211 protein-coding genes, 6 tRNA genes, 8 pseudogenes and 1 riboswitch (2 of these 226 only partly in view) are annotated in these 227103 nt (G+C 70.5%); of the genes and pseudogenes, 105 read left to right on the top strand and 120 right to left on the bottom strand.

Features of this window, described 5'->3' with window-relative positions; all coding sequences use genetic code 11:
• Positions 1-20: the 3' portion of a DUF6243 family protein gene (locus tag OG446_RS10980; RefSeq protein ID WP_328893854.1), read on the top strand. It extends 220 nt beyond the left edge of the window; 20 of the gene's 240 nt are visible here — the last part of the coding sequence; its start codon lies beyond the left edge, outside the window; the stop codon is at positions 18-20.
• A gap of 105 nt (positions 21-125) precedes the next feature.
• Here OG446_RS10980 and OG446_RS10975 read toward each other — a convergent pair whose 3' ends face one another.
• Positions 126-1547, bottom strand: a complete 1422-nt coding sequence (locus OG446_RS10975; RefSeq protein ID WP_328898267.1) for an MFS transporter — start codon at positions 1545-1547, stop codon at positions 126-128.
• Positions 1548-1705: 158 nt separating this feature from the next.
• Here OG446_RS10975 and OG446_RS10970 point away from each other — a divergent pair, with 158 nt between their 5' ends.
• Positions 1706-2629, top strand: coding sequence for a helix-turn-helix transcriptional regulator (locus OG446_RS10970; RefSeq protein ID WP_328898266.1), 924 nt, complete (start codon positions 1706-1708; stop codon positions 2627-2629).
• Between the two features lie 76 nt (positions 2630-2705).
• On the opposite strand, the gene OG446_RS10965 is transcribed toward OG446_RS10970, so the two are convergent.
• Positions 2706-4205 (bottom strand): MFS transporter, encoded by a 1500-nt coding sequence (locus OG446_RS10965; RefSeq protein WP_328893853.1) that lies wholly within the window; start codon positions 4203-4205, stop codon positions 2706-2708.
• A gap of 15 nt (positions 4206-4220) precedes the next feature.
• A complete protein-coding gene (bla, locus tag OG446_RS10960; protein WP_328893852.1) occupies positions 4221-5186 on the bottom strand; it encodes a class A beta-lactamase in 966 nt (321 codons plus the stop codon).
• Positions 5187-5317: 131 nt separating this feature from the next.
• On the opposite strand from bla, the gene dusB reads away from it, so the two are divergent.
• Together dusB and ppdK are read left to right on the top strand one after the other, a co-directional pair.
• A complete protein-coding gene (dusB, locus tag OG446_RS10955) occupies positions 5318-6466 on the top strand; it encodes a tRNA dihydrouridine synthase DusB (RefSeq protein WP_328893851.1) in 1149 nt (382 codons plus the stop codon).
• A 585-nt stretch (positions 6467-7051) separates the two neighbouring features.
• The gene (gene ppdK / locus OG446_RS10950; protein ID WP_328893850.1) at positions 7052-9763 is read left to right on the top strand and encodes a pyruvate, phosphate dikinase; all 2712 of its coding nucleotides are present in this window, start codon (positions 7052-7054) and stop codon (positions 9761-9763) included.
• A 204-nt stretch (positions 9764-9967) separates the two neighbouring features.
• On the opposite strand, the gene OG446_RS10945 is transcribed toward ppdK, so the two are convergent.
• The gene (locus tag OG446_RS10945; RefSeq protein WP_328893849.1) at positions 9968-10189 is read right to left on the bottom strand and encodes a hypothetical protein; all 222 of its coding nucleotides are present in this window, start codon (positions 10187-10189) and stop codon (positions 9968-9970) included.
• Positions 10190-10342: 153 nt separating this feature from the next.
• Between OG446_RS10945 and OG446_RS10940 the strand changes: the two genes are divergently transcribed.
• The 9 genes from OG446_RS10940 to OG446_RS10900 all read left to right on the top strand — a co-directional run bounded on the left by OG446_RS10940 (position 10343) and on the right by OG446_RS10900 (position 17083).
• A complete protein-coding gene (locus OG446_RS10940) occupies positions 10343-11125 on the top strand; it encodes a DUF6907 domain-containing protein (RefSeq protein WP_328893848.1) in 783 nt (260 codons plus the stop codon).
• Positions 11122-11538, top strand: a complete 417-nt coding sequence (locus tag OG446_RS10935) for a DUF6907 domain-containing protein (RefSeq protein WP_328893847.1) — start codon at positions 11122-11124, stop codon at positions 11536-11538. Before OG446_RS10940 ends, OG446_RS10935 begins: the two co-directional genes overlap by 4 nt.
• A 187-nt stretch (positions 11539-11725) precedes the next feature.
• On the top strand, positions 11726-12517 hold the full coding sequence (locus OG446_RS10930) for a DUF2637 domain-containing protein (protein ID WP_328893846.1): 792 nt from the start codon (positions 11726-11728) through the stop codon (positions 12515-12517).
• Positions 12514-12825 (top strand): hypothetical protein, encoded by a 312-nt coding sequence (locus tag OG446_RS10925; RefSeq protein WP_328893845.1) that lies wholly within the window; start codon positions 12514-12516, stop codon positions 12823-12825. The genes OG446_RS10930 and OG446_RS10925 overlap by 4 nt, the downstream gene beginning before the upstream one ends.
• A gap of 79 nt (positions 12826-12904) precedes the next feature.
• On the top strand, positions 12905-13231 hold the full coding sequence (locus tag OG446_RS10920) for a hypothetical protein (RefSeq protein WP_328893844.1): 327 nt from the start codon (positions 12905-12907) through the stop codon (positions 13229-13231).
• Between the two features lie 85 nt (positions 13232-13316).
• Complete coding sequence (locus tag OG446_RS10915; RefSeq protein WP_328893843.1) at positions 13317-15455, top strand: FtsK/SpoIIIE domain-containing protein; 2139 nt, start codon at positions 13317-13319, stop codon at positions 15453-15455.
• Between the two features lie 282 nt (positions 15456-15737).
• Positions 15738-16430 carry a DUF5753 domain-containing protein gene (locus OG446_RS10910; protein WP_328893842.1) on the top strand — a complete coding sequence of 231 codons (693 nt, stop codon included), beginning with the start codon at positions 15738-15740 and terminating at the stop codon, positions 16428-16430.
• A complete protein-coding gene (locus OG446_RS10905) occupies positions 16394-16588 on the top strand; it encodes a DUF397 domain-containing protein (protein WP_328893841.1) in 195 nt (64 codons plus the stop codon). The genes OG446_RS10910 and OG446_RS10905 overlap by 37 nt, the downstream gene beginning before the upstream one ends.
• Before the next feature lie 117 nt (positions 16589-16705).
• Complete coding sequence (locus OG446_RS10900) at positions 16706-17083, top strand: DUF7715 family protein (protein ID WP_328893840.1); 378 nt, start codon at positions 16706-16708, stop codon at positions 17081-17083.
• A gap of 597 nt (positions 17084-17680) precedes the next feature.
• Here the strand turns inward: OG446_RS10900 and OG446_RS10895 are convergent.
• The 7 genes from OG446_RS10895 to OG446_RS10865 all read right to left on the bottom strand — a co-directional run bounded on the left by OG446_RS10895 (position 17681) and on the right by OG446_RS10865 (position 23374).
• The gene (locus OG446_RS10895; RefSeq protein WP_328893839.1) at positions 17681-18139 is read right to left on the bottom strand and encodes a hypothetical protein; all 459 of its coding nucleotides are present in this window, start codon (positions 18137-18139) and stop codon (positions 17681-17683) included.
• A gap of 259 nt (positions 18140-18398) precedes the next feature.
• A complete protein-coding gene (locus OG446_RS10890) occupies positions 18399-19241 on the bottom strand; it encodes a hypothetical protein (RefSeq protein WP_328893838.1) in 843 nt (280 codons plus the stop codon).
• Positions 19238-19939: a hypothetical protein gene (locus OG446_RS10885; protein WP_328893837.1), complete on the bottom strand. Its 702-nt coding sequence runs from the start codon at positions 19937-19939 to the stop codon at positions 19238-19240. Before OG446_RS10885 ends, OG446_RS10890 begins: the two co-directional genes overlap by 4 nt.
• Before the next feature lie 300 nt (positions 19940-20239).
• Entirely contained in the window at positions 20240-21976 is a 1737-nt protein-coding gene (locus tag OG446_RS10880) for a DUF927 domain-containing protein (protein WP_328893836.1), read from the bottom strand.
• Positions 21973-22833 carry a bifunctional DNA primase/polymerase gene (locus tag OG446_RS10875; protein ID WP_328893835.1) on the bottom strand — a complete coding sequence of 287 codons (861 nt, stop codon included), beginning with the start codon at positions 22831-22833 and terminating at the stop codon, positions 21973-21975. The genes OG446_RS10880 and OG446_RS10875 overlap by 4 nt, the downstream gene beginning before the upstream one ends.
• Positions 22830-23132 (bottom strand): hypothetical protein, encoded by a 303-nt coding sequence (locus OG446_RS10870; RefSeq protein WP_328893834.1) that lies wholly within the window; start codon positions 23130-23132, stop codon positions 22830-22832. Before OG446_RS10870 ends, OG446_RS10875 begins: the two co-directional genes overlap by 4 nt.
• The gene (locus tag OG446_RS10865) at positions 23129-23374 is read right to left on the bottom strand and encodes a DNA-binding protein (protein WP_328893833.1); all 246 of its coding nucleotides are present in this window, start codon (positions 23372-23374) and stop codon (positions 23129-23131) included. Before OG446_RS10865 ends, OG446_RS10870 begins: the two co-directional genes overlap by 4 nt.
• Before the next feature lie 158 nt (positions 23375-23532).
• Between OG446_RS10865 and OG446_RS10860 the strand changes: the two genes are divergently transcribed.
• The 4 genes from OG446_RS10860 to OG446_RS10845 all read left to right on the top strand — a co-directional run bounded on the left by OG446_RS10860 (position 23533) and on the right by OG446_RS10845 (position 27524).
• Positions 23533-24063 carry a helix-turn-helix transcriptional regulator gene (locus OG446_RS10860; RefSeq protein WP_328893832.1) on the top strand — a complete coding sequence of 177 codons (531 nt, stop codon included), beginning with the start codon at positions 23533-23535 and terminating at the stop codon, positions 24061-24063.
• Positions 24047-25282, top strand: a complete 1236-nt coding sequence (locus OG446_RS10855; RefSeq protein ID WP_328893831.1) for a tyrosine-type recombinase/integrase — start codon at positions 24047-24049, stop codon at positions 25280-25282. Before OG446_RS10860 ends, OG446_RS10855 begins: the two co-directional genes overlap by 17 nt.
• A gap of 639 nt (positions 25283-25921) precedes the next feature.
• Entirely contained in the window at positions 25922-26938 is a 1017-nt protein-coding gene (locus OG446_RS10850) for an ArsR/SmtB family transcription factor (RefSeq protein WP_328893830.1), read from the top strand.
• A 166-nt stretch (positions 26939-27104) separates the two neighbouring features.
• Positions 27105-27524 carry a VOC family protein gene (locus OG446_RS10845; RefSeq protein ID WP_328893829.1) on the top strand — a complete coding sequence of 140 codons (420 nt, stop codon included), beginning with the start codon at positions 27105-27107 and terminating at the stop codon, positions 27522-27524.
• Between the two features lie 57 nt (positions 27525-27581).
• On the opposite strand, the gene OG446_RS10840 is transcribed toward OG446_RS10845, so the two are convergent.
• The 4 genes from OG446_RS10840 to OG446_RS10825 all read right to left on the bottom strand — a co-directional run bounded on the left by OG446_RS10840 (position 27582) and on the right by OG446_RS10825 (position 33046).
• Positions 27582-28748 carry an alkaline phosphatase PhoX gene (locus OG446_RS10840; RefSeq protein ID WP_328893828.1) on the bottom strand — a complete coding sequence of 389 codons (1167 nt, stop codon included), beginning with the start codon at positions 28746-28748 and terminating at the stop codon, positions 27582-27584.
• Between the two features lie 116 nt (positions 28749-28864).
• Entirely contained in the window at positions 28865-29236 is a 372-nt protein-coding gene (nirD, locus tag OG446_RS10835) for a nitrite reductase small subunit NirD (RefSeq protein ID WP_328893827.1), read from the bottom strand.
• Entirely contained in the window at positions 29236-31830 is a 2595-nt protein-coding gene (gene nirB / locus OG446_RS10830; RefSeq protein WP_328893826.1) for a nitrite reductase large subunit NirB, read from the bottom strand. The genes nirD and nirB overlap by 1 nt, the downstream gene beginning before the upstream one ends.
• A gap of 1 nt (position 31831) precedes the next feature.
• Positions 31832-33046, bottom strand: coding sequence for an NAD(P)/FAD-dependent oxidoreductase (locus OG446_RS10825; protein WP_328893825.1), 1215 nt, complete (start codon positions 33044-33046; stop codon positions 31832-31834).
• 182 nt (positions 33047-33228) lie between these two features.
• Here OG446_RS10825 and OG446_RS10820 point away from each other — a divergent pair, with 182 nt between their 5' ends.
• Complete coding sequence (locus tag OG446_RS10820; protein WP_328893824.1) at positions 33229-34017, top strand: sulfite exporter TauE/SafE family protein; 789 nt, start codon at positions 33229-33231, stop codon at positions 34015-34017.
• A 15-nt stretch (positions 34018-34032) separates the two neighbouring features.
• On the opposite strand, the gene OG446_RS10815 is transcribed toward OG446_RS10820, so the two are convergent.
• The 4 genes from OG446_RS10815 to OG446_RS10800 all read right to left on the bottom strand — a co-directional run bounded on the left by OG446_RS10815 (position 34033) and on the right by OG446_RS10800 (position 37292).
• Entirely contained in the window at positions 34033-34656 is a 624-nt protein-coding gene (locus tag OG446_RS10815) for a class F sortase (protein WP_328893823.1), read from the bottom strand.
• 93 nt (positions 34657-34749) lie between these two features.
• Positions 34750-35544 carry a hypothetical protein gene (locus OG446_RS10810; protein ID WP_328898540.1) on the bottom strand — a complete coding sequence of 265 codons (795 nt, stop codon included), beginning with the start codon at positions 35542-35544 and terminating at the stop codon, positions 34750-34752.
• 405 nt (positions 35545-35949) lie between these two features.
• On the bottom strand, positions 35950-36411 hold the full coding sequence (locus OG446_RS10805) for a DUF5990 family protein (RefSeq protein WP_328898265.1): 462 nt from the start codon (positions 36409-36411) through the stop codon (positions 35950-35952).
• Between the two features lie 80 nt (positions 36412-36491).
• Entirely contained in the window at positions 36492-37292 is an 801-nt protein-coding gene (locus OG446_RS10800) for an aminotransferase class IV family protein (RefSeq protein WP_328893822.1), read from the bottom strand.
• A gap of 87 nt (positions 37293-37379) precedes the next feature.
• On the opposite strand from OG446_RS10800, the gene OG446_RS10795 reads away from it, so the two are divergent.
• Entirely contained in the window at positions 37380-38003 is a 624-nt protein-coding gene (locus tag OG446_RS10795) for an NADPH-dependent FMN reductase (protein ID WP_328893821.1), read from the top strand.
• Positions 38004-38071: 68 nt separating this feature from the next.
• Positions 38072-38410, top strand: a complete 339-nt coding sequence (cutA, locus tag OG446_RS10790; RefSeq protein WP_328893820.1) for a divalent-cation tolerance protein CutA — start codon at positions 38072-38074, stop codon at positions 38408-38410.
• On the opposite strand, the gene OG446_RS10785 is transcribed toward cutA, so the two are convergent.
• Positions 38362-40500: a molybdopterin oxidoreductase family protein gene (locus OG446_RS10785; RefSeq protein WP_328893819.1), complete on the bottom strand. Its 2139-nt coding sequence runs from the start codon at positions 40498-40500 to the stop codon at positions 38362-38364. The genes cutA and OG446_RS10785 overlap by 49 nt on opposite strands.
• A 106-nt stretch (positions 40501-40606) precedes the next feature.
• Entirely contained in the window at positions 40607-41323 is a 717-nt protein-coding gene (locus tag OG446_RS10780; RefSeq protein ID WP_328893818.1) for a SanA/YdcF family protein, read from the bottom strand.
• Between the two features lie 154 nt (positions 41324-41477).
• Here OG446_RS10780 and OG446_RS10775 point away from each other — a divergent pair, with 154 nt between their 5' ends.
• From OG446_RS10775 to OG446_RS10750, 6 genes are all read left to right on the top strand, one after another.
• Complete coding sequence (locus OG446_RS10775; protein ID WP_328898264.1) at positions 41478-42293, top strand: Cof-type HAD-IIB family hydrolase; 816 nt, start codon at positions 41478-41480, stop codon at positions 42291-42293.
• Positions 42294-42382: 89 nt separating this feature from the next.
• Positions 42383-43324, top strand: coding sequence for a sirohydrochlorin chelatase (locus tag OG446_RS10770; RefSeq protein WP_328893817.1), 942 nt, complete (start codon positions 42383-42385; stop codon positions 43322-43324).
• Between the two features lie 36 nt (positions 43325-43360).
• Positions 43361-44740: a deoxyguanosinetriphosphate triphosphohydrolase gene (locus OG446_RS10765; RefSeq protein ID WP_328893816.1), complete on the top strand. Its 1380-nt coding sequence runs from the start codon at positions 43361-43363 to the stop codon at positions 44738-44740.
• Positions 44741-44860: 120 nt separating this feature from the next.
• Positions 44861-46120 carry an NAD(P)/FAD-dependent oxidoreductase gene (locus OG446_RS10760; RefSeq protein WP_328893815.1) on the top strand — a complete coding sequence of 420 codons (1260 nt, stop codon included), beginning with the start codon at positions 44861-44863 and terminating at the stop codon, positions 46118-46120.
• A 509-nt stretch (positions 46121-46629) separates the two neighbouring features.
• Complete coding sequence (gene dnaG, locus OG446_RS10755) at positions 46630-48537, top strand: DNA primase (protein ID WP_328893814.1); 1908 nt, start codon at positions 46630-46632, stop codon at positions 48535-48537.
• A 196-nt stretch (positions 48538-48733) separates the two neighbouring features.
• Entirely contained in the window at positions 48734-49858 is a 1125-nt protein-coding gene (locus OG446_RS10750) for an RNA polymerase sigma factor (RefSeq protein ID WP_328893813.1), read from the top strand.
• Positions 49859-49972: 114 nt separating this feature from the next.
• On the opposite strand, the gene OG446_RS10745 is transcribed toward OG446_RS10750, so the two are convergent.
• The 4 genes from OG446_RS10745 to OG446_RS10730 all read right to left on the bottom strand — a co-directional run bounded on the left by OG446_RS10745 (position 49973) and on the right by OG446_RS10730 (position 55617).
• Complete coding sequence (locus tag OG446_RS10745) at positions 49973-51904, bottom strand: ABC transporter ATP-binding protein (protein ID WP_328893812.1); 1932 nt, start codon at positions 51902-51904, stop codon at positions 49973-49975.
• Complete coding sequence (locus OG446_RS10740) at positions 51904-53637, bottom strand: ABC transporter ATP-binding protein (protein WP_328893811.1); 1734 nt, start codon at positions 53635-53637, stop codon at positions 51904-51906. The genes OG446_RS10745 and OG446_RS10740 overlap by 1 nt, the downstream gene beginning before the upstream one ends.
• Positions 53638-53804: 167 nt before the next feature.
• Positions 53805-55250 (bottom strand): FGGY family carbohydrate kinase, encoded by a 1446-nt coding sequence (locus OG446_RS10735; RefSeq protein WP_328893810.1) that lies wholly within the window; start codon positions 55248-55250, stop codon positions 53805-53807.
• A gap of 67 nt (positions 55251-55317) precedes the next feature.
• The gene (locus OG446_RS10730; RefSeq protein WP_148021896.1) at positions 55318-55617 is read right to left on the bottom strand and encodes a YtxH domain-containing protein; all 300 of its coding nucleotides are present in this window, start codon (positions 55615-55617) and stop codon (positions 55318-55320) included.
• A 180-nt stretch (positions 55618-55797) separates the two neighbouring features.
• Here OG446_RS10730 and OG446_RS10725 point away from each other — a divergent pair.
• From OG446_RS10725 to OG446_RS10705, 5 genes and pseudogenes are all read left to right on the top strand, one after another.
• Positions 55798-55870: transfer RNA gene (locus OG446_RS10725), tRNA-Asn, on the top strand.
• Positions 55871-55875: 5 nt separating this feature from the next.
• Positions 55876-55948 (top strand) — tRNA-Asn (locus OG446_RS10720).
• Between the two features lie 245 nt (positions 55949-56193).
• Positions 56194-56270: transfer RNA gene (locus OG446_RS10715), tRNA-Ile, on the top strand.
• Positions 56271-56886: 616 nt separating this feature from the next.
• Positions 56887-57106: pseudogene (locus OG446_RS10710) on the top strand (dihydrofolate reductase family protein); the annotation flags it as partial.
• 228 nt (positions 57107-57334) lie between these two features.
• Positions 57335-57889, top strand: coding sequence for a TIGR03086 family metal-binding protein (locus tag OG446_RS10705; RefSeq protein WP_328893809.1), 555 nt, complete (start codon positions 57335-57337; stop codon positions 57887-57889).
• 154 nt (positions 57890-58043) lie between these two features.
• Here the strand turns inward: OG446_RS10705 and OG446_RS10700 are convergent, their stop codons facing one another.
• Positions 58044-58946 (bottom strand): GlxA family transcriptional regulator, encoded by a 903-nt coding sequence (locus tag OG446_RS10700; protein ID WP_328893808.1) that lies wholly within the window; start codon positions 58944-58946, stop codon positions 58044-58046.
• 149 nt (positions 58947-59095) lie between these two features.
• Here OG446_RS10700 and OG446_RS10695 point away from each other — a divergent pair, with 149 nt between their 5' ends.
• The 7 genes from OG446_RS10695 to OG446_RS10665 all read left to right on the top strand — a co-directional run bounded on the left by OG446_RS10695 (position 59096) and on the right by OG446_RS10665 (position 65544).
• On the top strand, positions 59096-59980 hold the full coding sequence (locus tag OG446_RS10695; RefSeq protein ID WP_328893807.1) for a dienelactone hydrolase family protein: 885 nt from the start codon (positions 59096-59098) through the stop codon (positions 59978-59980).
• Positions 59977-60324: a DUF1330 domain-containing protein gene (locus OG446_RS10690; RefSeq protein WP_328893806.1), complete on the top strand. Its 348-nt coding sequence runs from the start codon at positions 59977-59979 to the stop codon at positions 60322-60324. The genes OG446_RS10695 and OG446_RS10690 overlap by 4 nt, the downstream gene beginning before the upstream one ends.
• Positions 60325-60428: 104 nt before the next feature.
• Positions 60429-62081 carry an ABC transporter ATP-binding protein gene (locus OG446_RS10685; protein ID WP_328893805.1) on the top strand — a complete coding sequence of 551 codons (1653 nt, stop codon included), beginning with the start codon at positions 60429-60431 and terminating at the stop codon, positions 62079-62081.
• Positions 62078-63850 (top strand): ABC transporter ATP-binding protein, encoded by a 1773-nt coding sequence (locus tag OG446_RS10680; RefSeq protein WP_328893804.1) that lies wholly within the window; start codon positions 62078-62080, stop codon positions 63848-63850. The genes OG446_RS10685 and OG446_RS10680 overlap by 4 nt, the downstream gene beginning before the upstream one ends.
• Positions 63843-64631, top strand: coding sequence for an SDR family oxidoreductase (locus OG446_RS10675; RefSeq protein ID WP_328893803.1), 789 nt, complete (start codon positions 63843-63845; stop codon positions 64629-64631). Before OG446_RS10680 ends, OG446_RS10675 begins: the two co-directional genes overlap by 8 nt.
• A gap of 89 nt (positions 64632-64720) precedes the next feature.
• On the top strand, positions 64721-65095 hold the full coding sequence (locus OG446_RS10670) for a nuclear transport factor 2 family protein (protein ID WP_328893802.1): 375 nt from the start codon (positions 64721-64723) through the stop codon (positions 65093-65095).
• Between the two features lie 179 nt (positions 65096-65274).
• Complete coding sequence (locus OG446_RS10665) at positions 65275-65544, top strand: XRE family transcriptional regulator (RefSeq protein WP_328893801.1); 270 nt, start codon at positions 65275-65277, stop codon at positions 65542-65544.
• 111 nt (positions 65545-65655) lie between these two features.
• Here OG446_RS10665 and OG446_RS10660 read toward each other — a convergent pair whose 3' ends face one another.
• The gene (locus OG446_RS10660) at positions 65656-66174 is read right to left on the bottom strand and encodes a hypothetical protein (protein WP_328893800.1); all 519 of its coding nucleotides are present in this window, start codon (positions 66172-66174) and stop codon (positions 65656-65658) included.
• A 439-nt stretch (positions 66175-66613) separates the two neighbouring features.
• Positions 66614-67274 (bottom strand): annotated as a pseudogene (locus OG446_RS10655) (IS5 family transposase); the annotation flags it as partial.
• A gap of 917 nt (positions 67275-68191) precedes the next feature.
• Here OG446_RS10655 and OG446_RS10650 point away from each other — a divergent pair.
• Positions 68192-68940: pseudogene (locus tag OG446_RS10650) on the top strand (transposase family protein).
• Between the two features lie 61 nt (positions 68941-69001).
• Here OG446_RS10650 and OG446_RS10645 read toward each other — a convergent pair.
• A complete protein-coding gene (locus OG446_RS10645) occupies positions 69002-69943 on the bottom strand; it encodes a M56 family metallopeptidase (protein WP_328893799.1) in 942 nt (313 codons plus the stop codon).
• Positions 69940-70311 carry a BlaI/MecI/CopY family transcriptional regulator gene (locus OG446_RS10640; protein ID WP_328893798.1) on the bottom strand — a complete coding sequence of 124 codons (372 nt, stop codon included), beginning with the start codon at positions 70309-70311 and terminating at the stop codon, positions 69940-69942. Before OG446_RS10640 ends, OG446_RS10645 begins: the two co-directional genes overlap by 4 nt.
• A gap of 153 nt (positions 70312-70464) precedes the next feature.
• Between OG446_RS10640 and OG446_RS10635 the strand changes: the two genes are divergently transcribed.
• The 3 genes from OG446_RS10635 to OG446_RS10625 all read left to right on the top strand — a co-directional run bounded on the left by OG446_RS10635 (position 70465) and on the right by OG446_RS10625 (position 72406).
• The gene (locus OG446_RS10635; RefSeq protein ID WP_328893797.1) at positions 70465-71139 is read left to right on the top strand and encodes a DedA family protein; all 675 of its coding nucleotides are present in this window, start codon (positions 70465-70467) and stop codon (positions 71137-71139) included.
• A complete protein-coding gene (locus tag OG446_RS10630; protein WP_328893796.1) occupies positions 71139-71759 on the top strand; it encodes a phosphatase PAP2 family protein in 621 nt (206 codons plus the stop codon). Before OG446_RS10635 ends, OG446_RS10630 begins: the two co-directional genes overlap by 1 nt.
• A 206-nt stretch (positions 71760-71965) precedes the next feature.
• A complete protein-coding gene (locus tag OG446_RS10625; protein ID WP_328893795.1) occupies positions 71966-72406 on the top strand; it encodes a phosphatase PAP2 family protein in 441 nt (146 codons plus the stop codon).
• A gap of 827 nt (positions 72407-73233) precedes the next feature.
• On the opposite strand, the gene OG446_RS10620 is transcribed toward OG446_RS10625, so the two are convergent.
• Both OG446_RS10620 and OG446_RS10615 read right to left on the bottom strand, forming a co-directional pair.
• Positions 73234-74604, bottom strand: a complete 1371-nt coding sequence (locus OG446_RS10620) for a DUF1996 domain-containing protein (protein ID WP_328893794.1) — start codon at positions 74602-74604, stop codon at positions 73234-73236.
• 175 nt (positions 74605-74779) lie between these two features.
• Complete coding sequence (locus OG446_RS10615) at positions 74780-76495, bottom strand: discoidin domain-containing protein (protein ID WP_328893793.1); 1716 nt, start codon at positions 76493-76495, stop codon at positions 74780-74782.
• A gap of 328 nt (positions 76496-76823) precedes the next feature.
• On the opposite strand from OG446_RS10615, the gene OG446_RS10610 reads away from it, so the two are divergent.
• The 4 genes and pseudogenes from OG446_RS10610 to OG446_RS10595 all read left to right on the top strand — a co-directional run.
• Positions 76824-77816 carry a LacI family DNA-binding transcriptional regulator gene (locus tag OG446_RS10610; protein WP_328893792.1) on the top strand — a complete coding sequence of 331 codons (993 nt, stop codon included), beginning with the start codon at positions 76824-76826 and terminating at the stop codon, positions 77814-77816.
• A gap of 248 nt (positions 77817-78064) precedes the next feature.
• Positions 78065-78535 (top strand): MarR family winged helix-turn-helix transcriptional regulator, encoded by a 471-nt coding sequence (locus OG446_RS10605; protein WP_328893791.1) that lies wholly within the window; start codon positions 78065-78067, stop codon positions 78533-78535.
• A 171-nt stretch (positions 78536-78706) separates the two neighbouring features.
• Positions 78707-80299, top strand: a complete 1593-nt coding sequence (locus OG446_RS10600; RefSeq protein ID WP_328893790.1) for an MFS transporter — start codon at positions 78707-78709, stop codon at positions 80297-80299.
• A 222-nt stretch (positions 80300-80521) separates the two neighbouring features.
• A pseudogene (locus tag OG446_RS10595) lies at positions 80522-80723 on the top strand (MFS transporter); the annotation flags it as partial.
• A gap of 80 nt (positions 80724-80803) precedes the next feature.
• Here OG446_RS10595 and OG446_RS10590 read toward each other — a convergent pair.
• From OG446_RS10590 to OG446_RS10575, 4 genes are all read right to left on the bottom strand, one after another.
• Positions 80804-81601 carry a VOC family protein gene (locus OG446_RS10590; RefSeq protein ID WP_328893789.1) on the bottom strand — a complete coding sequence of 266 codons (798 nt, stop codon included), beginning with the start codon at positions 81599-81601 and terminating at the stop codon, positions 80804-80806.
• Positions 81602-81681: 80 nt separating this feature from the next.
• The gene (locus tag OG446_RS10585; protein ID WP_328893788.1) at positions 81682-83031 is read right to left on the bottom strand and encodes a carboxyl transferase domain-containing protein; all 1350 of its coding nucleotides are present in this window, start codon (positions 83029-83031) and stop codon (positions 81682-81684) included.
• Complete coding sequence (locus OG446_RS10580; RefSeq protein WP_328893787.1) at positions 83024-84481, bottom strand: acyl-CoA synthetase; 1458 nt, start codon at positions 84479-84481, stop codon at positions 83024-83026. Before OG446_RS10580 ends, OG446_RS10585 begins: the two co-directional genes overlap by 8 nt.
• 72 nt (positions 84482-84553) lie before the next feature.
• Positions 84554-85768 (bottom strand): MFS transporter, encoded by a 1215-nt coding sequence (locus OG446_RS10575; RefSeq protein ID WP_328893786.1) that lies wholly within the window; start codon positions 85766-85768, stop codon positions 84554-84556.
• A gap of 133 nt (positions 85769-85901) precedes the next feature.
• Here OG446_RS10575 and OG446_RS10570 point away from each other — a divergent pair, with 133 nt between their 5' ends.
• Entirely contained in the window at positions 85902-86333 is a 432-nt protein-coding gene (locus OG446_RS10570; RefSeq protein WP_328893785.1) for an Lrp/AsnC family transcriptional regulator, read from the top strand.
• Here the strand turns inward: OG446_RS10570 and OG446_RS10565 are convergent.
• The 3 genes from OG446_RS10565 to OG446_RS10555 form a co-directional block, all read right to left on the bottom strand.
• Positions 86311-87894: a GAF domain-containing sensor histidine kinase gene (locus OG446_RS10565; RefSeq protein WP_328893784.1), complete on the bottom strand. Its 1584-nt coding sequence runs from the start codon at positions 87892-87894 to the stop codon at positions 86311-86313. The genes OG446_RS10570 and OG446_RS10565 overlap by 23 nt on opposite strands.
• Positions 87895-87912: 18 nt before the next feature.
• Complete coding sequence (locus tag OG446_RS10560) at positions 87913-88950, bottom strand: rod shape-determining protein (RefSeq protein WP_328893783.1); 1038 nt, start codon at positions 88948-88950, stop codon at positions 87913-87915.
• A gap of 138 nt (positions 88951-89088) precedes the next feature.
• Positions 89089-89667 (bottom strand): hypothetical protein, encoded by a 579-nt coding sequence (locus OG446_RS10555; RefSeq protein WP_328893782.1) that lies wholly within the window; start codon positions 89665-89667, stop codon positions 89089-89091.
• A 77-nt stretch (positions 89668-89744) separates the two neighbouring features.
• Here OG446_RS10555 and OG446_RS37160 point away from each other — a divergent pair.
• A pseudogene (locus OG446_RS37160) lies at positions 89745-90095 on the top strand (SCO2400 family protein); the annotation flags it as partial.
• Positions 90096-90139: 44 nt separating this feature from the next.
• Here the strand turns inward: OG446_RS37160 and OG446_RS10550 are convergent.
• Both OG446_RS10550 and OG446_RS10545 read right to left on the bottom strand, forming a co-directional pair.
• Complete coding sequence (locus tag OG446_RS10550; protein WP_328893781.1) at positions 90140-90484, bottom strand: hypothetical protein; 345 nt, start codon at positions 90482-90484, stop codon at positions 90140-90142.
• A gap of 115 nt (positions 90485-90599) precedes the next feature.
• A complete protein-coding gene (locus OG446_RS10545; protein WP_328893780.1) occupies positions 90600-91043 on the bottom strand; it encodes a MarR family winged helix-turn-helix transcriptional regulator in 444 nt (147 codons plus the stop codon).
• 151 nt (positions 91044-91194) lie between these two features.
• On the opposite strand from OG446_RS10545, the gene OG446_RS10540 reads away from it, so the two are divergent.
• From OG446_RS10540 to OG446_RS10510, 7 genes are all read left to right on the top strand, one after another.
• Positions 91195-92214 (top strand): NADP-dependent oxidoreductase, encoded by a 1020-nt coding sequence (locus OG446_RS10540; RefSeq protein ID WP_328893779.1) that lies wholly within the window; start codon positions 91195-91197, stop codon positions 92212-92214.
• 90 nt (positions 92215-92304) lie between these two features.
• Positions 92305-92733 (top strand): organic hydroperoxide resistance protein, encoded by a 429-nt coding sequence (locus OG446_RS10535; RefSeq protein ID WP_328893778.1) that lies wholly within the window; start codon positions 92305-92307, stop codon positions 92731-92733.
• Between the two features lie 208 nt (positions 92734-92941).
• Entirely contained in the window at positions 92942-94300 is a 1359-nt protein-coding gene (locus OG446_RS10530) for an extracellular solute-binding protein (RefSeq protein ID WP_328893777.1), read from the top strand.
• Positions 94297-95238, top strand: coding sequence for a carbohydrate ABC transporter permease (locus tag OG446_RS10525; protein WP_328893776.1), 942 nt, complete (start codon positions 94297-94299; stop codon positions 95236-95238). The genes OG446_RS10530 and OG446_RS10525 overlap by 4 nt, the downstream gene beginning before the upstream one ends.
• Positions 95235-96104: a carbohydrate ABC transporter permease gene (locus OG446_RS10520; protein ID WP_328893775.1), complete on the top strand. Its 870-nt coding sequence runs from the start codon at positions 95235-95237 to the stop codon at positions 96102-96104. The genes OG446_RS10525 and OG446_RS10520 overlap by 4 nt, the downstream gene beginning before the upstream one ends.
• Positions 96105-96145: 41 nt before the next feature.
• Entirely contained in the window at positions 96146-97663 is a 1518-nt protein-coding gene (gene arfA / locus OG446_RS10515; protein ID WP_328893774.1) for an arabinosylfuranosidase ArfA, read from the top strand.
• A 43-nt stretch (positions 97664-97706) separates the two neighbouring features.
• Positions 97707-98480, top strand: a complete 774-nt coding sequence (locus OG446_RS10510) for an EI24 domain-containing protein (protein WP_328893773.1) — start codon at positions 97707-97709, stop codon at positions 98478-98480.
• Positions 98481-98484: 4 nt separating this feature from the next.
• Here OG446_RS10510 and OG446_RS10505 read toward each other — a convergent pair whose 3' ends face one another.
• The 3 genes from OG446_RS10505 to OG446_RS10495 form a co-directional block, all read right to left on the bottom strand.
• Positions 98485-100413: a flavin monoamine oxidase family protein gene (locus OG446_RS10505; protein WP_328893772.1), complete on the bottom strand. Its 1929-nt coding sequence runs from the start codon at positions 100411-100413 to the stop codon at positions 98485-98487.
• Between the two features lie 137 nt (positions 100414-100550).
• On the bottom strand, positions 100551-101549 hold the full coding sequence (locus OG446_RS10500) for an aldose epimerase family protein (RefSeq protein WP_328893771.1): 999 nt from the start codon (positions 101547-101549) through the stop codon (positions 100551-100553).
• An 11-nt stretch (positions 101550-101560) separates the two neighbouring features.
• Entirely contained in the window at positions 101561-102475 is a 915-nt protein-coding gene (locus OG446_RS10495) for an SGNH/GDSL hydrolase family protein (RefSeq protein ID WP_328893770.1), read from the bottom strand.
• 361 nt (positions 102476-102836) lie between these two features.
• Between OG446_RS10495 and OG446_RS10490 the strand changes: the two genes are divergently transcribed.
• Positions 102837-103331, top strand: coding sequence for a DUF3145 domain-containing protein (locus OG446_RS10490; protein ID WP_328893769.1), 495 nt, complete (start codon positions 102837-102839; stop codon positions 103329-103331).
• Positions 103332-103516: 185 nt separating this feature from the next.
• On the opposite strand, the gene fabF is transcribed toward OG446_RS10490, so the two are convergent.
• The 5 genes from fabF to OG446_RS10465 all read right to left on the bottom strand — a co-directional run bounded on the left by fabF (position 103517) and on the right by OG446_RS10465 (position 108385).
• A complete protein-coding gene (gene fabF / locus OG446_RS10485) occupies positions 103517-104779 on the bottom strand; it encodes a beta-ketoacyl-ACP synthase II (RefSeq protein ID WP_328893768.1) in 1263 nt (420 codons plus the stop codon).
• A 76-nt stretch (positions 104780-104855) separates the two neighbouring features.
• On the bottom strand, positions 104856-105104 hold the full coding sequence (locus tag OG446_RS10480; protein ID WP_014045780.1) for an acyl carrier protein: 249 nt from the start codon (positions 105102-105104) through the stop codon (positions 104856-104858).
• A 62-nt stretch (positions 105105-105166) separates the two neighbouring features.
• Positions 105167-106168 (bottom strand): ketoacyl-ACP synthase III, encoded by a 1002-nt coding sequence (locus OG446_RS10475; protein WP_328893767.1) that lies wholly within the window; start codon positions 106166-106168, stop codon positions 105167-105169.
• A gap of 13 nt (positions 106169-106181) precedes the next feature.
• Positions 106182-107096, bottom strand: coding sequence for an ACP S-malonyltransferase (locus OG446_RS10470; protein WP_328893766.1), 915 nt, complete (start codon positions 107094-107096; stop codon positions 106182-106184).
• Between the two features lie 89 nt (positions 107097-107185).
• Positions 107186-108385 carry a PucR family transcriptional regulator gene (locus OG446_RS10465; RefSeq protein WP_148017432.1) on the bottom strand — a complete coding sequence of 400 codons (1200 nt, stop codon included), beginning with the start codon at positions 108383-108385 and terminating at the stop codon, positions 107186-107188.
• Positions 108386-108508: 123 nt separating this feature from the next.
• Between OG446_RS10465 and OG446_RS10460 the strand changes: the two genes are divergently transcribed.
• Positions 108509-109165 carry a pirin family protein gene (locus tag OG446_RS10460; RefSeq protein WP_328893765.1) on the top strand — a complete coding sequence of 219 codons (657 nt, stop codon included), beginning with the start codon at positions 108509-108511 and terminating at the stop codon, positions 109163-109165.
• A 14-nt stretch (positions 109166-109179) separates the two neighbouring features.
• Here the strand turns inward: OG446_RS10460 and OG446_RS10455 are convergent, their stop codons facing one another.
• Entirely contained in the window at positions 109180-109758 is a 579-nt protein-coding gene (locus tag OG446_RS10455) for a GNAT family N-acetyltransferase (protein ID WP_328893764.1), read from the bottom strand.
• Between the two features lie 251 nt (positions 109759-110009).
• Between OG446_RS10455 and OG446_RS10450 the strand changes: the two genes are divergently transcribed.
• Positions 110010-112079, top strand: coding sequence for an alkaline phosphatase family protein (locus OG446_RS10450; RefSeq protein WP_328893763.1), 2070 nt, complete (start codon positions 110010-110012; stop codon positions 112077-112079).
• Between the two features lie 25 nt (positions 112080-112104).
• Here the strand turns inward: OG446_RS10450 and OG446_RS10445 are convergent, their stop codons facing one another.
• The 3 genes from OG446_RS10445 to OG446_RS10435 all read right to left on the bottom strand — a co-directional run bounded on the left by OG446_RS10445 (position 112105) and on the right by OG446_RS10435 (position 114586).
• Entirely contained in the window at positions 112105-112911 is an 807-nt protein-coding gene (locus OG446_RS10445) for a hypothetical protein (RefSeq protein WP_328893762.1), read from the bottom strand.
• 77 nt (positions 112912-112988) lie between these two features.
• A complete protein-coding gene (locus OG446_RS10440) occupies positions 112989-113636 on the bottom strand; it encodes an RNA polymerase sigma factor (RefSeq protein ID WP_328893761.1) in 648 nt (215 codons plus the stop codon).
• A gap of 218 nt (positions 113637-113854) precedes the next feature.
• The gene (locus tag OG446_RS10435; protein WP_328893760.1) at positions 113855-114586 is read right to left on the bottom strand and encodes an alpha/beta fold hydrolase; all 732 of its coding nucleotides are present in this window, start codon (positions 114584-114586) and stop codon (positions 113855-113857) included.
• A 349-nt stretch (positions 114587-114935) separates the two neighbouring features.
• On the opposite strand from OG446_RS10435, the gene OG446_RS10430 reads away from it, so the two are divergent.
• Positions 114936-115325 carry a hypothetical protein gene (locus tag OG446_RS10430; protein ID WP_328893759.1) on the top strand — a complete coding sequence of 130 codons (390 nt, stop codon included), beginning with the start codon at positions 114936-114938 and terminating at the stop codon, positions 115323-115325.
• A gap of 28 nt (positions 115326-115353) precedes the next feature.
• Here the strand turns inward: OG446_RS10430 and OG446_RS10425 are convergent, their stop codons facing one another.
• The 3 genes from OG446_RS10425 to OG446_RS10415 are packed head-to-tail and all read right to left on the bottom strand — an operon-like array spanning position 115354 to position 117051.
• Positions 115354-115974, bottom strand: coding sequence for an HAD-IA family hydrolase (locus tag OG446_RS10425; RefSeq protein ID WP_328893758.1), 621 nt, complete (start codon positions 115972-115974; stop codon positions 115354-115356).
• Positions 115971-116243 (bottom strand): DUF397 domain-containing protein, encoded by a 273-nt coding sequence (locus tag OG446_RS10420; protein WP_328893757.1) that lies wholly within the window; start codon positions 116241-116243, stop codon positions 115971-115973. The genes OG446_RS10425 and OG446_RS10420 overlap by 4 nt, the downstream gene beginning before the upstream one ends.
• Entirely contained in the window at positions 116227-117051 is an 825-nt protein-coding gene (locus tag OG446_RS10415) for a helix-turn-helix domain-containing protein (protein ID WP_328893756.1), read from the bottom strand. Before OG446_RS10415 ends, OG446_RS10420 begins: the two co-directional genes overlap by 17 nt.
• An 83-nt stretch (positions 117052-117134) precedes the next feature.
• Between OG446_RS10415 and OG446_RS10410 the strand changes: the two genes are divergently transcribed.
• Positions 117135-117602 carry an ATP-binding protein gene (locus tag OG446_RS10410; protein WP_328893755.1) on the top strand — a complete coding sequence of 156 codons (468 nt, stop codon included), beginning with the start codon at positions 117135-117137 and terminating at the stop codon, positions 117600-117602.
• On the opposite strand, the gene OG446_RS10405 is transcribed toward OG446_RS10410, so the two are convergent.
• Entirely contained in the window at positions 117568-118383 is an 816-nt protein-coding gene (locus OG446_RS10405) for a serine hydrolase domain-containing protein (protein WP_328893754.1), read from the bottom strand. The genes OG446_RS10410 and OG446_RS10405 overlap by 35 nt on opposite strands.
• Before the next feature lie 525 nt (positions 118384-118908).
• A pseudogene (locus OG446_RS10400) lies at positions 118909-119274 on the bottom strand (MerR family transcriptional regulator); the annotation flags it as partial.
• 148 nt (positions 119275-119422) lie between these two features.
• Between OG446_RS10400 and OG446_RS10395 the strand changes: the two are divergent.
• The 3 genes and pseudogenes from OG446_RS10395 to OG446_RS10385 all read left to right on the top strand — a co-directional run bounded on the left by OG446_RS10395 (position 119423) and on the right by OG446_RS10385 (position 121726).
• A complete protein-coding gene (locus tag OG446_RS10395) occupies positions 119423-119794 on the top strand; it encodes an EthD domain-containing protein (RefSeq protein ID WP_328893753.1) in 372 nt (123 codons plus the stop codon).
• Positions 119795-119905: 111 nt separating this feature from the next.
• A pseudogene (locus tag OG446_RS10390) lies at positions 119906-120010 on the top strand (MarR family transcriptional regulator); the annotation flags it as partial.
• Between the two features lie 831 nt (positions 120011-120841).
• Positions 120842-121726, top strand: coding sequence for a fructosamine kinase family protein (locus OG446_RS10385; protein ID WP_328893752.1), 885 nt, complete (start codon positions 120842-120844; stop codon positions 121724-121726).
• 183 nt (positions 121727-121909) lie between these two features.
• On the opposite strand, the gene OG446_RS10380 is transcribed toward OG446_RS10385, so the two are convergent.
• A complete protein-coding gene (locus tag OG446_RS10380; RefSeq protein WP_328898263.1) occupies positions 121910-123184 on the bottom strand; it encodes an MFS transporter in 1275 nt (424 codons plus the stop codon).
• Between the two features lie 17 nt (positions 123185-123201).
• Entirely contained in the window at positions 123202-123741 is a 540-nt protein-coding gene (locus tag OG446_RS10375; protein WP_328893751.1) for an ArsR/SmtB family transcription factor, read from the bottom strand.
• Between the two features lie 205 nt (positions 123742-123946).
• On the opposite strand from OG446_RS10375, the gene OG446_RS10370 reads away from it, so the two are divergent.
• Both OG446_RS10370 and OG446_RS10365 read left to right on the top strand, forming a co-directional pair.
• Entirely contained in the window at positions 123947-124387 is a 441-nt protein-coding gene (locus OG446_RS10370) for a MerR family transcriptional regulator (protein ID WP_328893750.1), read from the top strand.
• 26 nt (positions 124388-124413) lie between these two features.
• Positions 124414-125430: an aldo/keto reductase gene (locus OG446_RS10365; protein WP_328893749.1), complete on the top strand. Its 1017-nt coding sequence runs from the start codon at positions 124414-124416 to the stop codon at positions 125428-125430.
• Positions 125431-125512: 82 nt separating this feature from the next.
• Here the strand turns inward: OG446_RS10365 and OG446_RS10360 are convergent, their stop codons facing one another.
• The 7 genes from OG446_RS10360 to OG446_RS10330 all read right to left on the bottom strand — a co-directional run bounded on the left by OG446_RS10360 (position 125513) and on the right by OG446_RS10330 (position 133372).
• Entirely contained in the window at positions 125513-126721 is a 1209-nt protein-coding gene (locus tag OG446_RS10360) for an acyltransferase family protein (RefSeq protein ID WP_328893748.1), read from the bottom strand.
• Positions 126721-127764, bottom strand: coding sequence for an alpha/beta hydrolase (locus OG446_RS10355; protein WP_328893747.1), 1044 nt, complete (start codon positions 127762-127764; stop codon positions 126721-126723). Before OG446_RS10355 ends, OG446_RS10360 begins: the two co-directional genes overlap by 1 nt.
• Before the next feature lie 249 nt (positions 127765-128013).
• Positions 128014-128712: a response regulator transcription factor gene (locus OG446_RS10350; RefSeq protein ID WP_328893746.1), complete on the bottom strand. Its 699-nt coding sequence runs from the start codon at positions 128710-128712 to the stop codon at positions 128014-128016.
• Complete coding sequence (locus OG446_RS10345) at positions 128709-130100, bottom strand: sensor histidine kinase (RefSeq protein WP_328893745.1); 1392 nt, start codon at positions 130098-130100, stop codon at positions 128709-128711. The genes OG446_RS10350 and OG446_RS10345 overlap by 4 nt, the downstream gene beginning before the upstream one ends.
• 100 nt (positions 130101-130200) lie before the next feature.
• A complete protein-coding gene (locus OG446_RS10340) occupies positions 130201-131148 on the bottom strand; it encodes a DUF4429 domain-containing protein (RefSeq protein ID WP_328893744.1) in 948 nt (315 codons plus the stop codon).
• A 116-nt stretch (positions 131149-131264) separates the two neighbouring features.
• Positions 131265-132476: an alpha/beta hydrolase gene (locus OG446_RS10335; protein ID WP_328893743.1), complete on the bottom strand. Its 1212-nt coding sequence runs from the start codon at positions 132474-132476 to the stop codon at positions 131265-131267.
• Positions 132477-132691: 215 nt separating this feature from the next.
• The gene (locus tag OG446_RS10330) at positions 132692-133372 is read right to left on the bottom strand and encodes a TetR family transcriptional regulator (RefSeq protein WP_328898262.1); all 681 of its coding nucleotides are present in this window, start codon (positions 133370-133372) and stop codon (positions 132692-132694) included.
• A 127-nt stretch (positions 133373-133499) separates the two neighbouring features.
• On the opposite strand from OG446_RS10330, the gene OG446_RS10325 reads away from it, so the two are divergent.
• Positions 133500-135110, top strand: a complete 1611-nt coding sequence (locus tag OG446_RS10325; protein ID WP_328893742.1) for an MFS transporter — start codon at positions 133500-133502, stop codon at positions 135108-135110.
• Between the two features lie 177 nt (positions 135111-135287).
• The gene (locus tag OG446_RS10320) at positions 135288-135650 is read left to right on the top strand and encodes a peptidase inhibitor family I36 protein (protein WP_328893741.1); all 363 of its coding nucleotides are present in this window, start codon (positions 135288-135290) and stop codon (positions 135648-135650) included.
• Positions 135651-135731: 81 nt separating this feature from the next.
• On the opposite strand, the gene aceE is transcribed toward OG446_RS10320, so the two are convergent.
• Positions 135732-138473, bottom strand: coding sequence for a pyruvate dehydrogenase (acetyl-transferring), homodimeric type (aceE, locus tag OG446_RS10315; protein WP_328893740.1), 2742 nt, complete (start codon positions 138471-138473; stop codon positions 135732-135734).
• 517 nt (positions 138474-138990) lie between these two features.
• On the opposite strand from aceE, the gene OG446_RS10310 reads away from it, so the two are divergent.
• From OG446_RS10310 to OG446_RS10285, 6 genes are all read left to right on the top strand, one after another.
• Positions 138991-139428, top strand: a complete 438-nt coding sequence (locus OG446_RS10310; RefSeq protein WP_148017457.1) for a DUF3052 domain-containing protein — start codon at positions 138991-138993, stop codon at positions 139426-139428.
• Positions 139429-139640: 212 nt separating this feature from the next.
• Positions 139641-140099, top strand: a complete 459-nt coding sequence (locus tag OG446_RS10305) for a peroxiredoxin (protein ID WP_148017458.1) — start codon at positions 139641-139643, stop codon at positions 140097-140099.
• A gap of 150 nt (positions 140100-140249) precedes the next feature.
• Positions 140250-140825 carry a TerD family protein gene (locus OG446_RS10300; protein ID WP_219572022.1) on the top strand — a complete coding sequence of 192 codons (576 nt, stop codon included), beginning with the start codon at positions 140250-140252 and terminating at the stop codon, positions 140823-140825.
• Between the two features lie 151 nt (positions 140826-140976).
• Positions 140977-141552: a TerD family protein gene (locus OG446_RS10295; RefSeq protein WP_148017459.1), complete on the top strand. Its 576-nt coding sequence runs from the start codon at positions 140977-140979 to the stop codon at positions 141550-141552.
• A gap of 70 nt (positions 141553-141622) precedes the next feature.
• A complete protein-coding gene (locus tag OG446_RS10290) occupies positions 141623-142756 on the top strand; it encodes a DUF475 domain-containing protein (protein ID WP_328893739.1) in 1134 nt (377 codons plus the stop codon).
• A 151-nt stretch (positions 142757-142907) separates the two neighbouring features.
• On the top strand, positions 142908-143642 hold the full coding sequence (locus OG446_RS10285) for a TerD family protein (protein WP_328893738.1): 735 nt from the start codon (positions 142908-142910) through the stop codon (positions 143640-143642).
• Positions 143643-143676: 34 nt separating this feature from the next.
• On the opposite strand, the gene OG446_RS10280 is transcribed toward OG446_RS10285, so the two are convergent.
• Positions 143677-144501 carry a TerD family protein gene (locus OG446_RS10280; RefSeq protein ID WP_328893737.1) on the bottom strand — a complete coding sequence of 275 codons (825 nt, stop codon included), beginning with the start codon at positions 144499-144501 and terminating at the stop codon, positions 143677-143679.
• A 221-nt stretch (positions 144502-144722) separates the two neighbouring features.
• Between OG446_RS10280 and OG446_RS10275 the strand changes: the two genes are divergently transcribed.
• The 4 genes from OG446_RS10275 (at position 144723) to OG446_RS10260 (ending at position 150322) form a co-directional block, all read left to right on the top strand.
• Positions 144723-145886 (top strand): HpcH/HpaI aldolase/citrate lyase family protein, encoded by a 1164-nt coding sequence (locus tag OG446_RS10275; protein ID WP_328893736.1) that lies wholly within the window; start codon positions 144723-144725, stop codon positions 145884-145886.
• Positions 145887-145967: 81 nt separating this feature from the next.
• A complete protein-coding gene (locus OG446_RS10270; RefSeq protein WP_328893735.1) occupies positions 145968-148583 on the top strand; it encodes a phosphoribosyltransferase in 2616 nt (871 codons plus the stop codon).
• A complete protein-coding gene (locus OG446_RS10265) occupies positions 148580-149413 on the top strand; it encodes an HAD family hydrolase (protein WP_328893734.1) in 834 nt (277 codons plus the stop codon). Before OG446_RS10270 ends, OG446_RS10265 begins: the two co-directional genes overlap by 4 nt.
• 249 nt (positions 149414-149662) lie before the next feature.
• Positions 149663-150322: an O-methyltransferase gene (locus tag OG446_RS10260; protein ID WP_326662589.1), complete on the top strand. Its 660-nt coding sequence runs from the start codon at positions 149663-149665 to the stop codon at positions 150320-150322.
• 42 nt (positions 150323-150364) lie between these two features.
• Here OG446_RS10260 and OG446_RS10255 read toward each other — a convergent pair whose 3' ends face one another.
• The 4 genes from OG446_RS10255 to OG446_RS10240 form a co-directional block, all read right to left on the bottom strand.
• On the bottom strand, positions 150365-150580 hold the full coding sequence (locus OG446_RS10255; protein WP_306081909.1) for an FmdB family zinc ribbon protein: 216 nt from the start codon (positions 150578-150580) through the stop codon (positions 150365-150367).
• 51 nt (positions 150581-150631) lie between these two features.
• A complete protein-coding gene (locus OG446_RS10250; protein ID WP_328893733.1) occupies positions 150632-151219 on the bottom strand; it encodes a DUF4383 domain-containing protein in 588 nt (195 codons plus the stop codon).
• 159 nt (positions 151220-151378) lie between these two features.
• Positions 151379-152827: a hypothetical protein gene (locus OG446_RS10245; RefSeq protein ID WP_443050074.1), complete on the bottom strand. Its 1449-nt coding sequence runs from the start codon at positions 152825-152827 to the stop codon at positions 151379-151381.
• Between the two features lie 71 nt (positions 152828-152898).
• Positions 152899-153693: a DUF4097 family beta strand repeat-containing protein gene (locus OG446_RS10240; RefSeq protein WP_328893732.1), complete on the bottom strand. Its 795-nt coding sequence runs from the start codon at positions 153691-153693 to the stop codon at positions 152899-152901.
• Between the two features lie 194 nt (positions 153694-153887).
• Between OG446_RS10240 and OG446_RS10235 the strand changes: the two genes are divergently transcribed.
• From OG446_RS10235 to tcmP, 3 genes are all read left to right on the top strand, one after another.
• Positions 153888-153962, top strand: a tRNA-Val gene (locus OG446_RS10235).
• Positions 153963-154472: 510 nt separating this feature from the next.
• Positions 154473-155219, top strand: a complete 747-nt coding sequence (locus OG446_RS10230; RefSeq protein ID WP_328893731.1) for a DUF5131 family protein — start codon at positions 154473-154475, stop codon at positions 155217-155219.
• A gap of 117 nt (positions 155220-155336) precedes the next feature.
• Complete coding sequence (gene tcmP, locus OG446_RS10225) at positions 155337-156554, top strand: three-Cys-motif partner protein TcmP (RefSeq protein WP_328893730.1); 1218 nt, start codon at positions 155337-155339, stop codon at positions 156552-156554.
• Between the two features lie 162 nt (positions 156555-156716).
• On the opposite strand, the gene OG446_RS10220 is transcribed toward tcmP, so the two are convergent.
• From OG446_RS10220 to OG446_RS10150, 15 genes are all read right to left on the bottom strand, one after another.
• Complete coding sequence (locus OG446_RS10220; RefSeq protein ID WP_328893729.1) at positions 156717-157862, bottom strand: tyrosine-type recombinase/integrase; 1146 nt, start codon at positions 157860-157862, stop codon at positions 156717-156719.
• A complete protein-coding gene (locus OG446_RS10215) occupies positions 157862-158059 on the bottom strand; it encodes a helix-turn-helix domain-containing protein (protein ID WP_328893728.1) in 198 nt (65 codons plus the stop codon). Before OG446_RS10215 ends, OG446_RS10220 begins: the two co-directional genes overlap by 1 nt.
• A gap of 310 nt (positions 158060-158369) precedes the next feature.
• A complete protein-coding gene (locus OG446_RS10210; protein ID WP_328893727.1) occupies positions 158370-159908 on the bottom strand; it encodes a YfjI family protein in 1539 nt (512 codons plus the stop codon).
• Entirely contained in the window at positions 159905-160279 is a 375-nt protein-coding gene (locus tag OG446_RS10205; protein WP_328893726.1) for a hypothetical protein, read from the bottom strand. Before OG446_RS10205 ends, OG446_RS10210 begins: the two co-directional genes overlap by 4 nt.
• Positions 160276-161133, bottom strand: coding sequence for a bifunctional DNA primase/polymerase (locus OG446_RS10200; RefSeq protein WP_328893725.1), 858 nt, complete (start codon positions 161131-161133; stop codon positions 160276-160278). The genes OG446_RS10205 and OG446_RS10200 overlap by 4 nt, the downstream gene beginning before the upstream one ends.
• On the bottom strand, positions 161130-161861 hold the full coding sequence (locus OG446_RS10195) for a DNA methylase (RefSeq protein WP_328893724.1): 732 nt from the start codon (positions 161859-161861) through the stop codon (positions 161130-161132). The genes OG446_RS10200 and OG446_RS10195 overlap by 4 nt, the downstream gene beginning before the upstream one ends.
• 85 nt (positions 161862-161946) lie before the next feature.
• Complete coding sequence (locus tag OG446_RS10190) at positions 161947-162228, bottom strand: hypothetical protein (protein WP_328893723.1); 282 nt, start codon at positions 162226-162228, stop codon at positions 161947-161949.
• A 34-nt stretch (positions 162229-162262) separates the two neighbouring features.
• On the bottom strand, positions 162263-162874 hold the full coding sequence (locus tag OG446_RS10185) for a DUF6197 family protein (protein WP_328893722.1): 612 nt from the start codon (positions 162872-162874) through the stop codon (positions 162263-162265).
• A 203-nt stretch (positions 162875-163077) separates the two neighbouring features.
• On the bottom strand, positions 163078-165198 hold the full coding sequence (locus tag OG446_RS10180; protein ID WP_328893721.1) for an ATP-binding protein: 2121 nt from the start codon (positions 165196-165198) through the stop codon (positions 163078-163080).
• 62 nt (positions 165199-165260) lie between these two features.
• Entirely contained in the window at positions 165261-165818 is a 558-nt protein-coding gene (locus tag OG446_RS10175; protein ID WP_328893720.1) for a hypothetical protein, read from the bottom strand.
• A gap of 29 nt (positions 165819-165847) precedes the next feature.
• Positions 165848-166186, bottom strand: coding sequence for an RRQRL motif-containing zinc-binding protein (locus tag OG446_RS10170; protein ID WP_328893719.1), 339 nt, complete (start codon positions 166184-166186; stop codon positions 165848-165850).
• Positions 166186-167043: a DUF2637 domain-containing protein gene (locus OG446_RS10165; protein WP_328893718.1), complete on the bottom strand. Its 858-nt coding sequence runs from the start codon at positions 167041-167043 to the stop codon at positions 166186-166188. Before OG446_RS10165 ends, OG446_RS10170 begins: the two co-directional genes overlap by 1 nt.
• On the bottom strand, positions 167040-167234 hold the full coding sequence (locus tag OG446_RS10160) for a hypothetical protein (protein ID WP_328893717.1): 195 nt from the start codon (positions 167232-167234) through the stop codon (positions 167040-167042). The genes OG446_RS10165 and OG446_RS10160 overlap by 4 nt, the downstream gene beginning before the upstream one ends.
• The gene (locus OG446_RS10155) at positions 167231-167497 is read right to left on the bottom strand and encodes a DUF6284 family protein (RefSeq protein WP_328893716.1); all 267 of its coding nucleotides are present in this window, start codon (positions 167495-167497) and stop codon (positions 167231-167233) included. Before OG446_RS10155 ends, OG446_RS10160 begins: the two co-directional genes overlap by 4 nt.
• 612 nt (positions 167498-168109) lie before the next feature.
• Positions 168110-168826 carry a GntR family transcriptional regulator gene (locus OG446_RS10150; RefSeq protein ID WP_328893715.1) on the bottom strand — a complete coding sequence of 239 codons (717 nt, stop codon included), beginning with the start codon at positions 168824-168826 and terminating at the stop codon, positions 168110-168112.
• Positions 168827-168882: 56 nt separating this feature from the next.
• Here OG446_RS10150 and OG446_RS10145 point away from each other — a divergent pair, with 56 nt between their 5' ends.
• The 4 genes from OG446_RS10145 to OG446_RS10130 all read left to right on the top strand — a co-directional run bounded on the left by OG446_RS10145 (position 168883) and on the right by OG446_RS10130 (position 172263).
• A complete protein-coding gene (locus OG446_RS10145; protein WP_328893714.1) occupies positions 168883-169701 on the top strand; it encodes a class I SAM-dependent methyltransferase in 819 nt (272 codons plus the stop codon).
• Between the two features lie 947 nt (positions 169702-170648).
• Positions 170649-171023, top strand: coding sequence for a hypothetical protein (locus OG446_RS10140; RefSeq protein ID WP_328893713.1), 375 nt, complete (start codon positions 170649-170651; stop codon positions 171021-171023).
• Positions 171024-171164: 141 nt separating this feature from the next.
• Positions 171165-171653: a hypothetical protein gene (locus OG446_RS10135; RefSeq protein WP_328893712.1), complete on the top strand. Its 489-nt coding sequence runs from the start codon at positions 171165-171167 to the stop codon at positions 171651-171653.
• 271 nt (positions 171654-171924) lie between these two features.
• A complete protein-coding gene (locus OG446_RS10130) occupies positions 171925-172263 on the top strand; it encodes a hypothetical protein (RefSeq protein WP_328893711.1) in 339 nt (112 codons plus the stop codon).
• Positions 172264-172283: 20 nt separating this feature from the next.
• On the opposite strand, the gene OG446_RS10125 is transcribed toward OG446_RS10130, so the two are convergent.
• Positions 172284-172721, bottom strand: a complete 438-nt coding sequence (locus OG446_RS10125) for a winged helix-turn-helix transcriptional regulator (protein ID WP_328893710.1) — start codon at positions 172719-172721, stop codon at positions 172284-172286.
• Between the two features lie 69 nt (positions 172722-172790).
• Between OG446_RS10125 and OG446_RS10120 the strand changes: the two genes are divergently transcribed.
• The gene (locus tag OG446_RS10120) at positions 172791-173171 is read left to right on the top strand and encodes a YybH family protein (protein WP_328893709.1); all 381 of its coding nucleotides are present in this window, start codon (positions 172791-172793) and stop codon (positions 173169-173171) included.
• A 15-nt stretch (positions 173172-173186) separates the two neighbouring features.
• On the opposite strand, the pseudogene OG446_RS37155 reads toward OG446_RS10120, so the two are convergent.
• From OG446_RS37155 to OG446_RS10105, 4 genes and pseudogenes are all read right to left on the bottom strand, one after another.
• Positions 173187-173310, bottom strand: a pseudogene (locus OG446_RS37155) (IS5/IS1182 family transposase); the annotation flags it as partial.
• A 30-nt stretch (positions 173311-173340) separates the two neighbouring features.
• Positions 173341-173718 carry a nuclear transport factor 2 family protein gene (locus OG446_RS10115; protein WP_328893708.1) on the bottom strand — a complete coding sequence of 126 codons (378 nt, stop codon included), beginning with the start codon at positions 173716-173718 and terminating at the stop codon, positions 173341-173343.
• Between the two features lie 382 nt (positions 173719-174100).
• Positions 174101-174739 (bottom strand): LysE family translocator, encoded by a 639-nt coding sequence (locus OG446_RS10110; RefSeq protein ID WP_328893707.1) that lies wholly within the window; start codon positions 174737-174739, stop codon positions 174101-174103.
• 153 nt (positions 174740-174892) lie between these two features.
• The gene (locus OG446_RS10105; RefSeq protein ID WP_328893706.1) at positions 174893-175489 is read right to left on the bottom strand and encodes a hypothetical protein; all 597 of its coding nucleotides are present in this window, start codon (positions 175487-175489) and stop codon (positions 174893-174895) included.
• Between the two features lie 922 nt (positions 175490-176411).
• On the opposite strand from OG446_RS10105, the gene OG446_RS10100 reads away from it, so the two are divergent.
• Positions 176412-176849, top strand: coding sequence for a hypothetical protein (locus OG446_RS10100; protein ID WP_328893705.1), 438 nt, complete (start codon positions 176412-176414; stop codon positions 176847-176849).
• Between the two features lie 128 nt (positions 176850-176977).
• Positions 176978-177523, top strand: coding sequence for a GNAT family N-acetyltransferase (locus OG446_RS10095; protein ID WP_328893704.1), 546 nt, complete (start codon positions 176978-176980; stop codon positions 177521-177523).
• Positions 177524-177625: 102 nt separating this feature from the next.
• Here the strand turns inward: OG446_RS10095 and OG446_RS10090 are convergent, their stop codons facing one another.
• The 4 genes from OG446_RS10090 to OG446_RS10075 all read right to left on the bottom strand — a co-directional run bounded on the left by OG446_RS10090 (position 177626) and on the right by OG446_RS10075 (position 178977).
• Positions 177626-177910, bottom strand: coding sequence for a DNA-binding protein (locus tag OG446_RS10090; protein ID WP_328893703.1), 285 nt, complete (start codon positions 177908-177910; stop codon positions 177626-177628).
• Between the two features lie 95 nt (positions 177911-178005).
• Positions 178006-178090, bottom strand: a tRNA-OTHER gene (locus OG446_RS10085).
• A gap of 72 nt (positions 178091-178162) precedes the next feature.
• Positions 178163-178237 (bottom strand) — tRNA-Trp (locus OG446_RS10080).
• Positions 178238-178323: 86 nt separating this feature from the next.
• Positions 178324-178977, bottom strand: coding sequence for a TetR/AcrR family transcriptional regulator (locus OG446_RS10075; protein ID WP_328893702.1), 654 nt, complete (start codon positions 178975-178977; stop codon positions 178324-178326).
• Positions 178978-179129: 152 nt separating this feature from the next.
• On the opposite strand from OG446_RS10075, the gene OG446_RS10070 reads away from it, so the two are divergent.
• The 3 genes from OG446_RS10070 (at position 179130) to OG446_RS10060 (ending at position 181252) form a co-directional block, all read left to right on the top strand.
• The gene (locus OG446_RS10070; RefSeq protein ID WP_328893701.1) at positions 179130-180203 is read left to right on the top strand and encodes a hypothetical protein; all 1074 of its coding nucleotides are present in this window, start codon (positions 179130-179132) and stop codon (positions 180201-180203) included.
• Between the two features lie 120 nt (positions 180204-180323).
• On the top strand, positions 180324-180689 hold the full coding sequence (locus tag OG446_RS10065; protein WP_328893700.1) for a signal peptidase I: 366 nt from the start codon (positions 180324-180326) through the stop codon (positions 180687-180689).
• 95 nt (positions 180690-180784) lie between these two features.
• Positions 180785-181252: a MarR family winged helix-turn-helix transcriptional regulator gene (locus OG446_RS10060; protein ID WP_328893699.1), complete on the top strand. Its 468-nt coding sequence runs from the start codon at positions 180785-180787 to the stop codon at positions 181250-181252.
• A gap of 446 nt (positions 181253-181698) precedes the next feature.
• Here OG446_RS10060 and OG446_RS10055 read toward each other — a convergent pair whose 3' ends face one another.
• On the bottom strand, positions 181699-182283 hold the full coding sequence (locus OG446_RS10055) for a helix-turn-helix domain-containing protein (RefSeq protein ID WP_328893698.1): 585 nt from the start codon (positions 182281-182283) through the stop codon (positions 181699-181701).
• A 116-nt stretch (positions 182284-182399) separates the two neighbouring features.
• Here OG446_RS10055 and OG446_RS10050 point away from each other — a divergent pair, with 116 nt between their 5' ends.
• From OG446_RS10050 to OG446_RS10035, 4 genes are all read left to right on the top strand, one after another.
• On the top strand, positions 182400-183236 hold the full coding sequence (locus OG446_RS10050; protein ID WP_328893697.1) for an EamA family transporter: 837 nt from the start codon (positions 182400-182402) through the stop codon (positions 183234-183236).
• 58 nt (positions 183237-183294) lie between these two features.
• A complete protein-coding gene (locus OG446_RS10045; protein ID WP_328893696.1) occupies positions 183295-183942 on the top strand; it encodes an FMN-binding negative transcriptional regulator in 648 nt (215 codons plus the stop codon).
• 105 nt (positions 183943-184047) lie between these two features.
• Positions 184048-184755, top strand: a complete 708-nt coding sequence (locus OG446_RS10040; RefSeq protein ID WP_328893695.1) for a B3/B4 domain-containing protein — start codon at positions 184048-184050, stop codon at positions 184753-184755.
• A 44-nt stretch (positions 184756-184799) separates the two neighbouring features.
• Positions 184800-185093: a hypothetical protein gene (locus tag OG446_RS10035; protein ID WP_328893694.1), complete on the top strand. Its 294-nt coding sequence runs from the start codon at positions 184800-184802 to the stop codon at positions 185091-185093.
• Here OG446_RS10035 and OG446_RS10030 read toward each other — a convergent pair.
• Entirely contained in the window at positions 184993-186414 is a 1422-nt protein-coding gene (locus OG446_RS10030) for an MFS transporter (RefSeq protein WP_328893693.1), read from the bottom strand. The genes OG446_RS10035 and OG446_RS10030 overlap by 101 nt on opposite strands.
• 576 nt (positions 186415-186990) lie before the next feature.
• Here OG446_RS10030 and OG446_RS10025 point away from each other — a divergent pair.
• The 3 genes from OG446_RS10025 (at position 186991) to OG446_RS10015 (ending at position 189211) form a co-directional block, all read left to right on the top strand.
• The gene (locus OG446_RS10025) at positions 186991-187431 is read left to right on the top strand and encodes a DUF7144 family membrane protein (protein WP_328893692.1); all 441 of its coding nucleotides are present in this window, start codon (positions 186991-186993) and stop codon (positions 187429-187431) included.
• 134 nt (positions 187432-187565) lie between these two features.
• A complete protein-coding gene (locus OG446_RS10020) occupies positions 187566-188930 on the top strand; it encodes a DUF1254 domain-containing protein (RefSeq protein WP_328893691.1) in 1365 nt (454 codons plus the stop codon).
• Between the two features lie 56 nt (positions 188931-188986).
• Positions 188987-189211 carry a DUF2277 domain-containing protein gene (locus tag OG446_RS10015; RefSeq protein WP_328893690.1) on the top strand — a complete coding sequence of 75 codons (225 nt, stop codon included), beginning with the start codon at positions 188987-188989 and terminating at the stop codon, positions 189209-189211.
• Here the strand turns inward: OG446_RS10015 and OG446_RS10010 are convergent.
• From OG446_RS10010 to OG446_RS09995, 4 genes are all read right to left on the bottom strand, one after another.
• On the bottom strand, positions 189198-189869 hold the full coding sequence (locus OG446_RS10010) for a DedA family protein (RefSeq protein WP_328893689.1): 672 nt from the start codon (positions 189867-189869) through the stop codon (positions 189198-189200). The genes OG446_RS10015 and OG446_RS10010 overlap by 14 nt on opposite strands.
• Before the next feature lie 277 nt (positions 189870-190146).
• Positions 190147-190605 carry a DoxX family protein gene (locus OG446_RS10005; RefSeq protein ID WP_328893688.1) on the bottom strand — a complete coding sequence of 153 codons (459 nt, stop codon included), beginning with the start codon at positions 190603-190605 and terminating at the stop codon, positions 190147-190149.
• Between the two features lie 83 nt (positions 190606-190688).
• Positions 190689-192425 carry an alkaline phosphatase D family protein gene (locus OG446_RS10000; RefSeq protein WP_328893687.1) on the bottom strand — a complete coding sequence of 579 codons (1737 nt, stop codon included), beginning with the start codon at positions 192423-192425 and terminating at the stop codon, positions 190689-190691.
• Between the two features lie 208 nt (positions 192426-192633).
• Positions 192634-193278, bottom strand: a complete 645-nt coding sequence (locus OG446_RS09995) for an HNH endonuclease family protein (protein ID WP_328893686.1) — start codon at positions 193276-193278, stop codon at positions 192634-192636.
• 317 nt (positions 193279-193595) lie between these two features.
• Between OG446_RS09995 and OG446_RS09990 the strand changes: the two genes are divergently transcribed.
• On the top strand, positions 193596-194360 hold the full coding sequence (locus OG446_RS09990; protein ID WP_328893685.1) for an ABC transporter permease: 765 nt from the start codon (positions 193596-193598) through the stop codon (positions 194358-194360).
• Here the strand turns inward: OG446_RS09990 and OG446_RS09985 are convergent.
• A complete protein-coding gene (locus OG446_RS09985) occupies positions 194353-195009 on the bottom strand; it encodes an HAD-IA family hydrolase (RefSeq protein ID WP_328893684.1) in 657 nt (218 codons plus the stop codon). The two genes, OG446_RS09990 and OG446_RS09985, sit on opposite strands and share 8 nt — an antisense overlap.
• A 230-nt stretch (positions 195010-195239) precedes the next feature.
• On the bottom strand, positions 195240-196334 hold the full coding sequence (locus OG446_RS09980; RefSeq protein ID WP_328893683.1) for a peptidoglycan-binding protein: 1095 nt from the start codon (positions 196332-196334) through the stop codon (positions 195240-195242).
• Positions 196335-196470: 136 nt separating this feature from the next.
• Here OG446_RS09980 and OG446_RS09975 point away from each other — a divergent pair, with 136 nt between their 5' ends.
• Positions 196471-198540 (top strand): MDR family MFS transporter, encoded by a 2070-nt coding sequence (locus tag OG446_RS09975; RefSeq protein ID WP_328893682.1) that lies wholly within the window; start codon positions 196471-196473, stop codon positions 198538-198540.
• A gap of 34 nt (positions 198541-198574) precedes the next feature.
• Here the strand turns inward: OG446_RS09975 and OG446_RS09970 are convergent, their stop codons facing one another.
• Positions 198575-199051: a GNAT family N-acetyltransferase gene (locus tag OG446_RS09970; RefSeq protein WP_328893681.1), complete on the bottom strand. Its 477-nt coding sequence runs from the start codon at positions 199049-199051 to the stop codon at positions 198575-198577.
• A gap of 134 nt (positions 199052-199185) precedes the next feature.
• Positions 199186-200280, bottom strand: a complete 1095-nt coding sequence (locus tag OG446_RS09965) for a DUF2330 domain-containing protein (RefSeq protein ID WP_328898260.1) — start codon at positions 200278-200280, stop codon at positions 199186-199188.
• Between the two features lie 380 nt (positions 200281-200660).
• On the opposite strand from OG446_RS09965, the gene OG446_RS09960 reads away from it, so the two are divergent.
• A complete protein-coding gene (locus OG446_RS09960; protein ID WP_328898259.1) occupies positions 200661-202652 on the top strand; it encodes a bifunctional glycosyltransferase 87/phosphatase PAP2 family protein in 1992 nt (663 codons plus the stop codon).
• 117 nt (positions 202653-202769) lie between these two features.
• Here OG446_RS09960 and OG446_RS09955 read toward each other — a convergent pair whose 3' ends face one another.
• Both OG446_RS09955 and OG446_RS09950 read right to left on the bottom strand, forming a co-directional pair.
• Entirely contained in the window at positions 202770-203750 is a 981-nt protein-coding gene (locus OG446_RS09955; RefSeq protein WP_328893680.1) for an AEC family transporter, read from the bottom strand.
• A gap of 52 nt (positions 203751-203802) precedes the next feature.
• A complete protein-coding gene (locus tag OG446_RS09950; RefSeq protein ID WP_328893679.1) occupies positions 203803-205050 on the bottom strand; it encodes a cytochrome P450 in 1248 nt (415 codons plus the stop codon).
• 317 nt (positions 205051-205367) lie between these two features.
• Between OG446_RS09950 and OG446_RS09945 the strand changes: the two genes are divergently transcribed.
• The gene (locus OG446_RS09945; RefSeq protein ID WP_328893678.1) at positions 205368-206537 is read left to right on the top strand and encodes a steroid 3-ketoacyl-CoA thiolase; all 1170 of its coding nucleotides are present in this window, start codon (positions 205368-205370) and stop codon (positions 206535-206537) included.
• 317 nt (positions 206538-206854) lie between these two features.
• Here the strand turns inward: OG446_RS09945 and OG446_RS09940 are convergent, their stop codons facing one another.
• The 7 genes from OG446_RS09940 to OG446_RS09910 all read right to left on the bottom strand — a co-directional run bounded on the left by OG446_RS09940 (position 206855) and on the right by OG446_RS09910 (position 216635).
• The gene (locus OG446_RS09940; RefSeq protein ID WP_328893677.1) at positions 206855-209968 is read right to left on the bottom strand and encodes an alpha-N-acetylglucosaminidase; all 3114 of its coding nucleotides are present in this window, start codon (positions 209966-209968) and stop codon (positions 206855-206857) included.
• A 225-nt stretch (positions 209969-210193) separates the two neighbouring features.
• Positions 210194-210619, bottom strand: coding sequence for a transglycosylase SLT domain-containing protein (locus OG446_RS09935; protein WP_148017500.1), 426 nt, complete (start codon positions 210617-210619; stop codon positions 210194-210196).
• Between the two features lie 305 nt (positions 210620-210924).
• On the bottom strand, positions 210925-211752 hold the full coding sequence (locus tag OG446_RS09930; protein WP_328893676.1) for an ECF transporter S component: 828 nt from the start codon (positions 211750-211752) through the stop codon (positions 210925-210927).
• Complete coding sequence (locus tag OG446_RS09925) at positions 211749-213464, bottom strand: ABC transporter ATP-binding protein (RefSeq protein ID WP_328893675.1); 1716 nt, start codon at positions 213462-213464, stop codon at positions 211749-211751. Before OG446_RS09925 ends, OG446_RS09930 begins: the two co-directional genes overlap by 4 nt.
• Positions 213461-214648: an energy-coupling factor transporter transmembrane component T gene (locus tag OG446_RS09920; protein ID WP_389259744.1), complete on the bottom strand. Its 1188-nt coding sequence runs from the start codon at positions 214646-214648 to the stop codon at positions 213461-213463. The genes OG446_RS09925 and OG446_RS09920 overlap by 4 nt, the downstream gene beginning before the upstream one ends.
• The gene (locus OG446_RS09915; protein ID WP_328898258.1) at positions 214645-215307 is read right to left on the bottom strand and encodes an SCO2322 family protein; all 663 of its coding nucleotides are present in this window, start codon (positions 215305-215307) and stop codon (positions 214645-214647) included. The genes OG446_RS09920 and OG446_RS09915 overlap by 4 nt, the downstream gene beginning before the upstream one ends.
• A 68-nt stretch (positions 215308-215375) precedes the next feature.
• Entirely contained in the window at positions 215376-216635 is a 1260-nt protein-coding gene (locus tag OG446_RS09910; RefSeq protein ID WP_328893673.1) for a prenyltransferase/squalene oxidase repeat-containing protein, read from the bottom strand.
• A 128-nt stretch (positions 216636-216763) separates the two neighbouring features.
• Positions 216764-216834: riboswitch (cobalamin riboswitch) on the bottom strand.
• A gap of 142 nt (positions 216835-216976) precedes the next feature.
• Here OG446_RS09910 and OG446_RS09905 point away from each other — a divergent pair.
• Entirely contained in the window at positions 216977-217615 is a 639-nt protein-coding gene (locus OG446_RS09905; protein WP_328893672.1) for a LysE family translocator, read from the top strand.
• Positions 217616-217637: 22 nt separating this feature from the next.
• Here OG446_RS09905 and OG446_RS09900 read toward each other — a convergent pair whose 3' ends face one another.
• On the bottom strand, positions 217638-219860 hold the full coding sequence (locus OG446_RS09900) for a bifunctional glycosyltransferase/CDP-glycerol:glycerophosphate glycerophosphotransferase (RefSeq protein ID WP_328893671.1): 2223 nt from the start codon (positions 219858-219860) through the stop codon (positions 217638-217640).
• Positions 219861-220159: 299 nt separating this feature from the next.
• Between OG446_RS09900 and OG446_RS09895 the strand changes: the two genes are divergently transcribed.
• Positions 220160-221668 carry a hypothetical protein gene (locus OG446_RS09895; protein ID WP_328893670.1) on the top strand — a complete coding sequence of 503 codons (1509 nt, stop codon included), beginning with the start codon at positions 220160-220162 and terminating at the stop codon, positions 221666-221668.
• 44 nt (positions 221669-221712) lie between these two features.
• Here the strand turns inward: OG446_RS09895 and OG446_RS09890 are convergent, their stop codons facing one another.
• Entirely contained in the window at positions 221713-222756 is a 1044-nt protein-coding gene (locus tag OG446_RS09890; RefSeq protein WP_328893669.1) for an MBL fold metallo-hydrolase, read from the bottom strand.
• A gap of 254 nt (positions 222757-223010) precedes the next feature.
• On the opposite strand from OG446_RS09890, the gene OG446_RS09885 reads away from it, so the two are divergent.
• A complete protein-coding gene (locus OG446_RS09885; protein ID WP_328893668.1) occupies positions 223011-224474 on the top strand; it encodes an aldehyde dehydrogenase in 1464 nt (487 codons plus the stop codon).
• On the top strand, positions 224474-224707 hold the full coding sequence (locus OG446_RS09880; protein ID WP_328893667.1) for a ferredoxin: 234 nt from the start codon (positions 224474-224476) through the stop codon (positions 224705-224707). The genes OG446_RS09885 and OG446_RS09880 overlap by 1 nt, the downstream gene beginning before the upstream one ends.
• 44 nt (positions 224708-224751) lie before the next feature.
• On the opposite strand, the gene OG446_RS09875 is transcribed toward OG446_RS09880, so the two are convergent.
• Together OG446_RS09875 and OG446_RS09870 are read right to left on the bottom strand one after the other, a co-directional pair.
• Positions 224752-225477, bottom strand: a complete 726-nt coding sequence (locus OG446_RS09875; protein ID WP_328893666.1) for a transporter substrate-binding domain-containing protein — start codon at positions 225475-225477, stop codon at positions 224752-224754.
• 37 nt (positions 225478-225514) lie between these two features.
• Positions 225515-227103 carry the 3' portion of a helix-turn-helix domain-containing protein gene (locus tag OG446_RS09870; RefSeq protein WP_328893665.1) on the bottom strand. Its footprint extends 391 nt past the window's final position, so the window shows 1589 of its 1980 coding nt (coding positions 392-1980); its start codon lies beyond the right edge, outside the window; its stop codon occupies positions 225515-225517.

The following is a 227103-nucleotide window of genomic DNA, read 5'->3' as shown; positions in this document are numbered from 1 at the left end:
AAGCGCCCGCCCAGAGCTGACGCCTCCTCGCGGAGAACTCGCGGAGGGCCGTTCGCGCCACCGTACGACCGTGGGCCCGGAGCACCTCAGGTGCTCCGGGCCCACACCCGTTCCGGCGCTCGCTCTCAGGCCACCGTGCGCGGCAGCCGCAGGCTCAGCAGCGCCGTCAGGGCGACCGCCGCCAGCTGGACCAGCAGTGTCACGATCAGCGCGTCCCGCATGCCCGAGCCCGGCGCCAGTGCCAGGAACAGCGAACCGAGCGTCGCCACGCCCAGCGCCAGCGCCGCCTGCTGGGTCGTCGTCATGACGCCGCCGCCCACCCCGGCCCGCTCCGGCGGCACGTCCGACAGGACGATGCGGAACAGGACGGGCAGCTGGAGGCCCTGGCCGAAGCCGGCGATCGCCAGCCCCGGCATCAGGCCGAGCAGCCCGAGGCCCGACCAGTCGCGCCACACCGTGAGGGCGAGCACGACGACGCCGGCCGCCTGGATCAGCCCGCCGGCCGTCACCACGCGGCTGCCGTAGCGCCGTACCAGCCGCGGACCGGCCAGCGAGGCACCGAAGAAGGCCACCGCCATCGGGGCCATCGACAGGCCCGACTCCGCCGGACCCAGCCGCAGCCCCTGCTGGAGTGCGACGGCGATGACGAACATGAAGCCGCCGAAGCCGATCGAGAACGGCACCACCAGCGCCAGCCCGCGCCGCAGCGATTCGAGCCGCAACAGGCTCGGCGGGACCAGCGGTACCAGTCCGCGCCGGTCCGCCCGCCGCTCCACCCGGTAGAAGGCGACCGCGGCGAACGGGAACAGCGCCAACGAGACCCAGGTCCACAGCGGCCAGCCCGCGGCCCGCCCCTCGGTGAGCGGGGCCAGCAGCGTCATCAGTGACACGGCGAGCAGCAGCGTGCCCGGTACATCGATGGGCGCCGGCCGCTCCGAACGGGTCTCCGGTACCGCGCGTGCCGCCAGAATCAGCCCGACGGCCGCCACCGGGACGTTGACCAGGAACACCGAGCGCCAGCCCGCGCTCTCGCCGAACACCGACGACAGCGGCGCGGCGGCGACGAGCACCCCGCCCAGGATCTGGCCCGCGACCATGGAGAGCCCGGCCGTGGCCCCGTACAGGCTCATCGCCCGGGCCCGCCGGTGGCCCGAGGTGGCCGCCTGGATGGTGGCGAGCACCTGCGGCAGCATCAGCGCAGCCGCGGCGCCCTGGGCCACCCGCGCCCCGACCAGCGTCCAGGCGTTCGGCGTCAGTCCGCAGGCCAGTGAGGTGAGCCCGAACGCGGCCATGCCCAGCAGGAACAGCCGGCGCCGGCCGGCCATGTCGCCGAGCCGGCCGCCGAGGACGAGCAGGACGGCGTACGAGAGCCCGTACCCGGCTACCACCAGTTCCAGCAGCGCGGGACCCGCGGCGAGGTCGTGGTCGATGGTGGGCAGGGCGACGTTGACGATGAAGAAGTCGATCAAGGGAAGGGCCGCACCCAGCAGCACGGTGAACAGCCCCAACGCGCCGAGCACCGGGGCGGGGTGGTCGTGCCGCACCACGGAGGCGGCGGCGGTGTCTGTCTTCGGCAGTACAGCGGATTTACTCACGACATCGACGATCGCTCTTCCCGGAGCCTGGTACCAGAGTGTCTTTATCCTGGTACCGGAAGCACCTGTCACGGCTTCGGCCGATCCCGCATGCTGGAGGAATGACGACGATGGTGACGGCAGCCCGGAGGGACCCGGAAGCACCGCGGAATCCGGCGGACGGTGTCCCCGACGCGTCCGGGACCGAGATCCGGCGGCACGAGCTCGCGGACTTCCTGCGCAGCCGCCGGGAGCGGATCACCCCGGAACAGGTGGGACTTCCCCGGGGCAGCCGCAGGCGCACCCCGGGGCTGCGCCGCGAGGAGGTCGCCCAGCTCTCCGCCGTCGGCGTCACCTGGTACACCTGGCTCGAACAGGCGCGCGACATCCAGGTGTCGCCCCAGGTCCTCGACGCGCTCGCCCGCGCCCTGCTGCTGGACCACAGTGAGCGGACCCATCTGTTCTCCCTGGCGGGGGCCATCGACCCGGCTCCCGGCACGGAGTGCCCGAGCATCACCCCGGCGCTGCGCACCCTGCTGCGGCAGCTGGAACCGATCCCCGCCTGTGTGCAGAACAGCCGGTACGACATCCTCGCCCACAACCGCACCTACGGCCGGATGCTCTGCGACATGGACGCCGTCCCGGTCGCGGACCGCAACGTCATGCTGCTGGCCTTCACGAACGAGGAGTGGCGGACCTCCGTCATGGACGTGGCCGCGGTGACCCGTCTGATGACCGCGAAATTCCGTGCGTCGATGGCCGGACACCTCGCCGAACCCGCCTGGAAGGCCCTGCTCAAGCGGCTGGAGGCGGCATCCCCCGAATTCCGGGAGGCCTGGGCGCGGCACGAGGTCCTCGGCCCCGGACCCCGGTCCAAGATCTTCCGCAACGCCCACGTGGGGCTGCTGCGCCTGGAGACCACCGACCTCTGGCTCGGCCCGTCGTCCGGACCGAGGCTCGTCACCTACGCACCCCGTGACGAGGAGACCCGCGAGCGGCTGGAGCGCCTTCAGGCGTTCGTGTCCGAGGCCGAGGGCCGGCCCGCGGGGGTATGAGTGAGGGGGAGCGGCTTCAGGTCGTGGTGGCCGAGGCCGAGGGCCGGCCCGCGGGCGTGTGAGTGAGGGGGCGGCTTCAGGTCCGGGTGCTCGGCGCCGAGGACCGACCCGAGGGCGCACCGGACGGGGCCGCGACCGTGGGCTCCTCCAGCCGCTCCGCGGTCCGGCGGGCGGTGCCCCGGGCCCAGCGCCCGCTGCTCACCGTGCCGACCAGCAGGACGGACACCCCGCAGCCGGTGATGATCCACCAGGCGGCCCTGCTCGCCGCGACGAAGTCGCCCGCCGCCCCGGTGCCGTACGAGGAACCGGCGCCGGCCACCCCCGCCGCGAGAACCGCGCCGATCACGGCGACGCCCAGCGTCTGGCCGATCTGGCGGCTGGTCGAGGCGACCGCGGCGGCGACGCCCGCCTGGGAGCGGGGCATGCCGGAGACGGCGGTGTTGGTGATGGGCGCGTTCACCGCGCCGAAGCCCAGGCCGAACAGCACGTACGCGGTGAACATCGAGGCCGTCGACGTCTCCGCGTCGAACGCCGCGAACATCAGCCCGCTCGTCGCGATCGCGACGCCCGCGACCAGTAGCGGGATGCGCGGTCCGCGACTGGCGACGACCCGGCCCGAGAACGGTGACAGAACGCAGACCACGGCCGCCATCGGCAGCATGTAGAGACCGGCGTCGAGTGCGCTGAGCCCTCGTACGTCCTGCAGATAGAGGGTGTTGAGGAAGAGGAAGCCGCCGAGAGCGGCGAAGGCGCTGACCGCGATGACGGTGGCCCCGCTGAAGGGGACGCTGCGGAAGAAGCGCAGATCGATCAGCGGGTCGGTGCGCCGGGCCTCGTACAGCAGCAGGCCGGCCAGGGAGGCCGCCGCGACTGCGGCGAAGATCAGGATCTCCGCCGAGGTCCAGCCCTTCTGCGGCGCCTCGATGATCGCGTACGTCAGCGAGCCCAGCAGCGTGATCACCAGCAGCTGGCCCACCGGATCCGGGCGGCGCGCCTTCGGGGCGCGGGACTCGGAGACGTACCGCCAGGTCAGCAGCAGTGCGGCGATACCGATCGGCAGGTTGATCCAGAAGATCGACCGCCAGCCGACCGAATCGACCAGAAGACCGCCGACCACCGGTCCCGCCGCCATGGAGATGCCGACGACGGCGCCCCAGACGCCGATCGCCCGGGCTCGCTCGCGTGGGTCGGTGAAGGTGTTGGTGATGATCGACATCGCCACCGGGTTGAGCATGGAGCCACCGACGGCCTGCACCATCCGGAACGCGATGAGCGTCTCCAGACTCGGTGCCAGCGAGCAGAGCGCCGAGCCCACGGTGAACAGGACGAGTCCGGCCATGAAGACCTTGCGTCTGCCGATCCGGTCGGCGGTGGAACCCGCGAGCATCAGCAGGGAGGCAAGGACGAGCGTGTACGCGTCGATCGTCCACTGCATCCCCGCGACGCTCGCGTCCAGGTCATGGCGCATGGCGGGCAGGGCGACGTTCAGGACGGTGTTGTCGAGGCTGACGATCAGGAGGCTCATGCAGCAGATCGCCAGTACGAGCATCCGCCGCCGGTGGCTGAGCTCAGGCATGCATGGATAGTACGGCTAACTAACGACTTCCGCTGCCAATACCTCGGCCGCGCGGGCCACCAGCGGATGGTCCCCGGCCGCCCCCGCGTCCCCGTCCGGCTTGGTCGTCAGCACGGCCAGCACCACCGGGGTCCCGTCCGGTGTCCATGCGATGCCCACGTCGTTGCAACTGCCGTACGAGCCTCCGCCGGTCTTGTCCGCCACCGTCCACTCCGGCGGCAGGCCGGCCCGGAAACGCGTCCCGCTCGTCCGGCAGTTCAGCAGCCAGCCGGTCAGCCGCTCGCGGTCGCGGGGTTCCAGCACGTCCCCGAGCACGAGCCGGGCGTAGTCGCGCGCGATGGCGGCCGGGGTGGTGCTGTCCGTGCGCCGCCGGGGTTCGGCCGAATTGAGCTCGGGCTCCCAGCGGTCGAGCCGCGTCACCCGGTCACCGATCGAGCGGCTGAAACGGGTGACCGCACGCGGGCCGCCGAGCTCGCGCAGCAGCAGGTTGGCCGCGGTGTTGTCGCTGTCGCAGACCGCCGCCTCGCAGAGCCGCTCGATGGTCAGCCCGCTCGCGAGGCACTCCGGGGTGTCGGTGATCCGGGAGTCCGGGACGCAGTCCTCCTTCGTGTAGCGGACGAGCCGGCCGAGCACCTCGCCGTCCCGGTCCAGATCCCTCAGCACGGCCGCCGCGGCGAGCGTCTTGAAGGTGGAGAGCACGGGGAACCGCTCGTCGGCCCGGTGGCGGACGGCGGCCCCGGTGGCGAGGTTGTACGCGAACGCGCCGACCCGGGCACCGTGGACGCGCTCCAGTTCGCGCAGCCTGGCGCCGGCGGAGCCGGGCCCCCGGGTCCGCGCGGCGGCCCGGGAGGGTCCGGCGGCGACGAGCAGCGCGGCGGCCGCGCCCGCGGTGCCCAGCGAGAGCAGGGCGCGGCGGGTGGGGGCCGCTCCGGCCGCCCCGGCCGTGGACGCGGTCGGGCCTAAGCGACGGGTGGGGTTCATGGTCATCGTGTCCCTCGTTCACTGGTTTCGTAACGACCCCTTCACGCTACGTGTCCGCACTGACAGCGGGCCGGCGCCACCCGGCCGCCCGGGCCGCCGGAGCAGTTCCCGGCGTACGCGACAATGGGGGAATGACCACGCTCGCCCCCTCGCCCCAGCTGCTCCGCATCGGCCCGCACACCGTGCAGCCGCCGGTGGTCCTGGCCCCCATGGCCGGCATCACCAACGCCCCCTTCCGCACCCTGTGCCGGGAGTTCTCGGGCGGCAAGGGGCTGTTCGTCAGCGAGATGATCACGACGCGGGCGCTGGTCGAGCGCAACGAGAAGACCATGCAGCTCATCCGCTTCGACGCGACCGAGACCCCGCGCTCGATCCAGCTGTACGGAGTGGACCCGGTCACGGTCGGCAAGGCCGTCCGCATGATCGTCGACGAGGACCTCGCCGACCACATCGACCTGAACTTCGGCTGCCCGGTCCCCAAGGTGACCCGCAAGGGCGGCGGCTCGGCGCTCCCGTACAAGAGGCCGCTGCTGCGCGCGATCCTCAACCAGGCCGTCTCCAACGCGGGCGAGCTGCCGGTCACCATCAAGATGCGCAAGGGCATCGACGACGACCACATCACCTTCCTCGACGCCGGCCGGATCGCCGTCGAGGAGGGCGTCACGGCTGTCGCCCTGCACGGCAGGACGGCCGCCCAGCACTACGGCGGCACCGCCGACTGGGACGCCATCGCCCGGCTCAAGGAGCACGTCCCCGAGATCCCCGTCCTCGGCAACGGCGACATCTGGTGCGCGGACGACGCGCTGCGGATGATGCGCGAGACCGGCTGCGACGGCGTGGTCGTGGGCCGCGGCTGCCTGGGCCGCCCCTGGCTCTTCGGCGACCTGGTGAGCGCCTTCGAGGGTACGGAGACGCGGCAGGCGCCCACCCTTCGCACGGTCGCGGACGTCATGCTGCGGCACGCGACGCTGCTGGGGGAGTGGATCGGCGACGAGACCCGCGGCGTGATCGACTTCCGCAAGCACGTGGCCTGGTACCTGAAGGGCTTCGCGGTCGGCTCCGAGATGCGCAAGAAGCTGGCGATCACGTCGTCCCTGGAGGAGCTCGGGTCGCAGCTGCACGAACTGGAGCTGGACCAGCCGTGGCCGGACGGCGCCGACGGCCCGCGGGGGCGTACCTCGGGCAACAACCGGGTCGTGCTCCCGGACGGCTGGCTGAAGGACCCGTACGACTGCTCCGGCGTCAGCGCGGAGGCGGAACTGGACACGTCGGGCGGCTGAGATCGGCCTGCGGGCGGAGTGACACCCCGTGGGGGTGGTGGGGCACCGGGTGCCCCACCACCCCCACTGCTCATTTGAGCGTTGGATCCGGCGAGAATCGAAGAGATCCGGCCTGATCCGTCGGTCGGCGGTGTCTCATGGGTCACTTTCGCGCCACCCGTGTGGCGTCGAGTGATCGCAAGGTCACCCAGGGCTGCCTGGGAGGCGTCCGTATGGTGACATCTGAGCGCCACTCTCGACGTGATCCTCGCCACGCCTGATGGATGCATTGCTCAGATGAGCGCCTTTGTGAGGGTTGCACTTCTCAAATGGTGGCACTGGGTGCCAGGGGGCATTACTTTGATCGATCGACGCTTCTCTCACGCACCGTGGCGGAGGGGGGTTGAATCGGTTGCCGTTCGTGGTCATTCATTCAAGAAGTGAACGGATTCGCTCGACCGGGCTAGAGGGCGCTTCACTTTCGATCTGCTGGCGGACGGGTGGTTGAAGCCGCACGACGCGCAAGCGCACATACCCAGACACCTTCGATCTGGGTATGTTCCTCGCCGTCAGGGCAGCCACCGCGTCGTCGAGGAGTCGAGACCCGTGTCGGAAAACGAAGACCTTCAGAAGTTCGTCTACGACTTCACCGAGGGCAACAAGGAACTGAAGGACCTTCTCGGCGGGAAGGGTGCGAACCTCGCCGAGATGACCAACCTCGGGCTTCCGGTTCCTCCGGGTTTCACCATCACCACCGAGGCCTGCAAGGTCTACCTGGACAGCGGCGACGAGCCGGCCGCGCTGCGCGACGAGGTGAGTGCGCACCTCGACGCCCTTGAGGCGCGGATGGGCAAGAAGCTCGGCCAGGCCGACGACCCGCTGCTGGTGTCCGTCCGCTCCGGTGCCAAGTTCTCGATGCCCGGCATGATGGACACGGTCCTCAACATCGGCCTCTCCGACGCCTCCGTCGTGGGCCTCGTCGCCCAGTCCGGCGACGAGCGGTTCGCGTGGGACTCCTACCGCCGCCTGATCCAGATGTTCGGCAAGACCGTCCTCGGGGTCGACGGCGACCTCTTCGAGGAGGCGCTGGAGGCCGCCAAGGAGGCCAAGGGCGTCACCGTCGACGTGGACCTCGACGCGGGCGACCTGAAGAAGCTGGTCAAGCAGTTCAAGAAGATCGTCACGCGCGACGCCGGACGTGACTTCCCGCAGGACCCGCGCGAGCAGATGGACCTGGCCATAAAGGCGGTCTTCGACTCGTGGAACACCGACCGGGCCAAGCTCTACCGCCGCCAGGAGCGCATCCCCGGCGACCTCGGCACCGCGGTCAACGTCTGCTCCATGGTCTTCGGCAACCTCGGCCCGGACTCCGGTACCGGTGTCGCCTTCACCCGTGACCCCGCCAGCGGCCACCAGGGCGTGTACGGCGACTACCTGCAGAACGCGCAGGGCGAGGACGTCGTCGCGGGCATCCGCAACACCGTGCCGCTCGCCGAGCTGGAGTCCATCGACAAGAAGTCGTACGACCAGCTGATGCAGATCATGGAGACGCTGGAGACCCACTACAAGGACCTCTGCGACATCGAGTTCACCATCGAGCGCGGCCAGCTGTGGATGCTCCAGACCCGCGTCGGCAAGCGCACCGCCGGTGCCGCCTTCCGGATCGCCACCCAGCTCGTCGACCAGGGGCTCATCGACGAGGCCGAGGCGCTCCAGCGCGTCAACGGGGCGCAGCTGGCGCAGCTGATGTTCCCGCGCTTCGATGACGACGCGAAGACCGAGCGGCTGGGCCGCGGCATCGCCGCGTCGCCGGGCGCCGCGGTCGGCAAGGCCGTCTTCGACTCGTACACCGCGGTCAAGTGGTCCCGCTCCGGCGAGAAGGTCATCCTCATCCGCCGTGAGACGAACCCGGACGACCTCGACGGCATGATCGCCGCCGAGGGCATCCTGACCTCGCGCGGCGGCAAGACCTCGCACGCGGCCGTCGTCGCGCGCGGCATGGGCAAGACCTGTGTCTGCGGCGCCGAGGACCTTGAGGTCGACACCAAGCGCCGCCGGATGACGGTGGGCGGGCGGGTCATCGAGGAGGGCGACGTCGTCTCCATCGACGGCTCGACCGGCAAGGTGTACCTCGGTGAGGTACCCGTCGTACCGTCGCCCGTCGTCGAGTACTTCGAGGGCCGGATGCACGCGGGCGCCGACGACGCGGACGAGCTGGTCGCCGCCGTGCACCGGATCATGGCGTACGCGGACCGGGTGCGCCGACTGCGGGTGCGGGCCAACGCGGACAACGCGGAGGACGCCCTGCGGGCCCGCCGCTTCGGCGCCCAGGGCATCGGGCTGTGCCGGACCGAGCACATGTTCCTCGGCGAGCGCCGCGAGATGGTCGAGAAGCTGATCCTGGCCGACACCGACCAGGAGCGCGAGACGGCCCTGGAGCAGCTGCTGCCGCTCCAGAAGGCCGACTTCATCGAGCTCTTCGAGGCGATGGACGGACTGCCCGTCACCGTACGGCTGCTGGACCCGCCGCTGCACGAGTTCCTGCCCGACATCACCGAGCTCTCGGTCCGGGTGGCACTCGCCGAGTCCCGCAAGGACGCCAACGAGAACGACCTGCGGCTGCTGCAGGCCGTGCACAAGCTGCACGAGCAGAACCCGATGCTCGGTCTGCGCGGGGTCCGGCTCGGCCTGGTCATCCCCGGTCTGTTCGCCATGCAGGTGCGGGCGATCGCCGAGGCCGCCGCCGAGCGCAAGAACGCCAAGGGCGACCCGCGCGCGGAGATCATGATCCCGCTCGTCGGTACGGTCCAGGAGCTGGAGATCGTCCGCGAGGAGGCCGACCGGGTCATCGCCGAGGTCCAGGCCGCCACGGGCACGAACCTGAAGCTGAAGATCGGCACGATGATCGAGCTGCCGCGTGCCGCGCTGACCGCAGGTCAGATCGCCGAGGCCGCGGAGTTCTTCTCCTTCGGTACCAACGACCTGACGCAGACGGTGTGGGGCTTCTCCCGCGACGACGTGGAGGCCTCGTTCTTCACCGCGTACCTGGAGAAGGGCATCTTCGGGGTGTCGCCGTTCGAGACGATCGACAAGGACGGCGTGGGATCGCTGGTGCGCAGCGCGGTCGCGGCCGGCAAGGCCACCCGCCCCGACCTGAAGCTCGGCGTCTGCGGTGAGCACGGCGGCGACCCCGAGTCGGTGCACTTCTTCCACGAGGTGGGCCTGGACTACGTCTCCTGCTCCCCCTTCCGCATTCCCGTGGCCCGCCTGGAGGCGGGCCGGGCGGCTGCGGAGTCGCGGGGCAGCGACAGCCGCTGAGGCGGCAGAGCCACTGATTCCGCGGGCTGCCGCAGGACCGGACGACCCTCATCGGTCCGGCGGCGGCTGCGGAATTCCCTGAGGCGGCGGCACCCTGTGCGGGGGTGCCGCCGCCTTGTGCATCACCTGCATGGTTACGTCAAATCACGCCCTGACCTGCGAAAACAGCCCCAGTCCCGCCCGATTGGGGCTGAACAAGCCCGGTCACGCTGTGCCCCCGTTGTGCCCTGTCGGCGCGGCGGGGGCATTGTCACGCTCCGCGTCGGCGGGCCTCTGGGGGAGCTGGTCGGTCTCGTGGGTGAGCCAGCGCAGGAAGTCCCGGATGACTGCTCCGCGGTTCCGCGCGCCTACGGCCTGGCCGGCCTTGTCCCAGAGTTCTCTCTCGACCCTGATCGTCTGGCGCGGGGTCTTCTCTACGTTCGGCATGTCCTGAGGTTAGCTCTTGCGGTGTCATGACACCAGGGTCTACGGTGGGTGTCATGACACCGGGAAGCCCCGGAACGTCAACGGCCCTACCCCGGTGTATCAGCACCCGGGCAGGGCCTAGATCCGAACCCCTCGTCATCAGGGAGTCGCACCATGCAGAACACCGTACCCGCCACGTTCAAGACCTCTGGCGCCCCCGTCACCCCGCCCGCCACGCCGGACCCGCTGGAGTCCGCCCTCCGGTCCGCGTTCGACCAGGGCGAGCCCTGCGACGCCGACGGCAACCCGGTCGCCGAGGACCGCAGCATCACCTACCAGCTGCGCCACGGCGGCGTGCTCGTCGAGGAGTGCCCCACCTGGTGCGTCCTCGACCACGCCGACGACATCGCCAAGCCCATCTACGCCGAAGACCTGGTCCACGAGGGCGAGGAGATCGAGCTCAGCATCACCACGGTCGAGGGCGACAAGGACAGCATCCTCGCGGCCCGTATCCAGCAGTGGCCCTACGCCACCGACGGGAACGGCTCCGACGTCCCGTACATGGCGTACCGGGCGAACGCGAACTACGGCGAGTCGATGGGCTACTCGACGCCCACGGACGTTGAGGCGGAGATCCGGCGGACCGAAGCCCACCTGTACGCGCTGCGGCAGCTGAACGAGCGGCTGGCCGAGGCGCGGGCCGACTTCCTCGACAAGCGGGGGCCGGCTGCCGCGGATCTGACCGTCGCGGACGTGCGGACGCTGCCGGTGCCGGTGCTGCTGAAGGCGTTCGGTCTGGCGGTCGTCGAGGTCGAGTCGATCCCCTACGGCATTCAGGGGGTTTTGGACCGTACCGGGGACGTGCCGGTCGTCGTCCTGCTGCGGTCGCTGCCGCAGGCCGGCCGTGAGTCCCTGGTCCGTCAGCTGCTCGTGTCGATGGTCGAGGGCCAGGCGTGAGCACGGACCGGCCGGTCGTGGCCCCGCAGCCGCGGCGGAACGCGGACGGTACGACGACCGTCACCACCCTCGACGCGGGCGACGTGCGCCTGGTGTGCCCGGACTGGTGCATCGTCCAGCACGGCTATCGGTACCCCCCGGCCAGGGCGGAGATCACGCACTGCGGGGACCCCGAGTGGGCGCTCGTCGACACCCCGGAGTCCGGGCCGACGAGCCTCGTCGAGGTGGGCTTGGTGCAGTGGCCGTTCAGTACCCGTTCGCAGGTGCTCCTTGAGGTGCAGACGGACGACGGGCGTAAGGAGGTCGGCCCGACCGGTGCCCGCCGGTTCGCCGCCGCGCTCCGCAAGCACGCCGACCACATCGACACCATGGCCGCCAAGCTCGAAGCGATCCGGGCCGGTGAAGGCCGGTGAGCCTGGCCCTGGTTCGTCGGCCGACCGAGGACGCCGCGGTTAATGCCGCGTCCCGGTTGGTCCGGGCGCTTCCCCCGATTCAAGTCATCCTCGCCGACCTGATCACCGCCAATCGACTGGGCGACAGGCACGGCGTCAATCTCTGCGCGCACAAGGCTGCGCGCGCTGGCCTCGGAGAGGTAGGCGAATGATGAAGCCCACCAACGCCGTACAGGGCCTGGCGTCCGGCGCTGCGGCCGTGACCATGGCCCTGACCGCAACAGCGTTCTGGCTGTCCTACGAGCACCTGCACGACGTCGCCGCCGACAACGGCCTGGCGGGCGCCCGCGCTTGGGCGTGGCCTGGCACAGTTGACATGTTCATCGTTGCCGGTGAGCTCCTGATCCTGCGGGCTGCGTTGCGTGGACGGTTCGACGGGTTCGCCTACCTGCTTGCGGGGGTCGGATCGCTCGGCTCGATCGCACTGAACGTCGCCGGTGTCGGCTGGGGGGCTTCTCCGCTTGAATACGTGGTCGCCGCCGTGCCGCCCGTGGCTGCGCTGTTGGCATTCGCTGCGGTCATGCGGCAGGTGCACGAGCGGCTGGCCGGTCATGCTGAGCGGCCGGAGGTGACCACGGCGGCGACCATCGAGCGGGCCGATGCCGTGTCTGCCATGGCAGACGTCGAGCCGCTTGGAGTGGCCACTCCTGCGGTCATCGAGCTGCCCGCAGCGTCACCGCTGTGGGACGAGTTCCTGACCACCGACATGGCCAACAAGGTGACCGCTGCTGTACCCGCTGAGACGCCCCGGCAGGTGGTCACCGAGGTGGTGACCCGCACCCCGGCTGATCTGCGCAGGGACGCCCGAAAGCTGCACAAGCAGGTGGTCACCTTGGGCGGGCGTGGCGTGACCATCGACCAGCTGCGGGATGCATTCGACCTGTCCCGCCGGGAAGCCACCGAGTTGCGCCGTGAAGTGGTGGGCGGGGTGCGGTCATGAGCGACCTGAACAAGGCGTCGCAGGACGCCATCGACGCGGCAGCGAACAGTGAGCAGGTCGCCCTGGTCCTCGCCGTCCTGCAAGCCCAGCAGATCACCCAGGCGCAGCACACACACCCGGCCCCGCCGGCGGCCGCACCCCGGCCGTCCGGGTCCGTGGCGCAGTGGCTCGCGATCGGGGTGGGAGGGTCCGCGCTCCTCCTCGCCGTGGCCGTGTCCGCGGTCGCCATCGCGATCTCCGCCGTCGCCCTGACCGTCTGCGTCCTGGTCCTGCGGTCCGTGTGGCAGGACGTCCGCAAGAAGGCCTGACGGCTGCCCGCGGCGCCCGGCCCCCACCGGGCGCCAAGGGGAACCGGAACAGCCCGGCCCACCACCGAGAGGACACCCCATGTTCGTGTACACCCCGGCCGAGAAGCGCACCCGCCGCAAGCTGGTCCGCGAGGGCTCCCGCATGGCGCTGGCCGGCCTGAACCCCGAGGCCTCGAAGGAGCGCCGCATCGACCGCATCGACGCCGCCGCCGAGGAGCGCGGCCGGCGCGAGCTCGGTGCCCTGCACGCGGTGCGGGAGACGGACCGGCAGGCCGTCGCCACCGCCAAGGCGGCGATGCGCACCGCGCCGCGGGAGGACCGGGCCGCCGCACGGCAGCGCGTCCGTGACGCCGAGCAGGCGCTCAAGCGGTCGGAGCGGGCCGTCGACAAGGCCGAACGCCAGTAGAGCCGCCACGGGGCGGCCGCAATCCGCCAAGACACCGGCCGCCCCGTGCCCCTGACCAGCCAACAGACCAGCAGGAGGCTCCATCATGACCGACGTCACCGCCCGACCGCTCAACGGGCACACCCTCACCAAGCTCCACCCCATCCCGCCCGAGACGCTCGACCCGTCGCCGGCGCCCGACGCCGAGGTGGACGTCGTCGAGGCGGTCGACCGCCCGGACAACCCGCTCGCCGACTGGCTGACCGTGCCCGACGCCCCCGTCCTCCCCGTCTGGGCCCGCTCGGCCGCCTCGATCCGGGCCAACGTGACGGCGTTCGTGCGCCTGTCGTGGTGGCAGGCCCGCTACCACGGCATCCGCACCCCGAAGTACCTGGTCAAGACGCTGCTGCTGGCCGCCCGCGGGTTCTTCCGTGCCACCGTTGGCCTGTGGCCGACCCTGTCCGCACAGGACCACACCGCCGCCGTGAAGGCCCTGCGCGCCCAGTCCAAGGCCAAGCCCGAGGATGTGGACCTGGCCGCCCGGCTGCAGCTGGCCCACTTCGAGCGGACCCGCACCCGGCGTTGGAGGTTCGGCGCGGCCGCGGTCGGAGTTGCCGCAGCCACCATCGGCATCATGCTCGCCGACCCGATGCTGCAAGCCGGTGTCGCCGGTGCGGTCGTCACCCCGCTCGCCTACCTCGGCCGCGGGAAAGACACCCACCTCCTCGACCAGGGCGCCCCGCCGCTGCGCGTCGACATGTCCGCGCAGCAGCTCAACGACGCACTGCGCGCCGCCGGCCTCCTGAAAAGCGGCCGGGGCGACGAGGAAGGCCCCCGGGTTACGTGCACGATGGGCCCGGTTCGTGACGGCCGCGGCTGGGCTGTGATCTTCGACCTGCCCCGAGGCGGCGGCAAAACCGCCTCCGACGTGCTCGCCAAGCGGGAAGTCATCGCCCAGGAGCTCGGAGTCGACGAGATTCAGGTCATCATGTCCCGCGTCCGCGCGGCCAAGGGCGGCAACGCCGGCCGGGTCTCCATGTGGGTCGCCGACGACGACCCCTACCTCGGCCTGCCGAACCCGTCGCCGCTGGCCAAGGCCGAGACGTTCTCCATCTGGGACCCGATCCCGTTCGGGCAGGACGCCCGCGGCAACCGCATCGAAGTCCCCGTCATGTGGCAGTCGATGTTCTTCGGCGGCCTGCCCCGACGCGGGAAAACGTTCACGCAGCGCCTCATGACCGCCGCGGGGCTGCTGGACGCCTACGTGCGCCACTACGTCGCCGACGGGAAGGGCGGCGCCGACTGGATGCCCATGCGGGCCGTCGCCCACCGCCTCGTCATGGGCGCCGAGGACGACGCGATCGAGGCGCTCAAAGCGATGCTGCAGGAGCTCCTCGTCGAGATGGAACGCCGCTTCGCGATCCTGCGGGAACTCCCCACCAGCATCTGCCCCGAGGGCAAGTTGACCCCGGAGCTCGTCACGCTGAAGAACCTGCCGGTCATCTTCGTCACCATCGATGAGCTGCAGGAATACTTCACCGCGATGGAGCGCGAAGACCGCGAGCAGGTCATCAACGACCTGTGCCGCATCGCCCGCCGCGGCCCGGCCGCAGGGTTCGTTTCCAACTTCGCATCCCAGCGCCCCGACGCCGACAGCGTCCCCACCAAGCTGCGGGAGATCATCACCCTTCGGTACTCCACGCAGGTCGTTGACCGGGCCAGCTCCGACATGGTCCTGGGCAAGGGCAAGGCCGCCCAAGGCGCCGACGCGTCCGTCCTGTCCGAAGACCACGTCGGTACCGGTGTGCTGGTCACTGGGCCCGCGTCCTACGTCACTGTGCGGGCCGACTACCTCGACGGCCCCGGCTTTGCCCTGCTGTGCGCAAAGGGCCGGACGCTGCGGCAGGCTGCCGGCCAGCTCACCGGTGACGCCGTCCAGGACGTCACCGCGGCCGCCGACGCCGCCGGGCTCAAGCTGGCCCCGATCCTGTCCGACGTCCTCGAAGTGATGCGGCACAGCCCGCGGATGTTCACCACCGAACTCCTCGCCGGGCTGGTGAACCTCGACGAGGACGTCTACGGCGACTTCAACGCCGAGCGCCTGGCCGCCGAACTCGAAGCGGCCGGCGTGAAGCGCACCAGCAAGCAGGTCAAGATCAGCGGCACCAACGCGGCGGGGTATCAGCGGCGTGACATCGAGAGCGCCGTACCCACCGAGATCCTCCTCGACCCCAACCCCCGGTAGAGGGGCCTCCCACTACCCGCACCCTCAAAGGGCCCCCGCTACCAACGCCTTCAGTGCCCCACTGAGGGGCTAGGAAGTAACGGGGGCCCTTTACCCCGGTCATGGGGGTGGTAGCGGCTACTGACCTGCAAGGTAAGGGCGGTAGAGGGGGTGGGGGGCGCCCGCCTGGCGCCCCGGCTGCGGGAGAGTTTCAGCGCCCACCCAATCCGATCAAGCGGTGTGACGCACCGCACACGAGGAGTAGCGTTGCCCCACCACGACGGCACGACCGGAGGAGAACCGGTGAAGCCCAACCGCAAAGAAGCCGCAGACATCGTCCGCGGCACACGAGACTCATCCAAGGCGGGGTGGTGGCGGGCTGCGCCTGCCGAGTCCCTGTCTGAACACATCGACCGGCTCGGCCGCTTAGAGAGTGCCGCGGACACGATCCAGTCGTACCAGCCGCTCATGATCCCCGGCATGCTGCAGACGTTTCAGTACGCTGCGGCAGCCATCAAGGCCACCACGCCAGCCCTGCCGCCCGAAGAGGTGTCAGACCGTGCGGACCGGCGACTCAAGCGCATCGACAGCCTCGGCTACGACGCGGACCGCCGCGCCTGGTTCGTCATGTCCGAGGAGACGCTGCGGCGCCCCGTCGGCGGGAAAGCCGTTCTCATTGAGCAGCTGGAACACCTGCTCAACGTGGCCGCGCTCCGGCCGTCCGTGACGCTGCAGGTGATGCCGGAGGCGAGCGAGGGACACCCGGGCCTCGGGGGCGGCTTCACGATGTACCGCATCGGTGGCCGGCGCGTCGTCTTCACCGAGACGCTGGCGGGCTCCGTCATCACGACGCGGCCGGAGGACATCGCAGTGTTCGGCTCGGCATACGATCACGTGACGGCTGAGGCGCTGCCGCCAGCAGCGTCCTTGGAGTTGATCGACACGGCGAGGAGAACTCTGTGTCAGGAGTACAGCAGGGAAGCCTGGTCTGGGTGAAGTCGACGTACACCGACACGGGTAACTGTGTCGAGTGGGCCCGCCCCGACAGTGGTGTTCTGGTCCGGGACTCGAAGCGCCCTACGGGTGCTCGGATACCGCTCCGGCCGGCCGCCTGGTCGTCGCTCGTCGACTGGGCCAAGACGCACCAGGTGTGACCGACCAAGTTGGATAACATCCAACTTGAACGCAGGAAGCCCCCGCCGCAGGAGAATTGCGGCGGGGGCTTCCGTATGTTCGCATCTCGCGTCAGACCCACCAGGCAGGATGATTCTATGAAGCTTCTTACCGCCACCAGCCGTACTCAGGGCAACCGGGACAACGACTTCACTTTCTGCGTCGAAGGCGAACTCGTCATGATCACGGGCTTCGTGTGCGAGACCGACAGGCTCGACCCGGACGGGGGCTGCGGATGCGGCCGATCCTTCGCCGGCCTCAACAGCGGCAAGGCAACCACCACCGCCCTGGTATCGGACCTCGACTTCACTCCGGAGGACGCAGCGGAAGCGATACGCTCCGCCCTCCTTCGCTCCAAGCTCTTCGACGCCGCCGATATCCCGGGCATCACGGAGGAACTGCTCGACCTGGCCGACGACTTCCCTGTCGGAACAGTCGTTGAGCACCGCCTCGGTGAGATCCGAGCCCGTGACTAGTTCGTCTTGATGCGTCGGCCGCGACGCTCCGACGGGACGTCGGACTGAGACCCCTTCGGGGCGTCGCCGACCGCCGGGAGCAGTCCCGTGTACGGGATCGAGTCTGGCAACGGTCGCTCCGGTGGCAGCAGCACCGGGCGGCCGTCTAGCCATGCATCCTTAGCGGCCTGCCAGTCGCCAAGCGCGAGATACCACTCGACATACGACGGATCGGGATGGTCGGCCGGGGCCGGCGGACGCCATTCCCGCCAGTCGAACCGGACGAGGGATACGGGCATATGGGCGGCAGACGGTCGTCTGCGTCGGCTCACGACGGCCACCTCGCCTCGGAGGTTCCGAACGTATCCCGCACCCACGCCACTGGCGGCCAAGGCGTCCCGAACCGGTCGCGGCCGTCAACGCGACGCCGCACACCATGGCCCCGCAGCCACTCCCTCCGCTCCGCCAGGAACGCCCGCCACACCGCCATCGCAGCCCAGAACGTGTCATCCGGATGCCGCTTCAGGTGGGCCGCCGCCACGTCCCGATACCGGGCCGGCTGCATCTCCAGGACATGCCGCGGAATTCCCGCGGTCCCGGGGTGCCGCCGCACCCGGCTCACGACGCATCACCCCGGAACGCCTGGCGGTAGTCGTCCAGCACCGAAGGAGGCGACGACCAGCGCTGGCGGTCCGGCTCCGCCCGGTCCCCGTGCCACCGCGCCATCGCCGCCGACCGGCCCCGCTGCGACGGCGTCGACCGCTCCCCACTCTCCTCGCCCGGCCTGGTAGCCCCCAACTGCCGCAAAATCCGCGACAAGGCCAGCCGGTGACCCCGGATCTCCCGGATCAACGGGTTCGCCACCGGCTGGCCACGCGACCCCTTCGACAACAGCTCACCCGCAGCGAGCGCGGCGCCCATCGTGTCGATCTCGTCCGCCAGGCGACCCGCTTCCTGCAGCAGCAGCAGCTCGTCCGGGTCGAGTTCCAGCTCTTCGAGGGTGTCGTTCCACAGCTTCAACCCCCGCTCTCCGAGCCCCGCGGGGGCCGGCGGAGGGGTGTAGTCGTCGTCTGCCACTGTCGGCCTCCCTGGTAAATCCAACGTTTCTGCGTCGCATCGACGGTCAGGTGCTATACCGTCCCGATCTCCTGAAGATCGCCTAGGGGGATCATGGCCCTGGGTGATCTATGTGCTTTTGTGCGGTCCGGCCGACCTGGAGCCGGCCGGACCGCGGTGTCGGCGCTGGTGATCGTCATGGTGGTAGACCCGTTCACCATGGGTCCGCAGCAGGATTCGTCGTACTGCTGCGGTGCCGTTGACGCCGACGCTCATGGGGTCACGCAGCCCTGAGAGCCTGCTCGACTCCGCGTTGTGCTGCCTGACCTGACAGACCAGTCGACATGACTACCTCGATGGCCTTGTGCCATCGGTCGATGGTTGCCTGCCTCTGTGTGACCTCACCTGGTGTGGCGAGGGTGAGTTCGAGGTGTGGTGAGCGAGCGAGGTACAGCCAGCGGCTGACCGGCTGGTGCCGCAGGTCTCGCCACTCGCGGAGTGCCGGCCCGACGTCGTCGCGCAGCTTGTGGGCGAACACGTCCGCAGTGCTGGGCTCCTCGATCCTGGCAACGGCGAACAGCTCTGCGTCCTTGCCAAGGTCGCTCCCTGTCGCACGGGCGATGATCTGCCGGTCGGACACCAGTTGGTCGAGCTGGATCGCTGCTGCTTCTGCCGCTTGCCAGGGTGCGCTGATCGCAGGGTCTCGCATGTCGAGGCGTCGGGCGTCGAGGAGGGTGGGCAGCTTCTTCTCCTGCTTGGTGAGCACCTTGACCAGGGCGAGGAAGTCGGGCTGCAGGCCGCGGATCCAGCCGGGGGCGTGGTCGCGGACGAGCTGGTTGTAGCGGCGGGCGACGGGTTCGCGGTAGTCGCCGGCGATGGCCCGGTGGGCTTCGGCGATGCGGTGCTGGTGTGCCCGCTCCTCGATGAGCGCGGCGAGTTCTGCCGCGGTTTCGGGTACGTCGTCGCGGCCGGGCTTGGTGTCGACACGCTTGTGCGATGCGTCCATGATGACGTCCCACATGGCGGCCGTGTCGTAGATGGTCTGGGGTACGGGGAGCTTGCGGCGTTCGGCTGCGGTGACTGCGGCCTGCGCCGTGCTGGTGTCGTGGTCGAAGTCGATCACGCTGCCTCCGGTCCGTCGTTGCCGTGCACGGTCAGGTCGCTGTCGGCGAGCATGGCGACCTGGTGGGGGCTGAGGCGTCCGAGCTCGGACGGGACGGCCGGTGCCATGTAGGTGGTGTCGCCGTATCCGCCGGGCTCCTGCAGGCTGCGGAACTCGGCGAGGTTGGCGTCGTAGCCGGGGGTGGCTGCGGAGTGCGCGTCGAGGACGGACGCCCATGCGGCACCGAAGAGGGGGACCGCGGCCTGGTCGGCTGCGTGCGAGGCGATGGCCCGGGCGTAGTCGCGGTCGCCGTCGCGCAGGGCCCGGCTGTAGGCGGCCTGGGCTTCCTGCGGGTCGGTGAGGTTGGCTGCCATCTCGCGGGCCTGGCGCCGGTTGATCGCCTCGGTGCCAGTGACGTTGGTGTCGCTGCCGAAGAGTCGCTTCTCCAGCTGGGCGCGGCGGGTTTCGTACTTCTGTCGGTCGGCCTGCTGTGCGGCTTCGAGCTTGGCCGCGGTGTCGCGGTGTGCGCGGGCCATGGCGACCTGCCGGGCCTGCGGGGTGATGTCTTCGCGGGCGCGGATCTTCTCGACCTGGCGGTCGTGGGCTTCGCGGATCTGTTCGGGCTTGGCCCGGCTGGCGTCCATGGCCTTCTGGAAGTCGGTGGTGTGGTCTGCGGCGGATCGGTTGAACATGTTCTTGAAGTCGGTGGGGCTGGTCATGACGGCTCTCCTTAACTGAACGTGTCTGCTTTGAGGGTGGCCAGGAAGTTCCGGCTCTCTGATGGGCCCGAGTGCGTACCCCCACCGAAAGGGGGTGTTGAACTGTCCTTGACCTGCGGGTTTGCAAGATCGTCAGGGGGTACGCAGGGGTGCGTACCCCCTGACTGGGGACCCGAGGGGGTACGCACGGCTGCGTACCCCTTCCGCACACGCCCTGACCTGCACCGATCCCGCCACGGGCGGGGGGTACGCACTTGGGGTGAAGTGAGGGAGTGTTCTTCTGCGGCTCGGGTCGACATGTCACTCTCCGTCTTCGGCGTCTGTAGCGAAGACGTCCGGATTGAAGACGTACATGCGGACCTTGGAGCCGTTGAGCTTCCGGCCGAGGAGGTACGGGGGCCGGTAGGACGGGCTCTCGACGAGTACGCCGCTCTCCCGCCAACTCGGGATGACGGAGTCCAGTTCGTACTTGGACCTCATCAGGACTTCCTTCATCCGCTCCGGGAGGAGAGCGATCGTCGACCGGTCGTCGACCGTGATCTCCCTGCCGATCCAGCCACCAAACGGCGGGTCGTTCAGGGTGTGGGGGCTCCACAGCTCCCGGCGGTGGGAGGCGACGTATTCCCGGATGACGTCGAGGGCCATCTCGCCCCGGTTGTCGGTCTGGTCGGCCGTGGCAAACAGGCGCCGCCACACGGCCATCTCCGGGGCGGGGAACGGCACGATGCCCCACTGGTGGGAGAGTTCGGCCGCAAGTGCCAGGCAGGCCACGAACGGTGCCCGGCGGGCCGACATGTCGCTCTCGTACCGGTGGGCTTCCGTCAGCTCCTTGTGGCGGGCGACGATCGTGCGCTTACCGCTGTCGGCCAGGACGTCGAGCAGCTTCTCGACGTACCGGGGGCCGGCCGTTCCGTAGTTCTCCGCCGTGCCGTCGCGTACCTCGATGGCTGCCGACGCCGACTCCGCCCCGTCCGTGCCGAACGGGGCTTCCTTGACGCTGAGCACGCGCGCCCCGGCGCCCTGGTCGGTGGTGAACGTGAGTACCGACTGTTCGCCGGTGGACACGACGACGGTCCGCCAGGGGAGCCCGGACGGCCACCCCCCGCCGCGCGCCGCCCCGTGGTTCTTCGGGATGGCGTACAGCAGGCCGTGGACCATCTCGGGGTTCTGTACGAGCTTGGTTTCGTCGAAGACGACCGGCAGGCCGTTGACGAGGTTGAGCCGCTTCTCCGCGGCCAGCATGGTGGTCCGCCACGAGTAGAGGCCGTCAGCCTTTTCGCTCGGATCGGCCCACGCGCTCATCCCGCCGGCCGCTGCTGTCGTCTTGCCCCGGGTCGACCGACCGCAGATGTCGACCGCGAACGAGTTCACGCCGACGATCTGCAACAGCGGTGCGGCCAGGCAGGCGTAAAGCGCCATCTGTGCGGCCGGGTAGGACTCCATGCGCTTGATGGCTGCCTGCCAACCGGCGAACGTTCCCGCCGGCTGATGTGCGGCCAGGGCAGGCTTCTGCTCGTCGAACTTCACCTCCACCTTGTGAGGGGTGTCCTGCGCTGTGACGAACGTTCCGTCTGCCTGCCAGCCCAGCTGACGGGCCAGATGGACGCGCGGGATCTTGCCCTGGTTGATGGACTCGAACGCGGCGAGATAGCGCTCGACGAGACGGGCGTCGCCCTCGATGACGGGCAGGCCCGCGTCTCCCAGCGTGGCCACTAGGACCCGGCCCCGACGGACGACGTTGCGGGGCACGATGCGGGTGACGACGCGGCCGCGGTCGACCCACGCCAACTCGACGGCTTGGTCGCCGATCGGGTCGACGTACACCGAGCTGACGACCAAAGGCGCCCATGCGACCCGCAGGTCGACGAACGTGTCCTTGGCGATCTGCTTTTCGACCCACACCCCGCCATAGCTGATCTTGTAGCCCGTCGGCATGCGGACGCCCTCGGGAACGAGACGGTGGTCGCTCCACTCCTCGGTCGCCGTCTCCTGGCCCGCGTCTTCGCCGTCGGGGACGGCCGTGTCGCTGTCGTTCACGCCGTCACCCCCGCTCGCCGGGCAGACGCCACGGTCCGCATGGCTTCACCCGCGGTGAGTCCCTGCCGGGTGGCCGCCTCGACGAGCGCAGCCTCGACCTCTGCGGCGCCCATATGCCCGTCATCTACGTGAGCCCACGCCTTAGCCGCAGCCCAGTACAGGCGGTCGTTACGCGTACCTTCGGGCGCGTTCAGGACGACCCGCACCAGGCCGTCAAGAGCCTTGCTTGCCGTCACGGGGGACGGGTCGGCCCGGGGGATCCGACGAGTCGCGGGCTTGGGCAGCATCAGCTTGAGCAGCTGCGCGGGGGTGGGCTGGACGTCGACTTCGCCGAGCTTGGGGTGCAGGGTGTATTCGCCGGCCTTGCCGGTGCTGCCGGGGCCGACCAGGTACCCGCCGGTTCCCCGCACGTCGATGCCGAGTCCGAGACGACCGGCCGAGTTCGGGACGGTCACCCCGTCCGGGATGGACAGCCACAGGTGGAAGCCTCCGGACGGGGTGCAGATCGTCATGGTCTGCGGGAGCTGGAACCCGTGCTTGGCCGCCAACTGGTTGACGGTCTCGACGCCGTTGACGCCGTTCTTCCGGTCGAGGTCGAGGCCGACCATCCGGCCACCGCACGCGATGCCGTACCCGGTTGCTCGGGGCGACAGGTCGAAGAGATGACGGGCATATGCGGGGTCGGTCGTCGCGTCGTGGACGCCGTGGCCGGGCTTGCCGCACTGCCCCCTGCAGCTGTGTCCCTTGTCGTGGGGGGAGCGGACGGAAGGGGTCTTGTTGATGGACAGTGGAAACGCCTTGTAGCCCTGCTCGATGGCGTACAGGGCGCTGCGGAGCGCCTTCTCCCACGGGGTCATGCGATCACCGCCGGGACTCGGAGCTGCACCACGTAGACGGCGCCGCAGGGGGCGTTCTTGAGGACGGAGCGGACGAGCGGGAGCGGGGCCCGGTGAAGGTGGGGGTGCCCACATCCGGGGCACTTCTCGACCTTGACCTGTCGGTGCCACTTGCGGGACCGGGACCGGTAGGTGTCGAGCCGGCCGGGTACCCGCAGGGGGTCGCCCTGTGGCATGGTGGACGCAGACGCGCCGCCCACAGCGGAGTCTTCCTGAGAAGGGCTACTGCCGAGGTAGCCCTTCTTTGCGTTCTGGTTCATGCGGCGTTCCGCCCTCCGGCCTGGTCGGCGTCGTAGGCGTCGATGTCGTCCCAGCGGGCGCGGAGGTGCTTGCCCACCCGGAACATGAGCGGCCCGACGCAGGTCTGCGTCTGATGCCAGTAGCGAACGGTCTTCACCGGAACCCCGTAGTGCTCGGCGAGGTCAGGCGTGGTGGCGAGGGGGCGCCTGTCGGCGCCAGCGGACTGGGGGAGCGTGACGCGGGGAAGGGTGACCCGTCCCATGTTTCTCCTCTAGGTGAAGTGACTACACCTTTAAGTGCAGTCAGGCGTCAAGTTGCGCCCAATCGTGCACCACTGTTGCCGGTGACGCAAGTGCCCTTTAAGGTGTATTCAAATCACCTATGAGTGGAGTGGGCTTGTCCGACCAAGGAATCGACCCGATGCGGACGGTGGCCCTCAGGGTCTCTGAGCTGCGCAAGCGTAAGGGGCTCACAGCGGCGGAGGTGGGTCAGAAAATGAAGGATGAAGGCTTCAAGTGGGACCGGTTCACGGTCTCGAACCTGGAGAAGGGGAAGCGTCAGAACGTCACCCTCACTGAGTGGTTGGCACTGGCCTACGTCTTGGACGTGTCCCCTCTGCACCTTCTCGTACCGCTCACAGAGGTTGAGTACAACGTCACTCCGGATCGGGCGCTGCCGACCGCTCGGGTTCGGTCCTGGGTGCGAGGTGAAGTGCCTCTTCCTGGGACTGATCAGCGGATTTTCCGTACCGAGGCGCCGGAAGCCGAGTGGAGCGACCCTGACCTACCGGAGCAGGCGCAAGGGGAGAACGAGGCGTCCCGGCACCTCATGGCGGGCGTGGCGGCGGCCCGCCATGCCGAACTCTCCGAAGATCAGGTGGTCGATTGGATCCGGCGGGCCTGGCGCTTGTCGGACGCGTTGGAGGGTGGCCCCGATGGCGAAGGTGTATGACCGGTGGCATCTGTCTCGTCCGCCGGCTGACGCTGAGCGGTGCGAGGAGCACAGCACCAAGACGGCTGATGTGTACCCGGGGGCGGATCATGGTCAGGGGAAGCGCTGGCAGGTCCGCTACCGAGACCTGTCGGGCAAGCAGTGCAAGGAGAACTTCGACAAGCGCACGGCCGCGGACTCTCGCGCCGCGAAGGTGAAGGCCGAACTCGATGGCGGCACGTTCGTCAACCGGGAGCTCGGCAAGCAGACCTTCAGGGCTATTGCGGAGCGCTGGCAGGGAACGGCTGTGCACCGGGAGCGGACCGAGACGAACGTCGAGCGGGCGCTGCGGCTGCACATCTTCCCGACGTTCGGGAACCGGCGGATTGGCAGCATCCAGAGCGCGGACGGTCGGGCATGGATCAAGGATCGGTCGGCGGCCATCTCCCCATCAACGTTCGCCACCCCCTGGAACGTGTGCACCAGCATCCTGAAGATGGCGCACCAGGAAGGGATCATCCCGAAGTACCCGTGGGAGGGACTCAAGCCACCAGAGGTGTTCTATCCGGAGATCCACCCACTTCACCCGGATGCGGTGAAGGCGCTGATCGTCACGGCGAACCCGCGGTACCGGGCGTTGGTGCGCCAGGCCGCGTCGACGGGGCTCCGTCAGGGGGAGCTGTTCGGGCTGGAGGACGCGGAGCCGGCGGCGACGGTGACCGTAGAGCAGCAGCTGATCGGCCCCGACAAGGGTGTGCCGTACTTGGGTGAGCCGAAGACCAAGCAGAGCTACCGGGCGGTTCCTCAGGGGGCGTCTGTCGTCGACGAGATCAAGCGGCACCGCGCGGAGTTCCCCCCACAGGTGGTTCACATCGAGGACCGGACGAACCCCCGGAAGCCCGTATGGCGCCATGCCCGACTGCTGTACACCAGCGAGACCAACGGGGCCATTCGGCGCGGGAGTTGGGCCAAGGTGTGGGCAACCAACGTCCGTCGGGCGAATGCCTACTTGGAGAAGTCGGGCAGCAAGGTGCGCGTTCCAAAGGATACGACCCTGCATGACCTGAGGCACTTCTATGCGTCGGTGCTCATCAAGAACGGGGCAACTCCGAAGCAGGTGCAGATGCGGCTTGGTCACGCTAAGCCATCGATCACCCTGAACGTCTACACGCATTTGTGGGAGGCGGAGGAGGACCGCACTGCCGACATGATGGAAGCGGCCCTGGCGGATGTGCCCTGACGGTGCCCTGGCGGCATGAAAAATGGCCCGCGTCCCAGGTCAGGACGCTGGCCATACACCCTGTGCGGGGGTGCCGCCGCCTTGTCATGCGTGGGCTCAGGGCTGTCCCGCAATGCCTGGCGGGCGCGCGACGCCGGCTACGGCACCTCGCCGCGTTGACGAAACGCCCGAATACATCCAGTATGCGGGCGCCTCTCCGCCTTGCGATGCACCGCATCTGACGCCGCGCGCTGATCCACCAGGAATTGCGGGACAGCCCTTCGGCCAGGGCTCCCATGGAATGCGAGCGCTTTCTGTAATGCCCGCGTCACTTCATTGCTTCGTTTAATGCGCAAAGAGATGGGCCGGAACGGGACCGGGGTGCGGTCCATGGATCCCCATCCACGGACCGCACCCGGCTTACCCCCGTCGAGTACGGAGCCGCACCGTCGCCAACCGCCGCCGAACGAGCAAAACCCCCCACGGCCTTCACTCGCTCTTCCGGTGGCTTCGGAATCGCACCCGACGTCGTACAGCCTTTCGGGTGACGGTGGGTCGGGGCGAGACGTTTCACCTCTGGCCGAAACCCCGTGGTGACGTGTAGTAACTCTTCGCATACTCTGACGTGGGGGCAATTGCAGATGCAAGGGGTGGGGTTCGGTGTTGCGTATCCATGTCTCCGGGTGGGACCTTTCCAAGGTGCGGATGGCCACCGGGCCGGACGCATTATGGGAGACCATTCTCAGCTTTCACCGGCTGAGGGACCGGCGGGCTTCCACGGTGTTCGGGAAATGGCGCGCGGAAGCGCGACCGCGGTTGAATGGTGAAGTACGTCTGCTGTCTGCCGTGGTTCCACCGCGCGGCTATTTCCCGGACTTCCTGACGCCTTCTCGGGAAGGCGCCGAACCGATGGACTTCACCACGGGAATGGAGGCCCTGCGCGACACCCCGCCCGAGCGGCTGCGGGCCGAACTGGCGGTGCTCGGCGCCCAGGCGGCGGCCGGCGGCCGCGGTGCGGCCCGGCAGGCGGTCCGGCCCGTGGCGCTGGACGCGCTGGGCGAGGGCCGGGCGGAGCCCCTGGGCCGGCTCATCGGCGTGCTGCGCGCCTACCACCGGGCCGCCGTCGAGCCGTACTGGCCGCACATCCAGGCCAGCGTCGAGGCCGACCGTGCCCTCCGAGGCCGCGCACTCCTGGACGGCGGCGCCGAAGAGCTGCTCGCCTCGCTCCCGCCGGTGATCCGCTGGCGGGCACCCGTACTGGAGGCGGACTACCCGGTCGACCGGGAGCTCCACCTGGACGGCCGCGGCCTGCTCCTCCAGCCGTCGTTCTTCTGCCGCGGCACCCCGGTCGTCTACCGCGACCCGCTGCTCCCTCCGGTGCTCGTCTACCCCGTCACCCATGCCGCCGCCCCGGTCTTCGCCGAACCGGGTCCCTGGCTCGGCCGGCTGCTCGGGAACACCCGCTCGACGGTCCTGCGGGTCATAGGCGACGGCTGCACGACCAGTGAACTCGCCCGCCGGGCCGGCGTGTCCCTCGCCTCGGCCAGCCAGCACGCATGTGTGCTGCGCGAGGCGGGCCTGGTCCACACCCTGCGCCACGGCAGCTCGGTCCTGCACACGCTCACCCCGCTGGGCGGCTCGCTGCTGCGGGGCGGTGCACCGGTCACCGTGTCCTGAGCCGCTCCCGCCTCCGGCCCTGGTGCGGCGGGTGAGGTTTTCCGTCCGGTGCCGTGCGGAAAGGATTTTTCGTCCGGCGCCGATGAGTTCCCGGCGGGCCCGGCGTCTACCTGTCATCACGCGTTCGAGCAACGCACCGGGACACCACCGAGAGAGCGAGACGGCCATGCCTCAGATGATCTTCGTGAACCTGCCGGTCAAGGACCTGGAGACGACCAAGGGCTTCTTCGGCAAGCTGGGTTACTCCTTCAACCCCCAGTTCAGCGACGAGCACACCGCCTGTCTCGTCATCAGTGACACGATCTTCGCCATGCTCCTGGAGGAGCCGCGCTTCAAGGACTTCACCAAGAAGGAGATCACGGACGCCTCGACACACACCGAGGTGATCCTGGCGCTGAGCGCCGAGAGCCGCGAGAAGGTGGACGAGCTGGTGGACACCGCGCTCGCCTCCGGCGGATCGCCCGCCAACGAGACCCAGGACCTCGGCTTCATGTACGGCCGCTCCTTCCAGGACCCGGACCACCACATCTGGGAGGTCATCTGGATGGACCCGGCGGCCGTCGAGGCCGGCGGCCAGCCGGCCTGATGGCGGGGGCGGCAGCCGCGCGGCGCCGGTGAGGGCGCCACGCGGCCGGGGTCCCGCTCAGCCGCGGAACGGCCCCGTGACCTCGTACGTGATGCCGCCGGAGGAGCTTCCGCTCGTCCCGCGCTGCGAGGAGAAGTAGAGCCGGGTGCCGTCCGGGGAGAACGCCGGTCCGGTGATCTCCGAGCCGGACTGGCCGCTGATCCGCAGGAACGGGGCGACGGTGTCGTCCGGGGTGATCAGACAGATCTCCATGTTTCCGCCGTCCTCGGCGACGTACAGGTCACCCGACGCGGACCGGGTGACGTTGTCGACGCCCGTGAGCGGGGCGCTGCCACCGGTGACCAGGGAGTCGTCGTAGGCGAGCGAGATGCTGGACGCGTTCGCGTCGTACGCCCACACCCGGTTGTCGCCCTTCGTGGTGAACCAGCAGGTGCCCGCCGCGTAGAAGCAGCCCTCGCCGCCGTTGAACACCTTGGCGCCGGAGACCTGGTAGCGGGTCAGGGTGGGCGAGCCGTCAGGGTCGGGGACCGTTGCCCAGGTCACCGGGCCCGAGGTGCCGGTGCCCGCCACCAGGACCTGGAGGGTGCCGGAGGACAGGTTGCCCCAGGTGGTGGGGCGGAAGCGGTAGAAGCGGCCGTCCGTCTCGTCCTCGGTGAGGTAGACGTACCCGTGGTCCGGGTCGGCCGCCGCGGCCTCGTGCTTGAAGCGGCCCAGCGCCGGGCGCTGCACGGCGGCGTTCACGCCCCACGGGTCCGTCTCGTAGACGAATCCGCGGCTGACCTCCTCGCAGGACAGCCAGGTGTTCCACGGGGTGCGGCCGCCCGCGCAGTTGTTGTTGGTGCCGGACAGGATCCGGTAGGCGGAGGTGACGGTTCCGGAGGAGTTGAAGCGCACCGCGCTCGCCCCGCCGCCGCTGCCCGATGAGACCTCGGCGTTGGAGACGTAGATCCAGCCGCTGCCGTCGGCGAACGTGGCGCCCCCGTCGGGCGCGCTGTGCCAGGCGTACGAGGTGCCGGCGACGGTCTGCCCCGAGCGGGCGATGATTCTGCTGGTGAAGCCGCTCGGCAGCAGGATGCCGTTGCCGTTGGCGGCCTGCAGCGCGCCGTACGGGCCGGTGGCCGGCTGGGCGGGGCCGGCGAAGGCGGCACCCCGCCACAGGGTGCCGCCGAAGGCCGCCGCCGAGCCGCCGACAACCGCTGTGCGCAAGAAGGTCCGACGTTCCACGATCACTCCACGGGTGACGTGAGGGCCCGCCGGTCCGGTCGTCCCGGCGGGTCGAACGTCAGGACAGTAGAGGGACGCAGTTGACGGAGCGTCAACGCACGGTGAACGGGCCGCGATCAGTCCGCGCGGACTGCGAAGACCGGCACCGAGACCTCGTCGTCGTCCAGGCAGGCACCCGTCGCCAGGTCGAAGCGCTGCTTCAGGAGCGGCGAGGCGACGAACGGTTGCCCGCCCTCCGAACCGACCAGCCCGCGCGACAGGACGTACGCACCGGTGAACGGGTCGCGGTTGTCGATCGCGTACGTGCGTCCCGCCCGGTCCACGAACAGCGCGACCTGCCGGCCGTCCGGGAGGAGCGCGGCGACTCCGCGGCCGGGCGTCAGCAGCGAGCGGTCGCAGACCGTGAACCAGTCGTCCCCGGCGGCGAGCCGGATGACCCCGGTGTCCTGCGCGGCTTCCATCGTCCCGTTCATCGTCTGGGTCGTCATCAGGAGGCGGTCCCTTCAAGAGTGCGGATGGCGAGAACCGGGCCCGCGAGGATGTCCAGGTCGGGCTTGACCTGGTCGCGTTCCGGGACGAACTTCACCGACGGGTCGGGTGCGTCGGGTGCGTTGACGAAGGTGACGAAGCGGCGCAGCCGCTCCGGGTCGTTGATGGTCTCGGCCCACTCGTCGCGGTAGCCGCGGACGTGGTCGGCCATCAGCCGCTCCAGCTCGTCGCAGAGCCCCAGCGAGTCGTGGACGACGACGTCCCGTACGTGCTCCAGGCCGCCCTCGATCCGGTCCAGCCAGGTCGAGGTGCGCTCCAGCCGGTCCGCGGTGCGGATGTAGAACATCAGGAACCGGTCGATGAGGCGGACCAGTTCGGCGTCGGACATGTCCTGGGCGAGCAGGTCCGCGTGGCGCGGGGTGGCGCCGCCGTTGCCGCCCACGTACAGGTTCCAGCCGCCCGCCGTGGCGATGATCCCGAAGTCCTTGCCGCGCGCCTCGGCGCATTCGCGGGCGCATCCGGAGACCGCCGACTTCAGCTTGTGCGGGGAGCGCAGGCCCCGGTAGCGCAGCTCCAGGTCGATCGCCATCTTCACGGAGTCCTGCACGCCGTAGCGGCACCAGGTCTGCCCCACACAGGACTTGACCGTCCGCAGCGACTTCCCGTACGCGTGCCCCGACTCGAAGCCCGCGTCGACCAGCCGGGTCCAGATCAGCGGCAGCTGGTCGACGCGGGCGCCGAACAGGTCGATCCGCTGACCACCGGTGATCTTGGTGTAGAGGCCGAAGTCCCGGGCCACCTCACCGATCACGATCAGCTTCTCCGGAGTGATCTCACCGCCGGGGATGCGCGGCACGATCGAGTACGAACCGTTGCGCTGGAGGTTGGCCAGGAAGTGGTCGTTGGTGTCCTGGAGGGCGGCCTGCTCACCGTCCAGGACATAGCCGCTCGCGCCGACCGTCGGCGCCAGCGAGGCGATGATCGAGCCGACCGTGGGCTTGCAGACCTCGCAGCCCTCACCCCCGCGCGCCGCCTCACGGCCGTGCGAGTCGAGCAGCTCGGCGTACGACGTGATCTCCAGGGTGCGGACGATCTCGTACAGCTCGCTGCGGGTGTACGAGAAGCACCCGCACAGGCCCCGGTCCTGGCTCTGCGGGAGCAGCTGGCCGATGACCTTGACGCAACTGCCGCAGCCGGTACCGGCCTTGGTGCACTTCTTCACCTCGGGCAGCGTGGTGTGCTCGCAGATCGCGCCCTTGGTGACGTTGTGGCAGGAGCAGATCACGGCCTCGTCGGGCAGCGAGGAGGGGCCGAGGGTCACCGGGCCGCCCGCGCCGGCCGGAAGCACCAGCTGCTCGGGGGCGACCGGCAGGACCGTGCCCGTCATCGGGCGCAGCGTGCCGTACTGGTCGGCGTCCCCGACGAGCACCCCGCCGAGCAGCGTGCCGTCCTGGCCGATCACCAGCTTCTTGTAGACGCCGGAGCGGGAGTCCGCGTACACGACGTCCAGGCAGCCCTCGGAGGTGCCGTGGGCGTCACCGAAGGACGCCACGTCCACACCGAGCAGCTTCAGCTTCGTCGACAGGTCGGCGCCGGTGAACGACGCCTCCTTGCCCGCGATCACCTCGGCGGCCGTCTGCGCCATCTCGTAGCCGGGCGCCACCAGGCCGTACACCCGGCCGTCGGAGGCGAGCGCGCACTCGCCGATCGCGAAGACCGCCGGGTCGGAGGTGCGGCACTCCTCGTCGACGATGATGCCGCCGCGCTGCCCGACCGCGAGACCGCAGTCCCGGGCCAGCTGGTCGCGGGGCCTGACACCGGCCGAGAAGACCACCAGGTCCGTGGCGAGCGAGGAGCCGTCGGAGAGCGACATCCCGTTCACGGAGCCGTCCTCGCCGGCGGTGACCTCCTGGGTGCCGACGCCCGTGTGGACGGTCAGGCCCATGTTCTCGATGGTGCGCAGCAGCGCCGCGCCGCCGCCCTCGTCGACCTGGACGGGCATCAGCCGGGGCGCGAACTCCACCACGTGGGTGTCGAGTCCGAGGCCCTTCAGCGCGCCCGCCGCCTCCAGTCCGAGGAGCCCGCCGCCGACGACCGCGCCGGTCGTCGCCGTCCTCGCGTACTCCTCGATCGCGAGGAGGTCCTCGATCGTGCGGTAGACGAAACAGCCCTCGGTGTCCTTGCCCGGGACGGGCGGGACGAACGGGTAGGAGCCGGTGGCCAGCACCAGGGTGTCGTAACGGAAGGTCTCGCCGGAGCGGCCGGTGACCGTGCGCGCCTCGCGGTCCAGCGACTCGGCGGGGTCACCGATCCGCAGCTCGAAGCCGTGCCGCTCCATGAAGCCCTGCTCGACCAGCGACAGGTCCTCGGGCGTCTTCCCCGAGAAGTACGAGGTCAGCTGCACCCGGTCGTAGGCGGGGCGGGGCTCCTCGCACAGGACGACGACGCGGGCGGTGCCGGCGGTGGCCGTCAGCCCGCGGTCGGCGAGGGCCTCCAGGAACCGCTGGCCGACCATTCCGTGCCCGACGACCACGATGGTCGGCACGGCTGCTGCGGTGGAGGTGTGGGCGGTCGGGAAAGTGGACACCGGCATCTCAGAAGCCTCCGTCGTTGGTGAGCAGGTGGAGCAGGGACGTTTCGGCGGGGAGCGGTGCGTCGTCCTGCCAGGTGCGGGCCAGGGTGCCGACCGCGGCGAGATCGCCGAGCAGCACACCGCCGGCCAGCCGGTCGCCGCGGACGACGACGGTGCGGTACGCGCCCCGGGTGGCGTCCGCCAGCCGGATCACGTCGTCGCCGGGCAGCGGCCGGGAGTCGCCGAAGGCGGCGAGGTCGAGCGATGCCGTACCGGGATCGGCCGGGCCGTTGAGCGTCAGCCGGGTCAGGGCCCGGGTGCCTTCGTAACGCGCCGGCCGGCCCGCCAGGACCTCGGCGAGCACATCGGCCTGCTCCAGCGCCGGGCCCGCGAGCCCGTACACGGTGGAGCGGTGCTCGGCGCAGTCGCCCACGGCGTGGACGTACGGGTCGGAGGTCCGCAGCTCGTCATCGACGACGACGCCCTTGCGGACCTCCAGACCGGCCGCCTGCGCGAGGCCCGTCCGGGGACGCACCCCGCAGGCCAGCACGGTGATCTCGGCCGCCAGCTCGTAACCGTCGGCCAGTTCCACGGCCCGGACCGCACCATCGGCGCAGCGCAGCCCGCGGACCCGGCACTCGGTGTGCACCTCGACGCCGAGGGACTCCAGGTGGCTTCGCAGCAACCCGGCCGACTCCGCGTCCAGCTGCCGCTCCATGAGGTGCTCGCCCTGCTGGGCCAGCACCACCTGGGCTCCGCACTCGGCCAGCGCCCGGGCCGCCGACACGCCCAGGAGGCCGCCGCCGATGACGACCGCGCTCACCCCCGGCCGCACCGAGGCGCGCAGCGCCATGCAGTCGTCGAGGGTGCGGAAGGCGTGCACCCCGTCCGGCATCGTGTTGCCGAGCCCGCGCAGCGGCGGCAGTACCGGATTGGATCCGGTCGCCAGCACCAGCCGCCCGTAGTGCACGACGCTTCCGTCGTTGCAGTGCACCAGCCGGTCGTCCCGGTCGATCCGCACCACCCGCACCCCGCGCCTGACCTCGGCCGGGGGAAGGGCGATCACGTCCGCCGGATAACGCCCGGCCAGCACCTCGGCCAGCAGCACCCGGTTGTAGGGGGCGTGCGACTCCTCGCCGATGACGGTGACATCGGGCACCCGGGCGGCCAGGCGTGCGCCCGCCATCCCGGCGCCGATCACCACCACCCGCGCCGTGTTCTCCGTCCGTGTCCTCATGACAGGAAGCGTGACCGGGGGGTGTTACCCGTCCGGATCCCCTCTGTTTCCCGGGAGGAACCTTGCGCTCAGCGTCCGCGGAACGTGCCTGTGAGGGCCGCTGACGGCCCCGAGCTCAGAATTGGCTCAAGAATTCCGGGATGGTTGGACGGGACACGTACCGTTTCCCTAGGGTCGCGATCATGCCTGACATCACCCTGACCACCCTCGTCGTGCTCTGCCTCGCCGCAGCCGCGGCCGGCTGGATCGACGCCGTGGTCGGGGGCGGCGGACTCCTGCTGCTGCCCGCGCTGCTGCTCGGACTGCCGCACGTCCCGGCCGCCCAGATCCTCGGCACGAACAAGGCCGTCGCGATCGTCGGCACCTCGGGCGCCGCCGTCACCTATGTGCGCAAGGCGCCCGTGAGGGTCGGCACGGCGCTGCGGATCGGTCTTGCGGCGCTCGCCGGATCGATGACCGGTGCCTTCTTCGCCGCCGGGATCAGCAGCGAGGTGCTGCGCCCGGTGATCATGGTGGTGCTGGTGGCCGTCGCCGCGTTCGTGATGCTGCGGCCCCAGTTCGGCCGGTCCGCCGAGGACGGCACGGCGCCCCGGGTGACCCGGGCCCGCACCGTCACCGCGATCGTCCTGGTGGGCGGCGGCATCGGCCTGTACGACGGGCTGTTCGGACCGGGCACCGGCACCTTCCTCGTGCTGGCGCTCACGGCGGTGCTCCACCTCGACCTGGTGACGGCCTCCGCCACCGCCAAGATCGTCAACGTCTGCACCAACGGCGGGGCCCTGGCGATGTTTGCGTACCAGGGCAACGTGATGTGGCAGCTGGCCGCGCTGATGGCGGTGTTCAACCTGGCGGGCGGCCTGTTCGGGGCGCGGATGGCGCTGCGCAAGGGCAGCGAGTTCGTCCGCGGGGTGCTGCTGGTGGTGGTCTTCTCGCTGGTCGCGAAGCTCGCCTTCGACCAGTGGCAGGCCTGAGCGCGGCAGGGCTTCTCAGCGCACCCCGGTGAGATGGGCGTACGCCACCACGTTGCCCTCGTAGCCGGTCGACGGCGAGTACCCGCCGCCGCAGGTGATCAGGCGCAGCGAGGCGTGCTCCGAGGCCCCGTACACCCGCCGGTCGGGGAAGTCCTCGTTCTCGTACACCTCGATCGCGTCGACCGAGAAGACGGCGGTGCGGCCGTCCTGGCGGAGCACCTCGACGGTGCTGCCCTTCTTCATCGACCCCAGGTCGTAGAAGACGGACGGGCCCTCGGCGTTGTCGACGTGACCGGCGACGATCGCGGTGCCCTTGGCGCCGGGCGGCGGGCCGCCCTCGTACCAGCCGACGATGTCGGTGTTCCCGGCCGGAGGTACGTCGAGGCTGCCGTCCGCTCGGAGTCCGAGCCGCATCATCGGGGCGTCGACCCGGATGCCCGGAATCGTGATGCGGACGGGCGCGGAGGGCCGCAGCGGGTCGGCGACCGGTGATCCGGGCAGCAGTCCGGGACCGGCGGCGAAGGCGTCGGCGGAGGCCGGGGCCGGTGGGGTCAGCCGGGTGTCGGCGCCGTTCCGGATCAGCCAGAGGCCGGCCAGCGCCGCCACGACGAGCAGCCAGCCCTTGGCCTTCCTGGTCACGGTCGTCCTCCGGGGGAGAGGGAAGGGTTCCGTCCCGGTGGCGCGGGGCCACCGGGACGGAAACCTGGCGGTACGGAGAGGTGGAAGTCTCCGTCAGCTGCCGTCCTGCGTGCCGCTCGCCCGGCGACGCAGGAGCCAGGCTCCGCCTACGGCGGTCGCGGCGAGTACGCCGGCTCCCGCCGCGATCTGGGTGGTGTCCGGCCCGACGCTGCCGCCGACACCGGTCTTCACATGCCCCGTGGGGGCGGTGGGCGCGGCCGAGGTGCGGTGGCCGGAGGGGGTCTCGTATCCGCCGCTCTCGTGTCCCGAGGGGGTCGGGCGCGGGGTCGGGCGCGCGGTGGGCGTGGAGCGTCCGGGGAGTGCGGGGGCGTCCGGCACGAGGGCCGCTCCGGAGGCCTCGGCCTCGTCGAGCCCGGTGGTGTCGTACTCCTCGGAGTCGTACAGGTCGGAGGGCAGACCGGCACCGGCGGGGGAGTCCTCCTCGGAGGACACCGCGGCACCCTCCTTGCCCGCGGTGCCCGCGGCCTTCACCTCGATCTCCCCGGTGGCCCGCTTGCCGTTCTCGCAGGCCACGTCGATGCTGTACGGCCCAGGCTCGATCGTGCCCGGCACCTGGAACGAACCGGCCAGGACCTCCTTGAGGGTGGCCGGTGCCAGCGCGAACTCGGAGGCGTCCAGGGCGCTGGCGTCACCGGTGGCGCCGGTGTCGCTGCCGCAGGCGGTGGTGTTCACGGTGACCGTGGACCCCGGGGCGGCACTCGCCGGCGTGATCTCCAATGGCCCGAGCTCATCCCCGTACGCGGACGGGGCGGCGGCGCTGAGGCCGAGCGCGGCAGCGGCGAGGGCCGCGGCGGCGGTGCCGGTCACGAGGCGAGCAGGACTGCGCATGGGGGGTTCCTCCGAGCGGGGACGGCGCGGGCTGGTGTGTCCTGGGTCCGAGCTAACGGCCCTCCCGCCATCCATGCCTGCTGACACCGAGTCAGCATTCACCCGTCCGGACCGGCACCGCCTCCTTGCCACCGCCCATGCGCGCAGGTCACAGCGGTGATGGTGGGGCGGGGAGTCCGTCCTTCGGTGCCCGGTGCCGATCGGGTGATGCCCGCCGATGCGAAAGTGGCGTACGTCACATGCATGACCCGGGTGTCCGCGGGCACACGCTGCACACCCCCCACGGGACGGTTGCGCACGACCGCCCCGGCCACCGCCTTCACCGGGCCCACCCCCCCTGGGCCCGGTGGGGGCGGTTTCCTGTGCGGTCGGGCGCCCCTCGGCCGGGTGCGGCGGCGGGCACCCTCAGCCGGGCGCGGTGGCGGACCAGGTGATGACGGGCGGCCGGACCCTCGCGCAGAGCGGCTGCCCCTGGGCGTCGGACAGCGGCAGCCGTGCGGTGAGGTGCCCGGAGCGCACGGCCGCTTCGAGGGTGTCCCCGTCGATGTCGGCGAACATCAGCTTGGCCCGCCGGAACATGGAGAACAGCCCGTCGCCGTCGACCGTGCCCCACGACAGGTAGACGAACCGCCCGCCGAGCCGGTTCTGCACGTACGGCCCGCTCACCTCGATGCCGACCGGGCCGGTGGCGGTGGTGCAGTCCAGGGTCCAGTGGGCGGCGGGGGCGTCGCCGGGGTGCAGCCCGAGGAGTTCATCGGGCCGGTCCTTGCGCTGGACGCCCACGTGGATGTTCTCGCGGCCGGCGAAGTCGCCGCCGGGCTCGCAGTCGCGGCCGGGCAGGCGGGAGCCCTCGATGTGGATCTGCATGCGGGACGGAGGCCCTTCGGTCGGGTGCTGTGCGGGTTCCATGGTTCATTCTCGCGGCCGGACCGCCTGGGTTCCGTGGGTCAGAGGGTGTCCCGGGGGGCGGCCTCGTACGCTGCCGCCAGCCGCTTCATCAGCTCCTCGTCGACCGTGAACTCGGTGTCGTCGATCCGGGCCACCGGTGCCATGCCCTGCGAGTTGGTGACGAACGCCGACCGGTAGGCACCCAGTCCGTTCAGGTTCACCGGCCGGTGCAGTGACGGCACGCCCGCGCCGGGCAACTCCTGTTCCAGCAACGCCATGGTGATGCCCAGCAGGGCGGGCGCCTGCGGCCAGACGACCGAAGTTCCGTCCCAGAAGCCGATGTTGGTGATCGCGCCCTCGGTCACCGCACCGTCCGGCAGGGTCAGCAGGGCGTCGTCGAAGCCGCTCCTGCGGGCGAGCTCCCCGTAGTACGTCTGGCCGAACTCGCCGGGGCGCTTGAGGTGCGGCGCGGTGCGCGCGTACGGAACGGACTTCAGGCCGACCGGGCCCGGGTCCATCCGGGCAGGCCCGCGCACCGTGACCATGACGGTCGTCGTGGCCGCGCCCGGCGGCCGCAGTCCCTGCACCCGCACCGAGGCGTCGGAGGTCCCCGCACTCCGCAGCGCGTGCCGGATCAGTTCCCGTACCGGGCCGCCGTCCAGGGGGAGTTCGAACAGCTCCCGGTTCGCGGAGTCCAGCCGCTCCAGATGCAGCCCCAGGCCCCGCACCCGGCCGTCCCTGACCTGCATGGCCGTGAAATGGCCGTAGCCGAAGAAGGCGGCCGTGCGCAGGTCGTCCTCGGTGGCCGGATGCCCGTCGAACTCGGCGTAGGGGAGGGGTGCGGCCGCTGGAGTCGTCATGCCCTCCACCGTATGCCGACACGTGCGGCGGACGGGCCGGCAGCGACCGCTTGACCTCAACCATGGTTGACGTACGAACCTCTTGGCATGGACCTCACCACAGCCGGAAACACGGCCACCGCTCCGCCCGAGACCGCCCCTCTGAAGGTCGCCGTCATCCTCGCCAGCAACCGCGAGGGCCGCTTCGCGCCCGTCGTCGCCGGCTGGTTCCGCTCCCGCACCGACGGCCACCCGGGCATCGAGACCGACCTGCTCGACGTCGCCGCACTCGACCTTCCGACCGCCCTCTCCCGTCGTCCCGGCCCGGAGGACCGGGCCGTACTGGCCGAGGTCGCCGGCCGGCTGGCCGCCGCCGACGCCTTCGTCGTCATCACGCCGGAGTACAACCACTCCTACCCCGCCCCGCTCAAGAACCTCATCGACTGGCACTTCACCGAATGGCAGGCCAAACCCGTCGCCTTCGTCTCCTACGGCGGGGTCTCCGGCGGTCTGCGCGCGGTCGAGCACCTGCGTCAGGTCTTCGCCGAACTGCACGCCGTCTCCATCCGCGACACCGTCTCCTTCCACAACGCCGGCGCACTCTTCGACGACGAGGGCAGGCACCGCGACCCGGTCGGCCCCGACGCGGCGGCGAAGTCCCTCCTGGACCAACTGGTCTGGTGGGGACGGGCGCTGAGGGGCGCCAGGGCCGCCCATCCGTACGGCGGCTGACTGCGAGGCGCCCTCAACCGGCCGACAATCGGGAGCAGGACCCCGCTGCCGACCCGAGGAGACCGAACGTGACACCGCCCGCATGGCTGACCGTGCTGACCACGACGGACAGCGAGGAGAAGGCCCAGCTCCTGGCGCAGGGCGCGGTGGAAGCCAGGCTCGCCGCCTGCGTCCAGATCTCCGCGCCCGTCACCTCCGTCTACCGGTGGCAGAACGCCATCGAGTCGACCGAGGAGTGGCAGCTCTTCTTCAAGACGACCGCCGAACGGTACGACGAACTGGAGGCGTACCTCCAGGAGGCGCACGACTACGACACCCCGGAGATCATCGCCCTGCCGGTGCTCCGGGGCAGCGCCCGCTACCTGGGCTGGGTGTCGGCGGAGACGGCGCCGGTGACCTCGCTCTGAGGGGCAGCACCCGCCTCCACCCGCACCGCGCACACCTTGAACTCCGGCATCTTCGACACCGGGTCCAGGGCGGGGTTGGTCAGCGTGTTGGCCCGGCCCTCACCGGCCCAGTGGAACGGCATGAACACGGTGTCCGCCCGGATCGCCACGGTGATCCGGGCGGGTGCCACCGCCCGCCCGCGCCGTGACGTGACCGCGACCGGCTCGCCCTCGGCCACCCCGATCCGCTCGGCGAGGCGCGGATGCAGCTCCACGAACGGGCCAGGGGCCGCGGCGTTCAGTTCCGCCACCCGGCGGGTCTGCGCCCCCGACTGGTACTGGGCGACGACCCGGCCCGTGGTCAGCACCACCGGATACTCCGCGTCCGTCTCCTCGGCGGACGGCCGGTGCGTGACCGGCACGAACCGGGCCCGCCCGTCGTCCGTCGCGAACCGGTCCAGGAACAGCCGCGGCGTACCGGGGTGCTCCGTGTCCGGGCACGGCCAGAAGACCCCGTCCTCGGCCGCGATCCGCTCGTACGTGATGCCCGCGTAGTCCGCCGGGCCGCCCGCCGAAGCCCGGCGCAGCTCGTCGAACACCTCCGCCGGGTCGGCCGGAAACCCCTTGCCGTGCCCGAGGAGACCGGCCAGCCCGTGCAGCACGTCCAGATCGCTGCGGACACCCTCGGGCGCGGAGACCGCACGCCGGCGCAGCAGCACCCTGCCCTCCAGGTTCGTGGTGGTCCCCGTCTCCTCGGCCCACTGCGTCACCGGCAGCACCACATCGGCCAGCGCGGCCGTCTCCGACAGCACCACATCGGCGACCGCGAGGAAGTCCAGCGACCGCAGCCGCTCCTCCACGTGCCCCGCGTGCGGCGCGGACACCACCGGGTTCGACCCCATCACCAGCAGCGACCGAACCTCGGTACCCAGCGCGTCCAGCAGCTCGTACGCACTGCGCCCCGGCCCCGGCAGCGAGTCGGGATCGACCCCCCACACCCCCGCGACATGACGGCGCGCCGCCGGGTCGGTGAGCTTGCGGTAGCCGGGCAACTGGTCGGCCTTCTGGCCGTGTTCACGACCGCCCTGTCCGTTGCCCTGGCCGGTCAGGCATCCGTAGCCGGACAGCGGCCGGCCCGCACGCCCGGTGGCCAGCGCGAAGTTGATCCAGGCGCCGACGGTGTCCGTACCCTTCGACTGCTGCTCGGGCCCGCGCGCGGTGAGCACCATGCCGCTGTCCGCCTCGCAGAACATCTCGACGGCCGCGCGCAGTTGCGGCACCGGAACCCCGGTCAGCCGCTCCACCAGCTCGGGCCAGTGGGCCATCACCCCGGCCCGCGCCTCGTCCCAGCCGCTCGTGCGCTCCCGTACGAAGTCCTCGTCCACCCGCCCCTGCGCCACCACCAGGTGCGACATGCCGAGCGCGAGCGCCAGATCGGTGCCGGGCCGGGGGGACAGATGGAGGTCCGCCTGCTCGGCGGTCCTGGTGCGGCGCGGATCGATGACGATCAGCCGGCCGCCGTTCTCCCGCAGTTCGGTCAGATAGCGCAGCGCGGGCGGCATCGTCTCCGCGAGGTTCGACCCCACGAGGATCACGCACCCGGTGCGCGGGATGTCCTCCAGCGGGAACGGCAGCCCGCGGTCGAGCCCGAAGGCCCGCTGGTGCGCGGCGGCCGCCGACGACATGCAGAACCGCCCGTTGTAGTCGATCTGCGAGGTGCCGAGCACCACCCGGGCGAACTTCCCGAGCGCGTACGCCTTCTCGTTGGTGAGCCCGCCGCCGCCGAAGACCCCCACGGCATCGGCCCCGTGCTCCGCGCGCGTCCCCCGAAGCCCCTCGGCGACACGGGCCAGCGCCTCGTCCCAGCCGGCCGGCTCCAGCTGCCCGCTCGCCGGATCGCGTACGAGCGGCCCGGTCAGCCGCACCGCGGAGGAGAGCACGGCGGGCGCCGACCGGCCCTTGCCGCACAGCGCGCCCCGGTTCACGGGGAAGTCGGTGCGCTCCTCCACCTCGACGGCCGTGTCACCGGCCACCGGGCGCAGATTCATGCCGCACTGCAGCGCGCAGTACGGGCAGTGGGTCGCGGTGGCGGCAGTCGCGGTGCTGGTCATGCCCCCAGACTGGGAGCCGGGTGTTACACGGGCGCCCGCTCCCGGTTACACCGCCGGTACGCCCACCTCAGCACGCCCGGCACCCGGCGGTGAGGTGGGGACGCGGTCACCGTGCGTCCGCAGCGAGGGCCTTGGTCACGCCCGGTTCCCTGGGCCCCAGGAAGTGCGGATCCGGCTCGAACAGGGCGTCCAGGGCGGCCTTTCCCGCCGCGAACACCTCCCGTGTGCCGCCGTAGTACCAGGTCGCATCGTGTACGGCTTCGACCCCGACGCCGTACACGTCGATGCCCGCCGCCCGGCACAGCGCGATCGCCCGCCGGATGTGGAACCCCTGGCTCACCAGCACGGCCCGCTCGACCCCGAAGATCTTCCTGGCCCGCACGCACGAGTCCCAGGTGTCGAAGCCGGCGAAGTCGCTCACGATCCTGCTGTCCGGCACCCCGTGCGCGACCAGGAACGTACGCATCGCGTCCGGCTCGTCGTACTCCACCCGGCTGTTGTCACCGGTCACCAGCACGACCTTCACCTTCTTGTCGCGGTACAGCCCGGCCGCGGTCCGCAGCCGGTTCGCGAGATACGGGGACGGCTTGCCGTCCCACAACCCCGCGCCGAACACCACCGCGACCTGCTGCGCGGGCACGTCCGCCGCCGTTCTGACCCGGGCGTCGGCGACCGTGTGCATCCAGGTGGCCGGGGCCAGCGCCAGCACACAGACGGCCATCACCCCCTGCACGGCCAGCCGCCGCCCCCGCCGGGTCCGCGGCAGCCGGGGCCGCAACCGGGCGGCGGTCCTGCGCAGCGCTCCCCAAGGCTTCCTCCGCATTGCCGCCCCCACCTGTCTCGTGCCGTCGTCTCACGCCCGTCCCTCTCCCGCTTGACGAGCGGACAGCCGAAACGGTTCTCCGTGAGCACCTGTCGGCAGCACCGGGTCTCCCGTGAGCACCCGTCGGTAGCATCGGCCGATGTTGCTTCCACGGCTGATCGCCTCAGATCTCGACGGCACCCTGCTCCGTAACGACGGCACCCTGTCACCCCGCACCCTGCACGCCCTGCGCACGGCCGAGGACGCCGGTACGGAGTTCGTCATCGTCACCGCCCGGCCGCCCAGGTTCGTCGACCGGCTCGCCGAGTCCACCGGCCTCGTGGGCACGGCGGTCTGCAGCAACGGGGCGCTCGTGTACGACATCGGGACCCGCACCGTCGTCTCCTCCCGCGTCCTGCCCCTGACCACCGCGCAGCGGGTCGCCACCGCACTCGCCGCCGCGGTGCCCGAGGTGGGCTTCGCCCTGGAGACCGGCAACCAGGTGCTGTACGAACCGGCCTACCGGCTCCGCATGTCCGAGGACGTCGGCGCCGAACTCCCCGTACCGACCCTCGCCGACCTCTGGCGGACCGAGGCCCCCGTCACCAAACTGCTCGTCTGGTCGGACCGGCTCGACGCCGACACCCTGATGGCCGTCGCCCGCCCGGGCGCGGGCGACGAGGTGCAGCTCACCCACTCGGGCGGGCGCGGACTGCTGGAGATCAGCGCGCCCGGTGTCACGAAGGCCGGAACCCTGGAGGTGCTCTGCGCCGCACGGGGCATCGACGCCACCGAGGTCATCGCCTTCGGCGACATGCCCAACGACCTCACCGTCCTCACCTGGGCGGGTACCGGCTACGCCATGGCCAACGCGCATCCGGCCGTACTGGCCGCCGTGGCGACGCACACCGCCACCAACGAGGAGGACGGGGTCGCCGACGTCATCGAGCGGCTGTTCGCCGGGCAGGTCCGGGCCGCGGCTGCCGTCTGACAGCGGACAGGGGCCGTCGGTGAGGTGGCGGCAAACGGCTGTCACCGGCGCGCAACGAGGCGGCAACCTGCGCCCGGCACCATCGGTCCATGACGGAGCCGGCACCGGAACGTCCCCAGGAGTCCCCGCCCCTCGACAGTACGGCGCAACTGCTGACCCGTATCACCGCACAACTGGGCACCCAGCTCAGCCTCGTCTCCCTGAACGGAACCCGACGGCCCATGCACCGCACCCCGCAGCAGCCCCCGCACAGCAACGTGAGCCCGCTGATCCCCGCAGCCCCCGCCCTGGTCGCCGTCGCGCACGGCAGCCGGGACCCGCGGGCGCTGCGGACGGTGACGGAACTCCTGCACCGGGTGCGGGAGCTGCGGCCGGGGCTCGACGTCCGGCTGGGCCACATCGAGCTCAACGAACCCCTCCTCCCGCGGACCCTGGACGACCTCGGCGCCGGTGAGGCGGTCCTCGTGCCGCTGCTGCTGGGCCGCGGCCACCACGTCAAGCAGGACATCCCGGAGGCCGTCGCCGGCGCCGCCGCCCTGCGCACCCGCACCGCCGGCCCCCTCGGCCCGCACCCGCTGCTGGTCGAGGCGCTCCACGGCCGGCTGACCGAGGCGGGCTGGCGCCCCTCGGACGACGGGAACCGCGACAGCGCCGTGGTGCTGGCCGCCGCCGGCTCGCGCGACCCCGAGTCGGCCGCCGGTACCCGTCGCACCGCGCAGCTGCTCAGCGAACGGCTCGGCGGGGTGCCCGTCCTGCCCGCGTACGCCTCCGCGGCGACGCCCACCGTCCCGGCCGCCCTGCGCGCGCTGGCCGCCCGGGGCCGCCGGAGGGTCGCCGTCGCCTCGTACTTCACCGCCCCCGGACGCTTCGCCTCGGCCGCGGCGGCGGAGGCCACCTGGATCGCCGCCGCCCCGCTCGGAGCCCACCCGGCCATGGCACGGCTGCTGCTCCACCGCTACGACCAGGCACGGACCGCCGGCGCGCCGGCGCACGAAACCCCGATGAACACACGTTTCCTGGCCTCCGCCTGAGCCCTCCTGTCGGTGCGGCCGATTACTGTCGTTCCCATGAACGGCACGGGCGGCACCGACGGTACGTACGGCACGGACAACGCGCACAGCACGGACGCGCACGGCACGGACACCGCGTACGGTACCCAGGACCCCGGCACGGCCCCCTACGCCGCCGCCGACGCCGAGCGCTGGGACACCGAGCCGGACAAACGGCCCGGCCGCACCGCCTTCCAGCGCGACCGCGCCCGGGTCCTGCACTCCGCGGCCCTGCGCAGGCTCGCCGGGAAGACCCAGGTCGTCACCCCGGGCACCCGCAGTCACGTCTGGGACGCCAGCCCCCGGACCCGGCTCACGCACTCGCTGGAGTGCGCGCAGGTCGGCCGGGAACTCGGCGCCGCGCTCGGCTGCGACCCCGACCTCGTCGAGACGGCCTGCCTCTCCCACGACATGGGCCACCCGCCCTTCGGGCACAACGGCGAACAGGCGCTCAACGACTTCGCCTCCGACTGCGGCGGCTTCGAGGGAAACGCCCAGTCCCTGAGGCTGCTGACCCGCCTCGAACCCAAACGGTTCGTGCCCGACACCCGCACCGGCGAACTGGTCAGCGTGGGCCTCAACCTCACCCGCGCCGCCCTCGACGCCGCCACCAAGTACCCCTGGCCCCGAGGCGCCCACCCCACCGACCCCGCCTCCCCGAAATTCGGGGTGTACGAGGACGACCTGCCGGTCTTCCACTGGTTCCGCAAGGGCGCCCCGCAAGGCCGCAAGTGCTTCGAGGCCCAGGTCATGGACTGGTCCGACGACGTGGCGTACTCGGTCCACGACTTCGAGGACGGGCTGCACGCCGGGCACATCGACCCCAACTGCCTCGACGCCGAGCCGGAGCGGCGCGAGATCTGGGCCGTCGCCATCGGACGCTACGTCCCCGCGGACACCGACCCGCAGGAGCTGTCCGACGCCCTCGACCGGCTCATCGGCCAGGACTGGTGGCCGCACGGCTACGACGGATCGGCCGTCGCCCAGGCCCGGCTCAAGGACGCCACGAGCCAGCTGATCGGCCGGTTCTGCCTGGCCGCCGAGAGCGGCACCCGGCAGGCGTACGGCACCGGACGCCTCGGCAGATACGGCGCCGAACTCGTCGTTCCCCGTGAGGCGCGCCATGAGTGCGCGGTCCTCAAGGCCGTCGCCGACCGCTACGTCATGCAGCGCGCCGAGCAGGAGGAGATCCGCGCCGGCCAGCGGATCGTCATCGCCGAACTGGCCGCCGCGCTGACCGCCCGCGCCCCCGAGGGGCTGGAGCCGCAGCTGCGGGCGCTGTACGAGGCGGCCCCCGACGACCGCGCCCGCAAGCGGGTCCTGGTCGACCAGATCGCCGCCCTGACCGACGCCTCGGCCCGCTCCCTGCACCACTCGCTCACCGCACGGCGGGCCTGAACGGGGCCCGCCCCATGACCACTGGGCGTGACCTGATCGGGTCACACCCCCTTTCGCCATCACGCTGCGTGCGGGACGCTCGCAGTTGGCGCCGCGCAGCAAGCACCGAGGAGGCATCAAGTGGTCGACGCACATCGGACGTTCGTCATTGTCGGCGGAGGACTGGCCGGAGCGAAGGCAGCGGAGACGCTCCGGGCGGAGGGTTTCAGCGGCCGGGTCATCCTGATCGGCGATGAGCGCGACCATCCGTACGAACGCCCACCGCTCTCCAAGGGCTACCTGGGCGGGAAGGAGGACCGCGACAGCGTCTTCGTCCACGAGACGGCCTGGTACGCGGGGGCCGACATCGAGCTCCACCTCGGCCAGCCCGTCACCACGCTCAACCGCGAAGCCCGCTCCGTGGAGCTCGGCGACGGCACCGTCATCCACTACGACAAGCTGCTCCTGGCCACCGGCGCCGAACCGCGCCGCCTCGACATCCCCGGCACGGACCTGGCGGGCGTCCACCACCTTCGCCGCCTCGCCCACGCCGACCGGCTGCGCAACGTGCTGGCCGCGCTCGGCCGCGACAACGGCCATCTGGTGATCGCCGGGGCCGGCTGGATCGGCCTGGAGGTCGCCGCGGCGGCCCGTGGATACGGCGCCGAGGTCACCGTCGTCGAACCGGAGGCGACCCCGCTGCTCAAGGTCATCGGACCCGAGCTCGGCCAGATCTTCACCGACCTGCACAGCGACCACGGCGTCCGCTTCCACTTCGGCGGCCGTCTCACCGAGATCGTCGGCCAGGACGGCATGGTGCTCGCCGTCCGCACCGACGACGGCGAGGAGCACCCCGCCCACGACGTCCTCGCCGCGATCGGCGCCGCCCCGCGCGCCGCCCTCGCCGAGGCCGCCGGCCTGGAGATCGCCCCGCGCGAGCAGGGCGGCGGCATCGCCGTGGACGCCTCGCTGCGCACCAGCGACCCGCACATCTTCGCTGCCGGGGACGTGGCCAACGTGGCCCATCCGCTGCTCGGCACACGACTGCGGGTGGAGCACTGGGCCAACGCGCTGAACAGCGGGCCGGCCGCCGCCCGCGCCATGCTCGGCCAGGACGTCGCCTACGACCGCGTGCCGTACTTCTTCTCCGACCAGTACGACCTCGGCCTCGAGTACTCGGGCTGGGCGCCGCCCGGCAGCTACGACCAGGTCGTGATCCGCGGCGACGCGGGCAAGCGCGAGTTCATCGCGTTCTGGCTGAAGGACCACAAGGTCCTCGCCGGGATGAACGTGAACGTGTGGGACGTCACGGAGACCGTTCAGGAACTGATCAGGGCCGACCAGCCGGTCGACCCGGACGCGCTGGCCGACCCGTCGGTGCGGCTGGAGTCCCTGATCTGACCGGTTGCCCCGGTCCGGGGCGGGGGGTTCCGTCCTCAAGCGCCGGACGGGCTTGTTGGTGCGGGTGCCCCGCGGGGTGCGCCTTGACCCCCGGGTGGGGGTCCGGTGCCCCTCCGGGGCGTCTCCTCAGACGACGAACGTTTCCAGTCCCACGCAGCGGACCCCGGTATTTGTTCGTCGTCCTGCGGGGACTCCCCTGCACGGCCCCGGACCGGCCGCCCTGCGTCTGCGGCAGCAGTCCCACCGGTGTGCAGACGCAGGCGATGCCGGGTGGGGGCGTGCAGGGGAGTCCCCGCAGAAAATGGCGTACGACCCGGGTGCCTGTTCGTCGTCGGGTGCACACGCCATTTTTGAGGAGTCTCCCCGGAGGGACCCCACCCCCACCCACCGCACACAGGCGCACCCCGCGGCGGGGCCGCAGAAAAGCCCGTCCGGCGATTGAGGACGGAACCCCCCGCCCCGGACCCGGGCAGGCATAGGTTGTCGTAGCTCACCCGTAGACTTCACTCGTGGCAGGCAGGATCAATGACGACGACGTGAAGGCGGTCCGGGACGCGGTCCCGATCGACGCCGTCGTTTCCGAGTACCTCCAGCTGCGCAACGCGGGCGGTGGAAACCTCAAGGGCCTGTGCCCCTTCCACGACGAGAAGTCGCCCTCCTTCCAGGTCAGTCCGAGCAAGGGCCTCTTCCACTGCTTCGGGTGCCAGGAGGGCGGCGACACGATCGCCTTCGTCCAGAAGATCGACCACCTGACGTTCGCGGAGGTCGTCGAGCGGCTCGCCGCCAAGGCCGGCATCACCCTGCGGTACGAGGAGGGCGGGTACAACCCCTCCCACCAGCGTGGCGAGCGGATCAGGCTGGTCGAGGCCCACAAGGTGGCCGCCCAGTTCTACGTCGAGCAGCTGGACGGACCCGAGGCCGAGATCGGCCGCAAGTTCCTCGCCGAGCGCGGTTTCGATCAGGCGGCGGCCGAGCACTTCGGCGTCGGATACAGCCCCGCGGGCTGGGACCACCTCACCCGCTATCTGCGCGGCAAGGGCTTCAGCGACAAGGAACTGATCACCTCCGGCCTCTCCCAGGACGGCAGGCGCGGTCCCATCGACCGCTTCCGCGGCCGGCTGATGTGGCCGATCAGCGACACCTCGGGCGACATCGTCGGCTTCGGCGCCCGCAAGCTGCGGGACGACGACAACGGGCCGAAGTACCTGAACACCCCCGAGACGCCGATCTACAAGAAGTCGCAGGTGCTGTACGGCATCGACCTGGCCAAGAAGGACATCGCGAAGTCCAGCCGGGCCGTCGTCGTCGAGGGCTACACGGACGTGATGGCCTGCCATCTCGCCGGGGTCACCACCGCCATCGCCACCTGCGGCACGGCGTTCGGCGGCGACCACATCAAGATCCTGCGCCGCCTCCTGATGGACAACGGCAGCGCCCGGGTGATCTTCACCTTCGACGGTGACGCGGCCGGCCAGAAGGCCGCCCTGCGCGCCTTCGAGGACGACCAGAAGTTCGCCGCCGAGACCTACATCGCGATCGCCCCGGACAACATGGACCCGTGCGATCTGCGCCTGGCCAAGGGTGACGAGTCCGTTCGCGACCTGGTCGAACCCCGCACCCCGCTCTTCGAGTTCGCGCTCCGCCAGATCGTCGCCCGCTACGACCTGGAGACCCCGGCGGGCCGCGCCGCCGCGCTCGACGAGGCCGCCCAGGTCGTCGCCAAGATCAAGACGGGCAGCGTGCAGCGCGAGGTCGCCGTCCAGCTGGCCGGCTTCGTCGGCATCCTGGACCAGGAGTACGTCGTCCACCGGGTCAACCAGCTCGCCCAGTGGGCCAGGGGCCGGGGCGGCGACCGGGGACCCGCCCCGTCGGGCGCGCGCGGCGGCTCACGGCGCCAGGAGATCCAGGCGCCCGCCGCCCCCTCGGGCCCCGCGCTCAACCTCCGCAGCCCGGCCCACCGCACCGAGCGCGAGCTGCTCAAGCTCGCCCTCCAGAAGCCCGCCCTGGTCTCCCCGGCGTTCGACGCCTACGGGGTGGACGAGTTCACCGCCCCGCCGTACGCCGCGGTCCGCCAGTGCATCGCGGAGGCGGGCGGCGCGGAGCTCGGCGTCGCCGAGACCCGCGAATACCTCGTCCGGGTGCTCGACGCGACGCCCAACGACACGGTGCGCAAGCTCGTCACGGAGCTCGCGGTCGAGGTCTTCCACGGCAAGTCCATCGACGAGGCGTACGCGGGCGAGCATCTGGTCAAGGTCCGTCTGCGCGCCGTCGACCGCCGGATCAACGACGTCCAGGGCAGCCTCACCCGCCTCGGCAGCAACGTCGCCCCGGACCACCTGGCCGCCGCGCAGAACGAGGTCTGGGTCCTCCAGCAGTACGCCCAGTCCCTGCGCAACAACGGCGCCGACGCGCTCTGACGGCGCCGCACCGGACCCCGCACGGGTAACCGCCCGGTCACGGAACGAACTCAGAAAGTCCCCGCACGCCCCTCGTGGCGGCTGTGTGTCGTACCCCACACTGGGTGGCGGTGCCTGAGTCATCGGAGCGCGGTCCCCACCGAACGGTGGTCCTCCATCCCCGCGATCCGGCAGCGATCACCTGGAGGTCGCCCCCGTGCAGACCCGGACCGTGACCGAAACCGAGCGTGTCCCGGCCATCCCCGCGCAAACCCGGGCCGTGCATCACCCCGAGGCCGCGGCGGACCCGCCGACACCCCTGCCTGCCGCGCAGAACCCGCCCGAAGCGCCACCGGACCCGCCCGAGGCCGTCATGGAGGAGTCGGAGCTCCCCGAACCACCCGAGCCGCGCAGCCGCCCGGAGACCGGCGGACCGTCGTCCGACCTCTTCCGGCAGTATCTGCGCGAGATCGGCCGCATCCCGCTCCTCACCGCCGCCGACGAGGTGGAACTCGCCCGCCGCGTCGAAGCCGGCCTGTTCGCCGAGGAACGCCTGGCCCGCACCCCGGACCCCGACACCCGCCTGGCCGTCGACCTGGACCGGCTGGTCGTCATGGGGCGGATGGCCAAACGCCGCCTGATCGAGGCCAATCTCCGCCTCGTCGTCTCCGTGGCCAAGCGCTACATCGGCCGCGGGCTGACGATGCTGGACCTGGTCCAGGAGGGGAACCTCGGCCTGATCCGGGCGGTGGAGAAGTTCGACTACGCCCGGGGCTACAAGTTCTCGACGTACGCGACCTGGTGGATCCGTCAGGCCATGTCCCGCGCGCTCGCCGACCAGGCGCGGACCATAAGGGTCCCGGTCCATGTCGTCGAACTCATCAACCGCGTCGTCCGGGTCCAGCGCCGGATGCTCCAGGAGCGCGGCTACGAGCCGACGCCCGAGGAGGTCGCAGCCCAGCTCGACCTGACGCCGGAACGCGTCGGTGAGGTCCTGCGCCTCGCCCAGGAACCCGTGTCCCTGCACGCCCCGGTGGGCGAGGAGGACGACGTCTCGCTCGGCGACCTGATCGAGGACGGGGACGCCGCGTCCCCGGTGGAGTCCGCGGCCTTCCTGCTGCTGCGCGAACACCTGGAGGCGGTGCTCTCCACCCTCAACGAGCGCGAACGCAAGGTGGTCCAGCTGCGCTACGGGCTGGCCGACGGACGCCCGCGCACCCTTGAGGAGATAGGGCGGATCTTCGGCGTGACCCGCGAGCGCATCCGGCAGATCGAGTCCAAGACCCTCAACAAGCTGCGGGACCACGCCTTCGCCGACCAGCTCCGCGGCTATTTGGACTGACGCGCACGCGCGCCGGCCCGGGCAGCCGCGGAACCTCGCAGGGTCCTGGGGCGTGTTCCGGACGTCCCGCCGAGCCCGCCCTCCGGGCGGACGGCGCTACGTCCGGAACACGCTCTAGTCGACCTCGGCGACCGCCTGCGCGAACTGCGCCGCGTACAGCCGGGCGTAAGCGCCGTGCGCCTCCAGCAGCTCGTCGTGCGTGCCCTGCTCGACGATCGACCCGTTCTCCATCACCAGGATGACGTCGGCGTCCCGGATGGTGGAGAGCCGGTGCGCGATCACGAAGCTCGTACGACCGTGCGCGAGGCCGGCCATCGCCTTCTGGATCAGCACCTCGGTGCGGGTGTCGACGGAGCTGGTCGCCTCGTCGAGCACCAGTATCACCGGGTCGGACAGGAACGCCCGCGCGATGGTGATCAGCTGCTTCTCGCCGGCGCTGACACCGGAGCCCTCGTCGTCGATCACCGTGTCGTAACCGTCGGGCAGGGTGCGGATGAAGCGGTCGGCGTGGGCCGCCCGTGCCGCCTCCTCGATCTGCTCCCGGGTGACGTCGCCCGAGGCCCCGTAGGCGATGTTCTCCGCGATGGTCCCGCCGAACAGCCAGGTGTCCTGGAGGACCATGCCGATGCCCGAACGCAGGTCGTCGCGCGACATCTTCGCGATGTCGACCCCGTCGAGAGCGATCCGGCCCTCGGTCACCTCGTAGAACCGCATCAGGAGATTGACCAGCGTCGTCTTTCCGGCGCCGGTCGGGCCGACGATCGCGACCGTGTGACCCGGCTCGACGTTCAGCGAGAGGTCCTCGATGAGCGGCTTGTCCGGGTCGTAGCGGAACGACACGTTTTCCAGGGACACGCTGCCGCGCAGCTCGCCCGGGAACTCGCCCTCGCCCTTCGACGGGTCGGCGTCCTGCTCCTCGGCGTCCAGCAGCTCGAAGATCCGCTCCGCCGAGGCGATCCCGGACTGCACCAGGTTCGCCATCGAGGCGACCTGGGTCAGCGGCATGGAGAACTGCCGCGAGTACTGGATGAAGGCCTGCACATCACCGATCGACAGCGCGCCCGAAGCGACGCGCAGCCCGCCGACGACGGCGATCAGCACATAGTTCAGGTTCGACACGAACATCATCAGCGGCTGCATGATCCCGCTGTTGAACTGCGCCTTGAACCCGGCCTCGTACAGCGCCTCGTTCTGCTCGGCGAAGTCCCGCGCCGACTCGTCCTGCCGCCCGAAGACCTTCACCAGGGTGTGCCCGGTGTACATCTCCTCGATGTGGGCGTTGAGCTTGCCCGTCACCTTCCACTGCTGGACGAACTGCGGCTGCGAGCGCTTGCCGACCTTCGCCGCCACGACCACCGACAGCGGCACCGTCACCAGCGCGACCAGCGCCAGCAGCGGCGAGATCCAGAACATCATCACGAGCACGCCGATGATGGTCAGCAGCGAGTTGATCAGCTGCCCCATCGTCTGCTGCATCGTCTGCGAGATGTTGTCGATGTCGTTCGTCGCCCGGCTCAGCACCTCGCCGCGCTTGGCCCGGTCGAAGTACGACAGCGGCAGCCGCGACAGCTTCGTCTGGATGTCCTCACGCAGTTGGAACACGACCCGGTTGATCACCCGGATCGACAGCCGCGTCGACACCAGCATCAGCAGCCCCGCGCCGACGTACACGGCCAGCGCCACGAGCAGCACCCGGCCGATCGCGTCGAAGTCCATGCCCTGCCCCGGGGTGAAGTCCACCTTGGAGAGCATGTCGGCCAGACCGCTGTTGCTCTTGCGCAGGCCCTCGACGGCCTGCTCCTTCGTCGTCCCCGCGTCCATCCCCCGGCCGACGACACCCGCGAACACCAGGTCGGTGGCCTTGCCGAGGATCTTCGGGCCGACCACGGACAGCGCCACGCTCAGCGCGACGGCCACCATCATCACGTACAGGGTGGCCTTCTCCGCCGCGAAGCGCTTCAGCAGCCGCTTCGACGAGCACTTGAAGTCCATGGACCGGTCGGTCGGAGCGCCGCCCGCCATCATGCGTCCACCAGGCCCGGCCATTACGCGGCCTCCGCTTCCGTCAGCTGGGAGAGAACGATCTCCCGGTATGTCTCATTGCCTTCCATCAGCTCGTGGTGGCTGCCGGAACCGACGACGCGGCCCTCGTCCAGCACCAGGATCCGGTCGGCGTCGCGGATGGTGGACACCCGCTGCGCGACGATCACCACCGTCGCTCCCCGGGTCTCCCGCAGCAGCGCCGCACGCAGCGCCGCGTCCGTGGCGTAGTCCAGAGCGGAGAAGGAGTCGTCGAAGAGGTAGATCTCCGGCCGCTGCACCAGCGTCCGGGCGATCGAGAGCCGCTGTCGCTGCCCGCCGGAGACATTGGTGCCGCCCTGTGCGATCGGTGCGTCGAGCCCGTGCTCCAGCGCCTCGACGAACTCCTTGGCCTGCGCGATCTCCAGCGCGTGCCACAGCTCCTCGTCGGTCGCGTCCGGATTCCCGTACCGCAGATTCGTCGCGACCGTCCCGGAGAACAGGTACGGCTTCTGCGGGACCAGGCTCACGGTCTTCGCCAGCAGAACCGGATCCAGCGTCCGCACGTCCGTCCCGTCGACCAGCACCTGGCCGTCCGTCACATCGAACAGCCGCGGTACGAGACCGAGCAGCGTCGACTTCCCGCTGCCCGTCGACCCGATGATCGCGGTCGTCTCGCCGGCCCGCGCCACCAGGTCCACCGAGCGCAGCACCGGCTCCTCGGCGCCGGGGTAGCGGAAGTCCGCACCGCGTACCTCCAGATGCCCGTGGACCGTGAGCTCCCGCACCGGGTTCACCGGCGGCACCACGGAGGAGTCCGTCTCCAGGACCTCCTGGATGCGCTCGGCGCACACCTCGGCGCGCGGCACCATCATGAACATGAAGGTGGCCATCATCACCGACATGACGATCTGCATCAGATAGGAGAGGAACGCGGTCAGCGCGCCGATCTCCATCCCGCCGCTGTCGATCCGGTGCGCACCGAACCAGACGACGGCGATCGACGACACGTTCACGACCGTCATCACGGTCGGGAACATCAGCGCCATCAGCCGGCCCGTGGACAGTGCCACGTCGGTGAGCTCGGTGTTGGCGCCCCGGAAGCGCTCCTCCTCGTAGTCGTCGCGCACGAAGGCGCGGATGACCCGGTTGCCGGTGATCTGCTCGCGCAGCACCCGGTTCACCGTGTCGAGCCGCTCCTGCATCGTCCGGAACAGCGGACGCATCTTCCGTACGATCAGGCTCACCGCGATGCCGAGGACGGGCACCACCGCGAGCAGCACCGCGGACAGCGGGACGTCCTGGCCGAGCGCCATGATGATGCCGCCGACACACATGATCGGCGCCGACACCATCAGCGTGAACGTCATCAGGGCCAGCATCTGGACCTGCTGCACGTCATTGGTCGTACGGGTGATCAGCGAGGGAGCGCCGAACCGGCCGAGCTCGCGCGCGGAGAACGACTGCACCCGGTCGAAGACCGAGGCCCGTACGTCGCGGCCCAGGGCGGACGCGGTGCGGGCGCCGATGTAGACGGCCCCGATGTTGCAGACCACCTGGGCGATGCTGACGACGATCATGACGCCGCCGTACTGGACGATGTAGCCCGTGTCGCCCTGGACGACACCGTTGTCGATGATGTCCGCGTTCAGGGTGGGCAGATAGAGAGTGGCGCAGGTCTGCAGCAGCTGGAAGACGACCAGCAGCGCGATCGGTTTCTTGTACGGGCCGAGATAGGCCCGCAGGAGTTTTATGAGCACGCGTGTCTCTCGGAGTCGGCGAGGGCGGGAGTCGACCCATTTTCGGGTACCGCCCACCGGGACAGCGAACGTTTTTATTCAAGTCCAGGTCAAAAAACAGACCGGGTCCATAATTTCTTGGTCCGGACCATGCCGGGGGCCCGGACGCGTCACCGAGAGCACTCGCCTCAACGCACGGCGTCGAACGCCCCCGGGTGGATCTGGTCCCGCGTCGCCACGTACTGCTGGCGCACCGCCTGTCCGACCGGAAGCTCCTCGCCGGGCTCCAGCACCTGCGCCGCCGCGCCCTGCCAGGCCGGGGGCGTGCGCCCGTCCAGCGTCCCCTGCGAGACGCCCAGGGCCCAGGCCGCCTGCCGGGCCGCCCCCAGCGCCGCGTACTGCGCGGGCTGCGGCACGACCACCTGGGTGCCCAGGAGCGCGGGCGCGAGCCCCTGTACGGCCGGCAGCTCGGCGGCGGCGCCCAGCAGGAACACCCGCCGCACCTCCACCCCGCGGCCGCGCAGCACGTCCAGCGCGTCGGCCAGCGAGCAGAGCATGCCCTCGAACGCGGCCCGCGCCAGATGCTCCGGCTTCATCGACTCACGCCGCAGTCCGCTCAGCGTCCCGGCGGTGTGCGGCAGATCCGGGGTGCGCTCACCCTCCAGATACGGCAGGAGTACGAGCCCCGAGGCGCCCGGCGTCGACTTCAGCGCCAGCGCCGACAGCTCCTCCAGCCCGTCCAGCCCCAGCATCTCGGCCGTGCCGCGCAGCGCGCGTACCGCGTTCGACGTGTGGACCACCGGCAGATGCATCCCGGTGGCATCGGCGAAGGACGTGATCATTCCGGTCGGGTCCGCCAGCGCCTCGTGGTGCACCGCCATCACGGAACCCGACGCCCCCAGCGACACCACCGCGTCACCGACCGCCACCCCGAGCCCGAACGCCGCCGCCATCGTCTCGCCCGTACCCGCCGAGATCAGCAGCCCCTCGGGCGTCGTCCCCGCCGCGTCGGACGGACCGAGCACCTCCGGCAGCGCCGCCTGGTGCCCCAGCGCGAGCTCCACCAGATCCGGCCGGTACGACTCGCTGCCCGCCGACCAGTAGCCCGTACCCGACGCGGCCCCCCGGTCGGTGGTCCGCCGGGCCGGCCGGCCCAGCAGCTGCCACACCAGCCAGTCGTGCGGCTGGAGCACGGCGGCCACCCGCTGCGCCAGGTCCGGCTCGGTCCGCGCCAGCCACCGCAGCTTCGACACGGGCTGCGCCGCCTGCGGCACCGCCCCGACCGCCTCGGCCCAGGCCTGCCGCCCGCCCAGCCCGTCGATCAGATCGGCCGCGGCGACCTGCGCCCGGCGGTCGTTGCCGAGCAGCGCCGGGCGTACGAGATTGCCCTGGTGGTCCAACGGCACGAGCCCGTGCTGCTGCGCCGACACCCCGATGGCCTGCACCCCTTCGAGCAGGCCGCCGGCGGCGGCCTCACCGAGGGAGAGCAGCCACGCCTGAGGGTCGACCTCGGTGGCCTTGGCGTCGACGGGATGTGCGGCGTATCCCTGACGCAGTACGGCACCCGTGTCCGTATCGCAGACCACGATGTGCGTGAAGGCGGATGAACTGTCCAAGCCGGCGACTATGCCCATACATGGATTCTGCCGCACCCCCGGCGGTTTCCCGACCGGTGGTGCGGCAGACGTGGGGACGGGGGACTCAGGTGTTCGTCGTTCCCCAGTCGTCCTCACCGTTCGCCCCGCGCCCGCGCAGCGACCGCACGCGGTCCGCCACCGACGCCGGCACCTTGTCGCCGACCTTCTCCTCGACCGCGTGGTACGCCTTCCCCGCGAACTGGCGGCCGCTCTGGGCCGCCGTCTCGCAGGTGTTGCGCACGGCCGGGTTCTGGGCGAACTGGCGTGCGGACTTCTTCAGCTGCTCGTAACGCTCGCGCCCGGCACGCGTGCCGAGTACGTAACCGAGGGCCACTCCGGCGATGAACGTGAGCCGGTACCGCATGGCTGCCACCCTTCCTTCGCTCCGTGCGACGTGTGCTGCTCGCCTACCCGCAGGCGCCCGAGATCACCCCGGGCGATACCGATTGGCAAAGCACCCCCCTGCTTGCGCTAATGTATGTGTCGCAGCGAACGCGCGCCGCCCGGCAGTAGCCAGGCAGGTACGTTCGAGGCAACGCAGCAATCCCCTGTAGCTCAATTGGCAGAGCAGCCGGCTGTTAACCGGCAGGTTACTGGTTCGAGTCCAGTCGGGGGAGCGCGATCCCCTGTAGCTCAATTGGCAGAGCATTCGGCTGTTAACCGGAGGGTTACTGGTTCGAGTCCAGTCGGGGGAGCGGAACGGAAGAGGGCCCTGCGGGGTCCTTTTTCGTGTGTCCGGGGCCGGTCCGCGAGGGGTCCGGTGCGGAGGCGTCCACGGGGCCCGTGTGACACTTTCGCGTCAAGTTGTCGTCACCCGGAACCGGACAGCGAGCAGCGCGGTCTTCATGGTCACGAGCAGCCGGGCACCCGGGGCAAGAGATCGTATGACCGGCTATGCTGCGGCAGACGGCGCGCACACATGTACGCGCCACGCCGAAACGGGGCGGTAGCTCAGCCGGTTAGAGCAGCGGACTCATAATCCGTCGGCCGTGGGTTCGAGTCCCACCCGCCCCACCAAGATCCCCAGGCAGAAACGTTCTGACCTGGGGAAACGCGTTTTTCGGGGGCGGTTTCCGTGCAGCGGACGCTGCACGGAGGTGCAGCGAACGTGGCGGCTTGGGGCATGCAGGACGAGCGCTGCACGGCTGTGACCTGGGCTTTTTTATGGTTGCCGTGTCCGTGGGGTTATGAATGCTCCCACGGCCGCTTGAACGGCGATATATCCTCGCTCACGCCTTTTTCCGTCTCCGTCGTTGCCCGTGATGGTGAGGCGGGTATCTCCGGCGCGGTCGTTGCCGCTGAGGTACTGGCGCTTGCCAGGGCAGCCTGCCGACACGCAGCGGAGCTGTAGGGGCAGTGCCCGTGTGATGGCTCGTGAAGTCGAGCTCCCCAGTTCTGCGGTGCCCGGGCAAGGCCCTGAGTGAGGTTCCCGGTTGAGCCGGGAGCGGCGGGGGCCGACGGCTCCTTCTGCGAGTGAGCGGCGGTCGGTTCTGGGCGCACAAGGCGTCTGGCGGTGAGTGATGGTGACGGCGGAGTCCCACGTGAGCGGGCAGGGGCGCTATCCGGGAGTGTGTGACGCAACATCACAGACGGTGCCTGAGGTGAGAGTTGCGCTCGTCTCACCGTGTGTGTCGTCGACGGCGCCCCCGACAAAGCCCTGGCCCAGGCCCGGGCAGCAGCCGACGGCCGGGACGTCCCCCTCGGTGGGGGCGCGCTGCACGTAGCGGTCCCCCCTGGAGCTCGGCTCGGGCACCAGGCTCTGGCAGTCCCCGGACGAGCTCGATGTCCGATTCCATCACGACCTCGTCCCCAGCCCCAGCGGGGTGGTCCACCACCTACTCTGGAGACGTTGACCGACCGATCGCGCTGCTCGACGGCTCCACCGAACTGCGTCCCGCTGATCGATCCGGTTGTGGCACGCTCAGCGTGCGCCCGATAGTCACCAGAGCGTGACCAGTACGGGATTTCCTCGCGAGACGCAGCTCGTGGAGTGCGTCCGGCCGAATCCTTGCCGGGGGTATGCAGGCAAGTCGGGTTGGTCGCCTCCCGGACGAGCGGCTCGTGCCGCTAGCCTGTAGCACATGGAGTTGATCAGGGCAGCTTCGGCAGAGTTCGAACGAGTTGTGCGCCAATTGCCCGCGGACTCGTCGGAGCAACCGACGCCGTCGGGAATCTCGGTACGCGAATTGATTGAGCACGTGGTGGTGGGGAACCGCTTCACCGCACTTCTGCTGGCAGGCGTTGGTCGCGACGAGGCCCGCGCCATGCTCGCAGCCAAGCAGGTCGGCGATGACCCAGTCGCTGACGTGAGTGAGTCCGCACAGCGCCAAGCACAGGCATTCTTCGCGACATCGCCCGAGCAACAGGTCGCGGGCCCGAACGGAAATGTTCCCGTCGCTGCCTACTTGCGATTCCGTCTCGTCGACCTGGTAGTCCACGCGTGGGACCTCCTGCGTGCTGCGCGTCTCGACGAGACCCTAGATCCGCAGACTGTTGTCGGCGTACTGAACACGGTCGAGCCGCACCTGGACGAAATGCTTGCCTTCGGAGCGTATGGCGCCGGTCCGAGCGGAACGCTGCCTGCTGACGCGTCACCACAGATCCGGCTGCTCGACTCGTTCGGGCGACGACCATAGGCGACATCTCCGATCGTGCGGATGACAATCCTGCTCTGGTGACTGACGCCTTCCGGTCATTTGGTCCGCTGAAGGACCCTCGGCCGAGCCGAGCCCCGACGGCCTTCGGACGCTCTCGTGCAAGGCGATGGGGCGCGCCGGTCGCGGATGTCATTCAGTGCGCGCGGGTGCGCTGTCCGCGGACTGTCCGGGGGCTCATGCCGAGTTCTTGGCTCATGGCCCGTCGAAGTGCCGTCGGGTCGCTGTACCCGACGGCATGGGCGACTCCGGTGACAGCGAGGTCGGTGTTGTGTAGAAGCTCGACAGCTCGCTCGACACGCAGGCGTCGTAGGAATCGAGCAGGTGACATACCTGTGGCTTCGCTGATTCTGCGGGTGAAGGTGCGCGGACTGAGGTGTGCGGCGGCGGCCAAGTCCCTCACTCCTATGCTTGTGTCGAGGTGCTGGAGCGCCCATGACCGCGCGATTGCGACATCGCTGGCGGCGCCCTCGATCGTCTCGGGCATCACGTAAGGAGACTGCGACTGACGACGGTCAACCGCGAGGTACCTGGCGCACTCCCGGGCGAGCGCCTCCCCAGCGTGACGCCCTACGAGCGTCAGCATCAGGTCCAGGTGCGCCAAGGCTGCCCCTGCGGTTGTCACCGGGCCGTCGGTGACGACGAGATCAGCAGGTGTCAACCGAACTGCGGGGTACCTGCTGGCGAACAGCGGAGCCAGCCACCAGGTAGTAGTCGCACGTCGCTGATCGAGGATGCCGGCTTCGGCGAGGAGGAACACTCCGGCGCACGAGGCTGCGATCTCGCTACCTGCTGCGGCGGCTTCCTTCAAGTAGCGCGCCGCCGCTCTGGCATCGGGCGCTGCGAGTCGGCTCCGAACCTCTTGGGTGTTTCTCATCCCGAGGCCAGGGACGACCACGAGATCCACCGGATCCGTGGCGTCTCCATAGCCGTTAGCGACCCAGGGCTGGACGTCGAACTGATCGGCCCGTCCCGATCGGAGGGCCAGCCGGTTCGCGGTGTCGAGGACATCAACCGTGATGGCCACGGAGGTGGCCATCGCTCCCTCGAGATCCAGGACGCGGACCGAGGTCATGTCTCGAACCGCTCGAAATGTGGCCGGTCTCGCTCTCTCAAGGACTTCATCGTGATCCATCGTAGTCACCAGATCGGCCGCACTCCGCGACGATCCATCGCAGGGGGATCTCCATGACGGATCACGACGTGACCCAAGACGACGACCTCGCCGACTTCACCGTCCGGTCCGTCTCGCTCCTCGGTCAGGTGCGTCGCGTGTATGTCAGCGGTGACGGTCCCGGCGTGATCGTGATGCACGAGATGCCCGGCATCAGCCCACACGTCGCTCGTTTCGCCCGATGGGTCCGCGATCGTGGCATGACGGTCTACCTGCCTTCCCTCTTCGGCACCGACGGCGCCCTCGGCGACGCCGACAGCGGGGCACAGGTGTTTCGTCGTCTCTGCGTAGCGAAGGAGTTCCGCGCTCTCGGCGGTGGCGAGTCGAGCCACATCACGACGTGGTTGATGGCCCTCGCTCGCTCGGCGCACCGTGAGTGCGGGGGAACAGGTGTGGGCGCGGTCGGGATGTGCTTCACCGGCAACTTCGCCATCACCATGATGCTCGAGAGCGCCGTCGTCGCGCCGGTGGCCTGCCAGCCGTCCCTGCCGTTGGATGAGCCGGGCGCCCTGGAGATCAGCGACGCCGAGCTCACCGCCGTGAAGGAACGTCTCGACCGTGACGGTCTCACCGTCCTGGCCTACCGATTCGAGGGCGACAAGGTCTGCACCAGGGCACGCTTCGATGCCTACGCGCAAGCCCTGGGTGACTCCTTCGTCAGCCGCGAGCTCCCCGACACTGCCGCGAATCGTGATGCACCGCCTTTCTTCGCCGTTCACGTCCCCTATCCCCACAGCGTGGTCACCGTTCACCTCGTCGATCGCGAGGGCGAACCGACCGCCACGGCACGCGACGAGATCCTCGACTTCCTTGTCCACCGGCTTCACGGCCACGCCAACTCAGACCGCTCGACTGACGCTCACGCGAACCGACGCTCTCCAGATAGGAGCCCTCTGTGACTGCCTACGCCATCGCCCACCTGCGCGACGCCGAGCCGCACCCGGACATCGCCGAGTACATGGAGCGGATCGCCGGCACGTTCGAGCCCTTCGGGGGCCGCTTCCTGGTGCACGGCACGCCACCGGAGGTGAAGGAGGGCGCGTGGGCCGGACACGTCGTGGTGATCGGCTTTCCCGGGATCAACGAGGCCAGGGACTGGTGGGACTCTCCCGCCTACCGGGAGATCGCACCCCTCCGCTCCCGGCACATCCAGGGCGACATCATCCTCGTCGGCGGCGTTCCCCAGGACTACGACCCGAGCGCCACCGCGCAGGCCATCCGAAACGCCCAGGCGTCGCGGTGAGGTCGTCGACTCTGCAAGGACGGGGACGTCGACACATGCGCCGGAGCACCGTGCCGCCGACGCGCCCCTACACCCGTGGCCCGTGGTCGTACTTGGCGTGGCTCGTGTCTCGGCAGCGCGGCCGGGTGACGCTCGGAGCGGTGCTCGGCAGCGCCTGGATGGTGGGGCTCGCCCTACCGCCGTACGTGCTGTCCCGTGCGATCGACAGCCTCGCGGAGGGCCAGCGGAACGTGGTGCTGGGGTGGACGGCTGTCCTGCTCCTGGTCGGGGGCGTCCTGGCGGGCCTGAGCATCTGGCGGCATCGCACCATGACCCGGGTGCGCATGGATGCGGCGCTGCGGACGGTGTCAGAGGTGAACGCCCACGGCATCCGTCTGGGAGACACGATGGCGCGTCGCGCGCTCACCGGGGAGGTCGTGGCCATCGGAGGTGGGGACGCGTGGACGATCGGGCGCAGTCTCACCGCGACCGGGCCGGGAGTCGGTGCGGTGCTCGCCTACGTGGTGATCGCGGTGCTGCTGTTGCGGATCTCGGTGCCACTGGCTGTGGTCGTGCTGGCGGGGGTTCCGGTCCTGGCCCTGGTCGTGGGTCCGGCGACGCGCCGGCTCCGGACGGTCGGTACGCCGTATCGCGAGCAGCAGGGCCGAGTGACGGGTCGGATGGTGGACATCGTCGCGGGGCTGGGCGTCCTGAACGGCTTGGGCGGCAAAGCGGTCTACGCCGACCGTTTCCGCGCCGAGTCGCAGCGGCTGCTGCAGCACGGCTATCGGGTCGGCCGCGTCACGAGCGTGATCCAGGCAGCCGGTCTGGGGCTGCCGACACTGTTCTCCGCAGCGGTGGTGTGGCTGGCCGCCCGGCTCGCGGTCGAGGGCAGCATCACGGTGGGCGAACTGGTCGCGGTCGCCGGCTACGCCGCGGTGCTGGCGGTGCCGGTGGCCTCCTTCATCGAGGGCGCGCTCGATCTCAGCCAGGCTCTCGTGGCCGCACGTCGGGTGACCGACTTCCTGGACGTGCGCCCCGACAGCACCGGCACGGCGGTGCCCCCGGGGCGGGGAGACCTGATCGACGAGGCCTCCGGGTTGCGGATCACACCGGGGACGTTCGCTGCGGTCGCCACCGCCCAGCACTCCGACGCCGTGGCCCTCGTCGACCGGCTCGGCGGCTTCCGCCCAGGTGCCACCTGGGCCGGGCAGCCGACCTCCGAGCTCGATCCCGCCCAGCTGCACGAGCAGGCGCTGGTGGCCGACAACGACGCCGCCCTGTTCGCCGGGTCCCTGGCCCAGGTGGTGGCCGGTCGCCTCGACGTCGCCGAACTCGGTGAGGCTGCGATCCTGGACGCGCTGTACACCGCCGCCGCCGACGACGTGGTCCGGGGCCTGCCCGAGGGCCTGGGGTCGAGGATCGACTCCGGGGGACGGAACCTCTCCGGCGGTCAACGCCAACGCGTCCGGCTCGCTCGGGCGACGATCGCCGACCCGACCGTCCTGCTCGCGGTGGACCCGACCTCGGCGCTCGACGCCGCCACGGAGGCCACCATCGTCGACCGCCTCACCCACCACCGTCGCGGCAAGACCACATTGGTCACCTCGACTTCCGCGCTCGTGCTGCAAGGAGCCGACGAGGTGCACCTGCTCGCCGACGGCCGGGTGGTCGCAAGCGGCACCCACACCGCCTTGCTGGCCAACCCCGCCTACGCCGCTCTGGTCCACCGCGGAGGACCGGCCACCAGCGCCCACGACCCCGAGATCCAGGCATGAGCGCGCAGCCGTTGCCGGTGGCAGAGCCCGGCGAGGTCCGCCGTGCTGCGTGGCGGCTCATCCGCTCCGACCGCGCAGCATTCATCGTCGTGCTGCTCGCCAACTGCGCGGCGGCGGGCGCAGGTCTGGTCGGGCCGTGGCTGCTCGGGCAGATCGTCAACGAGGTGCAGGCCGGGGCTGGGGTCGCGACCATCGACCGGTTGGGCCTCCTCGTGGTGCTTGCCGCGGCCGCGCAGCTCCTGATCGGGCACCAGGCCCGCCGCCTGGGCTACCGGTTCGGCGAACAGACCGCCGCCCGACTGCGCGAGCAGCTGGCCGACCGGCTCATGCGGATCCCTGCACGAGTTGTCGAAAGGGCCGGCACCGGCGACCTGACCTCACGTGCCACGACCGACGCCGGCCTGGTGTCGTTCGCTCTGCGCGACGCCGCGCCAGAGATGGTGTTCGCCCTTGCCCAGGCGCTGATCATCATCGTCGCCGTCGTCCTGCTCTCCCCCGGGCTGGGCGCCGTCGGACTGGTCGCACTCGTCGCCATCCCCGTGGTCCTGCGCTGGTACCTGCGCCGCGCCCGGTCGGCTTATCTGGCCCAGGCAGCCGCGCATGCCGAGGTCGCCGACGTCCTGGCCGGCACCGCCGCCGGCGCCCGGACGGTGGAAGCGCTCGGCCTGCAGGAGCGGCGGGCCGCCGACTGCTCGTCCGCGATCGCTGCCGCGACAGCCGCCCAGCTGCGCACCCTTCGCCTGCGGAGCGTGTTCTTCCCGACCATCGACGCCTCCACCGCCCTTGCCGTCGGTGCGGCGTTCGGCGTGGGCGGCCTGCTCTACCTCGACCACCAGCTCAGCCTCGGCACCGTCGTCGCGGTCGTCCTCTACCTGCGCCAGCTCACCACCCCGATCGATACGATCCTGATCTGGGTGGAGACGTTGCAGAGCAGCGCTGCCTCGTTCGCCCGCATCGAGGGCCTCGCCTCGTCAGCGGAACCGCCACGACGCAGCGCCGAGGGCGTCACGGCCGTCCCCACCGACCAGGACATCGTCGTCACCGACGTCCGCTACGCCTACGACGGGGCCGACGTCCTCCACGGTGTAGACCTCGACGTCCGGGCCGGCGAGTATCTCGCCGTCGTGGGGACGTCGGGAGCAGGCAAGACCACCCTGGGTCGCCTCATTGCCGGCATCGACCGTCCCCGATCAGGAAGGGTCACCGTGGGCGGTGCGGACGTCGCCGACCTCGCACCCGAGCAGCTTCGCCAGCACGTCGTCCTGGTGACCCAGGAGCACCACGTGTTCGCCGACCCGCTGCGCGACAACCTCACCATCGCGGCACCTCACGCCACCGACGACGAGCTGCTCGAGGCCCTCGACGTCCTCGGCGCAGACTGGTTCGACGACCTCCCCGACGGGCTCGACACCGACCTCGGCACCCATCGGCTCGGCGGCGCCCAGGCCCAGCACGTCGCGCTCGCCCGAGTCCTGCTCGCCAATCCCCACACCCTCGTCCTCGACGAGGCCACCGCCCTGCTGGACCCGACGACCGCTCGCCGCACCGAACAAGCCCTCGCCGCCACCATCCAGGGCCGCACCATCATCGCCGTGGCCCACCGACTCCAGACTGCCCGAGACGCTGACCGCATCGCCATCATGGAAGGGGGCCGCATCACCGAGCTCGGCCACCACGACCACCTCGTCACCACCGCGACCTCCTACGCAGCCCTCTGGGAAACCTGGAGTGCAGAGACCAGCCACGACAGGACTGACAACCATGAGTGACAGACGAAGCCGACCCGCGGGACCCGTGCCACCGGCAGTCCGTCCGCTCACGATCGTCACCGGCGGGGCGCGAGGGATCGGCGCCGCCACCGTCGCGCACCTGGCGCGTGCAGGACACGACCTGATCGTCGGCTACCGCGACGACCGCGCCTCCGCCAAGAGGGCAGCCGCGGCAGCACAGGACCACGGCGTGAGAGCCGTCGCCGTGGCCGGCGACGTGACCGACGAAGATGACGTTGCCGAGCTGTTCGCCGCTGCCGCGGACCTGGGCGCCGTCACCGGACTGGTGAACAACGCCGGACTGACCGCACACCTTGGAGACTTGGCGGACACCCCGGTCGCGGTGCTGCGCCGGGTCGTCGACGTGAACCTCGTCGGCGCGCTGCTGTGTGCGCGTGAGGCGGTCCGGGCAATGTCCACCACCCGCGGCGGACACGGTGGGGCAATTGTCAATGTCTCCTCGGCAGCAGCCACGCTGGGCTCGGCCCACGACTACGTCCACTACGCCGCAGCCAAGGCCGGGGTCGAAGCGATGACCGTGGGACTCGCCAAGGAGGTCGCCAACCAAGGGATCCGGGTCAATGCCGTGGCGCCGGGCACGGTGCACACGAGGATCCACGCCGATGCCGGGGATCCGGACCGCGCCGGGCGCGCTGCCACACGCATCCCGTTGGGCCGAGCCGGAGAGCCCGACGAGATCGCTCCGGCCATTGTCTGGCTGCTCGGCACCGAGGCCAGCTATGTCACCGGAGCCAGCATCCGAGCGGCTGGTGGACTGTGACCCGCTCGGCCGCTGACGATCGCGAAGGTCGGCGACGTCGAGCCTGCAGCACCAGCGTAGGACGCGCATTTTGGCGAGAGGATGATTCAGTGCCCCACAGTGATGACAGGCCGTCGACGTCCGCCCGATCGCGGGAGCTCCGCGAGCTGTACGAGGCGTTCAACGCCCGCGAGATCGATCGGATCCTCGCAGCCATGACCGCCGATGTCCAGTGGCCCAACGGCTGGGAAGGCGGGCACCTCGAAGGACGGGCGTCGGTCCGCGACTACTGGATTCGCCAGTGGGCTCAGCTTCGGCTGTCTCTCACACCTGTGCAGTTTCGGGAACGGGGCGACGGCCGGATCGAAGTCGCGGTCAGACTGGTGGCTCGCGACCCGGGCGGTTCCGTCCTTGCTCGAGAGGAGGTCCGTCATGTGTACGAGTTCGAGGGTCGTCTGGTCCGTCGCATGCAGGTTGAGCAGTAGTCGACGATCGCCCGAATCGGGTCACGGTCTCAGAGGGCGGTATGCGAGTCGTTGTCTGATATCTGACTCTGTCATGGGATTGGCGTGCAGGTCTGGGCTGGTGACGATCGCCGGTTGCATGGCGAGGGCGAAAAAGTCAGCGGGCTGTCCCAGCCTGGGCTCTGCGACATACTGCGCTCATGAGCGGAGAGGAATCTGCGCGGCTGGCGAAAGCCCTCATCGAGTTCCGTGAGGCCGAAGGCATCTCGGAACGTGAACTCGCACGCCGTGGGTGGCTGAGTGAGGCGACCTTCAGGACCTTCGAAGGCGACCGTGGGGACCTGCCCGCCCCGATTGTTGCCCGAAACTTCGAGGAAGTCCTTGGCTGGGCTCCGGGCAGCATCAAGGCCACGCCGTCCGAGGCGATGGGCCGTGAGCCATCGGCGGACTCGGCCATAGACCTCGAGTAGGCGCGCTGGGCAGGGCTGAAATACGAACGCAAGGGCGATCACTTCCTGGCCTTCACCAGCATCGCCTGCACACTCATCTGCTACCGCAGACTCGCCAAATGGGATGACTTTTCAGTCCATCGGATAGAAGTCAGGCTCCGGAAAAGGCCTCGCGATCGAGAACGGCTCGAAATCGGGATCGGTCAGCACTCGGCAGACGAACTCGGAAGTGGACATGTTCACTTCGTGCCAGGGATACGGATCTCCCTGTGTGACAATGGGCCAGCTCGCCGGATCCTTATCCGCGGACGCCAGCCAGAAGTAGCTGCACTTCATCTCACCGAACGCCCAGGGAATGAGGCCGCGCTGACCTGGCCGGTACATCCGGTAGGGCTTGAAGGCGGGATCTGGGCCGCTCTCCGGGCCGCCCTCGAGATACTTCTTCCAGATCCTGACCAGGTCGAACTGCCTCGTGGCATCGACGGTGAAAACACGCAAGAACTCCGAGAATTCGCCCTTGCCGAACGTCTCGGCAAGCTTCTTGTAATCTTCGGGCAGTTGAGTACCAAGATCTTCCTCGATGCTGTTCCAGGGAATATCGAGCCGAAGCGGCTCCCGGTGCGTAGCCTCAGCGATTCGCTCGATCCACATTCTCTTCACATTCCGATCGAAGGCTTGGGCCGGGGGCGTATCAGATATACGACACACCCCCGGTCTCACTCTATGGGGTGTTGTAGACCGGCACCGAACAGTTGGCGCCGCTCGAACTGTTCCCGGTTATGTCGAACTGTTCCTGTGGCACAGGAAAACGTGGTGAGGGCTTGCACTGCTAACTGTCGCCCGAAGCAGAGTGGGTGTGGCGCGGATGTGGCGATCCATTCGCCACGGCCGGACCTCTTGAACGACCCTTTCCCCTCTGTTGGTCTGACCGCAGAGCCTCCCCGCCCGGCGGCGAGACCTTCCCCTTCCGCGCCCGGCCTTGATGCCGTGCGCCCACGACCGGCTCACATACGGGAACTCGCTGAAGGTCCCCGTCATGAACCTCACGTGACCCGAGTGCGCGCCGGATGACCATCGCTGAGACAGAGGGCTATCGCCTGGCCCAGATGAGAATGGCAGCAAGGTGGAGTGCAGCCAGGTAGACAATGGCCAGTTTGTCCGTTCTCATTGCGAGACCACGCCACTGCTTGAGCCGGGCGATGCATCGCTCGACAGCATTGCGCTGCTTGTACGCCTCGGCGTCGAAGGCGGGAGGCCGGCCTCCCACATGACCGCGTCGCCGTCGGTGACCTACCTGGTCGGACGGTTGGGAAATGACGGCACGGATCCCGCGCCGACGGAGATGGCTCCGGATCGCACGGGACGAATACGCGCGGTCCGCCAGAACAGCGTTCGGCCGGACTCTCGGTCGTCCCGGCCCAAGCCGCGGGACACGAATGCCTGCCAGCACCGCTTCGAACGACGGCGCATCGCCCGCCTGGCCTGCGGTCACGTGGAACGGGAACGGGAACGGACGAGCGTGGCTGTCGCTGGCAAGATGCACCTTGTGCTCAGGCCGCCGCGGGAACGTCCGAGCCCGTGATCGTCAGGCTCAGCCCGATCTGGCGCCCCCTTTTCCTTGCTCCCGCTGTGTGCTGGTGGGCCCGGCGGACGGTGGAGTCCACAGATACCGTCCAGCCGATGTCCTTGCCCTCGTCGGCGGCTGCAAGGACCGCAGTGAGGATTCCCTCCCACGTTCCGTCCACGGCCCAGGCGTCGTCCGGCTCTACGTCTTCGTCACTGTCCTGCTGCTCTGGGTCTTCCATGGGCACCAGCATTCCCTGTCCCACCGACACCGGCCCCGCATTTTTTCGGGCCGCCTGCTTGGGGCCGCACGCCGTTGGCCACCGCCGTGCCGACGATGTCAGCCTCGGTGCCGACACCGGGCGGAGGGATCAGGGGAGTGGGTCCCGCACCTACGCCAGTATCCCGTGGAAGGGGCCGGGTCGGACTCGTCTCGACGGTGAAGGTTTTGATCACCTACAGTCACGCGGGGTGTCGAGTAGCCTCCTTTTCTTGGATGCCTCGCCAGCGTGGCGGTCACCAGCGGAGCCCCACACCGTGTCGATCGAGAAGCGCGTGATCGGATGTGCTTGACGCGGCTTCTTGTGCCTCTCGTACCGGTGCAGCGAACGCTGCACCGGATCCGCTGGAGCCGGATCGAGGGGGATTCAGCAGGATGGAAACAGGACGATATATCCGTGTCTCTGAGAAAACCGCAGGTGAGACGCGTCACCGTTTTGGGTTCGAGTCCCACCCGCCCCACCCATATCCCCAGGCAGAATCGTTCTGACCTGGGGAAACGTGTTTTCCGGGGGCGTCTTCCGTGCAGCGTTCGCTGCATAGAGGTGCAGCGAACGCTGCGTTGAGGGCGTGCAGACCAGCTCTGCATGGCTGTGACCTGGGCCTTTGTGGTGCCGTCTCCGTGGGAGGGGTATGAACGGTCCCACGGCCGCCCGGGAATGCGATGAGTCGCTCTCGCTTCGTCCGGCGCGGAGTAACTCGTGCGTGAGCGAGCGTTTTCGGAGTGGCCACTGATGGGGTGACGGTGGCGAGGCTGCAACGCACGAGGCACCCGTGCCGTTGAGGGAGATGTTCGACGTCTCAACTCATCAGCGCAGGTGTCTCGTTGGTTCCCTGTCCTGCCGCACTCGACCTGCCCCATGTGCTGGTCGAGTGGGTCACCATGCGCATCGTTTACCGCGAGGGTGACCGCCGCTGCAAACTTCCGCCGCACCAACGTGCACTCGTCGCTCTGGTGTACCTGCACAAGCACGACACCTTGGCCCAGATCTCTGCCGGCTGCGGGATGTCGGTCGGCACCGCCCACGCCTTACCACCGCGGTCATCGACCTCCTGGCCTCCCGGACACCGGGCCTCCTGAAGGTCCTGCGCGAGACCGACCCGGAGTACGTTCTGCCCGACGGGACGCTCGCCGAGTGCGACCGGGTCGGCGACTGCCGGACCGACTACTCCCACAAGCACCGCCGCCACGGCGTGAACGTGCAGGTCGTGACTGACCCGGTCGGGCAGATTCTGTGGATTTCACCGGCCCTGTCGGGCCGGTGTCACGATCTGACCGCGGCCCGCACCCACCGGATCATCCGGATCTGCGAGCGCCAGGGCGTCCCCGTCCTGGTCGGCCGCGCCTACGCGGGTGCCGGACCCTGGGTCACCACCGGACGCAGACGCCCACCCGGCGGGCAGTCAACCCCGACGGAACGGACGATCAACCAGGCACTGGCCGCGTCCCGGGCACCCGTCGAACGCGGCGTGGCACGACTTGAGTCCTGGAGGATCATCCGAAGATCGCGATGCAGCCCCAATCGAATGACGTCAATCACCAAGGGCATCCTCACCCTGGAGAGGCAACGCTGAAAACGCTCACTGGATGTGAGACAGAGTGAACGTCTTACGGTCCCCCGGCGGGTTTCAGTCCTCAGTCGGAGGGGTGTTCGCCCTGGGCGACCTCGATGCCTCGGTGCAGCCGGACGGCGCCGGTCAGTGAGGAGGCCCCGGCTGTCGTGCAGACGAGCGCCATGGCCAGCAGTGCGGGAACCACGCACCGTACGGGCGCCCGGGTGAGCAGCGCCTTGACGCGGGCCGGGACTGGGCCGGTGGCCACGCCGGGGGCCAGGGCGGGCGTGTCGGCCGCACGCCGGTCGCGGCCGGCGACCAGTGCCGCGCGTCCCACGGACCGGGCCGCGAGAGTGCGGTCGCCGCAGTGGCGGGCAGCGGCTTCGTCGGCCACCCGCTCGGCGGCGAAGGACACGTGGGTGGCGACCGCCGCCAGCGCGGGATGGCACCAGCCGGCGAACTGGGCGGTGGCCAGGAAGAGGTGGTGCTTGCCGGAGAGGTGAGCCCTCTCGTGCGCGAACAGAACCTCGCGCTCGACGGGCCCCAGGGCGCGCAGCATGCCGGTGGTCACCACGATCCGGTCCGCCCGGTGCGCGCCGCCCGGCAGCGCGAAGGCGTCAGGGCGCGGATCGTTCAGGACGCAGAGCCCTCCGGCGCTCGGGAGGCCCGCGACGCGGGCGCGCGCGGCACGCAGACGCACCCGCTCCGACGCCCCCTTGAGCAGTACGCGGGAGGTGGCGAGCGCGAGCCCTCCGGCTGCCAGCGCCGAGACGCCGAGCACCAGTAGTTCCGGCCCCGCCCTGAGCGGGTGGATCAGATCCGCGAGCGCGGAGACGGGCGGGAGCGCGAGGGCGATGGGCAGCAGGAGGGCGCCCAGGCTTGCCACAACTCCGACGGCCAGTGCGGCCGTCGCGCAGGTGACCCCCCACAGTGCGATCCCAGGCCGTACCAGGCCTACCGTGCGCCGCGCCAGCGGCAGGAGGGCCCAGGGCATGACGAGCGGGATCAGCAGCAGGGTGATCACTGGACGTCTCCCTCCAGCAGGCGTTTGAGCTCTGCCTCGTCGGCGGGGCTGAGCTCTGCGACGAACCTGGCCAGCACCGTGCTGCGGTCATCGTCCTGGTCCAGCTCCCGGTGCATGCGCCGTGCGGTCAGCCCGTGGGAGTCCTGCACCGCGAAGTACAGGAAGCCGCGCCGGCCCGGTGCGCGTCCGACTGTCCCCTTCTCGTGCAGGCGTGCGAGGAGCGTCGCCACCGTGGTACGGGCCAGCTCCTGAGGTATCGCCGCTCTCACCTCCGCCGCCGACTGTGGCCCGCCTGCCGCGCACAGAGCGGCCAGCACGCTGGCTTCCAACTCGCCCGCGGGCCTGCGCTCACCCGTCGCCTCCGTCATGGAGCCATCATCCCCGCCGCGTCGTCTACAGTAAAGTAGACCGACTACTACGTTGTAGACGTAAGGTGCTCAGCCACCGGCGCGGCCCCGTAGCACCCCCGGTCTCCCCGTGGCCGTACATCCGACAGCCCATCACCGAAGGGGTAAGCGCCTATGACGCTCGCGCTCCATGCCGCACCGTCGCTCCAACTCGCTGTGAACGTCCTGGACGCGCAGTCGCTGCTGGCCACCTTCGGTACGGTCGGCATCGCCGCCGTCCTGTTCGCCGAGACCGGCCTTCTGCTCGGGTTCTTCCTCCCCGGCGACTCACTGCTGTTCACCGCCGGCCTCCTGTGCGCCGGAGGCTCGTCCTCCGCACCAGGCCATCTGTCCCTTCCGTGGGTCCTCGTCGCCGCCGCCGGAGGCGCACTGGCCGGGGCTCAGACCGGCTACCTGCTCGGCCGCCGCGCAGGCCCGGCGCTGCTGAGCCGCACGAAGTCCCGCAAGCTCAGCGAAGGCGCGGACCGTGCCGCGGACATCCTCCAGCGATACGGGCACGCCAAGGCGATCGTGCTGGCCCGCTTCCTGCCGCTCGTACGGACCGTCCTGAACCCGCTCGCCGGTGCCCTCGGCGTCCCCGCGCGCACCTTCACCCTCTGGCAGGTCCTGGGCGGGCTGGTGTGGACCGCGGGCCTGGTGCTCGCCGGCTACGGCCTGGGCGCGTCGGTCCCCGACATCGACCGCTACCTCCTGCCGATCATCGCCGTCATCGTCGTCATCTCGCTCATCCCCGTCGGGCTGGAGATCCTGCGTTCGCGACGCGCGCACCACACGGACGGGGGAGCCTGATGCACATCACGGCTGTCGCCGCACAGGCGCATGACGGTTCGGGCATCGACGGAGCCGCGTATCTGGACGTGGTCGACACCGCGCACCACGCCCCGACCTGGCTGGACAACCTGATCTCCGGCTACTCCACCTACGGGCTCGCCCTGTTCGCGGTCATGATGCTGGCCGGGTGGTGGCAGGCCCGCCGGCAGAACGCACCACAGGCGGTGAAGGCCCTGGCGGTGCCCGTCCTGACCGTGATCGCGTTCGCCGCCAGCACCGTACTGAAACAAGCGGTGCGCGAGAGCCGCCCCTGCCAGACGCTGCACGTGATCACGCTGGAGGCGTGCCCCGCGCCCGGTGACTGGTCCTTTCCCAGCAACCACGCCACCCTGGCCGCCGCCGCGGCGGTCGCGCTGTGGTCCGTCTCGGCGCGCCTGGGCGTGATCGCGACCATCGGCGCAACGGCCATGGCGGTCTCCCGCGTGTGGGTCGGTGCCCACTACCCGCACGACATCATCGCCGGGCTCGCCGTGGGCGGGCTCGTTGCCGCGATCCTGGCGCTGCTGCTGTCCAGGCACGCACCTGCCCTGGCCGACTTGCTCGGGCGAGGACCTCTGCGCCCGCTGGTCGCCGCGTGAACCTCGCCGGCGCACCCCGAACACCGACTGCCGCCCGCAGCCCGCGGGTTCACCTGGTGTGCTGGTGTGTTCTCGCCGCTGCTGCTTTCACGGCCCTCTCGGCGGCGGTGCTCGCCGCAGGCGGGGGGCTGATCCCGGGCGACGCGGGCATACGCCGCTGGGCCCTGGGCAGTCGGCCGCCCCCGGTCGTTGCCACGCTGCGCGCCGTGACGGCCACCGGCACCGGCATCACCCCCTACCTCGTGGCTCTGGCCGCCGGCCTCATCGCCGCACCGGCCCTCGACGCCGGCCACGGGCGGCGCCCCATGGCCCGCTTTGCCTTGCCCGTCGCGGCGTTCGCCGTATGGCTGGCGTTGGGGCAGGCGCTGCGCTTCGCCCTCCTGACGGTGATCGCGCGCCCGCGGCCCCCGCGTGAGGACTGGCTCACGCACGCTTCGCGCTGGTCCTTTCCCTCCGGGCACACCACCACCACGTCGATGGCCGCGGGGCTGCTCGTCCTCGCTCTCCTCGCCCGCAGGCCGCCCGCGTACAGGTGGTGTGTGGCCATGGCCGTGCTCTGGGTCGCAGTGATGGGAGTGAGCCGGGTGTGGCCGGGGGTGCACTGGGCCAGTGACGTCGTGGGCGGATGGTTCCTCGCCGCGGCCTAAACGCTCCTCGCGACGGTGGTCGCGATGGTGATCCGTGCCCGGGAGCCCGGTCATGACGGGTCGATCGGGATCTAGGCGCTGGAAGGAGGACGAAGCTTCCACTGCTGGCCTGCCGTCGTTCGACGAGATGCCGATACTGCGTGCGAAACGCCCCGGCTCCGACTGCTTGGGGACGCATGGCGCTATCTCGCTGAGGGTGACGCTCTGCCTTCCTGTGTCGAGAGCGGTCAGCTGGATGTGCGTACCGTGGTCGTCGGGTCGGGGGGTCTATTTTCTGTGTCGACCACGTCAGTCCGGGGCCGAGTCAGGTTCGGCTGAATCGGTTGCAAAGCATTGGGGAAGCGGTGCAGCGAACGCTGCACCGTCGGCCGGTGGAGCGGGATCGAGCGGGATGCAGGCGGACGGAAACAGGGGGATTCCCTTGGTTCGTCAAAGAAGCCGCAGGTGAGAGGCGTCGCGCTTATGGGTTCGAGTCCCACCCGCCCCACCAGCTTCACTCTGCGGAAACGTTCTGACCTGCGAGAACGTTGATTTCGCGGCTGTTTTCCGTGCGGTATCGGCCGCACGCCGTGCAGTACTGAACCGCTGTCGCGCTGTGACAGCGGTTCATTTGTGTCCGACCGGGCCCTTGTGGCCGATCGGCTGAAGGGCCTTGTGCGGCGGTCCCACGACTGTGGGGGAGACGCTCGGGCTCACCGCTGTCTCGTCGCAGGCTGTGCCGCTCGCAGCTCGGCAGCCGGGCGGTCCGGGCGACGTGCCGGCCGTCGGCTGCGAGGTGCAGCCGACGGCCGGCAGCGCCACCACCATGGCGCATGCACACCGCAGGGTCAGAACGTGCCGGCGGAGTTGCACTTGGCCCTCTGGGTGATGCAGTCCTTCACGCGGTGCCCGAGACCGTCGTTGTCCCAGGCGTTGAAGAAGTCGCCGTGGATGGACGATGCCATGCCCGAGGCCAGCCGGAAGCCCGCGGAGCTGCCGCTGGTCGGATAGCTGACGACGAAGGAGAGGTTGGGGATGGCGACGGGGTAGGCGCCGCTGCACTTGCCGTCGTAGGTGGCCGCCACGTGCGACTTGTGGTCGGGACTGTCGAGGTTCTTGCCGTCCCAGCAGTCGGGGAAGACGAGTTGGTGGGTGAGATGGGCCGTCGGGGCGCAGCGCGGCCAGTTGCCGTCGGCGCTGCGGCCGATCTCACCGCCCTCGCCGGCGCACCAGTACTGGCCCGGCGAGCCCGCCGGGGTGGGCGTCTGGGTCTTGGCGTTGCCCGCGATCATGCGGAACCCCTGCGGGAAGGGCACGGTCGCCGAGGGGTCGACGAGCCGGGAACCGTAGTACACGATCATGCCCTCGGCTTCGACGGCCTTGTCGCCTTCGTACAGGGTCGGGATCCAGTACGCCGAGAGGTCGTTGGCAGGGGTGCAACTGGTGGGTGTGCTGGTCAGCAGCGACTGGGTCGTGGAGAACGCGTCGGTGCTCCTGTTGCCGAAGAAGCTGTGCATGTGGGACGCACCGGGCAGGCCCGGCAGGACGATGGGGTCGTCCGGCTTGGAGTGGCTGTAGGAGCAGGTGGCGTTGAACTCCGGGACCCGGACGATACCGGCGGGCACGGCGGCGGGCGTCATCGCACGGAACTGCGCCAGCTGGGCGTCCCACTTGGCCTGGTCGATGGGGACCCATCCGGCCGCGGGGGTGTCGCCCGCGCCGACGAAGGAGAACCAGTTGATGTTGACGAAGTCGCCGGCCTCCGTGCTGCGCAGCACGGCGAACACCGTCTGTGAGCCGGTGGGATGGGTGGTGACGTCGGTGGCCCGGGTCGCCCAGGTCTGCCAACCGCCGGTCGGGGAGACCGGTATGACGGCGAGCAGTGGTCCGGTCAGGCTGCCGGTCCGGAATTCCACCGTGCCCGAGCCGACGGCGGACGCGATCCGGGCCGACACCGTCATCCGGCCGGCCGCGCCGAGGTCGACGTTGTCGAAGCGCATCCAGTCGCCGTTGGCGAGGTACGCGGCGTTCTGCCCGCCCCCGGTGTCCCCGGTCGCCTCCGACACGACACCCGACTGGGCTGCGTAGGACTCGGCCTGGACGGTGACCGTCGCGGCCTGGGCATGCTGGGTCGACACGGTCAGGTTCAGGGCGGCGGCCAGCACGACCACCAGAGCGCTCACCAACAGTGTGTACAGATGGGCGGGATATCTGCGCATTTCACTTCCTCACGGGCATCAGGGGGGACGGGTCTGCTCGCCGAAGTGCGGCGATGGGAGAGCGGGAGGCGGACAGCGGCGTCCGCCCGCAGGGGGATTCGGGTGTCTCGGACCGCCGCCCGCAGGGGGTGGGCGGAGCCGCCCGGGACCTTCGCGGTCACCGGGCGGCCAGGGGTCACTGATAGACCCGCACGTGGTCGACGAGCATTTTGGCGGGGAAGGGAGTGCCGGCGTCCGTCGGGCCCGGCCAGTCACCCCCGACCGCCAGGTTGAGGATCAGGTAGTGAGGGTGGTCGAAGATCCACGGTCCCCGTGTCTGCTCCACCTGCTCCTTGTCGAGAGTCAGAACGGTCCGGCCGTCCAGGCTGTAGGTGATGCCCTTGCTGTTCCAGTCGGCGACCCAGGTGTGGAAGTCGTCGGAGAAGTCGGCGTTCCCGGGCAGTGTGTACGGCGCGCCGATTCCACCCCCGCCGTTGTAGGCGGGCGCGTGGACGGTCGAGTAGGCGGTCTTCACGTCCTTGCCGAGGATCTCCATGATGTCGACCTCGCCGTTGTACGGCCACGGCCGGCCCGTCAGGAAGTCGCCGCCCATCATCCAGAACGCGGGCCACAGACCGTTGCCCTTGGGCACCTTGATGCGTGCTTCGACGCGGCCGTAGGTGAACTGGAACGTCGCGCCGGTGTTCATCCGCGCCGAGGTGTACTGACACGTGGTGCTGCCGCTCAGCGGGTCACGCGGGCACGACGATCCGGCGGTGGCCTCCTTGCGGGCTTCCATCACCAGGTGTCCCGCACCGTCCAGCGCGGCGTTGCGGTGGTCGGTGTAGTACTCCAGCTCGTTGTTCGGCCCGGTGCCCGGGTCGGCCCTCCACTTCGAGGAGTCGGGCCTGCCGCCTGCGGCGCCGTCGAAATCGTCGCTCCACACCAGCCGCGGCGGGTTCGCGGGGTCACTCGGCAGCGGCGGAGCCGGTATCGGAGCGCCGCCGGTGCCGTACACCTGGAACTCCCACAGCGAGTAGCCGTAAGGGGTGGCGCGCTGTGTCCCGTACATGCGTACGTAGCGGCCCGTTCCGGAGACGGCCAGCGTCTGCTTGAAGCCCGTGCCGGACGTCGTCGAATAGATCGGTGTCCAGTCGGCTCCATTCGAGGAGACCTGGATCTGGAAGGACTTGGCGTACGCGGGATCCCACTGCAGGACGACCTTGTCGATCTGCGCCGTCGCCCCGAGATCGACGGAGATCCAGCCCGGATCGGTCCATCCCGTGGTGGAGCTCGTGGACCAGCGAGAGGCCGGATCCCGGTCGAAGGCCCTGGCCGGCGTGCATTCCCAGCAGTTCTGGTCACTCTGGGAAGAGGAAGCGGCGCCCGGCCGGCCGTAGGAGAGCAGCCTGGCGGTGTCACCGCCGGGACCGCCGGTGCCGTACACCTGGAACTCCCACAGTGAGTAGCCGTAAGCGGTGGCGCGTTGCGTCCCGTACATGCGTACGTAGCGGCCGGTGCCGGAGACGGCCAGGTTCTGGGTGCCACCCGTGCCCGCCGCTGTCTGGTGGACGACGGTCCAGCTCTCCGCGTCGCTCGACACCTCGATCCTGAACGCCGTGCCGTACGCGGCTTCCCAGTTGAGGACGACCCGGCTGATCCCGGCACTCGCCCCGAGGTCGATCTGAATCCACTGCGGGTCGGTGAAGGCGCTGGACCAGCGCGTCCCGGGGTCGCCGTCGACGGCGCTACCGGCGCCGAAGTTTCCCTCGGTACTCGACGAGGTGGCGGGCTTTCCCTGAGAGAGCAGCACCTCCGCCGCCTGCGCGGAAGGTGTGGGGAGAGCGACGAAAGCGAGCAGTGCGGCCGCAAGGGCCAAAAATAAGCTGAAGCGACGCAGTGGCGCTTGCATGGGCGACTCCTCAAGTGGGGGGAGTTCAGGGAGCGCTCCCTGGAAGGGAGGATGGAGGGGCTGGTAAAGGCTGTCAATAGCTCCTTCACCTCGAAAAAACAGCGACGTAACGCCTGTGACGCATTGAGGGAGCGGTCTCTCACGACTCATGCGGTCCGCCGACGGCCACGGGGGTGGCGCTGAGGGATACGCCCTTCCGGGCATGCTCATGTCGCCCCGGCCTGCGGATACGCTGCTCGCATCGTCATGACGCAGAGCCGGAGGTTGCCCTGATGAGAAATCCCGCCCCGCGCGCGAACCAGGGCGGCGGCACAGGGGACGGAGAGGTATGAAACGCCCCACTCTCGATGTGGTGGCCGCCCGAGCGGGCGTGTCCAAATCGAGCGTCTCCCGGGTCATCAACGGCGAGACGACGGTCGCCCCGCAGATCCGGGACGTCGTCATGCGCGCCGTGAACGAATTGGGCTACGTGCCCAACGGTGCGGCACGCAATCTCGTCACCCGCCGCACGGACACCCTCGCCGTGGTGGTGTCCGACCCGCCCCAAGGAGTCGTCTCCGACGACCCCCTCTTCTCCGCCGTGGTCCGCGCCGTCAGCAGAGAGCTCGAGACGGCGGGCAAGCGGCTCGTGCTCATGCTCGCGGAATCGGACCGGAGCCGGACCAGGGTCGTGCAGTACATCGCCGGCGGGCACGTGGACGGCGTGCTCCTGGTCGCCCTGCACGGTACGGATCCGCTGCCGGCCGCACTGGCCCGGCAGGGCCTGCCTGTCGTGTCCTTCAACCGCACCTCCGCACAGGACGTCCCGTACGTCGCACTGGACAACGCCGGCGGAGCGGCGCTGGCCGTGCGTCATCTCCTGGAGCGCGGTCGGCGGCGGATCGCCACCATCACGGGGCCGCTCGAACTGTACGAAGCGCGTGAGCGCCTCGACGGCTACCGGCAGGCGCTGCGTGACACCGGCCGCCGCTCCATCGTGGCACTGGGCGACTTCACCCGAGCCTCCGGCGCCGAAGCCATGCGGCAGCTCCTGGAGGACGATCCCGACCTCGATGCGGTGTTCGCGGCCAACGACCTGATGGCGATCGGAGCCCTGCGCACCCTCCACCAAGCGGGCCGGCGCGTCCCCGAGGACGTGGCGGTCATCGGCTTCGACGACATAGAAGCCGCGTCCTACACCAGTCCCGCGCTCACCTCGGTGCGCAGCCCGATGGCCGACCAGGCGACCGCCGCCGTCCATCTGCTCCTCGGCCTGATCGACGGCGGCCCCACGGGGCCGGTGATCATGCCGAACGAACTCGTCGTGCGCGAGTCGACCTGATCTCCCGTCGGCCCGCCTCACCCCGCGAGCGGAGCGCCCGCGCCTGGGCGGAATCGTTTGGGCCGGGGGGACGTCTTCTTCGGGGTCGTTTCCGCGCGCTGTTGGCCGCGCGGAAGACCGGAGGCGCGTGCGGACGCGGCTCGGCGGCGTTCGGCGGTCCGATTCCGGTTCGTACCCACTGCCCGCCCTGCCCGGGGCGGGCAGTGGGTATTTTGACATAGATATCAAGGCATACCTATATTGGTGGAATGCCCGAGCACAACGCGTCCGCCCAGGACATCGACCACGTGGCGGCACGCCTCGTGGCGTGCCTGCCGGAGCTGACTCGGGCCCTCGACCGTCAGGTCGCGCGGGACTTCGCGCACCCCAAGCCTCCTGAGGCACAGCTCGCGCTCCTTCGTCATGTCGAGGACAACGACGGCGTCACCGTGCGCGCCGCGGCCGAGGCGCTGCTGATGAAGCCGAACAACGTGAGCGCGATGGTCACCCAGCTGACCGAGCAGGGGCTGCTGGAGCGCCGGCAGGACCTGGCCGACAAGCGGGTCGCGCACCTGCACCTCACTCCGGTCGCCAGGCAGCAGGTCGCCGACGTCGAGCGACTGCTGAGTACCCATCTCGGCCACGCCTTGCGTGCGCTGACGGACGGTGAGATGGACGCCATCGGCTCCGCTCTGGGCGCCCTCGCGGCACTCACCCAGCACGTGCAAGCTCGCCACTGATCACGCGCTCCCGGTCCTTCGGGGCCCGGAGGGCGTGAGGCGAACTCACCCGCACCCACGCGCGCGCCGCGCCGGCTCTCCGTGTGCCGGTTCACCGGCGTCGTACCCCCGCGACCGTGTCCGCACCGGTCCGCGCCCTTTCCACGCACTCCTGAAGGAACAGGCACAGTCATGCCCTCCGCCACCACCGACTCCCCGGTTCCGCCGACCCAAGCACCACCCCTGGACAGGCCCCAGGGCCTGCGGGCCAAACCGTGGCTGACCCTGATCGCGGTCGCCTTCGGCCTCTTCATGGTCGGCCTGGACGGTTCGGTCGTCTCGATCGCCAATCCCGAGATCGGCCGGGACCTGGGAGCCTCCACGTCCGACCTGCAGTGGGTCACCAACTCCTATCTGCTCGCCCTCGCCGCCGCGCTGATCCTCGGCGGCAAGCTCGGCGACCGCTTCGGCCGCCGTACCGTCTACCTGATCGGTGTCGCGGGCTTCACCGCCGCGTCCGTCGCCATCGGGCTCTGCGGATCCATCGAAGGCGTCATCACCTTCCGCGCGGTGCAGGGCTTCTTCGGGGCCCTGCTGATGCCCAACACCCTCGGCATGCTGCGGGCGGTCTTCCCGCCGAGGAAGTTCGGCATGGCGGTCGGCATCTGGGCCATGGTGTCGTCGGTCTCCACCGCCCTCGGGCCCATCGTCGGCGGCCTGCTCGTCCAGCACGTGAACTGGGAGTCGGTCTTCTACATCAACGCCCCCATCGGCGTCATCGCGCTGGTCTTCAGCATGATCGTGCTGCCGCAGACCAGGAACAGCGCTGCCGCGGACGAGAAGTTCGACATTCTCGGTGTCGTCCTGCTGGCAGTGGGGCTGCTCGCCCTCGTGTTCGGGGTCGTCAAGGGCGAGACGTGGGGCTGGACCTCCGGTGGCACCCTGGGTGCCATGGGAGCCGGTGCGGTGCTTCTGGTCGCCTTCGGGCTCCACGAGAACCGGGCCGCTTCCCCCCTGCTGCCCATGCGGCTGTTCCGTAACCGGGCGCTGACCATCGGCACGGTCGTCACGGCGCTGAACTTCTTCGTGCTGCTCGGCGTGATCTTCTTCGTGATGCTGTACCTGCAGAGCGTGCGCGGGTTCACTCCGGTGGAAGCCGGTGTGCGCACGCTGCCGCTGAGCCTCGCCTCGGTCGTCGCTTCCCCGCTCGGGGCGGCGCTGACGGGCAGGTTCGGGCCGCGGCTCACCATGCCGCTCGGCATGGCCCTGCAGGCGGTCGCCTGTTTCGCCATGCTCGGCTGGAGCGCCGACTCCTCCTACACCGCGATGTGGCCCCCGTTCATCGCGCTCGGCCTGGGCGTCGGCATGGTGATGGCGTCCTCCTCCGATGCCATCGTCGGCAACGCGCCGGTCAGGGACGGCGGCGTGGCGGGCGGTCTGCAGGCGACCGCCTTGCAGATGGGCGGCGCGCTCGGCACGTCCGTGCTGGTCTCGCTCATCAGCAGCCGGGTCGGCTCCACCCTCACCGGTGAACTGACCGCCGCCGGCGTCCCCGCGGACGCGGCCGCCCGGCTGAACGAGGCGAAGGACGCGGTGGCCATGGGCGTTGCTCCCGTCTCCGGCGAGATGCCGGACCGGCTCAGGAGCGCCGTCGTCGAGGGGAGCCATCAGGCGTTCATGAACGGCGTGCACACTTCCGTGCTCGTCGCCGGCTCCCTGTGCGTCGTCGGCGCACTCGTCGCCTTGGCCGGCGTACGACGCGCCCCCGAGCAGCCCGTCACCTGACGGCGACCGGCGGAGCCCTCCATCGGCCTGGGTCCCGTGGCCGAGCGATGCCACCCGGGGCCCACGCCGTTGTGGTGTCGTCGGCCCGGGACGGATTCACCGGCATCGCGTACGGGCCGCTGCTCCGGCCTCGACGGGCCCATGGCTGCGGAAGGACCGGTGATCCCTCCGTTTCTGGCGGTAGGTCCTGGCATGCGCCGGCTGCCGATGCCGGACGTCCGAGGAAGCCTGCTGGGGCGCTGCCCCTGGGGCCGTCGGCACGGGCCGGTCGGGCGGATCAGACGGCACGGGCTCGCCGTGCTGTCCGCCGTCGTGAGCCGGGGCACAACAACGCCGACTCGGGCTGGTCTCCCTCGCCCCCGCGGGCGCCGCCGACACCACGTCCACGGTCTTCCGCAACACCATGCTCCAGGCCGCCGTGCCGACGAGACGGCCTCCGGCAGCCCGGTCAGGGCGTCCGCGGACAGCAGCTTGTCACGTGTGGCCGGATCCGTATACGACCGGTCAGGAGACGTCCTCGATCTCGGGCATGTCGCCCCCGGTCGTCGTTCCGTCGATCAGCGAGAACGCGGCGCCCTGCGGGTCGGTCAGCGCGGCGAACCGGCCGAACGGCATGGTCATCGGGCCGAACCGGAGTTCCGCCCCGAGCGACTTCGCCTTCTCCACCGCGGCGTCGCAGTCGGCGACGGTGAAGTACACGTTCAGATGCGACGGCACCTCGGGCGGGAACTCCTCGGTCATCTTCATCCGGCCGAGCACGGGGTCCGAGCCCAGGTCGTACAGCGTGAAGTCGACCGCGTCGTCGACCATGCGCTTCACCCCGTAGCCGAACACCGCCGGGAAGAAGGCGTCCGCCTTCGACGGCTCCCGGGTGAAGATCTCGGCCCAGGCGTACGCACCCGGCACCGTCCGCGCCTCGAAGCCCTCGTGGGTGCCCGCCTGCCACACGCCGAAGGCCGCGCCGCCCGGGTCGCTCGCCAGCACCATCGTCCCGAACTCACCGACCTGCATCGGCTCCACCAGGACCGTGCCGCCGTTCTCGCGGACCTTGGCGGCGGTGGCCGCCGCGTCCGGCGAGGCGAGGTACAGACACCAGGCGGGCGGCGCGTCCTGGCCGGGCATGGGCGGGGACAGGGCGGCGACCGCCTTTCCGTCCACGTAGGCCTGCGTGTAGTTGCCGTACTCGGGCAGCGACTCGCCGTACGTCCAGCCCAGCACCTCACCGTAGAAGCGCTTAGCGCCTTCCAGGTCGCTGAACGACGCGTCCGCCCAGCACGGTGTGCCCTGTGGTTCTGCGGCCATGACCGGTCATCTCCTCACATGGGAACGGGCCCCTCTGCCACGCTAGCCATCCTTCGCCCCTCCTGCGCGCCGGAGACGGCTCACCGGCCCGGCGCGTCCCGTCGTACGACCGAGTGGGCGACGCCGAGGTCCACCAGGTCCTGCGGGCGCAGCCGCAACTGGTCGGCCGTGGCGTGTACCTGGTCCGGGGAGCGCTTGAGGATCGCCGCGGCGAGCTCCGGGGCGATGACGGAGAAGTAGCTGTCCGCGGTGACGTGGGTGTTGCCCGGCGCCGCGAGGGCCAGCGCCCCGCCCGAGCCGCCCTCGCCGATCACCAGCGTCGTGACGGGGACCCGTGCCGCCGCTATCGCCGCGAAGGCGTCGGCGATGGCCGCGCCCGCACCGGCCCGCTCCGCCGCCGCGTCGTTGGCCGCGCCCGGTGTGTCGACCAGGGTGAGGACCGGGACCCCGAGCCGGTCGGCCAGCCGGATCACCCGGGCCGCGGTGCGGTAACCGGCCGGACGGGTCGCGGTACCGCACTGCGCCACGTACGCGACCGGCTCCCCGTCGTGCAGCCCGAACCCGCACAGCAGCCCCGGATCCGTGCCCCCGCAGCGGTCGCCGCTCAGCGGGAGCCGCACGGTGAAGTAGGCGTCCAGATACGCCTCGGCGCGCGGCCGGGACGCGGACCGGGCGCGGACCACCGCGTCCCAGCCGGTCCGGGGGAGCCCGGCCGAGGAGAGCGCCTCCGGGACCGGGGCGGGGGCGGGCGGGGTGTCGCGGTGGGCGAGCAGCCGGAGCCAGTGGCCCACCGTGGCCCGCAGCTCGCCGGGCGGGACGACCGCGTCGGTCTGGCCGGCCGCCAGCTGGCCCTCGGCGGTGTAGGCGCCCGGGTCCGCGTCCGGCGGCCGCACCCGGGAGCCGGCGAACCCGACCTGGGCGCCCGGGAGCGCCAGGATCACGTCGGCGCCCGCCCCCAGGGTCGCCCAGCCGCCGCCGGTCGTCGGGTCGCGCAGGACCGCGAGCTGCGCGGGTCCGGCCGCGCGCAGCCGGGCCGAGGCGCGGGCCACCCGGTGCAGCTGGGTGAGCGCGATCATGCCCTCCTGCATCCGGCTGCCGCCCGTCGCGATGAGCGAGACGAGGGGCAGCCGCCGGTTCATGGCCTCCTCGTACGCCGCCTCCAGCCGGTCGCCGGTGCGCTGTCCCAGCGAGCCGCCGAGGAAGCCGAACTCGAAGGAGATCAGCACGCAGGGCCGGCCGCCGACCGTGGCGGTGCCGTGGACGACGGACTCCTGCTCGCCGGTGCGGGCGGTGGCCCGGGCCCGGGACCCGGCGTACCCGGACCAGTCGAGCGGTCCGTCGCCCGCGGTGTCCCCGGCGGGTGCGGTGGACTCGGTGAAGTCGGCGGTGAGGGCGGCGATCGCCTCGCGGGCCGTCGCGCGGTCAGCCATGGAGGGACCGCTTCATGATCTTCCCCAGGTCGTTGCGCGGCAGCGCGTCCAGGTAGCGGACCGTGCGCGGGCGCTTGTGCGGGGACAGCTGGGCCGCGACATGGTCCGCCAGCTCGGCGGCCGAGGGCGGGGCGGCAGGGTCGGCCGGCACCACCCAGGCGACGACGCGTTCGCCCAGGTCCGGGTCCGGTTCACCCGTGACGGCCGCCTCCCGGACGCCCGGGTGGTCCAGCAGCGCGTTCTCGATCTCGCCGGCGCCGATCTTGTAGCCGCCGCTCTTGATCAGGTCGGTGGCCTTGCGGCCCACGATCCGTACGTACCCGTCCGGGTCGAGCGTGGCCATGTCGCCGGTGCGGAACCAGCCGTCGGCGGTGAGGGCCGCGGCCGTGGCGTCGGGGCGGTTCAGGTACTCGGTGAACAGGTTCGGGCCGCGCACCTGGATCTCGCCGATGGACGCGGGGTCGGCGAGCGGGGTGCCGTCCTCCTCCACCAGGCGGAGCTCGACGCCGCGCAGGGGCGCGCCGACCGTGCCGGGACGGGGTTCGCCGTCCGCCCGGACGCCCGTGTTCATCAGCGTCTCCGTCATGCCGTACCGCTCGATGACCCGGCGGCCGGTCGCGGCCGCGATCCGTTCGTGGTCGTGGACGGGCAGCGCGGCCGACCCGGAGACCAGCAGCCGTGCGCCCGCGAGTGCCTTCGTGAGGCCGTCCGACGCCGAGGGGTCCGCAAGCGCTTCCGCGAGCCGGTGGTACATCGTCGGCACGCCGAACAGCATCGTGCCGCCGGAGCTGAGCTCCCGGGCCACGCCCTCGGTGGAGAACCGGCCGAGGTGGCGTACGGAACCGCCTCGGCGCAGCGGGCCGAGGACGCCCAGGATCAGACCGTGCACATGGAACAGGGGCAGGGCGTGGACGAGGACGTCGTCCCCGGTCCACTGCCAGGCGTCCTCCAGCGCGTCCAGCGAGGAGGCGATCGCCCGGCGCGGCAGGACGGCGCCCTTGGGCGGGCCGGTGGTGCCGGAGGTGTACACGACCAGGGCGGGGGACTCGGGGGAGGGCTCGGGGAACTCCGTGTCCGCGCGGGCCGGGGCCGCCACGGACACGTCCAGCCGTCGCAGCCCGGCCAGCGCGGGCGGCAGTACGTCACCGGCCGAGGCCAGCACGGTCGAGGGCGCGCTGTCGGCGACGATGTGCGCCAGTTCCCGTTCGCCCGTCTTCGGGTTCAGCGGTACGGCGGGCACGCCCGCCCGTAGTGCGGCGACCACCGCGACCACGGTCTGCGCGGTGGGCGTGGCCCAGACCGCGACCCGGTCCGCGCCGGCGATCCGGGCCGCGAGCGAATCCGCGGCGGCGGCCAACTGTGCGTAGGACAGGGAGAGGTCGTCGAACCGGACGGCTTCGCGGGCGGCCGCAGGGGCGGCCGCGTCCTGGAGTGCAGGCAGAAGTGGCATCACCCTGCGACCCTAAGGCGATCCCGGTCCGCGCTCAGGCGTCTCGGCACCCTGACGCGATTCCGTTCCGGCTCAGGAGTCCCGCTGGATGTTCCGCATCCGCCCGTACGCGTACACACAGCCCGCCAGCGCCAGGTCGGACAGCAGCATGAAGCCGATCGAGTACGAGTCCTTCGCGCTGTAGATCGCGCCCATCACCAGTGGTGGCACGAAGCCGCCGAGGCCGCCCATCGCGCCGACGATGCCGGTGACACTGCCCACCTTCGCCTGCGGCGTCACCTGCGAGACCAGGGCGAAGACGCTGCCGCTCGCGGTGCCCAGGCCGGCCGCCATGCAGAGCAGCGCGATCGTGCCGCCGGGCGCCAGCTCGGGGTCGAAGGCCTGGACGATCGCCATCAGCGCGGCGAGACCGAGCGCGAACGACGTGACGACCGCCGGGTGCATCCGGTCCGAGAGCCAGCCGCCGATCGGCCGGAAGATGACCGTGACCAGGGCGAAACCGGCCGCCTTCGTGCCGGCGTCGGTCGGCGAGAGCTCGTACCAGGTCTTCAGGTACGTCGGCAGGTAGACCCCGAACGCGACGATGCCGCCGAAGCCGATCGCGTACAGCGCGGACAGCTCCCAGGTGACCCGCAGCCGGCCCGCCGCACCCAGCCGGTGGGCCAGCGTGTCGGTCGGCACCTGGCGGCCCGGGCGGTCGTTGACCAGCACCGCCGCCAGCGCCGCGTACACCACGAGTGCGCCGGCGACCACGAGGAAGGGCAGGTTGTCACCGTGCTTGGCGATCCGCGGGGTGAAGTAGCCGGACAGGGCGACGCCGCCCATGCCCATGCCGAACACACCGAGCGCGAGGCCGCGGTCGGCGGGCGGGAACCACGAGTTGACCAGGGGGATGCCGATCGCGAACGTCGTCCCGCCCAGCCCCAGCAGAAAGCCGACGGCCAGCATCGCGCCGTAGGAGTCCTTGGCCGGGATCAGCAGCAGCACCGGCACGACGGTGAGCGCCGAGATCAGCGGGAACATCAGCCGCGCACCGTACTTGTCGGTGAGCGCGCCCACCGGGATGCGGCCCAGCGAGCCGACGAGCACCGGCACGGCCACCAGCAGGGACTGCTGGAACGAACTCAGGCCGAGCCGGTCCTTGTAGTCCGCGGACATGGGTGCGATCAGGTTCCAGGCCCAGAAGGTGAGTGCGAAGCCGATCGTGGCCATCACGAGGTTGCGGTAGGCGGCGCCGGAGGGCTTCTCGGCGGCCGGGGCCGGTGACTGCTTGGCTGCGGTATCCACACAGTCAGTCAAGGGCGCGAGCGGGCCGCGGGCCCGTCGGGTTACTCCGAACGGGACCCCCTCCGGCCGGGCCCGCACGGGGTGACCGCCGTCTCCGCAGTCGCGATCGCCCCGAAGCTGGGACAATCGCTGCATGGACCGTCTGGACAGAGAAATCCTCGGCGTCCTCCAGGAGGACGCGCGGATCTCGTACCGGGATCTGGGGACACGGGTCGGGCTCAGCGCCAACGCGGCCGCCGACCGGGTGCGCCGGCTGCGCAAGGACGGCGTCATCCGCGGCTTCACCGTGATCATCGACCCCGCCGCCGACACCCGTACCGGGCTCGTCGTCTTCATCGACGTGTCCCTGCGCTCGGACACCACCAACGAGGTGTTCGAGCGTGCGGTGCTGACCCTGCCCGGAATCACCGAAGTGGTGCATGTGACGGGCGCGCACGACTACCTCGTACGGGCCACGGCCGCCGACACGGCGGCGCTGGACGGCCTGCTGCGCAGGCTCAAGCGCGAGGCGGGCGTCGCCCACTCCAGCACCAGGATCGCGCTCAGAGCGGCGCCTGCCAGATGACGGTCGGCGCGCGCGAGCCGTCCGGTTCGCGCCCGTCGTCGGCGACCGCCAGCCGGACCCCGGACCTGCCGTCGGGCAGCACGGCCGTCGCGTCCACCTCCACCTCGATCGCCGAGACCCCGGCCCGCCGGTGCGCGGCCGCGAGCGCACCGCGCAGCGCGGCGAGCAGCTGCCCGTCCACGGGATCCCGCACCAGCGCGTCCACCGCACCGGCGAAATGCACCGAGGGCTGGAAGCCGAGCACCGCGGCGGCGCCACTGGTCTCCCGCAGCACCCGGCCGCGGAAGGTGGTGGGCGCCTCGGCCGGCGGCTGCTGGAGGGCGAAGATGGCGGTCCGCACCTCCTGGATCGTGGAGTCCAGCTCGTCGACGGCCCGGCCGAGCAGTGCGTCCGTGTCCGCGGCACCGGCCCGGCGGCGGGTCGACTCCAGCATCATCTCGGTGGCGAACAGCCGTTGGACGACGAGATCGTGCAGGTCACGGGCGATCCGGTCACGGTCCTCGTACACCGCGAGCTGTTCGCGGTCGTGCTGGGAGTCCGCCAGGACCAGGGCGAGCGCGGCCTGCGAGGCGAACTGGGACGCCAGCAGCCGGTCCACGTCGGTGTAGGGGCGGGCGCCGCGCCGCCGGGGCAGGGCGAGGGTGCCGATGAGCCGCCCGCCGCTCTGCAGGGGCAGCATCATGCTCGGGCCGAAGCGGGAGCGCACCGGGGTGGTCATCCGCGGGTCGGTCGCCGAGTCGTCGACGAAGACGGCCTCGCCGCCCAGCAGCTGGACGAGGACGGGGGAGCCGGGGGCGATCGCCGTGCCCACCAGACCGGCCGGGTCCTCCAGGGTGGACGCGACGACGATCTCCATCCCGCCCTCCTCGTTGGGCTGGAGGATCACCCCCGCCGACGCGTCGCTGAGGATCCTGGCCCGTTCGGCCACGGTCATCAGGGCGTCGGAGGCGTTCTCGCCGGTCAGCAGTCTGTTGGTGACCGCGGCCGCGCCCTCGATCCAGCGCTCGCGCTGCCGGGCGCTCTCGTACAGCCGGGCGTTGCCGATCGCGATGCCGGCCTGCGCGGCGAGGACGCGGAGCAGCGTCATGTCGGTGTCGGTGAAGTGCCCGGTCTCCTTCTCCGCGAGGTAGATGTTCCCGAACACCTTGCGGTGGACGCGGATCGGGGCGCCGAGGAACGAGTGCATCACGGGGTGGCCGGGCGGCACACCGCAGGAGCGCGGGTCGTCGGTCAGGTCGTCGCGACGCAGCGGCTCCGCCTGTTCGATGAGCGCGCCGAGCAGGCCCGTGTGCCCGTCGGGGAGGTCGCCGATGGCCGCCTGCTCGCTCTCGCTCAGTCCGGTGACGAACAGCTCGCTGATCGTGCCGGTCCCGGCGTCCAGGACCCCGAGCGCGCCGTAGCGGGCCTCGGTGAGCGCGGTCGCGGTGTCGATGATCTGCTGCAGGGTGGACCGCAGTTCGAGGTCGGTGCCGACGCGCAGCACCGCCTCCAGCAGGATCGGCAGCCGCGGCGACCGGGGGACTCCGCGGCTGGGCGCCTGTTCGCTCGGCTCGTCGGTCATCCGCCGTGCCCGCGGTACTCAGCCGGCGAGCGGGTCGAGGACCATGGGGCTGATCTTCCCGTCCAGCATGGCGCCGAGCCCGAGGACGGAGCAGACGTCGGGCCGCTCCGCGATGTGCACCGGCATGCCCGTGGCGTCGCGCAGCATCTGGTCGAGACCGGGCAGCAGCGCGCTGCCGCCGACCATCATGATCCCGCAGTCGGCGAGGTCGGCGACGAGGTCGGGCGGGCAGTCCCGCAGGATCTTGCCGAGCCCGTCGAGGACCGCGGTCAGCGGGGTGTGGATCGCCTGCCGGACGGCCGCGGTGTCGACCTGGACGGAGCGAGCAAGACCGGTTGCCACGTCCCGCCCGTGGATCTCGGTCACGGAGGGCCCGCGCGAGGTCAGTCCGGCACCGCTGAGGGCCAGTTGGAGCGGGCGCACGGACTGGCTGGGCAGCACCAGCTCGTGGTGCTGGCGCAGATGCTGGATCACCGCGTGGTCGATGGCGTCGCCGCCGATCGGGATGCGTACGGCGGTCACGATCGAGCCGAGCGAGAGCACCGCGATCTGGGTGGTCGCGGCCCCGCACACCATGATCATGGTGGCGGTCGGCTGTTCGACCGGCAGTCCGCAGCCGACGGCCGCCGCGATCAGGGTGTCGACGAGCTCGACGCGGCGTGCCCCGAGTCCGACCAGGGTCTCGACGGCGGCGCGCTGGGCCAGCGGATCGCTCTCGTGCGGGATGCAGGCGGCGGCGCGCAGGCGCGGCTTGCGGCGAAGCTGGCGGCGGAGCTTCTCGCCGAGCAGATGGCGCAGCATGCGCTGGGCCATCTCGATGTCGACGACGGTCCCGCCGGAGACGGGGCGGACCACCCGGATGTAGTCGGGGGTGCGGCCCGTCATCTGTTCGGCGAGCGCGCCGACGGCGATGAGCGAGCCCGTACGGGTATTGACGGCGGCGACGCTGGGCTCGTCCACGACGAGCCCGAGCCCCTTGATGTACACCCGGGTCCGGGCGGCCCCGAGGTCGACGGCGACATGGCAACGGCGCAACTGCTCAAGGCTGACGGTCACGGCAGGTTCTCCCGAGAGCGCTGATGGCGGGGACCGACGGGCAGCCGGTTCTCTTCGCATCGTGCGCCGTTCGGGGGTGTGGCGCCCGCTGGGATACGCCGTAGGGGGTACGGAGCTGACGCCTCGTCGGCGCGGGCCTCAGGCGCCCGGCGGACCGGGGAGCAGCCGCTGGAACAGCCCCCAGGTGAACTCGGCGACGTACGGGGTGGCGGTGGCCGCGTCCGTGATCGCGAGTGCCCAGCGGGTCGGCGCGCTGCCCTCCATCGGACGGGCCGGCGGGAAGGCCCGGGCCACCTCGTTCACGGTGCACGACCAGGGACGCAGTTCCCCGGCCGGTCCGAGCTCGGGGGCGGTCGCGCCTGGCGCCCGGACCAGCCACTCGTTCCACACCGCGCCGCCCGGCGCCACCATCACCTCGAACCGCAGGTCGGGCCAGAGCGGGACCGGCCAGAACAGCGCGTCGCACTCCAGATCGCCGACCGTGCGGCGCACGGACGACTCGGGCTCCCCGAGCACGGACCGGTAGCGGCGCAGCGCCCCCCGTCCGCGCGGCGCCCGCGTCATGGCCTGCCAGCGGCGGTTGGCCTCACGCATCTCGGCGAGGGTGGCACTCAGCTCGTGCCGGGCGTCCTCGACGAGGCCGGGCTGGTGGTCGGCCATCCGGCGCAGCAGGACGAGCTGGAACTCACGGGGGCCGAAAGGGGTGGCAGCGGTCATGAACCAACGGTTCCACACAGGATCCTCACCTGAGCGGCTTTCTCCGTTGTCCGGCGGGCATCTAACCTGCGGGCGCCATGGACTACTGCCACCCCTGTCAGCGGCATCTGAACGGCGCCCTGGCCTGTGCCGGATGCGGAACTCCTGCTGAAGCACTGGGCCCCTACGCCGCGTCCCCGCTCCCCGGCCACGAACCGGAAGCGCGGGACGAACAGGCCGCGCCGCCCCTGTCCGGGGGACATCGCCGCCGGGAGCGCGATGCTGCCCGGACGCCGAGGGGCGGGACGCACGGCGGAGGCGGTCCGGGCCGTCGGCGTACGACACCCGCCGAGCGGCCGCGCCGGGGCCGCCGCGGCCGCAGCCGCCGGGGCCGTACGGTGCTGCTGGCGCTGCTCGGCGTGGTCCTCGCGGGCGGTGCGCTGAGCCTGGCGGAGCTCGCGACCGAACCGGACGGTGGCGACGGCGCCTCGGACTACGTACGCGAATCGACGTCCGCCACCACCGCTCCCGCCCCGGAGCCGACGGTGAGCGACACGGCCGAACCGCCCGGGCCGGTGAGGAGTCCCTCGGGCAGTCCGTCGGCCGTCCCGGCCACCGTGACCCGCTCCCCGGGCGCCACCCGGTCCTCCCGGGCCACGGACGAGGCGCGTCCGGGTGGAGCCACCTCCGCGCCGTCGGCCCCGGCTCCGGTCTCCTCCGTGCCGCCGTCGCCGGCCGTGTCGCCCACCACCGGCGGCCCGTCGGAGCCGGGCGGTACGGGTGATGCTCCGTCGCCGTCCGCGACCCTGCCGAGGCCCACCCCCACGCCGACACCCACACCGTCGCCGACCCCTTCGGACGACGACTGCTGGTTCCCCTGGTTCTGCTGAGGAGCCGGCGCCTTCAGGACCGGCCGACTGTCAGGACCGGCCGATCGTCAGGACAGACCACCGTCAGGACAGACCGGCCGGGTCCATTCCCAGCATCCGGCGCAGCAGGTCCCGCAGCACCGAGCGGTCCGTATCGGAGAGACCGGCCAGGGGCTCGCGGGCGAAGTCGAGGGATGCGCGGAGCTCGCGGGCCGTGCGTGCCCCCTTCTCCGTGGGGGCGGCCAGCTTCACCCGGCGGTCGGCCGGGTCGGGCCGCCGCTCCACCAGGCCGCGCGCCTCCAGGCGGTCGACTATGCCGGTCACGTTGGACGGCTCGCACTTCAGCTTCTGGGCGATCCGGCGCATCGGCAGCGGGTCCAGGGAGAGCAGGCCGAGGACCCGGGCCTGGGCACCGGTGAGGCTGTGGGCGGCCGCGGCCTGCTCGTACTCCTCGTAATAGCGCGCCACGACCGCGCCGATCAGCTCGACGACTTCGAGGGTCAGTGGGTCCGTACGAGTGGTGGCCATGGGGCTCAGGATAGCCGGTTACTTGACAAGGTGAAATATCCAGGCGCATGGTTGTTTCATGTGGTGAAGCTTTTTCGCTCAGGACGATCCGTTCGAACGGCTTCCGCACCACCCTTCCCGCACCCCCTAGGCATAGAGGAGATCCGAGCCCATGTCTGCAGCTCTTCCCACGTCCGGCCGTGAATGGCACCTCGTAGCCCGTCCGCACGGCTGGCCGAAGGCAGAGGACTTCGCGCTGCGTGAGGCTCCGGTCAGTGCTCCCGCCGAGGGCCGGGTCCTCGTCCGCAACCTGCACTTCTCGGTCGATCCGTACATGCGCGGCCGTATGAACGACGTGAAGTCGTACACCCCGCCGTTCAAGCTCGACCACCCCATGGAGGGTGGCGCGGTCGGCGAGGTCGTCGCGTCCAACGCCGAGGGCTTCGCGGTCGGTGACCACGTGCTGCACGGCCTCGGCTGGCGAGAGTACGCCGACGTCCCCGCCAAGCACGCGGTGAAGGTCGACGCCTCGCTCGCCCCGCTCTCCGCCTACCTCGGCGTGCTGGGCATGACCGGACTCACCGCCTACGCGGGCCTGTTCGACGTGGCCTCCTTCAAGGAGGGCGACGCGGTCTTCGTGTCCGGAGCCGCCGGTGCCGTCGGCAGCCAGGTCGGCCAGATGGCCAGGCTCAAGGGCGCCTCGCGCGTCATCGGCTCCGCGGGCTCCGACGAGAAGGTCAAGCTGCTCGTCGAGGAGTACGGCTTCGACGCCGCCTTCAACTACAAGAACGGCCCCGTGGCGCAGCAGCTGCGCGAGGCCGCCCCCGACGGCATCGACGTCTACTTCGACAACGTCGGCGGCGAGCACCTCGAAGCCGCGATCTCCTCGTTCAACGTGCACGGCCGCGCGACGATCTGCGGCATGATCGCCCAGTACAACGCGACCGAGCCGACCCCCGGCCCGCGCAACCTCGCCCTGGTCATCGGCAAGCGGCTGCGCCTGCAGGGCATGCTCGTCGGCGATCACGCCGATCTCCAGGGGCAGTTCGTCCAGGAGGTGGCCGGCTGGCTGGCCTCGGGTGAGCTGAAGTACAACGAGACGGTCGTCGAGGGCATCGAGAACGGCTTCGAGGCGTTCCTCGGCCTGCTCCGCGGTGAGAACACCGGGAAGATGGTCGTCTCCCTCGGCTGAACCGCCCGTCGGGGCACCCGCTAGGCTCGTCCCAGGCCGTCGCGATCGTGGGCGCGAGTCGCGGCGCATCAGCAGGAGGAATCCTCAAGCATGACCATTCAGGACATAGCCGTCGCATACACCGCCGTCGCCACCGCCGAGAACGGCCGTGACGGCCGGGTCGCCTCGGACGACGGAAAGCTGGACGTAGTCGTCAACCCGCCGAAGGAGATGGGCGGCAGCGGCGCCGGCACCAACCCGGAGCAGCTCTTCGCCGCCGGTTACAGTGCCTGCTTCCAGGGCGCGCTGGGCGTCGTGGCGCGCCAGGAGAAGGCGGACATCTCCGGATCCACGGTCACCGCCGCGGTCTCCATCGGCAAGACCGAGGCCGGTGGCTTCGGTCTGGAGGTCGCGATCACCGCGACCGTCCCGAACGTCGACACGGCGACCGCGCAGGCGCTCATCGAGAAGGCCCACCAGGTCTGCCCGTACTCGAACGCCACGCGCGGCAACATCAAGGTGGCGCTCTCGGTCGCCTGACCGTCCGCACCGCCCGTACGCAGCCGAGGGCCGCACTCCGTGGGAGTGCGGCCCTCGGCCGTTTCACCGTCCCGTCCGGTCATGCATGTTCGACATTCCGAACATTGTTCGGAATTCTTGCGCGACCCATTGACGCGCAAGCGCTTCGATTTTACGGTCCGTTCGAAGTTACGGGCAGCATTCGATATGTCGAACAGTGAGGGCGGGCATGGGACGACCTGGCCTGAATCGCAGGCAACTGATCACGGGGCTGGGCGGCGCGGCCGTCGCTGGCAGCTTCGGTTTCGCAGCGCTGGGAAGCGGTGCGGACGCCCTCGCGTCGAGCGCGGCCACCCGCGTCCGATACTGGAACCTCTTCAGCGGCGGCGACGGCTACAACATGATCGCCATGCTGGACGCGTTCCGTGAGGAGCACCCCGACATCGACGTGAAGGACTCCACCCTCCAGTGGGGCAGCCCCTTCTACACCAAGCTCGCCATGGCGGCGGCGGGCAACCGCGCACCCGACCTCGGCGTCATGCACCTGGGCCGCGTCACCGGGTTCTCGCCCGGCCGCCTGCTGGACCCCTGGGACATCGGCCTGCTCGCCAAGTACGGCGTGAAGGAAGCCGACTTCAACCCCGCGTTGTGGAAGCGCGCCGTCATCGACGGCAAGCTGTACGCCCTCCCGCTCGACATCCACGTCCAGCTCTGCTTCTACCGCAAGGACGTCCTGGGCAAGGCCGGACTGCTCGGCGACGACGGGCGGATCGTGCCGGTCACGTCCGCCGACGAGTGGTTCGACGTGCTCAAGGAGGCGAAGAAGGCCACGAAGAAGGGGCTGCAGACCATCGGCCTGTGGGCCAACGACCAGAACTTCCAGTGGTGGTTCTTCGTCGCCTTCTACACCCAGCTCGGCGGCACCTGGTTCGACGCCGCCAACTCCGACGTCACCTTCGACACCGACAAGGCCACCCAGGTCCTGGAGTTCATGCGCCGGCACATCACCGACGGCTACTCCAACCCGGACTTCGCCGGCGGCGCCGGGGCCGAACAGTTCCTCAACGGCTCCCCGTTCTGCTGGGAGGGCAACTGGTCGGTGCCGGTGTTCTCCGGGGCGAAGGTCGAGTACGGCGCGTCCCCGCTGCCGCCCGTCTTCGGCAAGCAGGCCACCCACGCCGAATCGCACTCCTTCGTCCTGCCGCACCAGTCCGGCCGCGGCGGCGACGCCAACGAGGCCGCCCACGAACTCGCCGCCTACGTCGTCAAGCACGCACAGCAGTGGGCCGCCGGCGGGCACATCCCCGCCTACACGCCGACGCTGTCCACGGCCGCGTACCAGCGGCTCGAACCGCAGAACGAGTACGCCGGCGCGATGGACCACCAGGCCACCGAGCCGAAGGTCTGGTTCGCGGGCTCCACCGGCATCCTCGCCCAGCGCGTCGGGCCGATCGCCGCGTCCTCGATGCTGGGCTCCGCCAAGCCGGAGGCCGCTGCCCGCCGCATGAGGAGCACACTCGCCGAGCTCCTCGCCATGAAGAACCCCATGGACGGCCGGACCGCAGCGCAGGCAGGTGCGGCAGCATGACGACGACCACCCCGCAGACCGTCCTCGCACCCGCCCGCGCGAGGGCCGCCGCCGACACCGCCACGGCCCGCCGCAAGCAGGGCCTCCAGCACGGGGGCTGGTTCGTCGCCCCGTTCCTCGTCCTGTTCGCCCTCTTCGTGATCTGGCCGCTGCTGCGCGGCATCTACCTCAGCTTCACGGACGCCAACATCTCCGGCGACGGCGCGGCCTTCATCGGCCTCGACAACTACCGCGAGGCCCTGCACGACCAGCTGATGTGGGACGCGCTCGGCCACAGCGCCTACTTCACGCTGCTCGTCGTGCCCTGCATCACGGTCCTCGCCTTCCTCCTCGCGATGCTCGCCCACCACATCCGGCGTGCCCAGTGGCTGTGGCGGCTGTGCTTCTTCATCCCGTTCCTGCTGCCGTCGACCGTCGCGGGCAATCTGTGGCAGTGGCTGTTCAACCCCGGTACGGGCATGGTGAATTACGTCTTCGGCCTCGATACGCCGTGGCTCACCGACAAGTCGTACGCGATGCTCGCCGTCGTCCTCACCACCCTGTGGTGGACGGTCGGCTTCAGCTTCCTGCTCTACCTCGCCGCGCTCCAGGGCATCCCCGCGCACCTCTACGAGGCCGCGAAGCTGGACGGCGCGAACGCCTGGCACCGCATGGTCCACATCACCCTTCCCCTGCTGCGCAACATCACGGGCCTCGTGATCGCCTTGCAGATCCTCGCCTCGCTCCAGGTCTTCGACCAGGCCGTCGTGATGCAGGACTTCGGCCCGGGGCCGGAGGGATCGACCCGCACCTTCGTGCAGTACACGCTCGAACAGGGCTTCACCAGCTACCGCGTGGGCTACGCCTCCGCCATCTCCATCATCTTCTTCGTGATCATCGCGGCCGTCGCCCTCGCGCGGATGTGGCTGCTGCGCAACCGTGAGGAGGGCGGCCGATGACCACCGACGCCGCGCAGACACCTATCAAGCCCCGTGCCCGTACGCCCTGGACCCCGAGTCAGATCGTGCTCACCCTCATCGGCGTCGCCGTCTCCGCCGTCTTCCTGGCACCGCTCGCCTGGGCCCTGTTCACCTCCCTCAAGTCGGAGACCGAGGCCGTAGAGGTGCCGACGCACTGGCTGCCGGAGGACTGGACGGGCCAGGCGTGGAAGGCCCTCTTCGAGACCGGCAACATCACCAACTGGTTCGTGAACTCGCTCGTCGTCTCGGTCTGCGTCACAGCCGTCGTACTGCTCGTGAGCGCGCTCGCCGGATACGGCTTCGCCCGCACCGAGTTCAAGGGCAAGGCCGTCCTGATGGGCGTGGTGATGGCGGGCCTGATGGTCTCGCCCGCCGTCCTCGGCGTCCCCCTGTTCACCACCGTCCAGCAGATGGGCATGGTCGACACCTACTGGGGCATGATCCTGCCGCAGTGCGCGCCCGCCGCGATGGTCTACATCCTCTACAAGTTCTTCCAGAGCATCCCGAAGGAGCTGGAGGAGGCCGCGTACATCGACGGCGCCGGCCGCTGGCGGGTGTTCTTCACGATCATCGTGCCGCTGTCCCGCCCCTCCCTGTCCGCGGTCGGCATCTTCACCTTCATCGCGTCCTGGAACAACTTCCTGTGGCCGTACATGGTGACCAACAATCCCGACCTGATGACCATGCCGAACGGCATCGCGACCGTCATGAACTCCTACGGTATCCAGTGGGCCCAGCTCATGGCCGGAGGGCTGATGGCGGGGCTGCCGCTGATCATCGTCTTCGTCTTCTTCCAGCGCCAGATCGTCAGCGGCGTCGCCCACACCGGCCTCGCAGGCCAGTGACCCGTACCGAGACACGTACCGACACCACCCCGAAGGAAGCCATGACCCGCACCGCCCGCTTCACCCTCGACCCGGCCTTCACCGTCGGCGATGTCGACCCCCGCCTCTTCGGCTCGTTCGTGGAACACCTCGGCCGCTGCGTCTACGACGGCATATACGAACCCGGCCACCCCTCGGCCGACGAAGCCGGCCTGCGGACCGACGTCCTGGACCTGATCCGCGAACTCGGCGTCACTGCCATCCGCTATCCCGGCGGCAACTTCGTCTCCGGCTACCGCTGGGAGGACAGCGTCGGCCCCGCCGACGAGCGCCCCCGCCGCCTCGACCTCGCCTGGCGCTCCACCGAGACGAACCGCTTCGGGCTCTCCGAGTTCATCGCCTTCTGCAAGAAGATCGGCCCGCAGGCCGAGCCCATGATGGCCGTGAACCTCGGCACCCGCGGCGTCCAGGAAGCCATCGAGCTCCAGGAGTACGCCAACCACCCGGCCGGCACCGAACTCTCCGAACGCCGCATCTCCCACGGCGACAAGGACCCCTTCGGCATCAAGCTGTGGTGCCTGGGCAACGAGATGGACGGCCCCTGGCAGACCGGCCACAAGACAGCCGAGGAGTACGGCCGGATCGCCGCCGAGACGGCCCGCGCGATGCGGCAGATCGACCCGTCCGTCGAACTCGTCGCCTGTGGGTCCTCGGGCCGGTCCATGTCCACGTTCGCCGCCTGGGAGGCGACCGTCCTCGCCGAGACGTACGACCTCGTGGACTACGTCTCGCTGCACGCCTACTACGAGGAACTCGAAGGCGACCGCGACTCGTTCCTGGCCTCCGCCGTCGACATGGAGTCCTTCATCGAGGACGTCGTCGCCACCTGCGACCACGTCGGGGCGCGGCTGAAGTCCACGAAGAAGATCAACCTCTCCTTCGACGAGTGGAACGTCTGGTACATGGCCCGCAGCCAGCAGGAGGCCGAGGCCAACCCCCTCGACTGGCCCGAGGCGCCCCGCCTGCTGGAGGACAACTACTCCGTCACCGACGCCGTCGTCCTCGGCACCCTGCTCATCGCCCTCCTGCGCCACGCCGACCGGGTCACCGTGGCCTGCCTGGCCCAGCTGGTCAACGTGATCGCCCCGATCATGACCGAACCCGGCGGACCCGCCTGGCGGCAGACCACCTTCTTCCCGTTCGCCCAGGCCGCACGGCACGGCCGGGGCCAGGTCCTGGACGTACGGGTGGACTCGCCCACGTACGGCACCGCCAGGTACGGCGAGACGGACCTGCTGCACGCCACCGCCGTCCGCGACCCGGAGACCGGCGCGGTCACCGTCTTCGCGGTCAACCGCGGCCAGGACACGGCTCTCCCGCTCGAAGTCGCCCTGCACGGCCTCGACCTGACGGGCATCGCCGAGCACCAGGTCCTCGCCGACGCGGACCCGGACGCCCGCAACACCCTCACCGAACCCGGCCGGGTCGCCCCGCACGCGGCCGAGGGCACGGTGCTCGACGGGGGAGTGCTGCGGGCCACGCTGGAGCCGATGTCCTGGAACATGATCCGCCTCGTCTGACCTCCGCACAGGGGCCCGCCCCCGGTCCCGTTACGCTGACGCCATGCGTGATCTCGGGGCGGGCCTCGGCCATCTGATCAAGGGACAGCGCTGGGTCGTCTGGCACGGCAGATGGTTCGGCCTCGGGCTGCTGCCCGGCCTGATCACCCTCGTGCTGTACGCGGGCGCCCTCGTCGGCCTCGGCTACGGGGCCGACGACCTGGCGGACTGGGCGACCCCGTTCGCCGACGACTGGTCCTCGCCCTGGCTCGGCCTGCTCCGCAACACCCTGACCGTGCTGGTCTTCGCCTTCGGCCTCTTCCTCGCCGTCATCACGTTCACGGCGGTGACCCTGCTTGTCGGGCAGCCCTTCTACGAGTCGCTCTCCGAGGAGGTGGACCGCGCCGAGGGAGGCAAGGCCCCTGAGTCCGGGCTGCCGCTGTGGCAGGAGCTGTGGATCTCCGCCCGTGACAGCGTGCGCATCCTGGTGCGCGTCGCGCTGTACGCCGTCCTGCTCTTCGCCCTCGGATTCGTTCCGGTCGCGGGGCAGACCGTCGTCCCGATCCTTGGGTTCTGTGTCACGGGGTACTTCCTCGCCGAGGAACTCACCGCCGTCGCGCTCCAGCGCCGCGGCATGGTGCTGAAGGACCGGCTCGTCCTGCTGCGCGGCCGCCGGCTGCTGATCCTCGGCTTCGGCGTCCCGCTCGGGCTCGCGTTCCTGGTCCCGTTCGTCGCCGTGTTCCTGATGCCGGGGGCCGTCGCGGGGGCGACGCTGCTGGCGCGCGACCTGGTGGGGGAGGAGAGCGTGGGGACGGAGCCGCCGCCCCCGCGCCCCTGAGCGGTCAGCTTCCGTGCACCTCCAGCGCGGTGCGTACGGCGGACTCCAACGCCCCCTCGATCCAGGCGGGCTTGACGGACGTGTGGCAGCCCGCGAAGTGCAACGGTCCCTCGACCGACCGCACATCGGCGAGCAGTTCGGTGTGCTGGCCGGGCAGCAGGACGGACGCCTCGCCGTACGCGTACGGGTCGCGCATCCACGACTGCGTGGCACCGGCTCCCGTGTAGAAGACCTCGATGCGCTGCCCGTACACGTCCTGGACCCCGCCCAGGGCGTGCGGGTAGCGCTCGTCGTCGTCCAGGGAGTCCCACTTCAGTGCGTCGTCGGCCCAGCTGTACGAGGCGAGCAGGACCCCGCCCCTGCTGCCCTCGACCGGGTGGGAGGGCTGGTACATGAAGCGGTTGGCGTTGTCGGTGACCGATCCGCCGCCGATGACATGGGCCGCCTCGGGCTGGTTGCGGGAGGTCGCGCGGTACGCCGCGTAGTGCACGCGCTGGTTGGGCGGAATGTGTCCGGACGGTACGGAGGGGTGCGCGCCCAGCAGTGAGCCGTCGGCCGGCGCCTTGCCGAGCCGGTAAGCGTCGTACAGTCCGGGCCGGACCTTCTCCAGCTCCCGCTTCCAGTCCTTCTCCTCGAACTCCCACCAGCGGCGGCTGAATTCGAGCAGCACCTTGGTGGCGGTGTCGTAGTGGACCTCGGTGATCGCCCGCCGCTTGCCGTACGAGAGCGGCGGTGTGACCGGGACGTGCCGCAGGCCGGAGAACGGCACGGTGATGATCGCCCGGTCCCCGGTGAAGGTCTCCCGGACGACCTTGCCGTCACGGCCCTCCGACACCGTCTCGACCCGGACGCCGTCCTTCCCGTGGCTGATCCTGGCGGCCCGGCGGTCCAGCCGCACCAGGTCCTTCACCCGCGCGTACATGGCGTCGGCCAGCGTCGCCGTGCCGTCGGGCAGTTCGTAGAACGCGGTGTCCGGGCTGATCAGGGAAGCCCCGATGAAGCTGTGCACGAAGGCGAGCGGGAGCCGCGAGGTGAGGTTCTCGACCGTGCCGATGAGGTCGATGGTGCGCTCGTCCAGCTTGGCCGCCTCGGTCAGGAAGCGGAACATCGACCAGTGGCCGTACCGCTCGATGACCCGGGCCCAGCCCTGGACGAGCTCGGAACCCTCCTTGCCCTCGAACTCCTTGCGTACGGGGGCGAAGGCCTCCCGCACGATGGCCGAGGCGGTCTTGTCCTCGAAGGCGGCCGGAACCCCGAAGGACCGGTTGACCGCCTGCGGCTTCTGCGCGTAGTCCGCCTTGCGGACCCGGATGCCGTTGACGTGGATCCAGGTGTGGTTGACGGGCTTGCCCGCGGCGTCGACGTCGACGAGGTGGAAGCGGCGGCGCTTCAGCTCGAAGCCGTCCATGAGCCCGGTGACGAGCGGGTGGCTGTCGGGGATCCGCATCGCCCCGGCCTCGGCGTACTGCTTGGGGTCGGCGAAGGGCGACTTCGCGTTCTCGTGGCCGCCGTTGCGGAAGGTCTTGATCCGGCCGCCGACGCGGTTGCCGTTGGCCTCGATCACGGTGACGGTGTGCCCGGCCTCGCGGAGCAGATGGGCGGCGGTGAGCCCGGCCGGGCCCGCGCCGACGATCAGCACCTTCTTCGGGGCCTTGCGGCTGCGCGGCAGCCCCTTGGAGAGCAGGACGTCACGGTAGTGCGGTACCAGCGGCTTGTCCTGCTCGTCGTGGACGAGGATGGCGCGGGCGACGGTCAGGCAGGCGTCCCAGTCGGAGCCGGGGGCGGCAGCCGGGGCCGTGAGGGAGCCCGGTGAGGCGGCGTCGGCCGTGGTCACGGCGGTGGTGGCAAGAGCGGCGGCACCTGCGGCGGCACCCGCGATGAGGGTGCGCCTGGAGGGCAGGCCGGAGGTCGGTTCGGCAGGCTTGGAAGTCATGCGGTCACCCTGGGGGGCGCGGGACGGGGCGCATTACGCGGACGCGCGTAGATCATCCGGAATCACCCGCAGGTGGTGCTTAACGATCTTGTAATATCGGCGTTCCCGCAGGTCAGCCAAGCTCTGCCGATGCCGCCTCAGCGCACCGAGAAGCCGTACACCGTCGTCGAGACGAACTCCTCGCCCGGCCGCAGCACCGTGCTCGGGAACTCCGGCCGGTTCGGCGAGTCCGGGAAGTGCTGGGTCTCCAGGGCGATCCCGGCGCACGGGACGAACGGCCGTCCCCCGAAGTGGTCCGCCGTGTACAGCTGCAGGCCCGGCTCCGTCGTCGTGACGGTCAGGACCCGCCCCGACACCTCGTCGTACAGCTCGGCGACCGGGCCCGTCACGTCCTCGTCCAGCACGAAGTTGTGGTCGTACTCCTTGGAGACCGGCCGCGGCTCCCGGAAGTCGAACCGCGTCCCGTCCACCGGCAGGAACTCGCCCGTCGGCAGGGACTCCGCGTCGGCCGGGGTGATCCGCCCGGCCGCGATCCGCAGCCGCTGGCCGAGCGCACTGCCGGATTCGGCGCCCGCCAGGTTCCAGTACGTGTGGTTGGTCAGGTTCAGCACGGTCGGCGCGTCCGTCGTCGCCCGGTACGCGATCCGCAGCGCCCCGTCCTCGTCCAGGGTGTACGCCACCGAGACCTCCAGCCGCCCCGGGAAGCCCTCCTCGCCGTCCGCCGCGACCAGGGACAGCTCCACCCCGCCGGCGATCTCGCGGGCGTCCCACACCCGCTTGTCGAAGCCGGTGGTCCCGCCGTGCACATGGTTGCGGCCCTCGTTGCGCGTGACCTGATACGTCCGCCCGTCGAGCACGAACGCCGCCCCGCCGATCCGGTTCGCGTACCGCCCGACCAGCGCCCCGAAGTACGGCCCGGTGTACCGCTGGTACGAGGCGAGATCCGGCAGCCCGAGCGCCACCCCGGCCCGTGCGCCGTCCCGGTCGGGCACCTCGACCGACTGCACGACGGCGCCGTACGTCAGCAACCGGACCCGCGTGCCACCGCGTTCCAGCGTCCAGCGGTCAACGGCTGTGCCGTCCCCGAGGGTGCCGAAGTGTTCCGTACGCATCACCGTGTTCGAACCCGTGTCCATGATCGCGAACTTTAGCCCGGAGGCCGTGCCGCCGTGACATTGCGGTAGGCGATCTCGGCGAGCCGGGCCTGCCCGTTGCGCCCCGGATGGAACCAGTCCCACTGGCTGAGCTGCTTGCCGGTGAACCGGTAGTCGAACACCGCCCCGCCGTCGTAACGGCAGCGCCGGTCCTTCGCGCACACCTCGCGCAGGACCTCGTTGTACGCGACGACACGGTCCTGCACCGCCGTGCGCCGGGCCACCGCGGAGGCCCCCATGTTGTCCGCGTCACCCAGCATCGACTTGCAGATGCCCAGCTTCCAGATCTGCTTGCCCAGCTGATTGACCCGGCCCGTCGACCAGAGCCGCTTGAGGTCCGGCACGCTCGACACGTACACCTGTGTCTTCGGCGCCGCGCTGCGCAGCTGACGCAGCGACGCCTCGAACGACGCCCGGAAGTCCGCCACCGGAGTCATGGTCCGCACGGAGTCCCGGCAGGCGTCGTTCGCACCGATCATCACCGTCACCAGATCAGGGTCCTCCTGCGCGGCCAGCGCCATCTGCTCCGGCAGCTGGGCGATCCTGGCGCCCGTCTCGGCGTGGTTCCAGCTGCGGTCGGCGGCGCCCGACGCGCCGAGGAGACGTACCGCCAGGCTGCGCACCGAGCTGTCCGTGCCGGTCGCCCAAGAGGCCTCGGGACAGTCGGCCAGTACCGAACAGGCGTCGAAGCCGCGAGTGATGGAGTCCCCGACAGCGGCGACCGATTCCGGACTGCGGTCCCAGAGCGGTGCGGCGGCCGGTTTCCGGCCCGCGTCCGCCTTCGCGCCCTTCGTCGTCCCGTCGGGCCCGGAGTCACAGCCCGTCAGGACGGCCGTGCCGAGGAACGTCACGGCGGCCAGTGCGGCCAGTGCGGTGCGCGAACGGTGCCGTACGGAGCGATCCGGCATTGCCCTCGTCCCCTCCTGTTCCTGTCCCATGCCTCCGGCACACCCGTGCGGCACCGGTCGGCGGGCCCGCGTGCTCCGCAGGGTGAATGCTGAGCGAATCATGGGCCCGGGACCGACGGTACGTCACACCTCGGACGCCGCCGCACGGTAGCTTTTCCCCGTCGAACCAGTGGTTCCTTCGGCTGCCCGGCTCCACTCGGGTGGCCCTCGAACTTCACATCACGTCACATACCCTCCCTTCTCCGGACATTAACTCCCGATACTGTTTACTGATGACAGCTTCGGGAAGTCGGCCGAAAAGAGGCAGTACGGGCGCGAGGCCGCTGGGGAAGGCGAACCTCGTCCCACACTGGAGGTCCCGGTGACGACACGTGGAGTCCTGTACGTCCACTCAGCCCCGCGCGCGCTCTGCCCCCACGTCGAATGGGCGGTGGGGGGCGTACTCGGCGTGCGGGTCCAGCTCGACTGGATCAGACAGCCGGCCGCACCCGGCACCTGGCGCTCCGAATTCTCCTGGCAGGCCAGCCCGGGCACGGCGTCGAAACTGGCCTCCGCGCTGCGCGGCTGGGATCTGCTGCGCTTCGAGGTGACGGCGGAACCCTCGCCGACCGCGGAGGGCGAGCGCTACAGCTCCACGCCCGGACTCGGCATCTTCCACGCCGTCACCGGCATGCACGGCGACATCCTGGTCCCCGAGGACCGGCTGAGGGCCGCGCTGGCACGGTCGTTGAGCGGCGAGAGCGACCTGGAGGGCGAGATCGCCAAGCTCCTGGGCAAGCCGTGGGACGACGAGCTGGAATCCTTCCGCCACGCGGGCGAGGGCGCGCCGGTGCGGTGGCTGCACCAGGTGGTGTGACGTTGCCGGGGCTCTCCTGGCGTGGCTGAATACGGCCTTCCAAGAGGAGATCAGCCCAAATCAAGCCCCTCCGGCGATTGAGGAGCGGGGGTCCGGGGGCGGAGCCCCCGAAAAGGCCCGCGCCAAGCGTGAAGCCCGCCTCTCCTCACGGGAGAGACGGGCTTCACGCGTACAGGCGCGAAAGATCACACGCTACGGAACGCCAGCACCACGTTGTGCCCGCCGAACCCGAACGAGTTGTTGATCGCCGCGATCGGACCCTCCGGCAGCGGACGGGGATCGTCGCGCACGATGTCCGCCTCGACCGCCTCGTCGAGGTGCTCGACGTTGATGGTCGGCGGAGCCATCCGGTGGTGCAGGGCCAGCACGGTCGCCACGGTCTCGATACCGCCCGCGCCACCGAGCAGGTGCCCCGTCATCGACTTCGTCGCCGAGATCGCGACGTGGTCCAGATCATCGCCCAGGACCTTGCGCAGTGCCTTCAGCTCCGCGATGTCACCCTGCGGCGTGGACGTGGCGTGCGCGTTGAGGTGCACGACCTCGGACGGCTTGAGGTCCGTCTGGTCCAGCAGGTTCTGCATCGCCGTGGCGATGCCGCGCCCGGTCGGTTCGGGCTGGGCGATGTGGTGGGCGTCCGCGGACAGCCCCTGGCCCAGGACCTCGCAGTAGACCCGGGCGCCACGCGCGGCGGCGTGCTCCGCGGACTCCAGGACGACGACACCGGCGCCCTCGCCGAGGACGAAGCCGTCCCGGCCCGTGTCGTACGGGCGCGAGGCCTTCTCGGGCTCGTCGTTGCTCTTGGACATCGCCATCATGTTGGCGAACGCGGCGATCGGCAGCGGGTGGATCGCCGCCTCGGTGCCACCGGCGAGGACCACGTCGGCACGGCCGGTACGGATCATCTCGACGGCGTAGCCGATGGCCTCGGCACCCGACGCGCAGGCGGACACCGGGGTGTGGACGCCCGCCTGGGCGTTCACCTCGATACCCACGTTGGCGGCCGGGCCGTTGGGCATGAGCATGGGCACGGTGTGCGGGGAGACGCGGCGTACGCCCTTCTCCTTCAGCACGTCGTACTGGTCGAGCAGGGTGATCACGCCGCCGATACCGGAGGCGATGACCGAACCCAGCCGCTCGGGGCGGATCTTCTCGTCCTCACCGGCAGGGCCGGTGAAGCCCGCGTCCGCCCACGCCTCACGGGACGCGATCAGCGCGAACTGCGCCGAGCGGTCCAGCTTGCGGGCGAGCGGGCGGGGCAGGACGTCGCCCGGGTCGACGGCCGCGAGGGCCGCGATCCGGACAGGCAGTTCGGCGAAACGTTCGCCCTCAAGAGGCTTGACGCCGGAACGGCCGGCCATCAGACCTTCCCAGGTCGATGCGGAATCGCCACCCAGCGGAGTGGTTGCGCCGATACCGGTGACGACCACGGTGCGATTGGTCGAGCTCACTGGAAAATCTTCTCCACGTGTAGAGGGTCGTGAATCAGCGGCGCCACCGCCGGGTGGCGACACAGCTCGGCTGGGATCAGCCCTGGTGCTTGAGGATGTAGTCGGCGGCGTCGCCGACCGTCTTGAGGTTCTTGACGTCCTCGTCGGGGATCTTGACGTCGAAGCGCTCCTCGGCGGCGACGACGACCTCGACCATGGACAGCGAGTCGACGTCCAGGTCGTCGGTGAAGGACTTGTCCAGCTGGACGTCCTCGACCGGGATACCGGCGATCTCGTTGACGATCTCGGCGAGACCGGTGACGATCTCTTCCTGCGTGGCGGCCATGTTGGCGCTCCTTCGGTGATATCTGCTGGGTTCGGGCGACCGGGCGAAAAGACCCGGTGTGCCTAGGGGAGGGTAACGACCGTCGCGGCGTAGACGAGACCCGCCCCGAAGCCGATGACGAGCGCGGTGTCGCCGCTCTTCGCCTGACCGGTCGCCAGGAGCCGCTCCATTGCGAGCGGAATCGAGGCGGCGGAGGTGTTGCCGGTGGTTTCCACGTCACGGGCGACCGTGACGTGCTCCGGCAGCTTCAGTGTCTTCACCATCGAGTCGATGATCCGCATGTTGGCCTGGTGCGGAATGAAGACGTCCAGGTCTGCCGGGGCGATCCCGGCCGCGTCCAGCGCCTGCTGGGCGACCTTCGCCATCTCGAAGACGGCCCAGCGGAAGACCGCCTGGCCCTCCTGCGTGATGGCCGGGAACTTCTCCGGACGGTCGGCGTGGAAGGTGTCCCACGCCACGGTCTGCTTGATCGTCTCGGACTTGTCGCCCTCGGAGCCCCAGACCGTCGGGCCTATGGCGGGCACCTGGGAGGGGCCGACGATGACCGCACCGGCGCCGTCGCCGAACAGGAACGCCGTCGCGCGGTCGCTCAGGTCGGTGAGGTCGCTCAGCCGCTCCACGCCGATGACGAGTACGTACTCGGCCGAGCCCTCGACGATCATGCCCTTGGCGAGCGTCAGGCCGTAGCCGAAGCCCGCGCAGCCGGCCGAGATGTCGAAGGCGGCGGGCTTGCCCGCACCGATCTTGTGGGCGATCTCGGTCGCGATGGCCGGGGTCTGCTTGAAGTGCGAGACGGTGGAGACGATGACCGCGCCGATCTGCTCCGGCGTGATCCCGGCGTCGGCGATGGCCTTGCCGGACGCCTCGACGGACATCGCGGCCACGGTCTCCTCGTCGGAGGCCCAGTGGCGGGTGGCGATGCCGGACCGGGAGCGGATCCACTCGTCGGACGAGTCGATCGTCTCGAGGATCACCTCGTTGGGCACGACACGGGTCGGGCGGTAGCCGCCCACACCCATGATCCGCGCGTACGGGGCGCCCTGGCTGGGCTTGATCTTCGACATGCTCTCGGGCTCCTTAGGCGCCTGCGTGCTCAGCGATGAGCGCGCGGGCCGCGTCGAGGTCGTCGGGGGTCTTGAGCGCGAGGGTCTGCACGCCGGGCAGTGCGCGCTTGGCCAGACCGGTCAGCGTGCCGCCGGGGCAGGCCTCGACGATCGCGGTGACGCCCAGCGCCTTGAACGTCTCCATGCACAGGTCCCAGCGGACCGGGTTGGCGACCTGGCCGACCAGCCGGGAGATGACCTCCGCGCCGGTGGCGACGGTCTGCCCGTCGGCGTTCGAGACATATGTCACGGCCGGGTCGGAGATCTCCAGGGCCGCGGCGGCCTCACGGAGACGCTCGACCGCGGGAGCCATGTGATGCGTGTGGAACGCGCCGGCGACCTTGAGCGGGACGACCCGGCGCACACCCTCGGGCTTGTCCTCGGCGAGCGCGGCGATCTGCGCGGCCGTGCCGGCGGCGACGATCTGGCCGCCCCCGTTGACGTTCGCGGGCGTCAGACCGAGCTTCTCCAGGTGCGGGACGGTGACCTCGGGGTCACCGCCGAGCAGCGCAGCCATGCCGGTCTCGGTGACCGCGGCGGCCTCGGCCATGCCGAGCCCACGGGTACGGACGAAACGCAGCGCCGCCTCGTCGCCGATGACCCCGGCGAGAGCGGCCGCGGTGATTTCACCCACGCTGTGACCTGCGACGACGGCCGGAGAAGCATCCAGCGCGGCAGCGGACAGCAGACCCGCGGCGACCAGCAGCGGCTGAGCCACCGCGGTGTCGCGGATCTCGTCCGCGTCAGCCTTGGTGCCGTAGTGGGCAAGGTCGAGCCCGATGGCGTCGGACCAGGCCGCGATGCGGTCGGTGGCACCGGGGAGGTCGAGCCAGGGAGTCAGGAAGCCGGGCGTCTGAGCGCCTTGGCCGGGAGCGACGAGTACGAGCACCCTCACACTCTCTCTTGTGAACGGTACGGAACGCCCGTGGGGACAGGGACGAAGAACCGTAGGGGGAATTGTTGATGTCCGACAAAAGTCTAGGACTGGAGATCCCTGTCGGCCAGACGCCCCAGAATCAGGGCGATCCGCAGAGTGAACGCCGAGCGGACGTCGGACGGGGACCAGCCGGTGACGTCTGTCACACGTCGGAGCCGGTAGCGCACGGTGTTGGGGTGGACGAAGAGCATCCTGGCGGCGCCTTCGAGACTGCTCGCCTGTTCCAGATACACACTCAGCGTCTCCAGGAGGGCAGAACCTGCTTCTTCGAGCGGTCTGTAGATCTCCTCCACCAACTGATCCCGTGCGGCCGGGTCGCCCGCCATCGCGCGCTCCGGCAGAAGATCGTCCGCGAGGACCGGCCGCGGGGCGTCCTGCCAGGCACCGCACGCCTTGAGCCCGGCAGCCGCCGCCTGCGCGGACCGGGTCGCGGCCAGCAGGTCGGGCACCACGGGCCCGGCGACGACCGGACCCGCCGCGTACGGGCCGATCAGCGCCTTCGCGACCTGGAGCGGGTTGTCGCTGCCGCCGGCGATCACGACCAGGCGGTTGCCCAGCACCCCGGTCAGGACCTGGAGCTTGGCGTGCCGGGCGGCTCGGCGGATCGCCTCCACCGTCAGCTCGCTGTCCCCGTCGGGGGCGGTGCCCAGGAGCACGCACACATGCTCGGGCGAGTTCCAGCCGAGCGCGGCGGCCCGGGACACGGCGCCCTCGTCGGCCTCGCCGGACAGCACCGCGTTGACCACGAGCGATTCCAGCCGGGCGTCCCACGCGCCACGGGCCTCGGCGGCCTGCGCGTACACCTGGGCGGTCGCGAAGGCGATCTCCCGCGCGTAGACGAGCAGCGCCTCACGCAGCACCGACTCGTCGCCGGGCGCGGCGACTTCGTCGATCGCCGCCTCCATGACCTCGATGGTCGTCCGCACCATCTCGACGGTCTGCCGCAGCGTGATCGCCCGGGTCAGCTCGCGCGGAGCCGTACCGAAGACATCGGTCGAGATGGCCTGCGGGGTCTCCGGATGCCGGAACCACTCGGTGAACGCGGCGATACCGGCCTGGGCCACCAGACCGATCCAGGACCGGTTCTCCGGTGGCATCGCCCGGTACCAGGGCAGCGACTCGTCCATGCGGGCGATCGCGTTCGCGGCCAGCCGGCCGGAGGACTGCTCCAGCCGTTTCAGGGTCGCGGCATGGAGATGGGCGGCGTTCGCAGCGGGCTGCTCAGGATCGGGTCGGGGCACGGGGACAAGACTGCCCTATCCGGACGCGTGCCCGAAGGGGCGGGGCGGGTGGCGGGTCGTACCGCCGGGTAGCCGACGGGAGCCCGGGGGCCCGCCCCGCCCGGCCGGGCTACCGTGGGGCGGGTGATTTCCGTACGTCGCTCGGGCGACCGCTTCAGGGGTGGGGACGGGGCGGCCGGCATCGAGTCCCGGCACTCCTTCTCCTTCGGCACGTTCTACGACCCCGACAACCTCCGCTTCGGCCCGGTCCTGGCCTGCAACGAGGAACGCCTCGCCCCCGGCGCCGGGTTCGAGGAGCACCCGCACAGCCACACCGAGATCGTCACCTGGGTCGTGGAGGGCGAGCTGACCCACCGGGACTCGGCCGGTCACGCCACCGTCGTACGGCCCGGGGACGTCCAGCACCTCAGCGCGGCCTCCGGCGTCCGCCACGTCGAACGCAACGACGGTGAAGGGACGTTGACGTTCCTCCAGATGTGGCTCGCGCCCCTGGAGCCGGGCGGCGAGCCCTCGTACACGACGGTCCACGGGATCGCCGACTCCACCCCGTACGCGCTGCCGGAGTCCGGCGCGATGCTCCACGTGCGCCGGCTGGCCGAGGGTGAGCGCGCGGCGGTGCCGGACGCGCCGCGGGTGTACGTGCACGTGGTGCGGGGGGTCGTGCGGATCGGTGACGCGGAGCTGACGGGGGGCGACGCGGCGCGGATCGCGGAGGAGACGGGCCTTGAGCTGGTCGCGGGTGGGACGTCCGAGGTGCTGATCTGGGAGCTCCCCGGCTGACGCCACCGGATGACCTATCTGCGCCACATCGACCACATCGGCGGACCGGCCCGGAACGTCATCTCCTCGTGCACGGCGAAACCGTGCCGCTCGTAGAACGTCAGATTGCGGGAGTTGCTCGACTCCAGGAACACCGGCCGCCCGTCCGCGTCGGCCTGCTCCAGCAGCCCGCTCAGCACTTGCGAGCCACGCCCCGTGCCGCGCGCGTCCGCGTGGGTGCCGATGTACTCGACGTACCAGTGGGCCGGCCCGGCCGGGTGGCGGTGCTCCAGGGCGAGCAACCGCAACCCCGTCCGTGGCAGTTGGGCCCGCCCGGCTCGTAGCAGCGTGCCCGCGTTGCGCAGCAGGTAGCTCACCGGGAGCTTCCACTGCCCGGGCTCCGCCCACACCGCCGCGACCGTGCGGTTCTCGTCCGTCCACACCCGGCCCGCCGGGACCTGCTGGGCGAGGTGCGCGGTGAACAGGAGCCGCAGCCGCCGGTCCCGGTCGTGCGGCATCAGCCAGGACCAGACGGGGTCCTCGGCGTACGCGCTGGCGAGGACGGCGGCGAGCGCCGGGACGTCGGAGGCGGTCGCGCGGACTGTGTGGGCCATGGCCGGGGAGCGTAGCGGTCATCGGTGATCACCGACCAGTGGCGCGGCATGGTGGATCAACAAGCCAACGGGGCGCGAGTTTCGGCTATCACCGTGCAGCATCTCGACCCGGCGCCGAGGGCCGTGGAAATCTTCCGGTGCCTCAGGAATACGTCCCTGGTTCGCCCGCCGTTCTCTCCGGCGGCCTAGTTTTCGCAGGCACGCGCCGACGTTCCTCCCCCTCGAATCACTCCCCCCAGAGGTGGCCCCTGATGATCCTCCACACCGCCGAGTCCCCGAGTCCCGACACCGAGAACAGCGCCACCGGCGAGCACACCGGCGAATTCCGCATCACGCGGCGCCGGATGCTGCAGACGGCCGCCGTCACCCTCGGTGCGATCGCCGCAGGCCCGGTCGCCGAGGCGGTCGCCGGGGCGCAGGCCAGTGCGGCCGACTACGTCCTGCCCAAGGGCTACAACGGCGACATATCCGATCTGAAGCACGTGGTGATCCTGATGCAGGAGAACCGGTCCTTCGACCACTACCTCGGTCAGCTGCGCGGCGTACGCGGACACGACGACAAGCAGGTCCTGAGATTCCAGGACGGCACGAACGTCTTCCAGCAACGCGACGCCACCGGCGCCATCGTGACGCCCGCCGTGTCGACCGCCACCTGGAGCGACAAGCACAACTTCTACGGGGCCAACGGCGGGCGGTGGGACACCTGGGTGAAGGACAAGGGCGACCACTGCATGTGGTACTACACGCCCGACTACATGCCGTGGATGTACTCGCTGGCCTCCCACTACACCGTCTGCGACATGAACTTCTGCTCCATGCACGGGCCGACCATCCCCAACCGCTACTACCTGATGACCGGTTCGGGCGGCGGCGAGACCACCAACGCCAAGCAGAACAACTACAGCCGCACCTGGACCACGGTCCCCGAACAGCTCCAGCAGGCCGGCATCGACTGGCGGGTCTACTCCGACAACAGCGGCAACGGCGTCGGCGGCAGCCTCCAGAACGGCTTCATCGGCGAGTACGGCTGCAACGTCACCAACAGCTTCGCCGCCTTCGACCCCCGCACGGCGGACGCGGCCGACCTCGAACCGGGCACCGGCAAGATCTGGAAGGCCAACTCCTTCGTCTACGAGGGCGCCACCACGCCCAACGACGACTCCGAGGCGAACCTCGACGCCGTCCTCCGCGACCTGATCGCCGCCTGCGAACCGGGGGCCGAGCACCCCCTGCCCGAGGTCTCCTGGGTGGTGATGCCCGCCGCGTGGAGTGAGCACCCGGGCTTCGACACGGTGCACGGCGAGCGCTACATGAACAAGATCCTCAAGACGCTCCAGAGCAACCAGGACATCTGGAACCACACCCTGGTGATCATCACCTACGACGAGAACGACGGAAAGTTCGACCACGTCCTGCCCCCGCGCCCGGAGGAGGGCACGCCCGGCGAGTACTCCGGTACCACTCCGTACGGGTTCGGCCCCCGGGTACCGATGCTGCTGGTCTCGCCGTGGACCCGGGGCGGCTATGTCGCCTCGGAGGTGTTCGACCACACCTCGACGGTGAAGTTCCTGGAGACCTGGGCCGCCCACCTGGGCAAGCCGTTCACCTGCCCGAACATCACCGACTGGCGCCGGTCGATCGCCGGCGACCTGACCAGCGCGATCGACTTCGCACACCCGCGCCCGGGCCCGGTCGTCATCGCCGACCCGGTCACCGGCACCCCGCCGAAGCCGCCGCGTGACCGGATGGAGTCGCGCGGCCTCTCCTTCCACCCGCACGCCACCTTCACCGAGGACCGTGCCGCCGGCACGGTGACCGCCTCCATGTCGCTGTCCGGGGGCCCGGAGGGCAAGGCGGTGAGCCTCCAGGTCTTCCCCGACCGGTACCTCCCGTTCGCCAACACCCCGTACACGGTGAGCGCGGCGAACCCGCGTACGTACACCTGGGACACGAACGCGACCGACGGCAAGTACGCCTTCTCCGTCTACGGCCCCGACGGCTTCCTGCGCTCCTTCGCAGGGCAGGTGATTCCCGAGGGCGGGAGCACTGATCGCGACGGCCATCCGCGCGTGGAGGCGGAGTTGGTCAAGGGCAGGCGCGCCGTGGTCAGGCTGCGCCTGCACAACGACGGCAGGCACCCCGTCCGTTACACGCTGAAGGCCAACGACTACGTCGGCGGCACCCGGAAGATCACCGTGCCCGGCGGCCGCTCCACCGTCGTGAACTGGCCCACCGAGCACGGCTACTACGACGTGGTGCTCACCGCCGACAAGGGCACCGGCTGGACGCAGCGGTACGCGGGGCGGGTGGCGACGGTCTGAACGACGGAGCGGTGACGGCCCGCTGCTAGCCGGCGAACTGCGGGTCCTCCTTCTGGTTGTAGATCTCCTTGCCGGATGCGTCGTACGCGTGGACGTAGGGGTTCGGGCCCGTGAAGTGCGGGTCGGAGGTGTCGGCGGACAGGGCTGCCGAATAGACGAACGCGCCGCCCGCCATGACCGCCGGGTACTGCTTCGGGTCGTCGCCGTAGCTGATGGCGACCTTGGAAACGTTGGACGCGTAGTGTCCGGCGCCCAGCATGAGGTACTTCCCCTTGCCGGCGACCGTGCCGAGGGAGTCGAAGTACGCGATCGTGTGACCGGTGCCCCACAGGCGGTTGTTGATGAACGTGGGCGGGGAGTCCGGGCTGTTGCCCTTGTTGCCCTTCGACTCGCACTGCACGTACTGGCCGGCGGAGTCCACGGCGACGACCACGCCGTCCCAGTCCTTCGAGGCGAGGGGAGTGCGGACGGCGACCACCGAGTGGTACCGCGACGCGTCCGCGCCCAGGCAGGAGGAGAGGATCTTGGTGACGGTCCCCGCGTCGATCGGGGTCGTCTTCCCGCTGGTGACGGTGAAGGCGTCCGGAGCGGTGGTCACGGGGGCCTTGTCGGTTCCGCCCGATGTGGAGCCGGACGTGGTGCCCGTACTCGGTGACGCAGTGGCGCCCGTAGGGTTTCCGGCGGGGCCGGCGAGAACCGGCTCGGCGTCCCCCGCCCCGCCGAAGGCGGCCACGGCCGCGACGCTCACCGCCGCGACCCCGGCGGCTACGGCCAGCGGCACGCCCCACCTGCGGTGCAGCGAAGCACGGTTGTCCTCGGGATCGATCTTCATCAGTAGCTCCTCACGAGTCCGCCGGTGATTCGGCAGATCACGATCGGAAGGAGCCGCAGGAATGCCCTGCGCGTCATTCATCGTGCGACCTCCTTCGCGTGGACGGGGGTACTGGAACTGAATGACGCCGTCACCGTCGCTCCGTCGAGGAGGTCGGCCCCCAGCCTCCGCCGGGCCCGGTGCAGTCGGGACTTCACGGTCCCGACCGCCACCCCCAGCGCTGCTGCGGCTGCCTGCTGATCCAGGCCCGTCCACACGCAGAGCTCGACCACCTCGCGTTCGTGGCGCGGCAGCCGCGCCAGCGCCCGGTGGATCTCCGACATCCGACGCTCGTCGTCGACCATGACGACGACGTGGTCGGCGTGGTCGCCCACGGACTCGTCATGCGAGACGAGCCGACGCAGCAGCGCCTCCGCCCGCCTCAGCCGCCGCCTGGTGTTCGACAGCAGGTGGTCGGCGATGCCCAGCAACCAGGGCAAGGCGGAGTCGCGGTCCAGCACCGTCTCGGACCGTCGCCGCCAGGCGTGCAGGAAAACGGTCGACGTGAGGTCTTCGGCCTCGGACCAGTCGGCCGTCCGTCGGAACACATGGTTGTAGACGGTCTTCCCATGACGGTCGAAGATCCGGCCGAACGCCTCCCGGTCGCCGTCGACAGCCCTCGCCCACAGCTCCCGGTCGGATATCCCTCCGACCGGTACGGCGGAATCAGCGTCTTTCGGTTCCATGCCCTGTACGTGTCCGGCAACGGGCCGAAGGTTCCCGCTGGACCGGATCTTCGCGTCGTCGGACTGATTCGGCCCTGCCGCGAAGGATCTTCGAGTCGATATGGCATGACTTGATCTCATGTTGGTGCTTGCCCTGCCCGAAGCGCGACCTCTCGTTCGGCAGTGAGGTGAGGTGAGGTGAGGTGAGGTGACGGGGACTGGGGCGGGGACGGCTGCGGTCAGTCGGCGGCGGTCAGTTCACGGGCGAAGCGGCGGACGGCGTCGGTGAAGGCCTCCGGGTCGTCGAAGTTCGCAAGATGCCTCGCTCGCGGGATCAATTCGACACGGGCCTGCGGATGGGCCCGGGCGAAGGCCGCTTCACCTGACCGGAAGACCGTGTCTTTCTCGCCGTTCAGAATGAGCACGGGAGCCGCGACATGACGCATCGCGTTCGCGTCGAACCGCCCCAGCACCTCGCCCCAGGCGGCCGGCAGCGTATGGAAGGCGTAACCGGAACGAATGGTCGCCTCCACCACATCAGCCGGGTAGAGCCGCCGCAGCAGCCGGTCGTTCATCCGTGCCAGCCGGTCCGCCGGTACGCGGGGCACCAGCCCGGCGGCCCACCGGTACGGCGTCGACCACGCCCCGCGCGTCGAGGCGCTGGCCCCCGCGAGAACCAGGCCCCGCAGCCGTCCGGGGCAGCGCCGCGCGAACTCCAGCGCGGCGTACCCGCCGAGCGAGTGCCCGACGACGAGGGCCGGTCCGCTGTCCAGTGAGTCCACGGCGGACGCGATGATCTCGGTGGCCGACGTCAGACTCCAGGGCTGACCGGAACGGGCTCCGTGCCCCGGCAGGTCGACGGCTGTGACCTGGTATTCGCCTCGGAGCGCGGCGAGTTGTGAACTCCACTGCCCCGCGCTGAACCGCGTTCCGTGGACGAAAACGATGGGTGGTGCAACCGCTGCCGTCATGAGCCCCCCAGAGCACGCCTGTTCGGGCCGAGCTTACCGATGAGCCCGCCCTCGTTGCCGCTGGGAATCGGGGCGTCGCGTGACATCCCCGATGGCTCGAAGAGAGGCGAGGCATGTCGTGAGCTCGACGGACAGCGCGAGAGCGTCCAGAGCGGATGTCGCCGACCGGCCGGACCGGACGACCCGCGCCCTCACGCAGCATGGTCATGTCGACGGCGACTGAGGACCAGGCACAGGCCCCGGAAGAAGCGGCGGTGGCGGGCGCGGCAGCCGTAATCGGGCCAACCTGCCAGTAGCCTCGTTCTCGTCTCCGCAGGCACCCCTTGGACCACACCGCCAGGAGGAATTGGTGTCATATCCGCAACTGCTCACCCCCGAGGAGAAGCTCGCCGACGCGAAGAGGCTGTTGAGCCTCCCGGGTATCGTCGTGATCTGCGGCTCCACCCGCTTCATGGCCGAGATGAACGAGGCCGATCTGCGGGAGACCGAAGCCGGAAGGATCGTCGTCAAACCGGGCTGCGACCTGAAGTCGCCGCACGCACTCTGGTCCGATCCTGTCGAGGCCCAGGCGCTGAAGGTTCGACTCGACGATCTGCACCGGGCGAAGATCCGCCTCGCCGATGAGGTACTGGTAGTGGGCGACTACATCGGGGACAGCACCCGAGCCGAAATCGCCTACGCCCGGTCGCTGGGCAAGCCCGTGCGGTTCTCACACCCCGAAGTCGACCCTGACGCCTGAGGCCCAGGCCGGTGGTTCAGGGTGGCAGTCAGGCCACGCGCCGAAGCGGCGACAACGCCTCGTGCAGATCTGCGAACCGGCGGTAGTGGACGGCGGTCATCCCGGCTTCGCGGGCCGCTGCGACATTGGCCTCGGTGTCGTCGATGAACAGGCAGCGGTCGACCGCCGCCTCCAGGCGCTCGGCAGCGGTGCCGTAGACACGAAGATCCGGTTTCGCGACGCCGATGCGCGCGGTGTTCACGACGGCATGGGCGAGGTCGGCGAGTCCTTGGCGTTCCAGGTCCCGCTCCAGCCGTGTGGTTGCGTTGGAGACCAGGGCTACGGACGCGACCGCGCGTACCTCCTTGAGCAGCGCGACGACTTCTTGATCGACGGCGGGCAGGAGGGCGGACCAGGCCCCCACCGCAGCGTCCGCTCGCTCCTTTGATCCGTGGCGGGCCGCGAGTTCGACGGCGACCGCAGATCGCCACTGCTCGTCGGTGATCTGCCCGGTGATGGCCGGGTGCAGGCGTACGGGGGCGAATGCCGCGGCTGCGAGCGCGCCGATGGGAAGCCCGTGCTCTCGCTCCAACTCGTCCGCAGCCGGCCAGTGGCGGATCACGCCGTCGATGTCGCAGAGCACGGCGTCGTAGGGCAGAAGGGGCGTCACTCCCCGCGAAGCCCTTCCACGAAGCCGCGCCATGCGCCGGCTCCGACCACGATGACGGGGCCGTCGTGGACCTTGCTGTCGCGGACGGGGACGGAGCCGCAGGTGCCGGCAGCGACCTCGACGCAGTCGCCGCCGTTGGTTCCGCTGTACGACGACTTACGCCAGGCCGCGCCGCCGGTCACGGTGCACTCGACGCACTCGCCGCCGTTGGTTCCGCTGTACGACGACTTGCGCCAGCGCGCTCCTGCCAACTCATGACTGGTTTCCATAGCGTTCCTCCATCACGCGAGCGATCAGCAATGCCGAGTCCTCGGGGGAGAGGGCTGTAGCTTGCAGCCGAGCGTAGCCGACCGAACGCTCCTTGATTACTGATGGGTTGGCGGTCATATGGCCTTGATCGTAGCTCTCCACGTAGAAGAGGTCAGGGTCGTCCTCGAAACGCAGCAAGGTGAACGACCCCATCATTCCCGTGTGTTGCCCGACGTCGAATGGCAGCACCTGAACCTGTACCCAGGGGTCGTTCCGGAGACCCAACAGCCGCCCAAGTTGCTCTCGCATGACGTCACGCCCGCCGACCTCCTGGAGCAGTGCGGCCTCGCTCATGACGATCCACAGCGCGGGGGGATTCTCGCGCCCTAGAATCCGCTGCCGGTCCAGCCGCGCGGCCGCCATTTCGTCGATTCTGTCCGGGTAGTCGACCCCGAGGAGGGCCCGCGCATACCCCTCCGTCTGCAACAGCCCGTAGACCAACTGCGCCTGGTACGTCGAGATGTAGGCGGCCTTCGCCTCCATCTCCGCGTACGGCTGGAACCACGTTGGCAGCTGGCTCCGCAGGACCAGGCCCATCAGCCGGGAGAACGTCCCGTCCGTACCCAGCGCGGCGTCGACGCGTTCGGAGAAGTCGCGGGTGGGTAGCTTCCTCGTGGTCTCGATCTGGCCGATCAGTGAGCCCGTACAGAAGATGATCTCGCCCAACTGGCCCTGGTTCAGGCCGGCGGCCTCGCGCAGGCGGCGCAACTCCCAGCCGTAGTAGTCCAGTGGAGAGGCGCTGGGATCGAGCGACTGGACGTTGGCCACGGCAGGACCTCCGGTGTGCAACGCCTCGCGGCGTTCGTTTCGGTACGTAGCCGAGCGTAGTCACCTGGTCGCACGATGGTGACATGAATCACGTAATTGCTCACCGGACCGAGTCCGAAGAGCCCGTCTACCGGGCCGACTTCGCCATGGGCGAGCACTCCGCCCGGCACCTGCGGCGCATCCTGCGGCTCTACCTCACCGGATGGGGCATGGCGGACCTCGCCGACGCTGCCGAGCTCGCGCTCACCGAGCTGATCGCCAATGTGGTCCGGCACGTGCCCGGCCGCCGCTGCCAGACCTTCGTCTTCCGGCTCCCGGACGGCGAGGGCGTGCGTGTCGAAGTGGCGGACGACTGCCCGCAGATCCCTGTCGTGGTCGAGGGCGATGTGCTCGACGAGGGCGGAAGGGGGCTGCACCTCGTCGGCGCCGTCGCCGACAAGTGGGGCGTCGAGGCGCGTCGCGACGGCGGCGGCAAGGCGGTGTGGTTCGAGTGCCTGACCGCCGCCGGGCCGCCGGTTACGCCCGCAGTTCCGCCAGCACCGAGTCCGTGAACGGCGGCCACACCTCGGCCGCCCACGGGCCGAAAGCCCGGTCGGTCAGCGCCACGCACGCCGCGCCCGCCGCCGGGTCGATCCACAGGAACGTGCCGGACTGCCCGAAGTGACCGAAGGTCGCGGGGGAGGAGGAGGTGCCGGTCCAGTGCGGCGACTTGTGGTCCCGGATCTCGAAGCCGAGGCCCCAGTCGTTGGGGTTCTGGTGGCCGTAGCCGGGCAGGACGCCCTTCAGGCCGGGGTGGACGACGCTCTGCGCCTCCAGCACCGTGCGCGGGTCGAGCAGGCGCGGGGCCTGGACCTCGGCGGCGAACCGGGTGAGGTCCTCGACCGTCGAGACGCCGTCGCGCGCGGGGGAGCCGTCCAGCGTGGTCGCCGTCATGCCCAGAGGCTCCAGCACCGCCTGGCGCAGGTACTCGGGGAACGGGATGTCGGTGGCCTTCGCGATGTGATCGCCGAGCACCTCGAAGCCGGCGTTCGAGTAGAGCCGCCGGGTGCCGGGCGGGGCCGTCACCCGGTGCTCGTCGAACGCGAGACCGCTGGTGTGGGCGAGCAGATGCCGGACCGTGGATCCGTCGGGGCCCGCCGGTTCGTCGAGTTCGACCGCGCCCTCCTCGTACGCCACCAGCGCCGCGTAGGCCGCGAGCGGCTTGGTGACGGAGGCGAGCGGGAAGCGGTGCGCGGTGGGCCCGTGCGTACCGGCGACCGTCCCGTCTGCTCGTACGACGGCCGCTGCCGCGGTGGGGACGGGCCAGTTCTCGATCATCGCCAGGCTTTGCATACCTACGAGACTAACGACCTGGTGTGCGAGGCAAGCGGATCAGTGAGAGGCACAGGACCTCGGGGGCCTGCTGGGGGCCACTCACTGTCGCGCACCAGCCGGCAGACCTGTCGTCGTAAGCCGGCAGACCTGTCCCCGTAACTGGACGACGCCCCCAGAGCTGATCCTGGTCGAACCGTGTCAGTGGCCGGTGACGGGAACCGGGGGTGCTGATCAATGGGTACGACGACGGCTCGCTTGCTCCGGGGGAACCACTGCTGGACCGGCCGGGTCTCTGGTGGAACTACTTGCTGGCGGCGTGCGGCGATGGGGCGAGTGCCGCGCGCCCTGCTCCGGAGTGGTTCGGCGATGACGGCACTGATGCCGACGCCTTGGCCGAGGTCCGACATCGCGACCGATCTTTCACGGACCTCAGCCCGGCGGGTCGCGGAAGATGTCAGCCAGGGAAATCTTTTGGGCGCGAGCGGTATGGGGGCATCTCGCCGAAGGGATTGCGGAGTGTTGATTCGGCCCGTCCGCGCCGGAGCCGTCCGCCACGTTCGCCAGAAATCTCCGGTTGACGTCGATCAGGTGATCAAGTGCTTCCCTGGCGGCGGCCAGGCTGTCAATGGTGGATGAAAGGCGGGTTCGCTCCTCATTCATTGCCGTCAAGGCGTTCCGGGCTCTGTCCGGGGTGGGCAGCGTCATGCAGGGGACCAATTGGGCGATGGTTCTGCTGGACATTCCGGCGGCCAGAAAGACCTGAATCAGCGCCACTCGCTGGATGTGTGCGTCGTCGTAGCACCGCTGGCCGCTGGGGGACCTCGTGCTGACCAGCAAACCCTGCTGCTCGTAGTAGCGCAGCGATCGACGGCTTGCTCCTGTCCGGGTGGACAGTTCACCGATCCGCATCCGAACCCCTCCCGTGTGTGCTGAGTCAGAGCGGCTTGCCCATGACATCGATGTGAGCGTTTAGGTTAACTCCATGGCCCGCGATCTGCTGTCGAGGTATCCGGCCGCGGGCTCCTCGTATGCCTGAGAGCACGAAAGGGAAAAGCTCGTGATCAAGTTCGTTTTCATGATCAATCGTGTCGCCGGAATGACCTTCGGGGAGTTCGTCGCGCATCACCGGGACCGCCACGCCCCGTTGTTCACGTCAATTCCGGAAGCGCGGCAGTACGTGAAGAAGTACACCGTCTCGCATCCGGTACCCGCAGGGGGGTACCCGAGTCCGTCCTACGACGGTCTCACCGAGATCTGGTTCGAGAGTTGGGCGGATCACGATGCCTTCTTTGCGTCCAAGAATTACAAGGAGTTGGTGAATCCGGACGAGAGCAGGTTCATCGACAGACATTCGGTGGCGGTGATGGTCACTGAAGAAAGGGTTGTTATCCAAGGGGCGACCCGCCAGGAAATGCGGGAAAGCTCCTAGTACTCCAGTGTGGCTTCGTGATGCACCCGCTGGCTGCGTGGATGAGCCCTCGTCGGCACAGACCGCGGTGGGCTTCGGCACGACGGCGCGGGCTGCGACGGACCCGAAGAGGTCCACCAGGGCATCAGCGACGAGGAGTGCGTGGCCGCGCTCAAGGTGCTGCGCAGGATGGTGGCCAATGTCGACGGCGACGGGGCTCCTGGTAATCCGTTCTGATTGCGCGATCTCGTGAAGGGCCCGGCTGGGAACGGGAGCAGCCACCGCGTGATCATCGGTTGGTGTGGGGACAAACGAAGATCGTTCGGTGGCCGCGGGCCATGACGTGGATCCTGCCCTCTGGCGGAAGATGTTCGACCAGGTCATGGCCCGGATCGCGGGCCGCTTCGGTCGAGTTGAGCCGAGGGCGAGTGCCCGCGCCTATCTGCTCCGGCTCGGCGGCGGGTCTCGATCCGGGAGAACCTGGAGGCTGTCCGGCCGGGCCGCTTGTCGGTCGCTGCCTGCCGGCGGTCGGACCGTACCTGTGACCCACGGCCACCGCTTGATCATCTGAAGTCGGCACAACGGACGAGCGTGGTGTTCCTCATGTCGGCTCGTAAGGACAAGGGTTCGCTTTCGCTCGCCCGCTCGGACTTCCTCTTCGCTTGTGGCGTGATGATGGCCCATCGTGCCCCTGAGCTTGACCACCTCGGCTCAGCACCCCCGCGTCACCACGGCGCACCCGAGGCTGGGGACCGGCCATCGGTCACAGGCCGGGGCAGTCGGCTCCTCTCGTTGCAACTACCACTGCATGACAGCGGCTTCACGTCGCGCTGAAAGCCCGAGGCCAAGTGGTCGGCTCCGAAGGCCCCTGCGGGTTGATCACGCCATGCGCGCGGCGGAGGATTGCCGCGGCCGGTCGGTAGGCGGGCGTTCCCTGCCTCCCAGGGCTGTGCGGGCCGGTGCGGCGGCCCTCGAAGGCCCGGCCCGGGAGCGAGGGACCGGTGCCGACGGCCCGATGCTGAACCACCCCTGAATCGCATGACGCGTGACCGACAGAGGAGCACACTCGTGACAGAGGCGATGTCCTTCCTGCTCGAACGTCTCCACGGGGCCGGCCTGACCGACGTCGTCGCCGTCGAGCCGGCCACCGGAGGCCTCGCCGCGACCGCGGGGCTCGCACGCCGCGGCGACGGCACGACGGTGTTCGTCAAGGCGTTCGACGATCCGCCGTCGGACGACGCGTTCGCGGCGGAGGCCGAGGGACTCACCGTGCTGCGCGAGGCGGGCGGCGTCGCCACGCCCGGGACCGTCCTCGTGGACCGCGACCTGCTCGTCCTGTCCGTACTGCGGCCCCGGACGGACACCGAGGACTTCTGGGAACAGCTCGCGCACGCCCTCGCCCGCCTGCACACCACCACGCGGGCCTCCCGGTTCGGATGGCACCGGGACAACTGGCTGGGCCGCCGCCGGCAGGTCAACACCTGGGAGGACGACGGATTCGCGTTCTTCGCCCAGCACCGGCTGCTGCGCTGGCTCGGCGAGCGACGCGTCCAGGAGGCCCTCGACGCCGCGGACCGGGCGGCGCTGGAGCGTCTGTGCGACCGGCTGCCCGAACTGCTGCCGGTCAGGCCCCCGTGCCTGACGCACGGCGACCTGTGGGCGCAGAACGTCATGGCCACCCACGACGGGCGCCCCGCGCTGATCGACCCGGCCGTGTCGTACACCTGGGCCGAGGTCGACCTGGCCCATCTGTGGACGACGGCGCCGCCGCCCGAGGCGCACGTGTTCTTCGAGCGGTACGCCGAGCTCACCGGACTCGACCGCGACTGGCGCGCACGCATGCCGATCCTCCAGCTGCGCCAGCACCTGGCCGTGATCGCCCAGTTCGAGCCCGACTGGGGCGCCGCGGATCTCGTGCGCGCCACGCTCGCCCCGTTCCGCCGGCGGTCCTGAACGCAGCCGGGCTGACTGCCCGGAGCCGGAGCCGGAGCCGGAGCCGGAGCCGGAGCCGGAGCGACGGCGGCGGACAGGGCCTTCTGCGCCTCGTCGCGCCGCTTGCCGACGCCCGGAGGCTGTCGGGAGCCGGACGGCTGGAGAGCACCCCGAGAGACGTGCGTGGTGCGGGCCGGGGCGGCCTCAGGACGGTTCGAGTGCGGCCTCGCGGGCGGGTTCCGCGGACTCCGGGGGATCGGGGGCGTCGGCCGGGGCGGCGCCGCGCAGTGCTGCCTCGACCCGGCGGTTGCTCGTCATGGTCGCCGTGACGGCGGTCATGGTGAGGAGCAGGCCGGCGGCGGCGTAGAGCGGGGTGCGGATGTCGTACGCGGTGGCCAGCCAGCCGCCGAGGAAGGCGCCGAACGGGGCGGCGCACATGGCGAGCATGCGGGACGTGGAGGCGACCCTGCCCATCAGGTGGGCCGGGACGATCGTCTGCCGGAGGGAGGGGCCGAGCACCATCGTGGCGCCCATGCCCGCGCCGCAGACGGCGAGCGCGAGCCCGGCCGCGTAAGGGTTCGGGGCGGAGGCGAGTCCCAGGATGGCAAGCCCCTCGACCGCTGCCGTGCAGGTCAGCGCGGTGCCGGTGCCGAGTTTCCGGCCGAGGAAGGAGGCGATGCCCGCGCCGAGCAGGCCGCCGGTGGCCTCCGCGGTGAGCAGCAGGCCGAAGCCGAAGGTGTGGATGCCGAGACGGTCGTGCGCGAAGAGGGCGAGCACCGTCTCCACGGCGAGGAAGGCGACGTTGCCGACGGCCGGACGGAGAGCGAGCCCGAGCAGCAGACGGTCCCGGAAGACGTACGAGGCCCCGGCCCGCGCCTGCCGGAGCAGCGACTCGCGGGCCTCGGGCACGGGCAGGGGCGCGGCGGGCAGCGACCGTACGAGCAGGGCGGAGAGCGCGAACGACACCGCGTCGGCGAGCAGGGGGACCGCCCGTCCGAGCGCGAGCAGCGCACTGCCCAGGGGCGGCCCCGCGAAGCCGGACGTTGCGGTCTGGGCGCCGCGCAGGCGGGAGTTGGCGCGTTCCAGGAGTGCGGGGTCGCGGCCGAGGAGATCCGGCAGATAGGCCGTGGCGGCCGTGTCGAAGAAGAGTCCGCCGAGGCCGAGCAGGAAGGCGACGGCCGCGAGCAGCGGAATGCTCAGCACGTCGAGTGCGGCGGCTGTCGCCGGTATCGCCAGCAGCAACGCGCGCGCCGCGTCTGCCACCCACATCGTGCGCCGGCGGTCCCAGCGGTCCACCAGCGCACCGCCGAGCACTCCGAAGAGCAGCCACGGCAGGGTCCCGGCGGCCGTGACGACGGCGAGTGCCATCGGGTCCCGCGTCAGCATCAGGGCGAGCAGCGGCAGCGCGGCGTGCGTCACCCCGTCACCGAGCGACGACACCGTCTGCGCCGTCCACAGCCGGCCGAACCCGGACGGCAACTTCTTCTCGTCCACTCTCACTCGGATCCCTCCTCGACCTGCTCGGGCGGAGCCGGGCGGAACAGTGCGAAAACGAGTGACACGTCGGGCAGTGAGGGATCGGACAGCTTCTGGTACTCGTCCGCCAGGGCGCCCAGCCGCGCCCCCAGTTCCGTGAACTGTTCGTCGGTGAGCCGCAGATGCGCCATCCGCACATGCCGCTCGCTCTCCGCGGGTGCGGCTTCCAGGTCCGCCACCGCGTGCCGCATCAGCGGGTCGGGCTGCCCCGCCCCGGGGTCCGGCATCGCGATGGACTGCGCGGCCATCGCGTAGTACCGCTCGGTGACCCCCCGGACCTTGCGGGTCCGGACCACCTTCACGAGGCCGGCCCGTTCCAGTAGGCGCACGTGATAGCTGGAACTTCCCTTCGCGAGGCCGACCCGCGCGGCGATCTGCGTGATCGTCGCCGGCTCGAAGCGGAGCACGGCCATGATCCGGTGGCGCGTGAGATTGGAGACGGCGCGCAGCTGTTCGTCCGTGGTCACGTGAAACGTCTCGGAGGGGTCATCGGTAGGCATGCGCTCAATGGTCAACGTTTCTTGACCATTGGGCAAGGGGTTGGCGCGAGGTTGGGCCACATTGCTCCGCCCGGCGCGAAAGGCCCGCGGTGTCACGGGGCTTCGGGCCCGGGGTGGTGGATCGTCGAGCCCGGTGCGGTTGTGTCCGAAACTCGTATCCGGCAACGCTTGCTTAGAGTGCACTCAAGGGTTCTAGCGTGGAGGCATGACGGTGAGGGAGACTGAGATCACTTCGGCAGGGGTGGATGCCTGCGCATCGGCCCCCCGGCCCCACCCGCGGCCCGAGGGCCAGGACCGGTACACCATCAGTGAGGTGGCCGCCTTCACCGGGCTGAGCGCCCACACGCTGCGCTGGTACGAGCGGATCGGGCTGATGTCGCTCGTCGACCGGTCGCACACGGGGCAGCGACGCTTCACCAACGCCGACCTGGACTGGCTCGCCTTCGTCGGCAAGCTGCGGCTGACCGGAATGCCGGTCGCCGACATGGTCCGGTACGCGGAGCTGGTCCGCGAGGGCGACCACACCTTCGAGGAGCGCAAGGAACTGCTGGAGGCGACCCGCCGCGACGTGAGGACGCGGATCGCGGAGCTCCAGGACACCCTCGCCGTCCTCGACTACAAGATCGAGTTCTACGCAGGCGCCTGACAGGCGCCGGAAAGGCCCAGTGCCTGATGACTGACAACAAGATCGCCACCGCGGAGCTCGGCACCGGCGGCCCGCAGGTCGGTGTCCAGGGGCTCGGCTGCATGGGCATGAGCGAGTTCTACGGCGACACCGACGAGGCCGCCGCCCGCGAGACCCTGGAGACGGCCCTCGCCGCGGGCGTCACGCTCTTCGACACCGCCGATGTCTACGGCCTCGGCGCCAACGAGACGTTCATCGCCCCCTTCGTCGGCGCGCACCGGGACGAGATCACCCTCGCCACGAAGTTCGCCATCGAACGACGCGAGGACGACCAGCACTACCGGGGCGTGCGCAACGACCCCGCGTACATCCGGCAGGCCGTCGAGAACAGCCTGCGACGGCTGAACACCGACGTCATCGACCTCTACTACATGCACCGCCGGGACCCGGCCGTCCCGCTCGCCGAGTCCGTCGGCGCGATGGCCGAGCTGGTGGAGCAGGGCAAGGTCAAGCAGCTCGGGCTGAGCGAGGTGACCGGTGCGGAGCTGCGCGAGGCGCACGCCGTGCACCCGATCGCCGCCCTCCAGTCCGAGTGGTCGCTCTTCAGCCGGGACGTCGAGCGCAGCGCCGTACCCGCCGCCGTGGAGCTGGGCGTGACCCTCGTGCCGTACTCGCCGCTCGGCCGGGGCTTCCTGACCGGGGCGTTCGCGGACGCGGGCAAGGACCTCGCGAAGAACGACTTCCGGCAGTTCCAGCCTCGCTTCACCGGCGACAACGCGAAGACGAACGCCGCGCTGCTGGAGCCCGTCCACAAGATCGCCGCCGCGCACGGGGCCACCGCCGCCCAGGTGGCGCTCGCCTGGGTGCAGCAGCGGGCCCAGGTGCACGGGCTGGCCGTGGTGCCGATCCCCGGCACCCGTAAGAGCAGCCGGCTGCTGGAGAACGTCGGCGCGACCCGGCTCACGCTGTCGGCCGAGGAGCTGGCGCTGCTGGAGCCGATCGCCGGCCAGGTGGCGGGGGACCGCTACCCGGACATGAGCAACACGGCCACGGCCCGCGAGTAGCACGGTGCGCCCGTCCGGCGCGGCGACGGCCGCACCGGACGGGCGCGTGAGCGGGCAGCCGTCGGGCCCGGCGTTCGTGTCCTCACGCCAGCCCCAGCGCGAACACCGCGAACCCCGCCGCGAGCACCCCAGCCATCGCGCGGCGGGCGTTCGCGGCCCGGGTCCCCGCCTTCCACGGCGCCTCGAACCTCCGCGCGTACCGGGCGATCAGCACCAGCAGCCCCGCGAACACCGGCATCCAGGCCAGCCGGGCCAGGACCCAGCCGAGCGTGTCCGGGCCGGTCGTCAGCCCGGGCACCGCCCCCGCGAAGGACGCCGGGACCGCCGCCGCGAGCATCGCCGTCTGGTGCCAGCACAGGATCGTCATCGCCGAAAGGTTGACGACGACGACCGGCGCCCACACCAGCGGCCTGCGCAGCAGCCGGCCGATCCGGCCGTGCAGGAGAATCGCCGCACCGCTCTGTGCGGCGCCCAGCGCGAGGACCAGCAGCGACGGCGGATGCGAGTTGGTACGCGCCTCGCCCGGCACCCCGACCATCGACACCGGGTAGTGGAAGAGCAACAGCAGGGCGGCGAAGAGCACGACACCGCCGACGAGCAGCAACCGGGCGCCCCGCTTCCCGATCCGGCCCTCGGCCCAGGAGACACCGAGCTGGTACGCGAAGAGCCAGCCGGGAAGGATGTTGAGCATGCTCAGCCAGGAGGGCATGGCGTCACCGAGCGGCCCGTAACGCAGCAGGTCGACGACGGCGACCGCACCGAGCAACGGGGCCGCGGCCCAGCCGCCGAGCCTCTTCGCCATCCGGATACAGAACGGCGTCAGCGCGGTCACCACCGCGTACACGCCGACGAACCAGAGCGGCTGGATCACCAGCGTCGACCCGGTCCGCAGCGTGTCGCCGGGCACTCCGAGCGCGTGCAGCACCGGGATCATCACCGCCCACACGGCCGTCACCCCGAGCACCGGCCGGCCGAGACGGGCCATCCGCCCGCGCAGCCAGGCGCCCGTCGTCGACTTCCTCCGGCGGTAGGAGAGGACCGAGGCGTACCCGCCGACGAGGAAGAAGACGCCCAGCATCTGGAGCACCCAGCTGATCGGGGCGAGTGCGCCGAAGGCCGAGAGCGGACTGGCGTTGTGCAGGGCCCCGCCGCCGTCCAGCCGGAATCCGCCGAGCAGCCAGTGCCCGGTCGGGACGGCGAGCAGCGCCAGGGCGCGCAGACCGTCGAGCGCACGGTCGCGGTGGGTGGGGGTACGGGCCTCGATACGGGAGGCGAGGGCGTGCAGGCTCATCACAGCTCCCCGTCCGCGATCGCGGCGAAGGCCTGGAGGGACTCGGTGCCGGGGGCGAAGTATCCGGTGTGGCCATGGGCGTCACCGGCGGGCACCCGGCGGGCGCCGAACTCCGGGGAGGCCGGGTCGGCACCGTGGCCGAGCCCGGCGAACTCGACGTGGGGCACGTTGTCGATCCAGTCGTCGGGATCCTTGGCGGCCCACACCCGGGCTTCGGTGTGCAGATCGCCGACGTCGTCCGCGCGCATCCCGGGCGAGCCGAGGACGACCAGGTCGCCGGCGCGCAGCCGGGGCGCGGCGAGGCCGCAGACGACGGAGCCGTAGCTGTGGCAGAACACGGTGGGCTCGGGCACGCCGGTGGCGGCGAGCCCGTCCGTGAAACGGGTCAGGCGGTCCGCCCCGGCCTCGGCGAGCGAGCCGGTCGCGGCGTCCACGCCGACGCCGACGGGCGTGGTGTACCCGGCCCAGGCGATCACCGCACTGCCCGGACCGGTCTCGGCGTACAGCGACCTGGCCATGCCGGCCGGCGTCCCGTACACATCGCTCGTACGGTCGAAGGTCCCGGCGTCGATGTCCGAACCCGGCACGACGACCGAGACCCGGTCCGCCGTGGTCAGGTCCCCGAAGACCTCGGCGACCTGGCCGCGGCCACGCGGATCGAACGCGAGGATCCGGCGGTGCGGGTCCGCGGCCAGACTTGCGTACCGGGGATCGGGATCGGCCTTCAGGGCCAGGGCGTTGGCCCGGTAGCGGAGTCCGACCGGTGCGCCGTCGAGGTTTCCGACGACGAGCGGATGCCGTGCGACCAGGGACTGCCGGTCCCGCTCGCTCAACCCTGCGAAGAACCGCGCCACTTCGGCGGGCGTGTCCCGCGCCGGATCGGGCAGCTCCCGCCCCAGTACGTGATCCGACCGCCAGGCGGCGGTGCCGGGAGGCGGCCCCGTCAGTGCCTGCTGGGCGTTCCCCGACGCCCAGCCGGCGGTCCCTGACACGACGGTGGTCGCCAGGGCGACCGCGACCAAGGTCCTCGCATAGCGGCGCATCCGACCCTCCCTCTCCGGCTGTACCGGCTCCCGCACGCCGTTCGGCGCGTCGGAGAGGAAGGTAGGAAGAGGGTGGGTGAGGGGGCGTCACACCGGGGGGCCAAGTGCGGGGTGATACCGGAGTAGGGGGTGTACGGGGCGGCCCGGCGGGCTGCTTCGTACTCAGTCGCCGGGCGGGCCGATGGATGTGCTCAGCTGCCGGGCGGGCCGATGGATGTGCTCAGTCGCCGGGCGGGCCGAAAGACGTCCTCAACTGCCGGACGGGCCGGGTGTGCCCGGCACCACCAGCCCCGCCTCGTACGCGAAGATCACCGCCTGGGCGCGGTCGCGCAGGTCCAGCTTGGCCAGCACCCGGCCGATGTGGGTCTTCACGGTCTGCTCCGCAAGCACCAGATGCCCCGCGATCTCCTGGTTCGACAGCCCCCGCGCGATCAGCTCCAGCACCTCCGTCTCGCGCGGGGTCAGCCCGTTCAGCCGCAGCGCCGGCCCGCCGCGGGAGGCCCCGGACGGCCGCTGCCGGGCGAAGTCCGCGATCAGGCGCCGCGTCACGGACGGCGCCAGCAGCGCGTCCCCGGCCGCCACCACCCGGACCGCCGAGATCAGGTCCGCCGGCGGGGCGTCCTTCAACAGGAACCCGGACGCACCGGCGCGCAGCGCCTCGTACACGTAGTCGTCCACGTCGAAAGTGGTGAGCATCAGCACCTTCGGCACGTGCACCACGCCCACCGGCGGGTTCAACAGCTCACGGGCCGCCGCCAGGCCGTCCATCTCGGGCATCCGCACATCCATCAGGACCACGTCCGGATGGGTGTGGCGGCTGACGTCGACACCCTGGCGGCCGTCCGGCGCCTCACCGACCACGTCGATGTCGGACTGCGCCGCCAGCAGCGCCGCGAATCCTGCCCGCACCATGGCCTGGTCGTCGACGATGATCACACGGATGGTCACGAGTCCTCCGGAGTCGGGGGCGGGGCGGAAGAGGAAGCAGGCGCCGACGCGGGTGGCAGGGGGAGCCGTGCGGCCACCCGGAAGCCGCCGTCCGGAAGCGGCCCGGTGTCCAGAGTTCCACCGGTCAACCGTACGCGTTCGCGCATGCCGACCAGCCCGTGTCCCGTCCCCGTCGTCTCCACAGGAGTACGCGGGGCGAGCGACGAACCCGTCTGCGGCGGCGGGTCGTTGACGACCAGCACCGTCAGATGTTCACCGTCGGAGCTGACCGACACCCGGGTCCGGGCACCCGGCGCGTGCCGGACCACGTTCGCCAGGGCCTCCTGCACGATCCGGTACGCGGACAGGTCCACCGCCTGCGGTACGCCTTTCAGCCCGGCGGGCAGCGACAGCTCGGCCGGCAGCCCGGCCCGTACCGTTGCCTCCACCAGCTGCTGCACCCGGTCGAGCCCCGGCTGGGGCGCCCGCTCACCCTCCGTACCCTCGCTGCGCAGCACCACCAGCAGCCGCCGCATCTCCGTGAGGGACTCCCGCGCACTCGCGGCAATGGTGGCGAACTCCTCGCGTGCCTCGTCGGACAGCCCTTGCAGCCGGTACGGGGCGGAGTCGGCCTGGACCGTGATCACCGACATGTGGTGGGCGACCACGTCGTGCAGCTCGCGGGCGATCCTGGTCCGTTCCTCCAGCAGCGTCCGCTGCGCCCGCTCGGCCTCGCTGATCGTCTCCTGCTCGGCGAGCCGGCGCTGGGCGTCACCCCGTTCCCGTACCGTCGCGCCGACCACCAGCACCACGGCGCCGAGGATGACCATCAGGAGCGAGTTGTCGGTGCCGCGGTGCGCGGAGACCAGATACAGGACGAGACCCGCCGCCCCGGTCGCCAGCCAGACGCCGACCAGGGCCCGCCGCCGTTCGCGCAGACCCAGCGCCAGGAGCAGGAAGAGGTATCCGACGAGGCCGGGAGGGGTCCACGGCCAGGGATGGTCCTGCCCGCCGTCCTGCCCGATCAGCACGACCGCACCCAGGACCTGCGCCGGGAAGATGATCCACCAGGCCTGCAGCGGGCGGTGCGCCAGCATCAGGAGCGGCGCCGCCTGCGCGACGGCGAGCGCTGCCGCGACGCCACCGCTCAGTCCGTACTGGTGGCTCAGGACGTTGATCGTGACCGGGACGAAGATGGCGGCGAGCGCGAGGACGGCGGCGTACGGCAGCAGCCGCTGCCACTGCTTCGGCGCACCGGCCAGGAGCGGTGTCGGGGGGTGGGAGGGGTGGGACAGCGCGTGGCCGGTCTCGCGCAGATTGCGGCGGGCGGCGCTCAGCAGCCCGTCCGCCGGCGGGTGCGGGGGAGCGGGCGGCGGCGATGACGGCGGGGGCGGGGAGGAAGTGGGCATGGCCTGATCAGGGTAGGCAGCGAAGCCGCCCGCCGGCGTCATACCGGGGTTCCGATCCGCCGCCGCCGTTCTCGTACGGGGGTATGACCGCCGGTCCTCGCTACAGCTCGGCGAGCAGCTGGGCCTTCTTCGCGCTGAACTCGTCGTCCGTCACCAGACCCGCCTGATGCAGCTCGCCGAGATGGCGGATCCGCTCCGCGATGTCCGCCGGGTCCCGGTGTCCCGCGCTCGTCAATGCGGCCGCGACCGGCGTGGACTGCTTCCTGCGGACGGATTCCAGAACGGCCGCGGCGAAGGGCAGCGACTCGTGCACCGGTCCGTATCCGAGGCCGAAGATCACCGCGGCCGGGTCCTGATCGGCCCGGGTCGGACGCCCCGCCATCGGCTCGGCGCTGGGGGCGGCGCTCGTCAGCAGGCCGGCACCCGGGCCGGTGACCGCCGGGCCGGCGGCCGGAGCCACGGACGCCGGTCCCCGCGGCACGAGCCGCAGATAGCCCTCGAAGGCCTCGGGCGAACGCCACTCGACCCCGCTCAGCTCCGTGACCGGGAACGTCTGGTCGCCCGCCTTCCACTTCTCCGAGGAGGCACCCGTCCAGAACCACCGGAACGAGATCCGGTCGCCGTCGAAACTGGCCCTGCCGTCGTACGCCTTGAAGCGCATCGGCGCCTCGGGGGCCGCGACCAGGAACCGGTCGGCTGGTTCGTGCGCCTCGGGGCCCAGCCGGGCGCGCAGCTCGTCCGCGTAGTACTCGGCGAGCGTCTCCCGTTCGGCGGGGAGCACCAGGCGGTACGGATCGCAGCCGTCCTTGAGCTGCCCGGCCGCCGCCTCCAGCAGCGGATCGGCACCGGGTCTCGGGACCGCACGCAGCACCACCGTGCCCCGCTTGCCCGGGGTGAGCGTCACCGACGCCAGCGCCGCGTGCGGGACGCGGCGCTCGCGGAGGCTCTGGAAGAGCCTCGGCGTGCGGATACCCCGTTCGAAGCGGATGAGCACGGAGTCGGTGTCGAACTCCCAGGTGGCATGAATTCCGGCCAGCACATCACCCATGTGCCTCATCGTATGCGGCACTTGCCCGCTCGTCCCCCCTCGGAGGCCCTCACAATTCCTGGCCGGTCGCGGTTCTCTACGCGCGTCAGACCCGTGTGCACGGTTCTTTGTGCGCGTCAGGCCGGTGTGTGGCCGGAAATCTGTTCGTGGCAGCCGCTGTCGGACGGCGCGCAGGTAACGGACGCGTAGGCGCCCGCGCCGATCGCGGCGAAGTTGCCGAGGCTCTCGGTCCCCGGCTCGAAGTAGCCGCTGTGACCGACCGCGCCGCCCGCCGAAGCGATCCGCGCGCCGAAGTCCGGATCCACCGGGTCGGCCCCGTGGCCCAGGCCTCCGACCTCCAGGTTCGGCACGTCCTCGATCCAGTCGTCATGGTCCCGCATCGCCCAGACATTGGCCCGGGTGTGCAACTGGCCGGCGTTGTCGGCCCGCATGCCGGGGCTCCCCGCGACCGCGATGTCCGTCACCCGGCCGGGCAGTTCGTCCGCGGCGACGCCGCACAGGACGGAGCCGTAGCTGTGGCAGAACAGCGAGACGGGAGCGGCTCCCGGGAGCGACTTCACGAGTGCGCCGAGCCGGACGGCCCCGCGCTCGGCGAGGTTGCCCAGGGCAGCGTCCATGCCGATGCCGGCCGGTGCGGTGTAGTCGGCCCAGGCGATCACCGCGGTCCGCACGCCGGGATGCGCGGAGTGCTCGGCCGCGTACAGGGACTTGGCCATGCCGACGGGGGCGGCGTTCGTCTTGTCCCCGGTGCGCTCCAGCGTCAGCAGGTTCGTGTCGACGCCCGGAACGACCACCGAGACCCGCTCGGCCCGGTCCAGATCGCCGAACACCTCGGCGGCGTGGCCCCGGCCCGACGGGTCGAACGCGAGGAAGTGGCGGCCCTCGGCCAGCATCGACCGGAAGCGGTCCACCCGGTGCTGCGCGTCGGCGCGGCCGTCGGGGGAGAGCCTGGAGTCGTGCACCCGGGTCTGCTCGGCCGTGCGCGCCTGTTCCAGCGCCAGCCGGTTCGCCTGGTAGCGCAGGGTGACCGGGGCGCCGTTCAGATTCCCCACCACGAGGGGGTACTTGCGGGCCAGCCCGGCCTGCTGCGCGTCCGTGAGAGCGGCGAAGAAGTGCGCCAGCTTGTACGGAGGCGCATCCGCCGCGGGCAGCGCGCGCCCCGCTATCGACCCCTTGGCCCAGGAAGCGAGTGCGACGGTGCGTGGCGCGTCGGAGTGCTGATGACGCACGGCGGTCCAACCGGTGGTCGCCAGCATCACGAACACGACCGCGACGGCGAGAAGAGCGCGCCAGGCGGTGAGCGTGGGGGAGGAGTCGAAGGAAGTCACTTCGCCACACATTAGGAGACGCGCGTAAGGAGTCGTTAAGCGGGTGACGCACATCACCCGGGTGTGGGGAATGAAGCCCCGTTCTCCTCACGCTGTGTACGGCCTTGCGCGACGCTGCGCCGCGCCGGACGCCGTCGGAGTGCCCCATCGGGGCGTCGCGGCCCGCCTGTTGTGAGGTCGGTCATGTCCGGGTCTGAGGCATGCGGCACACCACCTCAGTCGAGGTGCGCCGCTCCGGCGGGGTGCGCACGCCAGTCTCCGGCGAGGGCCGGGCCCAGCTGGTCCAGGTAGGCCTCGGTGAGCGTCCGCAGTGACTCCATGCTGCCGTCGCAGCCCCGGCCCCACAACTGCCCGGTCACCCGCATCACGCCGGAGAACGCGGCGACGGCCACGCGCGGACGTGGGTCCCGCGTCATGTCCAGGCCCTCGCGCTCGGCGATCAGTGCGGCGATCTGCTCCTCCAGGGCGACGCTGCGCCGCATGTGGGCGGCGATCAGGGAGGGTGTCGATTCGATCATCCGGTACGCCCGCATGTGGAGTTCGACCGGGATGATGGCCTCGATCGCCTCTCCGATACTGTTCCAGGCGCACAGGACCGCGCGGCGCATGGCCTCGAAAGGGGCTTCGTTGGCGGGACGTTGACGCAGTTCGAGGATGAAGCGTGACTCCACCATCTCCTGGACCGCGAAGACGACGGACTCCTTGCCCGCGAAGTAGCGGAAGAAGGTGCGCTGGGAGACCTCGACGGCGTCGGCGATCTCGTCGACGGTGGTCTCCTCGTACCCCTGAGTGGTGAAGAGGTCGAGGGCGGCACGGAGCAGGGCGTCCCGGGTGCGTTGCTTCTTGCGTTCGCGCAGCCCGGCCGGAAGGCCTGCGGTTCGCTGCCCGTCGGTCACTGAAGTCATCCTCTTTTCCCTGCTTTGTCCAGCTCAGACTACTCGCGGGCTACGTGTGAGCTACGTGACAGTTACCGACTTGTGAATTGGTTTGTCAACTGTCAGCGACTGACACTAACCTCCGGGTATGACTAGTCAGACCACCGTCGAGAAGGCGTCGCGGGAACCCCAGGACTCTCTCGGCACCCCACCAGTCAAGGGCCTGCGCGGCCACCCCTGGCTGACGCTCTTCTCCGTGGCCATCGGCGTGATGATGGTCGCGCTCGACGGCACGATCGTCGCGATCGCCAACCCCGCGATCCAGCAGGACCTCGGCGCCTCGCTCGCCGACGTCCAGTGGATCACCAACGGCTACATGCTCGCCCTCGCCGTGTCCCTGATCACCGCGGGCAAGCTCGGTGACCGGTTCGGCCACCGCCAGACCTTCCTGATCGGCATCGCCGGCTTCGCCGCGGCTTCGGCGGCCATCGGGTTCTCCAGCAGCGTGGCCCTGGTCATCGTGTTCCGGGTGCTTCAGGGGCTCTTCGGCGCCTTGCTGATGCCTGCCGCGCTCGGCCTGCTGCGCGCCACCTTCCCGGCCGAGAAGCTGAACATGGCGATCGGTATCTGGGGCATGGTGATCGGCGCCTCGACCGCGGGCGGTCCGATCCTGGGCGGCGTGCTCGTCGAGCACGTCAGCTGGCAGTCCGTCTTCTTCATCAACGTGCCGGTCGGTGTGATCGCCCTCGTCATGGGCGTGATGATCCTGAAGGACCACCGCGCGGAGAACGCGCCGCGCTCCTTCGACATCGCGGGCATCGTGCTGCTGTCGGCGGCGATGTTCTGCCTGATCTGGGCGCTCATCAAGGGCGCGGAGTGGGGCTGGGGCGACACCAAGACGGTCGGCTTCCTGGTCGCCGCCGTCGCCCTGTTCGTCGGGTTCGCCCTCGTCCAGCAGCGCGTCAGGGAACCGCTGATCCCGCTGGCGATGTTCCGCTCCGTACCGCTGTCCGCGGGCACGGTCCTGATGGTGCTGATGGCCTTCGGCTTCATGGGCGGCCTGTTCTTCGTCACCTTCTATCTCCAGAACGTGCACGGTCTGAGCCCGGTCGACAGCGGTCTGCACCTGCTGCCGCTGACCGGGATGATGATCGTCGCCTCGCCGCTCGCGGGCGCCATGATCACCAAGTTCGGCCCGCGGGTCCCGCTCGTCGGCGGCATGGTGAGCACCGCGATCGCCATGTTCGGCATGTCCCAGCTGACCGTCGACACCAGCACCCTGACCATGTCGATCTGGTTCGCCCTGCTCGGTCTCGGCCTCGCGCCGGTCATGGTCGGCGCCACCGAGGTCATCGTGGGCAACGCCCCGATGGAGCTCTCCGGTGTCGCCGGCGGTCTCCAGCAGGCCGCCATGCAGGTCGGTGGCAGTCTCGGTACGGCGGTGCTGGGCGCGATCATGGCAGCCGGCGTCGACTCCGAGCTGCCCGGCAACTGGAAGGAAGCGCAGCTTCCGCCGCTGTCGCCCGAGCAGCTCGACCAGGCGTCCTCCGCGATCAAGGTCGGCATGCCGCCGGTCGCCGAGGGGACCCCGCCGGAGGTCGCGGGCAAGATCGTCAACGTCGCCCACGACACCTTCGTCTCGGGCATGAGCACGGCGTTCATGGTCGCCGGCATCGTCGCGGTCATCGCCGCACTGGTCGCCACCCTGACCAAGCGGGGCGAGAACGCCGAGGCGGGCATGGGCGCCGGTCACATCTGACCCGCCCCCGTGGGCGCCCCACAGCGTCAACACAGCGCGTCCAACAGCCCCGCCGGAACGTTCCGGCGGGGCTGTCGCCTATCAGGGTGGTCCCGGCCTCCGGCCCCTTCCCGTACCGCTGCCGCGCAGCTCAGGGTGGGGTGGGAAAGATCCACATCAGCACGGGGGTTGATTCGTATGCGTACGACCGTTGTCGCGGCCGCCCTGGCCGCCACCGCCCTGATCCCACAGGCCCCGGTCCAGGCCGTGTCCGGCCGGCTCGGGGACTGCCGGGCCGGCCAGCTCTGCCTCTGGGCCAAGCCCGACTTCACCGGCACCCGACAGGTCCACGAGCTGTCCACCATCGACATCGAGAGCTGCGTACCGCTGAAGCCGGGTGCCACCGTCCAGTCGCTGGCCAACCGCACCGGCAGGCCGGTCACCACCTACCAGTCGGCGGAGTGCGAGGAGACCGGCGAGTTCGAGACCTATCCGGGCGGAGGCACCTGGACCCCGCGCACCCCGTATCAGGTACGGGCCTTCAAGATCTGGGAGAACTGACCCGCACAGCACACCGCACACAGCACCGCGGGGCGGCCGGACCACTCCAGGTCCTGCCGCCCCGCGTCGTGCGTCGCTTCCCTACGCGTCGCCGCCGGCCGCACCGGGGTCGGCCGCGGTCACGTCCAGGAGGTCGTAACGGTCGACCGCGGTCTTCAGCGCCGAACGGTCGATCTTCCCCTCCTTCGCGAGCTCCGTGAGCACCGCCAGGACGATCGACTGCGCGTCGATGTGGAAGAACCGGCGAGCGGCGCCGCGCGTGTCCGCGAAACCGAACCCGTCCGCACCCAGCGACTGGTACGCACCGGGCACCCAGCGCGCGATCTGGTCCGGCACGGACCGCATCCAGTCCGAGACCGCCACGAACGGCCCCTGCGCGCCGGAGAGCTTGCGCGTCACGTAAGGAACGCGCTGCTCCTCCTCCGGGTGCAGCAGGTTGTACCGCTCCACGTCCACGGCCTCGCGCCGCAGCTCGTTCCAGGAGGTCGCCGACCAGACGTCCGCCTTCACGTTCCACTCGTCGGCGAGGATGCGCTGCGCCTCGACCGCCCAGGGGACCGCCACGCCGGACGCCATGATCTGGGCCGGGATCGCGCCCCTCTCGCCGCTGCTGTAGCGGTAGACGCCCTTCAGGATGCCGTCGACGTCCACGTCGGCGGGCTCGGCCGGGTGCTGGATCGGCTCGTTGTAGACGGTGAGGTAGTAGAAGACGTCCTCGTTCTCCTCGGGCGTCCCGCCGTACATCCTGCGCAGACCGTCCTGGACGATGTGCGCGATCTCGAACCCGAACGCCGGGTCGTACGCGACACAGCCCGGGTTGGTCGAGGCGAGCAGCTGCGAGTGGCCGTCCGCGTGCTGGAGGCCCTCGCCCGTCAGCGTCGTACGGCCGGCGGTCGCGCCCAGCACGAAGCCGCGCGCGAGCTGGTCGGCCATCTGCCAGAACTGGTCACCCGTGCGCTGGAAACCGAACATCGAGTAGAAGACGTACACCGGGATCAGCGGCTCGCCGTGCGTGGCGTACGCCGAACCCGCGGCGATCAGCGAGGCCGTGCAGCCCGCCTCGGAGATGCCGTCGTGCAGCATCTGCCCGGTCGGCGACTCCTTGTACGCGAGCAGCAGATCGCGGTCCACCGACTCGTACTGCTGGCCGAGCGGGTTGTAGATCTTCGCGCTCGGGAAGAACGCGTCCATGCCGAAGGTGCGGTACTCGTCGGGCGCGATCAGCACGAAACGCTTGCCGATCTCCTTGTCCCGCATGAGTTCCTTCAGGATGCGGACGAACGCCATGGTGGTGGCGATCGACTGCTGACCCGAACCCTTCTTCGCGGTCGCGTACGTCTTGTCCCCGGGCAGGGCCAGCGGCTTCGCCCGCACCACACGCGTCGGGACGTAACCGCCCAGACCCTTGCGGCGGTCGTGCATGTACTGGATCTCCTCCGAGTCGCGGCCCGGGTGGTAGTACGGCGGGTTGCCGTCCTCCAGATCCTTGTCCGCGATCGGGATGTGCAGCCGGTCCCGGAAACGCTTGAGGTCCTCGGCCGTGAGCTTCTTCATCTGGTGGGTCGCGTTGCGGCCCTCGAAGTTCGGCCCCAGCGTCCAGCCCTTGACCGTCTGCGCCAGGATCACGGTGGGCTGACCCTTGTGGGCCTTGGCCGCCGCGTACGCCGCGTAGACCTTCTTGTGGTCGTGCCCGCCACGCCCGAGGTGCAGGATCTGCTGGTCGGACATGTCCTTGACCATGTCGCGCAGCCGCGGGTCGTCACCGAAGAAGTGCTCACGGATGTACGCACCCGTCTCGGTCGCGTACGTCTGGAACTGGCCGTCCGGCGTCGTGTTCAGCTTGTTGACCAGGATGCCCGTGCGGTCCTGCGCGAGCAGCGGGTCCCAGGAGCGGTCCCAGACCAGCTTGATGACGTTCCATCCGGCACCGCGGAACTGCGACTCCAGCTCCTGGATGACCTTGCCGTTGCCCCGCACCGGCCCGTCGAGGCGCTGCAGGTTGCAGTTGACGACGAACGTCAGGTTGTCCAGGCCCTCGCGGGCGGCGATGGAGAGCTGGCCGAGCGACTCCGGCTCGTCCATCTCGCCGTCACCGAGGTACGCCCACACATGCGAATCGGAGGTGTCGGCGATGCCGCGCGCCTCCATGTAGCGGTTCATCCGCGCCTGGTAGATCGCGCCGAGCGGGCCGAGACCCATCGACACGGTCGGGAACTCCCAGAAGTCCGGCATCAGCCGCGGGTGCGGGTAGCTGGACAGCCCGTTCGGCGCCTTCGACTTCTCCTGGCGGAACGCGTCGAGCTGCGCCTCGCTCAGCCGGTCCAGCAGGAAGGCGCGGGCGTAGATCCCGGGGGAGGCGTGCCCCTGGAAGAAGATCTGGTCGCCGCCCCGGCCGTCGTCCTTGCCGCGGAAGAAGTGGTTGAAACCGACGTCGTACAGCGAGGCGGAGGAAGCGAACGTGGCGATGTGACCGCCCACGCCGATCCCCGGACGCTGCGCCCTCGACACCATCACGGCCGCGTTCCAGCGGGTCGCGTTGAGGACCTTGCGCTCGATCTCCTCGTCGCCGGGGAAGAACGGCTCGTCCTTCGTGGCGATCGTGTTGACGTAGTCCGTACTGCGCATCTCCGGCACGGCGACACGCTTCTCGCGCGCGCGCTCGATGAGCCGGAGCATGAGGTAGCGGGCCCGCTCACGGCCTCGCTCGTCGACGGCGGCGTCGAGGGAGTCGAGCCATTCCTGGGTCTCTTCGGGATCGAAATCCGGGACCTGACTCGGAAGGCCGCCAATGATGATCGGGTTGCGATCGGATCCGGAAGCCACGCTGTTCCTTCGCTGTTCGGTGCTGCTCTACGGGGCCTGGTCACGGAGGCGTCCCCCCGCTGTGTCTGCGCGTACGCCATCCCATCGTGTACCGCGAGGACGCAAACGTCATCTCTACCGGGAGGTAACCGCAAGCGTCGCGAAATCCGTCTCCCGGACGGGTGCACGGGCCGCGCCGGAGCGGGTATACGGCCGGTCGGGAGCCATCGGGCAGGATGGGTCGGGCCAAACCGCAACCATACGCCCAAGGGGTCCCAACGTTCCCGAATGCTGTTCGACTCCGTTTGCCGGACCGATACGGCATAAGCTGTTCAAGGACGTAAAGGGTGTGGACGGAAGCGTTGGCTCCCGCGAAGGGCCCGCCGACAGTGCGGCGACGTGGCAGGGAACGTCACCGTTTAGGCGGTCTCGTGCGCTGGGTACTTGCGCGATCCGCCGCTCCCGTGTGGACTACGGCCAACGCCCCGCGCACGCGCGTGGCTGAAGCATTTTCCGAAACATGATCAGGAGGCAACCCGTGAGCGCGACCGCGGACCACGCGGAGGAGCGGACCAACCCGGCAGCACGCCTGGGGTTCGAGCCCGGACAGGTGGTCCAGGAGATCGGCTACGACGACGACGTCGAGCTGGAGCTCCGTGAGGGCATTGAGGCCACTACCGGCCAGGATCTCGTCGATGAGGAGTACGACGACGTCGCAGACGTCGTCCTGCTCTGGTTCCGCGACGAGGACGGCGACCTTACGGACGCGCTGGTGGATGCCATTGGTCTGCTCGAGGACGGCGGTACGGTCTGGCTGATGACGCCGAAGACCGGCCGTGACGGATACGTCGAGCCGAGCGACATCAACGAGGCTGCCCAGACAGCCGGTCTCGCCCAGACCAAGAGCATCAGTGCGGGCAAGGACTGGACGGGCAGCCGTCTGGTCACGCCGAAGGCGGCCAAGGCCAAGCGCTGAACCGCACTCGCCCCTGAAGGCCCCGCACGGCGTCACGCCGTCCGGGGCCTTCGTACATCCCCCGTACGTCCGTTCCCCGCACGTTCCCCGCATGTTCCCCGCACGTCCGCGGGAAGCTTTGCCGGGTGCCGCACGGCCGCGCGGCGGCTCTGCGTAGGGTGGGAGTCACCCGGACAGCCCAGCCCGGTGACGTAGCGAAGGGACGCGTTTTCATGGCGATCGAGGTCGGCACCAAGGCCCCGGATTTCGAGCTGAAGGACAACCACGGCCGGACCGTGAAGCTCTCCGACTTCCGTGGCGAGAAGAACGTGGTGCTGCTGTTCTACCCGTTCGCCTTCACCGGCGTGTGCACGGGCGAGCTCTGCGCGCTCCGTGACGAGCTGCCCACCTTCGAGAACGACGACACGCAGCTGATCGCCGTCTCCAACGACTCCATCCACACGCTGCGCGTCTTCGCCGAGCAGGAGGGCCTCGAGTACCCGCTCGTCTCCGACTTCTGGCCGCACGGCGAGACCTCGCGCGCGTACGGCGTCTTCGACGAGGACAAGGGCTGTGCGGTGCGCGGCACCTTCATCATCGACAAGGAGGGCGTGGTGCGCTGGACGGTCGTCAACGGCCTGCCCGACGCGCGCGACCTCAACGAGTACATCAAGGCGCTCGGCGCCCTCTGATCCGAGATCCGGTGGATCTCGCGGCGACCCCCGGCCAAAAGCCTGTTTTGGCCGGGAACCGGTCACTAGGATCCACTCGTTGATCGGATGCCAACACGACGTGGAGGCGCCGGCACCGGCCGGCCCCCAAAGAAACCAATGGGAGGACTCGTGGGAGTCAGCCTCAGCAAGGGCGGCAACGTCTCGCTGACCAAGGCCGCGCCCAACCTGACCGCGGTCATCGTGGGTCTGGGCTGGGACGCTCGTACCACCACCGGCGGAGACTTCGACCTCGACGCCAGCGCCCTGCTGACGAACGCCGAGGGCAAGGTCGGCAACGACGGCAACTTCGTCTTCTTCAACAACCTCAAGAGCCCCGACGGCTCCGTCGAGCACACCGGTGACAACCTCACCGGTGAGGGCGAGGGCGACGACGAGGTCATCAAGGTGAACCTGGCCGGAGTCCCGGCCGACGTCGACAAGATCGTCTTCCCGGTCTCGATCTACGAGGCCGAGTCCCGCCAGCAGAGCTTCGGCCAGGTCCGCAACGCGTACATCCGCGTGGTCAACCAGGCCGACAACACCGAGCTCGCGCGCTACGACCTCAGCGAGGACGCCTCGACGGAGACCGCCATGGTCTTCGGCGAGCTGTACCGCAACGGTGCGGAGTGGAAGTTCCGCGCCATCGGCCAGGGCTACGCCTCGGGCCTGCGCGGCATCGCGCAGGACTTCGGCGTCAACGTCTGAGCCCTTCGTTTGGATGAGGCAGTCCGGGGCGGTGGCCCCGGACACGGCTTCAGCACTCCCGTCCGGCGCCGCACCCTGTGCGGCGCCGGACGCGCTCAACAGACGGATTCACCGGTTCATCACCGGTTCATCGACTCGGGGAGGACACACCATGGGCGTCACGCTCGCCAAGGGAGGCAATGTCTCCCTCTCCAAGGCCGCACCCAATCTCACCCAGGTGCTCATCGGACTCGGCTGGGACGCACGATCCACGACGGGGGCGGACTTCGACCTCGACGCCAGCGCACTGCTGTGCCAGTCGGGCCGGGTGCTCGGCGACGAATGGTTCGTGTTCTACAACAACCTCACGAGCCCCGATGGTTCCGTCGAGCACACCGGCGACAACCTCACGGGTGAGGGCGAGGGCGACGACGAGTCGGTCATCGTGAATCTCAACGAGGTGCCGGCCCACTGCGACAAGATCGTTTTTCCGGTCTCCATCCATGAGGCCGACAATCGCGGGCAGACGTTCGGCCAGGTCAGCAATGCGTTCATCCGCGTGGTCAACCAGGCCGACGGCCAGGAACTCGCGCGTTACGACCTCAGTGAAGACGCTTCCACGGAGACCGCGATGATCTTCGGCGAGCTGTACCGCTACAACGGTGAGTGGAAGTTCCGTGCAGTAGGACAGGGGTACGCGTCGGGTCTGCGGGGCATCGCTCTAGACTTCGGGGTCAACGTTTCGTAAAGCCGCGCACGGCGCGGGGGAGCCCCGTGCTCTTCGGGGGAGACCCGTTACATACATGATGGGGTAGCCAGTGGTTCTGAAAACCTTCGGCTGGTCGTTCGCGATTACCGCGATCGGTCTGGTCGCAGCGTGGTTCTACGGGGGGTGGGAAGCCTTCGGAGTGGTGGCGATCCTTTCCGTCCTGGAGATCTCGCTGTCCTTCGACAATGCGGTGATCAACGCCGGAATCCTGAAGAAGATGAGTGCCTTCTGGCAGAAGATCTTCCTCACGATCGGTGTGCTCATCGCGGTCTTCGGTATGCGGCTGGTATTCCCCGTCGTGATCGTGGCCGTCACCGCCAAGCTGGGACCGATCGAGGCCATCGATCTCTCCTTCAACGACCCGGACCAATACAAGGAACTGGTCACCGACGCCCACCCGGCTATCGCCGCGTTCGGTGGCATGTTCCTGCTCATGATCTTCCTCGACTTCATCTTCGAGGACCGTGACATCCAGTGGCTGCGCTGGATCGAGCGCCCGCTCGCCAAGCTCGGCAAGGTCGACATGCTGTCGGTCTGCATCGCGCTGATCGTCCTGCTGATCTCGGCCATGACCTTCGCGACCCACGCGCACCAGCACGGCGGTGGACACGCGGACAAGGCCGAGACGGTCATGCTCGCGGGCATCGCGGGCCTGATCACGTACCTCATCGTCGGCGGACTCTCCGGCTTCTTCGAGAACAAGCTCGAGGAGGAGGAGGAACGCGAGCATGAGGCGGAGGAAGAGGCCAAGCGGTCGGGCAAGAAGATCTCCGCGATCGCGCTCTCCGGCAAGGCCGCGTTCTTCATGTTCCTCTACCTGGAAGTGCTCGACGCGTCCTTCTCGTTCGACGGTGTCATCGGCGCCTTCGCCATCACCAACGAGATCGTGCTGATGGCCCTGGGCCTCGGTATCGGTGCCATGTACGTCCGTTCGCTCACGGTCTACCTGGTCCGCCAGGGCACCCTGGACGACTACGTCTACCTGGAGCACGGCGCGCACTACGCGATCGGCGCCCTGGCCGTCATCCTGCTCGTCACGATCCAGTACGAGATCAACGAGCTCATCACCGGTTCGGTCGGCGTCATCCTGATCGGCTGGTCCTTCTGGTCCTCGGTCCGGCGCAACAAGGCGATCGAGGCCTCTGGAGGCGAAGAGAGTACGGAAGTCTCCGCCGGGGTGTGACCCGGTAGGGAATGAGGAACGCTCTCTGCGGGGCGGCTCGTGCGGCAACGGTTCCGGGAACACCCGGATCCGGCCCGGAGCCGCCCCGCAGCGGTGCGTGCGTCGCACGTGCCGCGTGCGACCGGTGGGCCGACATGTGTGGGGGTTGGGGATGGCGTTCTGGGACAGTCTGTGGCCGGGGCGGGAGACGCAGTTCGAGTCGGGCAACGCGGCCACCAACTCCATCGTGCTCTCGCGGCGGCACCCCACGGTCTCGCTGACGAAACAGGGCGCGCTGACCGGCAACCTCCGGGTCAACCTCTCCTGGCAGATGCGTTCGTCCGACATCGAGGGCCGGTCACGGCAGAGCGGCCGGCTGCTGCGGCCGCTGAAGCTCTTCCAGCCCGATGTGGTCCAGGCGCACACGCAGGGTGTGGTCAACGTGGACCTGGACCTGGGCTGTATGTACGAACTGGCGGACGGCACCAAGGGCGTGGTGCAGCCGCTCGGCAATCTGCTCGGTGATCTGAATGCGCCGCCGTACATCAAGCTCAGTGGCGACGACCGTTTCGGATCGGCCTCCGGGGAGACCGTCTACGTCAACCTCGACCAGCGTGACCAGATCAAGCGGATGCTGTGCTTCGTCTACATCTACGACCAGACGCCGGCCTTCGAGCGTACGCACGCGAAGGTGACGCTCTACCCGGGCAACGGTCCGCGCATCGAGATCGAGTTGGAGGAACGGGCCCCGCAGGCCCGCTCGTGTGCCGTGTTCACGATGGAGAACGTCAAGGGCGAGCTGATCGTGCGGCGCGAGGTGAAGTTCGTGTACGGCTTCCAGTCGGAGCTGGACCGGCTGTACGGGTACGGCATGCAGTGGGGACGCGGCTACAAGACCCGGGCGTAGGCCGCGCGTCGTCGATTGGCGCCGGTTGCGCCGGTCAGGGCCGTATGAACTGCGGCCCCTGTGGTGGCAGGACGAAGGTCGGGTCCGGCGCGTGCGCTGCCGCCGCCGCGGGCTGTGGGTAGCCGTAGGCGGGCTGTGAGGACGCCGGCTGCGGGTAGCCGTAGGCAGGGCCGGGGGCGGGTGCCGCGGGGGCCACAGCGGGCTGCGGGTAGCCGTACGCGGGCTGCTGGTGCTGGACCGTGACCTGTGCGTCGGGTCCGGGCGCCGGCGGGAAGGCGGGGGCGGGCGGTGCGGGGTCGGGCCCGGCAGCGGCCTCCGACTCGTCCACAGAGATACCGAAGGCGGTCGCGAGACCGATGAGGCCGGTCGGGTACCCCTGTCCCACGGCCCGGAATTTCCAGCCATCGCCGCGCCGGTACAGCTCGCCGCAGATGATCGCGGTTTCCGCGCCCGTCTCCGGCCGCACGTCGAAGACGGCGAGCGGCTCGCCGCCCGACGCCGCGGCGTCGTAGAGCAGGATGCGCAGATCGCGCACGTGCTCGAAGGCGGCCCCGTCGGAGGACGCGGCGATGACGACCTGGTCGACCGAGGGGTCGAGCGCGTTCAGGTCGGCCTCGATGGTGTCCGTCAGCCCTTCGGGCAGACTCCGCTTGGGCAGCCTTCGTACCAGGCCGGAGGGGTGACGGGGCTGGTTGTAGAAGACGAAGTCCTCGTCGGAGCGCACGCGGCCGCCGGAACCGAGCAGCAGGGCCGAGGCGTCCACATCGGGGACCCCGGTGCCCGGGGTCCAGCGCAGCACGGCCCGTACGGCCATGGCGTCGAGGGGGACGTTCGAGCCTTTCACCATCGCGTGCGTCATGCCGGTCATCCTGCCTGCTGGCTGCCCGTGCGGACAACGCGGGGGTCGCAAGCCGTGTCGTGCGGGACTGCCGGAACGAGCCGGTCCGCGCCCTGGGGAACCGTCGCTAAATGGACGAGTTACCCGGAATTCATGTGAGCCGGGAACTGCCGACACCCGTCCGTACGTACTATTACCGGCCACACGTTGTCCGGCCGGTCAGGTAGTACGGGGGGAATCACATGCGTCATTTCGGGCATATCGCGCCTGCTGCGAGGGGCGATCTGTTCTTCCGTGAGCCGTGCGACTTCGACGCCGGCTCCCCGGCCCCGGTCCTCGCCGCGGCCCTGGGGGCCACGCTCTACAGCCCCGCCACCCGTCCCCGGCTCGCCGACGACGTCATCAAGCAGGCCCGCCGGGGAGTCGTCTCCATGGTGCTGTGCCTGGAGGATTCGATCGACGACTCCGAGGTGCCGGGCGCCGAGGAGAACCTGGTCAGGCAGTTCGCCGACCTTGCGGAGCGCGGCGGCGAGCTCCCGCTGCTGTTCATCCGCGTCCGCGAACCGCACCAGATCACGGACCTCGCGCGCCGGCTCGGCGCATCCGTCCGATTGTTGTCCGGTTTTGTACTTCCCAAGTTCACGCAAGAGCGTGGCGTCCCGTTCATGGAAGCGCTCAACAAGGCCGAGTCCGCAGCTGGGCAACGGCTCTTCGCGATGCCCGTGCTCGAATCCCCGGAGCTGCTGCACCTGGAGACCCGCCGGGAGTCCCTCCGGAAGGTCGCCGCCACCGTCGACACCTACCGTGACCGGGTGCTCGCGCTGCGCCTCGGCGTCACCGACTTCTGCTCGGCGTACGGACTGCGCCGCGCGCCCGACATGACGGCGTACGACGTCCGGATCGTCGGCGACGTCATCGCCGACGTCGTCAACGTGCTGGGCCGGGCGGACGGGACGGGCTTCACCATCACCGGCCCCGTCTGGGAGTACTTCCGGCTCCAGGAGCGCATGTTCAAGCCACAGCTGCGCCGCAGCCCCTTCCTGGAGGGCCGGGCGGAGGAACTTCGTACGGCCCTGATCGAGCACGACCTGGACGGACTGCTGCGGGAGATCGAGCTGGACCGGGCGAACGGCCTGCTCGGCAAGACCTGCATCCACCCGTCGCACGTCGCGCCCGTGCACGCACTGTCCGTGGTCAGTCACGAGGAGTTCAGCGACGCCCAGGACATCCTGCGGCCGGAGCGCGACGGGGGCGGGGTGCTGCGCTCGTCGTACACGAACAAGATGAACGAGGTGAGGCCGCACCGGGCCTGGGCCGAGCGCACGCTGCGGCGGGCCGAGGTCTTCGGCGTGGCGAAGGCGGACGTCGGCTTCGTGGAACTGCTGGCGGCGAGTCTCACGGAATGAGCGGTGCGGGTGCGCGGGTGATGCTTGACGGACGGGTCCGGGCAAGCGGGCGCGTGTGACGGACACGGCGGGCCCGGGTGAATGGGGCGCGTGTACAGGCGGCGGGCCCGGGTGAGTGGGGCGCGCGTGACAGGTCGACGGAAGGAAACGGCGAACGTGGTGTGGTCGGGTAGCTGGGTCGCGGAACGACTGGGCGTCGAGCTGGTGGGCGACGGGGAGCTCCGTGAGCTGCTGGGCCTCGCCCTGCGGCGCAACCCCAAGCGGGCACACCTGCTCGTGTCCAACGTGCTCGGCAAGCACGTGCCGCAGCGCCCCTCGGTCGTGTACGGCGCAGGCGTCGAGCTCGGCCGCCGGGTGCGCGAACTGCTCGGCGAGGACGGCGCACGGCACGCGGTCGTGCTGGGCTACGCGGAGACGGCCACCGGTCTCGGTCACGCCGTCGCCGACGGGCTCGGACTGGCGCCCTACCTCCACTCGACGCGACGCCCCGTCGAAGGAGTGGCGCGGGCGGGCGGCTTCGAGGAGTCGCACTCGCACGCCACCTCGCACCTGCTGCTGCCGGAGGACCCGGACCTGCTGGCAGCCGGACGGGGCGGCGGGGCGGACGCGACCCTCGTCCTCGTCGACGACGAGTTCTCCACCGGCAACACCGTCCTCAACACCATCCGCGCCCTGCACGAGCGCTACCCCCGCAAGCGGTACGTCATCGTGGCCCTGGTCGACATGCGCTCACCGGCGGACCGGGGCCGGCTCGCCGAGTTCGCCGAGGAGATCGGAGCCCGCGTCGACCTGGTGGCGAGGAACACCGGCACGGTCCGCCTTCCGGAAGGCGTCCTGGAGAAGGGGCAGGCCCTGGTCGCCGAGCAGGAAGCGGCCCAGGCGGCGGCGCAGCCCCGCGTGGGGTGGTCCGGGAAAAGGCCCGAGCCGCTGTGCACCGTTCCCCGCCCCCACACCCGGATCGACCTCCAGTGGCCCGCCGGAGTGCCCGACGGCGGCCGGCACGGCTTCACCCCCGCACACCGCGCCCTTCTGGAGCCCGCCCTCCCCGCCATGGCGGACCGCATCGCGGACGCCCTGGGCGAGCACCCCCGCAAGGTCCTGGTCCTCGGTTTCGAGGAGCTGATGTACGCGCCGCTGCGCCTGGGCACCGCCCTGGAGGAGCGCACCGGCGCCGAGGTCCGCTACTCGACCACGACCCGCTCCCCGGTCCTCGCCGTGGACGACCCCGGATATGCGATACGCACCCGGCTGGTCTTCCCCGCCCACGACGACCCGGCCGACGGCCCGGGCGACCGCTACGCGTACAACGTCGCAGGCGGCGGCTTCGACGCCGTGGTCCTCGTCGTCGACTCCACCGCCGACACCCACGCACTGCACGGCCCCCGCGGCCTGATGCAGCAGCTCACCCCGCACGCCGCCCACGTCCTGCTGGCGGTCGTCCCCTCGTACGTACCGCCCGGGGCGTCGGCCGCCGAGCAGGCCCCGTCAAACGCCCCCCATCGGCCCCATCGGCCCCATTGGCAGGAAGAACCCTCCATGCTGCCCGAGCCCCTCCGCGGCCCCGCCTTCTCCTCCTACGCGCCGGACGAGGTCGGCTGGCTGCTCCAGGACCTGTCGGACGCCGAACTGGAGGCGCCCACCGAGGAGCGCGAGGAGGCGATACAGAGCGGTGGCGCGCACTACGCCGAGTCCCTGCCGGTCGAGTACCAGCCGTCCGAGGAGTACCAGGACCTGTTCAAGGCGGCCCTGGAGCTGTCGGCCGCCCGCATCGCCCGCGCCGTCGGCACGGTGACCGAAACGGTCATGGCCGAGCGCGGCCCGCGCCCCGTGCTCGTCTCGCTCGCCCGGGCCGGCACCCCCGTCGGCGTACTGATGCGCCGCTGGGCCCGACTGCGGCACGGCGTCGAGCTGCCGCACTACGCCGTCTCGATCGTGCGCGGCCGGGGCATCGACGCCAACGCCCTGCGCTGGCTGGCCGCCCATCACAACCCGGCCGACGTCGTCTTCGTCGACGGCTGGACCGGCAAGGGTGCCATCACCCGCGAACTGGCTGCGGCGATCGCCGCGTTCGAGGAGTCGGACGGGACCGAGGGCTTCAACCCGGAGATCGCGGTCCTGGCAGACCCGGGTGGCTGTGTCCGTACGTACGGCACCCGGGAGGACTTCCTGATCCCCTCGGCCTGCCTCAACTCCACGGTGTCCGGACTGATCTCCCGTACGGTCCTGCGCTCCGACCTCGTCGGGCCCGACGACTTCCACGGCGCCAAGTTCTACCGGGAACTCGCCGGATCCGATGTCTCCGGCCACTTCCTCGACACCGTCACCGACCGGTTCGGCGAGGTCGCCGACGCCGTGGACGCCGAGGTCAAGGACCTGCTCGCCGCCGACCGCGCCCCGACCTGGGAGGGCTGGGCCGCGGTGGAACGGATCAGCGAGGAGCAGGGCATCCACGACGTGAACCTGGTCAAGCCGGGCGTCGGCGAGACCACCCGCGTCCTGCTGCGCCGCGTCCCATGGAAGATCCTCGCCAAGCGCGGCGCGGGCGCGGACCTGGAACACATCAGGCTGCTCGCACAGCAGCGCGGCGTCCCGGTCGAGGAGGTCGGCGAACTCCCGTACACCTGCGTCGGGTTGATCCACCCGAAGTACACGCGTGGGGCGACCGGTGCCGACGGCAAGGCGGTGGACTCCCAGTGACTTCGGCCCTGACGCTGGTCGCCAGCGACCTCGACCGCACCCTGATCTACTCCGCGGCGGCCCTCAACCTCGCGATGCCGGACGCCGACGCCCCCCGTCTCCTCTGCGTCGAGGTGTACGACAAGAAGCCCCTCTCGTACGTCACGGAGACGGCGGCGGCCCTGCTCGACGAGCTGACCCGCTCCCCGGCCACGGTCTTCGTGCCGACGACGACCCGCACCCGCGAGCAGTACCACCGCATCCATCTCCCGGGCACCGCGGCCGAGTTCGCGATCTGCGCCAACGGGGGACACATCCTGGTGAACGGCGTCTCCGACCGCGACTGGCAGCGCACCGTGGCCGGCCGGCTGGCCGAGGAATGCGCCTCGCTCGACGAGGTCCGCGCCCATCTCGTCTCCGCGGCCGACCCCGCCTGGTTGCTCAAGGAACGGGTCGCCGAGGACCTCTTCGCCTACCTCGTCGTCGACCGGGCCCTCCTGCCCGCGGAGTGGACGAAGGAACTCGCCGCGTGGGCGGAACCGCGCGGCTGGACCGTCTCGCTGCAGGGCCGCAAGATCTACGTCGTACCGCGTCCGCTCACCAAGAGCGCGGCGATGCGCGAGGTCGCCCGCCGCACGGGCACCACGCTCACCCTGGCCGCGGGCGACTCCCTCCTCGACGCCGACCTGCTGCTCGCCGCCGACCGAGGCTGGCGCCCCGGCCACGGCGAACTGGCCGACGCGGGCTGGAGCGCCCCGCATGTGGAGGCGACGGCCGAGAACGGGGTGGCCGCGGGCGAGGAGATCCTGCGACGTTTCCTCGACGCGTCGGGCGGGCGCAGGGCGGCGTGAGGCGGGGTGCCCGGGACGGGGCGGCTGGGACGGTCGGTCCGGGACGGGCCCTTCCGGGAACAGGCGGCCTGAGAAGAGCGGCCAGAGACGAGCGGCCAGAGAAGAGCGTCCAGATACGGGGCGTCATGCGGGGCGTCAACTTTCCGGCGCGCGCCCACCGAAATCTGCGCGAACCGCAGAGGCTCGACGACTACAGTCGCCGCGTTCCCGCCCTTCGGCGGAGCACTCGGGCGAGCGGGGAGTGGTGCGATGACCAAGGGCAACGAAACCAAGATCACGGACGAGCTGTACGCGTACATGCTCGCCCACAACCCGCCGCTGGACGCGGTGCAGCGCGAGCTCGTGGAGACCACGTACGCCCGGCTGCCCGACTACGCGGGCATGCAGTCGGCCGAGGAACAGGGTCCGCTGCTCGCCTTCCTCGTACGGCTGACCGGGGCCCGGCACATCGTCGAGGTAGGGACCTTCACCGGGTTCTCGGCCCTGGCGATGGCCCAGGCGCTGCCCGCAGGCGGCCGGCTGATCGCGTGCGACGTCTCCGAGGAGTGGACCGCCTACGGCCGTGAGGCCTGGGCGAAAGCAGGCGTCGCCGACCGCATCGAGCTGCGGATCGCCCCGGCCCTGGACACCCTGCGGGCGATGCCCGCAGAGCCGCACATCGACTTCGCCTACCTGGACGCGGACAAGGGCAACTACATCGCGTACTGGGAGGAACTGGTGCCCCGGATGCGCCAGGGCGGCGTCATCACCACGGACAACGTGCTCTTCCACGGCGGCGTGACGGACCCGCGGGCGACCGGGGGAGCGGCGGCCATCCAGGAGTTCAACAACCACGTGTCCGCCGACCCGCGGATGGACAGCGTGATGCTCACGGTGTCGGACGGACTCACGCTGTCGCGCAAGCGGTAGCGGAGCTGTCGGCTGCTGGGCCGTTGGTGCCGTGACGGCGGCTCAGCCGCAGCAGCCCCCACCGCAGCAACCTCCGCCACCGCCGCCACCTGCTGCGGGCGCAGAACCCGCGGAACCTCCCACGGCGACGGCCGAGAGGAGCTTGACGGTGTCCTCGTGCCCGGCGGGGCAGGAAGCGGGAGCCGAGGACTCGGCCATCGGGCGGCTGAGCTCGAAGGTGTCTCCGCAGGAGCGGCAGCGGTACTCGTAACGAGGCATGCCCCCAGGCTATCGGCCGGGACGGGACAACGGGCAGCTCCCCGACTGCGGCTATCGGCCGGGTCGGCTGACGGGCATCTCCGAGATCGCCCGCCGTCGTGCGAGCCGCTGCTCGCGCTCGGCCTCCTCCGGGTGGCGGGCCCGCCAGTACGGGTTGTCATGGGGGAGCCCGCCGCTGACGCGTCCGTACATCCCGAACATCATCAGCATCAGGCCGACCACGAAGCTGAAGATCACGTTCTGCATCTCGAAGGCGAGGAAGTTGAGCCCGGTGTCCAGCAGGGCGAGATTGACGAAGCCGCTGAGAACGAAGGCGATGCCCAGCACCATGTTGAGCGTCGAGGCGAAGTTGCCCCCGATGATCATCCCGGTGAAGAGCAGCAGCCCGACGCAGATCGACAGCACGCTGAGCGCGCCATTGGTGCTCAGGCCTGCGACGGTGTCGCCGCCGGTGTCGAAGAAGCCGACCTTGTCGATCAGACCGAGGATGCCGAAGGCGAGCAGCACCAGCCCCATCAGCCCGGCACCGATCCGGTAGACGCGACTCAGCCGGTGGTCCACCGGCAGGTGCTCGTCGAGACGGGTGGCCTTGCGGTGGGCGGCGGGCCGCCGTGCCGGGCGCAGTACATGCGTGGCCATGGGCCCTCCTTCACGTACTCCTTCACGTACTCCTTCACGTACCTACCAGGATCCCGCCGGGACGGACCCCCCGCACGTCAGGGCGGGCGCGGGCGCGTGGGACGCGTACGCGAGCGACCACATTCTCGTCCCCGCCCCGCCCACCCTCGCTCCCGTCCGTCAGGCGCCGGCGCCGGCGCCGCGCTCCTCGCGGATCTCGGAGACGACGCGCGCGGCGGTCTGCCGTACGCCCTCCGTCACGGTCAGGAAGTGCCAGTAATCGGGGTGGCGCCCATCGAGGGCGGTGACGGCCTGATCGAGCCGGGCCACCGCGTCGTCGAGCGGCCGGGCGTGGCGCGGCTCGGGGGTGTGACGCCCGGCCATGGCGAGGCGCTGGGCATCCCGGATCGCGAACCGGGTCCGCTGGATCTCCTGCTGCGGATCCTTGGCGACGGCGTCGAGCCGCTGGAGCCGGTCACCGGCCGCGGACACGGCTTCGTCCGTGGCGTTGAGCAGGGCCCGTACCGTACTAAGCCGCGACGTGGCATCCGCCCAGCGCTGCTCGTCGCGCGCCTTCGCGGCCTCCTTGAGCTTCTCCTCGGCCTGGCGCACATTGACGGCCGCCTGCTCCGGAACCGGTTGGAGATCCTGCCAGCAGGCCGCCGAGAACCGCCGCCGCAGCTCGCTGAGCACGGGCTCGACGGAGGCCGACCGGGTGGTCAGCGCCTGGGCCCGCGTACGCAGCGTCACCAGCCGCTTGTCGATCTCGGCGGCCCGCTCGGGCAGCTGCGACGCCTCGGCGCGTACGGCTTCGGCATCGCGCAGCACCTGATCGGCGCGCTGGAGGGTCTCGGGCACACCGTGGCGGCCGGCGCCCTGGTTCAGCTTGGTCAGCTCGGGGGCGAGAGCGGCGAGCCGCGCGGCGAGATCGTCCGCCCGCAGTCCGGACGCCCGCACCGCGTCGAGAGCATTGCTCGCGGCGAGGAGCGCCTGTCGCGCCCGCTCCACGGCGGGGGCGAGCCGGGCGAGCTGGGTCTCGGCGGTCCCCAGCAGCGGACCGAGCCCGGCGGCGAACCGGTCGAGCTCACCCTTGACGCGTACGAGCTCGTCCTTGGCGGCGGACAGTTCGCTCCGGGCACGGGAGGCGACCGAAGGCTCCAGATCATCCCGATCGAGATCGTGCGCGTCGACGGCCGTGATGTAGGTATGGCTGGCCTCGTCGATGCGCCGCCCCAGCGCGGCGAAGTCGTCGACGGCCTTGCGGGCGGCCGGTGAACTGTCCACGGCCGTGATGGTCTCGATGGAGATCTGCAGATCGCGCTGGGCGGTGTCGAGCTCGTAGAAGGCCTCGGCAGCGGCATCCTTCGCGGCCTGAGCCTCGGCCCGCTGCCCCTCCCCGCGCCCACCGAACCAACGCCGCGTGCCGCCGCCGGCGAAAGCGGCGGGCAGGGCTGCGGCGAGCAAGGGCACGGGCAGCAACATCAACAGCAGCGCATCACGAACACCGCGACCGCGGCCGTACCGGCTGACAGGAACACTCGGGACATCACTCAGGACATCACTGGGGACACCCTCGACGGCGGAACTCGCACCCGCTCTCGCCTGCGGCTTCGCGTGTGTCGCCGTCACATCCCTCTCCCGTGCTGTTTCGCCCTGCCCGGTACATTCTCCCACCAGGTAAGGACGAACACACGGGCCTGTTAGTTCGCGGTTCGCACCGTGACTTCGCCGTTGTCGCTGTGCGCCTTCACCGCATGCGGGCTGTCGTCACTGCGGGGCACGGCCACGGAGACGTCCCCGTTGTCGGCCGACGCGGACACGGCGTACCGGTTCTTGCCCGCAGGCAGGTCGATGGTGATGCTCCCGTTGTCACTGACGGTGTCGACGAGATCCGGAACCCGGCTGAAGCCGAGATTCACGGAACCGTTGTCCGAACGCGCCACCACGGAAGCCCCCGAGAGCCGCTCGCCCCGCACGGAGCCGTTGTCGCTCTTCAGCTCCAGCGGCCCGGTGACATCCCGCACGACGACCCCGCCGTTGTCGGAGTACAGCTTGAGCGGCGTACCGAACCCGGACGCGGTGACCTTCCCGTTGTCCGCGTCGACGGTCAGGTCGAGCCCACGAGGCACCTTCACCTGATGACGCGCGCCGCAGTCACTGATCAGCGCGTCGCACTCCACCCGAAGCGTCAGCGTGTCGCCCTCCAGCTTCCACACGGGATCCGGCCCACTCCCGAGCACCACCCACCCGTCGACCTTGCGCGTCACCTCGATCTGCTCCACATCGGCGGGCACGACCTCAACGGTGGAGTTCTCCGCATCGATGGTCAGCGCCTTCCCGCCGTACGCGAACGACTTGTGCTCGGCCGGGGCGTCCTCCACGTCCGTACTCCCGCACCCACTGAGCACACCGACGAGCAGAACGGCGCCCCCGGAGACCACGAGGGCGTTGGTACGGGCACGGGCACGGGTGCGGTTACTGGTACGGATGGTCATGGCGATGGAGTCCCCCTGGCTGGTGCTGCCGATGTGCCTCCACCGTATGCAGCGCCCGCCGCCGGAACGATCCGGACGGCTACCGTCTCGGGGGTGGGGATATCCCCCGTACGGCCTTGGGGGCGGGCTGCCCGGGGGCGGGCAACCGATTGTCGAGGGGGGCCGTGGGGCATGTAATCTGTTCCTTCATCCACGGGTGCGTAGCTCAGGGGTAGAGCGCTGCTCTTACAAAGCAGATGTCGGCGGTTCGAAACCGTCCGCGCCCACCAGCCAGAACGCCCCCGCAGCGAGCCGCTGCGGGGGCGTTGACGGTAGTAGGTGACGGCAGTCCCCAGGCCTGGCGTGTGATTGCGGGACCAGTGAGTGGAAACGCTTCCCCCGGGTTCCGGGCGCCTCGTAGGGGCGGTGCGTGCCCCGGCCGGGGACTGCAGCTGTTGGCCTGGCTCACCGACGGTGCGGCACCGGCGCCCAGGAGTGCTTCCGTCGCAAGGTCCCTGCTGTTGCGTGGTGATTAACCTGCGAGGGATGTGCGCTGAGTCGATTGCGCAGGGCATATACGTTCAGCCACTGTCGAGAGCCGCGTCGACCCCCTAGTCTCGAACGCACAATCGATTACCGTGCGGCAGCTGCTCTGGATCGCCCCTGTCTGGGTCCTTCACGTGACGAACAGCCCTGAGTCAGGGGGTCCCGGTGATTGGATGGGGTGTCTGGCCCGATGTGGGGTTGTCGTTGCACACAGTTGCGAACAGTCCGTGCGGTGCAAGAAGGGGAGGTAGCCGATGAGCGATCGCAGCAGCATCGAGTGGACCGAAGCCACGTGGAATCCCACCACCGGATGTGATCGGGTTTCCTCGGGGTGCGACAACTGCTATGCCCTAGCGCTTGCCAAGCGGCTGAAGGCTATGGGTTCGGACAAATACCAAAGCGACGGGGACCCACGGACGTCGGGCCCGGGGTTCGGTATCGCCCTGCACCCGGACGCTCTACAAGTCCCCTACCAGTGGCGCAGTCCGCGCACGGTATTCGTCAACTCCATGTCTGACCTGTTTCACGCTCGTGTACCGCTTGACTACGTACGCCGCGTGTTCCAGGTCATGTCCGACACCCCCCAGCACACGTATCAAGTTCTCACCAAGCGGGCCCGACGCCTGCGTCAGGTTGCAGACAGCCTGGACTGGCCGCCCAACTTGTGGATGGGTGTGTCGGTAGAGACGAGCCGAGAGCTGCCGAGGGTCGATGACCTACGTCTGGTGCCTGCCGCAGTGCGCTTCTTGTCGTGTGAACCCCTCCTCGGCCCTCTACACAACTTGGATCTGGAGGGCATCCATTGGGTCATCGCTGGAGGTGAGTCTGGACCTCGCCACCGGCCCATGGAAGAGGCCTGGGCAGCATCCATCCGAGACACGTGCCAAGACAGCGGTGTGGCGTTCTTCTTCAAGCAGTGGGGCGGGCGCACCCCCAAAGCCAACGGCCGCCTGCTCCAAGGCCGTACGTGGGACGAGTTGCCTGCCCCCGTTACCGCCTGAGCGCCGTACATGAGCTGAGCAACTCGACAAAGTGATCACTGCAAGGTGGATGCGCCTGCGCGCGACCCGCCCCAAAATGTCATATGCAACTGCATCCAAGACAGAGGGGGCGGGATCTTGGTCGAGCAAGAGCACGTAGAGGACGAGGAACTCCTACTCAGTGGCGAAGAGGCTGGCGAGGAAGTCAGCGAAGCTACACGTCAGTTCTTCGTGAGCAAGAAGGCGGCCGCCGTCTTGAAGCACGAAATCCTTCAGCAATACGTCAAGCCGTTCGCGGCGAAGGTAGGTAAGTGGGCGCCAGGAGGCCGCGTCGTCTACCTGGACGGCTACGCAGGCCCTGGCCGCTACGAGGACGGAACGCCCGGGTCACCGGCCTTGATTCTGGACTCTGCGGCCGACGTGGCGAGCATCCGTCAACTCGATTGCTACTTCATCGAGCGTCGCCCTGCCGACTTCAAACGTCTCGACCAGTTGGTCACGGAAGCACGCGAGCGCGGCCTGACCACGGAAGCGCTCAAGGGCAAAGTCGAGAAGCACTTGGGATACGTTTTGGAGCAAGCGAAAGGGTCGCCGCTCCTTGCGTTCATCGACCCCTTCGGCCTGGGGCTTAGCTTCGAGGCATTGACCACCCAACTTTTTGGGTCACGTGAGCCGGCTGGATCCACCGGCCGTGACGCAACCGAGGTGTTGCTGAACTTCAATGCCAACGCAGTACGTCGCATCGGTGGGTTGTTGGTCAGCTCCAAGGAGCCGAAGGGGAAGCAAGCGACGCTGAAGGCTATGGACGCCGCCTGCGGAGGGGACTGGTGGCGCGAGGAGTACCTGGACTCGGCCGACAATCGTGAGGCAGTCCAGCGCATAGCGAACGGCTTCGCCAAACGAGTCGGGGCCGCTGTGAAGGCTCACTCTTGGACGATCCCGGTACGCAACCGGGAGCATCATCAACCGGCCTACCACCTGGTGCTTTTCAGTCGTCACACAGCTGGACTTTGGCTCTTCGGTGAGGCCATCAGTCACGCCCAGGCGCAGTGGCGCCGTGAGATCCTTCCGCCGCCAGCGGACGGCACGCTGTTTGACGACGACGCCATGTTCGAACAAGAGGAGAAGCAACGAGCGCGCGGCTGGGTCGAAGAGATCAAGAAGAACATTCTTCGCCTGCTACAGGAACACGCTGCCGTAAGCGTGGATCGCTATCACGCCGAGATCATGGGGAGTGCTCTCGGGGAGGCACGGCAGATGCACATCCGAGCTGCCATCAAAGATTTGCATCGAGAGAGCAAGACCGCGTGTACGGGCAAGGGGGACATACCGAGCATGCAGATCACTCGGCCGTGAGACGGCAGAACACGCCAAAGGGACCACAGCACGCCCGAGTTGCGGCCCCGCAGTGTTGGATGAACGCATTGCGAAGCTGACGTCGGCGGTTCCCGACCGGCTGCGCTGAGCAGTCGGAACGCCCCCGCAGCGGCTCGCTGCGGGGGCGTTGCCGGCAGAAGCTCACTCGGGTCGGCGTCGTCGCAACAGCCGGTCCATGTGCCCCATAGCCTCTCGCCGATTGTCGTCGGATACGTGGGTGTAGATGTTCATCGTGACGGCGATCTGCGAGTGCCCCAGGATCTCCATCACGACACGCGCCGGCACGCCAGCGGCGAACAGGAGTGTGGCGCATCCATGTCGAGCGTCGTGGAGGCGGATGCGGCGCAGCCCGGCGTCCTCCGTGATGCGCTCGAACGACCGGCTGATGTTTCTCGGCTCGATCGTTCGCCCTGTCCTGGTAGTGAACACGTAGTCGCTGTCATGCCAGGCCCGCCCCGCGTCGTGGCGCTGCGCGGCTTGACGGAGACGCTGCCAGCGCAGCGGCGCCACGCACATGAGTGGTACGGGGATGGCGCGCGTCCGGCGATTTTTCGTGGAGTCCGCGTACAACTCCTTCTGCACCCGCTGGATCTGGTTCCGTACGGTGAGCGTGCGGCGCTCCAGGTCGATGTCCGACCAGCGGAGTCCGAGGACCTCTCCTCGCCGCAGCCCCAAAGCCACGGCGAGCACGAACGCCGCGTACAGCGGATCCTTCCTCGCAGCCTCCAGGAACGTCGTTGTCTCTTCCAGGTCCCACGGTTTCAGCTCTCGTGACTGCACCCGGGGGGCCGGAACGAGCTTGACCGCGTTTCTGGTGATCAGCTCCTCGCGGCATGCGGCCGTAAGAGCGCTGCGGAGAACGCGGTGAGACTCCTTGGCTGTCGCAGCCGACGCCTGTGCCGTCACGGCTGTGAGCATGCGGCGCACGTCGGCGGCCCCAAGGGTCTCCAGGCGTTTGGAGCCGATGTGCGGGATCAGGTACCGGCGTACGTGCGTCTCGTACTTGGCGTACGTCGTCTTCTTGCGGTCGTCCCTGACGAACTCCTCCAGCCAGTAGGGCAGCCATTCGGAGAGCTTGGCGGAACGAGTGGGCGTGGGGACGCCTTGCCGGTCGCGCAGGACCAATTCCTGGCGCTTGGTGTCGCATTCGTCCCAGGTGCTGCCGTAGACGGTCTTGCGTTTGCGTGTGCCGTCGGGCTGAGGGACGTAGACGCGGGCTTCGTACCGGCCGTCTTTGCGCTGCCAGATGCTGCCGGCGCCGTTCGGGTTCCTCTTCTTCGGTGCCATCAGGCGGCTTCCTCCAGCTTGGTTTCCATGAAGGTTCGGAGAGATTCGGCGGGGATGCGGCGGGCTCGGCCGATGGTGATGCTCGGGAGCTCCCGCGAGCGGATGAGGTTGTAGACCGTGAAACGGCTGAGTCCGAGCGCTTCCATGACTTGGGGGACGGTGAGTGCTCTGTGCGTGGTGGGCAGAGGGGTGGTCACCAAGGGCTCCTCGGCTGTCCGGGTGGGCGGCGGGCCGATTTCCCGTGACAGAACTGACAGAAATCACTGGCACTGCGTCTGACCTGCTGGTTTGCCCGCTGGGGGCCCTGTGACAGAAATCGCGGAAAATCTGACAGAAATAGCTGGGGAGGCTTTCTGTCACGCCACCCCACCGGACCGGCGAGGCGCGGGCTTGATTTCTGTCGGACTTCTTTTGATTTCTGTCACAGGGCCAGAAGTGGCCGTCTGCGCAGGTCAGGGGCTGTTTCGCTGATTTTTGTCAGTTCTGTCAGCGGTCCAGGGGTTTCTGTCAGCCGCTGGTGAGCGGCGGGGTGACGCTGGGGTGGGTGTCGAAGCGGGGCGACGGCGGCCGGCCGCGCCCGGTGCGGGACGGCTGAGGGTGCTGTCGGACCCAGCCGTGTTCTTCGAGGAGGACCAGGGCGGGGTCGAGGTCGGTCATGGCGGGGAAGTCGCCGCGTGCCAGGCCCCGGAACAGTTCGCGCTTGGTGAAGCCGGACAGGCGCTGTTCCTTGAGGTGAGTGAGGAGTTGGTGGGCGGCTTCCTGGGCGGGGTCGGCGCCCATGGCGTCGAAGACTTCGAGAGCGTGGGCGGTGAAGTAGTCCCCGATCTCGGTGGCGGCGGCCATGGTGGCCGCTTCGATCGGGACCATCCAGCCGTTGTCGGGATGGGTGGCGAGGTGGAGGAGTCCGGCGATGCGGGCCACGGCCCCGTCCCGCTTGGAGGCCCACTTGATGATCGGGTGGAGGCTGCGGCCCTTCCCGATACGGGACTCGGTCACCCGCTGGTAGGCGAGGAGTACGGCGTCGGCCTCGGGAGTGAGGGTGAGGACGGCGGGGTCGGTCCAGTCCGCGAGCGCCATGGTGAGGCCGCCCAGGCGCTGGGCGTAGGCGGCGGCGGTCTCCTCCGGGAGCAGGGCCGGTGTGAGGTTGCGGCTGCCTACGAGTGAGACGGGCTTGGCGTAGAGGAAGCGTGCGAGCAGGCCGCGTCCGTCGGCGCCTTTGACGCGTCCGAGGGCGTCCAGGACTTCGGGCTGGATAGCGAGGCCCATGGTGATGGCGGGGGCTTCGACGTGCTGGGCGTCGCGGCCCTGCCGGTTGACGCGGGCCATGTCGCCGGCGTGGCCCTTGAGGAAAATGCCCATGTTGGGGGTGCCGGAGTAGCGGCCCGCGATGATGTCGAAGATCTCCCCTTCGGCGGACATGACGCTCATCCGCCCGTCCTGCTCGGCAACCAGGGAGGCCAGGCTTTCCGGGGTGACGTCGTCAGCGACCAACTGCGGCTTGGCGGGGACGGCCATCTCGTCGGCCTGCTGGGCGAGGTGGACGGCTTCGGCGGTGAGCTGGTCCCGCAGCCCGGGTTCGGCGGCTGCGGCCTTCTGGGCGGCCTTGTCGGCTGCCGATCGGGCCAGACGGGCGGTGGTCTCGGCTTCGGCCCGGCGCGGCCCGGACAGCTCCACCAATGTCTTCTCGACGGCGAGGAGCGGGCCCGTCATGAGTCCGAACACCGCGCTCTTGCGGTTGCCGGGCGGCAGCGCGACGGCGGTGTACAGGTTCACGGGCTCGCGCCAGTGGCCCCGGACGCTGACCACGGCACGGCCGCCGGCGGCGGTGGCGAGGACGGCCAGAGCCAGGCACCCCGCGAGGTCCACCGGAGTCTGTGTCTCCTCGGCGACCCCGGCCACCATGCCGCCCAGCCACTCGGGCAGGGCGTGCACGGGGAACACCGGGAGTTCCCGGCGGGGGTTAAGGGGTACCGGCTCGTCCCAGACGGGGCCGGTGATGGTCTCGGGGTCCAGGGCGTCGAAGCCCTCCCACAGATCGGCGCTCATGCGGCCTTGCTCCCTTCGAGGTTGAGCAGCGGGCAGTGTTCGGGATGGGCGGTGTGGGCTTCGACCAGGGCCAGGACGCCGGCCCGGCCCTTGGCGGTGCGGTTGTATCCGCACCTGCACCAGGACCGGGCGGACACGATCGCGCTGAAGGAGGGCGGAGCGATGATGTGCAGCCACCGCACCGCCTGCCGGGGGCCGGTGCTGGTGGCCGGGTGCGGGTCAGGGCGGACAAGATGAAGCGGACGGCCTGCGGCCGACGACTTTCGCCCAACAGCCGCGTGCGCGGTGCCGGGCCGGAGCTGTGGAGCGTCCGGCAGGCCCGTGAAACCCAACTGCTCGCCTACCGGGGCGGGCTGGGCGGCGGCGCTCATGCGGCACCTGCCAGGCCGTTGGTGACGGCCCTGGACGCATACGCCTCGGGGACCCCCACAGAGACAGCCGTGGTGACGATCTGCGCTCCCAGGAGTTCCAGGCCGCACGGGCCCGGGCAGGTGGCGTGCTGTCCGGCGAGGAACTGAGCGACACCGAACGCCAGCGATCCGGCGCCGCATTCGGTGCGGGCCCGCACGAGAGCGAGCCCGCGTTCCAGTCCGGTGCGTACGTAACGCTCGGTGTGGCGACATCCGGTGGCGACGCTGCGGCCCCACTCGGCGCGGCCGGGGACCGAAGAGACCACCTCCCCCCGGGCGGGGGTGGTCTCTTCCCTCTCCATCAGGACGCGGACAGCATCCGGCAGACGGGTCATGGTGCCGGTTCCTGGTCCGAGCCACCGGGCGTACTGCATCTCCGACTTGATGTCCACGCCGGACCTGACCGCGTTCGCGGAACGCATGGTGCCCAGATAGATCCAGTGCTCGCCGCGCGTGGTCGGGACCGTCCTGGTCGCGGGCAGAGTTTCGCGGGCCCAGGCGACGGCCTGGGGATCGTCCAGGTCGACGACAGTGAGTCCGGCGCCGCCGGGGTGGTAGGCCACTGCTTGCGTCTGCTCCCACACGGGCGCCCACGGGCGTCCGGTGAGAACGGCGGGGTCGGCGGTCGCGGCGGCCCAGGCGTGGCAGACACGCGGGCAGTCGCAGGGCCCGGGCACCTTCATGTTCGGCCGGCCACCGCAGACGTTGCCCCGGCAGGCCCGGCAGTTCCCGAACGGCACCTTCCCCGCACGCAGCGGCAGCACCGGCACACCCCGCCTGGCGAGGTCCAGGGCAGTGGTCAGGTGGGTGTTCATGCGGCCACCGCCGTGGCGCGGAGGCGGTGGCGGGCGTGGGTGCCGAGCCACTGGGTGTAGGCCGGGGGAATGGCCTCGGTCAGTTCCTCGCGGACCTCGGTCCAGGTGATGCCCATCGCAGTCTGCATCTCGGGGATGGTGGCCTTGCCGCCACCGGCCCCGTACGCGGCGACGTAGGGGCCGTCGCGGTAGATGCCGTGGCGGTAGCCGCGTACGTACCCCCGGTGGCGCGGGTGTGCGGGCTGAGGGACGGTCCAGCGCCCGAGTTCGAAGACGCGGTGGCGCAGTACCCCGAGACCGAACATCTCCCCGCACAGCCGCACGTCGGCCCGCACGGGGGCCTTTCCGTTGGGCTGCTCGATCACGTAGGGCAGGCCGGTGGTGTCGAGCAGGGTTCGGAGTTCGGGGATGAGCTGGACGTGATCCCGGCCCCAGCCGCGTGAGGCGTTGGTGCCGACGGTGAGGGCGCATCCGGCCTGGCACGGCGGGGAGGCGTGCACGGCCGCGTACTGGCCGATCTCCCCGGACGCGATGAGCGCGGCGAGGTATTCGAGGGCGTCGGCGCGGTGGAAGGCGAAGGGGTAGTTCGGGCGGTCGACGATGTCGACGCCGGTCACCTTGAACCCTGCCCGGTGGTAGCCCATGGCCGCACCGCCGGCGCAGGAGAAGAGATCCAGTAAGGCGGGCCGGTGGTCGGCTGCTCGCCGGATCGGGACGTGTTGGGTCATGCTGGGTGTCTCCAGTTCTCGTGAGTTGAGCGGGAGACCAGGGCGGCCCCGGACTTTGCCGAGACGGGGGCCGCCCTAGCCGTGTCTAGGCGGGGGTGAAGGTGACGCTCATGGCGTCACGGCCGGGCTCGGGGATGCGCTTGCCGGCGGCCTCGTGGACGGCCTCGTGCGCCCGGTCGAAAACGGCGTCGCAGACGAGACGTCCGTCCGGGGCCATGGTCCAGCCGACGGTGTCGTCGCCCCACGCAGTGGCATTTCCGATGGCCTCGATCGGGCTGTCGAGGTGCGGGACGCTCCCTTCCTCGGTGGCGCTGCCGCCGCAGACGTCGCAAACGGCGATCCAGCACAGGACGTGGGTTACAGCCATGCGGTTCTCCTCGTGAGTCACGTGAAGCGGGCGGTCAGACCGTGCGGGAGGCGGCCCGGATGAGGGCGATGACCTCGCCCTGTGTGCGGTCGGGCATGTCGTTCCAGCGGTGGTAGGGCAGGGTGCAGCCGTGAGCGCGCAGGACGGACTGCATGCGCTGGCCGGCACGGGCGACGGTGGTCTCGTCGCCGATGCCGAGGCGATAGAGCACGGCCTGCGCGCCGAGGATGCAGCGGCGCCCGGAGCGGGTGCGGTGCGTGCTCTGGGCCCAGCCGTACCGCTCGATCACCAGAGCGGTGAGCTCCAGGTGCTCCGCGACGGTCACCGCCCGGGCGGTGGTGTGGCGGCGCCGTACGGCCGGGAAGCGCAGCACCCAGTCCGGCAGGACCCGCAGCACCCGGCCGGGCAACTCCAGCGCCGGGGAGGTGGCTGGCGCGCTGGTGCCGAGAGCTTCAGCGACAAGCTCCTGGGTGGTCTTGGTGACCAGCGGGTGCGCGGTCCTGGGGCCGCGGGCGGCGAGGTACTGCTCGATATCGCGTACGAGCTGGGCGGCGTCGAAGTCGGCCAGCGGCGCCGGAACCGGGGCAGGCTGCGGGGTGGTTGTGGGCTGCCGTGCGGGCCGGTGAAGGGTGGTTGCGGGGAGCATGCGGAATCCCGTCCTCTGCTGGGTCAGGGAGGCAGAAGCACCCCCATCGGGAGGCGCGTGGAGAGGGGTTCAGGGGTGCTGAGCTGCGGCGACTCCCTGCCTCCCTGAACATCATTTGCGCAGGTCAGGTACAGGGAGGCGGGTCAGGGAGGCGGGCAGGGAGTTCTCCCTGCCTCCCTGACCCGCCCCGGGTGCGCCTCCCTCTACTGGGCGGCGGAAGCGGAACCGTCGGTGTCGCGGTTGGCGAGGGCGCGGGCGATGCGCTCGCGGCCGACGACCATGCGCCCGTCCGACTTGTAGGGCTCGGCGGCCGTGCCGTCCAGCACGCGCTTGAGGTCGGCGTGCGTCCAGCTCCCGTAGCTGTCGGCGGACAGCACCGCGAGCCGCTGCAGCACGTCCTGGGTCAGCACTCGGTTCGTGTCCCCGATGACCGTGGCGATGTCCGCGAGCGGGTCCCGCGTCTCGTCGCGGTCGATGACGTGGAGGGTGGTGACGCCGTCACGCAGGGCCCGGGCGCGGGCGGTGATCTGCGCGGCCGTCTCGTTGTCGATGTAGTGCGTGCGCACCGTGATGGATGCCTGGCCAGCCGGGATCGCGATGCCGTCCGACGCGACGACCAACGTCCCCTTGTCCAGGCCGGGACGGAGAAGGTTCGGCGCGGCGCCGCCGTCAACCGCCTTGTCACCCAACGCCATGCGGGCCTGGGACTCGGTGCCCAGAGCGAGGGAGGCGCGGGTGTGGGCACCCTCGCGGACCAGCTTGGGAAGGTTCTGATCCGTCGGGTCCTGCGTCCCCTGCCACAGCGTCACGTTGACCGCCCGGCCCTGGTTGTGAATCTTCCGCGCGGCCATGAAGTACCGGGACGTGGCCTTGGACCCGCCGTAGGGCCGCTTCTTCTCATCCACCTCCGGGCACATGAACGCCACCTGCGCTTCGTCGACCAGGAGCACGAGCGGGGGGAACACGGTTCCGGGCGGGGCCTGGAGGCGGCGCTCCATCTCGGCAACGCCGTCTTCGAGCATCTCGGTCGTGTCGACGACGTGGTCGTCGGTCGGCCCCTGGATCAGCACCGTGGCCAGGCCGTCGAACATCGCCCAGTCCCCGGCACCCTTCAGGTCCGCGATTCGGAACTCCACCGAGCGGTCCAGGGCCAGCCACAGCGCGAGCGCGCGGAGTGCTGCGGTCTTGCCCTGGTTCGACAGCCCAGTGATGAGCAGGTGGCGCTGGTAGAGGCTGATCGCGGCCGCGTCGCCGCGCAGGTCCTGACCCCACGGGGCGCGGCCCTTGGCGTAATCGGCGGTCAGGGTGTCGTCCGTGGTCAGCGGCGACGGGCCGATCGGCTCGTCCAGGGCGCCGCTGTCCGCGACCCACAGCCGGACCGTGCGCGCGGCCTGGGGGATGGTGATGAACACTTCGTGCTCATGCCTGCTGAGGTTCTCGGCGAGCTTGCGCCGCCGGTTCTGCACCTCGTTGGTGGACACCCCGGACGGCAGCGTGACGTCGACTTCGACGCCGCATCCGGCGATCCGGATCGGGCCCAGCATCGAGGCGCCGGCGTCGCCCATGTCCTTGATGGCGTTGCGCAGCGGGGCGATACCCAGGTTGCGCAGGGCCAGCACGACGATGGACGGAGTGACCGGCTCACCCTCGCTGGAACGCACGTTGGCGGGCAGCGCCCACTGAGGTGCGGCCTGCTGGTTCTTGCCCACCGCCCACAGACCGAACAGCACCGCCCACGGGCCCAGGGTCATCAAAGGTCCCCAGGTCACGGTGATGATGAAGATGACCCACCGGACCAGTTCGACCAGCGCCATGGTCGGCGCGGCGATGTCGCTGAAGTCCTTGTTCGCAACGGCCAGCATGATGCCCAGCAGCAGCAGCCCACCGGCCCCGATGGCGGCGCCGGCCGCGATGCCCCGGGCGGCGTCCATGGGGGCGGTGAGCAGGTCCATGCGGCGGCGGTGGCGCTCCTGACGGAAGCGCTGCCCGCGCTCCTCCCACTCGGCCGCCGCGTCCATGTTCCCCGCGGCTTCCGCCGCCCGGAGCAGCCGCTCATAGCGGGAGGCGGTACGGCCCTCCCACGTGCGACGGGCCACGATCCGCGTCCCTCCCACGACGTACAGACCGTGGCGGGCGGCGGCGCGGCAGGCGGTCTTGGTGTGGTCGTGGGTGGCCACCGTGCGGATACCCCGCGCGGAGCGCACCCACAGCGGCACAGACGGCCTTTCGGCGCCCGACGCTGCTACAGCAGCCGCCGGGGCCGGTGAGGGCGTCTCGGGGGCGGTGGTGGGGTCCTTGAAGAGATTGATGACGTTCTCGGACATGCTGATGTCTCCCGTCAACTGCCCCTGGGTCAGAGGCGGTAGGGGTGGAGTGGTGGGGTGGGTCAGGCTGCTGCGGCGGAGGGGACGACGCGCTTGGCGAGGTACTCGCACCCGTACGCCTCGCGCTCTTCCTGCTCAAGGCAGCGGTCGTACTCGCGGCACTGGCGGCGGGACATGCGCTCGATGCCGAGGTTGTTGCGGATACCGGCGATGAGGCGTTCGCGGACGTCCTTGCGGCTGGTCTGCATGGCGTGGACCAGTTCGTGCACGAGCGTGATGGCGAACGTCGCCTCGTTGGGGTGCTGATCGACATTGATGACGACCAACACCCCGCCGTCGGCGAGCGGGATCGCACGGCCGGCCGTGTCGCGTGCCTTGCGCTTCTCGAACCGCAGAGCACGGGACTGCACCCGCTTGTCGGTGCACTCGGCGGTTGCGAACTCGGCGGCGGTCGTCACGTCGGCCAGGTGCCGTTCCGAGGTGAGGACGACCTGCACGTCGGGCATCCGGCCGGACACCGCCCGCTCAACGACGCGGACGGCCTCTTCGGCCAGACGCTGGGCGGTCTTCAGGGTGGCCCGGTAGCCGGGCAGCTTGTGGGTGGTGATGGTCAGCTTCACTACGTCTCGTCTCCGTTCATCGCCGCAGCTCAGGCGGCGGAATCGGTGTCCAGATCGTGGCAGGGCACGCACATGCCGAGCGACGGCGGGATGCAGTACCCGGCATCGCGGCGGCAGTTCGGGCAGGTGCGGCGAGCCCGCATGGCCTTGGCCAGCGCGGCCGTACGGCCCGGTGTCATCGGGCGTACGGGCTTGGCGTGGTCGATGCGGTAGAGGTAGGCGACCAGCGGGGCGCGGCGGCGGCGCGGGCGGTGGAGTACGGCGGCGACGTCCTGTCCGCCGGGCCGCAGCCCCAACGCCCGCAACTGCCTGCGCGTGGCGTATCCGTCCGGGGCCAGCCGCCACCGGTATTCAGGCAGCGTGGCCATTACGCGACTGCGTCGACCGGTGCGGCCGACCGCTCGCCGCGCAGGGTCTCGCGCAGGACGCGGGCCTTGGCGGGGGAGGTGCGGACGGCCTTGCGGATGCCCTCAGCCGTCAGATCCTCAACCGACCAGTCGGCAGTAGCCGATCGGGCTTCATCGAGCAGCTGCTCAGCGGTGCGGGCCGGTCGACTCGATCGGGCAACCGCAGGGACACGGCCGGTCGCCCGACGCGGACGAACCGACTCAGCGGCCACCGCCCGGACCTGGATCGGCTCGGTTCGCTTGACCAGATCGACGACCACCGGGGCGGGCAGCGCCGCCGGGAGCTCAGCAGCCGGAACCGGGACGGGAGTCGACTCTCCCAGGTCAGGAGTAGACCGATTTGTTGATGTATCGACCGAAACGGCTATCGGGGCCGGTTCGATCGGTCGGTGGTGCAGCACCTTGGCGACCAGATCGGATCCGAAGTAGATCGAGCCGACCGGCAGCGACGTGGCGAGCAGCACCAGCGCCCAGTTGGCGGGGTCCCAGTCGGCCAGTCGGCCCCAGTCGACCGAACCGCCGTGCAGCTCGGGAACGAGCCCGTGCACGTAGTTCAAGACCAGTGAGGCCAGCGTGTAGGCGGCCAGGACCCGCAGTGCGAACCGCTTGTCCGCCCGGTCGGTCAGCACCAGCGTGGCGACCAGCGCCAGCGCCATGAGCCCATCGACGACGAACGGGTAGAGCAGCGCGGCCGTGCTGTCCGCGCCGATCGCACGGGCGACGTCCCGCAGCGCGTTCCACGAGACGCGGAACGCCATGCCGACAACGGCGACCAGGGCCAGCACCAGGGCGGCGCGCCCCTTGCGGTGAAGGTTCATTCCGCACCGCCCCGTCCAGCACGGCCGTAGCGCACCCAGCCGACGACCTGGACGAGCACGCCGCACGTGGCCAGCCAGCGCCACGACGGCTCATCCAGCAGGGACGCCAGACCCGCACCGGCCAAGGCCAGCGCGATGCCGACGAACACGACGACCAGCGCGCCCCGCTGGGTGGTGGAGTTCGCACTCATGCCGCACCGCCCGTCAGGGGCGACGCGGCGCGGTTGATGAGGTCCCGCCGCGCCGCCATGACCCGGTTGTGGGCCCGGCGAACGCGCCGTACGTCCAGCTCGTTCGCCGGCCGGTCGATGGTCATGATCTGCGCATCCAGCAACTCGACTTCCGCCCGGATGAGCGGCATCTCCAGCTCGATCGCGTCCAGCTCTGCGGCCGACGGCTCGAAGTCGAGCGAGGCGGCCGTAACAGTGGCCTGAAGTGCAGCGATGGTCTTCATGGGTCGTTTTCTCCTTAGTCGGTGGACGGCCCAGAACAGCGGCCCCGGTGTCTCACCACCGGGGCCGCGAGCCGTCTGAAGGTCGTTCGTGGTCACGAGCGACCACGGCGACCCGGCACCGCAGCCCGCCGAAGAGGCGGGCCCGAATGCCGGGCACCGTGAGTGCTGGTGCTTCGGTTCTCCTGATGTCGCGCGGCGCTGCTCGTTCCGGGGAGGTCCGAGATCCCGGAAGTCGTCGCAGTTTCGAATGGGTGCCGTGCGGTTCTTAGAGCCGATGGCGTTCCCCGGTCAGGGGGTGTGGGCCCCGGTGTGAAGGGGGCCGGTTCTCGGTCGGCTGGTCTCCACTCGCCTCGGCCGGAACGGTCACGGCCGCCGTACTGCGGTGGATCACGCTGTTGAGTTTTGGCGTGACGGAATCGGCCTCCTCCGGAGATTCCGGATCGGGCGATGGCCACAACAAGAGACTGGACCGGTGGACCGGTCCAGTCAAGCGATGAATCTGTGCGCCGTCACGTTGGCGCGATGAAAGGGGCAGGTGGGAGGCGCTTTCGAGGCAACAAAAAAAGCTGAACCGGTGGACCGGTCCAGCCGCCTCTGTGGCTTGTGTTGCGCCTACATGGCGTAGGTGTCCACCTGCTCGAAGGATGAGGATGGCGTTACGCCCTCCTCGCAGACCAGTGGCTGTCCCTGCTCGTCGTACGCCGTGTGCAGCAGTACAGCGACCGGCGTGCCCTGCGGCACCCCCAGGCGGTCTGCCTCCGTCTCCGACGCGAGGCGCACGGTGGTGACGTCCACGCCTTCGGCCGGGCCTCGCCCGGTCTGACGTCGGACGTAGCGCGTCGTGCCTTCGGCGATTGGGTTGGTGTCGGCAAGGCGTGGTGCCACCTCCGCGATATCCGGCGGGAACCACGCCTCAACGCAGCTGTTCGGGGTCCCGTCCGGGAGCTGGAGGACGCGAACGCGCCGAAGCGCCATAGCTCCGGGGGAGAGGCGGAGGGCGGCGGCGACGTGAGCGGGGGGTTCCGCCCAGTCAGGCGTACCGACGCGCAGGAACGGCATGCCGCCCAGGATGCGCGCCGACCCTGCGCGGCGAGCGCCGGCGGGACGTGCCACGGGTGTTTCCGTGACGACGAAACCGGTTCCCTGCTTGGCCACGACCACGCCATCGTTCCGCAGAACATCGACGGCCTTGATGGCGGTAGCCCGTGACACGTCCCACTGCTCGGCCAGCTCGCGGCCCGACGGGATCGTTTCCCCGGGGGTGATCTCACCAGCAGCAATGCGGGCGCGCAGGAACTCCGCGATCTCTTCGTACTTCAGGACTGCCATGGTTTCTCCTAATTCCTGCGCTGGACTGGTCCACCGGTACACACGATACTGCGACCATGTCGAATCTCGAATTGGCTCCCTCCGTGATGCGGTTCTATGGCGAGACGGTCAACGAGGACAGCCGCCTGCGCAGCTCGGCAGACGGTCGGATGGAACTGGCCAGGACCCAAGAACTCCTCCGACGCTTTCTGCCCCCCGCGCCGGCGCGTGTGCTCGACGTGGGCGGGGGGACCGGGATTCATGCTGAGTGGCTGGTGAAGGACGGCTACGACGTCGCCCTAGTGGACCCGGTGCCTCGTCATGTTGAGGCCGCGTCGGCAGTGTGCTCAGCAACCGTTGGGGACGCGCGTGCCCTTTCCGAGCCGGACGACAGCTTCGACGTCGTGCAGCTCCTCGGGCCGCTCTACCATCTGCCCGACCCCGCCGACCGGCAACAGGCGCTGGCGGAAGCTTCCCGGGTCGTCAAGCCGGGCGGGCTGGTCGCCGCCGCCGCGATCAATCGCTATGCGTCGCTCTTCGAGCACGTGACGTACGCGCACCTGCACACCGAACGAATCCATGCGTCCGTCTCCAAGATCCTGGAGACGGCTGTCTACGACGGCGTGCGGGGATTCACCCTGTCGTACTTCCACCGAGCCGAAGAGCTCGTGGCGGAACTGGTTGCCGCGGGTCTCCAGGATGTTCAGGTCTTCGGTATCGAGGGACCGGCGTGGTCTCTCGTGAAGGCGGCTGAACAGCAGCCGGGCGACGGGCCGACGGATGACCTGATTGCCTCTGCCATGGCGGCGGCGCGGATGGCAGAGCCGTACCCGGAGTTGCTCGCTGCCAGCTCTCACCTCCTTGCCGTCGGCAGGGTTCCTGACGGCAGTCAGTGACGGCAACGTGGGCGTACGCCACAGCACCCGGGAGCACTTCCACGCATAGCGCAGCGCGGTAAAAGCCGCCTTGGCCCAGCTCGTGAGGGCTTCCAGGCGAACTTACAAAGCAGATGTCGGCGGTTCGAAACCGTCCGCGCCCACAGTAGATAGCGGCAGGTGAGAGCCTGTTTCGGCCCCTCGGTCCACACGGACCGGGGGGCCGTTTCCATGATCGATGCCACAGGGATGCCGCCGCTCCTCGACCACCTGCTGCTCATCGCTGACGCGATCGGCGTGGACCTCGCCGACCTCGTCCGGACACGACCCTGCCCCGGACCCCGGCCGCCGCCGGCCTCAGGTGCGGGGCAGGGAGTCAGCGGGGTTTCGGGTACGAGCGCGGGCTCGTCCGCGGGATGTTGCACACCACGCGGTGGACGAGGATTGTGACGCCGGGCCCGGTCGCCCCCGGGATCGTGTACGGGACGGACTCCTCGGCCGCCATTGGTTTGTCGCAGCGGGCGCACATCATCGGGCGTCCCTCCATGCCCGGCCGAGCTGGACCGCGGTGACGCAGACTGCTCCGGCCCGGCAGGTCGCGCACTGCATGGTGTGGCCGAGGAGTGTCCGGTACGCGGCGTCGTGACGGGGCAGGCAGCGCGGGCACTCGCAGTCCGGGTACGCGGACCGCGGCTCGGCCGTAGCGACGGGCCTCACCGGCGCGGTCGGCCGTAACACGCGGACGGTGCCCGCTCTGTTCACCTCGTACACCTTGAGCGTCATCGTCATGGGTCGGCCCCCGGCCTACGTCGATTGAGGGGCACTCAGCCAGTTCGCTGCACGCGCCCGCGGTCACACCCTGATGATGTGCGTGCACGTCGAGTGGGTAATAGGTCGGCGGATGGCCACGCGTGGCCACGCAGCGGCCATGGCCAGGAGCGCGGACGATGACACCTCAGACTGGGCACATGAGCCGTAACGATGCGCTGAGGGCGGCACGGTTACGCACCGGGTGGCGGACCATCGAAGCTGCCGCCGCGGCCATCACCGAGCACGGGCAAGCACTGCTCGACGACGGCCAGTTCACCGTGTCCGCGCGGACCTGGCGGCGCTGGGAAGGCGACCGCCCCGGATGGCCGGCCGAAGAGACGGCGATCGTCATACACGACGCGCTCGGCCGCTGGCCCGAGGACCTAGGGTTCACCACCCCGCCGGGCTGGATCCGGCCCGAGCACCACGAAGAGGCAGATGTGAGACGACGCGCTTTCGTAGGCGTCACCGCCGCCGCGCTCGTTGCCGGACCGGTCGCACCGCAGCACGTTGACCCCGCCCTGATCGGATAGGGGGGGCGGTCAGCCCCTACACGAGCGTTGGGCAGTAGCCCACGGCCGCTGGGGCGGGATGGGAGAGGGAAGCCGCCGAGGTATCCGAGCCGAACGGCAATCTGTTGGCCAAAACGCCTCGCGCCCTCCACGATGGCCGTCATGGACCGGTTGCAGGGCAGCGCTTGGCAGTACGTGGCGGAGGTACTCCGCCCTGAGGATCTTCCGATGCTCGCTGCACACGCGCTAGCTGACGGGCACGACTCTCCTGCCCTGCGTGAGCTGGCGGGCCTGTCGCGCCGGAGTGATGCGACCGAGCTCCGCGAGCTGTACGTCCAGGCGCTGAGCGAGCTCGACGTGCCTCTTCCTGACGAGGAGACGGCCGGCCGACGTCTCCTTGTGAGCCTCGCGTTCGGTCTCGTGCAAGGCGCGCTGAGTCCCAAGGAAGTGGGTGACGGCCTCTCGATGACCGTCACGGCACACACCCAGGAGGAGACGCAGTTCCTCTCTGTCGCAGCGGAGTACAGCGAATGGATCGAACCGGACGACCTCCCGGCATGGGAACGCGAGCTACAAGTGGCAGCCCAGTTGTTGACGGCTTCTACCGACCTTGGCCCTGGCATCCGCACATCAGCTTCGCGACACGACTGACCCCCTGGCTTCGGCGCGCTCTCGTGCCAGCTGCGTGCCAGATCGAGCGGTCAACCGCGGACACCCGGAGCCCGCCGCGAGGTGAACGCCCGTCGAGAGGCTCGTCGCCTGGCACGCGATGACCAGCGAGGACATATCCACACGTGGCGGCAGGCTTACAAAGCAGATGTCGGCGGTTCGAAACCGTCCGCGCCCACCAGTACGAAGGCCCCCGACCGATCATGGTTGGGGCCCTTTGGCGTCCAGGTCTGATGTCAACGGGTGCTCAGGCATGTTCCGGGTCGCTGCCGCTCCGGCGCTGGGGTGTTACACGTTTCTCTACGGCATCAAGGCACCCGGCTGCGTTCTGCTCCGCGGGGCATGCTTCCCGGCTCTGGCTGTTCCCGCGCTCCTGCCTTCGGCCCGCCGTCTGGCGATGACATCAGCGACTGACACCAACATGTCTGATCAGGGTTGGGATGACGAAACCGACTACACCAGGGCTCTCGGGTGGGCTCGGTTCATGACCGTGATCGCATTGGTCTGCTCGCTCGGGGTCATTGCATGTGGCGTCGTCGCCGTCTTCGGCCTGAAGTTCTTCCTCTACGTCGTGGAAGCGCTCAGCGGGTAGCCCGCTGCCGGCCGATCCGGCTAGGGCCTGTCCGGCGGATCGTGCCGGGGACGCGAGGGCGTGGCCTGCTGAGTCGGTGCGTCAGCGCCCCAGTCCCACAGTGCCTGCAGCACGGGGCCCAACTGCCGGCCGTGCGGTGTGAGCCGGTAATTGACGGTGGGCGGCCACCCTGCTGTGCGGTGCTTCTGCACCACGCCTGCCGAGACGAGTTGGGTGAGCCGGTCGCTGAGTACCTTGTCGGAGAGAGTGGGGAGGCAGGTGGCCAGGTCGCTGTAGTTGAGTGGCTCCTGGCGGAGCAGTTCGCGCACCACGAGGGTGGTCCAGCGGCCGTGAAGAGCTGCGAGGGTGATCTCCACGGGGCAGGTCGGTGTGGGAGTGGTGACCTGCGTGTGTCGGTCGTCGGGCAGGCCGGGGGGCGAGGCGGGCGGTGGGGCGTGACCTACCGTTCGGTGAGTCACGAGTGCGTCTCCTACCGTTGCCGTGATCTGGGCGCCCACCCGACACGTATCGAGACAGGAGACGCCACCATGACACATCCCGGCGCTGAGTCCGCCCGCCCGCTTCCGACCCGTGCGCAGGACGTGCCTGCCGCCTTTGCCGAGCGGTTCAATGACGGTGACGCCCAGGCAGTACAGGAACTGTACGAGGCGGAGGCTGTCTTTGTGCCGGAGTCCGGGGTTGCCGTGCGCGGTACGGGCGACATCGCCCGCCAGAACGCACCGTTTCTCGGCCTCGGCCTGCCGATCTCCGTACGCCCCCGACGCGTTCACGTTGCCGGTGACATCGCCCTGTTGATTGTTGACTGGGAGATCGAAGGCAAGGTGTCGGGCACGGCCACGGATGTGGCCCGACGCGGAGTCGACGGCTACTGGCGTTATGCGATCGACAGTCCCTTCGGCGGGGTCTGATACGGCGCGGGGGGATCACGGGCTGAGCCAGAGTCCGATCGCGGCGACGGTGACTGTGCCGTGGAAGACGTAGGCGCGTCTGTTGAACCGTGGTAGTCGCGGCCCCGGAGTTCTTCATCGCGTTGATGGTTCGCTCTACTGGAGAAGGGTGGTGCGAGAGAAGGATGACTCAGGAGGCGGACGGGCCGATCTCACCCGCGAAGACGATGACCTGGTCGATGAGGTTCCGCCGCAGATGGACGACGTCCGTTCCCGCCAGACGGGGGCCTCCATCCGGCGTGGTGAAGACCCACTGGTACCGGGCCCACTCGTCAGGCATGTCCACCGCCGAGCAGCGCACCATCGTGCCGGTCCCCGCAGGGTGGCGCCGGATGTCCAGCACGAACCGCTCGACCGCCTCGATCCCTTCGCTGCGGCCCAACGGCCCCCAGAAGACCACGTCCGAGGTCAGGGCCTGGGAGAGGAGCTCAGTCACATAACTGTCGTCCGAGGCGTTGAACGCGGAGATGAACGTGTCGATCGCGGACCGCGCGGTTTCTTCCTGCATGCACCAGTAATACCAGTCGTCTCGCGGACCGCGCTCGTCCCGCAAGCCGTCTTCCGATCACGGTGAACCAGCCCGGTCACAGGGCGGTAAGGCCAGAGATACGGAACAGAAGGTGTCCGTGCTCGATTTCGTGCCCGGCGTGACGGGGAACGACGGTCAACCACGGGTGCCGAGGTGAGCGGTGATGTTCCCCTGGCGCTCATCTCCTCAGGTCGGCGGGGTGGCAGGCGCACCATGGCGTTGTTTCCACCATCCGTGAACAACTCAGCTTCGCAGTGCTCCATGCGGCCATCCAACCTGACGTCACCATCCCACAACAGCGACGGGGGGCAGCAGTCCCGCAGCAGCGCCGGGCGGCAGATTACTGAATCTTGACGAGTTGTCAGTTGGTGAGTGCCAGCTTGATGCCGAACACGCCGATGACGGTGCCGGTGATCCGGTCGAGCAGACGGCGGGCGTGGGGCTTGCGGAGCCAGCCCTGCAGGACACGAGCGAAGCCGATGAGGACGGCAGACCAGAGCAGGCCGATCACGATGTGCACCGTGGTGAGCAGGAGCCCCATGGTGAAGTGGCCGGTGCCCGGGGGGACGAACTGAGGCAGGACGGCGACGTAGAAAGCGCCCATCTTCGGGTTCAGGAGGTTGGTGAGCGTCCCCTGCCGCCAGCCGCCGCTGACCGCGTCCGCTCCGGCGGCCAGAAGCGAATCGTCCGCGTCCGACATGGGCAGGCCCCGGAAGGTGTCCCGCAGCATGCGGGCCCCCATCCAGATCAGGTAGGCGGCGCCGATCCACCGCAACGCGGTGTAGGCGAGGTGGGAGGCTGTGAGAAGCGCGGTCACTCCGAGGGAGGTGAACGCACCCCACACCAGGGTGCCGGTCTGAATTCCGAGGACGACGCCCCATGCCCTCCTGCGCCGGCCGAGGGCCGATGTGCGCAAGATCAGCGCCGTGTCGAGTCCGGGAGTCAGAGTGAGAAGCCCTACAACTAGGGCGAAGGACCACAGGGCGGAGCTTATTGCCATGGAATGCCAGCCTATCTCGCCGGATCGCCTGGCTTGTCAGCGGGTGTGGTGGAACTTGAGCTGCGCAGCTTCTGCTCCGAAGAGGCGGGCTTCGGACAGCAGTGGATGACGGCGGCAGCCCTGGCGTGATCCGCCGGAGGACAGCGCCCGGGGCTACCTCTCTTCCCACGGGTCCGGAGACGGGCTCAGGCCGAAGGCGCGGTGGAGTCGTGCCTGGGCGGCCTTGAGGCTCTTGATTCCTTCGTCGAACGTGTGCCATCCCCGCAACGCCTGCCCGGTCTCTTGGGGCGACTGGATCAGTCCGACCTCCGGCGCCGAATCGAGGACCTCGAGCGCGCCCGCTTCGAGCTGGTCGATGGCGCCCGACCAGGCCGTCCGGGTCTTGGGGTCGGGGAGGGAACTGAACGACCGCGCCGTGGTGAGCGCGTCCATGAGACCGCCGAAATCCAGTGTCACCAGCTCCATGTCGGCACTGGGCCTGCCTGATTGAGCCTTCACCGATTCCTTGATCAGGCTGACCATCGCCGTCTCGCCTCCGTACGTGTACCAACTGGTGACGGCCTCGGCGATCTCGGCGGGGGTCGTCGGTGTGGGGGTCGCGGTCGGAGACGGCGTCGGGGACGGAGACGTGGTTGCCGTCGAGGTCGCTTGTGCGGCCGGTGTGGCGCCGCCGTTGACCGGGTCGGAGCCGGCTCCCGCGCAGGCGCTGAGCAGCACAGCCGCGGTGACGACCGTGAGCAGTGGCAGCACCAGGGCGCGGGCGCGCCCCGGGCGGTTCGCAACGGGGGCCTGGTGGTCAGCGCGGCGAGTTGCCGAGCTTGAGGAGTCACACTCGTGCCTCCTCGTACGCGTCGTCCGCCTGACCTGCTGGGTTCTGCGTAACACGGCACTTCCCCTCGTCCGGCTGGGGAAAACAGGGCCCCAGGCTTGTCGAAGCGTCCGGTGCGCGGCCGCCCCCTCGACGCTAGGGCGAGGCAATGCATTCCACCAGCGACTGGATCGCATGGGAGTCATGCGGCTGAGGAATGGATTGCGCGGAACGGAAGGGTGGGTGCCGTGTTCGAGGTTGACGCGCTGCGGCTGCGGCTGCGGCTGCGGCTGCCGCTGCGGTTGCGGTGTTGCTGGTGAACGTGGCCGGGGCGGGGTCCTTCGCCAAGGCGGCGGTCAGCCTCAACTACACGCAGTAGGCAGTCTCCCGGCGCATCGCGTCACTGGAGCAGGAACCGGGCGGCGCACTCTTCGAGGGGCTTCCGAGGGGCGTACGGCTGAACCCGGCGGGCTGTGCCCTTACCCGGCACGCCGTGGGCGTCCTTGACCGACTGGCCTGTGCAGAAAGGGAGTTGTCCGTCCTGTACAGAGGGCTCGGCGGGTTGCTCACGTAGGGGCGTTTCTCGCCGCCAACATCGCGTCGGGGCCCGCTGCCCCGCGGGCGTTCCGGCATGCCCGGCCAGATGTCGAGGTCGTCTCGGTCATGTCGAGGTACGGCGCCTGATAGCGATCGGTCGCCCCGACGACGGATTGCGCCGCGCCTCCGGGCTGCCATGATCTTCCCGTCGTTGATCTCGATCGGCGGCGAGGGCTGCCGATCGCTCGCACAGCACGCCTGCCCGATGTTCCGTCAGCATTCACGCCATGAAACGCTCCCCCCCCACACCACATTCCAGGGGGGACCATGAACGCCAGACGCACCTTCGCTGTCCTCGCGGCCGGTCTGCTTGCCGTCACGCTCGCCGCATGCGGCAGCGGCGACGACAAGTCCGCCACCTCGACCGGTGACGCCGTGAGCCGGGCCGACCGTGAAAAGGCCCGCGACGCAGCGCGCAAAGCCGCCGGCCTTCCGCCCGAGCCCAGCACCACCGCCCGCTACGCCTACCTCGAGGCGCTCGACGTCATCGACCCGCGTATTTCGAAGCCCGGCATGGACGAGCAGAGCATGTCCCGGGGCATGAATCAGTGTGGATCCATCAAGACCACGAAGGACCGGGCCAGGCTCGTCAAACTGACCCTGGAGCGGTTCACCATCGCCACGCGCCTGCCCGACATCAACAACGAGGCCACCGGCGCCAAGATCCTGGACACCGTGCACACGTATCTGTGCCCCGACTTCTGACATGCGAACGGCCCATGGGCTTGGGCCAAAGGAGAGCGTCACGCTCCCTCGGGCTCACGCACGCCCGGGAGGCGACCGCTGGACGGGCGGTCTTGATCGCTGCCGGACCTGTTGGTTAGGTGGCCGGCATGACCGATCTCGGAGCCGTTGCCTGGCCGCCTGCCCCGATCAGGACCGAAAGGCTTGTGCTCCGCGAGTCCCGGGCCCGGGACCGTGCGGCGTTCATCGAGTTGTCGGCGTCGCCGGAGGTGCACACCTACCTCGGTGGCCCCCGCCTTCCTGAAGAACTCGAACGCGCGATGCCCGAGGTCCCCGCGCAGAGGTCCGGGAGCTTCGTCGTTGATCTCGAGGGGGCGATGATCGGGCAGATCCTGCTCAGGAGAGCGCCGGAGCACCGTCGTCCGGATGCCGCGGGGAAGGTGGATCTCGGCTACCTGTTTCTGCCGCGAGCCTGGGGCTTCGGGTACGCCACCGAGGCGTGCGCGGCGGCGCTCGACTGGTTCGCGGGCGTCCTTCCCGGCGAACCGGTGGTGCTCACCACCCAGACCGCCAACGTCGGCTCGATGCGCCTTGCGGCAAAGCTGGGATTCACGGAGGTGGAGCGGTTCCGGGCTTGGGATGCCGAACAGTGGCTCGGCCAGTGGTCCCGGCCGCCGGGCGTGCCCTCCGACTGAGGTCGGATCGACGGCGTACGCGGCCGGCGGCGACGCGCGCGGATGCTCGGCAGTCGGTGGCGAACGAACCGGATGGATCGTCAAGGCCTGGGCGCATGTTGGTCAGAAGAACCGGATCGAGTCCTTCAGGAGACGAAGGGCCTTCGCGCGACGTGTGGCGCTGCCGCGCCAGGATTTCTCTGCCTCCACGCCGGCGATCGTGACGCCCGCCCTCCCGGCCGAGTTCACCGCAGGCGCCAAGTGGCCGCAGGCGATGAGTACGCCGATGCGGAAGAGGGCGATGCCCAGTTGGCGGGCGGCCTCGGGCTGGGACAGCCAGGTGTCGTCCGGCACTTGAGGGGCCCGGAGGAGGGGTTCGGGGTAGCGGCGCTCGTCTCGCAGAGTCATTGGGTGACCGCCGCTTCTGAAGGTTCGACGAGGTGACTGGTCCTCACGCGCGCCTCGTTGGTGAGGTTCGTTTGCCGCGCGCCGGTGGGATGGGGTGGCCATTGCCCGGATTCGAACCGGAGTTTCCGCATCGGGGCGGACCCGAGTGCGGTGTCCTTGGCCGCTGGACGACACATGGCCAGACGGACCCTATCCGTCATGGGCCGGCCCGGCCACTGCCTTCTCTTCGGGGATTCGCCAGGAGGCAGCGGACGGAACCGGCCGGATTCGAACCGGCGTCCTCGCGGTTTTGGAGACCGCGCGCGACGACCTCTGCGCTACGGCTCCGCCCGCCGACATCGTAGAAGGGGGTTGGGGCGCTCCACCCGTGCGGGGCGGTGATCCGGGTCCCCGGCCGTCGTCCAGCCACATGATCACGACCGGCGCGGGCCCTGGACGCCTGATGCGGTGCCGTGCGGGCGGCGGCCGTCGATCAGGGGCAGGAACACCTCGTCGATGATCTCGATGAGGACGGCATCGGGTACGGACGGGACTCCGAGCATCATGTACTCGTTCCGCAGCAGGGCCATCGGTGTGCCGGCGACTCGGGGGTGCAGGGCCTCGGGTGCGGCGTCGCCGCGGGCCACCGCGCGGCCGAGCAGGGTCAGCCAGGCAGCCTCGTGCGCGCCGTCCGCCGCCGGGTCTCGCAGCTCGGACAGCAGGTCCGGAGTGCTGCCCGCGGCCGCGATCAGGCCGCGCAGGATCTCGCCGTACGGTGATGACCAGGTGCTGTTGGCGCGCCGCAGCATCTCCAGGGTGTCGCCGCGCAGCGAGCCGGTGTCCGGGAGCACGGTCTCGGTCGCGGCCAGTCGGCGGTAGGCCGCCACGCCCAGCGCGACGCGGTTGGGCCAACGCCGGTACAGCGCGTTCTTGTTGGTCCCGGCCCGCCGGGCCACCTCGTCCATCGTCAAGGACGGGACGCCGGATTCCTTCAGCACCTCGGCGGCCGCCCGCAGGATGGCCTCCTCCAGCTCGGCACCGCGTCGTCGCGTCGCCGCGGTCCGCCGCGGTTCCTTCGCTTGTGCCACCGGTCGCCCTCTCTTGCCCCGCACCCCTGGATCTGCGGTACGCATCGTACTTTCCGGCGGTCCTTGCGTCCCACTCCAGGGCGCATTCAAGGTACGGTACGTACCTCATACGGTACGACCTGTACCGTAGAGCGTGAGGAGAGCATCCCGTCGTGCGTACCTTCGGCATCACTTACGACACCGGCTTCACCACCGCGGGAACCTCCACCCGTGAGCCCTTCGATCCCTCCGTCGTCCGCCGCGAAATGCAGATCATCCGCGACGATCTGGGCTGTGACGCCGTACGTGTCACCGGCGGCGACCGTGACCGGCTCGAGACGGCCGCGCGGTTCGCGGCGGACGCGCAACTGGAGGTCTGGTACTCGCCGTTCACCAACGGCCTCACCACCGAAGAGCTTCTCGACTTCCTTGCCGACAGCGCCGGGCGTGCTGAACGGCTGCGGCGCCAAGGCGCCGAGGTCGTCTTCCTCACCGGCTCGGAGATCTCCCTCTTCACCGTCGGCATGCTCCCCGGCGACACCTTCGAGGAACGCGCCGCAGTCCTCGCCGACCCGCAGCGGCTGCGAGCCGTCCTGCCCGGGCTCCCCGCCCAGGTCAACGCCTTCCTCGGCGAGGCGGTCGCTGCGGTGCGCGGCCGGTTCGGTGGCCGGATCGGGTACGCCTCACTTCCGTTCGAGGGCGTCGACTGGGCGCCGTTCGACATCGTCGCCACCGACGCCGGCTACCGCGACGCACAGACCGCCGGCCGGCTCGCCGACGGTCTGCGGGCCCTGACCGCCCACGGCAGAGCGGCCGCCGTCACGGAGTTCGGCTGCACCACCTACCGCGGGGCCGCGGATGTCGGCGGCCGGGGGGATGCCGTCGTCGAGTGGGACGACCGCGCCCGTCCGGTGCGGTTCACCGCCCCCGTCGTGCGCGATGAGCAGGAGCAGGCCGACTACCTGCGTGAGCTCATCGAGGTCTTCGACGGGTCCGCCGTCGACGCCGCCTTCGTCAACACCTTCGCTCGCTACGACCTTCCGCACGCGGACGCCGACGACGACCACGACTTCGACAAGGCGTCCTTCGGAGTGGTCAAGGTCCTCGGCGGCGGCCGTACCGGTGCCGCGTACCCGGGCCTGCCGTGGGAGCCCAAAGCCGCCTTCCATGCGCTCGCGACGTACGGCCGCAGCCGGGGGCGGGGCGGGGCGGACGCGTTCCGGGCCGGGCGCGGCGGTGTGGGGTGAGGGCCGAGGTCCGGGGGCAGTGGCCGTCTGTGTGCCCGTCGGCGGGTCGCTCTGCCGTGTGGCGTGATGCAGGGGCCTGTTGCCCTGGGGCTTTCAGGTCGGCTGCTAATCTCGCGCCTCGTGAACGACAGCGTGTATGTGGGCAAGGCGGGCAAGGATGCGGCACTGGACCGGGGATGGCTCCTCGGGCATTTCAAGGACGCGGGCGACCCGCGCCACAGTGAGGACGTAGAGATCAAATGGGGTGTTCACCCGCCGGGCGACGAGCGCCTGGAGTGGGTGAAGGGTGAGCACCGCACCGCTCTCCTGGTCCTGATCAGCGGTCGCTTCCGCGTGGAACTCCCCGGCCGCAGCGTGCTGTTGGAGGAGCAGGGCGATTACGTCGTGTGGGGGCGCGGAGTCGATCACTCCTGGGTCGCGGAGGAGGAATCGGTGGTGCTGACGGTTCGATGGCCGTCGGTGCCCGGTTACGCGGTCAAGGGGTAGCCGAGCGCGGCCGCCCGTATCGGATCGCTCTTGACCTCAACTTCGCTCGAGGTTTTACGGTGCTTTCACCAGCGATCAGTCAGGGGGCACCGCACATGACGACACAGCACGGTTCCGACGCCGAACTCGCCGCGCAGCCGGCCGCGTACTGGACCGGGGTGGCCTACGAGTCGGTCATCTCGTTCATCCGGGCGCACCAGGCCGAACTGGGCTTTACTCAGCCGCAGTTCTGGCTGCTGCGTAACCTCTCGGAGAACGACATCTCGCCCGACGGCCGCGGTATGACCATTCCCGGTCTTCAGGAAGCCATGAGCGCCTACATCAGGCCCGAGGACGACCTGAGGGCGGAAGCGGACGTTCTGCTGGAGCGCGGGTGGCTCAGCCTCGACGCCGACGGGCGGCTGTGGATCACCGAGTCGGGCGAGGAGGCTCGCGTCGGTCTCAAGCGGCACGCCCCGGACATCCGGGCCCGGATCCACAAGGGCATCGACGACGCCGACTACGTCACCGCGTTGAAAGTGCTCCAGAAGATGATACGGAACACCGGCGGCACCGTGTCCTGACCACGAGTCCACCGGCGCGGTTGCCGGGCGGCGGAAGCCGGGCCGGGCGGCAGGCCTCGGGGCCGGTGCCGCGGCAGGCGTGGGAGTGCCGCCGTCGAACGCGGCTGCCCGGCCGGCCGGCCTCGACGCGCCGATCGCGTAGGGGTCCGCGCGCGGACGACCGGGGCGATGGCCCGACCCTCGGCCGGTTGGCCGTCAGCGGCGTGGGAGATGCCGAGGTGGCGGATCGGCCCGGCTTCGCGCCGGTCCTTGAGTCCGGGCGGCCTCCGAAGCCGTCGCTCTCTTCGGCCGAGTCCAGCCGTCCTGACTGCCCCCGGGCCGGGGCTCCTCGCGGACCTGTGCAACGAGGGGGGCGGGCGGGAGGCGAGCGCCCGCGCTGTTTCGACTCGGCTCGGCTGTCACGCGTTCCGGGACGGGCTGAGAGGTTTCCCCGCAGGCGCCGGACGTCAGGCGGTCGAGGCCGGGCCGGGAGGCAGGTGGACCGTCATGACCAGGTGGCACGCTTCGGGGCCCGTGCCGCGGTAGGTGTGGGGGGCGTCGGCGTCGAAGGTGGCCGTCTGGCCGGCCTCGACGTGGTGCTCGGCCCCGTCGACGACCAACGTCATGCGGCCGGACGTGACGCTGACGGTCTCCACGACCCCGGCCTGGTGGGGGTGGCTGGGGTACTCCTCGTCCGGTTCCAGCCGCCAGCGCCAGACCTCGACCGGGGCCGCGCCCGACGTCGTCAGCATCAGCCGGGCCTCGCTGCCCCGCGCCCCGGTCCACAGAGGGGTCACGGCGTCGGCCGTCACCACGCGGACGCGGCCTTCCGTCGGTCCTTCCATCAATGCGGACACCGAGACGCCCAGCGTGTCGGCCAGGCGGACCAGGGTGGCGAAGTTGGGGTTGCCCTGGGCCTTCTCCAGGCCGACCAGGGCGCCCTTGCTGACCTGTGCGCGCCGGCCGAGCTCGTCCAGGGACAGGCCGGCGCGGGTGCGGGCCGCTCTGACGTTGTGGGCGAGCGTGCGCAGGGCCTTGTCCGTCTCGGCCATCCGGTCACCATCCTTGCGAAGGACCACTGGAATGCACCGTGCGGTCGTTTGGTTGACATGCGACGGTCGGTTTGTTGTACCGTTGGGTCGTTCCACTGAATGGTAAGGGATGTCCCGTGATCGCTCTGCTGCTGGCCCTGGGCAGCTCGCTCGCCTACGGGTGCGCCGACTTCCTCGGCGGCCTCGGTGCCCGCAAGGCGCATGTGCTGCGGACCGTGATGATCGCGGCCCCGGCCTCCCTCGTGGTCGAGCTGCTGTTGTGGCCCCTCCTCGGCGCCTCGTTCAGTGCCGGAGCCCTGGGCTGGGGCGCCGCCTCCGGTGTCGCGTCGGCCGCCGCGTTCGCCCTGCTCTACCGGACCCTGGCCATCGGCCCGATGAACGTGCTGTCGCCCGTGACGGCCCTGGTGTCCGCCATGCTGCCCGTGGGCGTCGGGCTGCTGCAGGGAGAGCGCCTGGGGGCCGCCGGGTTGGTGGGGCTGCCGCTCGCCCTGGCCGCGGTGGTACTCGTCAGCGCCGGACACGGCTCGGGGGCCGTGCGGCCCTCCCGTACCGCGCTGCTGTCGGCGCTCGGCGCGGGCGCCGCCATCGCCCTCCAGCTGATCTTCCTGCACCAGGCGCCGTCCGACAGCGGCGTCGCCCCGCTGATCATCGGCAGGGCGGTGTCCTCGGCCGTCACCCTGGGCGCCGCCGCGCTGATGTTCCGCAGGCTGGGGTCCGAGCGACCCGCCTACGCGATGTCCGCCGCGGCCGGTGTGCTGGATTCGGTGGCGAACCTGCTGTTCCTGCTCGCCGCCCGCAGCGGAGACCTCGCCGTCGTCGCCGTCATCACCGCCCTCTATCCCGCCGGCACCGTGCTGCTCGCCCGCAGCGTGCTGGCGGAGCGCATCCACCGTGGCCAGCTCGTCGGGCTCGGCACCGCTGCCGCTGCCGTGAGCCTGCTCGCCCTCACCTGATCGTCCCGCCCCGCCCGCAGCGTCTGTCACGTAAGCAGGTGCACGTACAAGGAGCAGCATGTTCATCCAGCCCTGGGACGCCGCCCTGGACGCGACCGAATGGCAGACCTGGGTCGCCGGCGGCCACGACTTCGGAACGCTCAGCGTCAACGGCCTGCCCGGCCGGCCGCCCGCCGTCGTCCCCACCCACTTCACCACCGACGGCAGCGACCTGCTGATCCACCTCGCCCGGCCCAACCCGGTCTGGGAGGCGATCGCGCACGATCCGAACGTCACCTTCACCGTCATCGGTGACTACGCCTTCATCCCCGGCCCCTGGCGCGCCAAGCCCGGCACCCCGCCCGCCGACGGCGTACCGACCAGCTACTACGCGGCCGTGCAGTTCGCCTGCCGCGCCACCGTCGTCGACGACCCGGAGGCCAAGGCCGAGCTGCTGCGCCGCCAGCTCGCCCACTTCCAGCCCGACGGCGACCACGCCCCCGTCGCCGTCGACCAGCCCCCGTACGGCCGGATGCTGCCCGGAATCCGCGGGCTGCGCCTGGAAGTCACCGAGGTCATGGCCAAGTTCAAGTACGACGACCACAAGCCCGTCGAGCACCGCACGGCCGTGGCCGACCACCTCACGCGGCGGGGGAACGGCCTCGACGCCCCCACCGCGGAGCAGCAGCGCCGCCGCCTGGACCGCATCGGGCCGTGGAAGGACTGATTCGACCGCGTCTGAAACGACTGTGTCCGAACCGACCGTGCCTGAACCGACCGTGCAGGATCCCGGCGCCACCGTTGTACGTATGAAGGAACGGAGCCCTCGCTCATGACCGATATCCGCCTTGCCCCCGCCGTCGCCGACGCCTTCCCCGACACCCTCATCGCCGTCGTCACCGCCACCGGTCTGCGCGGCCACGAGGGCTGGCCCGCCACCGCCGCCGCTCTGGCGGGACTGGAGCGGCAACTCGCCGACGGCACCTGGCAGCCCGCTGACGAGAACGACCCCCGCATCGAGGCGTGGCACACCGCCTACCGGTCCTTCGGCACCAATCCCCGGCGCATCCGCCCCAGCGTCGACGCGCTGGGCAGGCGTTTCGCCAAGAAGGGGAGCCTGCCGCGTATCAACCCGCCCGTCGACTCGTACAACGCCGTCTCCGTCCGTCACGGTCTGCCGGCCGGTGCCTTCGACCTCGACCGAGTTGCCGGTGACGTCGACATTCGTCACGCGGACGGCAGCGAGGAGTTCATCCCGCTCGGCGAACTCGACACCGTCGAGAACCCGAAGCCAGGCGAGATCATCTATACGGACGCCGACGGCGTCCTGACGCGGCACTGGAACCACCGCGACGCCCACCGCACCCGCGTCACCGAGGACTCCGTCCACGTCGCCTTCCTCCTCGAAACCCTCCACGCCGTCCGCGACGGCGACCTCCTGAGGACCGCGGCGCTCCAGCTCCGGGAGCTCCTGGACCCGCACGCGGAGCGGACGGCCGTGCACTACCTCGGCCCGGCCCGGCCGCGGGTCGCCGTGTGAGGCTGACGTCGGCCGGTGGCGCCGCGATGTGTCACGATCGCCGGATGACCCAAGGGAAGCTGCCGACAGGCTGGACTCTGGAGGAGATCCGCCGCGTCTCCGGTGACCGGGAGGCGGTGGCCCTCGATGTCGATCGTTCGGTGAAGTCGGTGGTGACGCTGGAGCGTTACGCGGAGAACGAGCGGCTCCACCCCGAAATCGTCCTGGGATTCCGGGGGTTGTGTCTGGTGAAGCCGGTCAATGACGACGACTGGTACATGGGCAGCCTGTACGAGGACGGGAGCATCGACTGTTGGAGTGCGTACTCCGATCTCCACGAGGCGCTTCGGGGGCTGTAGTCCCGACGTCGGGTGCTGCCCGAGCCGTTGGGGCGGCGGTCGCCTCGGATGCCGTCCCGCCGGGCAGTTGTCCGCCCAGGTGTGCCAGCGGGGAGAACGCCATGAACAGGGGGGACAGGGCGAGGGCGGCAGCGGTCACCAGCAGGCTCGTACGCAGTCCCCAGAGTCCCGCCAGGTAGCCGCCCAGCAGGGAACCGACCGGGGTCAGGCCCATGCCGGCGAAGTTGATCGTCGCCACGACCCGGCCCTGTATCCATACGGGCGTGATGGCCTGCCGCACGGCCATCATCGTGACGTTGACCAGCTGGCCGAAGGCGCCGAAGAGGAAGTTGACGCCGATGAGCACGGGCAGGGTAACGGCCGACGAGCCGTGCAGTGCCGGTACGCAGAGCATCACGCCGTCCGCGACGACCGCCGAGCACACCAGGACCTTGCCGTACCCGAATCGTCCCGGCAGCTTCGCCGCCAGCAGCGACCCCACGACCGCGCCCGGGCCCATCGCGGCGAGCGCCAGGCCGATGGCCGTGCCCGACAGGTGCAGTCCGCGCGGGAGGTGCAGCAGATAGACGGTCATCAGCGCCGCGAACCAGAACTGGAAGAGCGCCGACGCCACACCCACCGCCCGCAGGGAGGCGTTGCCGGCCACGAACCGCAGGCCCTCCTGGATCTGCCGGCGGACGCCGACCGGGCCGTCACCCCGTGCGGGGAGCTGTTCGCGCCTGCGGATCCGCCAGATCGAGACGGACGACAGCGCGAAGAAGAACGCGCTGGTGACGACGGCCACCGGGCCCGAGAACAACGACACCAGCGTGCCACCGAGCGCCGGGCCACCGATCTGCGCCGCTGATCTGCTGCCCTCCAGCGCACTGTTGCCCTGCAGAAGCCGGTCGCGCTCCACCAGCCGTACGAGCGAGGCCTGGTACGCGACGTCGAAGAACACGCTCAGCACGCCGACGAGCAGCGCGACCACCAGCAGTACGGGCAGCCCGAGAACGCCGAGCAGGTACGCGGCGGGGACCGCCCCCAGCGCGAGTGCCCGGCCGAAGTCCGCCAGCACCATCACCGTACGGGCGCGCCGCCGGTCCACCCACGCGCCCGCGAAGAGCGACAGCAGCAGGATCGGCGCCTGCTCCACCGCCCGCAGGGCCCCCAGCTGGCCGGGACCCGCGTTCAGCGACACCACGGCGATGAGCGGCAGGACCACCTGCGTGGCCTGCGCCCCGAACTGGGACGCGGTCTGGCCCACCCACAGCCTGCGGAAGTCGGCGTCCCGCCACAGACCCCGCGGAGCTCCGGCCCGGTTGCCGGCGGCCGCCTTCATCGCGTGCCCCGTACGGACGGGTCTTCATGGCCGGCCCCGGAAGGCGTGGGCGTGGGCGTGGGCATGGGCGTGGGCGTGGGAAAGGTTCGGGTGTGCGGTACCGGTTGCACGGGGACCCCTTGAGCTGCGGCGGACAGGGTTCGCCGGCCGGGGCACCGGGTAGTGCGCCGGCGGTTCGGGCGAGAAGGGCTCGCTGCGCCGCAGAAACATGGGCGGCACGCGATGACGGGTCGATCACGACCTACGACGTCAGCGCGTGCCCGGACGACCGGGCATGTCCCACTCCTGCCTCGGGGGATCACGTGCGGTTCGAAGGTTAGCCGCCGGCGTTCCTGAGGGGCACCGGTTTTTCCGCCCCGCACACGCCCCACGGACGGCCCGCACACGGCCCGTACACGGCCCACGGACGCCCCGGACACGGCCCACGGACGGGCCCGCACACGGCCCACGGACGCCCCGGGGAGTGCGCCCGGCCGCGCCCGCCCGCGTCACCCGTTCGGCCCTGTCGGGTAGCCGCGCCCGAACGGGCCGAGCAGGGTCGGTCTGACGCGCATTCCCACCGGCCAAGGAGTACTCATGGCACAGACCGCGCCCACGCCGGGCACCTCGTCCCAGCCTCCGTCCCACCCCGGGGGCATCAACCCCTGGGCAGCCGGCGGGATCATGTTCGCCGGCGTTCTGCTCATGGTCGACGGGGTGCTGGGTGCGATCAAGGGCATCGCCGGGATCGCGTCCGACGACGTCTACGCACGCATCAACAACTACGTCTTCGAGTTCAACGTGACGGCCTGGGGATGGATCCACCTCGTCCTCGGCGTCATCATCGCCGTCGTCGGCTGGTACATCCTCAAGGGCGCGGGCTGGGCGCGCGGGATCGGTGTGGGGCTTGCGGCGCTCAACATGATCGCCAACTTCATGTGGCTTCCCTACCAGCCGATCTGGGCCGTCGTCTCCCTCGCCATCGACACCTTCGTGATCTGGGCCCTGTGCACGGACCGCTCCAAGGCCGTCATCTGACGGGCACCGGCCACGGTTCCGGCCCGGCGGCGGCAGACCCTGCCGCCGCCGGGCCGGAGCGTTCCCCGCCACGTACGGAAGAACCGGCGTATGCCGACGCTCACCGCGCACGACCGCTGAACGGGAGTTTCTCCATGCCGGACGCAAGAACGAACGAGCTCGTGGAGCTGGCAGCCGAGGCGTATGTCTACGGGTATCCGCTCGTCTTCGACCTGTCGATGGTCGAGAAGTTCCTGGAGGAGGGTTTCGGACCGCTGGCGGCCGCGCCGTTCAACCGGTTCGCGCACTCGGACCGGCTGGCCGGCGCCGATGCGCATTTCGTGTCCGTCAACAACGACACCGTGTACTCCGTCGCCCAGCTGGACCTCTCCGGCGGGCCGCTCCGGCTGCACGTCCCGGACACCGACGGGGCGTACTACGTCCTCCAGTTCGTCGATGCCTGGACCAACAACTTCGCCTACGTCGGCCGCCGGGCCACGGGAACGGAGGCGGGCGACTGGCTCGTCGTGCCGCCCGGATGGGCGGGCACCGCGCCCGATGACGTACGCGGGGTGATCGACGCCCCGACGACCGTCGTGACCATCGTCGGCCGCAACGCCTGCGACGGCCCCGAGGATCTGGAGCGGCGGGTCCGTCCGCTCCAGGAACAGCTCACCCTCACCCACCTCGAACCGGGCGAGCACCCCACCGGCCTGCCCGCGCCGGACGCCGGTGTGCCCGCGGAGCTCCGCTTCTTCGAGCAGCTCAGGGTATGGATGGCCGACTTCCCTCCGGCCGCGGGCGACCGGGCCTACCAGGACCGCTTCCAGCCGCTGGGGCTCCTGGAGGAGGGGCCTTCGCCCTTCGCCGCCGCCGGGCCCGACCTGGTACGTGCCCTGACCGACGGGATGGCGGTGGGCAAGGAGCGGGTGGAAGCGGCCGGCGGATCGAAGGCCGGAGGCGTCCAGGGGTGGTCGATGGATCCGCACCTGTTCGACTACAACGTCGACTGGTTCGGAGTCGGAACCATCGACTCGCCGGAATGGAAGATCGCGGACCGGGAGGCCTCCTACCTGACGAGGGCCATGGCCGCGCGGGTCGGGCTGTGGGGGAACCACGGGTACGAGGCGGTGTACGCGCAGACCTTCCACGACGCGGACGGTGCGCGGCTCGACGGGGCCCACCGCTACGAGCTCCGCTTCGAGGAGCCGCCACCGGTCGAGGCGTTCTGGTCCGTGACCATGTACGACACCCCGGACTACTACCTCGTCGCCAACCCTGTGGGGCGGTACTCGATCGGGGACCGTACCCCGGGGATCGTGTACGCCGACGACGGTTCGCTGACCATCCACATCAGCAAGGAGCGGCCCGGCGACCCGGCTGCCGCGGCGAACTGGCTGCCGGCGCCGGAGGGGGAGTTCCGGCCCATGCTCAGGCTCTACACGCCGAAGCGGGCCGTCCTGGAGGGGCGGTACGAGATCCCCGCCGTCCGGCGGGTCGGGGAGGCGGGCCGGGCGTGACGCGGTCCGGCAGGTGAAGGAGGCACGTTGTCAGTGGGGCGGTCCACACTGGATACATGTGCCGAAGCATCAAGACCCTTCGCCCTCCGGCCCTCCCCGAAGAGGCCACCGAGGAGGACATCCGCGCCGCCGCCCTGCAGTTCGTCCGCAAGGTGTCCGGCTTCCGCGCCCCGGCCGCGCACAACAGGGAAGTCTTCGACCGGGCCGTCGACGAGATCACCGAAGCGACGGCCCGGCTGCTGGACGGTCTGGAAGTGCGGGGTGGTGTCAGGACGCTGTAGGGACCGGGGCCGAGGCTGCGGCGGCAGCGGCCGCCGCGGGGCGCTTCATCAGGAGTGCGGCGAACGCGCCCGCGACGAACAGGGCCAGCACCGAGAGGGCCGTGCCCAGCCAGCTCGCGCCGAGCCAGTGGGCGCCGAAGTAGCCGAGGCCCACGCTGTAGCCCGCCCAGGCCACGCCTGCCACGGCGGACCACGGCAGGAACTCCTTCACGGCGCGGTGCGAGGCGCCCGCGCCCAGTGAGACGACCGAGCGGCCGGCCGGTGCGAAGCGTGCGATGACGACGAGGACCCCACCGCCGCGGCTCAGGGCGGCGCCGAGACGTTCCTGCGCCGAGGTGAGGCGGCGTGAGCGGGCGATGGCGCGGTCCAGACGCTCGCCGCCGCGCCAGGCCAGCCGGTACGCGACGAGGTCGCCGAGGACGGAGGCGGTGGCCGCGCAGAGGATCAGGGCGAGGACCGAGGGGACCTCCGTCACGTGACGGGCGGCGCCCGCGGCGTCGGCGGCCACCGTGGTGGTGCCCGCTGCGGCGGCGGTGGCGGCCGTGATCACGAGGACCCCGCTCGGCAGCACGGGGAGGAAAACGTCCAGCAGCACGGAGAGGGCGACCACGGCGTAGATCCATGGGCTGCCGGTCAGCGCACCCACACTCTCGAGCACCTTCTACTCCCCGATCAGTAACAACGCCGCGACGTCGCAGGGGAGCGGCAGGAGCGGCAGGGCCAGCTGTACAGCGTACGCCTGCCGTTCACGTGGAGATCCATATATATGCGCGATGTTGGGCATCTCACGTGCGTCACAGGCGCACCGTGTGCACCAGTTGCCCGTGGCGGCGTGCCTCGGGCCCGCCGGGGAGCGGTTCCCGGCGGGCCCGAGGTCCGGTGAGCGGCCCGGTCGGCCCGGTCGGCGCGGGCCGGTGCGTGGGCCTGGGGAGCGGTCAGGCGGCGACCGGGGTGCTCGGTTCCGGTGCGCGGTCCTGCTCGCCCTTGGCGGTGGAGCGGGGGGTGAACAGACGGTCCAGGGCCAGGGCGCCGGGGCCGGTGAAGACGAGCAGCAGGAAGGCCCAGCAGTAGACGGCCGAGGGCTCGCCGCCGTTCTCCAGCGGGAAGAGCGCCTCGGGCTGGTGGACCTTGAAGTACGCGTACGCCATGGAGCCGGACGCGACGAGCGCGGCGATACGGGTGCCGAGGCCCAGCACCACGAGGCTGCCGCCGACGAGCTGGATGACCGCCGCGTACCAGCCGGGCCAGGTGCCGGCGGGTATGGAACCGCCGCCCATGGCGCCGCCGAGCACGCCGAAGAGCGAGGCGGCACCGTGGCACGCGAAGAGCAGGCCTACGACGATGCGGAAGAGCGCGAGGGCATAGGGCTGTGCCTGATTCAGGCGTGTGTACATGTGGGGAGGGCTCCTTCGGTCTGGTGGGGACGTGAACCGACTGAGCGCCAAAGATTAGGTAGGCCTCACCAATACTTGCAAGTTCAACGTTTTGTCGACTGGCTGAAACTCGGCGGGGTGTCATCGGTCAGTGGACGGTCGAAGGCCAGCTCCAGCACGGTCCCTGTCCTCCTCGATCTGGCCTGAACCAGTGACAGCGCGGCTTTCCGGCCATGCAAGGTGAGCGTCATCAACTGATTGCCGAACCACGGTCCGTCGGTCCTGTGCCACCGCATCGAGGGCGGGCCGGTGCGCCCGTGCCGCGCCAGCAGCCGGCCGAGCAGCCGTCCCGCCCCGCTCCAGGCGAAACGGAATCCGGCCTTGAGCGGTGCGGGAATGGAGTTGTGCACGGGAGAGCAGGTCAGCTGTAGGACGCGGGCGGCCGGTGTGTCACCGGGGGAAGGAGCGGACGGGAGGGGCTCCGCTATGTACGCGTGGTGCACATCGCCCGACAGCACGCATACCGTCGCCGGAGCCTCCGGTGCCTCGGCCACCTCCCGGATCAGCTCCGTCAGTTGCTCGAACGACTCGGGGAAGGCCGCCCAATGTTCCAGGTCGGAGCGCTGTCGCAGGGACTCGCCGATCCGCGCCCAGCGGCCGTCCGGCCCGCCCCGCTCGCCCCGGCACAGGGCGGCGCTCCACTGCTCGGCGTCATGGATCAGGGGCGGCAGCAGCCACGGCAACGAGGTGCCGATCAGGAGGTGGTCGCAGGAACCGGGGGCGGACAGGGCCTCCTCCCGCAGCCAACGGGCCTCCTGCGGGTGGAGCATCGCCCGCTCCTGTTCGTCGAGCACCCGGGCCGCTCGGCTGTCCACCATGAGCAGCCGTACTCGGCCGAAAATGCGTCGGTAGCTCCACCGGGTACGGGTGGGGTCGGCGGCGGCCTCGGCGGCGAAGCGGCGCACCGCCTCCGTGCCGTCCGGGGTGGCGTGGACGGCCGCGTGGAGCGGGTCGGCGGCGAGTTCGGCGGGGGAGAGGTTGCCCAGGTGCTGGTACACCCAGTACGACATCAGCCCACTGACGATCCGCTCGTGCCACCAGGAGGTGGCGCGGATGCCGGCCAGCCAGGCGGCGCTGGTGTTCCAGTCGTCGATGACGTCGTGATCGTCGAAGATCATGCAACTGGGGACCGTCGAGAGCAGCCACCGCACCTCGGGGTCGCGCCACGACTCGTCGTACAGGAAGGTGTATTCGTCGTAGTCGGCCACCTCGGCCCCCGGCGGCTCGTCCAGATCACGCCGGGCCGCCAGCCTGCGCCGGGTCGCCTCCGAGGTCTCGTCCGCGTACACCTGGTCGCCCAGGAGCAGCAGCACGTCGGGGCGTTCGGCACCGGGGTCGGCGGCGAGACGGGCGGCGAGGGCGTCCAGGGCGTCGGGCCCGACGGGGTCGCTCCGGCCCGGCAGGTGGCCGCCACCGGGCGGCGCCGCCCAGCGGCAGGAGCCGAAGGCGACCCGGACCGTCGGGGGATCGGTCTCCGCCGCGCCGGATACGGGCGGCGTGGTGATCGTGCTCGGCGGGAACCCGTACTGCTCGGGCGGCCACACCGTGCGGTCGTCGAGCAGTACCTCGTACGCGGTCGTGGAGCCGGGCGTCAGTCCGCTCACCACCACCAGGGCGTAGTGGTGCCCGGCGACCGCGAAGGTGCGGGACGAGCCCGAAGCCCCGTCCGCGCACCGGACTTCGGCCGTGCAGGGCCGGTCCGCCTCGACCCAGACGGTCGCGGTGGTCGCGGTCTCCCAGTCGACGTACCGCAGTAGTGGTCCCAGGCGCAGCCCGGCCATGTGAAGCTCCTCGCGTCGTTCCGTGCGGGACGGTCCGGGCGTTCCCGGTGGACGGTGCCGTACGGCGGATGCGTACGGCGGGTTCGTACCGTACGGAACGACGGGGGAGTGCGGGGCGGTTCCGGGGCAGGTGCTTCCTCGGCCGGCGCACCGCTGAGGGAGAGGGACGGCGGAGGCGGCCGGGCCGGGGAGGGCCCGGCCGCCGGGTTCAGCAGCCGCTGAGCGCGGACTGCAGGGCGCTCTTCTCGGCCGAGTCGACGCTCAGGTCGTAGTAGTGCTTCACGTGCACCCAGGCGCGCACGTACGTGCACGTGTACGCGGTGCGCGAGGGGAGCCACGTCGCGGGGTCCTGGTCGCCCTTGGACTGGTTGACGTTGTCCGTGACGGCGATGAGCTGGGGGCGCGTCAGATCGTTGGCGTACGACTGGCGTTGGGCCGTGGTCCAGCCGGAGGCGCCCGAACGCCAGGCCTCGGCGAGCGGGACCATGTGGTCGATGTCCAGATCGGATGCGGCGGTCCAGGTGGCGCCGTCGTACTGCGAGTACCAACTGCCGCTGACAGCCGCGCAGCTGGAGTCCTGAGTCACGTTCGTGCCGTCCCGCTTCAGGACGACCTCACGGGTGTTGCAGGCGCCCGACTGTGTGATCCAGTGCGGGAACTTGTCCCTGCTGTATCCGGTGGACGAGCCCTCCGCCTTTACGGTCAGCTCGCTCAGATACGTACGGGCGGTGGACGCCGAGACCGGAGTGGGCATGGCTGCCTGGGCGCTGGGGGCCGTGAGCAGTCCGGTGGTTGCGGCGAGGGCGGCGGATGCGGCGAGGACGGCTATGCGACGCGCGTAGACACCTGACATGCGAACTCCCTTGACGTGGGGGGTGATTGGACGTGACCGTTCGGTTCGGCCCGGCCATCGTGGCGGCGCAGGGTTTCCGTGGGGTGGGCGCCAGGTAACAGAGTGGCGACATGGGCACGTCACATCAAGGGGTCTGACGAAGAGCTTCGGGTCGCGGGGGCGTACGGGAGTGAGTGCGCGGGCGTACGGAACCGGGGGTACGGGCGTACGGAACTGAGGGAGCGGCAGTTCCGTGGGGCGGGCGGGGACGTGGGGCGGGGCGGTGACGTGGGCCGGGGGTGCGATCCCCGGGCGCCGGGCGGTCTTATGGTGGCGGCGTGCTGCTTCCGGTCAACATCACGCTCGGCGTCGTCCTGGCCCTGCTGCTCGCGGCAGCCGCCGCCGTCGCCGCGGCCGCGTCCCTCGGCCGCTCGCGCGAGATCGTCGTGGCCGGGCTGCGGGCCGCGGTCCAGCTCGCCGCGGTCTCCTCACTCATCGGCTGGGTGGTCCACGCCCTTGCGCCGATGTTCTCCTTCATCGCGCTGATGTACGCGGTGGCCGTCTGGACGGCGGGCCGCCGGGTCACGGAGAACCGCACGTGGTGGTGGGTGGCCGTGCCCATCGGGGCGGGGGTCGCGCCGGTGGTCCTGGTGCTGCTGCTCACCGGTCTCGTGCCGGTCCGGGGCATCGCGCTGATCCCGGTGACGGGCATCCTCATCGGGGGAGCGCTGACCGCGACGGTGCTCGGCGGCCGCCGGGCGCTCGACGAACTGTCCACGCGGCGGGGGGAGGTGGAGGCGGCGATGGCCCTGGGGTTCCTGGACCGTGACGCACGGCTGGAGATCGCCCGGCCCGCGGCGTCGGACGCGCTGCTGCCGGGGCTCGATCAGACGCGCACGGTGGGGCTCGTCACGCTGCCCGGGGCCTTCGTGGGCATGCTGCTGGGCGGCGCCTCACCGGTACAGGCGGGCGCCGTACAGCTGTTCGTGCTGGTGGCCCTGATAGCCGTACAGGCCGCGGCCGTCGCGACCGTGCTGGAGCTGGTGGCGCGGGGGCGGCTGCACCGGGACCCGGCGGAGGGGCCCGGGAGGGGCGCTAGCTGATGTGGAGCGCGATCGAGCCGTCCGCCACCGCTTCCACCCGGATCCGCGTCAGGTCGTCCACGTGCGCGTCGGGGGAGAGCGCCGCCGCGCGCGGGCCGACGCCCACGACACGCATGCCCGCCGCCCGGCCGGCCGCGATGCCCGCCTCGGAGTCCTCGAAGACGATGCAGTCCGCCGGTGCGAAGCCGAGTCCGGCCGCGCCCTTGAGGAAGCCCTCGGGGTCCGGCTTGCTGGCGCCGACGCTCTCGGCGGTGACGCGGAGCTCCGGCATCCGCAGCCCGGCCGCGGTCATCCGGGCGCGGGCCAGGGCCAGGTCGGCCGAGGTGACCAGGGCGTGCGGGAGCGGGGCGATCGCGTCCATGAAGGCGGGGGCGCCGCCGATCGGGACGACGCCGTCGGTGTCGGCGGTCTCCTCGGCGAGCATCAGCCGGTTGTCCGCGTAGTTCTCCTCCATCGGGCGGTCCGGGAGGAGCACCGCCATGGTGGCGTACCCCTGCCGGCCGTGGACCACCTTGAGCGCCGCCTCCGGGTCCAGGCCCTGGCGCAGCGCCCAGCGCCGCCAGCAGCGTTCCACGACGGCGTCGGAGTTCACCAGCGTGCCGTCCATGTCGAGGAGGAGTGCGTGGGCGGTGAGGACGGTGGCCGGCATGGGCGGGCTCCAGAGCGGGGGGAAGCGAACGCCGCGGGGGAGAGGTGCGGCGCGGGAAAGAGAACAAGTGGCCCCCGCTCGCCGGTCAGGGTGTGCGCGCGGAGGCCACTTTGTTCCTCCACGATACAAAAACGGGGCCGGGAAAGCCAATCCCGGCCCCATGGCGTCCCTGCGTGGCCGTGGGTGCCCCTGTGACCTGCGAGGACAGGCGTCAGTTGCCCTCCGCGCGGTCAGTGGCGCCCCCGGCCCGACGTGGCGCCTTCCAGGACGCGCCGGGTGTTCGGGCCGTAGACCCCCTCGGGGTCGCCCTCGATGTTTCGCCATATCTGGTACTCGCGTACGGCATCCTCGACCCGCTTCGAGTAGTCGCCGTCGATGGGGCCGTCCCTCAGCACCCACGCCTCCTGGAGCCTGCGCTGCAGTTCGGCCACCTCCGGGCCGGAGTCCCCGAGCCGCAGCGTCGGACCGTCCTGCGGCTGTGCGGGCGGCGCCACCGCCGCGGGGGAACTGCTCGCCGCGGTGGCCGCCGGGGACGAGGCGGCGGCCGGCCGGGACGCGGAAGCCGACGCGGAGGCGGACGCCGATACGGACGCGGGCGGCGAAGCGGACCGGGTCGCCGAGGCCGACGCGGACGGCGAGCCGGACGTCGTGCGCGAGGGTGACGGGGAGGTGGACGCCGACTCGGGTGCCGACGGCTCGACGCTCTCCTCGGAGAGGCTGGCCACCGTGGAGGGCAGTGCCTGGTCCAGGTCCGCCTCGTGGTCCCCGCCCCCCTTGAACAGCCCGCCGACGAAGGCCGCCGTGCCGACCACCGTGACGACGGCCGCCCCCGCGACCAGTGCCGCGAAGGGCCGGCGGCGGCGTGGCTGTACGGGGTCCGGTCCGGCCGTGAGGAGCGCGGTGTCGTCGGTGAAGCCCGCCGCGCCGCCCGGGACCGTCGCCTCCGGCGCTGGGCCGGGCCCCGCCGGATCCAGGAACAGCGGCATCGTCGTGGCGGCGTCCCCCGGCTGCCCGCCCGGCGTGTGCCCCTGTCCCTGTGACGGGCCGGCCGCCGCCGTGTCCTCGCCGCCCAGCGTCACGTACGGCCGGATGCGCAGCGGGTCGAAATCCTCCGCCGCCGCGAACTCCGCCGACCGCCCGGCGTGGTGCTGTTCCGCGATGCGCTGCTGTTCGGCGGCCCGTTCGCCTTCGCTGAGGTGGTGCGGCCCGGCCGCCTGCTGTGTGAAGGCGGCACCGTCGTGGGCCGGGCGCGCCGTGCAGGCGCAGCCCGGGCCCGTGCCGGGTCTGTTGTCCGTACCGCACTCCGGGCATATATGTCCGGTCATTGTGGGTCCCCTCCCCTTTGAACTGCCTGCGATTATGCAGCCCGCCGCCGGGAAGCCCAATCATGGAGCCCTTCGGCAGGCCATAACAGTGCAGAACGGACAGGATGGGGGTGTAGCGGACCCGAGGAGATGTTTTATGGCCCAGCAGTTGAGCACCCCGGCCCCGGGCCCCGGCGCCGAACGCTCCACACGGTCGGTTCTGGTGGCGATCGGCGCCCTGCTTCTCGGCATGCTCCTCGCCGCACTCGACCAGACGATCGTCTCCACCGCGCTGCCGACGATCGTCAGCGATCTCGGCGGACTGGAGCACCTGTCGTGGGTGGTCACGGCCTATCTGCTGGCCTCGACCGCCGCGACCCCGCTCTGGGGCAAGCTCGGCGACCAGTACGGGCGCAAAAGGCTCTTCCAGATCGCCATCATCATCTTCCTGATCGGCTCGGCCCTCTGCGGCATCGCCCAGAACATGCCGCAGCTGATCGGCTTCCGTGCCCTCCAGGGGCTCGGCGGCGGCGGGCTGATGGTGCTGTCCATGGCGATCGTCGGCGACCTCGTCCCCCCGCGCGAACGCGGCAAGTACCAGGGCCTCTTCGGTGCGGTCTTCGGCGCGACGAGCGTCCTCGGACCGCTCCTCGGCGGCTTCTTCACCGAGCACCTCAGCTGGCGCTGGGTCTTCTACATCAACCTGCCCGTCGGCGTCGTCGCCCTCGTGGTGATCGCCGCCGTGCTGCACATCCCGGTCCGCCGGACGAAGCACACCATCGACTACCTGGGTACCTTCCTCATCGCCTCGGTCGCCACCTGCCTGGTCCTTGTCGCCTCGCTCGGCGGTACCACCTGGGCGTGGGGTTCGGCGAAGATCATCGGCCTCGCGGCCCTCAGCGTGGTGCTGCTGATCGCCTTCGTGCTCGTGGAGCGGCGCGCGGCCGAACCGGTCCTGCCGCTGAAACTGTTCCGGATCAGGACCTTCAGCCTCGTCGCGGTGATCAGCTTCGTCATCGGCTTCGCGATGTTCGGCGCGATGACCTACCTGCCGACGTTCCTCCAGGTGGTGCACGACATCACGCCGACGATGTCCGGCGTGCACATGCTCCCGATGGTGTTCGGCCTGCTCATCACGTCGACCGTGTCCGGCCAGATCGTCAGCCGTACGGGCCGCTGGAAGATCTTCCCCATCCTCGGCACCGGCATCACCGCGATCGGCCTGCTGCTCCTGCACCGGCTGACGGAGACCAGCCCCACCTGGGAGATGAGCATCTACTTCTTCGTCTTCGGTGCGGGACTGGGGCTGGTGATGCAGGTCCTGGTCCTCGTCGTACAGAACGCGGTCTCGTACCAGGACCTCGGCGTGGCCACCTCGGGCGCGACGTTCTTCCGCTCCATCGGCGCCTCGTTCGGTGTCGCGATCTTCGGCACCATCTTCACCAACCGGCTCACCGACAAGCTCGGCTCCGCGCTCGCCGACCGCCCGCTGCCGCCCGGCGTCAGTGCCGAGGGACTGTCCGCCGACCCGCGCGCCATCGGCCAGCTCCCGCCGGCGCTCCAGCAGCCCGTGCTCCACGCGTACTCGACGTCGATCACCGATGTGTTCCTGTACGCGGCGCCGGTCGTCCTGATCGCCTTCCTCTTCGCCTGGCTGCTCAAGGAGGACAAGCTGCGCGGTTCGGTGACCGCCCCCGACACCACCGAGACCCTGGCGTCGAACCCGGTCGAGCGGTCCTCGTACGACGAATGCGCACGCGCCCTCTCGGTCCTCGCCACCAGGGAGGGCCGCCGCGAGGTCTATGTGAAGATCACCGAGAAGGCCGGCTACGACCTGCTGCCGGCCGCAGGCTGGATGCTGCTGCGCATCAAACGGCACGGGACCGTCGAACCCGCCCGGCTCGCGGATATCGCCCCCGTACCGCTGCGGGTGATCAGCGACGCGGCCCGGCAGCTGGAGGAACGCGGCCTGGCCCGCCGGATCGGGGTGCAGATGGTGCTCACCGACACGGGCGCCGAGGCCGTGGTGAAGCTCGCACAGGCCCGGGAGGAGTCCCTCGCCGAGCTGCTGGGCGACTGGTGGGGGCCGGACCGTCCGACGGACCTGGTCGCCCTGGTGTCGGAGCTGACGGAGGAGACGAGCGGGTCGAGCAAGGAGCGCCCGCACAGCCCGGCGCCCAAGCGGGACCACGCGGCCGGCCACCCGCACGAGCGTCCTGCTCGCTGAGGGCTGTCCCGCAGTTCCCACGGCCCCCGCACTCCTACAGCTCCTTGGCGAACCAGTGCTCGGCGTACTGCCTGCGGTGGAAGGCCGGGACCTCGCGGTAGCCGTGCTTGGCGTACAGTCCGCGCGCCTCGACGAGGTCGTTACGGGTGTCGAGCCGGATCTGCCGTACGCCCAGGGCCCGCGCGCGGCTCTCGATGGTCGCGAGCAGCAGCCCGCCGCCGCCCGTGCCGCGTACCTCGGGGCGTACGTAGACCCGGGTCAGATCCGCGATGCCCGGGTCCGTCACGATCAGCCCCGCACAGGCCGCCGCGGCGCCCCCGATGCGGCCGACGACGAACTCGCCGGTCGGCGGCACGAGCCGCTCGGCGCCGTCGTCAGTGAGCCCCGCGTCGATCTCCTCCGCAGTCGCGGGGCGCCCCCAGTAGCGGCTCGCCACCTCGTCGTAGTAGTCCCGGCGCAGCAGGGCGGCATCGGGGGAGTCGAAGCGTTCGGGGGTCATGGTCCACGTCATCGGGCCAGTCTGTCGCGCACCCGGTTGTAGGGGGAAACGATTTCGGGGCGTGGGGGGTGACGTGAGGACCGCCGTCCCACGATTCACCCCGCGTACGCATGTCCCCACCCCTCGGCCCGGGCCCGGCCCGGTCCTCACGCCAGCGGCGGTGGCACGGTGACCGGCGGCGGCGGTGTCACCGGACGCCGCCGCCGGGCCCGCAGCACCAGCAGCAGGGCCGTGACCACCACCACCGCTCCGCCGAGCAGCGACAGCACCCAGGCCGGAATGCCGCCCACGGTCAGCAGTTCGTCCCGGTAGTACGTGGTCCGGTACGCGGTGTCCGCACCGGCCGCCCGCAGCTCGTGGTCACCGTCGATCAGCTCCGGCCGCGGGAACGACTGGTCGATCGCCGTGACGAACACCGGCCTGCCGCCCGTCAGCGCGCCCAGCGCCGGGTACGCCTCCCTTTCCTGCCCGGCGTCGACCCGGCCCGCGTACGTCACCTCGGGCCGGCCCCCGCCGATCGCGCCCCGTGGCTCCATGCGGTGCGCCGCGAGCACGTACAGGCCGAGGGACTGCGGCGTCGCGGCGAGCCGGGACAGGCGCATCGGGTAGACCAGCCGGTCGCTGGCGAAACGCAGCCGCAGCGGGTCGAGCGTGCCGCTCAGCGGGCTCCCGGATTCCCGGGGAGCCAGGCGCACGGCCACGTACTCCCACTTCTGCTCGACGTAGGGGCGCAGTGCCGTCGCGAGCCGGCCGGGCAGCTCGAAGCCGTTCTCCTTCAGCCAGCCCTCCAGTGCGGCGGGGTCGGTCGCGGCCAGCCGGGCCACGTCGAACGGCCCGAGCCGCTCCCGGCCGACCACCTCGACCGGTGCGGCGGCCGAGGGGGCGGCGGCGCCGTCCCCGGACCCGCCGCTCGAACCGCCGAACGGCCAGTCCTTCGCACGTGGCCAGAAGTAGTGCCGGGTGGTGCTCACCGGGGCCGTGAGGGTTTGGAGTTCGGAGAAGAGCGAGGCGTCACCGAGCTCGACCGTGGCACGGTGCGGCACGGGCATGATCCAGGCGGCCTCGGGGGCGTTCCCGCGCACGGTCAGCCGCATCACGATCTGCTCGGTGCTGCCGTCCCAGTCGACGACCGAGGTCTCCCGGTCCACCGACACCCGGGCCATGGGGTCCACGACCATCGCCCCGCAGCCGCACGCGTACGCCGGCGCGATCAGCGACCCCAGTTGAGCCGCGAACACCATCAGGACCAGGGACAGCGCACGCAGCGCCCACCCGTGCGGCCGATCCCGCACCTCTTGATCTCTCCCCGCACACCGCATGTTCCGTGGTCCTCCCCGTGGTCACCGATCAGGGGCTCAGACGTGCGGGCGGCGCCGCCGGTTCCGGCCGTCACGGCCGGTCCACACCGCTCGTCCGGGCATTCTTTCGGACAAAAGCGGGATGACAGTCAGGTGAAGAGGGGGTGATTGTGTCTACCTGATAGGGCAATGCGAAGGTTTCACAGCATGCCGGTCGGAGAATCGGCACCAAACGTTGGGAGGGTCGGCGCAACGTGGCGAACGCGGAGCACAGTGTGCGCACAGACGCGGCTACGGGAGCGAGGACCGGGGCTGCCCGCGCCGTGCTCTGGCTGGTGGTCGCCGCATTGGCCGTGCGGCAGATGGCGGTGGTGGTGCGCCAGCCACCCGGCGAACGCCTCACCGATCTGGAGACCTGGATCGGTGAGAACGGTGTGCTTCATGTGACGGGTTCGCTGTACGACACCGACCGGTTCACCGGCACCCCCTTCGCCGGCCTGGTGCTCAAGCCACTGACCCGCACGGCCGAACAGAGCCTCGGCGTCGCCTGGACCTTCGGCTCGCTGCTGCTCGTCGCCGCCCTCGGCATCATCGCGGCGCGCGCCCTGCCCACCCCCGTCAGCCGCCGCACGGCCCTGCTGGCCGCCCCCGTCGCCATCAGCCTGCTGATGGTCTCGCTGCCGGTGCGCAACGCCCTCCACCTGGGCCAGACCAGTATCCTGCCGGTCCTCCTCGTCCTCGTCGGCCTCTTCGTGGCCCGCGGGGAACGGGCCTCCGGCGTACTGATCGGGATCGCGGCAGCGCTCCAGCCGACCGTGCTGCTCTTCGCCGCCCTGCTCTGGCTGACCGGCAGACGCAGAGCCGCGCTGACCGGCGGCGCCGCGTTCGCCGCCTGCACGGCGCTGGCCTGGGCCGCGATGCCGCACGACTCGTGGACGTACTGGGTGCACCATGTCGCGGGCGCCGGCCTCGGCGACCAGGCCGACAGCCTCGCCAACCAGTCGCTGCACGGTGCGCTGCTCCGGCTGGGCCTGGAGGGCCCGCTGGAGATCACCCTCTTCGTCGTGCTGGCCGCGGCCGTCTGCTTCCTCGGCCTGCGCCGCGCGGCCCAGTACGCGCGCGACGGCCAGCTGCTGCTCGCCGTGGCCGTGACCGGCTGCGTCTGCGTCGCCGTGGCGCCCACCGCCTGGCAGCACCAGTTGCTGTGGGTGCTGCTCGCGGTGGTCGGCCGGGTCGGCAAGCGGGCCTCCGACCGGCTGGTGTGGCCGGCCGTCGTGATCCTCGTCGTCACGCTGCCGGGCAAGATGCTGCTGCCGAACATCGAGGCGGTCTTCCCGGTCCGTGACAACGTGCTGCTGATCGCCGCGCTCGCCGCCGCGTGCGTCGCCCCGTTCCTGCCGCGCACCTCGCCGTACTGGCAGCAGCCGGTGCCCACCGCCTACGCGGCCCCGGTCGCCTCCCGCTGGAGCAGGGTGCCGCTGGCGCCGTTCTGGCGGCGGGTGCTCAGCCGGCCGAACCTGCTGCTCGAACTCCTGCTGATCAGGGTCGTCTACTCCGCGTACCAGCAGGTCAGGCTGGCCGCGACGGCCGGCCGCGCCACCGCGGAGCAGCACGGCCGTCAGATCCACTCGATCGAACAGTGGCTGCACATCGACATCGAGCACTGGGTCAACCACTCGGTCGTGAAGGTCGGCTGGCTGCGGGACTTCTTCGACTACTACTACTCGACGTTCCACTTCATCGTGCCGCTGGCCATCCTGGGCGTGCTGTACGTGCGCCGGCCCGCGGACTACCGCTGGGTCCGCAGCTCCATCGGCTTCACCACCGTGCTCGCCCTGGTCGGCTTCTGGCTCTACCCGCTGGCCCCGCCGCGGCTGATGCCGGGGCTCGGCTTCATCGACACGGTCCACGGCGTCCAGGACTTCGCGAAGCCCGACTACGGGACGCTGACCGGGGTGACCAACCAGTACGCGGCGATGCCCTCGCTGCATTTCGGCTGGTCCCTGTGGTGCGGTGTGGTGATCGTGATGCTCGCCCCGAAGGTCTGGATGAAGGCGCTGGGCTTGCTGCATCCCCTGTTCACGGTCTCGGCGATCGTCGCGACCGGCAACCACTGGGTGCTCGACGCGGTGGGCGGCGCGGCGGTGGTGGCCCTCGGCTTCGGCCTCACGTACGCGCTCTCCGGGCCGCGCAGGCTGCGGAAGGCGGGGGACGAGGAGCCGGGGAGCGAGGAGCCGGGCGGCGACGAACCCGGGACCAGGACGACGACGTCGTCGAAACCCGCCGGGCGGGGGCGGATCACGGAGAGCGCCTGACGGCGGGGCGTGGCCGAAGGGGTGCCGGACGGCAAGAGCCGTTCGGCACCCCTTCGGCATGTGGATCGTCGCCCACCCAGCATCAGCCCGTTCGGCGGGCTTCGCCACTCCAACAGGTCAGCGGGACGGCCCCAGCACCCAGGCACCGAAGGACAGCGTGCCCATCGACACCACGGTGGAGGCCACCACGCAATGGCGGGCGAGGCCGGTGTCCAGGCCGTACTCCCGGGCGTAGAGGTAGGCGTTCTGCGCCGTCGGCAGCGCGGAGCAGAGCACCACGGCCAGCACCTGGTGGTCCGGCAGGCCCAGGAGCGGACCGGCGACGAGGAAGGCGACCAGAGGCTGGACCACCGTCTTGAGCGCGACCGCGACACCGACCTCCGTACGCCCCGTGACCCGCCCGGTCCCGTCGCCCGCCGCCCTGACCTTCCGGCCGCCCGGGCCGCCGCACAGGGACAGGCCCAGCGTGATCAGCGCCGTCGGCACGGCAGCGGCCCCGAGCACGTCGCAGGAGTGGGTGACGGCGGCAGGCGGCTGCCACCCGGCCGCGGAGACGGCCACCCCGAGCAGCGAGGCCATGATGACGGGGTTGCGCACCGGCATCGTGAGCATCCGGCGCAGCCCGCCGGTGGCCGCCCCGTCGCCCCGCGTGCCCGAGTCCAGCAGGGTCAGGACCACGGGCGAGACGAACAGCACCTGGAACAGGATGACCTGGGCGACGAACGAGGCGTCGCCGAGTACGTGCACCGCCACCGGGATGCCCAGATTGGCGGAGTTGACGTATCCGGACGCCATGCCGCTGATCGCCGCCTCGGCCCTCTTGCGGCCGAAGAAGCGCCGGCCCACCGCGTGTCCCAGCGCCGACACCAGCGCCGTGCCCGCGGCGAACGCCACCATCGACGGATGGGCGAAGTCGGCCGGCCGCGACCCGGACACCATGGTGAACAGGGCGGCGGGCATGGCCACGTGGAAGACGAACCGGCCGAGCACCGACTCGGCCTGCTCACCGAGGAGTCCGCCGCGACCGGCCGCGTAACCGATGCCGGTCAGGATCCAGATGGGGGCGAAGCCGGAGAGCAGGGCGTGCATGGCCGCCATGATCCTCGTACCCCTGACCGCTGTACGGACAGGGGTACGAGGATCGTGCGGCTCAGGCGGACGTGCTCACCTGGAGCTGCTTGATGCCGTTCAGCCAGGCCGACCGCAGCCGCCGCGGGTCGCCGGTCAGCCGCAGGTCCGGCAGGACGTCCGCGATCGCGTTGAAGATCAGGTTGATCTCCATCACGGCCAGGGACTTGCCCAGGCAGAAGTGCGGACCGCCGCCGCCGAAGCCCAGGTGCGGGTTCGGGTCGCGGGAGATGTCGAACCGCTCCGGGTTCTCGAACACTTCGGGGTCGTTGTTGGCCGAGGAGTAGAACAGCCCGACCCGGTCGCCCTTCTTGATCTGCTGCCCGCCCAGTTCGACGTCCTGGGTGGCGGTCCGCTGGAAGGAGACCACGGGCGTCGCCCAGCGGACGATCTCCTCCGCGGTGGTCTCCGGCCGCTCCCGCTTGTAGAGCTCCCACTGCTCGGGATGGGTCAGGAAGGCGTGCATGCCGTGGCTGATCGCGTTGCGCGTCGTCTCGTTGCCGGCCACGGCGAGCAGGATCACGAAGAAGCCGAACTCGTCGGAGGAGAGGTTGCCCTCGCCCTCGGCGGCGACCAGCGTCGAGACGATGTCCTTGGCCGGGCACTCCTTGCGCGCCGCCGCGAGGTTCATCGAGTAGGAGACGATCTCCATGGCCGCCTCGGCGCCGATCTCCTCGGTGATCGCGTACTCCGGATCGTCGTACGCGGCCATCTTGTTCGACCAGTCGAAGATCCGGGCCCGGTCCTCCTGCGGTACGCCGATGAGCTCGGCGATGGCCTGGAGCGGCAGCTCCACGGCGATGTTGGTGACGAAGTCGAACGAGCCGTCGTCGTCGGCCCCGGCGAGCGCCGTCTCGACGATGGAGCGCGCCCGGTTGCGCAGCGTCTCCTCCAGGGACCGGATGGCACGGGGGGTGAAGCCGCGCTGGACGATCTGGCGGACCCGGGTGTGCTCGGGCGGGTCCATGTTCAGCATGATCAGCTTCTGGACGTCGATCTGGTCCCGGCTGATCGACTCGTTGAAGCGGATCACGGCGGTGTTGGTGTTCGACGAGAACAGTTCGGGATGGGTCGAGACGTACTTGACGTCCGCGTGCCGGGTGACGACCCAGTAGCCCGAGTCGTCGAAGCCGGATATGCCGGTGGGCTGGGTGCACCACCAGACCGGCGCCGTCTCCCGCATGAGGGCGAACTCCGGGTGCGGGACCCGGGCGTGGAGCAGGTCGGGATCGGTGAAGTCGAACCCTTCGGGCAGATGGGGGCAGGGCATCGGCAGCTCCAGGTCAAGAACTCCAGGTCGGTCCGAGAGGCGCCGGAACGTTGTCTGACGACCCATCAGAAGTTGCCCGCAAGGTAGTAACGAGTTCTACAACTGACAAGAGGCATGGCCGGATCTGTTGCGTGGGGCATCGGTGAATCAGGCCGGATTGCGAGGGGTGCCGGTCGTGAAGGGCGGGCAAGGTGCGTGCACGACCCTTGCGTACCGGGGGTAAGCCTCATAAGACTGCATGAAGAACTAGAACGCGTACTAGTTCCTTCCGTGGGCGCCGGGACGCCTCTGCGGAAGTGCGAGGAGAGGACGAGCTCATGGCCGCGGAACCCGTCATCGTCGAAGCCGTACGCACTCCCATCGGCAAGCGCGGAGGCGCGCTCGCCAATCTCCACCCGGCCTACCTGCTGGGTGAGACCTACCGTGAACTTCTCGGCCGGACCGGCATCCACGCCGACTGCGTCGAACAGATCGTCGGGGGCACCGTCACCCACGCCGGCGAACAGTCCATGAACCCCGCACGCAACGCCTGGCTCACCGTGGGACTCCCGTACGAGACCGCCGCGACGACCGTGGACTGCCAGTGCGGTTCCTCGCAGCAGGCCTCCCACATGGTCGCCAACATGGTCGCGGCCGGGGTGATCGACGTCGGGATCAGCTGCGGGGTCGAGGCCATGTCGCGCGTGCCCCTGGGCAGCGGCTCCAAGCACGGGCCGGGCAAGCCGTGGCCCGACGAGTGGAACGTCGACCTGCCCAACCAGTTCGAGGCCGCCGAGCGCATCGCCCGCAAGCGCGGCCTCACCCGGGAGAACGTCGACTCGCTCGGCCTCATCTCCCAGGAGCGGGCAGCCGCCGCCTGGGCCGAGGAGCGATTCAAACGGGAGACGTACGCGGTCCAGGTGCCCACCACCGAGGCCGAACAGGCCGCCGGTCAGGGCATGTGGCGGCTCGTCGACCGTGACGAGGGGCTGCGCGACACCACGATGGAGGGGCTCGCCCGGCTCAAGCCCGTGATGCCGACCGCCATCCACACCGCGGGCAACTCCTCGCAGATATCGGACGGCGCCTGCGCGATCATGTGGGCGTCCAAGCGGATGGCGCGGGCGCTCAAGCTCAAGCCGAGGGCCCGGATCGTCGCCCAGGCCCTGGTCGGCTCCGACCCGCACTTCCACCTCGACGGCCCGGTCGACGCGACCCGCGCGGTGCTCGGCAAGGCCGGCATGTCGCTCAAGGACATCGACCTGGTGGAGATCAACGAGGCCTTCGCGTCCGTGGTGCTGAGCTGGGCGCAGGTCTTCGACCAGGACCTGTCGAAGGTCAACGTCAACGGCGGGGCGATCGCCCTCGGGCACCCCGTCGGCTCCACCGGAGCCCGGCTGATCACCACGGCCCTGCACGAACTGGAGCGCCAGGACAAGGAGTTCGCGCTGATCACCATGTGCGCGGGTGGCGCGCTGGCGACCGGCACGATCATCCAGCGGCTCTAAGGGCTGTCCCGCAATTCCTGGCGGGCGCGCGACGCCAGCTACGGCACCTCGCCGCGTTGTCGAAACGCCCGAATACATCCAGTATGCGGGCGCCTCTCCGCCTTGCGATGCACCGCATCTGACGCCGCGCGCTGATCCACCAGGAATTGCGGGACAGCCCTTAGGGCGGGTTTCGAAAGTCCCGCCTGCTCGGCCTCCGGGCGGACGGCGCTCCTTCCGAAACACGCCCCGGGGCCCGTCCGGCGGATCAGAGCCGGACAGACCCGAGAGGTCCTCCGGTGGCGGGGGCCGCGACCGAAGCGGCCCCCGCCACCGGGTCAGCCCTTCAGCGACCAGCCGCTGAAGTCCGCCCGGCCCCGCCGGCCCGACCCGCCGTTCGCCGCCGTCATGAAGAAGCCGACGTCCTGGGCGGCCGCCGCGCCCGGCACCGTCGCCGCGCCCAGGGTCTGCCAGGTCGTCCCGCCGTCCGTCGAGCAGGAGCCCGTGTACGAGGCGCCGGCCCGGGCCAGCCGCAGCAGCACAGGGCCGGTGACGCCCGGCACGGAGGCCCGCTTCTCCAGGGTGCCGTCACCGTTCGCGTCGTACGAGAGCACGACGCCGTTGGCCGGGGTCAGGGCCAGGTTCAGGAAACCTCTGGACCCGTTCGTCGCCATCGCGTTGCGGACGACGATCCCGGCCCGCGCCCAGTTGCCGGTGTTCTCCTGGGAGTCCACGCGTACGGTCGCGCACCCGCCGTCCGCGAGCGCCGCCGCCCGGTACACCGCCCCGAACTGGGCGGTCGACCCCCACAGGTCGCTCCCCGCCCCGTCGATGGCGAAGCGGCCGTCGACCTGGCCGAACGACGCGTCGTTCGCGTTGTGCGTCAGCCAGCCCGCGTCGAGCGGCCCCGCCACGTAGATCCGCCCCCGGACCACCGCCGTGACCGGCTGCTCCCCGCGCGGCCCGTACTCCGTGCGCAGCTCGAACGGATGCGGCTCCAGCGGCTCCTTCGGCGGGGTGGGCGGCGCGGTGACCCGCCAGCTCGCCCCGGTGCTGCCGCCCGCCTCCACGCCTGCCTGCTCCACGGGACCCTGCGCCCGGCTCTCCAGGCCGGGAACGGAGAGGGAGAAGCGGACGGGGCCGGTCGGCCGCAGCCCGTTGACGTTGCGGAAACCGGCCTCGACGACCGCCGAGCCGCCCGGCTCCATGGTGGCCCGGTCGGCCCCGACGGTGACCGTGCCCTGGTAGGGGGCGGTGGACAGCGTCTCGTACACCCGGCGCGCGGTGCGGTGCACGGCGCTCGCGCTCAGCTCCCGCAGCGGATACGCCTTGCTCTCGTGCGTCCACGGTTCCTCGACGGCGTACCAGTCGAAGGTCCTCGGCGCCCGGTCGTGGGCGAGTGCGTCCGCCATCTCGTCCAGATAGCTCTGCCACTGCGGCAGGTGGAAGTCGCCGATCAGGCCCTGCCAGTCACGGTTGGCGTAGTTGGCCAGTTTTCCCTGGTCGGCGGTCGGACGGTCCGCCCAGGTGGTGATGAGTGTGCGGGCGCTGTGCTCCAGCTGGGCCGCCTCGGCCGGTGAGGAGGCGTACCGCCGTGCCTCGTCCAGCCACGGGCCGAGCATGAACGCCCGGTGGCCGCCGGTCATTTCGTCGCTCAGCCGCATCAGTTTCAGCCACAGCGAGGACAGTGCGGCGAACGCCTCCCGGTCCTTGCGGTCATAGGCGGCGCGCAGTTGCGGCAGCAGCTGCCGGGAGCGGTTGGCGAGTGCCTGGCGGGCGAAGTCGGTCAGGTCGAAGCGGTACGCCTCCGAGCGGCGCAGCGGTTCCCGCACCGCGAGGAGGCCGGCGAAGGCGCGGTCGAAACCCGCCGAGTCGAACGACAGCTGGGTGGTCCCCCAGTACGTGGCGTTGACCGCCGCGAGATCGGGACGGGCCGCGAACAGGGAGTCGTGCGGGCGGCCGTCGCTGCTCTGCACGTCGTACGCGGTGTCACGCAGCGCGGCGAAGGCCGCCGTGGCGTGCCCGTCCCGGCCGCCGTAGCGGAACCGCGCGTACCGTGCGAACCAGTCGGCCCGGTCGACGGTCTCCTCACGCCAGGCCAGCTCGGTGAACAGCTCGAAGGCGGCCGGATCGCGGTCGGTGGACTCCGGCAGATAGGCGGTGCCGGTCAGTGCGCTGCCTTCCTTGTCGCGCCAGGCCGGGAACTTCTGCGTCCAGGCCGGAGCCATCGAACCCAGCGTGGTCCGGCCGCCGAAGTTCGGGATCGCGCCGAAGGCGTACGGGGTGTTCCCCCACTCCTTCTCGCGGTCCGTGGACTCGTCCAGCTCGGAGCGGCCGTCCACGATCAGGACATGCGACTTGTCGAGCGCGGCCAGCATCTCGGGGCGCGGGTTGCCGGTCCAGCCCATGATCACCCAGGTGGCGCCGGGCCGGGCGGTCTGCAGCGCGCGCTCGATCCCGCGCGCCGCCTCGGGGATGTCCACCCCGCCCGCGCTGCCGCCCTCGTGGAGGATGTCCATCTTGTACGAGGGCACGTCGTCGAACAGCACCCGCTGGTGCCGGTAGAAGGACTCGGCGACCCGGGCGAAGGTGTCGGTGCGCGGATCCAGCCAGTCCGGGCGCCGGAACCCGGACCAGAGGCCCTGCGGGACGACGGAGGCGCCGGGGTTGCGGTCGGCGAACTCGCCGGGGACCGTACCGAAGTACCCGGGCAGGACCGGGGCCATGCCGAGCTCGCGCATCCGGTCGGCGGCCCGCCGGCCCAGCGCGGCCCGCCGTGCGACGAGTTCCGGGCCGACCGGGCCCCCGTACCCGCTCATGTTCTGCAGCAGCCACCACGGCTGGTGGGTCGGCGCCGGGATCCAGGCCCTGGCCTCCGCGTCGCTGTAGCCGAACTCCTGCAGCATCCGGTGGTACACCGCCTCCTGGCCCACGGTCAGGAAGATCTCGTTGCAGCCGTGCAGGGCCAGCACGTCGAGCGTCTGCTCCCAGCGCGCCCAGTCGGCGTACGGGGCGGTGTACCCGTCGTACGTGTCGTTGAAGGCGAACCGGTGCGGGACCGTCGCCGCGCGCTCCAGCGGCTGCCGGGGCGCGGGCAGCACGGCAGGCAGGCCGAGTTGGCTGCCGGCCCAGGAGATCACCGCGTCGCACTCGTACTTCAGGTACCAGTGCACCCCGGTCAGGATCACCGCCGGACTCGTACCGGCGACCTCGACGCGCCCACGCGCACCGCCGACCCGGAAGCGATCGCCGCCGTCCGCCGGATCGAGGAGGGTGAGCCGGAACTGGTCGGCGTGCCCGCCCAGCAGCCGCTCCAGGGCCGCCCGCGCGGCCGCGGTCGCCGCCGCCGTCCGGGCCGGACCGGCCACCGCCGGGATCCGCGTGCCGAGGGCGGCGGACATGCCCACCGCTCCGGCCGAGGTCAGTAGCGTACGTCTCGACAGCTGCGTCACGAGCACTCCTTGGTCGTCGCCACGGATGGTGCGTCAGATGTGAACCGGATTCTGCGGGGCGCACGTTAATGGGGGGACGCAGGCGCGACAACGGGTCCCCAACATCTTTCGGACAGGCCGCCGGATGGCGCAGCGGCCGGTCGCGGACACGACGAAGAGCCCCCGTGCACCGCGGGTGCGGTGTACGGGGGCTCTTCGTCGCTACTGGCTGCGGTCCGGGTGGACTCAGTACCAGTTGTTGGCCTGCCAGAAGGACCAGGCGCCACAGGGGCTGCCGTAGCGGGAGTTCATGTAGTCCATGCCCCACTTGATCTGGGTGGTGGGGTTGGTCTGCCAGTCGGAGCCGGCGGACGCCATCTTCGAGCCGGGCAGTGCCTGGACCAGGCCGTAGGCGCCGGAGGAGGCGTTGGTCGCGCTCGGGTTCCAGCCGCTCTCGTGGCTGACGATGTTGCTGAAGCACTGGAACTGCGCGTCGTCACCGATCATCTGCTTCGCCGTGTCCTGAGCACTCGCGGCAGCGGACGTCGGCGCGGCGGTGGTGGCCGCCATGGCCGGGGAGACGCCCAGGGCCACACCGGAGGCACCGAGAAGCACTGCTGCACCGGCGACGGCGGACTTGCGGCGGGCGAGGATGTTACGGGCGAACGACACAGAGGAACCTAACGTCGGGTACGGGGGAGTCGCGTGCTCCGGTCCGAATCCTGCGTGAACCGTTGCGCGTTGACCGCTGTCCGTTCCGGTGGACGCTGCGGTGCTCGGCGACGTCTCAAGTGTTAGCCGCGCCGTTCAACCACCGCAACGACCCCCGGTACGACCCCGCCTCGCACCCAGGGCCGAAGGTCCCGAACCACCTCAAACCGCTCAATAGCAGGTCAGGGCGGGTGGAACGGGGCCCGGTGACCGCCCTGCGAGGCTCCTAACCCGCTTCGTAGAGGACCAAGGTCCTGTGGGTGCCCTCACTCCTCCGGGACCCCGAATGTGACCTGGGCCTCGAAGGCGGCACGCCTCGTGGCCCGGCGCAGCGCCTTCAGCAGCGCGGTTCCGACGGTCAGCGTCAGGACGACGGTGAGCACGGCCCGGCCCAGGTCCCAGCCCAGCGAGGTGGCCGTGCAGTAGGCGAGGAAGCGCACCAGGTTGTCGCCCAGCGCGTCACCGGGGTGGAAGGAGATGCCCGAGGCCTGGCCCGGCACGATCGTCCACCCGTAGAGGTTCATGACCGTTCCGTACGCGAACGAGGCCACCGCCCCGTACGCGGCGAGCATCAGCAGCTCGGCGCGCCCGCGCAGCCGGTCCGGCCCCGGCAGCATCCCGGCGCCCATCGCGAACCAGCCCATCGACAGCATCTGGAACGGCATCCACGGGCCCACCCCGCCGGTCAGCAGCGCGGAGGCGAACATCGTCACCGAACCCAGCACGAAGCCGAAGCCCGGCCCGAGCACCCGCCCGCTCAGCACCATCAGGAAGAACATCGGCTCCAGACCGGCCGTACCCGCCCCCAGCGGGCGCAGCGCGGCCCCCACCGCCGCCAGCACCCCCAGCATCGCGACCGCCTTCGCGTCGAGCCCGGAGTCCGCGATCATCGCGACCACCACCCCGACCAGCAGCGGAAGCAGCGCGGCGAACAGCCACGGCGCGTCCTTCGAGTGCGCCAGCCCGGAGTCCGCGTCGGCCAGCAGCGGCCAGCCGAAGGCCGCCACCCCGATCGCGCTGATCAGCACCAGCGCGGCGACCGCCCGCGGCCCGAGCCGTACCGGCCGCGCACTGCGCCCTGTCGTACCGGTCACCCGGCACCTCCCAGCGCCTCGCGCACCTGCGACACGGTGAGCCACTCCTGCGGGGCGAGGATCTTGGCGATCTGCGGGGCGAACGCGGGCGAGGACACCACGACCTCCGGGGTCGGCCCGTCCGCGACGACCTCCCCGTCGGCGAGGATCACCACCCGGTGGGCCAGCTCGGCGGCCAGCTCCACGTCATGCGTGGCCAGCACGATCGCACGGCCCTCGGCCGCCAGCGTGCGCAGCACCCCGACGAGCCGGGCCTTCGCCGCGTAGTCCAGACCACGGGTCGGCTCGTCCAGGAGCAGCAGCGGGGGACGGGCGGTGAGCACCAGCGCGAGCGCCAGGGCGAGCCGCTGCCCCTCGGACAGATCACGGGGATGGGTGGCGTCCGCCACACCGGGCAGCAGCTCGGAGACCAGCGCCCGGCAGCTGCCCGGAGCGGCGCCCGCATCGGCATCGGCCGCGGCGCACTCGGCGGCGACGGTGTCCGCGTACAGCAGATCGCGCGGCTCCTGCGGTACGAGACCGACGCGGCGCACCATCTCGCGCGGCGGTGTCCGGTGCGGGGTGCGACCGCCGACGAGCACGGTGCCGGACGTCGGTTCGACCATGCCGACGAGGGCGGAGAGCAGGGTGGACTTGCCCGCACCGTTGCGGCCCATCAGGGCGACGGTCTCGCCGGGGGCGACGGTGAGCGTCACCCGGCGCAGCGCCTCGACGCGCCCGCGCCGCACCCCGAGGCGCTCGACGCGGGTGGTGGCGTCGGTGACGGGCTCGGGGGCCTCCTGCGGAGGCCGGGCGAACAGCCGGGCCAGGGCGGACCGCCGGGGCGTGGGGCGGTGAGCGGGCGCCGGCGGGGGAAACTTCCCGGTTCCGCCACCGCCGACCGGCCCGGGCGTCATGCCCGCCAGCCGCTCCCGCATTCCCGCGGCCCGCCGCCGGGCGTCGCGGACCGACAGCGGCAGCGGCTCCCAGCCGGCGAGCCGCCCCAGCGCCACCACCGGCGGATGCACCGGAGAGACGGCCATCACCTCGGCGGGCGCCCCCATCACCGGGGCGGCGCCCGGCGACGGCAGCAGGACGACCTGGTCCGCGTACTGGACCACGCGCTCCAGCCGGTGCTCCGCCATCAGGACCGTCGTCCCCAGGTCGTGGACGAGCCGCTGCAGCACCGCGAGGACCTCCTCGGCCGCCGCGGGGTCCAGCGCGGACGTCGGCTCGTCCAGCACCAGGACGCGGGGGTGCGGAGTCAGGACCGAACCGATCGCGACCCGCTGCTGCTGACCCCCGGACAGGGTGGCGATCGGACGGTCGCGCAGCCCGGCGAGACCCAGCAGATCCAGGGTCTCCTCGACCCGCCGCCGCATCACGTCCGGAGCCAGGCCCAGCGACTCCATGCCGTACGCCAGCTCGTCCTCGACCGTGTCCGTCACGAAGTGGGAGAGCGGGTCCTGGCCCACGGTGCCGACCAGATCGGCGAGCTCACGGGGTTTGTGGGTGCGGGTGTCCCGACCGTCGACGGTCACCCGCCCGGTCAGCCGGCCGCCGGTGAAGTGCGGCACGAGCCCCGACACGGCACCCAGCAAAGTCGACTTACCGACCCCGGACGGCCCGACGAGCAGCACCAGCTCACCCTCGGGAACGGTCAGGTCGACGCCCGACAGGGTGGGGCGGTCCACGCCCTCGTACTGCACCGAAACATCGTCGAACCGGATCACACCTGCTCCTCGAAGCCTGTGGGGGAAGGCGGGACGGGCGAGCCCGTGGGAAAGGGCGGGACGGGCGCGACCACCGCAGGCAGCAGCCCGATCAGCACCGCGGCGGCCGGCCACAGCGGCAGCACGGGCGCGGTCAGCGGGACGACACCGGGGTGCAGCGCCGCCGGATCCGCACTGCCCGCCCAGATCATCGCCACCGCGACCGCCGCACCGGACCCCGCGACCAGCCAGGCCCGCACCCCCCACCGGTCGGGCCGGTAGCGGGTCCGTACCGAACGCGCCCCGCCGAGTCGCAGCCCGGCCATCGCCGCGACGAGCCCGGCGATCAGCAGCGGCAGCCCGTACACCGCGCCCTGAGCGGCGAGCAGCCCGTACGTACCGGCGCAGACGCCCAGCAGCCCGCCGAGGGTGAGGACGTTCGTGGTGTGCCGGACGGCGGCCGGGACCTGCGCGGTACGCCCGTAGCCGCGGGCGTCCATCGAGGCCGCCACCGCGACCGACCGCTCCAGCGCACCCTCCAGCACCGGCAGGCCGATCTGGAGGACGGCCCGCACCCCGCCGGTCGGCCGCCCGCGCAGCCGCCGGGCGGTACGCAGCCGCATCACGTCGGCGACCATGTTCGGCGCGAACGTCATCGCGACGACGACCGCCACCCCCGCCTCGTACAGCGCACCGGGCAGCGACTTCAGCAGCCGGGCCGGGTTCGCGAGGGAGTTCGCCGCGCCGACACAGATCAGCAGCGCGGCCAGCTTCGCCCCGTCGTAGAGCGCGAACAGCAACTGCTCGGCGGTGACCCGGCCACCGATCCGGACCCCCTTCGCCCACTCCGGCAGCGGCACCTCGGGCAGCGTGAACACGACATGCGTACCGGGGATCGGAGAGCCGAGGAAGGCGGAGAAGAGCAGCCGCACACCGATGACGAACAGCCCGATCTTGATGAACGCCCCGTACGACCGGGCCCACGGCGCATCCGTGCGGCGCGCCGCCACGACGTACCCCGCGACCCCGACCAGCAGGCCGAGCAGCAGCGGGTTGGTGGTCCGGGACGCGGCGGTCGCGAGCCCGAGGGCCCACAGCCACCAGGCGCCGGCGGGCAGTGCGTTGCTCCGGGTGGCGGCGGGCGCGCGCCAGGCACGGACCCGGTCCACCGGTGCGTCCGTACGGTGAGGCGTGGTGCCGGTCATCCGCGGCGGCGGCGGGCCTGCGCGACTGCGGCGATGCCGAGGAGCAGGACGGCACCGACCCCGACGAGGACCCCGGCGGACGGCCCGCCGCCGTCCGCACCGTCGCCGCCGGTGGCGACGCCCGCCGACGTGGGCGCGGAGGCGTCGGCCGTGGCGGTCCTGCCACCACCCGAGTCCTGGGACACCTGCTCACCGCAGCCGGACTCCGGATAGCCGGAGATCGCACAGAGCAGCGCGTCACTGCCGTACCGCAGCGGCTTGGCCACGGAGGCGAGGGCCTCCGCGCTGCTCGCGTCCTGCGGGACCCGCGCGCACGCGGTCCGCGGAGCGGGCGGCGTCTCCCCGTCCGGGGCGTCGGCTGCCGTACCGGGGTCGATGACGAGCGCTACCCGCTTGCGGCCGTCCTCGGCGGGCGTGTCCGCGCAGATCTCCGCGAAGTCGGGGGAGTGGCGCGGCTTGGCCGCGTCCTGCGAGTCGGCGCTCACCGCGAACCGGAAGCCCTGCACCGAACCGTCGTCCGGCCGGACCAGCGACGGCCCCTGGGTGGCATACGCCCACCCGCCGCCGGAGCCCTCCCAGAACGACCAGTAGCGGTAGCCCGCCGCCTGGGCCGTACCCGTACCGAGCACGGCCAGGACAGCGCCCAGGACGACCAGCAGGACGGCGGCCCGTCCGGCGCGCTTCGAGGGCCGTCGGGCGGCCACGGCCCGGCCCGCACGGCGGGCCCTCACAGCTGCTGGTTCTTGCGGCGGCCGCTGATCAGGAACCCGGCGCCGGCGCCGACGGCGAGCCCGATCCCGACGAACCACCAGACACCGCCGATGCCGTCCCCGTCGCCGCTGTCCTTCTTCTCCTCCTCGGTGGCGCTCGCCGTCGGCTTCTTGTCGGTGGAGGGCGCGGGACCCGTCGCGTTCAGCTGGTCGACGAGGTCGGCGCCGCCGAAGTCGTGGACGTCGGCGCCGGTGGCGTGGGCGGCCATGACGAGCTGTGCGTAGGCGGCGGGGCCGTTCTCCTTCGCCCAGTCCGCGGAGTTCTTCTCGAGCCACTTCACGGACGCGGCGGCCTTGTCCTTGTGACCGGCCGCGGACAGGGCGACGACCGCGTCGGCGGTGTTGCCGAAGTCGGGCTGCGGGGCGCTGTCCTCGGCGCCGGGCATCGGCGGCGAGTCGAGGTGGCCGGTCTTCTTGAGGGCCCCGGCGAGGTAGTGGGCACCGTTCTGCGCGGCCTGCTCGGGCGTGACGGAGTCACCCTCGGTGCACGTGGGGTCCTTCACCGCGGCGTTGTTGCCGATGACGAGCCCCTTGCCGAGCGAGCCGAGCACCCCGGCCGCGGTGGCGTCGCCGTTGGCGACGAGCTTGCCGGCCTTGTCGGGCTGGTACGCGAACGCGCCGCCGTCCTTGCCGCCGCAGGGGATGGCGAAGGTGAGCAGCGCGTCGTACGGCGTCCTGCCCCCGCTGTTCGTCACGGCGTCGAGCTTCTCGCCGGCCCGGCCGAGGGCGCCGATCACGATCGAGGTGGAGTTCGCGTCACTCGGGCTGCCGGCGGTGTAGCCCCAACCGCCGTCCTCGTTCTGCACGGACTTCAGCCAGGAGACCCCGTTCTGCACGAGCGCCTTGTGCCCGCGGACCTCGTGCAGTGCCTGCACGGCGGCCGCCGTCGCATTGGTGTCGACCACGGTCTTGGCGTCGCAGCGCACGGAGGGGTCCGGCCGGTACGCGGGGAACGCCCCGCTGTCGCACTGCTGGCCGATCAGCCAGTCGACGGCCTCGTCGGCGGGCGAGACCCCCACGGCCCGCTGCGAGATGAAGGCCAGCGACTGCCGCCACACCCCGTCGTACGTCGGGTCCTTCGTGCCGTACAGCCCCGAGGGCAGAGCCAGGGACGGCGAGGGGGAGGGGGACGGCGCGGCGACTGCGGCCGGGGCTGCGGCCACCCAGAGCACGGTGGCGGTGGCGGCGAGCGCGGCTGCGCTGCGGCGTACGGTCATGGCGGGCGGGGCCTCTCCTGGGGGAACCGGGCACAGGCACACACAGGCACCAGGCTCCGGCTCCGTATACCTCGACGGTGCCGGCCACCGGGGGGTCCCGACGGCACGAGCCGGTCACGACACGGGCAGGGCATTCCGGCTCCCGCCCTCGTGGGCGGTCACGGCTGCGGGTCAGCGCCGGATTCGCACCGGCTTCCCCCTGAACGGACATGATGACGACCCGCCCACTCTACCGGGCGGGTCCCGGGCCGCCGGGCGACGGTCCCCCGGGCCCGGCGAAGGCGCCCAGGGCCCGGAAAAGGGGCTGAAGCGCGGCCCCCGTCCGTGCTTGCATGAGCCGCATGGTGTCTGCTGACCGCTTGCTCGCCTTCACGGCGATGTCGTTCCTGCTGATCGTGATTCCGGGGCCCAGCGTGCTGTTCGTGATCGGGCGGGCCCTGGCGCAGGGCAGGCGTGCGGCGATGACGACGGTCGCCGGCAACACGATGGGCGCCTTCCTGCTCGTCGTCGCCGTGGCCCTCGGAGTCGGGTCGGTCGTGGAGCGTTCCGTCCTCGTCTTCACGGTGCTGAAACTGGCCGGTGCCGCCTACCTGGTGTACCTGGGTGTCAAGGCGTGGCGGCAACGCGGCTCGCTCCAGGCCGCGTTCACCGGCGAGAAGACCGCGCAGGGCGGTCGGCGCACGTTCTGGGACGGGTTCGCCGTCGGTGTCGCCAACCCCAAGACCATGGTGTTCTTCGCCGCCGTGCTGCCGCAGTTCGTCGACCGCGCCCAGGGCCACATCGCGGTGCAGATGCTGGTGCTCGGGCTGGTCTTCAACCTCATCGCGCTGGCCTCGGACAGTCTGTGGGGCCTGCTCGCGGCAACCGGCCGGGACTGGTTCGCCCGCTCGCCCCGGCGCCTGTCACTCGTCGGAGGCATCGGCGGGGTCACGATGATCGGCCTCGGAGTCTCCGTGGCCGTCACCGGACGCAAGGACTGACTACCCGACCACCCGCAGCGCATCAGCCCCGCGACGGCCTGGGCGCCGGGGTCCGCCGCGCCGGCGGGACGATCGCCGGGGCGGGGTCCTCGCCGAGGAAGAAGCGGCGTACGACGCGCTCGGCGGCGTGCCCGTCGTCGTACGGGCAGAAGCGCTCACGGAAGGCGCTGCGCAGCGCGGTGGCCTCCGCGTCGCACCAACGCCCGCTGCGGAAGGCGTCGATGAGCTCGTCCTCCGTGGTCGCGACGGTTCCGGGGGTGTCGCCCGGAAGGCCGGAGACGAGGTCGAACGTGACACCGCGGACCGCGTTGTAGACCTTCCAGTCGGACGCGTCGACGACGATGGGGCGGTCGAGGTTGGCGTAGTCGAAGATGAGGGACGAGTAGTCCGCGACGAGCGCGTCCGCCGCCAGGCAGAGGTCCTCGACGGACGGGTGGCCGGACACGTCGATGACGCTGCCCTGTTCGGCGAGGTCCCTCAGCTGCGGGTTCGGCCGGTCGAGGCGGTGGGTGCGGACCATCAGGACGAAGTCGTCGCCCAGGGACTTGGCCACGCGCGCCAGATCGAACGTGGGGGTCCACTCCTTGTGGTGTTCGCGGTGGGTCGGCGCGTACAGCAGCGCGGTCCTGCCCGGCGCGATGCCCAGCCGGTCGCGGATGGCGGCGACGTCCTCGGCGGTCGAGGTGAAGAAGCGGTCGTTGCGCGGGTAACCCACATCGAGCGACTCGAACGTGCCGGGGTACACGCGCTCCCACTGCTCCGTGGAGTGCCGGTTGGAGGAGACGCTGAGGTTCCAGCGGTTCACCTGCTCCAGCAGACGGCCGAAGTCCATGCCCTGGGCGGCGGCGGGATACGCCTGCTGGTCCATGCCCATCCGCTTGAGCGGGGTGCCGTGGTGGGTCTGCAGATGGATCTGCCCCGGGCGCTTGGCGATGTCGTCCGGGAAGGCGGCGTTGCTCACGAAGTACGTGGCGCGAGCCGTCACCTCCGCGTGGCGGCGCGAGCCGGGCACGACGTGGTCGATGCCGGCGGGCACCTGGTCGGCGAGTTCCTGACGCACCACCCAGACGCCGTGCACCTGCGGTGCCAGCTCCTTGGCCTTGTCGAAGACCGCGGCCGGGTTGCACGACGGCAGCAGGTTCTCGTACGAGGTGTAGACGGCCAGGTGCGGATCCAGCGGGCGCCGGCGCTGGAAGGTGGACAGGCTCGTGGCCGCCTGCTTGCCGACCCGGCTGGTGGCCCCGAGGACCTTCCTCGGCCCGGCCCGCTTGACCCGGGCGGCGAATTCCGTCGCCTGGTAGGCGCGGAAGGACCGCTTGGCCAGGGCGCGCATGTGCACCCCCATCGTTCCGCCGGGCAGGGTGAAGCCGTCGGGGATGTGCGCGGCGTAGAAGTCCGCGGTGCGGGCGAAGTAGTCCTTGCGGTCGGCGGGCCTGACCCGCTCGGTGCGCTTCAGCGAGAACAGCATGTGGTGAATGGCACGCTCGAACAGCATCGGCTTGGACCAGGCCAGCTCGGGGCGTGCGTCGAGGAAGGCGAACAGGCCCTCGTACTGCTCGAAGATGTCGAAGTGCTTGCGGCCCGGCGTCTTCGTGATCGCGCCGTGGCGGCGCTGCCGGTACTCGACGCCGACCCTGTTCAGACAGCCGATGCGCTCGGCCGTGACCATCGCCATCTGGGTGACCGGCGCGTCCTCGTACAGGCCGGGCGCGTACTGGAAACCCTGCTCCAGGAAGAACTCACGACGGAACGCCTTGTTCCAGGCCACCAGGAAGAGATGGACGAACTCGGGCCGGTCCCGCAGGCGGAAGACGTCCGTGCCCGCCCGCTCGAACAGCTCCGTGGACTGGCTGGGGCCGCCCCTGCCGTGCCAGAACGTGCGGACGTGGTCGAAGACGAGGATGTCCAGGTCCCCCACCGCGTCGAGCCGGGCGGCCAGCGCCTGCAGCAGGCCGGGGGTGTAGCTGTCGTCACTGTCGAGGAAGAGGACGTAGTCGCCGGTCGCGCGCTGGAGTCCGGCGTTGCGCGCCCGGCCCAGCCCCACGTTCTGGGGCAGGTGCACGGCCTGGACACGCGCGTCGCGGGCGGCGTACTCGTCGATGATGTCGCCGCAGGAGTCCGGTGAGCAGTCGTCGACGGCGATCACCTCGATGTCCTGGAACGACTGCCCGAGGACGGAGTCCAGGCACTCGTGGAGGTATCCCTGGACCTTGAACACGGGGATCACAACACTGAAACGAGGCATGGGGGGAACTCCAGATGACGTACAGGTTATCGGGGTCGATCGGGGTCGAACACGAAGACTACCGACCCCGGTGATGCGGTCGCGCGCGCACTCTCCCCCTCACCCGGAGTGGCCGGGGCGAGCACGCCGTGGTGTTCCGGGTACGCCTGTGCCGTGCGCGGGTGACTAATCATTCCGGTTTGTCCCGGGAGTCCGGTACCTATAGATTCCCGCCGTGCCGTCCCTTCGGCTGGTGCCTTCCGGCTCGCAGCCCATCGACGTCGCGACCCGTCATCATCGACTGGGAGGGCCCCGCCCGCATGCCCGGAACTGACCGCCGGTGGACCGTCGTGCTGCGCGGAGCCTGGAAGGACGGCACGCTGTGGCCCTGGTGCCTGGCGGCCGTCGCAGCGGCCTGCGGATACGCCGTGGCGACCGTCTTCCACCCCGGCTACCTCAGCGCGGACAGCAACACCCAGCTGTGGCAGGCGCTGGGGGACGAGCCGGTGAACGACTGGCACCCTCCGGTGATGGCGCTCGCGTGGCGCGTCCTCATGGGGATCACGGGTGACTTCTCGGTCATGGCCGCCGCGCAGGCCGCCGTGCTGTGGGGGACGCTGTGGGTCCTCGCCCGGCTGGTGTGGAGAAGCACCGGCAGTCGCGGGCTCTCCCTCGCGGTACTGGCCGTCGGCTTCGCGCCGCACATCATGAACCTCACCGGCGTGGTGTGGAAGGACGTGCACCTGGCGTACGCGCTGCTGGCCGTCTTCGCGATCGCGCTCACCGTGCGCGAGCTGCCCCGGGACCGGGTGAGGAGCCGCTGGGCCCTGCTGGTGCTGGGCCTGCTGTTCCTCACGTACGCCGCCCTGGTCCGCAAGAACGGCATCCCCGCCACGATCCCCGTCTTCGCCCTGCTGGTCCTCGCGGCATGGCCGGCCCCGGGCAGGCGCCGCTGGCTGGCCGCGACCGGTGTGTTCCTCGCGGCACTGACGGCCGGCAGTGCCGCGGTGAACGCGGCGACCGATCCGTTGACCACCCGCGTGTACGCGGTGATCCCGGTGGACGACCTCATCCACGTCCTCACCCCGGACCAGGTGCGCTCCGCCGCCGAACGGGCCGGAGCGGACGCGGACCTCCGTGACCGGCTGGTCACCGCCGCCAGCACCTGCCAGAAGCGCGGCATCACCTCCGACGGCTACTTGCAGTGCTTCCCGCAGAGCCGGCCGTTCGACGTGACGTATCTGGACCGGCGCGCCGACGTCGTCGTCCGGATGTGGACGCAGCAGATGCCGAAGCACTGGAAGGGCTACGCGGAGTACCGGACCCGGGTCTTCACCAAGCTGCTCTTCCAGAGCAACCAGACCTTCTGGAACGGCACCCATGTCAACGCGGGCGCCCGGCTGCACCCCGAGGTGCGCGAGCAACCGCTGAACGACACGCTGCGCTTCGCCCTGCGGAACTACGTGACCGGGGCCGCCCGCGACCTGCCGATGCTCTTCCAGGGCTGGTTCTGGCTGGCCGTCTCGCTGGTGCTCGTGCTGCGCCGCAGGTGGGCCGGCCCCCACGCCCGGGAGCTGCGGCTTCTCGGGGCCAGTTCCCTCCTGTACATCCTCGCCTACCTGCCGACGGCTCCCGAGTCCAACTACCGTTACGTGTACTGGCCCGCGCTCGCCGGTACGGTCGCGCTCGCACTCGTCGCGACCGCCTGCGCGGCGCGCCGCCGCGCGGCGGCCGGTGATCCGGACGCCCGTCCCGCCGTGCTTCCGGCAGACCGGGCCCCGGAGGCCGCCCCGCCCGGCCCGCGCGAGGGCGCCGGCGCCGCGGTGTGACCCCGGCCGGCGCCGCGGTGTGACCCCGGCCGGCGCCGCCTCCCTCACACCGCCACGTACGTCACCGGTTCACTCCCCGCCAGCGCCTCGGCGCGGCCCAGCTTCACCAGCCGGCGCAGGTGCGACTCGGCCTCCGAGACGGCGATGTTCCGGGACCCGTAGGGGATCTGTTCCCAGGGCCGGTTCCACTCCATCCGCTCGGCCAGCTGCCACGGCGTGAGCGGTTCGGCGAGCAGGGCGAGGAGGCCCGTCAGGCGCTCCTCGTGGTGGTCCAGGAGTTCCCGCACGCGGCCTGCCGCGTCCGCGAACGCGTACTGGTGGGCCGGGAGGACCTCGGCGACACCGAGGCGGCCGATGCGCTCCAGTGAGTCGAGGTAGTCGCCCAGCGGGTCCGTGGCGGCCGTGGCGTCGTCCGGGTCCTCGTACAGCCCCACGTGCGGGCTGATGCCGGGGAGCAGGTGGTCGCCGGAGAAGAGGCGGCCGCGGCCGGGGAGGTTGGCCGGGTGGTCCTCCTCCAGGTGCAGGCAGACATGGCCGGGGGTGTGGCCCGGGGTCCAGATCGCCCGCAGGGTGCGGCCCGCCAGGTCGAGGAGTTCGCCCGGCACGATCTCGCGGTCCGGGATCGCCGCCCGCAGCCCGGGCAGGGTGCGCATGCGGCCGCCCTTCTCGCGGGCGGCCAGCAGCGGGGCGATGTGGTCCTCGGGCGCGCCGACCGTCGCCAGCTTCGCCGCCAGGTAGGCGAGCCAGGTGCCCGGTTCCGACTCCCGGGTGCGGCGGACGATCGCCGTGTCGGCGGCGTGCATCGCGATCCAGGCCCCGGACGCCTCGCGGACCTGACCGGAGAGGCCGTGGTGGTCGGGGTGGTGGTGCGTGATGACCACGCCGTGGATGTCGGCGATGCCCACGCCCACGGTGGCGAGCCCCGCGGTCAGGGTGTCCCAGGCCTCCGGGTCGTCCCAGCCCGTGTCGATCAGGACGGGGCCGCGGTCCGTGTCGAGCAGATGGACCAGGGTGTGGCCCAACGGGTTGTCCGGGATGGGGACCTTGATGCTGTGGACGCCTCCACCGTGGTTGATCACCTGCGTCATGAGCTCCCCATCTCCGATCGGCCGGGGCGGCGTGCGGGTACGGCCACGACGCGCCGTGTCCACTGTAACGAGAACTTGTTCCAGTGGTAGCCCCGGTCGACCATCTGCTCTTCCTATGCTGCCCGGCCCGCGCGGCGGGTGCTGCCCCAGCCGTGGACTACTGGAACTGGAACTGGTATCAGTTCTGACATCAAGTCAGATGTGGGATCAGTCAATCGGTCGGGTCACGTGCCGCGTCGCGGGAGGCAGCAGCCATGAGCGAGCTTGTCGAACACGGAAAACTGTTCATCGGCGGGGAGTTGGTGGATCCGCTCGGACGGGATGTCATCGAGGTCATCTCCCCGCACACCGAGCAGGTCATCGGCCGCGTGCCGCATGCCGCCGAGGGGGACGTGGACCGGGCCGTCGCCGCCGCCAGGCAGGCGTTCGACCAGGGGCCCTGGCCGCGGATGTCGCTGGACGAGCGCATCGCCGTCGTCACGAGGATCAAGGACGCGTTCGCCGTACGGTACGAGGAGATCGCCCGGGTCATCAGCTCGGAGAACGGCACCCCGTACACCTCCAGTGTCATGGTGCAGGCCCTCGCCGCGATGATGGTGTGGGACGCGGCGATCACCGTCGCGCGCACCTTCCCGTACGAGGAACGGCGCGACGGGGCGCTCGGGCCGCTGCTCGTGCGGCGGGAGCCGGTCGGGGTCGTCGCGGCCGTCGTGCCGTGGAACGTGCCCCAGTTCACCGCCGCCGCCAAGCTCGCGCCCGCACTGCTCGCCGGATGCTCGGCCGTCCTCAAGGTCTCGCCCGAATCACCGCTCGACGCCTACATCCTGGCCGAGATCGTCACCGAGGCCGGGCTGCCCGAGGGCGTGCTGTCGATCCTGCCCGCCGACCGCGAGGTGAGCGAGTACCTCGTCGCGCACCCGGGCGTCGACAAGGTCTCCTTCACCGGATCCGTCGCCGCCGGCCGGCGCGTCATGGAGGTCGCCTCGCGCAACCTCACCCGCGTCACCCTGGAACTCGGCGGGAAGTCCGCCGCCGTGATCCTCCCCGACGCCGACCTGAACGCCGCCGTCGCCGGCATCGTGCCCTTCGCCTGGATGATCAACGGCCAGGCCTGTGTGGCCCAGACCCGGATCCTCGTCCCGCGCTCCCGCTACGAGGAGACCGCCGAGGCCTTCGCCGCCGCCGCCGGCGCGCTGAAGATCGGCGACCCGCTCGACCCCGCCACCGAACTGGGCCCGCTCGTCGCGCAGCGCCAGCAGCAGCGCTCCCTCGACTACATCCGGATCGGGCAGGAGGAGGGCGCGAAGGTCCTCACGGGCGGAGGCCGCCCCGCATCCCAGGAGCGCGGCTGGTACGTCGAGCCGACGCTCTTCGGCGACGTCGACAACTCCATGCGCGTGGCCCGCGAGGAGATCTTCGGCCCGGTCATCTGCCTGCTGCCTTACGGCGACGAGGACGAGGCCGTGAAGATCGCCAACGACTCCGAGTACGGCCTCAGCGGCAGCGTCTGGACCGCCGACACCGAGCGCGGCATCGACATCGCCCGCCGGGTCAGGACCGGCACGTACAGCGTGAACACCTTCAGCCTCGACATGCTCGGCCCGTTCGGCGGCTACAAGAACTCCGGCCTGGGCCGGGAGTTCGGGCCCGAGGGGTACGGGGAGTACTTCGAGCACAAGATGATCCACCTGCCCGCCGGGTACGGGAGCGAGGCCTGATGGGCGACCGGTGGAGCGTCGAGGTCGACCGGGGCGTCTGCATCGGGTCGGGGATGTGCGTGAACCTCGCGCCGGACGGGTTCCGGCTGGACACCGCCCGGCAGTCCCACCCCGTCGACCCGGAGACCGACGCCAACGAGCGGATCCTCGCCGCCGCCGAGGGCTGCCCGGTCGAGGCCATCACGGTCGCGCTGGCCGACTCCGGTGAGGTGGTGTTCCCGCCGGAGGACTGAGGGGGCCGGGGCGGGACGCGACTGAGGGGCCGGACCCCCGCCCGTCAGGCGGGCGGGGCCACCAGGGAACCGGACCGGTGCGAGCGGCACAGCGCTTCGGCCACGAAACCCGTGGCCTTCAGCTCCTCGATCACGTCCCGCAGGAAGTCCACCGTCTCGGGCGTCCGGCTCCGGGTCGTTCCCACCGCCTGCCGGATCTCCATGAACCTGTCCTCGATCAGCCGCACCCCGTCCGGATCGGCCGCGACGAACTCCGTCATCGGCTGCCGGATGCCGGCCGCTGCCTCCAGGCCCTGCTGGCGGAAGACGTCGACGCCCTCCGTGCCCCGCACCACCGACGCGTGCCGGAGGGTGCGGGTCAGGAACAGGTCGTAAGCGGAGCCCTGCTTCACCCCGATCCGGACGCCCTGCCGGTCGACATCGGTGACGGAGACGAGTTCCGAGCCGGCCGGCACGGCGTACACGCCCTCGATCAGCACGTAGGGGGCGGTGAAGGCGACCTCGGCCTCCCGCGCCGGATCGATCGCCAGGAAGCAGATGTCGGCCCGGCCGGTGGCCATCGCCTCGTACGACTTGCGGGCCGCGTCGAAGCAGAGGAGCTCCACCGGCACGCCCAGACGTGCGCCGATCTCCCGTGCGAGGTCGACCGTGACCCCGGCCGGGTCGGCGGGTGTGCCCTGCGCCAGCACCGGGTTCCCGAGGTTGACCGAGGCCCTCAGCACGCCCGACGGTGCCAGGTCCGCGATGACGGAGGCGGTAGCGATCTTCATGGGGCGGAGTGTAGGACACCCGCCGCGCGGGCAGCCTTCAGCGGGTGCCGGCAGGCCGTGCGCCCGACAACAGATGAAGCCGCAGCGCCAGTTGCAGCTCCAGCGCCCGGTCCGGTTCGTTCCAGTCCCGGCCCAGCAGCACCTGGATCCGGTCGAGGCGCTGCACCACCGTGTTCACGTGCACGTGCAGCTCGTCCTTGGCCCGGATCAGGCTGCCGCCCGCGGCGAAGTACGCGCCCAGCGTCCGCACCAGATGTGTGCCGCGCTGCGCGTCGTACTCCAGCAGCGGACCCAGTGCCGCCGTCACGAAGCCGTCCACGTCCTGGGCGTTGCCCAGGACCACGCCCAGGAAGCCGAGTTCCTCCACGCACGCGCCCTCGCCCGTACGCCCCAGCACCCGCATCGCCCGCAGGCACCGTGCCGCCTCGCCGTACGCCGCCGCCAGCTCCCGGGGTCCCCCGGCCGGCCCGGCGGCGGCCACGGTGACCGGGGACTGCGCCAGCTGGCTCAGCTGGGCCGCCGCCGAGCGGGCCGCACGGCCCGCGGCCGTGCCGTCGTCCTCGACCAACAGCACCACCGTGCCCGCGTGTTCGGCGCTCACCCCCTGGATGTCCCCGCCGAACAGATAGCGCATGGCGGCCGGGGCCAGCCGTTCCCGCGCCCCGGTCTCCGCCACCAGCAGCAGATGCGGGCGGTCCAGGTCGATGCCCAGGCGGCGGCCGCGCTCGGCCAGCCCCGCCGGGTCGCGGCCGGTGTCCGTCAGCAGGTCGGCGATCAGCTCGCCCCGGATCCGGTTCTCCGTCTCGGCCACCGTGCGCCGCAGCAGCAGGAGCAGACCCGTGACCACCGCCGAGCGTTCGAAGAGTCTGCGGTCGGAGTCGTCCAGCGCCCGGCCCCGGTGCAGGACCAGGCCGGCCAGCAGCTCCTGCCCGGCGAGCACCGCGCAGACCACCCGCCCGTCGCGGTGCACGGCACGCGCCCCCGTACGGGACTCCTCGGCCGCCTCCGCCAGCCACCCGGCATCCATGCTGTCGGCGGCGAAGCCGCTCCCGTCCGGGCGCACCGCGGCCAGCGGGCGGCCGCCCGGGTCGTGGATGGTCAGCGGGGAGTCGAGCAGTCCGGCGACGGCCGCCGCGACGTCCTTCACGTCCCGGCCGCGCAGCACCAGGTCCGTCAGCCGGTCGTGCGACTCCTCGGCCCGCCGCATGGCCGCCGAGTGCGCCCGTACGGCGGCGTTGGCCTCGGCCAGCTCCGCGTTCGCCTCCGCCAGTTCGGCCAGGGCCGCGGTGGTGTCGGCGAGCGCGCGGGCCGTGTCGATGGCGATGGCGGCGTGCGCGGCCAGTGAACAGAGCAGGGCGACCTCGTCGGGGCTGAAGACCCGGGGCGCGCGGTCGGCCGCGAAGAGGACGCCGATCACCTTTCCCGTACCGCCCCGGCTGGAACCGAGCAGCAGGGGAACGCCCAGGATGGCGACCAGGCCCTCGTCCAGGACCCCGGCGTTGATGTTGCGGGTGTGGTGGAAGCGCTCGTCGGCGGGGTAGTCCGGCGTCGCGTACGGGCTCGCGGTCTGTGCCACCAGACCGCCAAGCCCCTCGCCGAGTTCCAGGCGCAGCCGCTGGAAGAGGA

It is taken from the genome of Streptomyces sp. NBC_00236 (assembly GCF_036195045.1).
In the GTDB taxonomy this organism is placed as follows: domain Bacteria; phylum Actinomycetota; class Actinomycetes; order Streptomycetales; family Streptomycetaceae; genus Streptomyces.
Note: the sequence above shows the minus strand (reverse complement) of the source record. Positions and strands in the feature narration are given on the sequence as shown.

Bases quoted from the DNA above. Each gene is read 5' to 3' on its own strand.
- OG446_RS10130 (WP_328893711.1), top strand. From the start codon at position 171,925: ATGTTCCGGGTCGCTGCCGCTCCGGCGCTGGGGTGTTACACGTTTCTC.
- OG446_RS09890 (WP_328893669.1), bottom strand. From the start codon at position 222,756: ATGACGCAGGTGATCAACCACGGTGGAGGCGTCCACAGCATCAAGGTC.
- OG446_RS09955 (WP_328893680.1), bottom strand. From the start codon at position 203,750: ATGGCGGCCATGCACGCCCTGCTCTCCGGCTTCGCCCCCATCTGGATC.
- OG446_RS10230 (WP_328893731.1), top strand. From the start codon at position 154,473: ATGAGCGATCGCAGCAGCATCGAGTGGACCGAAGCCACGTGGAATCCC.
- bla (WP_328893852.1), bottom strand. From the start codon at position 5,186: ATGAACCCCACCCGTCGCTTAGGCCCGACCGCGTCCACGGCCGGGGCG.
- OG446_RS10735 (WP_328893810.1), bottom strand. From the start codon at position 55,250: ATGGGCATAGTCGCCGGCTTGGACAGTTCATCCGCCTTCACGCACATC.
- OG446_RS10580 (WP_328893787.1), bottom strand. From the start codon at position 84,481: ATGCCACTTCTGCCTGCACTCCAGGACGCGGCCGCCCCTGCGGCCGCC.
- OG446_RS10150 (WP_328893715.1), bottom strand. From the start codon at position 168,826: ATGGCAGTCCTGAAGTACGAAGAGATCGCGGAGTTCCTGCGCGCCCGC.
- OG446_RS10355 (WP_328893747.1), bottom strand. From the start codon at position 127,764: ATGCGCCGCTATGCGAGGACCTTGGTCGCGGTCGCCCTGGCGACCACC.
- OG446_RS10940 (WP_328893848.1), top strand. From the start codon at position 10,343: ATGCAGAACACCGTACCCGCCACGTTCAAGACCTCTGGCGCCCCCGTC.
- OG446_RS10120 (WP_328893709.1), top strand. From the start codon at position 172,791: ATGACACATCCCGGCGCTGAGTCCGCCCGCCCGCTTCCGACCCGTGCG.
- OG446_RS10795 (WP_328893821.1), top strand. From the start codon at position 37,380: ATGGACCTCACCACAGCCGGAAACACGGCCACCGCTCCGCCCGAGACC.
- OG446_RS10435 (WP_328893760.1), bottom strand. From the start codon at position 114,586: ATGACGGCAGCGGTTGCACCACCCATCGTTTTCGTCCACGGAACGCGG.
- OG446_RS10555 (WP_328893782.1), bottom strand. From the start codon at position 89,667: ATGACCGCTGCCACCCCTTTCGGCCCCCGTGAGTTCCAGCTCGTCCTG.
- OG446_RS10360 (WP_328893748.1), bottom strand. From the start codon at position 126,721: ATGAGCCTGCACGCCCTCGCCTCCCGTATCGAGGCCCGTACCCCCACC.
- OG446_RS10770 (WP_328893817.1), top strand. From the start codon at position 42,383: ATGACGGAGCCGGCACCGGAACGTCCCCAGGAGTCCCCGCCCCTCGAC.
- OG446_RS10145 (WP_328893714.1), top strand. From the start codon at position 168,883: ATGTCGAATCTCGAATTGGCTCCCTCCGTGATGCGGTTCTATGGCGAG.
- OG446_RS10965 (WP_328893853.1), bottom strand. From the start codon at position 4,205: ATGCCTGAGCTCAGCCACCGGCGGCGGATGCTCGTACTGGCGATCTGC.
- OG446_RS10545 (WP_328893780.1), bottom strand. From the start codon at position 91,043: ATGGCCACCACTCGTACGGACCCACTGACCCTCGAAGTCGTCGAGCTG.
- OG446_RS09880 (WP_328893667.1), top strand. From the start codon at position 224,474: ATGGGCGACCGGTGGAGCGTCGAGGTCGACCGGGGCGTCTGCATCGGG.
- OG446_RS10205 (WP_328893726.1), bottom strand. From the start codon at position 160,279: ATGAGCGCCGCCGCCCAGCCCGCCCCGGTAGGCGAGCAGTTGGGTTTC.
- OG446_RS10370 (WP_328893750.1), top strand. From the start codon at position 123,947: ATGACGGTGAGGGAGACTGAGATCACTTCGGCAGGGGTGGATGCCTGC.
- OG446_RS09945 (WP_328893678.1), top strand. From the start codon at position 205,368: ATGGCCGCGGAACCCGTCATCGTCGAAGCCGTACGCACTCCCATCGGC.
- OG446_RS10295 (WP_148017459.1), top strand. From the start codon at position 140,977: ATGGGCGTCACGCTCGCCAAGGGAGGCAATGTCTCCCTCTCCAAGGCC.
- OG446_RS10605 (WP_328893791.1), top strand. From the start codon at position 78,065: ATGCCCGAGCACAACGCGTCCGCCCAGGACATCGACCACGTGGCGGCA.
- OG446_RS10410 (WP_328893755.1), top strand. From the start codon at position 117,135: ATGAATCACGTAATTGCTCACCGGACCGAGTCCGAAGAGCCCGTCTAC.
- OG446_RS10865 (WP_328893833.1), bottom strand. From the start codon at position 23,374: ATGGGACGGGTCACCCTTCCCCGCGTCACGCTCCCCCAGTCCGCTGGC.
- OG446_RS10945 (WP_328893849.1), bottom strand. From the start codon at position 10,189: ATGCCGAACGTAGAGAAGACCCCGCGCCAGACGATCAGGGTCGAGAGA.
- OG446_RS10510 (WP_328893773.1), top strand. From the start codon at position 97,707: ATGCGTGATCTCGGGGCGGGCCTCGGCCATCTGATCAAGGGACAGCGC.
- OG446_RS09905 (WP_328893672.1), top strand. From the start codon at position 216,977: ATGGTGTCTGCTGACCGCTTGCTCGCCTTCACGGCGATGTCGTTCCTG.
- OG446_RS10640 (WP_328893798.1), bottom strand. From the start codon at position 70,311: ATGACGGAGGCGACGGGTGAGCGCAGGCCCGCGGGCGAGTTGGAAGCC.
- OG446_RS10185 (WP_328893722.1), bottom strand. From the start codon at position 162,874: ATGCTCCCCGCAACCACCCTTCACCGGCCCGCACGGCAGCCCACAACC.
- OG446_RS10565 (WP_328893784.1), bottom strand. From the start codon at position 87,894: ATGACCGACGAGCCGAGCGAACAGGCGCCCAGCCGCGGAGTCCCCCGG.
- OG446_RS10480 (WP_014045780.1), bottom strand. From the start codon at position 105,104: ATGGCCGCCACGCAGGAAGAGATCGTCACCGGTCTCGCCGAGATCGTC.
- OG446_RS10920 (WP_328893844.1), top strand. From the start codon at position 12,905: ATGTTCGTGTACACCCCGGCCGAGAAGCGCACCCGCCGCAAGCTGGTC.
- OG446_RS10285 (WP_328893738.1), top strand. From the start codon at position 142,908: ATGGCGTTCTGGGACAGTCTGTGGCCGGGGCGGGAGACGCAGTTCGAG.
- OG446_RS10025 (WP_328893692.1), top strand. From the start codon at position 186,991: ATGGCACAGACCGCGCCCACGCCGGGCACCTCGTCCCAGCCTCCGTCC.
- OG446_RS10180 (WP_328893721.1), bottom strand. From the start codon at position 165,198: ATGTCCGAGAACGTCATCAATCTCTTCAAGGACCCCACCACCGCCCCC.
- OG446_RS10240 (WP_328893732.1), bottom strand. From the start codon at position 153,693: ATGACCATCCGTACCAGTAACCGCACCCGTGCCCGTGCCCGTACCAAC.
- OG446_RS10255 (WP_306081909.1), bottom strand. From the start codon at position 150,580: ATGCCTCGTTACGAGTACCGCTGCCGCTCCTGCGGAGACACCTTCGAG.
- OG446_RS10660 (WP_328893800.1), bottom strand. From the start codon at position 66,174: ATGTGGATCGAGCGAATCGCTGAGGCTACGCACCGGGAGCCGCTTCGG.
- OG446_RS10340 (WP_328893744.1), bottom strand. From the start codon at position 131,148: ATGGGTGATGTGCTGGCCGGAATTCATGCCACCTGGGAGTTCGACACC.
- OG446_RS10800 (WP_328893822.1), bottom strand. From the start codon at position 37,292: ATGACGACTCCAGCGGCCGCACCCCTCCCCTACGCCGAGTTCGACGGG.
- OG446_RS10745 (WP_328893812.1), bottom strand. From the start codon at position 51,904: ATGGCCGGGCCTGGTGGACGCATGATGGCGGGCGGCGCTCCGACCGAC.
- OG446_RS10045 (WP_328893696.1), top strand. From the start codon at position 183,295: ATGTTCATCCAGCCCTGGGACGCCGCCCTGGACGCGACCGAATGGCAG.
- OG446_RS10785 (WP_328893819.1), bottom strand. From the start codon at position 40,500: ATGACCAGCACCGCGACTGCCGCCACCGCGACCCACTGCCCGTACTGC.
- OG446_RS10590 (WP_328893789.1), bottom strand. From the start codon at position 81,601: ATGGCCGCAGAACCACAGGGCACACCGTGCTGGGCGGACGCGTCGTTC.
- OG446_RS10345 (WP_328893745.1), bottom strand. From the start codon at position 130,100: ATGCCCACTTCCTCCCCGCCCCCGCCGTCATCGCCGCCGCCCGCTCCC.
- OG446_RS10930 (WP_328893846.1), top strand. From the start codon at position 11,726: ATGATGAAGCCCACCAACGCCGTACAGGGCCTGGCGTCCGGCGCTGCG.
- OG446_RS09970 (WP_328893681.1), bottom strand. From the start codon at position 199,051: ATGACGTGGACCATGACCCCCGAACGCTTCGACTCCCCCGATGCCGCC.
- OG446_RS10040 (WP_328893695.1), top strand. From the start codon at position 184,048: ATGACCGATATCCGCCTTGCCCCCGCCGTCGCCGACGCCTTCCCCGAC.
- OG446_RS10525 (WP_328893776.1), top strand. From the start codon at position 94,297: ATGACGACGACCACCCCGCAGACCGTCCTCGCACCCGCCCGCGCGAGG.
- nirD (WP_328893827.1), bottom strand. From the start codon at position 29,236: ATGACGACCCAGACGATGAACGGGACGATGGAAGCCGCGCAGGACACC.
- OG446_RS09950 (WP_328893679.1), bottom strand. From the start codon at position 205,050: ATGCCCTGCCCCCATCTGCCCGAAGGGTTCGACTTCACCGATCCCGAC.
- OG446_RS10365 (WP_328893749.1), top strand. From the start codon at position 124,414: ATGACTGACAACAAGATCGCCACCGCGGAGCTCGGCACCGGCGGCCCG.
- OG446_RS10705 (WP_328893809.1), top strand. From the start codon at position 57,335: ATGGAGTTGATCAGGGCAGCTTCGGCAGAGTTCGAACGAGTTGTGCGC.
- OG446_RS10855 (WP_328893831.1), top strand. From the start codon at position 24,047: ATGGCGAAGGTGTATGACCGGTGGCATCTGTCTCGTCCGCCGGCTGAC.
- OG446_RS10665 (WP_328893801.1), top strand. From the start codon at position 65,275: ATGAGCGGAGAGGAATCTGCGCGGCTGGCGAAAGCCCTCATCGAGTTC.
- OG446_RS10060 (WP_328893699.1), top strand. From the start codon at position 180,785: ATGACGACACAGCACGGTTCCGACGCCGAACTCGCCGCGCAGCCGGCC.
- OG446_RS09985 (WP_328893684.1), bottom strand. From the start codon at position 195,009: ATGCCGGCCACCGTCCTCACCGCCCACGCACTCCTCCTCGACATGGAC.
- dusB (WP_328893851.1), top strand. From the start codon at position 5,318: ATGACCACGCTCGCCCCCTCGCCCCAGCTGCTCCGCATCGGCCCGCAC.
- OG446_RS10020 (WP_328893691.1), top strand. From the start codon at position 187,566: ATGCCGGACGCAAGAACGAACGAGCTCGTGGAGCTGGCAGCCGAGGCG.
- OG446_RS10110 (WP_328893707.1), bottom strand. From the start codon at position 174,739: ATGGCAATAAGCTCCGCCCTGTGGTCCTTCGCCCTAGTTGTAGGGCTT.
- OG446_RS10610 (WP_328893792.1), top strand. From the start codon at position 76,824: ATGAAACGCCCCACTCTCGATGTGGTGGCCGCCCGAGCGGGCGTGTCC.
- OG446_RS10635 (WP_328893797.1), top strand. From the start codon at position 70,465: ATGACGCTCGCGCTCCATGCCGCACCGTCGCTCCAACTCGCTGTGAAC.
- OG446_RS10115 (WP_328893708.1), bottom strand. From the start codon at position 173,718: ATGCAGGAAGAAACCGCGCGGTCCGCGATCGACACGTTCATCTCCGCG.
- OG446_RS10505 (WP_328893772.1), bottom strand. From the start codon at position 100,413: ATGACTTCCAAGCCTGCCGAACCGACCTCCGGCCTGCCCTCCAGGCGC.
- OG446_RS10765 (WP_328893816.1), top strand. From the start codon at position 43,361: ATGAACGGCACGGGCGGCACCGACGGTACGTACGGCACGGACAACGCG.
- OG446_RS10805 (WP_328898265.1), bottom strand. From the start codon at position 36,411: ATGCAGATCCACATCGAGGGCTCCCGCCTGCCCGGCCGCGACTGCGAG.
- OG446_RS10915 (WP_328893843.1), top strand. From the start codon at position 13,317: ATGACCGACGTCACCGCCCGACCGCTCAACGGGCACACCCTCACCAAG.
- OG446_RS10095 (WP_328893704.1), top strand. From the start codon at position 176,978: ATGACCGATCTCGGAGCCGTTGCCTGGCCGCCTGCCCCGATCAGGACC.
- OG446_RS09980 (WP_328893683.1), bottom strand. From the start codon at position 196,334: ATGACCGGACATATATGCCCGGAGTGCGGTACGGACAACAGACCCGGC.
- OG446_RS10780 (WP_328893818.1), bottom strand. From the start codon at position 41,323: ATGCGGAGGAAGCCTTGGGGAGCGCTGCGCAGGACCGCCGCCCGGTTG.
- OG446_RS10015 (WP_328893690.1), top strand. From the start codon at position 188,987: ATGTGCCGAAGCATCAAGACCCTTCGCCCTCCGGCCCTCCCCGAAGAG.
- OG446_RS10870 (WP_328893834.1), bottom strand. From the start codon at position 23,132: ATGAACCAGAACGCAAAGAAGGGCTACCTCGGCAGTAGCCCTTCTCAG.
- OG446_RS10090 (WP_328893703.1), bottom strand. From the start codon at position 177,910: ATGACTCTGCGAGACGAGCGCCGCTACCCCGAACCCCTCCTCCGGGCC.
- OG446_RS10200 (WP_328893725.1), bottom strand. From the start codon at position 161,133: ATGAACACCCACCTGACCACTGCCCTGGACCTCGCCAGGCGGGGTGTG.
- OG446_RS10535 (WP_328893778.1), top strand. From the start codon at position 92,305: ATGACCATTCAGGACATAGCCGTCGCATACACCGCCGTCGCCACCGCC.
- OG446_RS10165 (WP_328893718.1), bottom strand. From the start codon at position 167,043: ATGAACCTTCACCGCAAGGGGCGCGCCGCCCTGGTGCTGGCCCTGGTC.
- OG446_RS10305 (WP_148017458.1), top strand. From the start codon at position 139,641: ATGGCGATCGAGGTCGGCACCAAGGCCCCGGATTTCGAGCTGAAGGAC.
- OG446_RS10135 (WP_328893712.1), top strand. From the start codon at position 171,165: ATGGACCGGTTGCAGGGCAGCGCTTGGCAGTACGTGGCGGAGGTACTC.
- OG446_RS10520 (WP_328893775.1), top strand. From the start codon at position 95,235: ATGACCACCGACGCCGCGCAGACACCTATCAAGCCCCGTGCCCGTACG.
- OG446_RS10195 (WP_328893724.1), bottom strand. From the start codon at position 161,861: ATGACCCAACACGTCCCGATCCGGCGAGCAGCCGACCACCGGCCCGCC.
- OG446_RS10155 (WP_328893716.1), bottom strand. From the start codon at position 167,497: ATGAAGACCATCGCTGCACTTCAGGCCACTGTTACGGCCGCCTCGCTC.
- OG446_RS09920 (WP_389259744.1), bottom strand. From the start codon at position 214,648: ATGACCGGCACCACGCCTCACCGTACGGACGCACCGGTGGACCGGGTC.
- OG446_RS10375 (WP_328893751.1), bottom strand. From the start codon at position 123,741: ATGCCTACCGATGACCCCTCCGAGACGTTTCACGTGACCACGGACGAA.
- OG446_RS10275 (WP_328893736.1), top strand. From the start codon at position 144,723: ATGCGTCATTTCGGGCATATCGCGCCTGCTGCGAGGGGCGATCTGTTC.
- OG446_RS10455 (WP_328893764.1), bottom strand. From the start codon at position 109,758: ATGGCCCACACAGTCCGCGCGACCGCCTCCGACGTCCCGGCGCTCGCC.
- OG446_RS10320 (WP_328893741.1), top strand. From the start codon at position 135,288: ATGCGTACGACCGTTGTCGCGGCCGCCCTGGCCGCCACCGCCCTGATC.
- OG446_RS09885 (WP_328893668.1), top strand. From the start codon at position 223,011: ATGAGCGAGCTTGTCGAACACGGAAAACTGTTCATCGGCGGGGAGTTG.
- OG446_RS10495 (WP_328893770.1), bottom strand. From the start codon at position 102,475: ATGCCGGATCGCTCCGTACGGCACCGTTCGCGCACCGCACTGGCCGCA.
- OG446_RS10900 (WP_328893840.1), top strand. From the start codon at position 16,706: ATGAAGCTTCTTACCGCCACCAGCCGTACTCAGGGCAACCGGGACAAC.
- OG446_RS10680 (WP_328893804.1), top strand. From the start codon at position 62,078: ATGAGCGCGCAGCCGTTGCCGGTGGCAGAGCCCGGCGAGGTCCGCCGT.
- OG446_RS10000 (WP_328893687.1), bottom strand. From the start codon at position 192,425: ATGGCCGGGCTGCGCCTGGGACCACTACTGCGGTACGTCGACTGGGAG.
- OG446_RS09895 (WP_328893670.1), top strand. From the start codon at position 220,160: ATGCCCGGAACTGACCGCCGGTGGACCGTCGTGCTGCGCGGAGCCTGG.
- OG446_RS09875 (WP_328893666.1), bottom strand. From the start codon at position 225,477: ATGAAGATCGCTACCGCCTCCGTCATCGCGGACCTGGCACCGTCGGGC.
- OG446_RS10325 (WP_328893742.1), top strand. From the start codon at position 133,500: ATGACTAGTCAGACCACCGTCGAGAAGGCGTCGCGGGAACCCCAGGAC.
- OG446_RS09900 (WP_328893671.1), bottom strand. From the start codon at position 219,860: ATGCCTCGTTTCAGTGTTGTGATCCCCGTGTTCAAGGTCCAGGGATAC.
- OG446_RS10420 (WP_328893757.1), bottom strand. From the start codon at position 116,243: ATGGAAACCAGTCATGAGTTGGCAGGAGCGCGCTGGCGCAAGTCGTCG.
- OG446_RS10140 (WP_328893713.1), top strand. From the start codon at position 170,649: ATGAGCCGTAACGATGCGCTGAGGGCGGCACGGTTACGCACCGGGTGG.
- nirB (WP_328893826.1), bottom strand. From the start codon at position 31,830: ATGCCGGTGTCCACTTTCCCGACCGCCCACACCTCCACCGCAGCAGCC.
- OG446_RS10925 (WP_328893845.1), top strand. From the start codon at position 12,514: ATGAGCGACCTGAACAAGGCGTCGCAGGACGCCATCGACGCGGCAGCG.
- OG446_RS10970 (WP_328898266.1), top strand. From the start codon at position 1,706: ATGGTGACGGCAGCCCGGAGGGACCCGGAAGCACCGCGGAATCCGGCG.
- OG446_RS10695 (WP_328893807.1), top strand. From the start codon at position 59,096: ATGACGGATCACGACGTGACCCAAGACGACGACCTCGCCGACTTCACC.
- OG446_RS10475 (WP_328893767.1), bottom strand. From the start codon at position 106,168: ATGTCGAAGATCAAGCCCAGCCAGGGCGCCCCGTACGCGCGGATCATG.
- OG446_RS10055 (WP_328893698.1), bottom strand. From the start codon at position 182,283: ATGGCCGAGACGGACAAGGCCCTGCGCACGCTCGCCCACAACGTCAGA.
- OG446_RS10730 (WP_148021896.1), bottom strand. From the start codon at position 55,617: ATGCGGTACCGGCTCACGTTCATCGCCGGAGTGGCCCTCGGTTACGTA.
- OG446_RS10700 (WP_328893808.1), bottom strand. From the start codon at position 58,946: ATGGCCACCTCCGTGGCCATCACGGTTGATGTCCTCGACACCGCGAAC.
- OG446_RS09975 (WP_328893682.1), top strand. From the start codon at position 196,471: ATGGCCCAGCAGTTGAGCACCCCGGCCCCGGGCCCCGGCGCCGAACGC.
- OG446_RS10500 (WP_328893771.1), bottom strand. From the start codon at position 101,549: ATGGACACGGGTTCGAACACGGTGATGCGTACGGAACACTTCGGCACC.
- OG446_RS10875 (WP_328893835.1), bottom strand. From the start codon at position 22,833: ATGACCCCGTGGGAGAAGGCGCTCCGCAGCGCCCTGTACGCCATCGAG.
- OG446_RS10190 (WP_328893723.1), bottom strand. From the start codon at position 162,228: ATGGCTGTAACCCACGTCCTGTGCTGGATCGCCGTTTGCGACGTCTGC.
- OG446_RS10100 (WP_328893705.1), top strand. From the start codon at position 176,412: ATGAACGCCAGACGCACCTTCGCTGTCCTCGCGGCCGGTCTGCTTGCC.
- OG446_RS09995 (WP_328893686.1), bottom strand. From the start codon at position 193,278: ATGTCAGGTGTCTACGCGCGTCGCATAGCCGTCCTCGCCGCATCCGCC.
- OG446_RS10810 (WP_328898540.1), bottom strand. From the start codon at position 35,544: ATGCGCAGTCCTGCTCGCCTCGTGACCGGCACCGCCGCCGCGGCCCTC.
- OG446_RS10600 (WP_328893790.1), top strand. From the start codon at position 78,707: ATGCCCTCCGCCACCACCGACTCCCCGGTTCCGCCGACCCAAGCACCA.
- OG446_RS10630 (WP_328893796.1), top strand. From the start codon at position 71,139: ATGCACATCACGGCTGTCGCCGCACAGGCGCATGACGGTTCGGGCATC.
- OG446_RS10540 (WP_328893779.1), top strand. From the start codon at position 91,195: ATGTCTGCAGCTCTTCCCACGTCCGGCCGTGAATGGCACCTCGTAGCC.
- OG446_RS10220 (WP_328893729.1), bottom strand. From the start codon at position 157,862: ATGGCACCGAAGAAGAGGAACCCGAACGGCGCCGGCAGCATCTGGCAG.
- OG446_RS10170 (WP_328893719.1), bottom strand. From the start codon at position 166,186: ATGGCCACGCTGCCTGAATACCGGTGGCGGCTGGCCCCGGACGGATAC.
- OG446_RS10250 (WP_328893733.1), bottom strand. From the start codon at position 151,219: ATGGCCACGCATGTACTGCGCCCGGCACGGCGGCCCGCCGCCCACCGC.
- OG446_RS10210 (WP_328893727.1), bottom strand. From the start codon at position 159,908: ATGAGCGCCGATCTGTGGGAGGGCTTCGACGCCCTGGACCCCGAGACC.
- OG446_RS09965 (WP_328898260.1), bottom strand. From the start codon at position 200,280: ATGGTGTTCGCGGCTCAACTGGGGTCGCTGATCGCGCCGGCGTACGCG.
- OG446_RS10440 (WP_328893761.1), bottom strand. From the start codon at position 113,636: ATGGAACCGAAAGACGCTGATTCCGCCGTACCGGTCGGAGGGATATCC.
- OG446_RS10885 (WP_328893837.1), bottom strand. From the start codon at position 19,939: ATGACCAGCCCCACCGACTTCAAGAACATGTTCAACCGATCCGCCGCA.
- OG446_RS10280 (WP_328893737.1), bottom strand. From the start codon at position 144,501: ATGACGCACGCGATGGTGAAAGGCTCGAACGTCCCCCTCGACGCCATG.
- OG446_RS10260 (WP_326662589.1), top strand. From the start codon at position 149,663: ATGACCAAGGGCAACGAAACCAAGATCACGGACGAGCTGTACGCGTAC.
- OG446_RS10620 (WP_328893794.1), bottom strand. From the start codon at position 74,604: ATGCGCAGATATCCCGCCCATCTGTACACACTGTTGGTGAGCGCTCTG.
- OG446_RS10160 (WP_328893717.1), bottom strand. From the start codon at position 167,234: ATGAGTGCGAACTCCACCACCCAGCGGGGCGCGCTGGTCGTCGTGTTC.
- OG446_RS10530 (WP_328893777.1), top strand. From the start codon at position 92,942: ATGGGACGACCTGGCCTGAATCGCAGGCAACTGATCACGGGGCTGGGC.
- OG446_RS10005 (WP_328893688.1), bottom strand. From the start codon at position 190,605: ATGTACACACGCCTGAATCAGGCACAGCCCTATGCCCTCGCGCTCTTC.
- OG446_RS10615 (WP_328893793.1), bottom strand. From the start codon at position 76,495: ATGCAAGCGCCACTGCGTCGCTTCAGCTTATTTTTGGCCCTTGCGGCC.
- arfA (WP_328893774.1), top strand. From the start codon at position 96,146: ATGACCCGCACCGCCCGCTTCACCCTCGACCCGGCCTTCACCGTCGGC.
- OG446_RS10585 (WP_328893788.1), bottom strand. From the start codon at position 83,031: ATGGCTGACCGCGCGACGGCCCGCGAGGCGATCGCCGCCCTCACCGCC.
- OG446_RS10405 (WP_328893754.1), bottom strand. From the start codon at position 118,383: ATGCAAAGCCTGGCGATGATCGAGAACTGGCCCGTCCCCACCGCGGCA.
- OG446_RS10860 (WP_328893832.1), top strand. From the start codon at position 23,533: ATGCGGACGGTGGCCCTCAGGGTCTCTGAGCTGCGCAAGCGTAAGGGG.
- OG446_RS10030 (WP_328893693.1), bottom strand. From the start codon at position 186,414: ATGAAGGCGGCCGCCGGCAACCGGGCCGGAGCTCCGCGGGGTCTGTGG.
- OG446_RS10675 (WP_328893803.1), top strand. From the start codon at position 63,843: ATGAGTGACAGACGAAGCCGACCCGCGGGACCCGTGCCACCGGCAGTC.
- OG446_RS10570 (WP_328893785.1), top strand. From the start codon at position 85,902: ATGGACCGTCTGGACAGAGAAATCCTCGGCGTCCTCCAGGAGGACGCG.
- OG446_RS10845 (WP_328893829.1), top strand. From the start codon at position 27,105: ATGCCTCAGATGATCTTCGTGAACCTGCCGGTCAAGGACCTGGAGACG.
- OG446_RS10035 (WP_328893694.1), top strand. From the start codon at position 184,800: ATGACCCAAGGGAAGCTGCCGACAGGCTGGACTCTGGAGGAGATCCGC.
- OG446_RS10820 (WP_328893824.1), top strand. From the start codon at position 33,229: ATGCCTGACATCACCCTGACCACCCTCGTCGTGCTCTGCCTCGCCGCA.
- OG446_RS10450 (WP_328893763.1), top strand. From the start codon at position 110,010: ATGATCCTCCACACCGCCGAGTCCCCGAGTCCCGACACCGAGAACAGC.
- OG446_RS10825 (WP_328893825.1), bottom strand. From the start codon at position 33,046: ATGAGGACACGGACGGAGAACACGGCGCGGGTGGTGGTGATCGGCGCC.
- OG446_RS09910 (WP_328893673.1), bottom strand. From the start codon at position 216,635: ATGACCGTACGCCGCAGCGCAGCCGCGCTCGCCGCCACCGCCACCGTG.
- OG446_RS10445 (WP_328893762.1), bottom strand. From the start codon at position 112,911: ATGAAGATCGATCCCGAGGACAACCGTGCTTCGCTGCACCGCAGGTGG.
- OG446_RS10270 (WP_328893735.1), top strand. From the start codon at position 145,968: ATGGGGCGCGTGTACAGGCGGCGGGCCCGGGTGAGTGGGGCGCGCGTG.